Below are 213,328 nucleotides of genomic sequence, written 5' to 3' on the forward strand. Positions count from 1 at the left end.
GTCGGGTCAGCGGCGGCGGCCGTGAAGGTGATGGCGGCCGTCAGGGTGGTTTTCCCATGGTCCACGTGCCCAATCGTCCCCACGTTCACGTGCGGCTTCGTGCGTTCAAACGTTCCTTTTGCCATGTTCTTTACTCCCTCCAAGCGGTGGACCCACGCAAAACCGCCCTTTGATCGGGCTCCCCCCGCGCATGCCGCAGGGTTCTGGAGGCGCGTGACGCCCACATTGGGTTGAATCTCGCCAGGGTGGTGTCCCACCATGCTGGCACGCTGCGCCGCTTCCCGGAGCCTTCTTGACACTGGTGGGTTAAGCCAGACTCAACGAAGGCTGGGGCCTCACGGCGCACCGAAGATGTAGGGTACATGATCCGGCTCAGTTGGGCAAGGGGTAGAGCCGTCACGACCTGCGTGACGACTCCCCGGTCTGCTCCGGCTCAGCGGCGCGTGTAGGCCACCACGTCCCGGTCAAACGCGCCGATCAGCATGACCAGACCCAGCACCGTGCCCAGTGGAAACAGCAGGAGGCTGAACACCGCCACCACGATGCTGGACACCCGGCCCCAGCCCCGGCCCTCCAGCACCGCGCGGCGCGTGTAATACAGCCAGAGAATCTGCAATACAGTCAGCGCAAACGACAGCCACAGCACCGTGGGAATCAGTGATAGGGGCAGCACCTCGCCGGGCAGGCCCAGCTGCCCCTGCAGTTCAGGCAGCATGCTCTGCAGCTGAGGGCCCAGGAAGGGCAGGGCCAGCAGCGAGAACGCTGAATACAGCAGCAGGACCAGCAGCGGAATGGTCAGAAAGTTCAGGCGTTTGGGCGGGACGCCGGGAGCAGGAGCAGGCACCGTCATGCCTGCAGAGTAGCGCGGCGGGTCACCAGGGCTCTGCCTATGCGCGGGCTGGCCGCCCCACCGCCAGCCTCGTCGCTTCAGCATTCTTCTGCCGACCGCCAAAGCCAAAAAAAGGAGCGCCCTGAGCGGACGCTCCCCCATCCCGGATGGAATTTACTTCTTCATCAGCTGCTGGGCAATGTTGTTCGGCACCTGGCTGTAGTGATCGAAGAACATGGAGTAGCTGGCGCGGCCCTGGGTCATGGAGCGCATGTCGGTGGCGTAGCCGAACATCTCGCTCAGAGGCACGAAGGCCTTCACGATCTGTGCGTTGCCGCGGGCTTCCATGCCCTGAATCTGGCCACGGCGGCTGTTCAGGTCACCAATGATGTCGCCCATGTAGTCCTCGGGGACCGTCACTTCGACGCGCATGATGGGCTCCAGCAGGGCGGGGGCGCCCTTCTGCACGGCTTCTTTGAGCGCCATGGAACCGGCGATCTTGAACGCCATTTCCGAGGAGTCCACTTCGTGGTAGCTGCCGTCGTAAATGGTGACCTTCATGTCCACCACGGGGAAGCCCAGCATGGGGCCGCTCTGCATGGCTTCTTCAATGCCCTTCTGGGCGGGGCCCACGTATTCACGGGGCACGGTGCCGCCTACGATGGCGTTCTCAAAGACGAAGCCGGCGCCGGGCTCCAGGGGCTCGGCCTTGATCTTCACGTGGCCGAACTGACCACGGCCGCCCGACTGACGCACGAACTTGCCTTCCACGTCCACCGCGCGGGTGATCGTTTCACGGAAGGCCACCTGGGGCGCGCCCACGTTCGCTTCCACCTTGTACTCGCGCTTCAGGCGGTCCACCAGGATTTCCAGGTGCAGCTCGCCCATGCCGGCAATGGTGGTCTGGCCGGACTCCTGGTCGGTTTCCACCTTGAAGGTGGGGTCTTCTTCGGCCAGCTTCTGCAGCCCAATGCCCATCTTTTCCTGGTCGGCCTTGGTCTTGGGCTCGATGGCCAGCTTGATCACAGGCTCGGGCACGTCAATGCTTTCGAGCAGCACCTTGTCGTCACCGTCGCCAATCAGGGTGTTGCCGGTGCCCGCGTCCTTGAGGCCGATCACGGCGCCCAGTTCGCCGGCCTTCAGCTCGGTCACTTCCTCGCGGCTGTTGGCGTGCATCTTCAGCAGACGGCCCACACGCTCGCGCTTTTCCTTGCTGGCGTTGTACACGTAGCTGCCCGACTGCAGGGTGCCCGAGTAAATGCGCACGAAGGTCAGGCGGCCCACGTAGGGGTCAGCCATGATCTTGAACGCCAGTGCAGCCAGCTTGCCCTCGGGGTCAGCGGGGAACTCAATGGTGTCCTCGGTGTCCTCGATCTTGCCCTTGATGGCCGGCACTTCCAGCGGGCTGGGCAGGTAGTCCACCACGGCGTCGAGGAGCAGCTGCACGCCCTTGTTCTTCAGGGCGCTGCCGCACAGCACGGGGAAGATCTTCTTCTCGATGGTGCCCTTGCGCAGCGCGGCGACCAGCTGCTCCACGCTGGGTTCCTCGCCTTCGAGGTACATCATCATCAGGTCTTCGTCCACCTCGGCGGCGGCTTCAATCAGGGCCGCGCGCATCTCGGTCACCTTGTCGGCGTACTCGGCGGGCACGTCGTGCTCCTGAATCTCGGTGCCCAGGTCGTTGGTGTACGTGTAGGCACGCTGACGCACGATGTCGATGATGCCCTTGAACTCGCTTTCCTGGCCCATGGGGTACTGAATAGGAGCAGGAATGGCGCCCAGGCGCTCGCGGATGTCGCTCAGCACCAGCTCGAAGCTCGCGCCGGTCTTGTCCATCTTGTTGGAGAACGCGATGCGGGGCACGCCGTACCGGTCGGCCTGACGCCACACAGTTTCGCTCTGCGGCTCCACGCCCTGGCTGGAGTCAAACACGGCCACCGCGCCGTCCAGCACGCGCATGGAGCGCTCCACCTCAATGGTGAAGTCCACGTGACCGGGCGTGTCAATGATGTTGACGACGTATTCCTGCTCGGTGCCGCTGCGAGTCCACTTGGCGGTGGTGGCGGCGGCGGTGATGGTGATGCCGCGCTCGCGCTCCTGCTCCATCCAGTCCATGGTGGCGGCGCCGTCGTGCACTTCACCGATGTTGTGGGTGCGCCCGGTGTAGTACAGGATGCGCTCGGTGGTGGTGGTCTTGCCGGCGTCAATGTGGGCGGCAATTCCGATATTGCGGAAGTGGGTGAGGTAACTCTGGGCTTTGGTGGTCATAAGACTCCCTGATTCTGTGGGGCGACGTGTCTCGTCACCGTCAGTTCGGCACCCTGTGGGGGCTGGGGGCGGCTGGGTCTCGCTTCACGCGAGATGGACGGCAGGGGGCACCTACCGTCCGACAATTCCTTTCATCCGTGTGGGCTTTCCCGTGTCTCCCGCTGCACTCCGCATCAATCGGAACAGCGCCGCTTCCTGCTACGTTGCGCGAGAGACACTTCGGTTCCTGCTCGCTCCGCTCGGATTCTGGGGCCTGGCCCCAAAACCGGAATTACCAGCGGTAGTGCGCGTAGGCGCGGTTGGCTTCCGCCATGCGCTCCACGTCGTCTTTCTTCTTGATGGCGCCGCCACGGCCCTGCGCGGCGTCCATGATCTCGCCGGCCAGACGCTCAATGGCGGTGCGCTCGGGGCGGCCGTCCACGGCGCTGATCATCCAGCGCAGGGTCAGGCTCTGCTTGCGGCGCTCGGTGGGCTCCACGGGCACCTGGTAGGTCGAACCGCCCACACGGCGGCTGCGCACTTCCACGCGCGGTTTGACGTTGTCATACGCCTGCTTGAAGATTTTCAGGGACTCCTGACCGGTACGCTCCTGAACGAGCTTCATGGCGCCGTAGAAAATGCGGCTGGCGAGGTTCTTCTTTCCATCCCGCATGATGCGGTTGATCATTGCGCTTACCAGTACGTCCTGGTACACCAGGTCGGGCTGGACAACGCGCACTTCAGCTTGGCGGCGACGTGCCATGGTTGACTCCCTTGAGGCTCAACCCAGCCCCTGCTGGGCGAGCGGCGCGCACTTCAGGCGCGAATAACGTGCTTCATTGGCATCACCCCTTGGGGTGAAGGCAGACCCGGCGCGGCCCAGCGTGGGCACGCGCAAGTGGGTCTTACTTCTTCTTCGCGCCCGCAGCGGCAGCGCCGGCCTTGGGCTTCTTGGTGCCGTACTTGGAGCGGCTCTTGTTGCGGTCTTTGACGCCCTGGGTATCCAGGCTGCCGCGCACAATGTGGTAGCGCACGCCGGGCAGGTCCTTGACACGGCCACCGCGAATCAGCACCACGCTGTGCTCCTGCAGGTTGTGGCCTTCACCGGGAATGTAGGCGGTGACCTCGAAGGCGCTCGACAGCCGCACGCGGGCGATCTTGCGCAGCGCCGAGTTCGGCTTCTTGGGGGTGGTGGTCTTGACGACCGTGCACACGCCGCGGCGGAAGGGGCTGCCTTTAAGGGCAGGAACCTTGCTCTTCTTCTGGATCGTCTTGCGACCCTTACGAAGCAGTTGCTGGGTGGTAGGCAGGGGAAATCACTCCTAGACTGGGCTAAGCAGATGCTTGTGGAGAGGGCGGGTGGCCGCGCCACGCGGACGGGGCGGCACAGGGTTGACGGGTGAAAGGCTTGAGGTGATCGCGCACCGCGCCTGGGCAGCGGCCCGGATGTGGACCGCGCCGGCGGTGGCCGGCCGAAAAACCCCCCTGGTGCAACCCGGAACCGGGGCAGTTTTCAACCTTCGCAGCATACGCTGCCCCAGGCAAGCGGCGCAAGGGGCCCGCCGCCCCTTGCGCCGACGCGCCCCCTGTGCAGCCGCGCGGGGCTGTGCTACACTCCGCTCTGCCCGTTCTGTCTGTGCGGACTTCTTGTGCGGAGAGGTGCCAGAGTGGTTGAATGGGTCGGTCTCGAAAACCGAAGTAGTCGCAAGGCTACCGTGGGTTCGAATCCCACCCTCTTCGCCAAACCGCCCCCAGGTTCACGCCTGGGGGTTTTGTTGTGGGTCCGCTGGCACTCAGCCCAGGGTGGGCCACGCCGAGAGCACCGCTGCTTCGCGCGCGGCGTACACCACGGCGCCGTGCGCTGTTCGGAGCCGCTCGCCGGTCAGGGGCAGATACAGGGCGCCGTACAGAGCCTGCCCGGCCTGGGCCAACGCCATGAGTTCGCCCTGCCACGCCGCCGGGGTGGCGGGCACCCAGGTCCGGGGATCAGCCTCATCGCTCAGCAGGGCGCAGGGATCGGCCAGTTGTGCGGCCGTGAGTTCCAGATGCTGGCGCAGGGCCAGCACCCGGCGGGCCAGTGCCGGGTGGGTCTGCACTGCCGCAAAGTCCAGGCGATGCGCCGCCTGCAGCAGGCCCGGTTGGCCCGGCACGCTGAACAGCCCCGACAGGCCGTCCGGGCCATACAGGACTTCCCGCAGGGTGTCGCGCAGCAGTTCGGCAGCAGCCATCTCCCTGCACGGTACGCCACACAGCGGATGCGGGTTGCCTCGTCCCTCCCCTACCCTGAACGCACGATGATCCTGAAGATCAAGATTTTCCTGTAATTGCACACGTTCTGCATCGGCCCCAACGCTAAAATGGGGGCAATGCTGGACCCTGTGCCCACCCCGGCCCCGCGCGTTGCGGCGGCTCGGCGCGGGTCTCAGGTGTGGCCTCCCGGGCTCAGAGCACCCGCTCGCCCCTCCACCTCCCCGTCTGTTGCCGTGGCGCTCTGTGCTCCGGCGCAGCCGCCCCTGAAGGAAGTGAACCACCATCGATAAAGTGCATGGCAACCTGTCTGGCCTGCGTCCCGCACAACTCAAGGCCCTGGGCCACCTCTACCGCCGCCGCATTGAACCCGGGCGTGTGGGCTCGCCGGAACTGGCGCGCAACCTCGCGGAACTCTCGCACGACGTGCGCCGGGAAGTGGGCGTATTGATTGACCGCCGGGGCCGCGTGATCTCGGTGAGTGTGGCCGACGCCAAGGGGACCGAATTCCCGGACCTGCGCCTGGGCGAGCACCGGCTGGCGGGCTTTCACCTGCTGCACACCCACCCGCGCGGCGGCGCGCTGAGCAAGAGCGACCTCTCCACGCTGTTCCTGAAGCGCCTGGACGCCGTCAGCGCCATTGAGGTGCGGCCCGAGGGCCAGCCGGGGCTGGTCCACACGGCCCACCTGACGCCGCCCGGCACGGTGGGTGAGGAAGAGGACTGGCGCATTCTGCCCCCCGTTCCGTCCTTCCAGATTGACGAGTTTGACCTGGGCGCGCAGGTGGGCGCGCTGGAAGAGGAAATTGCCCGCGCCGCCCGCACCCGCGAGGCCAAAAAGGACCACGAACGCGCCATTCTGGTGCAGATTGACCAGGGCGAATTTGACGCCGAGGAACGGCTGGACGAGCTGGCTGAACTGGCCCGCACCGCCGGCGCCGAGGTGGTTCACAGGGAACTGGTGTTCCGCCGCCACCTGAAGGCGGGCACCCTGGTGGGCGCCGGGAAACTGGAAGAACTGACCAGCAAGGCGTACCACCTGGACGCCGACCTGCTGATCTTTGGGCAGGAACTGGGTCCGGCCCAGGCGCGCGAGATTGAGGCCGCCACCGGCCTGAAGATCATTGACCGCACGCAGCTGATTCTGGACATCTTCGCGCTGCACGCGCAGGGTGTGGAGTCGCGCCTGCAGGTGGAACTGGCGCAGCTGCGCTACATGAAGCCGCGCCTGCTGGGCGCCGGGGCCGCCCTGTCGCGCATCGGGGGCAGTGGGGGCAGCGCCGCCGGTGGGGCCATCGGCACGCGCGGGCCCGGGGAAACAAAGCTGGAGCTGGACCGCCGCCGGATTAATGACCGCCTGAGCTTCCTGGAAAAGCAACTGGAAGGTGTATCGCAGCGGCGCGAGGAACGGCGCAAGCAGCGCGCGCGCAACGACGTGCCTGTGATTTCGATTGTGGGCTACACAAACGCGGGCAAATCCACCCTGCTCAACGCCTTTACCCACGCGGCCGAGGAACCCCGGCGCGTGCTGGCCGAGAACAAACTGTTTGCCACGCTGCGCCCCACCAGCCGCCAGGGCTTTCTGGAAGGCATTGGGCCGGTGGTGCTGACCGACACCGTGGGCTTTATCCGCGACCTGCCCGCCGACCTGACCCGGGCGTTCCGCGCCACCCTGGAAGAGATTGGCGACGCCGACGTGCTGCTGCATGTGGTGGACGCCGCCAGCCCTGGGGCTGACACCCGCCTGGACGCCGTGAACCGCATTCTGGAGGACCTGGGCTTCCGGGAGATGCCCACGGTGATCGCCCTGAACAAGGCCGACGCTGCCGATCCCGAAGCGCTGAGTCGCGAGGTGGCCCGCACCGAAGGCATTCCGGTGAGTGCCCTGCGCAATCTGGGCCTGAGCGAGCTGAAAGAGACCCTGGCCGACGCCGTGGCGCAGGTGCAGCGCCAGCAACTGGCCGCCCGTGAGGAGGCCCGCGAACTGGCCGCGCAGTACCGCTAGGCCCAGCCCACCACAGCCAGACGGCGCGCGTGCAGGCGTGCCGCCCGCTTTCTTTTGTGTGACGCGGGCTCACCGGGGACCGTGCCAGAGTGCACAGGTGCGACTGGCGTGGCTGTATCTGGTGGGGGTGGCCCTGGTCTGGGCCCTGGGAGAAGTGCTGGGCGAGCGCACGGTGCCCACCCTGCTGCTGGCCTACGCGCCCCCGCTGCTGTGGCTGCTGCCCGCGCCCCTGGTGCTGGGCGTGGCCCTGTGGCGACGCCGGGGCCGGCGGGCCGCGCTGGTCGGCGCGCTGCTGGCGCTGTGGGGCGCGGGCCTGCTGCACTGGAGCCCGCAGCAAAGTGGTGACCTTCGGGTGGTGAGCTATAACGTGCTGCGAGGCGACCGGGCAGGTCCGGAAAAGCTGGGCCGGGCCCTGGCGGCCCTGAACGCCGACGTGATTCTGCTGCAGGAAAGCAATTTTCGCCGCCCTGGGCAGCGGGCCGCGCTGGCCGCCGCCCTGCCCGGCTACCGCGCCCTGCACGCCGCTGAGGTCACGACCCTGACGCGCCTGCCCGTGCAGGAGGTTCGCCGCGTGCCACTGCCGCGCCACCGCCGCGAGCTGCTGATTACTCGCCTGCGCTGGAGGGGACAGCCCCTGACTGTGGTGAACGCCCACCTGGGCACGGTGCAGGTGGTGGACGCCCTGGCCGGCGACTGGGCGTATCTGTACCGGACGCGGGCGGCGCGTGACGAACAGGTGCAGGTGCTGGCACGGGTGGCAGCCCAGACCCAGGGGCCGCTGCTGCTGGGCGGCGACCTGAACACCCCGCCGCGCGGGCTGCTGTGGCGCCGGCTGCGGGCCGCCTACGGTGCGGGCGCCCACGACCACGCTGGACAGGGCCCCGGCTGGACCTTTCCGGCGCTGCGCGTGCGGATTGACCATGTGCTGAGCCCCGATCTGCGCCCGGTGCGCAGCCGCGTGCTGCCCTGGACCTTCAGCGATCACCGCCCGCTGCTGACCGAGTGGCAGGCCCCGGGAACTGCGCCCTGAGCCACCGCCCGGCCTGGGCCGGCGACCGCAGGCGAATGAGCTGCAGGTGGGGATGGGCCGCCGCCAGCGCCACGGTTTCGCCGCGCCGCCGCCAGTGGGTCCGCATGGCCCAGCGCACTGGCCCCTCGGCGCTCAGGGCGCCGCGCAGCGTCTCGCGGTTACCGTTCCACAGTTCCTGGCGCGTGAGCACCCGCCAGACGGTGCGCCGCAGCACCCGGCCAAGAACCACGGGGGCCGGATAATCCAGCCACACAATGGTATCGGCCCGCGCCCAGCCGATGTCGCGGGCCCGGCTGTAATTGCCGTCCATGACCCAGCGGGGCTGCGCGGTAAACGCGGCCACCTGCGCGCGGAACTGTGGGAGCGGCGCTTCCTGCCAGCCGGCCAGGTGGTTCCAGGCGTCCTGCTCGCCGTGTGGGACCCCCAGCCGGGCCGCCAGGGCCCGCGCCAGGGTCGTTTTGCCGCTCCCGGAAGTGCCGATCACGATCACGCGCTGCATGAGCGCAGGAAAGCAAAAGGGGCATGGTGAGGGCATCGGCCAGGTGGCCGAGGGTGCCGGGGGGTCGGGGCGTCGGGCGGGCCTGGAGATCGGGACAACAGGTGCTCTGGGCCCGCCGAGAAAGAGGGCGCCCTCCCCTGTGCGAAGGCCAGAGACGCTTGACTGCGGCTGGCCAAGCGGTATCCAGACCGGCGTGTGCAGGGCCCTCGCCCTGGCCCCTGGTCTTCCAAGGACCCCCTGGCCCAACGCGACAGGTGCCCCCTTCCCTGGTTCAGCCGACTGGAGGTTCCAGATTCAGCTGCTCTGCACTCCTCGGTGCCCTGACCTCCTTCAGTTCCCCCGTACCAGCTTCAGAATTCGCCCGCTGCTGTATTCCGCCACGTACAGTTCGCCGCGTTCGTCCTCACCGAAGGTGCTGGGGCCGCCCACCTTGCCCAGCGTGCTCTTGGTCCAGTTACGGCCCGTCATGCGCGCGGCCCAGACTGTACCGGACGCGAAGTCGGCAAAGACGTACTGGCCCCTGAGCGTGGGAATGGCGCTTCCCCGGTACACGTATCCGCCGGTGACACTCTGGCCTTCCTGACGGCCGTACACCAGCACCGGCTCCACGTAATCGCCGGGCTTGCAGCCGTCTTCAAAGCACTGCCGGCCCTCTCGCACGCGCCAGCCGTAGTTCTCGCCGCCCCGGCTTGCGCGGGGCTGCCAGTCAATCTCCTCGAAGGCGTTCTGGCCCACATCGGCAATGATCAGGTCGCCGGTCTGGCGGTCAAAGGAAAAGCGCCATGGATTGCGCAGGCCATACGCCCAGATGTTGGGGTTGGCGCCGCTGCGGGTCAGGAACGGATTGCCGGGGGCAGGTTTGGCCGCCGCACCCCGCACATCAAAGCGCAGGATCTTGCCCAGGGGCGAGGCCAGATTCTGACCATTATTCTGTGGATCGCCCCCAGAGCCGCCGTCGCCCAGGCCCAGATACAGAAAGCCGTCCGGGCCAAACGCCAGCTGCCCGCCGTTGTGGTTGGGGTAGGGCTGCTGGGCAGTGAACAGGGTCTGGGCACTGCCCGGGTTCACCTGCTGCCCGCCGGCCGCCGCCACGTAACGTGCCAGCACCGTATCGCCGTTGCGGTCGGTGTAGTGCACGTACAGGCGCCGGTTGGTCTTGTAGGCCGGATCGAAGGCCAGGCCCAGCAGGCCACGTTCACCCCCGGCGCGGGTCAGGGCGCGCAGGTCGGCAAACAGCTGGGGCTGCACCCGCCCGCCCTGCACCACCCGCACGCGGCCGTCCTGCTGCGCAATGAACAGGCGCCCCGAACCGTCCCCGGCGTGGGTGATGGCCGTGACCTGGTTCAGGCCACTGACAAAGGGACTGAAACTGACGCGGGGGGCCTGGGCGGCTGCCGGACCGGGCAGCACAGCAGCGAGCAGCAGGGCACTCAGGGCGGGCAACAGGCGCGGCATGCCCCAGTGTGACGGTGCCCAGCCCCCGCGCACCGCAGCGCGGCGTGAAGAGACCTTCACGGCTTTTGCTCCTGTGTGCCCCCCCCACTGGCCCACACTGGGACCTGCATTGTTTTCACCAGGAGGTACGACATGACGGGTCCCTACGACCGCCCGGCGGCTCCGGCCACCGAACCCACGAACACCCCCGGCCCCCTGCCCGAACAGATGCCGGGCCAGTCCACCCCAGGCCCCATCAGTGAGCCGCCTGCTAACCCCGATACCCCGGGCCTGCCAGAGCCCACACCCCCCGCGAATCCCGATACGCCCGGCCTGCCCGAACCCATGCCGGCGATGTAAACGGGCACCCAGGCGGCCACACCTCTATTCAGAGGGTGTGGCCGTACGCCTTGAGCCACACCCGGTGCGCCGCCCAGTCAGGCATGACCCGGGCCACGTGGGCCCAATAGCGCGCCGAGTGGTTGAGTTCCAGCAGATGCGCCGCCTCATGGAGGGCCACGTAATGCAGGACCGGCAGCGGCGCGCGGCTGAGTTTCCAGTGCAGGCGGATGTCGCCCCTGGCCGCGCAGCTGCCCCAGCGGGTGCGGGCGCCACTGACGGTCACGCGGCCCAGGCGGTCAGCCGCGCCCAGGCGGGCTGCGTAATGCGCCACCAGGGTCCGGTAGGGCGCGGCACAGGCCCGGCGCGTCCAGATTTCCAGGGCGGCCTCGGGCCCAGCGGCTGGCAGGATCAGCTGCTGTCCGTCGCGCAGCGGCGCGCGCACCGCCGGGCTCAGGCGCAGCTGCAAGTCCTCGCCCAGAAACGGCAACCGCTGGCCCTCGTGGGGCGCCGGCCGCCCAGCGGGGCGCGCGGCAAACTCTGCCAGGTGCCGGGCCACCCAGTCGCGCCGGGTGTCCAGAATCGTCTGCAGCTGCGCGGCTGTCAGGCGGGCGGGGGCATACAGGGTAACCGCGCCGGGCGCCACCTGCAGGGCGACCGTGCGGCGGCGCCCGCTGCGCTGGACGGTCACCGGCACTCCCCCAATGTCCCACCCTGACACCCCTTTAGCAAAGCGCAAAAAGCGGGCCGGTGCAAGAGACCCGGCCCGCCCAGACGGCCTGCAGTTTACAGCTGGTTATAGGGGAGGCTGAAGGTATCGCAGTCGTTGGGATTGCCGCTGCGCAGGCCTGTCATGAACCACTTCACGCGCTGCTGGCTGGACCCGTGGGTAAAGGCGTCGGGCACCACGCGGCCCTGCGACTGCCGCTGCAGGTTGTCGTCGCCAATGGCCTCGGCGGTGCGGACGGCTTCCTGCACGTCGGCCTGGGTGATGTTCGTCTGCTCGCGGGTGCGGTTGCCCCACACCCCGGCAAAGCAGTCGGCCTGCAGTTCCAGGCGCACGCCGTAGCTGTTGGCCTCGGCCTCGGTGCGGGCGCTGCGCTGGCGGCGCGTGACCTGATCGGCAATGCCCAGCTCGTTTTGCACGTGGTGGCCCACCTCGTGGGAAATCACGTAGGCATAGGCGAAGTCACCGCCGCCGCCCAGCCGCTGCTGCATGGTGGCAAAGAAGCTGGTGTCCAGATAGATGCCGTTATCAGCCGGGCAGTAGAAAGGGCCCACCGCGCTGCTGGCCTGGCCGCAGCCGCTGGTGGTGCCCCGGGTGTACAGCACCAGGGGCGGCTTGGTGTAGGTGCGGCCCGCCTCCTGAAACACCTGGCTCCAGACCTGATGGGTGCTGCCCAGAATCCGGTCCACGAACTGGTATTCCTCGTCGTTGGCACTGGGCGCGGCCCCCGACTGGGTTTGAGGGGCCGTCTGCTGCCCGCCGCCCAGAATGGCGCCAGGGTCGACCCCGAAGAACATGGCGATCAGGGCGATGATCAGGCCACCCACCCCGCCCACGGCGATGCCGCCCCCAGGCAGGCCGCCGCCGCGCCGATCATCAATCCCGCCCCCACTCCCGGGCAAATTTTTCCAGTCCATATGGGTCTCCTTCAGGGTGGGCCGCCTGAATCGGCCAGCCCAGCCCGCCACAGAGCCATTGTAGAAATTTGCGCGCTGGGCGCGGTTGAAATGACCTTTAGGGTTTGCAGTGGAGTTCTGAAGGTTGGGGTCAGCGCCGCCAGAATCCGGCGATCAGCCCCAGCAGGGCCCCGACCAGCAGCCCGCCGGGAAGCCCCGCCGATATCTGCGCTTTGGTCTCGCCGGGTAGCAGGGCCGCCAGCAGCCGGTCCAGCTCCACACCCACCAGCAGCAGCCCAGCCACCAGGGCCATCCCTAGCCCCAGCGCCGTCAGCTCGCGGCCCGGCGAGGCCCCACCCGCGGCCAGCGCACGTGGCAGGGCCGCCACCCCAGTAGCCACCAGCCCAGCCATCAGGTACGCCAGCCCGAAGCTCCGGCTGAAGCGGTCCGCGGTCAGCAGCGGCAGCAGGGTCACGAGGGCGGCGCCGCCCCCAGCACCGGCGAGGACCAGCGCCAGCGGACCGCGCACTGCCATCATGCCCAGGGCCAGCCCAAATGCTGCGGCGCCCCCCAACAGCCAGCCCAGGATGTTCATGGCTCCAGTTGTATCCTGCCGGGGCTCACCGTGCGTCCCTCTTCAGTCGTAGGAGTAGCCCACAAAGTACAGGTGTGTGGGCTGCCCCGCCGCGTAGGCCACCACATACAGACTCTCGCCCCGGCCAATGGGGTCGGTCAGTTCATCGCAGGTCTCGATCTGTTCCAGCGTGGGCTGCGCGGTGCCGAAAAGCGCTTCCAACTGCTCGTTGCTCAGGGGGTGCATCCCCCAGTCTTCCGGGCTCTGGGCCAGGCCGGGCACATCCAGGATGGTGCGGGTGCCCTCCGCGTCTGCCGCCTCAATGGCCTCTTCTCTGGTGGCGTGCGCTGGCCCAGGCGCGGGGGAATCTGGCGTTACCGGAAAGTCGGGAAACATGATGACGGGCGAGTAGCGCCCCGCCTGGAACTCGCGCCGCTGCACGCGTTCCAGGACGGCGGCAATATCAGGTTCGTAAGGCTCGACGTACCACCACAAATGGCCACCCATAAGGCCAGCCTACGCCAGGGCAGGCTCAGACCAGGGCAGAGGTGAGCCGACCTCGACGCGTCTCTGACCTGCAGAGATCCAGAGGCAGGGAGAACCCAGCCACAGAAAGGCGCCGGAGCAACCCTCTGCCCCGGCGCCTTTCCTTCTGGCCTCAGCTGAACAGCGTGCTCACGCTCGCGCCGGTGTGGATGTTGACAATGGCGTTGGCAAACAGCGGCGCCACGTCCAGCACGGCCAGGCGGCCACCCGCGTTGTCAATCTTGCTCTGGGGCACCAGCACCGTGTTCGTGCTGGCCACCTGCGTGACATTCAGGGCGGCAATGCGCTGGATGGCCGGGCCGGTATACACGCCGTGGGTGACGGCCACGTACACGTCCTTGGCCCCCATGCTGCGCGCAATGTTGACCGTTTCCACGAGGCTGCCGGCCGTGCTGATCTCGTCGTCCACAATAAACACGGTCTTGCCGTCCACGTCCCCGATCAGGGCGCGCGGGCGCACCTCGGTGTCGGACAGGCGCTCCTTGTCAATCATGGCAAGGCCCGAATCCAGGCGCCGGGCAATCTGGGACGCGCGCTTGATGCTGCCGGCGTCGGGGGCCAGCACCACGCCGTTGTGGGCGTCCGGCACCGACTTCTTGAAATGCTGCGCCAGCACCACGTCCGCCGAGAGGTGATCCACCGGCACCTTGAAAAAGCCGTGCACCTGCGGAGCGTGCAGGGTCATGGTCAGAATGCGGTCGGCGCCGGCTTCCTGCAGCAGGTCGGCAATCAGACGCCCGGCGATGGAGATGCGGGGGTTGTCCTTCTTGTCACTGCGCGCGTAGGAGTAGTAGGGAATAACCGCCGTGACCCGCCCGGCACTGGCGCTCTTGGCCGCGTCAATCATCAGCATCAGTTCCATGATCGAGTCGCTGACCGGCGTGGAGAAGGTCTGCACGATAAACACGTCGCCTTCGCGCAGCGACTGCTCGTAGTGAACGATGATGTTGTCGTTGGAGAACTTCTCGGTGGTGCTTTCGCCCAGCGGCACCCCCAGGTGGTCGCAGATGGCGTGCGCCAGCGGACGGTTACTCTGCCCGGCGAAGACCAGCAGGGGTGAACGGCGACTTTGCAGCAGGGCGGACGGAGCGCGGTGGGGGGCGGACAAGAGAGAATCCTCCAGAGAAAGAAGCGCAGGGGCGCAGGGGCGGACACACAGGGGCGTTTTTCGGGGCAGCCCGTAAGCACCGGGCCACCAGCCGACCGCTGTGCAGCATACCTGCCCCGCCCCTGAGGTGTCATGGCGCCCGGGCGTGCCCGCGCCGGGAACAGGGCCCATGAATGTCTGCCCAACAGGGACAGGGCCCCGGACCCGGTAGGCTGGGGCCCATGACCCTGGACGCCGTGATCGTGGGGGCCGGGCCCAATGGGCTGTCAGCGGCCATAACGCTGGCGCGCGCTGGCCTGCGCGTGCAGGTGCTCGAAACGCACGGTCAGGTGGGCGGCGGTCTGCAAAGCCGCGCGCTGACCCTGCCGGGCTTCGTGCACGATTACGGTTCGGCCATTCACCCGCTGGCCGTGGCCAGCCCGGCCTTCCGGCAGTGGCCCCTGCACGCCTTTGGACTGCGCTGGGTGCACCCCGACGCCCCTGTGGCCCACCCGCTGCCCGGCGGCGCGGCGCTGCTGGAGCGCGACCTGCACGCCACCGCCGCCGGGCTGGGCCCGGACGGCCCGGCCTGGGTGCGGCTGTTCGCCCCCCTGGTGCGCGAGCATGAGGCGCTGCTGGAGGACATTCTGCGGCCTCTGCCCCGGGTGCCGCGCCACCCGCTGCTGCTGGCCCGCTTTGGGCTGCGCGGCCTGCCCAGCGCGGCGTGGATCAGCCAGACGCACTTCCGCACCCCGCAGGCCCGCGCGCTGTGGGCCGGGCTGGCGGCGCACACCACCCTGCCCCTGACCACGCCCGGCACGGCCGCCATGACGCTGGTGCTGGGGCTGCTGGCACACGCGGTGGGCTGGCCCTTTCCGGCCGGCGGCGCGCAGGCCCTGGCCGACGCCCTGCACGCTTACCTGCGCCACCTGGGCGGCGAGGTACATACGGGCGTGACTGTGCGCGGCCCCGGCAACCTGCCTCCGGCCCGGGTGACGCTGGTGGACAGCAGTCCCCGCGTGCTGCTGGCGCTGCTGGGCGACCGGGCCCCCGCCCGTTACCGCGCGGCCCTGGAAGGCTTCCGCTACGGTCCCGGTATTCAGAAATTTGATTACGCGCTCTCCGGGCCGGTGCCGTGGCAGGACCCCCGGGTGGCGCGGGCCGCCACGGTGCATGTGGGCGGCCCCGCCCCAGAGATCGCAGCGGCCGAGGCCGTGGCCGCCCAGCGCATACCGGCGCGGCCCTACGTGCTGACGGCGCAGCACACCCTGTTTGACCCCAGCCGCGCGCCCGCCGGGCAGCACACCTTCTGGGCCTACACCCACATTCCCAACGGCAGCGCCGGGGACGCCCAGGGGGCTGTGGAAGCGCAGCTCGAACGCTTTGCCCCGGGGTTTGGTGAGCGCGTGCTGGCCTGCACCCGCACGACGGCGGCGCAGTTGCAGGGCTTCAGCCCGGTGTTTCAGGGCGGCGACGTGAACGGCGGCCGGGGCGACTTGTGGGGCCTGCTGGCCCGCCCGGTCCCCAGCGCCACGCCCTACCGCACGCCCGTGAAAGGGGTCTACCTGTGCTCCAGCGCGACCCCACCCGGCGGCGGGATTCACGGCATGGCCGGCTACCACGCGGCCCTGGCCGCCCTGAAGGATGAATTCAGGCTGCAGGCCACGCCGTAGACCGGCGCGCCGGGGCAGCCTGGAGGCTGGGCTCAATGGTGAGAACGTTTGCGCGGCGCAGAGAGAGGCCAAGCGGCCTCGCTCCCTCTGTGTCGCCGCTGTCCGGGGCTCAGCCTCTCGCCGTGCGAGCTTTCCCCCTTCCCCGCACTGGAGGAGGGGTAAAAGTGCCGTGCTCGTCGTCTGAAGCGCTGACCAACTGGTACGGGCTCCGTCTGTTCCGCCGGCACATCGGCACAGAGCCGATGTGCCGGCGCCACGCCCGGAAGGGCGCCTCTCTCCGATCCGCTCGACGGCGCCGCTTAGGCAGTCCGCTCGGCGCTCAGCGTTGTTGCCCGCGGTTCAACCGGGCTCCGGCTTACTCGCCCCGGAACATCTTGCCGACCTTGCCCAGGAACCCCTCGGGGCGGTCGTTCACCTCGTCGCCCACGGCGCGGGCGTAGGCCAGCAGGGCCTCGCGCGCTTCGGGGCTCAGCTGGCTGGGCCGGGGCACCACCACGTCGTATTCCACGATCAGGTCGCCGGTGCCCGCTCCCTGCAGCCGGGGCATGCCCTGGCCACGCAGGCGGTGCAGTTCGCCGTGCTGGGTGCCGGCCTTGACCTCCACCGTCTGGGGACCGTCCAGGGTGGGCACCTGAATCTGCCCGCCCAGCGCCGCCTTGGCAAAGCCGATCTTGGCGGTGTGAATCAGGTGTTCCTGTTCGCGGCGCAGTTCGGGGTGGCGCTCCATTTCAATATGCACGTACAGGTCGCCGTTGCCGCCGGGCCCCTCGTTGCCCATGCCGCTCACGCGGATGCGGTAGCCCTCATCAATGCCGCGCGGCAGCTTCACGCTGACCGTTTCGCCCTTCAGGGTGCGGCCCCGGCCCCGGCAGACGGTGCAGGGGTCCTGAATGGTCTGGCCCTCGCCCCGGCAGGTGGGGCACGCCTGCTGGGTTTCTACCACGCCGAAGATGGTGCGGGCCTGGGCGCGCACGGCCCCGGCGCCGCCGCAGGTGGTGCAGGACACGGGGGGCTTGCCCCCGGGTTCGGTGCGGCTGCCGTGGCAATGCTCGCAGCCCGTCAGGCGGTCCACAGTTACCTGAATTTCCTCGCCGGCGCGGGCCTGGGCCAGCGTGACGTGGGCCTCGGTTTCCAGATCGTCGCCCCGGGCGGGGCCCCGGCGCCCCCGGCCACCCACCGCGCCGCCAAACAGCTGCTCGAAGATGTCCATGGGGTCAAACCCGGCGCCGCCCATGCCGCCAAACGGATCGCCGCCGGGCATTCCGGCGCCCGGCGCGCTGCCAAAGCGGTCGTAGTGCGCGCGCTTCTCGGCGTCGCTCAGGACCGCGTACGCCTCGTTGATCTGCGCGAATTTCTCGGCGGCCCCGGCCTCCTTGTTGCGGTCGGGGTGGTACTTGAGGGCCAGTTTCCGGTAGGCGGACTTGATCTCATCGGCGCTTGCGGTGCTCGCCACGCCCAGCAGTTCGTAGTAATCCATGGCTCGTTTCTCGCCGGGCACCGCTGCCTGTGGGGCAGGGGCCGGGCCTCCGGTGCTCAGGTTAACATGACCAGACTCAGGAAAAGTGGGCTACAGGCTATGAGCTTTGAGCCATGGGCCATGGAGTAAATCCCCAAAGCCCATGGCTCATAGCCCATAGCTGCCTAAGTACGTTGCACCTCACGTTACGACTTTGCAGGAGAGCACCGCAAAGTCTCCACTCCCGGTGCAACGTCCTTTTTTCGATACTCGCTCCGCTCGGTTGATCTAAAGATCAACAGCGAGCTACTTAGTTCTGCTGTGAAGCCCGCCAGCCCAGCACCGCGCCGGCCACGTCCGGCCCCGAGACCACGCAGGCCAGCTGGCCCGCGCCGTGGGGCAGCAGCAGCACCGAGGCGCCGCCGTAGTTCAGGCTCAGGTGACCCAGGTCGCCCTGGCTCACGTGGGCACCGCCCACATTCGCCGCTGTGAGCAGAAAGCGGGCGTACATGCCAAAGGCTTCGGGCAGGGCCGCGCCCGTCTGGGCGGTCACCGTGCCGTCCTCGCCGTACAGGGTTGCGCCATGCACGCCGGGCACCTGTGCCAGCCCCGCCAGAGGCCCTGTTTCGGCGGGCGCGCTGGGGGAAGGCGCGCTGCTTACAGGTGCCGCCCCGGACGCCGCCGGGACCCGGGCAGCCAGCGCCGCGCGCAGATGGGGCTCAATGGCGGGCAGCAGTTCACCGGGGGTAAAGGGCTTGCGCAGCACGCCGCAGGCACCGGCTGACTGGGCGTCGCGCTGGGTCACGTCATCCACGATGCCGCTCATCAGCATGATGGGAATGGTCACGCCCCGGTCGCCCAGGATGCGCGTGAGTTCCAGGCCGCTCATGCCGGGCATCAGGATGTCGGCCAGGATCATGTCGGGCATGGGGTCAAGGGTATTCAGGGCGCTCTCGGCGCTGTCGGCCATGCGCACGGCAAAGCCCTGCGGAGCCAGAATGCGCTCCAGGGCTTTGCGGACGCTGACGCTGTCGTCCACCACCAGCACGGTGGTGGGGTTCTGCGGGTCAGTGAGATCAGACGGATTCATGAGGCCTCCAGGGCGGACGCAAGCGGATCGGCGGCGTGGGCATGGTCGACATGCACGGCCGCCTCCATCAGAAGCCGGGCGGTGGGCAGGGTGATCTGCCGGGGGTAACCGTCCAGGGCGTCGGGAGAAAGAAGGTGAAAACGGAAGTCGCCTTCCGCGCGGACACTGAGCAGGAAGGGCACGGCCTGCGTGGGAGCGCGCGCGCCGCATTCGGCGTCAATAATTTCGCCCCGGCGCAGCACGAGGTGCGCGGGCTGCGCCCCCAGATGCACCAGCAGCAGCCCCGAGAGCTGCAGGTCCTGCGCGCACAGCAGCACGTCGGTCAGGCCCAGGTCGCTCAGCTGCCCTTCCAGGGCCGCCGCCTCCGGGTCGTCCCAGGTGGGCGCACTGAGCCCCGGCATGCGCGCCAGGGCGCGGGCCAGCCCCTCGGGAGCGGTCAGGCCAGCCGGCACCACCACGTCAAAGGGCCCGCCGTAGCGCCCTGGCAGCTGGGCGCCGGGAATCAGCACCACGGTCTCGGCACTGGCCGGGTCGTCGCGCAGAATCTCGTGCAGGTCGGCCGGGCTCAGGTCATCCAGCGCCGGGTCAATAACCACCAGCGGGGGACGCTCGCGCTCAATCTGGGTGAGGGCGTGCAGGCCGCCCGCCGCTGTGGCCGCGCTCATGCCCGCCACCTCAATCAGGGCGGCGTGCGACAGGGCGCGCGAGAGCTGAGGCGAGACCACCAGGCAGCCGGCCGACGGATCGGGGCTCACGCCTGCACCTCCGCGCGGCCGGGCAGCAGCGCGGTCAGGCGCCGCAGCAGCAGCCGCTCCTCGGCCGGTTTGGCAAGGTAATCGTTGGCGCCCAGTTCCATGGCCAGCTGCTGGTGTTTCTCGCCCGCGCGGGTGGTCATCATGACCACCGGCAGGGCGGCGTGTTCGGGGGCGGCGCGCAGGGCGCGCAGCAGTTCAAAGCCGTTCATACGGGGCATTTCCAGGTCGCTCAGCACGAGGTCGGCCTTCAGGCCGGCCAGCAGGCGCTCCAGGGCGTCCTGGCCGTCGTGCGCGGTGGTCACGGTGAAGCCCGCGCGTTCCAGGGTGCGCCCCACATGGCGGCGCACGCTCAGGCTGTCGTCAACCAGCAGCACATGCGCCTGGGCGGCCACGGGGGCCGCCGCGCGCACCCGCCGGGGCCGGGCCTGCAGGCGGCTCAGGCCAGCCGGGTCCAGCACCGCCACCGGGTACGCCTGCCCGCTGGCGTCCATCAGGGTGGTCATGCCCATGAGGTAGTCCAGGCCCCCCAGCAGGTTGCCCGCCGGGCGCAGCACGATTTCTTCCAGGCTCAGGAATTCATCCACGATCACGCCCAGGGTACCGCCCCCGGGCAGGGACAGACGGGCCAGGTAACGCTGGCGGGCCGGGGCCTCGCCCCACGCCGCGCCCAGGTCCAGGCTCCCCTCTGGGGCCTGACCGTCCAGGGCGCTCATGCCCTGCAGCTGGGTGGCCAGCACGGCCACGCGCACGGTGCCCACCTTCATCACCAGCACGTCGGTGATCTGCTGGGCCACCGGCACCTGCAGGCGCACGGTGGTGCCCCGGCCGGGGCGGCTTTGCAGGTTCACGCGGCCCCCCATGCGGGCAATGGCCTCGCGCACGGCGTCCATGCCCACGCCGCGCCCGGCTTCCTGCGTCACCTGCTGCGCGGTGCTCAGGCCCGGCAGGAACACCAGTTGCGCGGTCTGCTCATCGGTATAGCCTGCCAGTTCCCCGGCGCTGGCGTGGCCAGACTGCAGGGCGCGGGCGCGCAGGGCGTCAAAGTTCAGGCCCTTGCCGTCGTCGCGCACCGTCACATGCAGCTGGCCGTCAGTCACGCCCGCGCTCACCTGAATGTTCAGCAGGGCGGGCTTGCCAGCCGCCACGCGGGCAGCCTCGCCCTCGCCGCCGTGCACCGCCGCGTTCGTCAGCAGGTGCAGCAGCGCCTCGCCCAGGGGCCCGGCGTGCTGGGCGTCCAGCAGGCTGTCCTCGCCCTCGATGGTCAGGGTCAGGTCGCCCCGGCGCGAGGCCCAGCGGTGCAGCGGGGCCGTCACGCGCGACAGCGGCACCAGCCGGGCGCGGCTGAGTTCCACGCGCAGCTGGCGGGTCAGTTTTTCCAGCGCCGTCACCTCGTCGCCCAGCACGCTGATGGTCTGGGCGGTCTGGGCGCGCACCTCCACAAGGTCGGCGCTCAGCTCGGTCACGGCGCGCGCCAGGATGTTCAGGTCGTCGTAGGTGTCCAGCTCCAGGGCCCCGAAGTCGCTCAGGCGGTCTTGCAGCTGGCCGTCGCGGGCGGCCTGCGCCGAGGTGGTCTGCGCCCCCTCGCTGGCCGCGCCCATCTGCAGGTGCGGGTTCAGGTAGCGCTCTTCAAAGTCGCGCACCGTGCGCTGCACCCGCTCGTGGGCGGCGTCCAGGCTGGCGGCCACCTGCTGCTGGCGCAGAAAGAGGCCGTTGAGGCGCGCGCGCGTGGCCACCAGTCCGGCCACGTCGTCCAGCATGCCGTCCAGGCGGGCGCTGTCCACGCGCACACTCAGGCGCTCGGGGGCGGCGGCCGGGGCGGCATTCTCGGCGGCCTCCGGGGCCGTGAGGGTCACGTCCTGGCCGGCCAGCAGGGCCGCGACCATATTGCGGTACAGCGGCACGCGCTCGCCGGGATCCTCGGCGCGGCCCTCGGCGTGGGCCAGCACGGCGCCGGCCAGATTCAGGCCGTCATCCAGCAGCGGCAGGGCGCGCTCAATGGTCACCGCGTCCTCGCGGGCGGCGCCCAGCAGGTCTTCCATGGCGTGGCCCACATCGGCCAGGGGCGCCAGGCCCACCATGGCGCTGGACCCCTTGAGGGTGTGCGCGGCGCGGAACAGCGCGGCCAGGTCCGGGGACTCGGCGTGCAGGCCGGCGCGCAGCAGGGTCATCAGGTCCGAGGCTTCGGGCCCGAAGTCTTCCCAGATCTCGGCGTTGGTAACCGCAAAGGCTTCTTCGCGCTCACCCTGCTGGCTGGAGCGGGCCTCCAGGCGAAAGGGCTGCGTCTTCAGGAACTCGGTGACGTAAGCGGGCCCCGAGAGTTCGGCAAAGTGCAGCCCCACCTCGCCCTCGCCCCGGCCCGTTTCCACGCGGTCCAGGGCGGCGCTGAGGCACGTGACCATGCGCTCGATAATCTCGGTGAGGGGCTGCACTGCCGCTTCACCCAGGCTGGCGCGGCCTTCCATCAGGCGCTCCATCAGGGCGGCCAGGGCGGCGGTCTGGGGGTGGCTGTACAGGGCGGCGGTGCCGTGCAGGCGGTGGCTGAGCACCCACAGCCGCTCCATGGCGGCCGGGCGGGCGTCGGGCACCCAGAGGTCCACGGTGGCGTCCTCCAGGCCCGCCACGACGCTGCGGGCATCCTGCAGGTACGTGGCGGTCAGGTCCGCGTCCAGGGTGACCGGGGTGTGGGGCTGCGTCATGGCGGTAAACCTCGCTGGCTGGTGCTGGGGCGACAACTGGGGCGGTGAGCGGGGAGCGACTCAGAGGCTTCGGGCTGGCGTGCGCGCTCCTGCACGGAGCAGGGGGACGGCACGCCAGCGCCGAAAAGACTCAGTCCGTGGGAATCTTGAAGCGCGACAGGCCCTGCAGCAGGTTCTGCGCGAGGTGCTGCAGGCGCTGCGCGGCGTCACGGCCACGCTGCACGCTCTCGTGCGACTGCTCGGCCACCTGACCGATCTGCTCGACGGCCTCTTTCACCTGCTCCACGCTGCGCACCTGTTCGGTGGTGGCGGCGTTGATGCGCTCGGCGAACTGTGCGGACTCGGCGGCCAGTTTGCCCAGCTGCTCGATGCGCTCCCCGGCCGAGGCGGCCACGCGGTAGCCCTGTTCCACCTCGCGGGTGCCGTCTTCCACGCTGGCGACCACTTCCGTGATCTCCAGCTGCACCGTGCGAATCAGGCTGGCGATGCGGGCGGTGGCCTGCGCCGAGGAGTCGGCCAGCTTGCGCACTTCATCGGCCACGATGGCGAAGCGGCTGCCCGCTGCCCCTGCACCAGCGGCCTCAATCGAGGCGTTCAGCGCCAGCAGGTTGGTCTGGCTGGACAGGCGGGAGATGGTGTCCACGATTTCCTGAATTTCCAGGGAGCGGTCGCCCAGCGTTTTGATGCGCTTGGAGACGCCCTGCACCTCGCGGCGGATGTTCTGCATGCCGTCCAGGGTGCCCAGCACCGCCTCGCGGCCCTGCTGCGAGGCTTCCAGTGCCTGACGGGCAGATTCGGCGCTTTGCTGCGCGGCCTCGGCCATCTCGCGGAAGCCCTCGGTCACGGCGCGCACCTGCTCGGCCACGCGGCGGGTTTCCGTCGTGGTGGTGTCGGCGCCCTGCACAATCTGGTCGGTGGTGCCCAGCATGTCGCGGCTGGCACTCGACACCGACTGCGAGGCTTTCTGCACTTCACCCAGCACGGCCCCCAGCTCGTCCACCATCACGTTGATCGAGTCCACGACGTTGCCCAGCACGTCCTCGGACACCACGCCGCGCCGGGTCAGGTCGCCGCCGGCGATGTCCATGGTCACGTCCAGGAAGTTGCCAATGTTGGCCTGCAGCTTCTGCGCTTCCTCGCGCTCCATGCGGTTCTTGACTTCGTTCTCGCGCAGCTGCGCGGCGGCGCCGTTAAAGGTGTGGGCCATGAAGCCCAGCTCGTCGCGGGTCTGCACCGGCACCTGCACGTTCAGGTCGCCCTGCGACACCGCGCGGCTGGCGCGCGTCAGCTCCGAGAGCGGCTTGACAATGGAGCGCGACAGCCGGATCAGCAGGGTAAAGGCCAGCACCAGCGCGCCGATAATGGCCGCCAGGGTCAGCAGACGGGCCCGCTCGGTGCGGTCCACGCGGTCTTGCAGCAGCCCGGCCAGGGTCTTAACGCCCCCGTTGAACGAGGCCGACACCTGCAGCAGCGCGTCGCCCTGAATGGTGCTCACGTTCACCGGCTTCAGGCTGCCGGCCTCAATGGCCGCGCCCAGATCAGCCACGGCTGGCGTCACGGCGTCGCTGAGCTTCTGTGCGGCCTCGCCCACCGGCTTCAGGGCGGGGTTGTAACGCACCGCGCGCTCCACGCTGGTGTTGTAGGCCGAGACGCTTTCGAGCAGCTGCACGTTCAGGTCGCGCAGCACGTTCAGGTACGCCGCGTCGTCGCCGGGCTCGCGGTTGCCCGCTTCCACGGTCAGGTACGCGAGGTTCAGCAGCGTGGACATTCTGGGCAGGTTGCGCAGCGAGGCTTCCATCAGGAAGAACGAATCGGGCTCGGGGTCCAGCACCAGGCCCGACTGGGTCAGCAGGTCCTCGCTCAGGTCGCGCTGGTAGGTCGAGAGCAGCTGGCCGTAGGTCTGCAGCACGGCCAGATCCGGCTGGGTGCCAATGGAGTCGGGCAGGATCTTCCAGTCGCGGCGCAGGGCCTGCACGCGCTCGCGGTACTCGGGGGCCACCTGGGCTTCCAGCTGGTCAATGGCCTTATCCACGGCGGCAGCGGCCTGCTCGGCGCCGGCGGCGTCGGTACTCAGCGCGCGGTCCACGAAGGTGGCGAGGTTCGCGTTGATGTCCCGCAGCGGCGCAAACTGGGTAATCCCGTCCAGCTCGCGCTGCGCCACGGTGATGTCTTTTTGCTGCTCCACCAGCAGCGTGCCCACCAGCGCCGTGATCGGCAGACCGAAGGCCAGCGCGGCCAGCGAGAGCTTTTGCCCCACGCGCAGCTGCCCCAGCCAGCCGATACGCTGGGCATTTCTGTTGCGCATGGCGCGGGTGATTCGGGTGGTCCGGGACGGAAGGGTGGTTTGCATGGGGGGCCTCCGGGGCGGGGCAGGTGGGGGGCGGAAATCAGGAACCGAGAGAAGCGCGCAGTTCGCGGGCCAGCGTGGCGGTGTTCAGCAGCGGTCCGCCGGGCATGTCAATCAGCAGGGCGGTGCTGGGCGGCGGGCTGGGCAGGCTGGTCACGCCGTACACCTCATTGACCAGCAGGGCCACGCGGTCGCCCTCCACACTGGTCAGCACCATCAGGCGGCCCTCTTCGCCGGTCCCGGGGGTGCCCAGAAGCGGGGCCAGATCCAGCAGGGGCACCGCGCGGCCTTGCAGGGTGGTCAGGCCCCGCAGCAGCGGCTCGCCGTGCGGCAGGGGCGAGACCGGACCCAGTTCGGCAATCGCCTGCTCCCCCGACAGGGGCAGGGCAAACCGCTCCCCCTGCACCCGGACGAGCAGCGCGCCCATCATCAGCCGATCAGCCTTTGCACCACGCTGTGCAGCTGTTCGGGGGTGTAGGGCTTGACAAGGTAGTCGTCGGCGCCCTGGCGCAGGCCCCACTTGACGTCGGTTTCGTTGCCCTTGCTGGACACAAACACGACCTTCAGGTTCTCCATGCCGGGCTGCTTGCGCAGGCCGCGCACCACCTCGTAGCCGTTGCGGCCGGGCATCACCACGTCCACCATCAGCAGCTCGGGGCGCACCTGTTCGGCCACCGCTTCCACCTGGGCCGGGTCACCCAGGGCCGTGACGTGGTGCTGGCGAGTGCCCAGGGCGGTTTCCAGAAACTTGAGGTCGGCGGGAGAGTCATCAACAATCAGGATTCGTGCCATAGAAATTCAGTCCTTTCAGAAGTCAGCGTGGGGGGGGGCAGGGGGGCCGGGCTCAGTCGGCAGCGGCGCCGGTGCTGGCTGCGTCGAAGTCCAGTTCGTCCAGGTCACCGCCGCGTCCGGCGTCCATGAAGATGCTGGTCACGGCCAGCCCCAGCAGCAGGAACGACACCACGCTCACCACGAGGCCCAGCAGGGAGGTATCGGCGCCAGCGGCCGCCGCGCCCAGGGCCAGTTCGTCGGCCACACGGTATTTCAGGGCGGCCATGCCGGTGTAGTGCATGCCGATGATTGCCACGCCCATCACGGCGGAAGCGGCCATCTGCAGGCCCACGACCTTCAGGCGGCTCTGCTGGGTGCGCCACTGGCCCGAGAGCCGGTGAAACAGGAACAGCGCGGCCATGCTGGCGCCCACGGCGATCAGGAGCGAGCCGATCAGGGGCAGCCACGCCAGGTCCACAGTGGTGCCCGGCACGCGGAAGGCGTACATGCCCAGGTAGTGCATCACCACGATGCCCAGGCCCGCCACGCTGCCCGCGCCAGCCAAGCGGCGCAGGTTGAAGGTGCCGCTGTGCAGAATCAGCAGGGCCGGGTACATGAACAGGGCGGCGGCCAGCCCAGACACCCCGGTCAGCAGGGCATTGAACTGCACGGCGGCCTTGACTTCAAACGCCAGCATGCCCACAAAGTGCATGGCCCAGATGCCGTAGCCCAGCACCAGCGCCTGCGCCACCAGCCAGAAGCGGTTGGCCGCATTGCGCAGGTTTCGCCCCGCGCGCCCGGCCAGCTCCAGCGAGATGTACGAGGCCAGCGCGGCAATCAGAAACGAGAGCGCAATATACGAACTGTTCCACGTATGGTGGAGCATGCCACTGTGTTCCATCGAGGTTCCTCCTGTCGGACGGTTCAGGCAAACCGTTAACGTGGAGAAACGATAGTTGGAGGGTGCTCACATAAAACTTACTGACCCCAGGCTCCTTTTCATGAGGCTGGCGTCAGGGCAGCGGGGGCCCGTGCAGGGCGGGAAATTCCTCACTGCCCACTGACACTGCTTGCAGCGTCCATGAGAGGGGCAGAGAGCTGCCGCAGCTTTCTGAGGGCCTGGAGAGCGTTGAAGCGCTGCGCTCATTCCCGGTTCATCACAGGAACAGGGCTACAGCCAACTCGCTCGCCTCTGCCGCCTTCTTCCCTCCACCCTGAACCAGCCTCAGCGCAGGCTTTGCAGCGCCCCCAGGCCCAGCACCACACACAGGGGCGAGTACAGCCAGGCATTCCAGGTCTGAAATGGTTGGGCCCGGAAACCCGGCGAGAGCACCGGCATCAGAAAGCCGCCCAGGCCCCGGGCCAGCAGCGTGGCGCCCACCAGTCCCGCGCCCAGCCGCGCTATGGCCGGGCCCTGGGGGGCCCAGGCCACCAGCAAGGCGGCCACGAACAGCAGCGCGGCCACCACCAGACAGGGCCCCGCGCCGGGCAGGCCGCCCGCCATGTTCCCCACCACTGCGCGGGCCAGTGCCTCAGGGCTGCGGGCCGGCCAGGGGGAGCCCAGTCCCCAGATCACATGCAGCAGCCCGACCCCGCTGAGGCCCAGCACTGCGAGTCCCTGCCATCCCGTCTGAAGTTCCATACCCGACGGTATGGTTTGCCGGCTGGCCGCGCCAGAGACAGGTGACCCGGAATGCCGTGGGGCGTGGGGCTTACGCCTCGCCCAGTGCCGCCGCCACCACCTCGCGGGCCTCAGCCATCACCTGCGCCAGATGCTCGGGGCCCCGGAAGCTCTCGGCGTAAATCTTGTACACGTCCTCGGTGCCGCTGGGGCGGGCGGCGAACCACGCCTGGTCGGTGGTGACCTTCAGGCCCCCAATCGCTGCCCCGTTGCCCGGCGCCCGCGTGAGGCGCGCGGTAATCGGATCGCCGGCCAGCGTGGTGGCGCTTACCTGTTCGGGGCTGAGGCTGCCCAGCACCTTCTTCTGCTCGGGCGTGGCCGGGGCGTCCTGGCGGTCGTAGGCGGTTTCGCCGTAGCGGGCGCTCAGGGCGGCGAAGTGCTCGGCGGGGCTCCGGCCAGTCACGGCCGTCATCTCGGCCGCCAGGAGCCCCGGGATGATGCCGTCTTTATCGGTGCTCCAGGCCCGGCCGTCGCGGCGCAGGAAGCTGGCCCCGGCGGATTCCTCGCCGCCAAAGCCCAGCGAGCCGTCCAGCAGCCCCTGCACGAAATATTTGAAGCCCACCGGCACCTCCACCACGCGCCGGCCCAGGCCCGCGCCTACCCGGTCAATCAGGGCGCTGCTCACCAGGGTCTTGCCAATGGCGGCGTCCGGGCGCCAGCCGGGGCGGTGGGTGAACAGGTAGTCAATCATCACGGCGAGGTAGTGGTTGGGGTTCATCAGGCCAGCCGGGGTCACGATGCCGTGGCGGTCGGCGTCGGGGTCGTTGCCCACCGCCACATCAAAGTCACCTTTCAGCGCCAGCAGCCCGGCCATGGCGTAGGGGCTGGAGCAGTCCATGCGGATCTTGCCGTCGCGGTCCACGCTCATGAAGGCAAAGCGCGGGTCCATGTCATGGTTCACCACCGTCAGGTTCAGGCGGTACTCCTCGGCAATCCGCTCCCACACCGGCAGGCTGGCGCCGCCCAGCGGGTCCACGCCGATCCGCACGCCACTCTCGCGGATGGCGTCCAGGTCAATCACCTCGGGCAACTGGCGCACGTAGGGCGTGAGGAAGTCGAAATCTTCGAGCGCATTCAGGCCGTCTTCAAGGCTCAGGCGGCGCACGTCCCGCAGCTCACGTTCCAGGATGGCGTTGGCGCGGGCCTGCACGGCGCCCGTCACATCAGTGTCGGCGGGGCCGCCGCTGGGCGGGTTGTATTTGAACCCGCCGTCCTGCGGGGGGTTGTGGCTGGGCGTGATGACAATGCCGTCGGCCTGCCCGGCGCTGGATTCTGCAGAGTTGTCCCGGCGGTTGTGTTCCAGAATCGCGTGGCTGATCAGGGGCGTGGCGGTCAGGGCTCCGGCCTGGGCGCGCACCTGCACGCCGTTGGCCGCCAGCACCTGCAGCGCGCTCATCCAGGCGGGTTCAGACAGCGCGTGGCTGTCCAGGCCCATGTACAGCGGCCCCGTGATGCCAGCGGCGGCGCGGTATTCCGCCACCGCCTGGGCAATGGCCAGAATGTGCGCTTCGTTGAAGGTGCCGCCCAGGCTGCTGCCCCGGTGCCCACTGGTGCCAAAGGCCACCCGCTGCAGGGGGTCGGTGGGGTCCGGGCGGGTTTCGTAGTAGTGGGCCACGAGGCGGGGAATGTTCGTCAGCAGGCGTTGTGGGGCGCGTTTTCCGGCCAGGTCGCTGATCGTCATGGGGCCCAGTCTACGCAGGGCTGCCCACCCGGGCGGCGCTGGGGTAAGACAGCGTGAAGGCGCTTGCACTGCGCGCGGGCCGGTGCTGCTAGCCTGCGGGATGCCATGAAGGAATTTCTGAACGACTGGTGGCGCCTGTTCAAGTTGATCGCCGGGTCGCTGGCGATTCCGGTGATTCTGTGGGGGATTCTGGTTTGGGCGGGGGTGTTGCGGTAGGGGGGGTGCTGCTCCGGGTTTGCCCCACCCCCCAGCCCCCTCCCACAAAGGGGCAGGGGGGAGCGGCGCTGCGCTCGGCCGTTGACTGACGGTGTGGGGCGGCCTTCCTTCGTCCCGCTGTGTACGCCGTGGCCTTTCTCCGCCTATCGCCTCACGCCCGCGCGCTGCGCGCCCAAGAGCGAGTGAGCCTACGTCACCGAACCAAGATGAGCGAGGGGCCGCCCCCGAGCGGGTGGGGCCACGTTCGACGGCTCCGTCTGGACCCGGGCGGTACAGGGGCAAGACGTCTTGGCGCGGCCCAGAAGGTTCTCCTTTTTAAAAGACAGGGGCCAAGGAGGGGGGTGCCGACCCTCTTCCGTCAGGAGTGAGAGGTCAATTGCAGCCTAAGTCCCGTCCACCTCTCAGAGACGGGGGCCGAAAAACTGCGTCCTTTTCCCCGCCCTGGAATCGCTCCCAGAGGGGATTTTTTTTGCCCCGTGTTAGCTTCGGGGCATGACGGTCAAGCGGAAGGGCGGCCCCGAGGCGCGCGTGGATTCCAATCATTTTGAACATGCCCTGGTGCTGGAAACGGCGCGGGTGACCGAGGGCGCGGCGCTGGCAGCCAGCCGCTGGATGGGTATGGGCGACAAGAACGCGGTGGACGGCGCCGGCACCGAGGCCATGCGTGAGCTGCTGAATTCGCTGGACATTCGCGGCACCGTGGTCATCGGGGAAGGCGAGATGGACGAGGCCCCCATGCTGTACATCGGGGAGAAGGTGGGCGCCGGGCAGTACGAGGTGGACATCGCCGTGGACCCGGTGGAGGGCACCTCGGTGACGGCCAAGGGCCTGCCCAACGGACTGGCGGTCATCGCCCTGTCCGAGCGCGGCGGCCTGATGCACGCGCCGGACTGCTACATGGACAAGCTGGTGGTGCCGCCCCCCGCTGCGGGCAAGGTCAACCTGGACTGGCCGGTGGAAGCCAACCTGAACGTGCTGGCCCAGAGCCTAGAGCGCGACGTGGACGATCTGATGATCACCATTCTGGACCGCGAGCGGCACACGGACCTGATTCGCCGGGTGCGCGCAGCGGGCGCCCGCGTGAAGCTCATTGGCGACGGCGACGTGGTGGCCAGCCTGCAGGTGGGCGTGCGCGGCACCGGCGTTCACGCCCTGATGGGTTCGGGCGGGGCGCCCGAAGGGGTGCTGTCGGCGGCAGCCATGAAGTGCCTGGGCGCCGAGATCCAGGGCCGCTTTATCGCCGAGGACGACGCCATGCGCGAGCGCTTCGGGGCCATGGGCGTGGATGAAAAGCGCGTCTACAAGACCAACGACCTTGCCCCTGGCAAACAGATGGTCTTCAGCGCCACGGGCATCACCTATGGCGAGCTGCTCAGCGGCGTGCGGCGCTTTGGCGGCGGAGCCCGCACCCACACGCTGGTGATGGGCTACGCCACACGCGTGGTGCGCTTTATTGACACTGTGCACCTGGAAGACGACGGCGCCCGGGTCATCGTGCGGGTGTAGGCACTGGACAGCGATCTGAGGGGCCACCCGGCCCTTACCTTTTTCTTAATTCATTTAACATGAAGCCATTAGGCCGCTTACCCTTGGGCATGACCTCCCCTACCCCGGTGAAGCTGGCCATTGTCTACTACTCCACCTACGGCACCAACCACGCCATGGCCCAGGCGGCGGCCGAGGCGGCCCAGGCCGCAGGCGCCGAGGTGCGGCTGCTGAAGGTGGCCGAAACGGCGCCGCAGGCGGTCATTGACACCCAGGACGCCTGGAAAGCGCAGCAGGAGCGCATGGCCGGCGTGCCCACCGCCTCTGCGGCCGACCTGGAATGGGCCGACGCCTTTCTGTTCAGCAGCCCCACCCGGTTTGGCGGCGCCGCCAGCCAGATTCGCGCGTACATAGACACGCTGGGCGGCCTGTGGGGCAGTGGCAAACTGGCCAACAAGACCTTCAGTGCCATGACCAGCGCCCAGAACCCCAACGGCGGCCAGGAAACCACCCTGCAAACGCTGTATGTGATGGCCATGCACTGGGGCTGCATCCTGGTACCTCCCGGCTACACCGACCCCGTGATCTTCGCCTCGGGCGGCAATCCCTACGGCGCCAGCGTGACTGCTGGTGGCCAGCCGCTCTCCCCCGAGGACCGCGCCAGCATCGCCCACCAGGCCCGGCGGCTGGTAGAAGTGACCCAGAAGCTCAAAGGGTAAACCTCCAGGCGAAAAAGGGGACCCGCACTGTCAAAAGTGCGGGTCCCCTCCATCAACCATCACCCATCTCCCCTCAACGCCCCTCAGTTCAGGCGCAGCCAGTAATGGTCGTACTTGCCCAGAATCATGGGGTACTGCGCCTGGGTCACGGCGGGAAAGTGGCTGCCGCCCGCCAGCGTGACCGGGGCGCGGCCCAGGTACGCCCCCAGGTCCAGGTGCGCGGCCTGGGCACTGGCGGCGAAGTTGCTCACGATCAGCAGGGTTTCGTCCGGGGTGGTGCGGGTAAAGGCCAGGATGGCGGGGTTATCGGTGTCCACGAATTGCAGCTCGCCGTGGGCAAAGGCGGGATGGGCGCGGCGCAGTTCCAGTTGCCGGGCAGTCCATTTCAGCAGGCTGCTGGGGTCGCGCTCCTGGCTCTGCACGTTCACGCGGCCAAAGCCGTACACCGGATCGCTGATCGGCGGAAAAAAGCAGTCGGACGGCCACGCGGTGGAAAAGCCGCCGCTCATGCCCGCGTTCCACTGCATGGGGGTGCGCACGCCATTGCGGTCCGCGAGGCTCAGGTCGTCGCCCATGCCGATCTCGTCGCCGTAGTACAGGATGGGGCTGCCCGGCAGGGCCAGCAGCACGGTGGTCAGCAGTTCAATGCGGCGGCGGTCGTTGTCCAGCAGCGGCGCCAGCCGGCGGCGAATCCCCACGTTGATCTTCATGCGGGTGTCCGGCGCGTAGGCGGCGTACATGAAGGCGCGCTCCTCATCGGTCACCATTTCCAGCGTCAGCTCGTCGTGGTTGCGCAGGAAAGTGGCCCACTGGCCAAATCGGGGAATCTGCGGCAGGCGGCCCATGATCTCGCGGATGGACGTGGTGTCCTCCTTTTTCAGGCTCATGTACAGCCGGGGCATCACCGGGAAGTTGAAACACATGTGGAACTCGGGGTCCTCGTCCGTGCCGAAGTATTCCACCACCTCTTCGGGCCACTGGTTGGCCTCGGCCAGCAGCAGGCGCCCCGGGTACTCGTCGTCCACCATGCGGCGCATTTTTTTCAGGATGGCGTGCGTTTCAGGCAGGTTCTCGCAGTTGGTGCCCTCGCGCTCAATCAGGTAGGGCACGGCGTCCACCCGGAAACCGTCCACGCCCAGATCCAGCCAGAACCGCGCGGCAGACAGCAGCTCCTCCACCACCCGGGGGTTATCGAAGTTCAGGTCCGGCTGGCTGGCAAAGAAGCGGTGCCAGTAGTAGCGCCCGCTACTCTCATCGCGCGTCCAGTTGCTCGTCTCGGTGTCGGTAAAGATGATGCGCGCGCCCGCATACTCGTTGCCGGTGTCGCTCCACACGTAGTAATCGTGATACTCGTTGGGGCTGCCGTCAGGCAGGGTGGGCCCGCGCCGCGCCGCCTGAAACCATGGGTGGTCACTGGAGGTGTGGTTGGTCACGAGGTCGCCAATCACCCGCAGGCCCCGGGCATGCGCCTCACGCAGAAACACCTTGAAATCGTCCAGGGTGCCCAGGTCCGGGTGAATGCCCACGTAGTCAGCCACGTCATAGCCGTCGTCGCGCAGGGGACTGGGGTAGAAGGGCAGCAGCCACAGGCAGTCCACGCCCAGGTTTTTCAGGTAGTCCAGCTTGCCGGTCAGCCCCGGAAAGTCACCCTTGCCGTCGCCGTTGCCGTCCGCAAAGGTGCGAACCGACAGCTCGTAGAACACGGCGCTCTTGTACCACTCGTGCGCAGGAGTCATGGGCGAAGTGTAAGCGACCCGGGCCTGGAAGCGCTTCCCCCAAGATGAGAGCGACAGCAAGACGCCACACCACCCCAGACGAAAAAACCCCGCTTCTCAGCGGGATTCTTCTGGCTGGGGCACTAGGACTCGAACCTAGATTAACGGTGTCAGAGACCGTCGTCCTGCCATTAGACGATGCCCCAACGCAACTCTGACGTGCTGCTCACAAAGCAGCGTCAGGGAGTATAGAGGGCGCGCCGGGCAGCCGTCAAGCCTCTGGCCGGGGGACCCCAGGTGTCCTGGAGGGCCGACCCTGCCCCCTGCAGCAGCGCTGGACCGCGTTTAGACCGCAGTTGCCGCGCCTCCCTGAACTCTGATACACTGAGGTGTTGCCGCGCCCGTTGCATGTTGCTGACCAGCCGGTCAGGTGTAGCGAAGAGCAGGTATCAGGCTGGTGTGCAGGCCGCAGTGTCCGCGCACCCAGGAGGACAGGAGTTCATGGAAGACAACACCCAGACCCCCGCCCAGCAAGGCGGGACTCAGCCCACGACGGGCACCACCCAGCCCAGCGCCGCCCCCAGCATTGAGGAGCGCGAGTACCCCGCGATGACCATGGAGGACATCCTGGCCAGTGAGGCCCAGGAGCCCCAGAGCGTCACGCGTGGTGACATTGTGGACGGCACCATCGTGTTTATCGGCCAGGAAGGCATCGCCGTGGACATCGGTGCGAAGGTGGAGGGCATTATTCCCCTCAACCAGCTCGGCGACGAGCCCGTCACGCTGGAGCAGGCCCAGGAGATGTACAAGTCCGGCGAACAGATCGAGGCGTACGTGGTCCGCGTGGATCTGCCCAACAGCCAGATCGTGCTGAGCAAGAAGCGCGCCGATCAGGACAAGGGCTGGCGCGTCCTGGAGAAGATGCAGGAGCAGGGCGAGGCCTTCGAGGTCGAAGTGCTGGAGAAGGTGCGCGGCGGTCTGGTCGCGCAGGTCGAGGGCATCCGTGCGTTCCTGCCTGCCTCGCAGGTGGACACCCGCCGCGTGAACGACCTGGACCCCTACGTGGGCAAGCCGCTGATGGTCAAGCTCATTGAGCTCAACCGCAAGCGCAACCGCGTGATCATCAGCCACCGCGCCATCCTGGAAGCCCAGAAAGCCAAGGCCCGCGAGGAAACCGTGGGTCAGCTGGAAGCTGGCGCCCAGTTTGAAGGCGAAGTGGTGGAAATCACCGATTTCGGCGTGTTCGTGAACCTGGGCGGCATTGACGGCCTGGTGCACCGCAGCGAGCTGACCTACGGCCGCTTCAACCACCCCCGCGACGTGGTCAAGGTGGGCGACAAGGTGCAGGTGCAGGTCATGGACGTGGACGGCGGGCGCGAGCGCATCAACCTGTCCATGAAGGCCCTGACCCAGGACCCCTGGGAAGGTGCCACCGAGCGCTACCACATTGGCCAGCGCGTGAAGGGCAAGGTCACCAACCTCACCAACTTCGGCGCCTTTGTGGAGCTGGAGTCGGGCCTGGAAGGGCTGGTGCACGTCAGCGAGATGAGCTGGACCAAGCGCGTGCGTCACCCCAACGAGGTCATGAAGGAAGGCGACGAGGTGGAAGCCGTCATCCTGCGTATTGATCCCAAGGACCGCCGCATCTCCCTGGGGATTCGGCAGACCACGGATGATCCCTGGAGCGCGCTGCCTGACCGCTACCCGCCCGGCACCCCCGTGAAGGGCAAGATCACCGGCATGACCGATTTCGGCGTGTTCATGGAGATCGAAGAGGGCATCGAGGGTCTGATTCACATCAGCGAACTGGACACCCAGCGCGTGAACAACCCGGCTGACCTGTTCAAGAAGGGTGACGAGATTGAAGCCGTCATTCTGAACATCGACCCCGTGGAGCAGCGCGCCAGCCTGTCGCGTCGCCGCTTCCTGGGCGGCGGCAGCGTGCCCACCCAGCGCGACTACGTGTCGCAGGGCGGCGGCGCCCGCAGCGACCGCTACAGCAGCGGTGGCGGCCAGGGTGGCCAGCGCGGCGGTGGCCGTGGTCGCCGTGAAGGCGGCGCCGACTACAACTACAACGCCAAGGACGCCCAGCAGGGCGGCAAGATCAGCACCAAGCTGGGCGACGTCTACGCCGACCTGTTCGCACAGTTCGGCCTGGGCGGCGACAAGAAGACCGAAGGCGACGACAACCAGGGCTAACGCCTGAGCGACGTTGCTGGACACCCCGGACCGCACTGGTCCGGGGTGCTTTGCTGTGGAGTACGGGAGGCCGTGCAGGGGGAGAACGAAAGGTGGGCTGACGGCGAGGGGCCAGCGCTTCCTGGTCCGCGCCGGGTGCGGCTCAACTGGGCTCAGGGTGGCCGAGAACACCCTGACGGTTCATGGCTGCCTGGGCGCAGCACTCTGCCTCCCAGCCTCTGCGCCCAAGCAGCCTGCGCCTCAGGGCGGCGTTTTATTTGTCTGGCTGCGGAAAAAATAGATTGGATGGACGGAGAGAGGCAATGTCCCCTCTTCCCCACTGCTTCTCATCTCCCCTCCTGCTGTTCCCGCCTCCCGCGCACCGCGCCCCGCCTACCCCGGATGCCGCGCCGCCGCGAACGTTGCCTGCGCGCTGAAGTCGCCACTCAGCTTCTCGTATTCACCCTGGGCGTTCAGTTCCCAGGAGCCCCGGGTGTCGGCCCATTCGGTGTCCAGAATGCTCAGGAAGGTTTCGCGGTGGCCGTCGTCCAGCACCGGAGCAATCACTTCCACGCGGCGGTCGAGGTTGCGGCTCATCCAGTCGGCGCTGCCGAAATACACTTCCGGGCTGCCGCCGTTGCCAAAGGCGAACACCCGGGCGTGTTCCAGGTAACGGCCCAGCAGGCTGCGCACCCGAATGCTCTGCGACAGGCCGGCCACACCAGGGCGCAGGCAGCACACGCCGCGAATAATCATCTCCACACGCACGCCCGCCCCCGCCGCGCGGTACAGGGCCTCAACCATGCCCGGGTCAGTGAGCTGGTTGAGCTTCACGCGCACCCAGGCGTCCATGCCGTCACGGGCGTGGGCGGCCTCGCGCTCCAGCAGGGCTTCAAAGCCCGTGCGGGCGGTGTCGGGGGCCACCAGCAGGTGGGTGTATTCGGCCTCGGCGTAGCCGGTGAGGTGGTTAAACAGCTCGGCCACGTCGGCGCCCAGATCCGGGTCGGCGGACAGGAGGCTGAGGTCGGTGTACAGCCGGGCGGTCTTGGCGTTGTAGTTGCCGGTGCCGATATGCACGTAGCGCCGCAGCCCCCCCTCTTCCCGCCGCACGATCAGGGTGACCTTGGCGTGGGTTTTCAGGCCCGCCACGCCGTACACCACATGGGCGCCGGCACGCTCCAGCTTGCGGGCCCAGGAAATGTTGCGCTGCTCGTCGAAGCGGGCCTTGAGTTCAATCAGGGCCACCACCTGCTTGCCGTTTTCGGCGGCGGCGCGCAGGGCAGACAGCAGCCGGGGATCGTCCCCAGTGCGGTACAGCGTCTGCTTGATCGCCAGCACCTGGGGATCGCGGCTGGCTTCCTCCAGAAAATCCAGGATGTTGGCAAAACCGTCATACGGGTGGTGCAGCAGCACGTCGCGCGCCCGGATGGTGTCGAAGATGCCGTCTTCTTCCTCGCCGTCCAGATCAGGCACGGCGGGCACATACGGCTCGAAGGTCAGGTCCGGGCGCTTGACGGGCAGCCCCATCAGGTCGGCGCTGCCCAGCGGCCCTTCCAGGGTAAAGATGTCCTCGGGGGCCAGCCGCAGCCGCTCCTGCAGGAAGGTGATCAGGGCGGGCGGGGTGTCGCGCATGACCTCCAGCCGCACCGCCGAGCCGAAGCGGCGCCGGCGCAGGCCATCTTCAATGGTGGCCAGCAGGTCCTCGGCTTCCTCTTCCTCGAACTCGTAATCGGTGTTGCGGGTCACGCGAAAGGCGTGGGCGGCCAGCACCCGGCGACCCTTGAACAGGTCACTGATATGGGCCGCGATCACGTCTTCCAGCAGCAGCACGGTATCGGCAATGCACACGGCGCGCGGCAGCACCCCCACCGGCACCTTCACGCGGGCAAATTCGGGGTCCTCATCCTCGCCGGACTCCAGCAGCACGGCGAGGTTCAGGCTGAGGTTACTGAGATACGGAAAGGGGTGGCTGGGGTCCACCACCAGCGGGGTCAGCACCGGCTGAATTTCGGCCAGATAATGCTCGCGCAGCTGTGCCCGGGCCCGGCGCCCCAGTTCCGAGACGCGCGCCAGCTTGACGCCGTGGCGGCCCAGATCGCGCAGAATACGCCGGGTCACGGCCTCGATCTCACGCAGCATGGCCTGGGTGCGGTCGCGCACCAGGGTCAGGGTCTGCTGCGGGGACAGGCCGTCAGGGCCAGGGGTATGCACGCCCGCCGCAATCTGGCGGTGAATGCCCGCCACGCGCACCATAAAGAACTCGTCGAGGTTGCTGCCGCAGATGGCCGCGTATTTCAGGCGCTCCAGCAGGGGATTGCGCTCGTCGCGGGCCTCGGCCAGCACGCGCTCGTTAAAGGCCAGCCACGACAGTTCCCGGTTCAGGAAGGGGCTGTCCGGGTTGGCCACGGTGCTGCGGCTGGGCACAGGCCCGGCACCCGCCTGAGCGGTGCGCTGGCGGCGGGCGGTGGGGGCAGCGGGGGCAGACGCGGAACGCGGGGTGTTCTTGGGGGGCACAGTGACAGACTCCTTGGGCAGTAGACACGCGGACGATCAGGGCAATGTCACCGTATTACAGCACGGCCCCCCCAACCGTCAGCGCTGCGTCTGACCCCCAGACGGCCCCGTCCGTCTGCAGCGCTGGCCAGCCGAAACACAGCCAGCTGGCCAGCGCCACGCCTGAAACCCGCATTCCCCCTGGCGCAGCTGGGCTTGAACCGTTGACATAACGGTGCAACCGGAGTGCTGATCAGCAGCTGTCGGGGGCCGCTCAGCGGCGGCGCTGGGCGCGGCGGCGCAGGGCTGGGGCCTCGTCCGTGCCTGGCCCGTCTGTGCCCAGGTCCTTTGAGCTGGGTGGGGAATGCGCCGCCAGGGTGACCCGCCGGGGCGACCGGGGCGCAGGCACGGGCCCCGGCGCCCGCGAGTCGCGCAGATTGGGCACCAGTGGCTCGGGCGCGGGGGCCTGCTCCGGCGCTCCGTTCTGAAGTTTACGCTTGCGTTTCCTGGCCTGCGGACCTTCCAGCATGAATCCCCCTGCGGCCGGGCAGGCACGCTGAGAGCGGCGGGGCAACAAAGCGGACGCCCTTACTGTACGCCCCGACAGCGCCCCTTACAGCGGGCAGACATACAGCTGGCCCGCCTCCACCTCGGTGCGGTACACACGCACCGGCTTGACGGCGGGCAGCGCGCGGGGCTTGCCGGTGGCCAGTTCAAACCTGGCGCCGTGCTTCTCGCAGGTGATGCGCCCAGCACTCACCTCGCCGCCCAGCAGCGGGTAATCCTTGTGCGTGCAGTTGTTGCGCAGGGCGTAGAACTGCCCTTCAAATTGCACCACCACCACACTCACGCCTTCCACGCTCACCTGGGTCTGCCCGCCCTCGGGCAGCGCCTCGACCGGTCCCACCAGCACACGCTCGCTCATGGTGGCCGAGTGTAGAGCATGGGGCGCCCGGCGGCCCCGCCCCCCAGATCCCGGCGAAGCGAGCGCGCCGCTCTGGAGCGGCCAACAGCGGCCCCGCACCTGCCCTAGACGCCGCAGCCGCTTTCCAGCGGGGTCTGACGCACCCCGGCCGGGGTCCACTCCAGCACGCTCACGCCGGCGCCCTCGTAGTAGGCGCCGAACACGGCCAGTTCCATCCGGCCGTCGCCGTTCAGGTCGGCCACCCCGGCCAGGCGGTACAGGGTGGCCATGGGCATGGGGGCGTCGCTGCCCGGGTCCCAGGACTTCAGGGGCGCCACGTGTTCGCCCAGCACCGTGGTCACGGCCCGCCCGGCCACCACCTGCCGCAGCAGCAGCAGGCTGTAATCGCCGCTCTGACCTACAGGCGGGGGGAAATGGCCACTGCGCTCGCGGAAGCGGCTGGCTTCTATCAGCACCTCCTGGGTGCCGTTGCCGTCCAGATCCGCCCGGACCAGCCGGGTCAGGCGCACCACCGGCGCCTGGAGGCCCCGGCGCACCAGTTCAGCGCGCACCAGCGCCGCATAGGTGGCGTTGGTGGTGGGCAGCAGCGTGACCGGGCGCGGCTGGGGTCGTCCGCCACCCCCCACAAACAGGGCGCCGCCCGGCAGCGCGGGAGCAGGCGAAACGGGCACGGTCAGCGTCTGCTCGCAGGGTACGTCCAGGGGGCGCACCCCGGCGCCGCGCACCGCCTGTGGGCGGGCACCCAGGCTCAGGCGGGTGTAGCTGGCCCCCGCCGCCACCTGGGCCCGGGCCGGGGCCGGGCCCACCCAGTTGCGCCCGGTCCAGGCGCCCAGCAGGTAGGGCGCGGCCTCGCCGGGCAGGGTGGCCAGCACCGGCGTGACCGTCGGCACCGGGGCGGCGGCCGCAAGACCGCACAGCAGCAGAGGCAGCAGGGAGCGCATGGGTCCGAGCTTACGCCAGAACCCGGGCCTCATTCACGGTCAGGCGGTTGCCCCAGGGGTCCTCCAGGTTCAGGGAGCCGCCATCCGGGTGTGCGTTGACCAGGGCGTCAGGCAGGACGTCCAGGCGAGCCCGCAGCGAGGCGAGGTCTGGGGCCAGCACCGTCACCCCCGCCAGCCCAGCGGCCGGCGTCTGGGGGCGCCCCTGCCCCGCCGTGTGCCACTCGTTGAGCCCGAAGTGGTGGTGGTAGCCGCCCCAGGAGAGAAAGGCGGCGCCCGGCAGGCGCGCCACCACGTCCAGCCCCAGTGCCTGCGCGTACCAGCGCGCGGCTTCTGCGGCGCTGCCCACTTTCAGGTGCACGTGGCCAACCACAGCGCTGCCCGGCGCCGCTGTCACGGTGGCGCGGCCCAGGGTGCGCGCGTCCAGGCCAGCGGCACCCAGCACGGCCGCCGTGTCCACTGCGCGGGTGTCCATCTGCACCTGACCGCCGGACCATTGCCAGTCCTGGCGCGGTCGGTCGGCATACACCTCAATGCCGTTGCCCTCGGGGTCGTTCAGGTAAAACGCCTCGCTGACCAGATGATCCCCGCTGCCCAGGCGCACCCCCAGGCGCGCGGCGTGCGCCAGCCAGCGGCCCAGGGCAGCGCGGCTGGGCAGCAGAAAGGCTGTGTGGAACAGCCCCGGGCGGGTGTGCGGGGCCAGGGGCAGATCGGGCGCCGCCTCCAGCAGCAGCAGCGGCGTACCCTGGGCCGACAGCTGCGTCTGGGTGCCCGAGAGCGCGGTGGCCTGCAGCCCCAGCAGCCCGGCATAGAAGCGGGCCACACCGGGCAGATCGCGCACGCGCAGATGAACCGGGCCAAGCGAAGGATAGGCAGCAGGAGACATGGCCTCAGTTTGCTCTTTTTACTTTGAAAAATCAAGCAGTTTGCATTTCACACTTCTCCCAAAGCGGAATGTCCTCTAAGGCCATGAGGTGTTGACTCATCTGAACCCCTTACTCACAGGAGGTTCAAGCGGCTGGGTCAAGGCTGCTGGCGGCCCTGCACGAGGTGTTGCAGCTGCTCCTGCTCCTGGACGCGCTGCTGGAGGCTGGGCGGCTGGCCCCATTGCTGCTGGCCCTGTGCTGGCCGCAGGCCAGGGCACGGCGGCTGACATGAACTCAGGCGTGCCCCTTTGGTTCAGCTGGCCTGCAGCGCGCGGTCCCTACTTGCTGTTGCTCGGGCTGGATGGGCCGCGCCTACCGCCCGGCCAGGGGCCCGGTCAGGATGCGGCGGGCCAGCAGGTAGCGCGGGCCCCAGTAGCGGTCGGCGCGCAGGGTATCCACCGTCACGCGGCCCTGGTAGCTGTTGGCGCTCACGAACTGGTCCTCGCCCAGATAGATGCCCACATGGGTCACCCGGCCCCGGCCCTCGGTGTCAAAAAACACAAGGTCGCCGGGCTGCAGGTCGCCCTGGTCCACCGCTTGCCCGGCCCGCGCCTGATCGGCGCTGGTGCGCGGCAGGCTCAGACCCAGCGGCGTGAAGACCTGCAGCACGAGGCCGCTGCAATCGGTGCCGCGCGGCGTGGTGCCGCCGTACACATAAGGGGTGTCCAGCAGCGCCAGCGCAGCCTGGCGCCAGTCGGTGTCGGGCACGGCACTCCGCACAGGGATGGCTGAGGCAGGCGCCTGCCCCGTGGGCCGCCCCGGCTGCGGCATGGGGGCCCCGGGCTGCACCTGAGGCGCGCTGGGCGTGGGTCCTCCGGGCACAAAGGGCGAACCCTGAACGCCGGTTCCGGCTGGCGACGCGGCGGGTGCCGGCGACGCGACGGGCACCGCGCCGGCCACCGGTGAGGCCGGTGCCTGCGCACCCGCCGGCAGGGCCAGCACCTGCCCCGCGCGCAGCACCGCGCCCACCGGCAGACGGTTGGCGGCCAGCAGGGCGTCCACCGTGACGCCGTAGCGCCGGGCCAGGGCATACAGAGTCTCGCCTGCCTGCACCGTATGGAACAGGGCGGGCGCCGCCGCCGGGAGGCTCTGGGCCTGCACCACCGGGCCGGCCGAAGCCCCCGGCATTGTCCGGAGAGTCAGCACCTGGCCCACCTTCAGGGTTGGGGCGCCCAGGCCGTTCAGGGCCAGCAGGGCTTCCACGCTCAGGCCCGCGCGGCGGGCCAGGCTGTACGCGGTATCACCGGCCTGCACTGTCACGCTGACAGCCGCGCGCAGATCCGCCGGGGCGCTCTGGGCACTGGCCGCGCCAAGCAGCAGCGCACTGGCCAGCAGCACGGAGCGAGCAGAAGCACAGAAAAGGGCATGGGTCACGGGTTCACTCGGCAGGGGGCAAGACGGCAGAAACCGCCATGAGGACAGCGTGAAGAAATCACCAGAGGTTGACCCGCGCACCGTAACACGGGGGCCAGGGGCCTGCCAAGTCTTTGCCCCCAGCAGGGGCGCTGCGGCACGGCCAGCGCGGTGACGAGGGCCTGGGTGGGGGGCAGCGACCTGAGGAATCCTGACTGAGGGCAGGCTGAGGCCACGTGCAGGCGCAGATGGCCCCTGTCCCGCCGGGTGGAACCCAGCTCACAGCCGGGGCTGAGAGCGGGCGTATGGTGGGCGCGTGACGCGCACGGCACCCTCCCCCCAGGTCTCTCCCGCTGGCCCGCAGGCCGACCCCACCGCCCCGAGTTCCTCATGACTGCCGGCCTGAGCGCCTGGCGCCAGCGCACGTTCTCGGCCCTGCGCCACCCGGACTACCGGCGCTACTGGTTCTCTCAGCTGCTCTCGCTGGTGGGGTCGTGGATGCAGGCCACAGCCCAGCAGTACCTGGTGCTGGAACTGTCGGGGGGCTCCAGTGCGGCGCTGGGCTGGGTAACGGTGGCGCAGTTCACGCCCAGCCTGCTGCTATCGCTGTTCGCGGGGGCGGTGATTGACCGGGTGCCCCGGCGACAGGTGCTGCTGGCCACCCAGATCACCCTGCTGCTGACCGCGCTGGCCCTGGCCGTCACCACTCACCTGAACGTGGTGAGCCTGCCGCTGGTGATGGCCATCGCCTTTGTGGGGGGCGTGGCCAACGCCTTTGACATGCCCGCGCGTCAGAGCATGGTCGTGGACTTCGTGCCGCGCAGCGACGTGTCCAATGCGGTGGCCCTGAACAGCCTGTCATTTAACGTGAGCCGCACCGTGGGTCAGGCCCTCTTCGGGGTGGTGGCGGCCGTGGGGGTCACGCTGCTGGCCGGGGGCAACAGCGAGAACGTGGCCCGGCTGGCCCTGCCCTTCTATCTGAATGTGGCCTCCTTTTTCGTGGTGCTGTACGTACTGGCCACCCTCCCCTTTCCAGAGCGCGAACAGGCCCGGCCCGCCAGCATGCTGGCCGACATTGGCGAGGGCCTGCGCTACGTGCGTGCCACGCCCACCGTGCGCAACGTGATGCTGCTGGTGGGGGCACTCAGCCTGACCATCATCAATTTCAACGTGATCATTCCGTATTACGCCCGCGTGGTGTTTGGCGCCCGCGAAGCCACCTTCGGGGCGCTGTCGGCGGCCTTTGGGATTGGGGCCATGGCGGGAGCGCTGTGGCAGGCCAGCAAGCCCAACCCGCTGCGCAACCTGCGCGTAGGGGCCCTGTTGCTGCTGGGCAGCGCGGCCCTGCTGGCACTGACTCCGGGGCCCACACTGGCTTTTCCGGTGCTGGCCGCCTGCGGCTTTGGCATGCTGAGCCTGCTGGTCAGCGCCAACAGCACAGTGCAGCTGACCATCCCCGACGCCCTGCGCGGCCGGGTGATGAGCCTGTATTCCTTTGTACTGGTGGGCATGGGCCCGCCCGGCGCCCTGATTGCCAGCACCCTGATCAGCCGTGACTGGGTGCTGGGGCCGCGCTGGGGCCTGCTGGCGCTGGTGGCCCTGGGCGGCGCGGCCCTGCTGCTGCTGTGGACCCGCCTGCCGCGCACGCTGCCAACGGCCACGCCAAAACTCTGAACTCCGTGTAAGGAACGTGTCTGGGGGCGCCCTGGTATCCTGCGGCCATGGCTTCAGACCGCAATCCTGACCAATCGCACGCGCGCATGACCTGGGCGCTGATCGTGATTGCCCTGGGCGCGATCATCGGGATTGGCACCACCGCCGCGCTGCTGGCCCGCAAGGACCGCCCCCTGCCCGACGACCCTGACGCGCCGCTGTTTATTTAGCCGTCGCCGCGCTAACCGTCACCCCACTGCGCGCCGGGGTGACGGTTGGCTTATGGAGTGAGGGTCGGGGTAAGGCGCGCAGGCACGGCCAGCAGCGCCGCACCTGGGCCAATCAGACGGACCGCCGCCTGTTGCACCAATGAACCCGAACAGAACCCGCTGATCAACGCCACGCCGGGAGGTCATGGACCGGTTTCACGTCTGTTGAGCAAGCAAGGACCAGAATGTTGTCTGGAACGCTGAGTTCGCAGACCTCCTCCTGGCTCCTGCGGCGCAGCTCTGTGAGTCCCCCACAAGGAGGGAGGGGCAAACACACCGTTTTGATTGCCCCAGGTCGTCTGGGACTCCGAAACTGTCCGCACACCTGGAAGTGCGTTTTTCTCTTTCTCGCGCTGCTGCGCCGCAATGCCCGTCCACTCAGATAAACCGCTTTTGCCAGCGATTCCATCGGAGTCCGTCTCATCAATGGTCCGGACAGTTTTCAAGACTGTTGAGGCGGCGGGTGCGAAAAGGTTGTCCAGAACGCCAGGCCCGCCGACCCCCCTCCCAGCCTCTGCGGCGCAACTCTGCGAGTCCCCTGCAAGGGGAAAGGGGTAAAAGCATCGTGTTCATCGCCTCTCGCCGCTTTGGATGCTGAAACTGTCCGACCCATTGCTCATCCGAGTTCCGAACAATGCTGTACCCCATGACGGAATGTTTCCGACCAGAGGGAATCGCAGCGCTGCGGAGCAGAGCAGGAAGGGAGATGGATGTCCGGGCATTGGACCGCCCCCAGCCGAAGGTGGGACCATCCCCCTTCTTCCCGGATGTTCCGGGCATAGACGGAGTCCGTCTCAGAACGGCCAGACGCGGGGAATCACCAGCAGGGCCACCACGAACGTCACCGCCGTTAAGCCTGCGCCCACCCGTACAAAATCGGCAAAGGTGTAGCGCCCTGGGCCGTAGACCAGCATGCACGAGGGCTCCAGCGGCGTGATAAACGAGTTGCTGGCCGCCACGGTGATGCCAATGATGAAGGGGCGAGGGTCATAGCCCAGTGCCCCCGCCGTGCCAATGGCCAGCGGCAGCATCACCAGGGCCGCCGCCTGATTGCTCATGGGCTGGGTGAGGGCCACCGTGACCACAAACAGCGCCGCCAGCAGGCCGTAGGGCCCCAGCGGTTCCAGCACCCCGGACAGGGCGCCGGTAAGCACCCGCGCCGCGCCGCTGCTTTCAAAGGCGCTCCCAAAGGCCAGCATGCAGGCCACCAGCACGATCACCGGCCACTCCACCGCGCCGTACGCCTCTTCGGGGGTGAGCAGGCGAAGGGCCAGGCTGAGGGCCACAGCCACCACCACCGCCACGGCCAGCGGTACCACCCCCAGGCCACCCAGCACCACGGCGCCGCCAAACAGCAGCAGGGCCAGCGGGGCGCGGCGCAGATCGCGGGCGTGCTCGGTCACGTCGCCCAGGACCGCCAGATGATCGCCCAGGGCGCCCAGCCGCTCGGGGCTGCCCTGCACCAGCAGCACGTCGCCCACCTGTACCCGCAGGCCCGCCAGGCGTTCGGTGGTGCGTGCGCGGCGGTGCAGCGCCAGCACCGACACCCCGTAGCGCTCGCGGAAGCGTGACTCTTTGAGGGTGCGGCCCAGCAACCCCGAGCCCGGCATGACCACCGCCTCCAGCAGCCGCACGCCCCCGGGGTCGGCAGCCTGCAGCTTCTGCTCGCTCTTGCTGACCACACCCAGGGTGCTTTTGCCCGCCAGAATGCGCTCGGTGTGCCCCTCCACGGTCAGGGTGTCGCCCTCCTCTATGCGGAAGTCCGGGCCCGGCGCATACCGGGTGTCCTGGCCCCGGCGCGCGGCCACCACCGTGAGGCCGTGGTCGCGGCCCAGGCCAGATTCCCGCAGGGTCTGGCCGGCCAGCGCGCTGCCGGGCACCACCGTCAGGTCGGCCAGATAGGCGCGCAGGCGGTCTTCCAGAGCCAGGTCACGCACCGGCAGCAACCGGGGCGCCACGAAAAACAGGTACAGCAACCCCACCACAGCCACCGGCACGCCCACCCAGGCCAGTTCGAAAAACCCCAGTGGCTTCTGCCCGGTGGCTGGCAGCGCCCCCGACACCACGAGGTTGGTGCTCGTGCCAATCACCGTGATGGTGCCGCCCAGAATGCTGGCGTAAGCCAGCGGCATCAGGGCGCGACTGGCTGGAATGCCGGCCCGGCGGGCCACCCCGGACACCACCGGCAGAAACACGGCGGTGGTGGCGGTGTTGCTGGTGAAGGCGCTGACCCCGGCCACCGTGCCCAGCAGCGCGCGCAGGGTGCCAGCCGCGTTGCGCGAGCGCCGCACCAGCGCCGCCCCGATCCATTCGATCACGCCGGCGCGCAGCAGCACCCGCGTCAGGATGAACAGCGAGGCCAGGGTGAGCACCGTGTCGCTGCCAAAGCCGGCAAAGGCGGCCTTGGGCGTGACCAGCCCCAGCACCAGCAGCGCCGAGAGCAGCCCCAGGGCCGTGACATCCACCGGCAGCCACTCGGTGGCAAACAGCACCAGGGCCACCACGAACAGCCCCAGAATCAGCGTGACAGGTTCCAGCATCGCCCGGCACTATGCCCGCTGCGCACGGCCCGGCAAGTGAAGGCCAGATTTACCCGGCCTTGGGAGCAGCCCCCGCCGCGAGGTGCTCCAGCGCGGCTCTCAGCACGGCCACGGCGCGGTCGTACTCGGCCAGGTCCAGGTGCTCGTTCGGGGTGTGGTCCAGGGCGCTGTCACCCGGGCCATACGCCAGGGTGGGCACCGGCCAGTGCGGGGCCACCACGTTCATGTCGCTGGTGCCGGTCTTGACCTTGAACACGGGTGTGCCGCCCTGCGCGCGAATGCCCACCCGCAGGGCGCGGGTCAGGGCGTTGTCCCGGGGGTGGCGCACCGCGTGTTCATGGCCCACGAAGGTCAGGGACACGGTGTTCAGGTCAGCCAGTGCCGCCCGGATGGCCGCTTCCGCCGCCTCAGGCGACACCGCAGGCGGCAGCCGCAGCCCAAAGGTGCCCGAGGCGCGCTGGGTCAGGCCGTCAGTGCCCGCCTGCAGGTCCTGCACAGTGGCCTGCACACCGCCGAACACGGCTCCGGGCTCGCCCGCCTGCGCCGCCCAGGCCCGCACCCGGAACCACGCCTCGGTCAAATCGTCGCCGGCACTCTGGCCCTCGCCCGCCGTGTGAAAGTTGTGGCACTCGGCCTGGGCCCTGAGCACCAGCCGCCCCTTGTAACCCAGGGTCAGCCCTTCCCAGCCGCTGGGCTCGCCAATCAGCACGGCGTCCGGCTGCCACGTGCGCGCGGCGTGGTGGGCGCCCCGGCTGCTGGGGGCCTCCTCCTCGGTGGCGCCGATCACCACGAAACGCGCGGCGGCCAGCGCCGTGTCCGGCAGGGCCGCTACCGCCGCCATGAAGGCGCACAGGGGGCCCTTGGCGTCCACGGCGCCGCGCCCGTACAGCACGCCACCTTCCTCTCGCACTGGAATGTCGCCCGGCACCGTGTCCATGTGGCCCAGCAGCACCACGGTCAGGGGCCCGTGGCCGCGCACCCCCACGGCGTTGCCCGCCCCGTCAATCTGGGCCTGAAAGCCGCGCGCTGCCATCCAGCCCTGCAGGTACGCGGCCACCGCCGCCTCCTGGCCCGACACCGACGGAATGGCCACGGCCCCGCGCAGCAACTCGCGCGCCGCCTCTGGCCCTCCCCCCTCAGTCCACATCGAGAAGCCCGGCCCCCTCCACCGAGGCGCGGGCCAGGGCCACCAGCAGCCGGGCCAGATCGGCCAGCGCCATCACGGCAATGGTGCCCACGCCGCCGGCCAGCAGGGTCCACAGCCCCGCCAGGGCCTCGCCGCCCTGAAACTGAAAGAAGGCCAGGGCCAGGGCACCCACGAACAGCACGGCGCCCAGCAGCCGCAGGCGGCCACCCAGACCCGCCACCTGATCGGCCTGCCGGGCCAGGGTGGCCGCCGCCCCCGCTGATCCGCGCAGGGCCAGGCCCGCTGAAGGGGCCGGGGGGGCCGGCGTCTCGGGCCGCGCGTCTGGCCGCACCTCTGGGCGCGCCGGGCTGGGGCTGAACCCCGACGAAGAGATGACGACGGGCGTGGGGACTGGCCGCTCGGGCGAGGTGGGCACAGGCTGGGAGCTGGGCGCCGCCTCGGTGACGGCCGGCCGGGCGGCCGGGCTGGACGCGGCAGGCGGGGTGGGCCGCTCTGCCGCCGGGGTGGTCACCGGGCGAACCGTTGGGATGGGGGCCGGCGGCGCCGGGGCGGGGCGGGCCGGGGCCGCTGACACAGGCGCCCCCTGGGCTGACGCAGGCGCCGGGGCAAAGGTCTTGGCGGCGCCTGCCTGGGGCAGCGGCGAACCCGGCTGCTCCTTGGCGCGGGCGGTGGCGTCGCGCACCTGCCCGAAAAACTGCTGCACGCTGGCCGGATCGAAGCCCAGCAGGCTGGCGCTCAGGGCAGTGCCTGCCGGGGTTTCCACCCGCAGGGTGCCTTCCTGGTCGCTGTGAATGCGGGTCAGGTCGCGCAGGGTCACCCGGCGGGTGCCGCCGCTGTCCTGGTACAGCAGGGTCTGGGCCGTCAGGGCAAACAGGGCGTCGTCGCGCTCCAGCGCCGCCAGGGGGGTTTCATTCATACCGGTGGCCTGCAGGGCCTGCACGGCTCGCTCACTTGGGGCACGCTGGGTCATGGGTCCTCCTCTTTGACCCGCCCAGCATACCCGCCGCTGCGGGCCGCGCCCAGAGCGCCTGAACCTCCGGTGAACACTGCGGCGGCCCGGGGGCCTAAAGAAAAGGCGGCCGGCCCTCTCACCCCCGGGCGCGGCCCCGCGCCCCACACTGCCCTATGACAGGCGACAACCGGTATGGCGACGCCCCCCTGGGCAAGAGCGTGGAAGAGATTGAGGCCGACAGCGGCAACCAGGTCAACGACCCGCGCCCCGGCGAGCACCGCCGCGCCGATGACCTCGCCGGGGTGGTGCCTGCTGTGGTGAACGGCACCACCAGCGCCGTGCCGGCCGTGGTGCGCCCCGGCGCCCTGGTGGAAGGCGGCAGCGGCGCAGACGACGGCCGCACCCGCGAGAACCGCGACAGCAGCGAGGAGTAAGCGCCCGGGGCGCAAGTGCGGCAGCGCCGGGGCGGCCCCCCTGCTAGCCTGCCCGCTGTGACGTTCTTCGCCCTTCCGAGGCCCGCCTGATGCTGGCCCGCGCCCGCAGTGTGGCCCTGATCGGCGTGGACGCCGTGCCCGTGGAGGTCGAGGTGGATGTCTCGCCCGGATTGCCGGCATTCACTGTGGTGGGCCTGCCCGATCAGGCCGTCAGCGAGGCGCGTGAGCGCGTGCGCGCGGCGGTGCGCAACGCTGGCCTGCCGTTTCCGGCCGCGCGCATCACAGTGAACCTCGCCCCGGCCGACCTGCGCAAGGAAGGGCCCCTGTACGACCTGCCCATTGCCCTGGGGCTGCTGGCGGCCCAGGAGCTGCTGCCCCAGGCCGCGCTGGCGGGCACCCTGATTGCAGGCGAACTGGCGCTGGACGGCAGCGTGCGTTCCATTGCGGGGGCTGTGAATCTGGCGCTGCTGGCCGCCAACCTGGGGGCCGAGGTGCTGCTGCCTGAAGGCAGCGCCCCCGAGGCAGCCCTGATTGACGGCCTGCGGGTCTACGGCGCCCGCCACCTGGCCGACGCGGTGCGGCACTTCAGCGGGGAAGCGCCGCTGAACCTGACCCTGCCGCCGGCCCCCCAGCGCGCCGAGGATGACCTGCTGGATCTGGCAGACCTCAAGGGGCAGGCCGGGGCCCGCCGGGCGCTGGAAATCGCCGTGGCCGGGGGGCACAACCTGCTGCTGGTGGGTTCGCCGGGCAGCGGCAAGACCATGCTGGCCCGCCGCGCTCCGGGGCTGCTGCCACCCCTGACCCGCGCCGAGGCGCTGGAGGTCACCCGCATTCATTCGGCCGCCGGGCTGCTGGGCACGCGCGGGCAACTGAATCTGAATCCGCCCTACCGCGCGCCACACCACACGGTGTCCGATGCCGGACTGATCGGCGGGGGCAGCGTGCCGCGCCCCGGCGAGGTGAGCCTGGCGCACCGGGGCATTCTCTTTCTCGATGAATTTCCCGAGTTCTCGCGCAAGGCGCTGGAGACCCTGCGTCAACCCCTGGAAGACGGCCACGTGACCATCAGCCGGGCGCGGGCCAGCGTGCAGTACCCGGCGCGGTTTCAGCTGATTGGCGCCATGAACCCCTGCCCCTGCGGCCACCACGGCGACCCGGAGAAGGGCTGCGCCTGCACGCCTGCCGAGCGCACCCGCTACGCCGCGCGCCTGAGTGGCCCGCTGCTGGACCGCCTGGACCTGCTGGTGCGCGTGCCGCGCCTGACGGTGGACGAGCTGACCCGCGCGCCCGAACCCGAGCCCTCGGCCAGCGTGCGCGCCCGGGTGCAGGCCGCCCGCGAGCGCATGCAGGCCCGGCAGGGCGCGCGCAACGCGGACCTCGCCGGGCAGGCGCTGCGACAGGCTGCCCCGCTGGGCAGCGGCCCCGAAGCCTTTGCCCGCGCCGCTGCCCGCCAGCTGGGCCTGACCGGGCGCGGCTTTGACCGGGTGCTGCGCGTGGCGCGCACTGTCGCCGATCTGGCGGGCAGCGACGACATTCGCGAAGCCCATCTGGCCGAGGCCGTCACCTACCGCCCGCGCGATCTGGCCAGCGCCTAGCCTGGCGGCCCTGGGCGTTTCCCGCGGCGGCACCTTCCAGCGCGGCGCAGCAGACAAAGCCCCGCGCACTTGCGGGGCCCTTTCAGCCTGTGCAGCTCCTGCGCCGACAAGCCGGAACAGAGCCGGCCAGTCGGCGCCGCGCCCGGAGGAGCATGTGTCTCCCCCTCACTGTGCCCGTCCGCTCAACCCTGAACTGCTCTACCGGGCAAGGGCGGCGCCCCTCTAATACGGATTCCGTCCATTTCCGTAACATCCGGGAAAGAGCCGGATGTTCCTCCAATTCCCGGAAATCCGTATTTTTTCCTTCTTCCGCTGGTCGGAAAAATTCCGTAACGTGTTACGGAATTTTTCGGAACCCGTATAACAACAGCGGCTTTAGCGGCTCTCGGGGGGGCTGGGTGCCGCCGTGGTCGGCGCGGCCACGCTCTGGGCCGATACCGGCGCAGCCGGCTCTGGCGCTGCCGCCGCTGCCGGGGCGATGGTCTGGGCCGGGGCCGCCGGGGGCGTGTCGCGCAGGCTGCCTTCAAAATCCTCTTTCAGGCTCTGGGTGCTGCGGCGAAATTCGCGCAGGCCTGCGCCCAGGCTCTTGCCCAGTTCCGGCAACTTGCGCGGACCAAACACCACCAGGGCGACAATCAGAATCACGATCAGTTCAGCAGGACCAATGTTGGGCATGAGGCGTCTCCTTGAGGACCGGGCCGCAGGGCGGTTCGTGGCCTCAGTGTAGGCCCGCCCGGGAAACAGAATGTCAGCGCCGTGTGAAACGGGGGCGTGACGGCCGGGGAACAGTCTCCAGGAGAGCGCCTGGACCCCACTTCAACCCTGCCCCGCTTCAGCTGCCGGGCACGCGGTAGGCGCGCAGCACGCCGTTCATAAAGGCCACGTACAGGGTACTGTCGGCGGCCAGGGGAGTGGCCTGCACGCCCGCCGCCTCCCGGTGCGTCCAGTGCGGCTGGCCGGTGCGCAGGTCCAGCGCACACAGCTCACCTTCCTCGGAGGCCAGAAAGACCAGCCCCGCGCTGATCACTGGGCTGGCCGTGACCCGCCCGGTCAGGCGGTGAACCCACAGGTCCTCACCGTCAGACAGGCGCAGCGCCCGCACTTCCCCGCCCCAGCCAGCCAGCACCGCCACCCCACCGCTCAGCGCCGGGGCCGCCCAGACCTCGTCTTCCAGGTCGTAGGTCCACAGGGTGGGCTCGGGGGCCAGCGCGGCGCGGCCACTGGCGGCGCTCAGGGCCAGTGCGTGCACCTCGCCCTCCCAGGTGGCCACGACCAGGGTGGCCTCGGCGCCCTCCAGGGGCAGCAGCGCGGGGGTGCCGTGCACCGTGCCGATCTCGACCTTCCACAGGGCGTGGCCGCTGCGGGCGTCCAGGGCGTGCAGCCAGCCACTTTCATCGCAGATCAGGGCGGCGCCGGCCCACAGCACCGGGCTGGCGGCCACCGGCCCGGCGGTGCGGTAGGCCCAGCGCAGTTCGCCTGTGCGGGCATCCAGGGCGTACAGGTGGCCGTCGCGGCTGCTGGCCAGCACCTGCCCGCCCCACAGGGTGGGGGCCCCTGTGAATTCCGCGCGGGCCTGGTGTTGCCACAGCTGCGCGCCACTGAGCAGGTTCACGCGCCGCAGGGTGCCGTCCCAGGCGCCAAACAGCACGTGGCCATCCTGAAAGGTGGCGGGGGCCGTTACCTCGTCGCGCGCCGCGTAGGTGGCAAAGGGCCGCCCCGAGGCGTGGGTCAGGACCAGCTGGCCGCCGCGCGTGCCCACCGCCACCAGATCGCCCTCGCCCATCACGGCGGCGGGCCACGTGACCTCCCCGGGCAGCGACACACTCCAGGCTTCGCGCAGGCCCGAGACCTGCGCCGGGCCGTCGGGGTGCTCGCCGCTGCGGGCGCGCCCGCCCCGGTACTGCCCGCGTGCGTGCGCCCGCCAGACGTCGCGCCGGGCCAGCGCCCACAGGTGGGCCAGCGCCTCGCCGCTGTCCGGGCGCTCTTCGGCCTTCTTGGCCAGCAGCCGCAGCAGCACCCGGGCCACGGCGTCGGGCACCGCCGGGTTCAGGTCGCGGGGGTCCGGCGGGGCCTCGTAGACATGCTGGTACAGCACGCTCTGGTCGCTGTCGCCCATGAACGGCGGGCTGCCGCACGCCACCCGGTACAGCACCGCGCCCAGGGCGTACAGGTCGCTGTGAGGGCCCACGCCCACCCCGCGCGCCTGCTCGGGGGCCATGTAGGCCGGGGTTCCCAGGGTCACGCCGCTGCGCGTGAGGTGCCGGGTCTGTTCGCTGAGCGCCACCAGCCCAAAATCCATGATGCGCGGCAGCCCCGCCTCGTCCAGCAGAACATTGCCGGGCGTGAGGTCGCGGTGGGTGATGCCCTGCTCGTGGATAAAGTGCAGGGCGCGCGCACTGAAGGCCGCCGCCGTGAGAAAGCGGGCCAGGGGCGAGGGGGCGTCTTCCAGGGGGCCCAGGGCGGTCACCGGGCCGCCGGTCATCAGCGGCATGGTGAAAAAGGGCCGCCCGCCCTCCGGGTCGGTGCCCAGGTCCAGCACCGGCACCACCCCGGGGTGGGTCAGGCGGGCCAGGGTGCGCACCTCGCGCAGGAAGCGCTCGCGGTCTGAAGGCGGCACATGCGCGTGCTGCACCTTCAGGGCCACGTCCCGCGAGAGCAGGGTGTCGTGGGCCCGGAACACGCGGGCGCTGCCGCCCTCGCCCAGCAGGGTCAGCAGGTTGTAGCGCCCCGCAAGCTGTGAACCGGTGTCCAGCGGCATGTGGAAAAGAGTCTAGCCCCCCGCCACCGCGCCGGGCGCCCGCAGCGCACCCGGCGTCAGGGGTTGGCGAAGCAGCCGCCCGTAGGCCTCTGGCCCACCCGCGTCCAGCACGGCGCGCACCAGTTCCCCGCCCACCGAGTACGTGAAGATGTACGCCCGGAAGGTGGGCTGCGAGAGAAAGCGCAGGCTCTGGCGGGCGCGGGCCTCGCTGGCCGGGGTAAAGGCCTGCAGAAAGTCCAGCACCTCGGCCTCGCTCTGGCCGTCAGCGTGCAGGCGCATGGCCGCTTCACCGCTCACGCCACGCAGGCCCTCGCGCGCGTGCGACGCGGCCAGAAAGGCGCGCACGTCATCGGGGTCCAGCCCGGCCAGCGCCGCCAGCTCGCCGGTCAGCCACGCTTCCACCTCCTCGCGGGACATGACCGCGCGCAGGGCGTTCACCGCAATGCCCTCTGACACCACGCATTCGGGCGCGTTGATCAGCTGGATATGGTGTTCGTGCCAGCCTTTTTCCCGTGCCAGCAGCGCTTCCTTGGTGGCGTGCTCGGTGTGGTGGCCGGGGTAGCCCTCGTGCGCCAGCAGGTCCGGTAGAGCGGGCAGCAGCACCGGCAGGTCGGTGTTGATGTCAATGCGGCTTCTCAGGTTGCCCAGCGGCCAGTTGTAGCCGCTCCAAGGCCTGTCCTGCACGAGGCCAATGCTGAAATCCTCGCCCTGGGGCAGGCCGTAGCGCGCCGCCACCCGCGCGCGCAGCTCGGCCAGAATGGGTGCCGAGACCCGCAGAATGTCGCCTCTCGGCACCGCCACGCGGGCGCGCAGGGCTTCCTCGCGGTCCAGCAGGGGCCCCGACCCCGGCAGGGCCTGGTCCAGTTGCGACAGCGCCGCGCGCAGATCGGCTTCCTCAGCCCGGCGCGGCTCAATGTCGTACAGGCCGCGCACCTCGTCGGCGTAACTGATGGCCTCGCCGCTCAGCAGCCGGGCCAGGGTGTGCAGAGCGCGCACCTGGGCCTGCAGCCACGTGCGCCGCACCTCGTCGGGCTCGGCGGCCACGGCCTGCAGCAGCTCGGCGGCCTCATCGCGCAGGGCTGCGGGCTCGCGCCGCTCCCGCACCGCCCATTCGGCGGGCCCGCCATAGCCGTCAATGAAGCCCTCGGCATGCACGTCCAGGGCGTGGGCCAACCGAATGTAACGCTCTGCAATATCCATGCCCGGCAGGATAGTGCGGCAGAAACCAGGAAGGGAGCTGGCAGAGGGGTGGTTGGAGCTGGCCATCACCCGTTGGGCATCTCTGCGACCAGGAACCGCGTTCCCACGATTTCTGCGCCATGCAGAAGGGGTTCCCGTCCGGGTCACGCAGCACCACGAAATCGGCCTCCTGGCTGGAGTGCCACTCTGCCCGCTGCGCGCCCAGGGCCAGCCGCCGCTCCACTTCGGTGGTCTGATCGGTGGCGTACAGGTCCGGATAGTGGCGCCTCGGCTGGTCAGACGTGACCACCCTCAGGGCCAGGTGTGCGCCGTGACCTTCCCCGGGCACCAACCAGCACGGCACAGTCCCCGTCCTGTGCGTCCTGCGGCCGGTAGTCCAGCGCCGCCGTTCAGAACGTGATGGCCCTTGGCAGGGTCCGTCACCCCCCATACCAGAGAACCGATGCTCAGCATGGCCCAGGAGGGCGCACCGACCACAGAGGCCAGATCAGGGCCAGGTGTCGCGGTGGGCAGCTCCGGTCAGGCCGCAACCCCGGCAGGAGCATGGTCCCGTGCTCAGCAGCGGCAAGCCGGGCCCGGCCACCCCCTGCGGGTCCCCTGCAGGGGGGCACACGGGCCCTGTCTCTGCCGCTTTCCAGGTCTACCCACAGCCAGCATGGGGGGCTCCCTCAGCCTTCCTGCTCCTGCGCGCAGCGGTAGAGCTTGACGCTGCGCGCAGCCAGATTCGTCTCGCTGCCGGCCGCTTCCCGCGCCTGGGCATGGTCGTCACTGGTGTCCAGCAGCAGCTCCCAGCGCTCGCAGGCCCCCAGGTCCGGCAGGCGGAAGGGCAGGTCCACATGGGAGGCGTTGAGCAGCAGCAGCAGGTGGTCGTCTACCAGGGGCCGGCCGCGCTCGTCGGTGTCGTCCAGGCCGCCGCCGTCCAGGAACATGCCCATGCTCTGGGTGTGGGCGTTGCTCCAATCCTCATCGGTCATTTCCTGGCCGTCAAAGCGCAGCCACACGATGTCGCGGATGTCCTCGCCGCGAATGTTGCGCCCCGAAAAGAACTTGCGGCGGTGCAGCGACGGGTGCGCCTTGCGCAGCGCGATCACCTTCCTGGTAAAAGCCAGCAGCTCCTCATCCAGTTGCCCCCAGTTGTACCAGCTGATCTCGTTGTCCTGGCAGTAGGCATTGTTGTTGCCGCCCTGGGTACGCCCGAACTCGTCGCCGCCCAGCAGCATGGGCGTACCCTGCCCCAGCAGCAGCGTGGCCAGGAAGTTGCGCTGCTGGCGCGCGCGCAGGGCGTTCACCTCGGGGTCGTCGGTTTCGCCTTCCACACCACAGTTCCAGGTGAGGTTGTGGTTGTGGCCGTCATTGTTGCCCTCGCCGTTGGCCTCGTTGTGCTTGTGCTCGTAGGTGACGGTGTCTCGCAGGGTAAAGCCGTCGTGGGCCGTGACAAAGTTGATAGAGGCGTAGGGCTTGCGCCCGTCGTTCTGGTACAGGTCGCTGCTGCCGGTCAGGCGGTAGCCGATTTCGCTGGCCAGCCCGCCGTCCCCCTTCCAGAAAGCGCGCATGTCGTCGCGGTAGATGCCGTTCCACTCGGCCCAGTTCACCGGGAAATTGCCCACCTGATAGCCGCCCTCGCCCACGTCCCAGGGCTCGGCAATCAGCTTCACCTGCGAAATGACCGGGTCCTGGTGAATGATGGTAAAGAACCCCGAGAGCTGGTCCACCTCGTGCAGGCCGCGCGCCAGCGTGGAGGCCAGATCGAAGCGGAAGCCGTCCACGTGCATATCGCTCACCCAGTAGCGCAGGCTGTCCATGATCAGCTGCAGCGTCTGCGGATGGCGCACATTCAGGCTGTTGCCGGTGCCGGTGTAATCGAAGTAAAAGCGGGGATCATCGGCCACCAGCCGGTAGTAGGTGGGGTTGTCAATGCCCTTGAACGACAGCGTGGGCCCCAGGTGGTTGCCCTCGGCGGTGTGGTTGTACACCACGTCCAGAATGACTTCAATGCCCGCCGCGTGCAGGGCGCGCACCATCGCCTTGAACTCGTCCACGGCGCCGGCCGGGTTGCCCTTCTTCGCCTCGGCGGAATAGCGCACGTCGGGGGCAAAAAAGGCCAGGGTGGAATAGCCCCAGTAGTTGGTCAGGCCCTTGTCCAGCAAGAAGGGGTCGTCCACGTGCTGGTGCAGCGGCATGAACTCAATCGCCGTGATGCCCAGTTCTTTCAGGTAGGTCAGGATGGGCCCGGTGGCCACGCCCGCGTAGGTGCCGCGCAGTTCCTCGGGCACGCCGGGGTGGGTCATGGTGAGGCCCTTGACGTGCGCCTCGTAAATCACCGACTGGTGAAAGGGCACATTGGGGCGCTCGTCGCCCTGCCAGTCAAAGGATTTGGGGTTGGTCACGATGGCCAGGGGGGCGCCGCGCTGCTCCTGCTCCTGCATCACCGAATCGTCCTCGCCCAGCACGTAGCCAAACACGCCGCGGTCAAACTGCTCGGTGCCGTCCAGTGCGCGGGCGTAGGGGTCCAGCAGCACCACGTTGGGGTTAAAGCGCAGGCCCCTTTCCGGGGCGTAGTCGCCGTGGACCCGGTAGCCGTAGCGCTGCCCCGGGCCCACGCCGGGCAGGTAGGCGTGCCACACAAAGGCCGTCTGTTCGCGGATGGGCACGCGGGTTTCCTGGCCCCGCTCATCGAACAGGCACAGCTCGATGCCGCTGGCGTTCTCGGAATACAGCGCGAAGTTGGTGCCCTTGCCGTCCCAGGTGGCCCCCAGGGGAAAGGGACGACCGGGGCGCATGGGCACAGGGGTGGGGGGAGCAGTGAGGGTGGTCATGGGACAGGAACTCCTTGAAAGGCGCCAGAGGCCCGGGGCCAGTGGCACAGAAAGATGAGTGGCGCTGCGCCTGGGCGGCCTTCCGCCACGCGCACTGCTGGAAACGCTACCAGATGGGCTGCGGCTGACTCCACCCGGCCGCACAAAGCCAAGCGAAGGTCAAGGAAGTTCTCACGGACCTCATGGGACGCCGGCGGCCTGCCCGGTCAGCCGCCGCGCAGGCAGGCGGCGCGCTCGGGCTGGGGGCGGGCGCCGCAGGCCCGCGCAGCTGTGATGAAGGTGCCCAGGTCGCCGCCCACCCGGGCCAGCAACGCCTGGAACTCGGGGACCAGGGCAGCGTAGGCCGCCACCGCCCCCAGCGCGGCGTTGTTGAGACCCTGGGCAAAGAAGGTGTCGTAGCCCGCGTAGCCGCCCCACGACGCCCTGAGGGCCGCATACCGGTTCTGCGCCGCCTGCAGCACCTCGGCCTTGCGCGCCCGGCGCTCGTCGTCGCTCAGGCCGCCCTGGGCATACAGGGCTTCAAGGGCCTGCCGGCTGTCCAGCAGCAGGGCCTGAAACGCCGCCTGCCGCTCCTGGGCCAGCCCGTCGGCGGCGCGCAGGTCCGGGGTGCCGTGGGCCGCCAGATAGCGCCGCATGCCCTCCTCTTCTACCGCCGTGGCATACGACTCGTTGAACACGGTGTCGCCGGGCACGTACACGCTGGGGTGCGACAGTTCGTGGATGATCGTGCGAATCAGGGTGGCGTCCGGGTAGAGCAGCATGGTGGAGAGCAGCGGGTCTTTCAGGTAACCCAGGGTGGAATAGGCGCTCACGCCCCCCACAATCACGTCGCGTCCGGCCGCGCGGCGCCCCTCGGCGTCGGCCTGGGCCTGCGCCTCGTTGAAGTAGCCCCGGTAGGCCACGCAGCCGGCCACCGGGAAACAGGCGGTGTCCAGCGCCACGCTGAACTCGGGCGCCGAAAAGACGTTCCAGACCACGTAGGGGCGCCCCACATCCACGTAGTCGCGGAAGCTGCCGTGATCCGGCAGGCCCAGGCCCCCCTGGGCGGGCGGCGCCACGGCAAAGGCGCGCACCTGCGCGGCCAGATTCAGCTTGCGCCGGGTTTCCGGGCTCAGGGCCGGGTCCTGCCGGGCCTGGTCCAGCGGGCGGGCGCGGCGCAGCAGATCCAGCTGCCCCCCGGCTGCCTGCACCAGATAGCCCAGGTCGGCGCAGCCGCTCAGGCCCAGGCTGCCCAGCAGGGCCAGGGTCACCACACGCACGGTCCTGATCATTGCCCCGCAGTGTAAATCGCCGCACACCGGACAGCTTGATCTGCCCCCCGCCCGCCCGGCACACTGACCCATGCTGACCCGGCTTCAGACGTGGTGGCGCCGCCTGCTGGGGCGCCCGGCCCTGCCCAGCCCCGCTTCGCCCAGAGATGGGGATGACCCAGGCAGCGCCGGGGTACTGGTGCCCGCCGGCCCCCGCCCACGCCGGGACGGCGCGCAGGCCCAGCCCCCGGCCGAATCGCGGCGCTGAAGATTTCCTTATACTCCCCGCATTCACCCCCAGCGGGCTGCGCCCTGGTCGCCGTGACCAGGGGCCTTCAGGCGGCCCGCGTGTCCAAGGAGACCCTATGCAAGGCACCATGATGGACGTTCAGCTGACCGTGCCCACCATTCTGGAGCGCATTCGCACCCAGTACGCGGGCCGCGAGGTCGTGAGCCTGCTGGTGGCGGGCCGCGACGAGGCCGGCAACCCGCTGCCCCACACCCACCGCACCACCTACGGGCAGGTGGCCGAGCGCGCCCGGCGACTGGCCGGCGGCCTGCTGGGCCTGGGCCTGCAGAAGGGCGACCGCGTGGCGACGCTGGCCGTGAACTCGTTCCGGCACCTGGAAGCCTATCTGGGCGTGCCCAGCGCCGGGCTGGTGCTGCACACGGTGAACATCCGCCTGCACCCCGAGCAGATCGCCTGGATCATCAACCACGCCGAAGACCGCGTGCTGCTGATTGAAAATGTGTTTGCCGCCATGATTCCCGCCATCAAGGCGGCGTGCCCCACCCTGGAACACATCTTCGTGCTGGGGCCCACGCCGCAGCCCATTCCCCTGCCCGGCGTGCAGGACTACGACACCTTCGTGATGGGCAGCGGGGCTCTGGCGCAGTACCCGGAGCTGGATGAGCGCGACCCGGCCGCCATGTGCTACACCAGCGGCACCACCGGCAACCCCAAGGGCGTGGTGTACACCCACCGCTCCACCCTGCTGCATTCCATCGTCAGCGCGCCCAAGGACGCCCTGAACGTGGGCGAGCAGGACACGGTGCTGCCCATTGTGCCCATGTTCCACGTGAACGCCTGGGGCCTGCCCTACACCTGCGCCATGTACGGCGCCAAGCAGGTGTACGCCGGGGTGTTCAGCGACGGGCGCACGGTGGCCCGGCTGCTGCAGGACGAAGCGGTGACCATCACGGCGGGCGTGCCCACCATCTGGATGGGCCTGCTGGGCGAACTGGACCGCGCGGCGGGGGCGGGCGAGCCCTACGCCCTGAGCGGCCTGGAGCGGCTGGTGGTGGGCGGCAGCGCGGCCCCCGAGGCCATGATCCGCGCCTTTGAGCGCCACGGCCTGACCATGCTGCAGGCCTGGGGCATGACCGAAACCCATCCGCTGGGCACCGCCAGCGGTGTGCCCGTGGGCGTGGCGGCCCAGAGCGACGAGGGCTTTGGCCTGCGCGCCAAGCAGGGCCGCGCCGTGCCCCTGATCGAGCTGGGCCTGATTGACGACGACGGCCAGAAGCTGCCGCACGACGGCAAGACCATGGGCCGCCTGATCATCCGGGGGCCCTGGGTGGCCAGCAGCTACTTCAAGGGCGAGGGCCAGGACAACTTCTTCCCGCTGGACGGCCAGGGGTGGTTCGACACGGGCGACATTGCCACCCTGGACGAGCGCGGCTATATGCACATTCAGGACCGTGCCAAGGACCTGATCAAGAGCGGCGGCGAGTGGATCAGCTCTGTGGACCTGGAAAACGCGATCATGGCGCACCCGGCGGTGGCGCAGTGCGCGGTGATCGCCATGGACGACCCCAAGTGGGACGAGCGCCCGCTGGCCGTGGTGGTGCCCCGCGAGGGCCAGAGCGTTTCGCACGAGGACATCCGCGACTTCCTGGCCCCGAAGTTTGCCCGCTGGTGGCTGCCCGACGCCACGGTGACGGCCACGAACATTCCCATTGGCGCCACCGGCAAATTCCTGAAACGCGAACTGCGCGAGCAGTACCGGGGCTACGGCCAGGCGCAGGGCGTCAGCACCCCCGAAGCGCGGGAATAAGCAGAGCAGGACTGGGGGCGCTTCCTGCTGGGGGGCGCCCCCCAGTCTGACGCCGCCTATAGACCATTTGACAGAGGTGTGCGGAGACGCCCCGCGCCACACTGGGGGCATGTCCTACCCCTCTGTGCTTGACATGGTGCTGGCTGAATTGAAGAGGGAATCCGGCGTGCTGGCGGTGTTTCTGACCGGCAGTTACGCCCGTGGCGAGGCCGACGCATGGAGCGACCTGGACATCTCGGTGCTGGTGGAAGCCGATGTTTTTGTGCGCAACACCGTGGCCTACCGTGCGGGCCTGCTGGTCAGCGTGGAGCGGTCAACGCCGAGCCACCGTGAGCGGGCCTTCACCGACCCCGAAACCGCGCTGTGGAATCTGGGCTCCCTGCGCTCAGGCCAGGCCCTGCATGACCCGGCGGGCGTGTTTGCCGCGCTGCAGGAACGGGCCCGCGCTTTTGTCTGGGTGGAGGTGGAACCGCAGGCCCACGCGCGGGCCGCTGCCCTGCTGGCCGGCAGCACCGAGGAACTGCACAAGGTGATGGGGGGCCTCCAGGCCGGGGATGTGGACAAGCTGGCCTTCGCTCTGGTGGGCCTCACCTTTGCCCTGGGGAACGCCGCCCTGCTGGGCACAGGCACCCTGATCCCCACCGAGAACCGCTACCTGAGCGCGGCGCGCGGGGCCTGGACAGACCCGGTGTGGCGCGAGTGCTACGCGTGCCTGACGGGCGTAAGCGGGGAGGGAATAGTGCAGCGGGGACGCGCCGCCCTGCGCGCCTACGAACGGGCCGTGGCCCTGACCCGCTGGCCCGACGGCCCAGACCGCGTGCAGGCCCAGGAAGCGGCGCGCCGGGCGGACGCCTTTCTGCGCGGGTAACGGCCGCACGCCTAGAATCCCCCTCATGGCGGTTTCGGTGCAGGGACAGAACGTGACGTTTACACCACCGGCAGGCGCGGCCGGGCTGATTGGCGATATGACGGACTGGCGCAAGCGCGCGCCGCTGCCGGTGGTGGGCGGCCAGCCCATCACGCTGCGGCTGCCGCGCGGGGCCTGGGTGGAATACGCCTGGGTGGACGCGGCGGGCGAGCCCTTTGCCGACCCCGACAACCCGCAGAAATCCCTCAATCCCTGGTGGCCCTACCCCCGCGCCGCCGTGGTGGGCGCCTACGCCCGGCATCCGCTGTGGCTGGCGCCCGAGGCGCACCTGCGCGGCACCGCCCACCGCCTCACCTGGGAAGGGGGGGTGTTCCCCGGCACAAGGCGCGCGGTGGTCTACACCCCGCATGGGCACCAGCCGGGCACCGCGCTGCCGCTGTACTACGTGCAGGACGGCGTGGCCTTTTACCGCACCGGCAAGCTGGGCGACCTGATGGACCGCGCGGTGGAAGGGGGCCTGATGCCGCCTGCCGCTTTCGTGTTCGCAGAGCCCGGCGACCGCAACGCCGAGTATTACCTCAACCCCCGGTACCTGGACTTTCTGACCACCGAGGTGATGCCCCGGGTGGAAGGCGAACTGGTCACTCCATCGGTGCGCGGGCTGTGGGGCGCCAGCCTGGGCGGCCTGACCAGCCTTTTTCTGGGCGCAGGGCACCCGGAACTGTTCTCGCGGGTGGCCAGCCACAGCGGCGCCTTTATTGCCCGGCCCGGCGCCACGCGCGACGGCATCATTGACACGGTGGGCGCCGGGGAATGGCTGCTGGAGCGGCTGCGCGAGACCCCGCCCACCCACCTCACCGTCAGCCTGGACACGGGCATTCTGGAATGGCTGACTGGGCCCAACCGGCGCATGGCGGGCCTGCTGGCCGATCTGGGGCTGCCCCATCAGTACCGCGAGTACCCCAGCGGCCACAACTGGGTTACGTGGCGCGAGGCGCTGCCCGAGGCGCTGCTGTTTCTGCAGGGGGCAGGCTGAGGGGCGCGCGGGCTTCCCTTCTCCACCCTCACCGGGCCCTCCTCATCCCCCGGCGCCTGCGACACGGCATCATGCGCGCACCACATGCATGCATTCCGCGTTCTGTTGCTGGCAGCGGGCCTCGCGTCCGGTTCCTCGGAGGCCCTGACCATGACCTACCCTGCGTCCACCACCCTGATTCATGAGCGCGCCGCTGACTGGGCCGGGGGTGAGGGCCGGGGCGTGGTGGCGGGCCCGGCCGGCCTGAGCCTGGTGCCTGGGGCCAGCAGCGGCACCTGGACCTCGGCGGTCATTGCGGCTCCCGCCTTTGACGAACTGGTGCCGTCGTGGAACGCCCTGACCCCGGGGCGCGGCAGCGTGAGCGTGGAGCTGCGCGCGCAGCAGGCCGGACGCTGGACGCGGTATTTCAGCTTCGGCACCTGGAGCCGCGCCGAGGGCCGCGCCAGCCTGGACGGCCAGAAGGACGCCAGCGGGCAGGTGCTGACCGACACCCTGCGCCTGACGGCCAAGGCCAGCGCCTACCAGTACCGCGTGACCCTGCGCGGCGCGGGCACGGGCGTCACCCTGCTGGCCTTTGCCACCTCCGACCGGGCGCGGCAGGCGGCGGGTCTGGGCACCCCGGGCCAGCGCTCGGCCTGGGGCCGGGTGCTGAATGTGCCCGCGCGCTCGCAGATGCTGTACCCGAACGGCGGCGAGGTCTGGTGCAGCCCCACCAGCGTGAGCATGATCCTGGCCCACTACGGCGTGAATGTGAGTGTGCCCGACGCCGCCCGGGCCACTTTTGACCGCACCTATGACGGCACCGGCAACTGGCCCTTCAATACCGCCTACGCCGCCACCCACGGCCTGCGCGCCTTTGTGACCCGTCTGCCCAGTCTGGCCCAGGCCGAGCGCTTTATCACTGCTGGGGTGCCGCTGGCCGTCAGCCTGGGCTGGAAGGCCGGTGAACTGCCTGGGGCCGCCCTGCCCACCAGCAGCGGCCACCTGATGGTCCTGGTGGGCTTTGACGCCCAGGGCAACCCGGTCCTGAACGACCCCGCCGCCCCCTCCGACGCGGCCGTGCGCCGCACCTACCCCCGCGCCGCCTTCGAGAAGCTGTGGCTGACCCACAGCGGCGGGCTGGCGTATGTGGTGGCGCCCAGGGGCACAGCGCTGCCGTAAGGTGCCTGCAGCGCCTGTCAAAGGGTCGAAGGGTCTGGGCAGGGTGTCTCCTCTTGGGGAGCTCATAACGCTCTGCCCAACCTCCCTTCGACCCTGGACGCTTAGACTTCCCCCCATGGACTTCCCCACCCCCTGCCCGGCCTGCGGCTTTGAAAACCGCGTGGCCTTTACCGACAGTGGGGTGCATGACGTGACCTGCGCCCAGTGCCGCGCGCGGTCCTGCGTGTTTTTGCGCAAGCAACGCTTTGAGGTGCTGTTTGACCTGGGCACCCGCGCCCTGATGGACGGCTACGCCCGGGAGGCGGTGGCCAGCTTTGCGGCGGCCCTGGAACGCTTTTTCGAGTTCTACGTGCGCGCTTTTGCCCTGGAGCGGGCGGCCGGGACCGAGCAGGACTTCAGCGCCGCCCTGGGCGCCCTGGACGGCACGTGGCGGCATGTGGCCAGCCAGTCCGAGCGGCAGCTGGGCATGTTTGCCCTGGCCTACCTGCTGCGCCAGGGCCGCGAGCCAGACTTTCTGACCCCGGCCGGCCTGGGCACCGATTTCCGGAACCGGGTGATTCACCGGGGCGCGCTGCCCACCCGCGCCGAGGTAGACGCCTACGCGGCGGCTGTGTTCACCCTGATTGACCGTCTGCTGACCGAACTGGGCGCGGCGGCCACTCATGTGGAACTGGCCCAGGAGGGCGTGTTCGCAGCCCACCTGGCCCGCCTGCCGGATGGCGTCACGGCTGTCTTTGAAGAGCATCCGGGCATGTTCCGCGCCCGGCGCTTCGGGGGCCTGAGCCCGGTCACCAAGCCCGAGCGGCCCCACCAGACCGATGCCCGCGGCCTGAACGACGCCCGCGCCTTTCAGCAGGCGCTGTTTCAGCGGGCGCTGGCCGAACGCGGCGAGCTGTTGCGGGCCTTCAAGGGGTCGGGGGGGTAAGCCCGCCCAGCCACCAGCGCAGAAAACCGGGCAGCCGGGCCCGCCACGCCGCCTCATCGTGCCAGTGGCCCTTCCCTACCGTGAAGTGAACCTCCTGCACGTGTGGGCGCAGGTGTGCGGCCATGTTGCGGGCCAGTTCGGTCACCTCCTGGGCCCCGGTCAGACTGCCGCCCTCATGGTCGCCCATGTCCACCCACACGCGCGCCAGGGGGTCGCGGCGCCCCTGCCACCAGCGCAGGAACTCGAAGTCGGCGGGCCATACCGCCGGGCTGAACACCCCCAGCGTGCCGTAGGTGCCCGGGTCGCGCAGCCCGCAGTACGCGGTGATCAGGCCACCAAACGAGGAACCCGCCAGCGCCACCTGGGCCGGGGGCACGGCTCCAAACCGGCGGCCCAGAGAGGGCAGCAGCGTGCCGCGCAGCCAGTCCGCGTAGGCATCCGCCCCTGACTCAAAGCCGTTCAACTCGAACCCAAAGGGCACGTAACGGCGGCTGCGCTCGTGGTTCACGGGCAGGGCGGCGATCCGGCAGGGCCGCCCGGCGTCGGCCAGCGCCTGGGCCGCTCCGGCCGCGTCCCAGCTCTGGCCGGCAAACGTGGGGCCCTCGTCGAACACGTTCTGGCCGTCGTGCAGGATCAGCAGCGGCAACGGACCGTCGTGCCCGGCCGGCCACCACAGGCGCACGCTCTGGGGCCCCCAGGGCGCAATCAGCGTGACCTCTTCGCGCGGGGGCGCGCTGCGGGGGGGCCGCCCCTGCCCCGCGCGCTCATCCTGCCAGCCAGCCACCGTCAGTTCCACCACGCTGGTGCCGCGCACCACCAGCGGATGGGCCGGCGCGCGTCCGCCCCAGGCGTCGCCCTCCTCGGTCAGGGTGCCGGCCGGGCCCAGGGCGCGCACCTTCACGCCGCTCAGGGTGCCTTCGGGCAGCTCGGCCCGCAGTTCGCCCCCGGCAAAGACGAAGTCGCCCGGCTCGGCGCTCCAGCCCCGGAAGTCGCCGGTCAGGAACAGCGTGCCGGCCGGGGGCGGACCGGGTGGCAGCGTCAGGCGAAAACGCACTTCAGGCATGGCGGCAGTGTGGCACAGCAGCGGCCGTGGGCCGGGCCCGTCGTCACACACCCCCTTTCCGGACAGACTACGTTTCGGTGAAGGCGGCGTCAGCTTCCCGTGAGGGTTATGTCAGGTGCCCCGCGCTAGGCTTTTGACGTGGAGGACGGGGTTTCACCGGGCCCAGTGCCGGTGCGCCAGGGGTTGTCCCCATCCGGGAAACTTGATATATTCGCACTCAAGTTTCCTGTTTCGGTCTTTTCAGGAACCCACCCTCAAGACGACCCACGCGGGCGAAAGGAGTTCCGACCATGCCCATCCTTCCCCAGAATGTTCCCGTCTGCCCCGTTCGCGGCAGCGTGATTTACCCCACCATGGTGCAGCACATTGACGCCAGTCGGGCGCTGTCCATTGGTGCCATCGAGGCCGCCATGCAGGGTGAGAAGGTCATTCTCATCGTGTCGCAGCGCGACAAGGATGTGGACGATCCCAAGGGCAGCGACCTGTACGACGTGGGCACCGCCTGCAACGTGCTGCGCGTGCGCAAGAACCCTGACGGCACCGTGCAGATGCTGGTCTCGGCCGTGGCCCGGGTGCGCGCCAGCAACTACCGGCGCGGCGAGTACCTGACGGCCGACATTGCGCCCCTGCAGGCCGAGGCCGACAGCCCCGTGGAACTGCAGGCCCTGAGCCGTGAACTGCGCGAGCGCTTTGACACCATCGCCCAGGGCGGCAAGATCAGCGCCGAGAACGTGCAGACCATCCACGCCAAGGACGACATTGGCGAGATGGCCGACCACATTGCCTTTAACCTGGATTTCAAGCTGGAAGACAAGCAGGCGCTGCTGGAACAGGCCAGCCTGACCGCCCGCATTCGCAAGCTGCTGACCCTGCTGGACACCGAGCAGGAAGTGCAGGCCGTGCAGGCCAAGATTCGCGCGCAGGTGAAAGAAGAGATTGACAAGAACCAGCGCGAATACTACCTGCGCGAGCAGATGAAGGTGATTCAGAAAGAGTTGCAGGGCGGCGACGACGGTGAGGAAGGCGACGAAGCCGAAGCCTTCCGCGCCAAGCTGGACGCCCTGGAGCTGAGGCCCGAGGTGCGCAAGGACCTGGACCGTGAAGTGAACCGTCTGGCCCGCATGCACCCCGACGCCGCCGAGGCCAGCGTCATCCGCACCTACCTGACCTGGGTGACCGAGCTGCCGTGGAACACCCGCAGCGAGGATCAGCTGGACGTGGCCCAGGCGTCGCAGATTCTGGACGATGACCACTACGGCCTGGAAAAGGTCAAGGACCGCGTGCTGGAATTCCTGGCCGTCCGCCGGCTGCGCAAGGAGCGCGCCGAGCGCGGCGAACTGAGTGCCGAGGACGTGAACAAGGGCTCCATCCTGGTGTTCACCGGCCCTCCTGGGGTGGGCAAGACCAGCATTGCGCAGAGCATCGCCAAGGCCCTGGGCCGCAAGTACGTGCGCATTGCCCTGGGCGGCGCGCGCGATGAAAGCGACATTCGTGGCCACCGCCGCACCTACATTGGCGCCATGCCCGGCCGCCTGATTCAGGGCATCCGCAGCGCGGGCACCAAGAACCCGGTGATCCTGCTGGACGAGGTGGACAAGCTGGGCAGCTCCTACCAGGGTGACCCCAGTGCCGCGCTGCTGGAAGTGCTGGACCCCGCACAGAACCAGCACTTCACCGACCACTATCTGGGCGTGCCGTTCGATCTGAGCGAGGCCATGTTCATCGCCACGGCCAACTACCCCGAGCAGATTCCCCCGGCCCTGATGGACCGCATGGAAGTCATTGATTTCTCCAGCTATATCGAACAGGAGAAGCTGGAAATTGCCAAGCGTTACCTGCTGCCCCGCCAGCTGATCGCCAACGGGCTGAAGGCCAACCAGATTGCGTTCACAGACGCGGCGCTGGAAAAGCTGATCTCGCACTACACCCGTGAAGCGGGCGTGCGCAACCTGGAGCGCGAGATTGGTACGGTGGCCCGCAAGGTGGCCCGCCGCATTGCCACGGGCGAGGTCAAGCGCGTCAAGGTCACCGACAAGGAGCTGGACCGTTACCTGGGGCAGGCCCGGCACATCCCCGAAACCGAGGGCAAGGAAGACATGGTGGGTGTCAGCACCGGCATGTTCTACACCCCGGTGGGCGGCGACATTCTGTTCGTGGAAACCAGCACCAGCCCCGGCAAGGGTCTGGTCCTGACCGGCCAGCTGGGCGACGTGATGAAGGAGTCGGCCCGCGCCGCTCTGACCTACATCAAGGCCAACGCCGAACGCTTCCACATTGACAAGGCGCGTATTGACGACTCCGAGATTCACGTGCATGTGCCCGCCGGGGCCATTCCCAAGGAAGGCCCCAGCGCAGGCGGCGCCATGGTCACCAGCCTGATCAGCGCCCTGGCGGGCATTCCCGCCCGCCACGACGTGGCCATGACCGGCGAGATGACCCTCACGGGCCGTTACCTGCCTATTGGCGGCCTGAAGGAGAAGGTGCTGGGTGCGCGCCGCGCCGGCATCAAGCACATCGTCCTGCCCAAGGCCAACGAGGGCGACCTGCGGGACATCCCGCTGCACCTGCGCAGTTCTATGCGCTTCCACCCCTGCGAGACGGTGGATCAGGTGCTGGACGTGGCCCTGGTGGGCGGTCTGAAGGCCCTGGAAACCCCGCGCGACGGGCAGGCGATGCCGGCCCCCGAAGCGGCCCCCAAACGCAAGGGCCGGCGCACCGACGCCCGCGCGTAACCGAAGTGATCTCTCCCCCGCCCGTGGTGGCGGGGGTTTTTCGTGCCGTGGGGGGCCGGACTTCTCTATGCTGTGCGTGTGATGAAGCGCGCGTTGATGGTGGGGCTGCTGGGCTTGGTGTCGGGGGCGCAGGCGGCGTACTGCTTTGATGCCCCGGCTGAGGCCGATGACTTCTTCCGCTTTATGAAAGGGGCGCCCAGGCAGATGGAGCAGGTCATAGAGCAGAGTGGCGCTCCAGAGAAACTCATCTTGCAAGTCAGCTTTCAACAGCAGCGCTTAGCAGAGATTCTTCAGCTCAGCCGCTCACCCGAGCGCACCCGCCTGGATCAACTCATCGCCTTCAAGCAGCTGGGGAACAGGAGTGAAGGGCAGCTGGCCCTTCCAGACGACGAATCCTTTGGCTTACCCCTCAATGAGCGAATCAGGCTGACCCGCCTCAAGGCACAGCGCGGCGGGGGTATCCCTCTCAAGTTTTCGTCCACCTTCGATGCCCAGGGGCGGCTGATTCGTTACTCTGGCATGTTGTTACGCCAAGGACTAATGGTGCCCAGGCCTCTCAACGTGAGCTGCGTCTATGGCCGAGGCGTCGTCATCGAGACCGTGAATATTGAACACGAATACCGCGCCGTCCTGACTGCGAAATTTGATGCACAAGGCAGGCTGCTCCTCATAGACGCGGCAACGCAGTGGTACAACGGCCCCCTGGACATGACCACATTTCGTCCGGCCTTCAATCCTGAGGTCTACACCTCCCGCACGGTTTTCGAGTACAGCGCAAATGGCGAACTCAAAGCGGCAAAATTTCATATCCCAGTGGAGCGCGACGCTTCAGGACAACTCGTGGAACGGGGTCAGCCGGAGATTGAGGCACAGTTTACCGTGGACCAAGCCGGCAACATCCTGCGCGAAGACGCCCTGGCGGGTGGGCAGCGGAGCACAGTAGAGTTCACTTATGACCCAAAAGGGAATTGGGTCAAGCGCGTGTTCCGCGCCCCCGGGCAAACGGTCACCATCACCCGCACCTTCACTTACTGAGCCTGGGGCCACCGCTTCCATTGCAGCCGGGCCCTGCCCGCTATCCTGTAAGCCCATGAGCAGCCTCATCACCTTTCTTGTGGCCAGCCCCCACCTGCGCGGTGGGGTGTTCGAGGGCACCGTTATCCTGCTGCTGGAACATGATCAGAAGGGCGCCATGGGACTGATCGTGAATGCCCCCATGCCTCATACAGTGTCCGACCTCCTGCCCGACGCCCCCGGGCAGGCGGCGCCCGCGTGGCTGGGCGGCCCGGTGGACCCCACGCTGGGCTGGTGCCTGTACCCGCAGGCTGTGGGACTGGAAGGCGAGATCCGGTTGCTGCCCAACCTGAACGTGTCCAGCAGCCTCGACGTGCTGCGCGCTGTGATGGACCAGAGGCAGCGCTACATGCTGGTGCTGGGCTACGCCGGCTGGTCGGCGGGGCAGCTGACCGAGGAGGCGCGCGAAGGCAGCTGGGTGTGGGTGGAACAGGATTCCCCGGAATTGCTGTGGGAGGTGCCCGCCCGTGAACGCTGGCAGGCAGCGCTGGACCGGCTGGGTGTGGTGCCCGGCGCCATCATGCCGGGGGGCGCGCAGGCGTAGGCGAGCGCGCTGCGGGGCTTGCACGCCCGCAGGGTGCGTGCTACTATCCCTCTCGCGCCAGAAATGGCCCGGTATTCGGCAGTAGCTCAGTGGCAGAGCATCCGACTGTTAATCGGACGGTCGTTGGTTCGACCCCAACCTGCCGAGCCAGAGACACCCCCCTTTCCAGGGGGGTTTTTGTTATGTTTCGCCATCCTGGGGGGCACAGTACCCCCCATCTGCCTCTTGCCAGCTCTGAAATGCTCAGCCTCTGTTCACGCAAGGCGCAGGTGGGATCACCGGGCGGGCAGGGCCTTTTGCCTCGCTTCATGCACGTGAAAGCGAACAGTCCAGCGCCAAAGTTCTGTGCTATGCCTGGGGTGGCATATGGCGTCTTCACTCCCTTCACCGGCACAACTTCAGTCGGCGCCCCCGCTGATCGTTCAGGTGGCCGGCGCCCCCACGTGCGAGGCCATCGCTGAGCAGGTGCTGCGCGGCGTGCCTGGGCTGCGGGGCGTCGCGGTCTGGGGCGAGGGGGGCACCCTGGTGCTGGCTTCCGCCGGCGAGCGCCCTGCCGAGCCGCACGAAGCCCCGGTGCCCCTGACCGAGGACGCGGAGTACTGGCTGAGCACCGCGCCGCCCACGCCCCTTCCCCCAGAGCTGCTGGCCGTGATTGACCTGCGGCTGCGGTATCTGGAAGCGCGCCGGAGCATCGAGCGTCTGAGTGGCCGCCTGTCCTCCATGGCCACCGCCGCGACCACCGATCCTCTGACCCGCCTGCCCAACCGCATGGCCCTGGACGCCGACCTACAGCAACTGGACGCGGAAGGGGCGCCGTTCGCCGTGGTTTTTATTGACCTGGACGGCTTCAAAGCCATCAACGACCAGCACGGCCACGCCATGGGGGACTCGCTGCTGAAGGGATACGGCCTGTGGCTTTCACGGGTGACGGGGCCCTGGGGGCGGGTCTACCGCATGGGCGGCGACGAGTACCTGCTGCTGGTCACGCATTTTCCCGGTTCCAATGAGGCGTTTGAGGCCTGGGCGCACGAGCGGCTGCCTACCCTGTTTGTGGATGGCGTCACCGCCAGCATCGGGATTGCGTGGCGACATGAGCGCCCCGCCATCTGCGAGGTACTGAAACTGGCCGATCAGCGGATGTACCAGGCCAAGACGGCCCAGGCCCGGGCCGCTGGCAGATAGGTGGGGCGAGCCGGGCGCTGACTCCGCTCTCCCCACCTCCGTGTGCTCAATCGCTGGCCAGGGCCAGTTCCCGCTGCCGGGCCTGGCGGGTCAGGTGCCAGCGGTACAGCTCGGCGGCGGCGTCCCGCACGATGGCGCCCGCGTGGGGCAGCGCGGCGCGGCGGCTCTGCAGGTTGCGCGCCACGATGCCGGTCAGGTCGTCAAGGTTATGCAGGTGGGCGCCAGGGACCTCGGCAATATCCGGGTCCAGGATGCGCGGCACGCTGATGTCAATCAGGAACATGGCGCGGCCCGGGCGCTGGCGCAGGGCGGCGCGCACGCCGTCACCATGCAGCACGTAATGCGGCGCGGCGCTGGACGCGATCAGCACGTCGGCTTCGGGCAGTACCTCGTGCAGGTACTCGGCGGCGCAGGCGCGGCCCCCCAGCTTCTCGGCCAGCAGGCGGGCGCGCTCGGCGGTGCGGTTCACCACGATCACGTCGTCCACGCCAGCGGCGCGCAGGTGGGTCAGGGTCAGCTCGGCAGTTTCACCCGCGCCCAGAATCAGGGCCGTGCGGCCCGATAGGCCCCCCAGCGCCGCCTGGGCCAGCTCCACAGCGGCGCTGGACACGCTGACCACCTTGTCGCTCATGCCGGTTTCAAAGCGCACGCGCTTGCCCGCCGCCAGGGCGCCCTGGGCCACCTTGTTCAGGACCGTGCCTGCCAGGCCCCGCGCGCGGGCATCCTGCCACGCACGTTTCACCTGGCCCTGAATCTGCGTTTCGCCAATCACGAGGCTGTCCAGGCCCGCTGCCACCCGGTACAGGTGGGTCACGGCCGCCTCGCCCTGGTGAACGTACAGGTGGCGCCCCAGCGCGTGTCCCCAGGCCCCTTCAAAGGCCGCCAGCGGATCGCCGCTCAGCCCCGCCAGATACACCTCGGTGCGGTTGCAGGTGGCCAGCAGCATCACTTCCTGGGCGTGCTGCGCAAGGTGCGCCAGCAGCGGGCCCTCTTCACCGGCGCGCACGGCGGCGCGCTCGCGCACCTCCACGGGGGCGGTGTGGTGATTGAGGCCCACCACCACCAGGTCCAGCGCTTCAGGCTGAGGCAGGCCGGTCAGCAGAGACCGCGCCGTGGGACAGGCCAGCGTCATGCGGCCCCCAGCGCGCGGCGGATGTCCTCGCGCAGGGTGTTCAGGGCCGTGTGTTTTTCAGGCTCGGGCAGGATCAGCGCCGCCTCGCGCTGCGCGGTCCAGCCGCACAGCTGCGCCTCGGTGGGCAGCAACGCCGCGCAGCGCTGGGCCAGAGCCTGGGCCAGCATGGGCAGTTCGCGGCCACTGCTCACGGCCACCTGCACGCCGGCTTCCTCGGCCACGGCGGCAAAACGCAGGGTACCGCGCGCGGCGTCGGCCGCGTCGTTGACCAGGCTGCCCTGGGCGCGGGCCTCCTGCACCACCTGGGCATTCACCCCGGCGTCGGGTGTGGCGGCCACCACCAGCGCCGCGCCGCGCAGATCCCCCGGAGCATAGGCGCGCGCCACCACAGCCACCGGCAGCGCCGACAGTTCCGCCTGCACCTGCGGCGCCACCACGGTGACCGACAGTCCGGCACGCAGCAGCGTCTGCGCCCGGCGCAGGGCCACGCGGCCCCCACCCACAATCACGGCGCGCGCGCCACGCAGGTCCAGGAAGGCCGGAAGCAGACTCACGGGGCGCAGCATAGCGCGCCGGACACGGGGCAGCCGTCCCCGACCGAACGGTCGGGAAAGCGGCCAGGAGGGCGTGGCGAGGACAGGGTGGCAGTGAAACTGCCTAAGGACGTTGCACCTCACGTTACGACTTTGCAGGAGAGCACCGCAAAGTCTCCACTCCCGGTGCAACGTCCTTTTTTCGATACTCGCTCCGCTCGGTTGATCTAAAGATCAACAGCGAGCTACTTAACGTGGCCCAGGGGCCTGGCAAGCCCCGCCCCCCTCCCGCGCACCGCCCCCCGCTGCCCTCCTTCCCTATTCCCCCCGCACCACTCTTTCCGCCGCCTCCGCCAGTGCCTCCAGGCTGGCTTCGCGGGCCACGGTTACGTGGGTAAAGCCTGCCGCGCGGGCGGCGTCGGCGGTCTGGGGGCCCATGGCGACCACGCGGAAGTCAGTACCGGCCAGCGTGGCGAGGTGGCGGGCGGCGCTGCCCGACGCCAGGGTCACCACATCGGCCTGGCGCAGGCGCGCCAGGGTACCGGGGTCCAGGGGGGCGGGTTCGGTGCGGTACAGCTCGGCGCGCGCGTAGGGAATGCCGCGCGCCATAAGGCCGCGTTCCAGCTCATCCTCGGCCAGCTGGCTGGTCAGGTGCAGCGTGCGCTCGCCGCTCAGGGCCGGCAGTTCGGCGGCCAGATGCCGTGCGCCCGGCGTGGAGGGCACGAAGTCGGCCTTCAGGCCCCGTTCGGCCAGGGAGCGGGCGGTGCTGGGCCCCACCGCTGCCAGCTTCAGGCCGGCCAGGGCGCGGGCGTCCAGGCCACGGTCTTCCAGGAACGCAAACAGGGCGCGCACCGCCTGATTGCTGCTCAGCAGCAGCCAGCCGCCAAAATCGTGCAGCGCGGCGGCCACGGGCGACAGATCGGGCGCAGACGCAAAGCGGATCAGGGGCACTTCCAGCACCTGGGCGCCGCGTGCACGCAGCACGCCCGACAGGGCGCTGGCGCCTTCGCGGGTGCGGGTGACGGCCACTGTCTTCCCGGTCAGGGGGTCCGCCACAGCGGACGCCGGCTCGAACCAGCGCAGGGTGCTCTGCAGGCGCACCACCTCGCCCACCACAGTGACGGCGGGGGCTTCCAGGCCCGCTTCCCGCACCACCCCGGCAATGGTGGCCAGGGTGCCAGTGACCACGCGCTGCTGCGGCGTGGTGCCCCACTGCACGGTGGCGGCCGGGGTCTGGGGATCGCGGCCAGCTGCCACCAGATCGGCGGCAATCTGATCGAGATTGCGCACGCCCATCAGCAGCACCAGGGTATCCACGCCGGACAGGCGCTCGTAGTGGGCGCCGCCTTCTTTGGTGTTGCCGGTCAGGACCGCAAACGAGCGCGCCACCTCGCGGTGGGTCACCGGAATACCGGCGTAGGCGGGGGCGGCAATGGCGCTGGTCACGCCGGGCACCACCTCAAAGGGCACGCCGGCCCCCACGCAGGCTTCGGCTTCCTCGCTGCCGCGCCCGAACACAAAGACGTCGCCGCCCTTGAGGCGGGCCACGCGCTTGCCGCCGCCCTCCTGGGCCTTGGCCACCACCAGCGCGTTGATCTGCGCCTGGCTGATGTACTCGGAAAAGCCCTTCTTGCCCACATAGATGGTCTCGGCCTGCGGGCAGTGGCGCAGGAGTTCCGGGTTGGCCAGATAATCGAACAGCACCACATCTGCCGCCTGCAGCGCCTGCTGACCGCGCAGGGTCAGCAGGCCCGGGTCACCCGGTCCAGCTCCGATCAGGGACACAAAGGCGCGGGACGGGGCCGGGGCGGAAGACGGGCTCATGGCTCACAGGCTAGCGGCCCGGCGGCGGGACATATGCGGCCTCGCGCGTTTCATGGCCGCGTGCGCGCAGAGCCCCGGCACTCACGGCCACGGCGCGCGACAGCACCGTTTCCCAGTTCACGCGCTGCAGCGCGTGGGCCGCCAGCAGGTAGCTGAGGCGGTCAGGCCAGCTGGCAGCGCGAATCAGGACTTCAATCTCCAGCCGCAGGACACCGCCGCCGGGCTCCGAGACCTGAAAGCGCACGGTGCCGGCATCGGCATGCAGGCGCAGCGTGCGAATGCGAAAGGCGCGGGGCGAGACGGCCTCGACGACCACGCGGGCGCGGCGCACCAGCCCCATCAGGATTTTCAGGCGGGTGCCCGGCCCGGTGGGCGGCCCCCCCTGGGCGGGCAGAGGGGCGTCCAGCCCCCGGAACCACGCAGCCAGACGCGGCGCGAATTCGGGCAGATGCTGCAGGACTTCGGCGGTGATGACCTCGGGCGAACGCTGGGCCCCGGTCACCTCGGCCCAGAAGCGGCGGCGAACGACCGGGCCCACGCCGTCGGCCAGCCCCGTGGGCCGCAGGGCACCTTGCCCCTGTTGAAAGACGTTTCCCGACAGCAAAAAGGCGCCCAGAGCCAGGGCCACCCCACGAACGACTGAAAACTGAGCCATAGACACCTCGGCAGAGAGAACGAACCTGCCAGAAAGTATCCGGGCCCACACTGCCCGCTTCGGCGCGGCGCAGGTCAAGAAGGCTTTAGAGAAGGGCGGCGGGGGGCAGGCCAGTCGGCCGCCCCCCCCGCTCCTCTGCTCGCCTCTGACCCCAGTCAGTCGGCGGCGCTGGCGTGCTCCATGGGCAGGTCGAGGTGGTGGGCACTCGTGTCGTGCAGGCCCGCAAACCGCAGGTGGCGCTGGCAGATAAACCACATCTCGTCGCGGTCGTTGGGCAGAATGAAATAGGCGTCCGAGGACTCGGACGGGTTGTACACCCCCAGCACGCGGTAGGCACGCGCGGCGCAAAAGCCGCTGGACAGGGGCCGGGGCATGGGGGCGCGCGGGCCGTCCAGTTCGACAATCCGCACGAACAGGTGGGGGTGAAAAGCGATCATGGAGCCATGGTGGCGGCTGCCCCCACCCCCAGACCGGGAGAAGCCACACAAGCTCAGCGGTGGCCTAAGACCGCCTGAAGCTTGGCCAAGTGGCAGATGAGTTTCCGGGTTCCGGGCGCCTATGCTCGCGCCATGCCCCTGCCCCCCGACTCCCTGCTTCGCCTGAGCCGCGCCGAGGCCCAGGCCCACACCCGTTACGGCCGGGCGGCCACCTTTGGCCCGCTACACGCTGCCTACGCCGGGCCGGGGCTGCCCCTGAACACCGCGTGGCACGACGGCACCCGGGCACCAGACGCGGCGGAGCTGGCGGCCTTCGAACACTTCTGCGCCGGGTTTGGAGTCGCGCCCACCCTGCAGCTGCTCTCGGGGGCGGCGGCCGGGGCGCTGGAGGGTCTGGAGGCGCGGGGCTACCACCTGAGCGGCCTGCTGCACACCTACCTGCACGACCTGACGGGGCTGCCAGCACCTGCCGAAGAGGTGGAGGAAACCGCTGACCCAGCCGCCTGGGCCGAACTGTCGGCGCAGGGCTTCGGGGAGGGCAGCGGCCCCACCATGAGGGTGGTGGCGGCGGCCCCAGGCACGCGGCTGTTTGTGGCCCGGCGCCGGGGCCAGCCGGCCGGCAGCGCAGCCCTGAGCCTCAGCGGCGGTGTGGCGGCGCTGTTTGGCATGTCCACCCGCCCCGAGTGGCGCGGGCAGGGCGTGCAGACCGCCCTGCTGCGCGCGCGGCTGCACGCGGCGGCCCAGGCAGGCGCCGACTTTGCCAGCGTGTTCGTGACCCCGGACGCCCCCAGCGAGCGCAACATCCGCCGCGCGGGGTTTGGGCTGGCCGGGGCCCGCCTGACCTTTACCCGCCCCGCGCCGCCCTGACCGCGTCGCGCACCGCCGCGCACACGGCTTCCTGCACCAGCGCTCCCAGCAGCAGCGGATCGGCGGGCGGGCGCGCGCCGCTGCTCAGCACGAAGGCGCTGTCCCCGTCCCAGAAGGTGTGGCTGGGGTGAATCACCCGCGCCAGGGCGGCCTGCGCCGCGTCGGCCAGGCGGCGGCATTCGGGCTTGGTCAGGGCGTGTTCGGTGACGAGCGCCACCAGGGTGGTGTTCTCGGCGTCGCCGGGGGTAAAGGCGGCGGCGCCCGGGCCCACCCCCGGGCCGGCCAGCACTCCGCCCTGTTCATCCAGCACGTCGCCAATGGGATTGACCACCGCCAGGGCGCCCACGCGCACCCCATGCCGCTCCACGAGGACGCTGCCCAGGCCGCCGGGCACGGCCCCGGTGCCCAGGTACTTGCCGGCCGTGGCGCCCGTACCGGCCCCCACCAGCCCCCGGATCACTGGCCCGGCACTGGCGGCGCGGGCGGCCTGTTCGCCCTCGCGCTCGCCGGGGCGCACCTGCGCGTCCCCCACCCCCAGGTCATAAATGACGGCGGCAGGCACGATGGGCACGCGCGCCCAGGGCGTGTCATGCCCAATGCCGCGTTCTTCCAGCACCCGCACCACCCCGGTCGCCGCCGCCAGCCCAAATGCGCTGCCCCCGGTCAGCAGCAGGGCGTGAATGCGCTCCACCTTCTTTTCAGGCGAGAGCAGCACCCCTTCCCGCGTCCCCGGACTGGGCCCCAGAAAGGACGCCGAGGCCACCGCCCCGCCCGGCGGGCACAGGATGACGGTGCAGCCCGTTCTGGCCTGCGCGTGGGTCCAGTGGCCCACCTGAAACCCAGGAATGCCGGTCAGGGTGCGGTTGGGGATCATGCCCGGCAGAAGAGCACAGAGCAGAAGAGCACAGAAGAACAGGGAGGGGCCCCGTACCCTTGCCGGGCGGGGACCCCTCCCCCCTGGCCTCGCAAGGCCCTCTCCCACGAAGGGAGAGGGCCAGAAGACAGGCAACTGTGGCTGTGGGCCGGTACAGGCCGCCTTTAATCTGCCGCCTGCACCTCGCCCTTGCCGCCACCGCCGCGTGTGCGCCACAGGCTCACCAGCACGCCGCCCGCCAGGATGCCCACCGTCACGGTCAGGCTGATGGCCGGGTCCACCTTGCCGAAAAACTGGCCGTAGAAGATCTTGCCGCCAATAAACACCAGCACCAGGGCCAGGGCAGGCTTGAGGGCGCTGAAGCGGTGAATCAGGGCGTCCAGGGCGAAGTACAGGGCGCGCAGGCCCAGAATGGCGAAGATGTTGCTGGTGTACACGATAAACGGGTCCTGCGTGATGGCGAAGATGGCCGGAATCGAATCCACGGCGAACACGAGGTCGGCAAATTCCACCAGCAGCAGGGCCAGCAGCAGCGGGGTGGCGTGGGTGCGCACCCGGCCCAGGGCATCGGGCAGCTTGGTCAGGAATTTCTGGCCGTCCAGCTTGGGGCTGATGGGCATCACGCGGCGCAGCGCGCGCACCACCGGATGCCGCTCCAGGTCCGGGGCCTCATCGTGACCTCCCTTGGTTAGCAGCAGCTTCACGCCGGTCAGCAGCAGAAAGGCGCCGAACACCCACATGATCCAGTCGAACTGCGTGACCAGCGCCGCGCCCAGCCCGATCATGATGCCGCGCAGCACAATCACGCCCAGAATGCCCCAGAACAGCACGCGGTGCTGCAGGTGCCGGGGAATGGCCAGCGCGGCGAAAATCACGCTGATTACAAACACGTTGTCCAGCGCCAGGGCCTTTTCCACGGCAAAGCCGGTCAGGTAGGCCATGCCGCTCTGGGCGCCCAGCGTTACCCAGACCCAGGCGCCGAACGCCAGCGCGATGGCAATGTAGAACGCACTCAGCTTCAGGCTGCTGCTCACGCCGATCACCTGAGCTTCCTCGCCCTGGGTACTGGCCCTGGCCGCGCGCCGGCGGCTGAGCACCCCCAGGTCAAAGGCCAGCAGGGCGGTGACCAGGGTCATGAACAGCAGCCACATCCAGGCCGGCTTGCCCATCCAGAGCACCGACAGCGCCGACGACAGACCAGTAAACATCGCTTCCACAGGGAGCCTCCAGTGGACGCGGCCAGCCGGGCCACCGCCAACGAAAAACGCCGGCAGGGGCGCGGACTGCGCCGCGTTCCTGCCGGGTCTGGCCTTTTGTGCGCGCAACCGGGTGACCTTTGGTCACCGGATTGACGATCACGCGCTCCCTGAAGCTCAGGGCGGCGTACTCCCCCGGAATGACCCCCAGTCTGCCGACTTGGGGCCCGCGCGATTGTAAGAAGAACACGAAAAAGGCTGGGGGAGATCCCCCCCCAGCCTTCATGTAGCGCGGCCCCAGCGGCCCCTCACTCAGGGCGTTTTCAGGGCGTAGCCGATCCCGCGCACGGTGCGGATGATGCCGTAGCCGTCCAGATCGCGCAGCTTGGCGCGCATGTTGGCCATATGCACGTCCACCACATTCGAGTTGCTGGGCAGTTCGCCGTTCCAGACCTCGCGCTCGATTTCCTGGCGGGAATACACGCGCCCCGGCTGCCGGGCCAGGAAGGTCAGCAGATCAAATTCCTTGGGCGAGAGGCGCACCTCGTGGCCGTTGTAGTGGCACAGGCGCTTTTGCGGGTGAATCTCCAGCGGTCCAATGGAAATCACCTCGCCGTGCTGCTGGTGGCGCAACTGCACCTTGACGCGCGCCACAAGTTCCTCGGGGTGAAAGGGCTTGGTCATGTAGTCGTCGGCGCCGGCTTCCAGCAGGTTGACCTTGCGGTCCACCGCGTCCATGGCGGTCAGGATGATGATGGGCACGCTGCTGGTCTTGCGCAGCCGCCGGGCAATCTCGGCGCCGTCAAAGTCGGGCAGACCCAGATCCAGAATCACGAGGTCAGGGCTGCTTTCGCGGGCGCTGGTCAGCCCGGTCACGCCGTCGGGTGCGGCCAGCACCTTGTACCCCGCCTGTTCCAGTTCGTACTGCACGACGCGGGTGATATCCGGATTGTCTTCGATCAGAAGGATGCGTTGCTCCATAGCTGCTGTTGGGTCTCCTCGGGAACGCGGGAGCCGGACCGCTGCGTGGCCGGCGGCGGACAATGGCGGACGTCCGCTCAGGGCGGCGGATGCGCAGTGCACCTGTTTCCGGGACATGGTAGGGGCCGCGTGCCCCGATTGGGGCGCGGGCACGGTTTATGGTCCCTTAACAGCTGAAAAGTCTATGCCGAAGGTGGTGGGGTCTCGCCCGGCACCCACACGCGGTCTACCTGCACCCCGTGGCGCAGCAGCAGCGTTTTCAGGCGCTGGGTGGCGGCCACGGCCAGGGTGCGGTCCGGCGGGGCGAAGGCCAGCGTCAGGCGGCCTGGGGCCCCGGCGCGCGGTTCCTGAACCTGCACCTGCAGGGGGCGGCGAAAGGCAGGATCCCGCAGCACGTCGCGCAGCACCTGCATGAACCCCAGTTCGTCCAGGCCCTCCAGCACAAAGCTGATGCCCAGCGGCACCTGTGGGCCGGTCATGGCACGCGCCTCATGGCCCCCAGCCTAGCGCGCGCCCCCGGCACGCCCACCAGAGCGCGGCCTACAATGGCGCCCATGAGCGGCCCCGGCGACCTTTCCAGCGAAGACTCCTTGCGCGGCGACCAGCCCAGTAACCTGCCCGGCGAGCGGCCCGGCCAGGAGGGCCCTGGCGGCGCATGGCCGCTGCTCTCCCCCGAGGACGGAGCGCACGGCCGCGTGTTTCTGGAGCGCCTGAACGGGGCCGAGCTGCACTTTGAGGTAACTGGCGACCCGGCGGGCGAGGCGCCCACACTGGTGTTTCTGCACGGCGGCCCCGGTTACAACAGCTACGCCTTTCAGGCCCTGTTCGGAGACCGGCTGCGAGAGCCGGCGGTGTTTCTGGACCAGCGCGGCTGTGGCCGCTCCGGGCCCCTGGCCGACACTGACCAGGGCGACGCCACCCTGGACCTGGACACGCTGGTGGGCGACCTGGAGGCCCTGCGCGTGTTTCTGGGGGCCCGGCAGCTGGTGCCGCTGGGCCACGGCTTCGGGGCGCTCGTGGCCCTGGAGTACGCGCGGCGATACCCGCTGCAGACCGCGCGGGTGGTGGTGGTCAACCCCTGGGTGCATTTTCCCGAACTGGCCCTGACCCTGCTGCGCGAGGCCAGCGAGCGCCGGGGCACACCCCTGCAGGACCCCGCCGCCGACCTGCGCGCCCAGACACCCGAGGGTCAGTACCCGGCGGTGGGCGGCGCGCGGGTGGAAGCGGCCTTTGCGCTGCTCAACGCCCGCGACCTGCTCAACGCCCTGCAGTTCCGGGACCACGCCAGCCGCATGCACCTGGAATTCACCGACGCCGAGAGCCAGCTGCTGGGCGGCGGCGAGGTGGGCGACGCGCTGGTGGCGCAGGGCCTGTGGGAATTTGAATACCCGCCCTTCTTGCAGGAGATTCGCCGCCCGGTGTTTGTGATCGCCGGGGCCCACGACCGCACCAGCTACCCCGAGCAGGTGGCGTGGGTGGCGGACCTGACCGGCGGCGACGTAACGGTGCTGGACACCGGCCATTACCCCTGGCTGGACGACGAGGACGCCTTTGCCGAGGCCCTGGAGGACGCCCTGCAGCGGTAGGGGGCCCAGACCATGTCCCGGAAACAGGGGTGAGGTGGGCAACTTCGCAATCGTTCTCAGCGCCTGCCCCGTATACTCCCCTGTGATTGCATGAAAGGGCTTATTCTCGCCGCTGGGCGCGGCAGTCGTCTTCTTCCCATCAGCGCCACGCGCGCCAAACATGCGGTGCCGGTGGCGGGGGTGCCCATCATTGCCCGGGCCGTGCAGAGCCTGCGGGACGCCGGAGTGCAGGACATTGGCATCGTCACCAGTCCGTCCTCGGAAACAGACCTGCGCGACGCCACCCAGGACAGCGGACACCTGACCTTTATTCGCCAGAACGAGGCCCTGGGCACCGGCCACGCGGTGCTGGCCGCCCACGCCTTTCTGGAAAACGAGCCCACACTGCTGTATCTGGGTGACAACCTGTTTGAAGACAGCCTAAGCCCGCTGCTGCTGGCGCTGCGCGACGCCGAGGCCGCCATAGGGGTCAAGGCCGTGCCCAATCCCCAGGCCTACGGGGTGGCGGTGGTGCAGCACGGGCGCTTGCAGCGGCTGGTGGAAAAGCCGCGCAAGCCCGAGAGCAACCTGGCCGCGTGCGGGGTGTTTGCCTTCCGGCCGTCGCTGCTGGCCCATGTGGCGGACCTGGCCCCCAGTGACCGGGGCGAGATCGAGTTTCCGCAGGCCCTGACGCGCCTGATGGCGGCCGGCGGCACCGTGCGGGCCGTGGAATTCAGCGGCTTCTGGTCCGATGCGGGCACCCCCGACGACCTGCTGAGCGCCAACACCCACTTTCTGGCGCAGCAGCGCCCGCGCGTGGACGGCCGCGCCGAACGCAGCGTCCTGAGCGGCAACGTGGTGATTGAGGCGGGCGCGCTGGTGGAAGACAGCGTGATCACCGGGCCCGTGTGGATTGGCCCGCACGCCCTGGTGCGCGGCGCCACCCTGGGCCCCTTTGTCAGCATCGGCGCGCACGCCCGGGTGGACGCGGCCCGGCTGCACGGCGCCCTGGTGGACGAATTCGCGCGCATTCTGCACCCCAGTCGCCCCCTGAGCCGCGTGCTGATCGGCCGCCACGCCCTGGTGACGGCCCCCAGCGAATCGGGGCTGCAACTGGTGATGGGTGACCGCAGCGTGGTCCGGATCTAAGGGCCTCGCCGCTGGCCCAGCCCGCTCGGTTGATCGGGGGCCTGGCAGCGGGCGACTGAGCGGGGTGCGGATCTAAAGGCCAGGCTCAGGCCGCTCTGACCCGGCAACGCCCGCAGCGCCCGTAGACTGCGGGGTATGACACCATCACCAGAAGGGGCCGCGCGGGGCGACGAGACACGTGACGCCGGCCGCAGCGAGGTGCTGATCAGCGGCGTGGACACCGGGCCCCCCGAACAGGAGCGCGCCAACCTCTCCCCCACCGAGGACCAGGCCCGCTTTCAGCCGGCCCACCCTGCACAGGAGCCCACCGACGAGGACGGCTGAGCGCCGCCGGCGCCCTTCGCCCCCAGGCCGCTCTGCGCTAGACTGCCTCCTGCACGCGCCCCCGAAGAACCTGTTCGTGTGGGCGCAGTTTTCGCGTAAGGAGTGTCTCTAGCATGGCCGGTCACAGCAAGTGGTCTCAGATCAAGCGCAAGAAGGGTGCCAACGACAGCAAACGCAGCGCGATGTACTCCAAGCACATCCGCGCCATTCAGGCCGCCGTCCGCTCGGGCGGCACCGGTGACCCGGCCGGGAACCTCAGCCTGAAAAATGCCATTGCGGCGGCCAAAAGCGCCACGGTGCCGGTGGACAACATTGAAAACGCCATCAAGCGCGCCGTGGGCGCGGGCGACGGCGCGGCCGACTACAAGGACGTGACCTACGAGGGCTATGGCCCCGGCGGCACCGCCATTTTCATTGAAACCCTGACCGACAACGTGAACCGCACCGTGGCCGATATCCGCGCGGTGTTCAACAAGCGCGGCGGCTCGCTGGGCACCAACGGCAGCGTGGCGTGGCAGTTCGAGAAAAAGGGCGTGCTGCTGCTGAAAGACACCAGCGAGCAGGCCCAGGAAACCGCCATTGAACACGGCGCCGAGGACATCCAGGAATCCGAGGACGGGCTGGAAATCAGCACCGGCCCGAACGACCTGTACGCGGTGCAAGACGCCCTGGTGGCCGCCGGTTTCCCGGTGGAAAGCGCCCAGGTGGCCATGCTGCCCAGCAACACGGTGGCCGTGAGCGGCGACGACGCCAGGAAGCTGCTGATGCTGATTGACGCCCTGGAAGACCTGGACGACGTGCAGAACGTGTATTCCAACGCGGAGTTTCCAGAAGAAGACTGACGGGCGCCCGGGGGGCGGGGTTTACCTTCTGTCTGTGCAGCGGCCCGACAGAGTTCGGCAAGGAACCGGGCCGTACCCTGGACCTGTTCCTGCCCCGCCTCTTTCCAGGAGTTGCCATGCACCGAACTGCGCCTGTCCTGGGGCTTGTGGCCCTGCTGGTTGCCCTCTCTGCCCCGGAACGGGGGGCGGCCGTATCTGCGCCCGCTGTCCTGGCCCAGAGCGCCGGGGCGGCGCGCGCCGCGACCCCACCCGCATTTCCCGGCGCCGAAGGCTTTGGCGCCGCTGCCAGCGGGGGCCGGGGTGGGCGCGTCATTTACGTGACCACCCTGAACGCTTCCGGGACCGGTTCACTCCAGGCTGCGCTGGACCAGACCGGGCCCCGCACGGTGCTGTTCAAGGTCAGCGGCGTGATCGCCGGGGTGCCCCGGCTCTCGCAGCCCGACGTGACGGTGGCGGGCCAGAGCTCGCCGGGCGGCGTGGTGCTGCGTGGCCTGAACATCGAGGGCGACGAGGTCTGCGAGGCTGACGGCTGTCCGCTGCCCCGGGTGACACCGCGCAACTTCATCGTGCGGCACCTGCGGCTGCGGCCAGCGGGCGTGGGCGACGATGGCCTGCGGCTGCACCGCGCGCGGCTGGGCATCATTGACCATGTATCGGTGGGCAACGCCCAGGACGAGGCGGTGCAGATTTCCTTTTCCAGCGACATCACGGTGCAGCGCTCCCTGCTGGCCGAAACAGTGGGGGATCACGCCGAGTTCGGCGGCATGCTGCTCAATTACAGTGACCCCAGGCGCGGCTTTCCCCTGACCCGGCTGTCTCTTCACCACAACCTCTGGAACCGGATCGTGGGCCGCCTGCCAGAGATCAGCCGCGAAAACCCCAGCGCGGCGGGGACCACCGCCGATATCGAGTTTTCGAACAACGTGGCCTACGATCCCAGCCGGCCCGTGGCCATCAGCAACACCTCGCTGGTCAATTCGCCGGCCCGGGGGTACGACACCCAGCCGGTGTATCTGCGCCTGAACGCGGTGGGCAACCTGTTCTACGCGCAGCCCAGCCGCTTCAGCCACGGCATGTTCACGCTGGAAGGCGCGGGCCTGCCGGACGAGGGCTACCTGCCGCCGGGCACCCCCACCCGCCTGTTTCTGTCGGACAACCGCATCAACCTGTACCCGGGCGTGCAGGACCACGCCCTGATCTACTGCTGCAACGATTTCCCCGAAGCGGCGGTGGGCGGCGGCCTGCCCTTTGCCAGCGCTCGGCCCGGCTTTGCCGCCCCAGCCCGGCACCCCTTTCCGGCGATCACCTACCACCCCAGCGCGGGGCTGTTGAAGGAACTGAGCCGCGACGTGGGCGCGTTTCCCCGTGATTCCATGGACCGCCGCCTGATGGGCCACGTGGCCAGAGGCACCTTCGATCCGGCCCCGCAGGACGTGAACCCAGTGGGAGACGCGCTGCAGCTGGATTTCACGGTACCGCCCGCCCCACCCACAGACACCGACGGCGACGGCCTGCCGGACGCCTGGGAAAGCGCCCATGGCCTGAAACCCACCTCGGCGGCCGACGGACCGGCCACGACGCTGTCGGCGCGGCTGCTGGGCGTGCCCGGCTACACGAACCTGGAAGTCTACCTGCATGGGCTGTCCGAGCAGCGCATTGCCGGGCGGTAGGTGGGGGCAGGGGGTTACAGCACCAGGGCCTGCGCGGTGCCGCCCAGCCGGTCCCACAGGGTGAAGGCGGCGCGCGCGCCGGGGCGGATGACCCCCTCATCGCGCCAGCCGGCGGCCAGGGCGGGGCCCAGGGTATGGGCGCGCAGCACGTCCAGTTCCGTGAGGGCCTGCACGGGGGCCAGGCGTTCGCCCGCGTCGTCCACCCGGGTCTGGGCGGCGGCGAAGTTGGCGCGGTACTCGGGCGGGGCCACGGGGGCGTCGCTGCCAAAGGCCAGCACCGCGCCCGCCTGCTGCAACGACTTGAAGGCGTAGCTTTGCGCTTCCAGGTGCGGCAGCAGGGTGCGGATCATGGGCCCGTCGGCCTGCAGGTGAATAGGCTGCACGCTGGCGCTCAGGCCCTGAAAGCGGGGAATGTCCTCGGGGCGAAGGTGCTGGGCGTGCTCAATGCGCAGACGCACCCCCTTCTGCCGGGCGAGGTCGCGCAGATTGTCGTAGGCGTTCAGGACCTCGGTGTTCGCGCGGTCGCCAATGGCGTGCGTCACCGGGGTCAGGCCCAGGTGCAGCGCCTCGCGGCCCCGTTCGCGGATCAGCTCGGGGGGGTCCAGCGGCATGCCTGTGCCGGAGCCATCGGCAAACCCCGGCGCGTGCAGCCACGCCGTGCGGCTGCCCAGCGCGCCGTCGGCAAAGAACTTCACGCCGCCCCACTGAAACAGCCCCCCCGGCGTGCGGCGCAGGCCCAGCGCCCGGGCCGCCTCCAGGCGCTCGTGCGGCAGGCAGGCCCACACGCGCAGCGGCAGTTCGCCGGCTTCTGCCAGGGCCTGCAGGGCACGCGGCGCTTCGGGGGCCTCAAAAGCCATGGTGTGGGCACTCACGTACCCCCGCGCGGCGAGGTCCTGGGCCCCGGCGCGCGCGGCGGCCAGATACTGCGCCTCGCTGGGCCCTGGAATGACTGCTTCCACCAGACCCGAGGCGTGTTCCAGCAAGCAGCCCAGGGGCCGCACGATCCGGCCGCCCTCGGGGTCCGGGGTTCCGTCATGGAGGCCCGCCGCCCGCAGCGCCGCCGAGTTGGCCCAGGCCATGTGCAGGTCGCGCGAGTACAGCAGCACCGGATGGTGCGGGCTCACCTCGTCCAGCAGGGCCGCGGACGGATAGTCGCCTAGCCCCAGCTCTGAGAGCAGAAAGCCACCGCCGCGAATCCAGCTGCCTTGGGGCGTGTTCAGCACGCGCTGGGCCACCTTGGCCTGCACCTCGGCCACGCTGCGTGCGCCGTGCAGATTCAGCTGCGAAAGCGAGAATCCGTACGACACCAGATGAATATGGGCCTCTGCGAGCCCCGGGGTCAGCAGCAGGTCGCGGTGGTCCTGCACCCCGGCGCGGGGGGCCTGGGCGCGCAGGTCGTCGAGGGTGCCCACGGCCAGCACGCGCCCGCCGCCCACCAGCACGGCCCCGGCCTGGGGCTGGGCGTCCCAGAGGGTCAGGGTGCGGGCCTGCACGATGGTCAGCGGCGCGGCAGCAACAGGGCCAGGGGCGGGCGCAGTCATGCCCGGCAGCGTAACGCAAGACGGAGGGCCCCGGTTTCCAAGGCATCTTGGGAAGAGCGCAAAGATGCTCTTTCATCGCCGGCATCCTGCCTTTTACTGGTGTTCGCTTTGCTCGTCTCCCGCCTTCATTCCGTCTAAGGCCCCGCACAAGGCACACCGGCGCCCGGCGCTCCCGCATTTCGTAATACACTCACGCCATGCCCCGCATCCTCGTGGTGGATGACGACGCCGCCATCCTCAAGCTTGTCAGCGTGATTCTGTCCCGCGCCGGGCACGAGGTGCGCACCAGCACCCACCCCGTCGAGGCCCTGGACCTCCTGAAGGTCTTTACCCCCGATCTGGTCATCAGCGACGTGGTGATGCCCTACATGACAGGCCTGGAATTTCTGGAGAAGGTGCGCGGCCACGAGCAGCTCTCGGCCATTCCCTTTATGCTGCTTTCCAGCCACGCCGAACGCGGCGACGTGCGCAGAGGCATGAACCTGGGCGCCGACGACTACCTGCCCAAGCCCTTTACCCCGCAGGACCTGACCACCGCCATTGACGCCCGCCTGAGGCGCGCGGGCCTGACCCTGCAGGGCGAGAGCGGCATGCAGGCCAAGGGCCTGGGTACCGCGCAGGTGGTCTGGAAGGGCAGCGCGGTGTCGTGGGTGAGCCGCAAGGCGCTGGAGCTGTTCTTCTACCTGCTGGAACACAAGGAAGTGACGAGCTGGGAAGCCGCCGAGGCCCTGTGGCCCGAGAAGGACGAGGCGCGGGCCAGCAGCCTGTTTCACACCACCCTGCACCGCTTGCGCCGCAGCCTGAGCAACGAGGCGGTGGTGAGCGCCAACCGCCGCTACGCCCTGAACGCCGACCTGAACCCGGAATACGACGTGCAGCGCTTTGAACTGCTGGCCGCGCAGGCCGAACAGGGCAGCCTGGGCCTGGAAGAACTGCGCGAACTGGTGACCCAGTACGGCCAGTTTCTGCCCGGCACCGACAGCCCCTGGGCCGACGATGTGCGCGCCCGCCTGGAGCAGAAGCAGCTGAGCCTGCTGGGCATTGCCGCCCGCGCCGCCACCCTGGCCGGACGCGACCGCGACGCCGCGCAGTTTCACCAGCGGGCCCTGGCCATTGACCCCATGAGCGAGAGTGACTGGCAAGGCCTGGCCCGCGCGCTGGACACCATTGGCGATCCCCGGGCGCGGCTGGCCGCCCAGCGGGAAGCGTGGTGGGCGGTGGATCTGGATTAAGGAACAAGAGGGGCCGCAGACACACAGGTGCAGCGGCCCCTGCCTCATTTGCGCCGCGCGGGTCCTGACCTCTCCGTTACCCTGAAGGCACAACTGATCAGGAGGTCACCATGTTTGCCCCAGAACAACGACTTACCAACGAGGGGGGCCGCGCCGCCCCCAAACCCCAGCAGCCCGCCGCCCCCTTGGGCCTGAAGAAAGCCCCCAAACAGTGGGAGCGCACCTTCGTGGGCAAGGCCAAGGACGTAAAGTTTCAGCTGCGCATCATCCGCGACGAGAGCGGACGGCTGATTGGCCGTTACATGGCGACACCAGGGAGCAACGCCGGGTGGCACGTTGAAGGTGTGATCCGCGAGGACAACTCCTTCATATTGAAGGGCACCGACAATAACGCCGAATTTGAGGGCAAGTTCAGCCCCGACGGCAAGAAGATCAGCACCAGCTTTAGCAACAAAACATCAAGCGGCGAGTTCAAGGTTGAGAGCATGCACATGGGGTTTGCGTTTGTGCCGGTAAGGATGGCAGTGCCGAAGCCGGCTGAGCAGCAAAGTGCGAGTCCCAGTAACTCAAGTCCAGAGCAGAACGCCGAAAATGAGGTGACGCCTGGAGAACTGCAGGCGGCCATTAGAGCCGCACAGGAGACAGCCAAAACTCTGGGCAAGTCGTTCACCTCCAGCTCAAAAGTGCATGTCGAAGCCATTCTGCGCCACTGCAAGAAAGCTGGAATCACCGATCTGAATCAGGTTGCCTACATTCTTGCCACTGGGATTTGGGAGTCTAATGGATTTACTGCACTCAGGGAAAAATACGACTCCGGCTGGGACCCGGAGGACTACTTCGAACAGAAGTATGGCTGTAATCCCACTAAAACTCTGAAGTCTGACAACAGACGTCTGGCCGATGGCATATCTGCTCAAACCATTTTGGCAAAGCGCAGAGAGAGAAATATCATGGAACTGGGCAACACCAAGCCAGGAGATGGGTATAAATATAGAGGTCGGGGCTACGTTCACCTCACTGGGAAGGCCGGCTACACGCGAGCACAGAAAGAGATTGTCGAGCCGAGTGGATATAAGATAGATGGTAAAATTCCCAATATTGTAGAGAATCCAGACCTCGCTGCAAGTGATCGCGATTTGGCGGGCATGATCATCGCGAAGGGCATGATGATGGGATTGTTCACCAAGAAGCGTCTTAGCTCTTATGTTACTGGCGCAAACGTCGACTTCACAGGAGCAAGACGAGTAGTTAATGGGACCGATTCTGCATCTTTAATTGCAAGCGGCGCCGCTCGCGCTTCTCAGTTATTAGAGAGCAACAGCGATGGCCAAGGCGAAGGAATCGAAGAACTAACCACTGAAGAACGGGACGCCGTCCGAAATATCCCGAAGGGTGGCTACACTCAGGAGGAGTTGCAGGGAATTATAAAAGGCGTCGAGATAGGGAGCTTCAAGGGCATAAGTGCTTACTACAATGGACCTATAGAGAAACAAACTTGGGCTAATAGTTTTGGAGCAGGTGGATTGTACTACGGATGGAAATGGCAATGCGTAGAGTTTGTGCGAAGATTTACACATCTAAATTCGGGAGTTTATTTGTATGAGAAGGGACATGCGGGAACCTGGTTCAAAAACCACGTACAAGACGGTCAAAAAGGTCATAGTGGACATCCACAATATAGGAATTATGACGCAAAAACCAATCTTAGAACTGGGAGCCGGACCAAACCGGAAGTGGGGGATGTCATAGTTATAGGTACATCAACTTACGGACATGTTGCGATTGTAGCCGAGGTCAATGATGAAAATATTGTAATTGTGCAACAAAATGTTGAAACTAAGTTCACTGAATCAATCCCAATGTCAAATAAGAATGGAAAATGGATCCTAGGGAGTCAGGTTCTATGCTGGATAAGACCAAAATAAAATACTATGCCTGCCTATCCATCCTAGTTTCATGCGTCGCTCAATCGTCGGCATTATTAGGACAGCAGAATCTCAAAATGATCATGACTTCTTCCTTCTGTAAGAAGTATAAATGTCAGTTTTCAGATAGCAATGAACTGATTAATCCTCTACAATATGAAATTCTTTTGAAGGACGCCCTTGGAGTTCAATTGGACACATTCTTTGATGTTTACTATGAAAATAACTCAATTAAACGATTAGAATTGCAGATTGGCATAGATTACCCGAAGAACAAACTGAGCCCCAACTATTCTGTCGTAGTTGACGATTTCTACAGATTAGCAACCGGACGCCAAATACTTCCTCAACAACAAAGATTTTACGGCGGCAAAGTTACGGAATGCTATGACGAACTCTATTCATTACAAATGAATTCAAAATCAAATACAAGATATTTGCTTGCAGAAGGTAAAACTACCGACGGTCGCGCGTATACCGCGTACTGTTCACAGATATTCCTGGGAGGCAGTAAGAGATCAAATAGATCTATTATTATAACCGTTAAATAATTGTATTAAAAATTACGCCTGATTACATCAATCAGCATCTTTTCAGTACGCCGGTAAACCACCTATCCTCGCTTATACTTTCCCCCATGTCCACCCCGCTCTCCACGGCCCAGATTCGCGAGAAGTACCTGCAATTCTTCGAAAGCAAGGGGCACCTGCGCCTGCCCAGCCACTCCACAGTGGCCCCCGACCCCACCACCCTCTTCACTGTGGCAGGGATGCAGCCCTTCAAAGAGCAATTCATGGGCGCGCCCGCCGTGTTCGACGGCGTGGCCAGCAAGCGGGTGACCACCGCTCAGAAGTGCCTGCGCATTGGCGACATCGAGAACGTGGGCCGCACCCTGCGCCACTGCTCCCTGCTGGAAATGCTGGGGAACTTCAGCTTTGGCGACTACTTCAAACGCGAAGCGCTGACCTGGGCCTGGGAATTTCTGACCAGCCCGGAGTGGATGGGCCTGGACGCCAGCAAGCTGCACGCCACCATCTACCAGGATGACGAGGAAGCCTTTGCCATCTGGACCCAGGAGATTGGATTGCCGCCCGAGCGCATCCTGCGTTTTGGAGCCGACGAGAACTTCTGGCCGGCCGATGCGCCCAAAGAAGGGCCCAACGGTCCCTGCGGCCCGTGCAGCGAGATTTTCTATGACCGTGGGCCCCAGTACGGCCACGACACCTGGGCCGCGTACGCCGAGACCCGCGAGAGTGCCCGCTTTCTGGAAATCTGGAATTGCGTATTTCCGCAGTACGACCGCCAGGAGCCGCTGGCAGACGGCACGCCTGTCCTGAAGGACCTGCCGTTCAAGAACATTGACACGGGCATGGGGCTGGAGCGCATTGCCACGGTGGTGCAGGATGTGTACGACTTCTACAGCAATGACGTGTTCGCGCCCATCATTGCCCGGGTCGCAGAGCTGAGCGGCCAGCCCTACGAGGGCCCGCAGAACGTGTCTCACCGTGTGGTGGCCGAGCATACCCGTTCAGTGAGCATGGTCATTGCCGACGGCTCGGTGCCCAGCAACACCGGGCGCGGCTATGTGGTGCGCAAGATTCTGCGCCGCGCCTCCCGCCACGCCTACCTGCTGGGGCTGCGCGAGCCCAGCCTGTACAAACTCGTGCCGCTGGTGGTCGAGCGCATGGGCGACGCCTACCCCGAGCTGCGCGAGCACCAGGCCAAGATTGAAGCGACCATCCGCAGTGAGGAAGAACGTTTTCTGAAGACGCTGGAAGGCGGCATTCAGCGGCTGGGCGGCCTGCTGTCGGGCCTGCAGAAGGGCGATGTGCTGTCCGGGGATCACGCCTTCGTGCTGTACGACACCTACGGCTTTCCGGTGGACCTGACCAAGGAGATTGCCGAGGAATACGGCGTCACCGTGGACGAGGCCGGGTACGCCGAGAGCCTGGAGAATGCTCAGAACATCGCCCGCGCGGGCAGCAAATACGGCAAGTCTGAACTGTTCGGGGGCAGCCAGGAGGCGCTCGACGGCCTCTCCCCCACCGAGTTCGTGGGCTACGACGATCTACAGGCCGAGGGGCAGGTGCTGGCGCTGGTGGGCGCCGGCGAGCGCCTGGACCATCTGCCGGCCGGCAGCGAGGCCACGGTGATCCTGTCCCGCACCCCCTTCTATGCCGAGGGTGGCGGCGAGGTGGGCGACACCGGTCGCCTGGAATGGGAAGGTGGCGCGGGCGTGGTGCGCGACACCCGCAAGACCCCGCAGGGCGTGTTCCTGCACGACGTGCTGGTGGAGGAGGGTGAACTGCGCGAGGGCACGACTGTGCGCGGCGTGGTGGCCGGGGAGCGCCAGGCCATCCAGCGCCACCACACTGCCACCCACCTGCTGCACGCGGCGCTGCGGGCCGTGCTGGGCAGCGGCGTGGCCCAGAAGGGCTCGCTGGTGGCCGCCGACCGCCTGCGCTTTGACTTCTCGCATGGCGCGGCGCTGAGTGCCGACGAACTGGCCGCTGTGGAAACCCTGGTAAGCCGCTGGATCAGCGCCAACTTCGCGGTGTCGTGGCAGGAAATGCCCATTGCTCAGGCCAGGGCCGCCGGGGCCACGGCGCTGTTCGGCGAGAAGTACGGCGAGACGGTGCGCGTGGTCAGCGTGGAAGGCGACGTGGCGTATGCCGGGCAGCCCGTCAGCAGCAAGGAGCTGTGCGGCGGGGCCCATGTGCGCCGCACCGGCGACATTGGCGCCTTTGTGCTGCTGAGCGACGAGAACGTGGCTGCTGGCGTGCGCCGCGTGGAGGCCCTGGCGGGCGAGGCCGCCACCGCCTGGGTGCGTGAACGCCTGAATGCCGCGGCGAAGGTGGCCGGGCTGCTGAACACCAGCCCCGAGGGCCTGGAAGGGCGCGTGACGGGCCTGCAGACCCAGCTGAAGGCCGCCGAGAAGGAAGTGGCGGCCGTGCGGCGCCAGCTGGCCGAGGCACAGATGGGCGGCGGGGGCGCCGCGGCCCAGACCCGTGAACGGGGCGGGTTCCAGGTGGCAGCCCTGAAGCTGGCGGGCATTGAGGGCAACGAGCTGCGCGCCGCCGCCGACAAGCTGCTGGACCAGAGCGGCGCCGATCTGGTGGTCGTGGCCGGCGAGAAGGGTCTGGTGGTCAAGGCCACCAAGGCGGCCGTGGGGCGCGGCGCCCATGCCGGGCAGCTGATTGGCAAGCTGGCGGCGGCGGGCGGGGGCAAGGGCGGGGGCCGCCCGGATATGGCCCAGGCCGGGATCACGGACGCCGACGCGGCGCTGGCAGCGCTGGACGGGGCGTTCTAGGCAGGGGCAACCCCTCATCCGAGCTCCGCAAACTTCCGTCACACATAACGGAATGTTTCCGACCGGAGGGACTCGCAGAGCTGCGCAGCAGAGCAGGAAAAGAGTACGGCTGTCCGGGAAGTGGAAAAACATCCAGTTCTTTTCTGGATGTTCCGGAAATGGACGGCAGTCCGGATCACCCCTCGCTGCGGGAGGCCTTCTCCCCCGGGAAGGAAAGCGGACGGAAGGTGGGCCATGAGGGAACATCCCCCATGGCCCACCGCTCATGGCCCATGGTCCCTACCGCAACTGCTCCAGAATCGTGGGGTCCTGAATCTTGCGGTCCTCGGCCAGCAGCAGCACCTTGCTGACCACCTCGGCCGTCTTGGGGTCCGGGTCGGCAAAGGGCAGGAACAGCCGGCCCTGGTGCCCGTTGTGCACCGGCACGATGCACAGGAAGCCCCCCGGCTGGCGGTGGACCGTGCCGCTGCCCAGGTGCACGGTGTAGCGGGCATGGTGGCCCTCAATCAGCGCGTGGTCGCTCTCCAGGCGCACGTTGCCCAGCTTCAGCAGGCGCAGCGTCTCGCGCAGCAGCGCGGCGCGCATCTCGGTGGTGCTCTGGCTGGCCTCGGGGTCCACGCCGCCCACGTGAGCCACGCTCACCACGAGGTCCAGGTCGCGCATGGTCTCGCTGAAGACGCGCGGCGGCACCTCGGCCAGGAGCAGCGGCTCACTTGAGCCCGGCCGCAGGAAATAGGCGGCGTGCAGCGGGGCTCCCTCCACCTCGTTCGGGGTGCCGTAGCCCACGCTGGTGTCCACCCACACGCTCAGGCCCTCCGCGTGCCAGGTTTTGCGCACCCCTTCTTCGGGAATGGCCACCCAGCCGCGCGCCTTGAAGAGGGCCGCCGCCTTACCGGGCTGCACGTGGTGCCCGTCGTAGCGGGCGGTGCGGCGGGCGCCCTGTTCGGCGCTGGTCAGGGGGTAATACTCGCGGAACGCCTGCTTGAAGGGCTGCGCCACGCCGCGCGTCATGATGTCCTGCTGAAAGTTCGGCCACTGCCCGCCCACAAAGAGGTCGTGCGGGTGGGCCAGCCGCAGCGCGTGGTCGCTGAGCGGCGCTGCGCCGGCGGGCGTCTGGAGCGCTTCTTCGCTCCACCAGCCCACCACGTCCTCGTTCAGCACCCACAGCAGCGAGCGCAGCATGGGCGCGATCACCGGATGCCGGGCCAGGTCACGCAGTTCCTGCGGCGTGAAGAGGTCCCCGCGCACCATCGCCTCTTCCAGTGCCCCGCGCATGCGGCTCTGGGCCGCGCCCAGTTCCTTCACGGCCTCTCGGATGGCCACCACGCCCGGGTGCTTTTTCAGCGCAGCCGGCAGGGCCTTGAGGAGCTTGTCGCCGCGCGCCACCGTCAGGCGGGCGTTCCCCGCCTCGCTCAGGGCAATGCCCACGCTCACGCCAGCCTCGGTGACGGTCTGGGCCCAGTCGGGGGCCATGCGGGCTTCCATGGCCCACATCAGGCGCTGGGGGTCGGCGTAACCGGCGGTGCGGGCCAGGTTCTGCAGGCCGATATCGGCGGCGAGGCGCTCGCTGGCCTGCTTCTGGGCCCCCCACTGCCGGGCCTCGCGGCGAAAGTCGCTCAGCAGGCGGTAGCGCGTTTCCAGTTCACGGGCCCCCTTGGCTGCGCCCCGGCTCAGCGGCAGCAGGCCCAGGGCCCGCACCGCGTCCTGATGGCGCTTGTCGCGGATGCGGGCGGTCAGCTCGGCTTCCGTCACCTCGCCGCGCAGGGCCTGGGCGTACAGTTCGGCGCGTTTGTGGCCGCCGCTGCTGGAGGCGTACTTGGCCGCGCCCAGCAGGGCCTGAAAGCGCGCCTTGCCCAGCAGGCGGTGCAGGCGGTGAAACCACGCCACGTCCACCGCGCCCGCCATCAGGTCCCCGGGCGACAGGGCGGTGCGCTCGCTGATCTGCACCTCCCAGTCCTCGCGAATCTCCTGGGGCACCGTCCAGTTCGTGTCGCGGGTGTGGGCGTGCAGCCAGTACACCCCGTCCTGCAGGCCGCGCCAGCCCAGCGCGCCGGCCACCAGCGGGGCCCACTGCGGAGCAAACATCGCCAGGTCCAGCAGCCGGGCCTCGCCCACGCCGGCCTCCTGGGCCAAGCGGGCAAAGGCGGCGGGCGTGTCGCCGGGCGCAGGAAAGGCCACGCGAATGAGGTGGCTGAAGGTCACGTCGCGGCTCTCGTTACGGCCCTGGTACCCGCGCTTGAGGGGGTTTTTGCCCAGTGCGGCCAGCAGGCGCAGGGTCAGGGCCGCGCCCGTGACCGACTGCAGCGAGAGGGCCGCCGACGTGGCCGGTGTTTCCAGATCGCCGCGCACCGATTCGATCTCCAGCACGCGGGCCCGCACGGTCTCCACGGCCTGCATCCAGTCCGGGTGGGTGGGTGTGTCCTCGCGCAGGCGGCGCTGGGTGAAGGTGCGCAGGTCGTCGAAGTCGTTGCCGTAGTAGTAGCCGCTGCGCTCCGGGCGCGGCCCGATCAGCTGGTCCAGCAGGTCGGCCTGCGCCGCCCAGCCCTGTTCATAGGCGCGCAGCAGCAGCGCCGTGTCCGGGCGGCGCCGGGGCAGGTGGGGAAAGGCCGCGCCTTCATGCAGGGTCAGCTGCCAGAAGCGCCGCGCCTGCGCTGGAGTCATGGCCAGGCGACCCTGGGGCCGCAGCGGCCACAGCAGGTCGCGCGGGTCTTCCGTGCGCCACACGTACTGCGGGTCCACGATGGTCCGGGCGTCCTGGGGCAGCCGGCTCAGGGCGGTGGCCCAGGCGTCCAGGGCCAGATCCAGGTCGGTGGGGGTGCTGAAGGTGGCCTGCAGGTGCCCGGCCACCGCCTGCACCCGCTCCATGTGCGCCAGCCGCAGGGGCACCAGCGGTCCCAGCGTCCAGTGCAGGGTGGCGCGGCGCAGGGCCTGCTTGGTTTCGGCGGCGCTGCGGGCCTGGGCGCGTTCCGTTTCGGCCTCAGCCACTTCCTCCCCGGTCAAGTCCGTCAGCGCTTCGAAGTCGGCGTCTGTTTCTCCCTCGTCACCCTCGCCCAGCAGCTCGGCCAGTTCGGCTTCCAGGTCGCCCAGGCTGCTGTCCTGGCGGGCCACGAAGTGCGACAGGGCCCAGGCCATGCGCGTCAGGTCGCCGTCCTGCGCGCCGGGGCGGGCGGCCCACCAGCCCGCCCACAGGTCGGCCAGGGGCATGGCCTGCTCGCCCCGGGCGCGCAGCCTATGCCCCGAGACGTTGCCCAGCAGCGCGGTCTGCTCGCCGTCCCAGCCCACCCCGGTCAGCGGGGTTTCGCGGTGCGCCTCAATCAGGGCGTCCAGGGCGCGCAGCAGGTCGGCGCCGCGCGCCACGTCCGGGGCAAAGTCGCGCTGGACAGGCACCGGCGGCTCGGCGCGGGTCAGGGCGGCCGGATCGAACAGCCCCAGGCCGTCGCGCAGGCTGAGCTGGCTTTCCGGCTCGGTCAGCACGGCCAGCAGCGTCTGTTCGGTCACGTTCTTCGGTTTGAAGTCGGCGGGCGGCGGCGCACCCACCTCGCGCAGCAGCTGTAACCCGGCCTGGCGCTGCTCGGTGCTGCTCTGGGCCAGCAGGCGCAGCGCACTCTGGGCACCCGGCGCCCGGTCGGTGGCCAGCAAGCGAATCAGGCCCCGGCGCAGGTCGGCGCCCCGGCGCCGGAGCAGTCCTTCGAGAATCGGCACCTCCTCGGGCGCCGGGCTCAGGTGGGCCATGACCTCCACGGCCGCCTGCGCCACCCCGCCCACGCGGTCTTGCAACAGGGTCAGCAGCAGCGCGCGGGTGGGGGCGTCCAGCGGCTGGGGCGGCGTGGCCGGGGCGTCAGACTGGGGCGTGTGGCGGCGGCGCAGGTGCCACAGGGCCGCGCTCCTGCCGCTGCTGCTCATGGCGCTCAGGTACGGCGCCAGGATGGCCAGGGGGGCGACGCCCACCAGTCCGGGCAGGCTGTCCATGGCCTCGCTGCGGGCCGGCACGTGGCCCAGCCAGGGAAACAGCAGCGGCTCGTGGCGGGCCTGGGCAGGCAGGCGCCCGGCGTAGGCCACAAAGGGCTCGAAGGCAGGGGTTCCCTCGGGCAGGTCCTGGGCGTAGGCGTGGGGGCGCCCGCCCGCCAGGGCCGATAAGCGCAGATCGGGGTCGGCCAGCAGGAGCCGCAGATCCGCCGCCCCCATCTCGCCCGCCGCTTCCAGCAGCTGCGCCGCGGCCATGCGGCGCTCCGGGTCCGGGTCACTCAGCAGGGGGCGGGCCAGGGCGGCGGCCCCCTGGGCATCGGCCATCGCCAGGGTGTACAGGGCAAGGTACGCCGCCACGCCGCTCCCCCCGGTCACGGCCGCGCGGGCCAGGGCGGGGTCATCCAGAAAGTCCAGGGCCGCGCTCAGGTGCCCCCGCACCGCCTTCAGGTCCGTCACGTCGTAGTTCAGGCCAAACCAGACGCAGGCGGCGCGCAGGGTGGCGGCAAAGCGCAGCAGGTCTTCGTTGAGAATCAGGCGCAGCATCCGCGTAAAGGCGCCCAGGCTGGCTTCATCCACCGTTTCCAGAATCACCTGCCGCAGCCCTTCCTGGCGCTGGGCGCCCAGCAGTAGCCCCTCGGTCAGGGTCCAGGCGTCCTCGCGGGTGCTGGACAGCAGGGCCAGCGGCACATGGCGCCCCATGCGGGCCACAGGGTGCTGCGCGCCCGCCGTCTGGCGCAGCAGCTCGAACACCGCCTCATCCCCGTCACTGACCGCCTGACCCAGCAGCAGGCCCAGGGTCTGCGACTGCCAGGGATTGAGCAGCCCCGCATGGACAGTCAGCCACTCCAGGTCCTGCCCGTACTCGCGCGTGAGGTGCCACGTCTGCCACAGCCAGCTCTGGGCGTGCTCGGCCGTGCGGCGGTCGCCCGGGGCCCGGAAGGCGCGCCGGGCATAGCCCTGCGGGTAGGGGTGCCGGGTCAGCAGCGCGCCCAGCGTGCGGGCAGCCACCTCGGGAAAGCGGGGAAAGAACACGGCGCACAGGGCCAGCCGCTCGGCCGGGCCACTGGTGTGCAGGTACTCGGTCAGGGCCGCTTCGCGCTGCTGGCGCTCCTCGCGGCTGCCCTGCCCCGCCACGTCGGCCCGCAGGCCGTCGGCCAGTGTCCCGGGCAGGGCAGACAGCCGGGCCAGAAAGTCAGCCTTCCAGGGCTGCTGAAAGCCGCGCAGATACTCCTGAACGTCCACCTCAGCCCCCGGCCAGCGCAGTCAGGCGCACCAGCAGCAGCGTGCTGTCGGGCCTCAAGGTCAGCGGTGCGTCCAGGGCCTCAATCTGCTCATCGTCGACAAAGACGTAGTACAGGCCGTCGCGGAAGGCGGTCAGGGCCGTGCGGACCGCGTCCTCGGGGGCCACGGTCCCGCCGGGGGCCTGGGGTCCCACGGCCACGCGCCCGGTCAGGGTGGCCTCGGACAGCTCGCGCTCGGTCAGCACGCGCAGCATGTTCACCCCGGCCTGGCGCTCGTGGTAGGCCGCCACTTCCCCGCGCACGAGATGCGCCAGCAGGCTTTCCAGGGTCTGGGGCCCGGCGGGGACGTCCAGCGGGCGGCGTTCAAAGGGGGTGCGGCGGCCAACTACCTTGGTTTCAACAATCATGGGAACCTCGCTGGAATGGTGCTGCTGTTCACGTTCCAGCTTAGCGACTCAAACTGAATATGTAAATAGCGTAACCATGTTGTCGGTTCTGTGGTGGGAAAAGTCAGGGTCTCCGTCCTTACTGGGGTCTGCGCGCGTCCAGTAACAGGCTGGTGAATCCCAGGGGCCCCTGGCCCCGGCGCCACGCCTCGTTGCGGTGGTCCAGCCGGGCGGTGCGGTACACCGGACCGCCGGCGGGCGCCCAGGGCTGCTGGTGAAAGGTGCCGGCCGCGTCCCACCACTCCAGGGGCTGCACCTCGAACCCGGCCTGCGTGAAGAGGGGCGCAAAAGTGTCCAGGGTGTACAGCACCCGGTGGTCGTGGGCGGGGCCTGGGCCCCCCACTGCCACCAGCGCGCGGTAGGCCGGGTCTGGATGGTGGCCGTCGGGTACTGCCACGCGCAGGACACCACCGGGCTTCAGGTGGGCAAACACAAGGCGCGCGGCCTGGGCCCCCTGATCGGGCCACAGGTGCTCCCAGACGTGTTCACACAGAAAAGCGTCAGCCGGGCCAGCATGGAAAAAACGCTCAAAGCTGGCCGGGTTCAGCAGGTTCAGCGTTTCACGTTCGGTGGGCACCCAGCCGGGCCAGCGCTGCTCACCCGCGCCCAGGATCACCCTCACAGGCCCAGCTCGGCCCGGGCAGTGCGGGTCAGGCCCGCCACGACCAGGGCGTGGCTGCCGCTCAGCAGCTCCAGCACCAGTTCACCCGGCACGCGGCTGTCCAGGGTCACGGTGATCCAGTGCCGTTTGTTCAGGTGGTATCCAGGCACAATGGCCGGCCACTCGGCGCGCAGGGCCTCGCCGTGGTCGGGCCGCACCTTCAGCGAGAGGGACAGGGGCTCGGCCTGAAGATCGGTCAGGGCGTACATCTTGCCGCCCACCTTGAACACCAGCGTTGTGGCGTCAAAGGGAAAGGTTTCCTGGGAACCCGTCAGGGCGGCGCACGCGGCGCGCAGCTCGGCCATGGACTTCATGGGCTCAGCTTAGGCGGACCAGACCCTGTGTTCGCTCCCCGCCCCCGCTCGGTTGACCGGGGGCTTGGCAGCGAACGACTTATACGAATTCCGAAAAATTCCGTAACGTGTTACGGAATTTTTCCGACCAGAGGGACTCGAAGAGCTGCGCAGCAGAGAAGGAAAAATACGGAGTTCCGGGAATGGACGGCAGTCCGTATTAAAAGGCGACCCGAAGCCGAGGCATTGCCTGGGTGCCCGGATGGCCGGGCAGGGCCCCCACATTGACGGCCCGCCCCGTTCATCCGGGCGGGCCGCTGCCTGCGGCGAAGACGGTTGAGGGCCGGCGTTAAGCCTTGTGGTCCCCGGGCGCGGCGCTGTCATCCCCGAAGCTCCAGATGTCCAGCTCGTCCAGGGCGCTGCCCAGGCCCTGCAACTGCTGCAGGTCCTCGGCCTTCACCGGCTGGGTGCGCACGTCGTCCACCTGCCCAATGGCGCGGGCCATCACGTCTTCGGGCACGGCGGCCATCAGGCGCCTGAGTTCCTCGGGGGTCACGTCCAGCAGGGCGTCTGACAGGATTTCATCGGGCACGTCAGCCTGCACGGCAGCGCGGGCGGTGGCCACCGCCTCGGCGCTGACCTCGGGGCGCACGGCGTCCGGGTCATCCAGGGCGGCGGTGCCGGGCGGGGCCAGAAAGGCGGGTGCCGCCGCCAGAGGCGCGGCCACGGCCGGGCGGACCGGCGCAGCGGGCGGCGCAACCGGCACAGGCCTCACGGGCGAAGGCGCAGCAGGAAGGGGCGCAGACCCAGTCTGAACTGGGGCGGGCGGCACCGGGACTGCCTGCACCGGCGCAGCGGGCCTCTCGGTCTGGGGGCCCAGGGCATGGGAGGTGGGGGCCGAGGTGGGCACCACCCGCACGCCCGAGGGCCGGCCCTCGGGGGTTGCCGGGGGGGCGGCGGGGGGGCGGGGGCGGCGCCGGGCCACGGCCCAGACCAGGGCGAGGGCAGCCAGCACGGCCAGGGCGACAAGAACTCCCATCATGGGGCCCAGCGTAGACCGGGCCCTATGACACTTTTCTGAACCGCCTTTCAGAACGTGTGGCTGCCCGCCAGCGCGTCCTGTGCCCAGGGCAGACGGCCCGGTGAGCCACGCTGTTCCCACTGACCCCAGCGCCTCAACCCCACGGCGGGTCACCGCGATTCCAGGCGGCCAAAGCGAGCAGGAGAACGACAGCACTTCACGCGGGGCGTCACCCGGTAACGTTCCAGCCGCTGGGCGTGATTGGTGGACTCTGTGGAGAACTCCCGCAGCGCGGCCCATAGAGTGTGGGCATGAGCACCATTGTTGTCTTTACGCTCTCGGCGCTGGGCCACGTGCATCCCACGTTACCTATCGTCACCGAACTTGTTCAGCGTGGCCATCAGGTGGTGTATTACTGCGGCGAGGAGGTGCGGCAGAAGATTGAAGCTACTGGCGCCACCTTCCGGCCCATCGCCTGGGATTTCCGGTCCGTGGAGCGGGCGCAGCAGCCCCGCCTGAGCGCCTATGCCCTGGCCCAGGCCCACTGCGCCGCCGCCCTGGTGCCCGGACTGCTGCGCGAGGTAGAAGCCCTGGCGCCCGCCTGCGTGCTGGTGGATTTCATGTGCCTCTGGGGGCGCATGGTGGCCCGCACGCTGAAGGTGCCCCTGGTGAATATCAGCAGCGGGTTTGCCCTGGGGCCGGGGGTCCTGCCGCCCCGCCCGGTGCTGATGGCCCTGGACGTGGGCCCAGCGCCGCTGACCGGCGGCCGGGAGGTCCTGGAACTGCGCCGCCTCACGTCAGCGTTGGCCCGTACATACGCCGCGCCACCCCTGCACACCCAGTTTGATCTGCTGTCCATGGACGGTGACGACGTTCTGGTCTGCACCGCGCAGGCGTTTCAACCTCGCGCGGAGCGTTTTCCCGAACGCTTTCACTTTATTGGGCCGTCTGTGGCGCCCCGCAAGGAGCAACAGGCGCCGCTGGTGGCCCTGGACGACCGACCGCTGGTCTACGTGTCGCTGGGCACCGTGTTCAACCGCCAGCCCGACTTCTTTCGCCAGTGTGCAGCGGCCTTTGCAGACGGAACCTATCAGGTCATCCTGTCGGTGGGCGAGAGCACCGACCCGGCGGCGCTGGGCCCGCTGCCCGCGCACATTCAGGCCCGGGCCTACGTGCCGCAGCTGGAGGTGCTGGCACGCGCAAGCGTTTTTGTCAGCCACGCGGGCATGAACAGTGTGTCTGAAGCCATCTCCCAGGAGGTGCCGCTGGTGGCGGTGCCGCAGGCGGCCGACCAGTTCACCATTGCCCAGCGGGTGGCGCAGCTGGGCATAGGCCGCAACCTGCTGCCATTTCAGCGCAGCGCGCGGCAGCTGCGGGCCGCTGTGGACGCCCTCGCCGGGGACGCGGCGGTGCGGGGCCGCTGCCGTGACCTGCGCGGGGCCTTTGAGCGGACTGGGGGCCCAGTCCGCGCGGCGCAGATCATTGAGGCCCGCATAGCCTGAAGGGGGCAGGGCGAGGCGCACGGCTGGCGGCCAGAGGCCCCGCCCTTACCTGTCTTCCCTGGTCCAGCGCCCCGGGTCGCGCCCAGCCAACAGGTCCAGCTCCCAGGCCAGGGCGTCGTACAGATCGCCGGGCGGGCCGGGCCACAGGGCCGCGCCGTCAAAGGCGTCCTCTACCGTCCCGAACCGTTCCTCTCGCCCACCGAAAGAAAGGCGCACCTGCCCGCCTGTCAGCACGTCCAGCCGCAGTTCACTGCCCACTGCGGGGATTCGCACCAATGATCGCCACACCAGAGGAGCCAGCGTACACGGCAGAAGCGGCCAGCCCGGACAGGACTGACCGCCTTCAAACAGCGACCCCTACGCTTCGCTGTAGGTCTTCTCGATGGGCATGCCCACGGCGTTGCCCCATTCGGTCCAGCTGCCGTCGTAGTTGCGCACCCTGGGGTAGCCCAGCAGCTCGCGCAGCACAAACCAGCTGTGGCTGCTGCGCTCGGCAATGCGGCAGTAGGCGATGACGTCCTTGTCGGGGGTCACGCCTTCACCCGCGTACAGGGCCTTCAGTTCCTCGGCGCTCTTGAAGGTGCCGTCCTCGTTGGTGGCGCGGGCCCAGGGAATGGAGCGGGCACCGGGAATGTGGCCGCCGCGCAGCACGCCCTCCTGGGGGTAGGCGGGCATGTGGGTCACCTTGCCGCTGAACTCGTCGGGGCTGCGCACGTCCACCAGGGCGCCGCTGCCGCTCCTGACGCTCTCCAGGTGGGCCTTGACCTCGTCGCGGAAGGCGCGCAGCGACTCGTCGCGGGTGAGCTGCGGGTACTGGGTGGCCTGCACCTGCGGCGCGTCGGTGGTGGTTTCGCGGCCCTCGGCAATCCACTTCTGGCGCCCGCCATTCATCAGCTTCAGGTTCTTCACGCCGCTGTAGGACAGGAACCAGTAGGCGTAGGCGGCCCACCAGTTGCTCTTGTCGCCGTACAGGATGATCTGATCGTCGGGCCCGATGCCCAGGCGCGAGAGCAGCGCGCTGACCTCCTCAGGGGTAATAAAGTCGCGCTCCACGGGGTGCCACAGGTCCGTCTGCCAGTCCAGCTTCACGGCGCCGGGGATGTGGCCGGTGTCGTACAGCAGAATGTCCTCGTCGACTTCAATGAGGCGGATGCCGGGGGTGTTCAGGTTCTGGGCGACCCAGTCGGTGCTGACCAGTACGTCTTTTGCGTAGTCCATGTGTGTGCCTCCTGTGGGTGACGCTCGGGGAAATGCCCGCTGTGCCCCCGGATTGTAACCCTGAGCGGCAGTTATTGACAAAAGTGGTCAACTGGACAGCCCACCCCATTCCCCCGCCAGGGCGGGCGCTACAGTGGCGGACATGAGCGAAAGCGCGCCCCTGCCCGAGAAGCTGCAGAGCATTGTGAGTCTGTTTCGCAGCGCCCCCAAACCGCTGCGCCTGCAGGCGCTGCTGGAATACAGCAAGAAGCTGCCCGGCCTGCCGGAGAAATACCTGGAACACCCCGAATTCCTGAAGCCGGTGCCCGAATGCACCAGCCCCTTTTTCCTGGTGACCGAGCAGGACGAGGCCGGCGGCATGCACCTGTACTTCAAGGTGCCGGAAGAAGCCCCCACCGTGCGCGGCTACGCGGGCATTCTGCATGAGGCCCTGGACGGCGCGCGGCCCGAGGAGATCCTGACGATCCCGGACCAGTTCTACATGGATATGGGCCTGACCGAGCTGATCACGCCCATGCGGCTGCGGGGAATGGGAGCAATCCTGATGCGGCTGAAAAATGAGGTGCGGGAGCACGCCCAGAGCTAGAGATCCCGTTGCACACAGCAGAGGCCACCGCCAGACTGGGGTGGCCTCTGCGGCCTTTTAGACCGCCGGGCTTTATTCCTCGCCGCTGGGGGGCACCGGGCGGGCCGGGGGGCCACCGCGGTAGGCCTGGGCCAGGGCGGCCAGGGCCTGCCCCCGGTGACTGACCGCGCGCTTTTCGGCCACTGTCATCTCGGCCAGGGTGCGTGTATGGCCGTCGGGGACAAACAGGGGGTCATAGCCGAAGCCGTTCTCGCCGCGCGGGCCTTCCAGCAGCGTGCCCTGCAGCTCGCCCCGGTAGGTTTCCACATGCCCGTCCGGGTGGGCCAGAATCACCACCGACACGAACCTGGCGCGGCGGTTGGTCTGCCCGCGCAGCTTGTCCAGCAGATACACATTGCGCTCCACATCGCTGTTCCAGTTGCCATAGCGCGCCGAATACACGCCGGGCTCGCCGCCCAGGGCCTCCACTTCCAGGCCACTGTCGTCGGCCAGGGCGGGCATGGCGGTCATGTGGGCCACGAAACAGGCTTTCAGGGCCGCGTTGTCCTCGTAGGTGCGCCCGGTTTCCTCGGGCAGCGGCAGGCCACTGCTGGTGGTCAGGGTCCAGTTCAGGCCGGACAGCGCTTCCTGAATTTCGCGCACCTTGCCGGCATTGCCGGTGGCCAGCATGACCTTCATTCCTGCGTCGTTCATCACGCCCCCGAGTCTAGGCGATGCCTGGAACGCGGTGTGAAGAACTCCACGTGCGCGGCCGGGGGGTCCTGGTGGGGGCACCGCTGTCCGGCTGGCGTTCAGGAGGCGGTCAGTGGGCCGCCGCCAGTTCACGCACCAGGTCGTCCTGCAGGGCGCGCAGGGTCAGGATGGGCGTACTGTCGGGGCCGTTCATCAGGATGGCAAAGGCCAGCGGATGCCCGCTGCGGCCCGTGACATACCCGGCCAGGGCACTCACGCCGGGCAGGGTGCCGGTCTTGGCGCGCACGTCCAGCTCCGCGCCCACCAGCCGCCGCGCCAGCGTGCCGCCGCGTCCGTCGTGCTCAGGCACGTTTTCGCCGGTGCCAGCCTGGGGCAGCGCCTCAATAAAGGCGTTGCCGCGCGTGCGGTACAGGGAAGCGGGCAGGCCCGCGCGCCCCGGCAGGGGATGGGGCAGATCGTACTGGGCGCGCAGCACCGCCACCAGGGCCCGCGCCGAGAGGCGGTTGTCGCGGCTCAGGCCGCTGCCGTCGGCCAGGCGCAGCCCCCGCAGGTCCACGCCCAGGCGGCGCAGCCACGCCCGCTCGCGGGCCAGGGCGCCCCCCAGGGCGCCGTTGCCCCCGGGGCGGTGGGCCAGGGTGGACAGCAGTTCCTCGGCGCGCAGGTTGTCGCTGGGGCGCAGCATGGCGGCCAGCACCCGGGCGGGCGAGGCGCTGCGCACACTGGCCACGCCCTGCTCGGGGCGGCGAGTGACGGGAATGAACGGATCGGGCGGCAGCGGGCGGCCCTGTTCGTCGGTGCGGGCGGGGGGCACGTAGGGCCGGTAGGGCGCCGCGCGGCCAATCTCTGCTGAGGCCACCGTGATCCCCGCGCGGCGCAGTTCCTCTACCAGGGCGGCGCCCAGCCGGGCCCGCGCCTCGCTGACACTGGCTGGGGGTCGGCGGCGCCACTCCCAGAGGCGCAGCGCGGTCATGGGCACCCCCAGCGGCAACCCGGCCCAGCTCTGGGGGTCCAGGGGGCGCTCGTCCAGCTGCACCCGGCCCACCCGCCGCACCCCATGCACCCGCGCCTGCCGGGCCAGCGCCCGCAGGCTGTAGCGGCCACTCACTGCCAGCGTGGGGTCCCCACTGCCGCGCAGGGTCAGGTGCGACACCTGCGCCCGGCCCACCTGCCCTGCCGGCACCGTCAGCTCGGTGGTCCAGGCGCCCAGAGCCCCGCCCCGGTCGTCCAGTACGCTGCCCGCCGTGATCAGCTTGACCGTGCTCGCGGGAATGAACGGGGTATCGGGGGCCTGGGCTTCCAGGACCGCCCGCGTGCGCAGGTCCACCACCAGCACCCCCGCCCGCACGCCCGGCGGCAGCCCCAGGAGCACCCCGCGCACGGGCGCACTCAGCCCCGGTTCGCGCGTCAGCCGCACGGCGTCGCCCGCTTCCGGCGCCTGGGCCCCCGCGCTCAGCAGACACAGAACCAGCAGGGCGAGGCGGCGCATGGGGGACAGGATAGTGGAGCGGGAGGCAGGAGGCGGTCAGGAGAGAGAGCGGGCCGCTGACCCTGTCAAGCCCGGCCTTTCCCGCGCACTGCCCCCTGCCGACCGCCTCCTCCCTCCTCTACATCACCGTGTCACTTTCCCGCAGCAGCAGGGGCGCGGCAAAGGCCGCCGGGCGCCAGTGGGACTGGGCGTGAATGGCCTGGGGGGGGCACGAATGCAGGCAGGCCATGCAGCCGGTGCAGGCGCCCAGGTTCAGCAGCAGCTGCACGCCTCCGTCGGGCTGCAGGTCGCGGGTGATGGCGCCTGTGGGGCACACGTTGGCGCACACGGGGCAGTCAATGCAGGTGTCGTCTACCAGCGGGGCCGGCCAAGTAATAGCGGCGTCTGGTGGGGGAGCAGGCTTGAGGCTGCGCGCGCGCCACACCCACTCCTGCGGCGTGCGGTCCTCGGGGACGCTCCAGTCCACGAAGGGCAGCGGCTGCTCGGGAAGGCTCTGGGCCACATGCTGCTTGCCGGCACGGAACAGGGCCCCAAAGGCTCCCCGGCGCGAAACGGTCAGGGCCCGGGCCGTGTCTTCAGGGGCCGCGCGGCGAATGGTCACCCGGGCGGGCTGCCCGGTGGGCGCACGCAGGCGCTGGGCTTCTTCCAGCACGCGTTCCAGGCGGGCCGGCACATCGGGGGCGCCCACCGGGCACGCCGCGCAGTCGCCGTGCAGCAGGGTCAGCGGCGCGCCCCAGGCCCCAGCCACCGAAAGCAGCGCCGGGGTCACGCGCCCCAGGCAGGGCAGCGAGGGCCCGCCCGCTCCACTCTGGGCGCAGGTGAGGCTGGCGTCCGGTCCAGAGCGGCTCTCCGGGGCCTGCTGGTCTTTGACGCTGTGCAGGGCGGGTTCCAGGTTGTACTCCAGGGCGCCGCTGGGACACACCTGTACGCACAGGCCGCAGCCGGTGCACCTGGCCGGGTCAATCTGCACGCTCTGGCCCAGCGGCCCCAGGGTGATGGCGCCGTGCGGGCAGGTGGCGTGACAGGCGTCGCAGCCCCCCACCGCCTGCCGGTCCAGCAGGCAGCGCGGCGCGGTGAACCGGGGCAGGGGGTTGGTGGCCTCGTCAAGGCGGGCCAGGACTCCGTCAAGCATGCGGCCCAGTCTATGCGAGCCCCCGGAGGACCAACCGTGGCCGCGTGCGGGGCGGCCTGCCTTAACGCCGGGTGGGCACCCGCAGGGTGATGTACAGCACGCCCAGGCCCCCCAGCAGCACCCAGACCACCTGCCCGGCCAGCACCGGAATCCGCTCCACGCTGAAGGCCACCGCCAGCGCAATACAGGCGCAGGCGATCCATTTGGCCCGCAGCGGCATGCCCCGGCCCGCGCGGTAGTCCTGCACCAGGGGCCCCACCAACGGGCGCGAGAGCAGCCACGCCTCCCAGCGCGGGTCCCCGCGCGAGAAACACGCGGCGGCCAGCACAAACCACACGGTGCCCGGTAGCCCCGGCAGCAGCAGCCCCAGCACGCCCAGGCCCGTTAGAACAAAGCCCAGCGCCACCCACAGGGGCCGGCGGCGAGGCGGCGCAGGGGGCAGGGCGGCCATATGGGCCCCAGCCTAGCCCAGCGGGCGCCCGCTTCAGGCAGGCAGCACCACAATGCCGTCTTCATCGGCGTGCAGGTGATCACCGGGGCGGATGGTCACGCCGGCGAAGGTCACGGGCACGCCATGCTCGCCCTGCACCGCCTTGCCACTGCGCCGGGGGTGGGCGGCCAGGGCGCGCACGCCCAGCGGCAGGCAGCGCAGTTCGGCGGTGTCGCGCACGCAGCCATGCACGATCACCCCGGCCCAGCCGTTCTTCACGGCCAGGGCGCCCAGCAACCCACCCAGCAGCGCGCAGTTCAGGCTGCCGCCACCGTCCACCACCAGCACGCGGCCCTCGCCGGGCGTATCCAGGGCCGCGCGCACCAGCGGGTTGTGCTCGTGGACCCGCAGCGTCACCGCCACGCCGGTAAAGCGGGCGCGGCCCCCGAAGTCCGCCAGCAGCGGCAGCAGCACCTGCGCCTGCGGGTACAGGTCGCTCAGGTCGGTGGTGGGCAAATCCTGCGTGGGCAGGTCCTGGGTGGGCAGCTCTGGGCCGGGGTGCAGGTCGGTCATGCGCCAGTGAAGCAGGCCGGGGCCACCGGGCGGCGTACTCCGCCGGGAACAACAGGGTTGAGCCCGTGCGGCGCTCCCCGACATGACGGCGGTGGCTTGACACAGCCCGTTTCCGGAGTACGATGGTTTTGTAACCGCTTACATTCTGTCTGGGCCGCTGGGTCCATCTTTCCATTGGCCTGCCCACACGGCTGTCCCCCGTCTGCTTTCGCGCTCCTGTTGTAACCGGTTACAATCTGCCCTCCTTCCTGACCTCTCGTCCGGTCGCGGCCGGTGCCCGCCAGAATCGGAGCCATGATCCACACGACCCGCGCCACCATTGACGACATTGCCCGCGCCGCCGGCGTCAGCAAGGGCACGGTCAGCCGCGTACTCAACGGCCACAGCACGGTGGCGGCGCGCACCCGGCAACGGGTGCAGGAGGTCATGACCCAGCTGAGTTACGCGCCGGACCCGGCGGCCCGGCACCTGAGCTGGCGCACCGGGCAGACCCTGGGCCTGTCGCTGGACCGCGACGACCCCCTGCTGCACCCCTACCACGTGCTGTTCCGCCGGGCCCTGGAAAGCCAGACCGCGCCGCAGGGCGTGCAACTGGTGGACCTGCGCGCCGATCTCAAGGGCATGACCCGGCTGCCCAGCGCCGTGCTGGTCATGCACGCGGTGGACGGCGATCCCCGCCTGAGCTATCTGGCCGCCCAGGGCGTGCCCGCCGTGCTGATCGGGCACCAGCCCGGCGCCTTCTGGGTGGCGCCCGACGACGTGGGGGGCGCCCGGCTGGCCACGCGCCAGCTGACCGGGGCGGGGCACCGCCAGCTGGCGTACCTGGGCGCCGGCCCCAGTCAGGTGGCCCAGGACCGCGAGTACGGCTGCCGTGACGCGGCGCGCGCCGCCGGGGCCAGCCTGCACACCATTCCCAGCGATTTCACCGTGCTGGGCGGCTACCGGGCCGTGCGCCGCGCCTGGGAGGGGGGGCTGCGCTTCACCGGCCTGTTTGCCCAGAGCGACGAGAGCGCCGCTGGCGCTGTGGCCGCGCTGGACGATCTGGGCGTGGGCGTGCCCCATGAAGTCAGCGTGGTGGGCTTTGACGGCCTGCCCGAACTGCCCATTCCCCTCAAGCTCACCACCGTGGCGCAGGACATTCCCCGTATTGCCGCCACCGCCCTGACCCTGGTGCAGGAAGCCATCAGCGGCCTGCCCGCGCGGGGCGAATTCATTCCCGTGCAACTGACGCCCGGCGCCACTGTTGCGCCACCCCCCGGAGGGACGCCATGAAAAAGACCCTGATTCTCAGCCTCGCCGTGCTTGTCGCTGCTGCCGCGCAGACCGCGCAGGCGCAGACCACCATCAAGATCAACGGGTACGGCGGCACCGACCCGGCCGTGGTGGGTGACCTGATCAACCGCTTTGTGAAGCCCGCGCTGGCCAAGGACCGGATCACCGTGACCTACGAGCCGCTGCAGGGTGACTACAACAAGTCCCTGACCACGCTGCTGGCCGCTGGCAACGCGGGCGACGTGTTTTACCTGCCTGCCGAGACGCTGGACGGCTTCGTCGCCACCGGCAAGGTGCTGCCGCTGAACGGTCTGGTGAACACCAGCCCCTTTATCAAGAGCCTGAACACCGCCTTTACCCGCAATGGGCGCCTGTACGGCGTGGCCAAGGACTTCAACACCCTGACCCTGGTGTACAACCGCGACCTGTTCGACGAGGCGGGCGTGGCCTACCCCAACAACAACGACACCTGGGCCACGCTGCAGACCAAGCTGACCACCCTGAAGCAGAAACTGGGCCCCGACTACGCGGGCATCTGCCTGCAGCCCAACTGGGACCGCTTCGGCGCCTTTGCGTTTGCCACCGGCTGGAACCAGTTTGATTCCAGGGGCAAGACCAACCTGGCCGACCCCCGCTTTGCCGAGGCGTTCAACTTCTACACCGGCCTGGCCCGCAACAAGGTGGGCGTGCAGCCCAGCGAGGTCAGCGAGGGCTGGACCGGCGGCTGCCTGAAGACCGGCAAGGTGGCGGTGGGCATTGAGGGCAGCTGGGTCGTGAACTTCCTGCGCGACAACGCCCCCAACCTGAAATTCGGCACCGCGCTGATGCCCAAGAACACCAAGACGGGCAAACGCGGCAACTTCCTGTACACCGTGGGCTGGGCCATCAACGCCGGCACCAAGAACCGCGCCGCCGCGCTGAAGGTGCTGAATATCCTCACCAGCCCGCAGGTGCAGCAGTACGTGCTGGAACAGGGCCTGGCCATTCCCAGCCGCACCGCCCTGACCAACAACGCCTACTTCAAGAAGACCGACCCCGGCGCCGTGAACAGCCGCCTGGTCTTCGACGGCGCCGACGACGGCAACGTGCGCGCCTTTACCTTCGGGCCCCAGGGCGCCGACTGGAGCAAGCCGATCAACGAGGCGCTGGCCGCCGTGCTGAGCGGCCAGAAGAGCGCCGCCGACGCGCTGAGAAAGGCACAGGCCGACATGAACGCCTTCCAGAACCGCTAAGCGGCTGGGCGCCTGTCCGGGGTGGGGGCGGTCCACGGGGGCTGTCCCCACCCCACCTTCTCTGTGTTCCCGGCCCTGTGTTCCTGGCCCTGTGCTCTCTTGCCTGTGTTCTGCCCGGAGGCGTCTATGCCCAGCCAGCAGCCTCATACGGAGTCCGTTCATCTCCGGAACATCCGGGAAGAAGGGGAATGGTCCCCGCCTTCGGCGCTGTTCCAGTGCCCTTCCCGGACAGCCGCCGCTGTTCCCTTGGCCGGCGGCCGGACGCTGCCCCACCTGCGCCGCCTGTGCGCCGCGCGGGGGTCCACATGAGCCAGCAGCGCTCGCAGACCTCCACGGCCTACCTGTTTCTGGCGCCGTTTCTGATCACCACGGCCGTCTTTTTCTTCTATGCCTTCGGGCGCGCGCTGTACTACTCGTTTACCGACTTCAACCTGTTCAACACGCCGCAACTGATTGGCGTGAAGCCCTACGCCGACGTGCTGAATGACCCGTCGTTTCGCCGGGCGCTGGGCAACAGTCTGGTGTTCGCCCTGGTCACGACCACGCTGCAGACCATCGGCGCGCTGCTGATGGCCGTGGCGCTGAACAACAAGATCCGGGGCATGGGCTTTTTCCGCTCGGCGTGGTACATGCCCAGCATCACGTCCTCGGTGGTCATCACCCTGATTTTTCTGTGGCTGTTTCAGCGCCGGGGCATTGCCAACTACCTGATCACCCAGTGGCAAATCTACCAACCGCTGGTGCTGACCTTCCTGGGCGTGCTGCTGGCCCTGCAACTCGGCCAGGTGCTGTGGGAACGCGCGCGGCGCCTGCCCGCCGGGTGGCTGGACCCCGCGCTGGCCGCCGTGAGCGCCCTGGGCGCGCTGGCCGTGACCGCGCTGCTGGCCTGGACCGGCGTGGTGGGCGCGCGCGAGGTGCCGCCCTTTGACTACCAGTACTTTGCCGACAAGTGGATTGAGGTGGGCGGCGTGCGGGTGCTGAGCGTGCCGCTGCTGGTGATCATCATTCAGAACACCTTCACCACCATCCCCACCCTCATGCTGTTTTTCCTGGCGGGGCTGCAGAACATTCCCGGCGCGCTGTACGAGGCCGCCGACATTGACGGCGCCACCCCCTGGCAGAAGCTGACGCGCGTGACAGTGCCCATGCTGCGCCCGGTGACCTTTTTCGTGGTGACCGTGGGACTGATTGGCACCATGCAGATGTTCGACCAGGTGGCGGTGATTGGCAGCGCAGCGCCGCCGGACACGCTGGTGACGCTGGCCTATTACGTGTACAGCAACACCTTCAAGGCCGGGGCCGCGCCCGTGAACATGGCGTCAGCGGCGGCCATCATCCTGGCGCTGATTATTCTGGCGATGGTCTTTGTGCAGCGCCGCTTCTTTCCCTCGGAGGCGACATGACGGCGGCGCTGGAGCAGGTTCCCGCCCACCAGACCCCCCAGGCCCGCGACCGCTGGCTGGCCCGGCGGCGCTGGGCCCGCGCGGGCTGGCTGTACGCCTTCATGCTGGTCATGAGTTTCTTTTTCCTGGGGCCGTTCGTGACCGGGCTGCTCAGTTCCCTGAAGGACAACCCCAACGAGTACCCGCCCACCCTGAACATTCCGCAGCTGACCCCGCAGTTCATTGGCCGGGCGTGGTCGCTGGGCGTGCAGGGCAGCGGCGACGGCTGGCAGGGCGGCCTGACGCCGGGGCGCCAGGTGAGCTTCGAGGTGAGCGTGAAGTCACCGCCCGGCGCGCCGCAGACCCCCCCCACCGTGGCCCTGTTTCCCTACCAGCCGGTCAGCCTGGTCGCCATTGCCCGGCAGGCCCAGGCCAGAGACTACGCCGCCCTGAAGACCGAGGAGGTGGCCCGCAGCGGCGACACCCGCACCTACCGCGTGACGGTGCAGAGCCCGGTGCTCACCCGCCAGAGCGGCCAGACGGTGCGCGCGGTGCTGAGCGCCCCCGACGCCAATCTGCGCGCCCAGCTGCCCGGCGGCGAGGTGGTGCCCGTGACCCTGGACACGCCAGAAGCCCAGGCCAAGCAGTACGAACTGAACGAGGGGCAGGCTGTTGAACTTGTGCGCGGCGCGGCCGGCTACACGCTGCGCGGCCCGCTGTTCGAGCGCACGCCGCTGCAGGTGGACGTGCAACGCGGCCAGAGCATCGTGGGCAGCACCCTGCCGCCCAGCGACCGCCAGAACTTCGGGCGCTCGTTTGCCTACCGCAATGTCACGCCCGGCGTGCTGGGCTACAGCTTCAACAACTACCGCCGCGCCTTCAACGAAACCCGCGACAGCAAGTCGGGCCGCAGCCTGTTTTTCAGCTGGGTCATGAATTCCTTTCTGTACGCCTTCCTGCGCGTGGCGGCGGCCGTGGTGTTCTGCTCACTGGCGGGCTACGCGCTGGCCCGCATGACTTTTCCCGGCAAGAACCTGATTTTCCTGGGCGCGGTGCTGTTCGTGCAAATGGTGCCCAGTCAGGTCAATCTGGTCAGCAATTACGTGCTGCTCAAGGACCTGAACCTGCTGAACATCTGGGGCCTGTGGCTAAGCGGGCTGGTGGCGGCCGGCGGCGTGTTTCTGATGAAGCAATTCTTTGAAGGCATGCCGCGCGAACTGGAAGAGTCGGCCGCCATAGACGGCGCAAGCACCCTGACCACCTTCTTCCGGGTGATGCTGCCGCAGGCGGGCCCGGCGCTGATCGCCCTGGCCATCACCCAGTTTCAGGGCGCCTGGAACGACTTTTTCTGGCCCCTGGTGATTCTGCGCGAGAACAGCAGCTTCACCCTGACCGTGGGGCTGTCCAACTTCCGGGAACTGTACGGCGGTCAGGGCGACTACGGCCTGATTCTGGCGGGCGCCGTGCTCAGCGCCATTCCGGTGATCATCCTGTTTGTGGTGTTTCAGCGCTACTTCGTGGACACCGGAGCCGACAGCGCAGTAAAGGGCTGAGGCCCCCCGCCCCTTTTCCCCGTTCCTCATCCTTTCTCTTCCGGCCCCACGCTTTGCCGGCAAGGACATTCATGCTCAACACGCGCACAGTTCTCAAAGACAACGACCTCTATCTGGTGGGCGACGCCCAGTACGCCGTGGCCCAGGGCGAAAGCGGCCTGTACCGCCGCGACACGCGGGTGCTCTCGCGCTACGAGTGGCACCTGGACGGCCAGCCGCCGCAGCCGCTGATGCAGCAGGAACGCGCGCCCTGCTGGCTGCACGAACAGAGCGCCAACGCCAACGTGGGCTACACCATGAAAGCGGGCCTGCGCCGCGACCTGACCCTGACCGGCACCGAACTGCGCGATACCCTGCACGTCACGCGCTACCGGGCCGGAGGTGCCCAGGAACTGAAGCTGTACCTGGCGGCCGACTACCTGGACATGTTCGAGGTGCGCGGCTGGCCTGGCGGCCTGGGCGAGCGCGCCGTGCAGGCCCAGGCCACCCCACAGGGTGTGACCTTTGCCTACACGGCGGGCGACGGTCTGCGCTGCCGCACCGTGGTGCACAGCAGCCCCCCCGCCACCTGGGACGGCGAGGCCCTGGTCTGGACGCTGGCCAACGAGGAAACGGCCGTGCAGGTGAGTGTCTTTGCGCTGCAGGGCGACGAGACCCCCACCCCCGGCGACCCGGCGGCGCGTCTGGCCGAGTACGCGGCGCTGGCCGGCCAGTGGCGCGCGCGGGTGCAGTTGCCTGATCCCGCCGACCAGCAGGTGCTGGAGCGCAGCGTGGCCGATCTGCGCTCGCTGAGCTTTCCCACCGAATTTGGCCCCTTTCCGGCGGCGGGCCTGCCCTGGTTCGTGGCGCCGTTCGGGCGCGACTCCATGCTGATGGCCCTGATGGTCCATCCCCACCTGCCCGAGCTGGCCCACACCGTGGTGCGCTTTCTGGCTGCCCACCAGGGCCAGCGCCACGACCCGGTGACCCTGGAACAGCCCGGCAAGATCCTGCACGAACTGCGCGTGGGCGAGCTGACCCGCCTGGGCCGCACGCCGCACCGCCCCTACTACGCCACCGCCGACGCCACGCCGCTGTTCGTGTGGCTGGTGGGCGAACTGGCCCAGGCCACCCCGGCCCTGGCCAGCGAACTGCGCCCCCACTGGGAGGCCGCCCTGCAGTGGTGCCTGACCGACGGCGACCCCGACGGCGACGGCTTTCTGGAGTACACCCCGGACCCCAACGGCATTGCCAACGCGGTGTGGAAAGACAGCGGCGACTCGACCTTCACCGAGCAGGGCGTGGACGTGAGCGGCCATGTGGCGGTGGTAGAGGTGCAGGGCTACGCCTACGCGGCCTACCGCGCGGCCGCCGCCATGTACCGCCAGCTGGGCGAGGCCGGGCGCGCCGCCGGGTGGGAAGAGCGGGCCTCGGCGCTGCAAGCGGCGTTTCAGCGCGCTTTCTGGTGGCCAGAGCGCGGCACCTACGTGCATGGCCTGAACGGCGACAAACAGCCGCTGCGGGTGCTGGTGAGTAACGCGGCCCATACGCTGTGCACCGGCATCGTGGCGGCGCCCTACGCCGCGCAGGTGGCGCGCTCGGCCCTGGGCCAGGAACTGTGGAGCGGCTGGGGCATTCGCACCCTGGGCACCGGGGAGCGGCGCTACAACCCGGTGTCGTACCACAACGGCAGTGTGTGGCCGCACGACACCGCACTGGCGGCCCTGGGCATGGCCCGCTGCGGCCTGCACGCCCAGGCCCAGCAGGTGGCCCGCGCCCTGTTCGACGCCGCGCGCGCCGCCCCCGACGCCCGCCTGAGTGAACTGTTCGCCGGCTTTCCCCGGGAAGAGGGCACGCCCCCCGTCCCCTACCCCGCCGCCTGCCACCCCCAGGGCTGGGACGCCGCCATTCCCCTGGCCCTGTGGCCCCTCCTGAACGGCACTGCCGAAGCCGCCCCCCTTCCCCCAGAGCCGGTGGTCAGCGGCTAAGCCACGCGGCAGAATGGCTCATGGCTCATGGGCCCCCTGCTGCCCCCGTTAAGGTTTCCTGCAGCCGACCGGGCCCAACCTCACGCGGCCGGGGCGCACACTGACAGGCATGCTGGACAACATTCTGAACACGGTCAAACGGGGCGCCGAGCGGGTGCAGCGCCGGGGTGAGGAGGTGGCGCACGCCGCGCGGCTGCGCATGGAAATCTTTCAGCTGGGCCGCGAACTGGACGCCCTGTACGCCCGCCTGGGCCGCGCCTACCACGCCGGCACCCCGGCCGAGGTGCTGTCCGGCATTCAGGACGAGGTGCGGCGCCTGGAAGACGAGATTCGCGCCCGCGAGCACCTGATGGCCGAACTGAACAGCGAGCCCGAACCTGCTGCCACCGAGGGCGGCCTGAGCACCGCGCCCGCCACCCCTCCAGGCGCCCCCACCGAACCCACCGTGCCCGACGCCATGCCCCGACCCCACCACCAGGAGGCCACCATGAATGACCGCGACCCCTACCAGCCCCCGGCCGACCGCACCCCCGACGAACGCCCCGCTGGCGTGCCCACCACGCCGGACCCCACCATGCAGCACAGCGACAAACGCCTGGAACCCGGCGACGAGCGTGCAGGCGTGGCCCTGGAAGCCGAACGCGACAAGCAGTTCCGCCACGACCACACCATTCAGGAAGGCAAGATGGCCAGCCGCAACCCGGACCCACTGGACAAGTAACGGCTTGCCAGAGCCCAGGCGCCCCGTGGGGCGCCTGGGTTTTTTGCGCTTGAGGAGGGCTGGAGCGTCGAGGAATTGAGGAGTTCATACGGATTCCGTCTGTAACGCCCACAATCCGGAACAGAACCGGATTGCCAACTCCACGCCCGGAACCCGTTGTTCTCCTCCTCGCTCCGCTCGGATTTCATCCAGCAGAATGCTGGATTCAATCGGAATCCGTATCAGAGGTCGAGCAGCACCAGTTGCCGCTTCGTCTCTTTGGGCAGACCGAGAGGGCGGGGCCGCCCCTGGCTTCATAGCGCCGTCTGTCAGCCAGGGAGGGTCAGGCGCAGCTCTGGCAAAAGCCCGAAAGCGAGGTGGCCCCCTCTTTCCCCTTTCCTGTTTTTCCCTTTACCCCTCTTCCCGAACAAACTGCGCCGGCCGCTTGGCCTTGAACGCACCCACGCCTTCCTCGTGCTCCCAGTGGTCACCCGCCACCTGCTGCAAAATCGCCTCCTGGTCCAGGGCCTCGTCCAGGGTGCTGGTCAGGGCAGCCACCAGCGCCTGCTTGGTCAGTTTCAGGGCGTGGGCGGGGCGGGCGGCCAGGCGCTCGGCGTAGGCCTGCACGTCGTCCCGGAAGGTGTCGTCGGGGAACACGTGTTCGCACAGACCCATCTTCAGGGCGTCCTCGGCGCGCACCCGTTCGGCCAGGGCCATCAGTTCAAAGGCGCGGTGGTAGCCCACCAGCCGGGGCAGGGTCCAGGTGCTGCCGGAATCGGGAATCAGGGCAATGTTGGAAAACACCTCAATCAGGCTGGCGCCCTGCGCCCACAGGCGGATGTCGCCGGCCAGGGCGAGGCTGGCCCCCGCGCCCGCCGCCACCCCGTTCACAGCTGTCAGGACCGGCTTGCCCAGCCCCCGGATGGTCCGAATCAGGGGGTTATAGGTGTGGTGCAGGTGCTCGGTGAAGGTCATGTCGCGCCCGGACACGTCGCCCAGGTCCTGCCCGGCACAGAAGCCCCGCCCGGCCCCGGTGATCACCACCACGCGCACCGCCGCCTGCGCGTCCGCCTGCTGCAGTTCGCGGGTCAGGGTCAGCAGCAGCTCGTCATTGGCCGCGTTCAGCTTGTCGGGGCGGTTCAGGGTCAGGGTCAGGACGTGCGCCTTCAGCTCGGTGCGGATCACGGGCTCATGGGTCACAGGCTCACTGGTCATGGGGCCCAGGGTAGCGTGCGGCCATGCCTCTGCGGCGCCTGGGGCCCCTGCTACACTCCGGGCCGTGAACGACGCGCCCCCACCGGCCCCCGCCCAGCCCACCGTTCTGGCGCTGGATGTCAGCAAGTCGCGCATCGGCTTCGCGGTGAGCGCCGGGCGCTTGGCCTTCGGGCGCGGCAGCGTGGACCGCAAGCGCCTGCCCCTGGACCTCAAGGCCGTGCGCCTGAAGGTGGAGGAAACGGGCGCCGGGCTGCTGCTGCTGGGCCTGCCCCTGCGCACCGACGGCGCCCACAGCCCCGCCGCCGACCGGGTGCGGGCCTTTGGCCGCTTTCTGGAAGAACGTGGCCACCGCGTCATGTACCAGGACGAGCGCTTTACCACCCGCCGCGCCCGCGCTCTGGGCGCCGCCGATGAGGACGAGGCGGCGGCGGTGCAGATTCTGGAGCTGTACCTACTGGGCCGGGAAGGGGCGGCAGGGAGTGGGGATGGCGGGGCTATTCAGGAAGAGGATTAACAGCCAAGCGGAAGAGGCCATGGGCTGTGAGCCATGGGCAAACCGCCCTCACGAGCAAGAAAGGCAGACGGCACCTTTGCCCTCTGCCATTCGCCTCTCTCCATCACCCATCACCTGTCAACCATCAACCCTCTCTCACCGCACGTCCCAGTACCGCCTTGCCGCCCAGGTAGGGACGCAGGGCTTCCGGCACGCGGATGGTGCCGTCGGGCTGCTGGTGGTTTTCCAGCAGCGGCACCAGGATGCGCGGCGCGGCAATCCCGGTGTTGTTCAGGGTGTGGGCATACAGCAGCTTGCCGTGTTCGTCGCGGTAGCGCAGGCCAGTGCGCCGCGCCTGCCAGTCACCCAGATACGAGCACGAATGCGTTTCGCGGTACAGGCCCTCGCTGGGCACCCAGGTTTCAATGTCGTACATGAGCACCTTGCCAGCCCCCATGTCGCCCGTGCAGTTCTGCACCACGCGGTAGGGCAGTTCCAGCGCCTGCAAAAGGACCTCGGCGTTGCCCAGGAGGGTCTGGAACCAGCGCAGGCCCTCGGCCTCGTCGGCGCGGCACAGCACGTACTGCTCTACCTTGCGGAACTCGTGCACGCGAATCAGGCCGCGCACATCGCGCCCTGCACTGCCCGCCTCGCTGCGAAAGGCCGCGCTGATGGCCGCGTAGGTCATGGGCAGCGCCTCGGCCGCCAGCTGCTCACCGGCGTACAGGCTGTTCACCGGCACCTCGGCGGTGCCCGCCAGCATCAGCTCGTCGCCCTCGATCTTGTACACCTGATCCTCGCCGCCTGGAAAGTGCCCACTGCCCACAAAGGCCTCGGGGCGGGCCAGCGCGGTGGTGGACAGGGGCGTAAACCCGCGCCCGGCCAGGAAATCCAGGGCGAAGGTCAGCACGGCCATTTCCAGCATCACAGCCTCGCCTTTCAGGAGGTAGCTGCGGCTGCCCGACACCCGCGCCACCCGCTCGGGGTCGCTCCAGCCCTGCTGTTCCAGGAGCGCCACATGGTCCAGCGGCGTGAAGGCAAAGGCCGGCGGCGTGCCCTCGCGGCGCAGCTCCACGTTCTCGCTGTCGTCCCGCCCAACCGGCACGCTGGGGTGGGGAATGTTGGGCACGCGCAGCAGCAACTGCTTCAGGTTGTCTTCGTGCGCGCGCAGGGCCGGTTCCAGGGCGCGCAGCTCCTCGGCCAGATCCTTGCCGCGCTGAATCAGGGCCGGGCGCGCCTCGGGGGCCGCCTTGGGGACCAGCTTGGCGTTGGCATTGCGCTCGGCCTGCGTGGCTTCCGCGCGCTGCTTCAGTTCCACCAGTTCGCGGTCCAGGCGCAGCAGCTCGTCAATGTCGAGCCTGACGCCCTTGACCTGCACGGCGTGTTTGACGGTGTCCGCATGTTCGCGGATAAATTTCAGATCCAGCATGAACGTCTCCAGGGGTGGGCCTTGGCCCGGGGAAAAGGAAGGGGGGGGCCAGAGTCAGTCGGTGTCCACCGTGCGCGGCACCCGGATATGGCCGTCGGGCAGATGATCGGGGGCCAACGCCGCCACGACGCCGGGGGCAAACACCTCGCCGGGCACGTCCTCGCGCAGCACATTCACCAGGGCCACGGGGCGCTGCATCTCGGCCACGCCGCTTGTATCCAGTTCGTTGAGTTGCTCGAAGTAGCCCAGCACCCGGGTCAGGTCCTCGCCCATTGCCGCGCGTTCCTCCGGGCTCAGATGCAGCCGCGCCAGCTGGGCAAGATGAGAAATCTGGGCCGCGTCAATCATGCCGCGAAGTATAAAGCCGGCGGCGCGGGGGCGGGGGCCAGCAAGCAGGGTCTGGGGCGGCCGGCAAGAGGACCACGCCTCTGCCGGCCGGAACCCGGGCGCCGCCAGCCGCGTAGCCCTTGCCATGCGTCCTCTTGCCGTCGTCCCGGTTGCCCTAAGTCTCTCGCTGCTGGCCCAGGCCCAGCCCCTCACGGCGGCCCAGGCGGTGACCCGCGTGCTCAGCGGCCAGGCCCAGGAGGCCGACTTTGCCCCCAGCTTCCTGGCCCAGGTGCCGCTGGCCACGCTGACGGCGGGGCTGGACAACATCCGCCGCGATCTGGGGGGCTTTCAGCGCCTGCAGGACCAGGGCGGCACCCTGCGCGCCGTGTTCGAGCGCGGCGAGCTGATCGTGTCGGCCCTGTCGCTGGATGCCCAGGGCCGGATCGTGGCGCTGCGCTTCTCCTCGCCCGCCCCGCAGAGTGTCGCTGCCCAGCGCGAGGCGGTGCTGCGCGCCCTGTTCGCCGCGCCCCTGGACCCCGCCCTGTTCACGCCCGAATTTCTGCAGGCCGTGCCCCCCGCCCAGCTGAGCGCCCTGCTGGACAGCCTGCGCGCCCAGTTCGGCACCCTGCAGACCGTGACCCTGGCCGGCGAGGGCGCCACGCTGACCTTCTCGAACGGCGCGGTGCAGGTGCGGGCCCTGGCGCTGGATGCCCAGGGCCGCATTGAAGGGCTGCTGATCGCCCCGCCGCGCCCCGAGGTGAAGCTGACCACGCTGGACGAGGCCCGCGCCGCCTTTGCCGCCCTGCCCGGCCAGGTGAGCGTGCTGGTGCAGGAGGTAGGCGGCCCGGCCCGCCTGAGCCTGAACGCCGCGCGGCCACTGGCGGTGGCCTCGGCGTTCAAGCTGGCGGTGCTGGGTGAAGTGCAGGCCCAGGTGCAGGCTGGGCGCCTGAAGTGGACCGACGAGGTGACCCTGCAAGACGCCGACCGGGTGTTCTCCAGCGCCGCGCTGGAGGGGGCGCCGGCGGGCCAGCGCTTCACCCTGCGCGCCCTGGCCGCGCAGATGATCTCGGTGAGTGACAACACCGCCACCGACCTGCTGCTGCGGGCCGTGGGCCGCGGGGGCGTGGAGCGGCGCCTGGGCGCACGCGTAATGGTGAGCACCCGCGAGGCGTTCATCCTGAAACACCCCGCCAACGCCGCGCTGCTGCGCGAGTACCGCGCCGCTGGCCTGAACGAGCCGGCCCGGCGCGCGGTGCTGGCCCGGACGGCCGCGCTGCCCCTGCCAGCCCCTGAAACCTGGCCCGACGGTCCCCAGGCCCTGGACGTGGAATGGTTTGTCAGCGCCCAGCACCTGTGCCGCCTGATGGCCGAGGTGGCCGCCCTGCCCGAAACCCAGCGGAATCCTGGCGTGGCGCGGCCCGGGGCCTTTAACACCGTCAGTTACAAGGGCGGCAGCGAGCCCGGCGTGCTGAACCTGACCACTCAGGTCACCACGGCGGCGGGCCGCACCTACTGCGTGGCCGCTACCTGGAACCACACCCAGGCCCTGGACGACGACCACTTCATCGCCCTCTACGGCGGCGTGCTGGACCTGCTGCGCTGAGCGACTGCAGCGCGGAAGGCCCCCGAACCCTCACGCTTTCTTCAGCGGGGCTCACGCAGCGTCAGGCCCACAGGCTCAGAGTGGGCCCATGACCCCACGTCTGCTCCTCACGGCCGCCCTGCTGGGCGCGTCCCTGGCGCACGCCCAGGTGAGCATCTTCAACATTCCGGCGCTGCCGCCTGGGAAGTCCGCTCCAGCGGCGCCCGCCCCTGCCACGCCCACAGCCCCCGCTGCCGGAGCCACCACCCTGCCCACGGCAGGCGCGGCCCTGACCATTCCGCACCAGGCCACCCTGACTGGCCCCGCCACCCTGAAGGTGGGCGAAGCCGTGACCTGGACCTTCAATCTGAGCAACCAGGGCGAACAGCCCATTCGCCTGGAACACGGCGCCTGCGACGTGCGCTTCGAGGTACGCAACGCCGCCGGGCAGGTGGTGCGGGGCAACCCCACCAACACGCTGTGCACGCTGCAGATCGTGACCACCGAGGTGGGCCCGGGTGAAACCATGGACGTGCAGGCCATCCGCTGGGACGGCCGCGACAGCCAGGGCCGCGCGCTGCCCGCCGGCGAGTACACCATTCGCGCGGTGTTCAGCGGCGCCGGGGTGCGGATTGCCGCCGAGGACTTTTCAGTCACCCTGGAAAACTGAAGCGGCCGGGCGGGGCAGGTGGAGACGCGTTGGTCTCCCCTGCCCCGCCCGGCTGCTGGGTCGCCCGGGGTCAATCTGCGGTGACCTGCACGCCCTTCCAGAAGGCCACGCGGCCCTGAATCTGGCGGGCGGCGTCCCTGGGCGTGGGATAAAACCACGCGGCGTCCGGGTTCTCCTGCCCGTCCACCGAGAGGCTGTGGTAGCTGGCCTCGCCCTTCCAGGGGCAGGTGCTGCGCGTCTGGCTGGGGCGCAGGTACTCGGCCCGCACGCTGTCGGCCGGGAAATAATGGTTGCCCTCCACCACCACCGTGTCGTCTGACTGGGCGATGACGGCGCCGTTCCAGATGGCTTTCATGCCCCCAGCGTAGGCAGGCGCGGGGGCGCGCACCGTCAGACCGGGTGCAATCGGCCACCTGGGCCTGGGCAGGTTCAGAACGGCCTGCTGTCCGTGCCACCGCCTCGCACGGGCTGACTTCACGCCCAGAGGGGGCCAGCAGCGGCGCCTGTGGGCTTGGTGTGCCCCCGGTGGAGCGGGCCTCCGTCTAGCCCCCTCCCATTGACTTTCGGAAGCGCTTCCTCATTCAATATTGAGACACATGAACCGCTTCCAGATGCTCGGGCGCGCTGGCGCCCTGACGGCCCTGACCCTGTCCCTGGCGGCCTGCGTGCCGCCGCGCACGCCGGACGCCGCCGAGCGCGCGTGGCCGGACGAGGTGATCTATTTCGCCATGACCGACCGCTTTGCCAACGGCAATCCGGCGAATGACAACGGCCCGAACCGCAATGCCGGGGACCGCACGGACCGCACGAACCCGCTGGCGTGGCACGGCGGCGACTTCGCGGGCCTGAAGGCCAAGATTGAGGAAGGCTATTTCAAGCGCATGGGCTTTACCGCCATCTGGGTGAGCCCGGTGGTGCTGCAGGTACCGGCCATCAACACCGGCAGCGGGCCCAACCAGGGCAAGCCCTTTGCTGGCTACCACGGCTACTGGGCCGAGGAGTTCAAGAAGGTGGACCCCCACTTCGGCACGCTGGAGGAATACAAGGCCCTGATTGACACGGCGCACCGCAACGGCCTGAAAATCATTCAGGACATCGTGGTCAACCACGCCGGCTACGACGCGGCGCTGACGAAAACCAATCCCGAGTGGTTCAACACGGCGGCCGACTGCGCTGCGTCGAGCAACAAGACCACCGACTGCGATCTGGCGGGACTGCCGGACTTCAAGCAGGCCCTGCCCGCCGTGACCGCCTACCTGAACGACTTTGTGCGCTACTGGCGCGACACCACCGGCATTGACGGCCTGCGCATAGACACCATGAAGCACGTGCCGGACGCCTACTGGAAGCAGTTCTTCGCGGCGGGCGGCGCGGGCGATCCGGCCAAGGTGTGGTCGGTGGGCGAGGTGTTTGACGGCAATCCGGCGTACCTCGCCCGGTTCATGGACGAACTGGGCTCGCCCAGCGTGTTCGATTTCGCGCTGTATTTCGCCATGAAAGACCACCTGACGGGCGCTGGCGGCAACCTGGACCGGGTGGCCGACGTGTTCGCTCAGGACGGCGCCTACCGCGATCCCACGCGCCTGACCACCTTCGTGGACAACCACGACGTGCGCCGCTTCGTCTCGGAGGTCACCGAGCGCGGCGGCAGCGCGGCGCAGGCGGCCGAGCGGCTGGACCTCGCGCTGTCCACCATGTATTTCTCGCGCGGTACCCCTAGCGTGTGGCAGGGCACAGAATACGCCCAGGCCGGCAAGGGCGACCCCTACGATTACCCGCTGGGGCAGGGCAACCGCGAGGACATGGACTTTGCCAAGCTGGCTGGCAGCACGCTGGACGAGCGCCTGGGTGCCCTGGCCAGCGCCCGCGCCACCTACCGCGCCCTCACGCGCGGCGCCCAGCAGGAACTGTGGCGCCCGAACGGCGGCGCGCCCGTGCTGGCCTACCGCCGGGTCCTGAGCGGCGTGACGGGACAGTCGGGGCAACCCGTGGTGTTCGTGGTGAACGGCGGCGACACGCCCGTGGACCTGAGCAGCCTCAGCGGCGGCGGCATTCCGCTGCTGGGCACCTTTGCCGGCACGGCCCTGACGGAAGTGACAGGCCGCACCCACAGCCTCAGCGTGAGCGGCGGCAAGCTGGTGGGCAGCGTGCCCGCGCGCAGCGTGCTGGCCGTGACCGCGCCGGCCGGGGCGGGTGGCAGCGGCACCGTGAACCCCAGCCTGCCCGAAGTGGTCGCCCTGAGCGTGAACGCCGGCGACAGCGCCGCGCAGCTGTCCTGGACCCCCAGCACCGACCCCAAGGTCAGCGGTTACCGCCTCTACGTGAAGCAGGGCGCGGGCGCTGAGCGGCTGGTGAACTTCGCGCCCATTGCCCGCGACCAGGGCACGTTCCTGGTGCGCGGCCTGACCAACGACGCGGGCACCACCTTCCGGCTGGTCACGGTGGACGCCAGCGGCGCCGAGAGCCGGGGGAGCAGCGTCACTGCCACGCCCAGCAGCAAAAACACCGTGAAGGTGACCTTCACCGTGGACGCCCGCAGCCAGGGCAACGGCCCCATTGAACTGCGCCGCTTCGACACGGGCCAGCAGCTCGAAGTGCCCATGACACAGACGGGCCGGGGGCTGTGGAAAACCGAGGTGGAACTGCCCCTGTTCCGCGAGATCAAGTTCAAGTTTGGCAACGACGGCCCCGGCGCCAGGAACAGCGGCTACGAGGGCCCCGGCCAGGGCGACCGCGTGTATGTGGCCGGCACGAACGGCAACGCCTACAGCGGCACCTACGACTTCACCGAGAAGCCGGTGCCCGCCGCCACCATTGAAGGCAGGGTGACGGGCGCCGGGCAGCCCCTGGGCGGCGCCCTGGTGGAAGCCACCACTGCCGACCCCAGCCTGAACTACGCCCTGAGCTTCAATGACGGCACCTACTCCCTGTTTGCCCCCGCCGGCGCCCACACCCTGAAGGCCAGCGCGGGCGGATACCAGGACGCCACCCGCACCGCCACCGCCCCGCAGACCGGCGCCGACCTGAACCTCAGCCGCGACACCCGCACGAAATACACCATTGACGGCAACCTGAGCGACTGGACGGCCCCCAAGGTGACCGTGCAGAGCCCGGGCGTGGGCGTGTTCGGCGCCGACAACAACTGGCTGAGCCTGCGCGCCGACAGCGACGCCCAGTACCTGTACCTCGCCTACACCTACCGCGTCTCGGGCAACAGCGCTGTTCTGTACCTGGACACGGGCGCGGGCGGCGCGGCGCAGGCCGACAGCTTCGAGGCGTGGCGCCGGGCGGCCACCTTCAGCGGCGGCGTGAACGGCGTGGACGCTTTCGTGGCCCGTTACGAGAACCAGCGCGCCGAGCTGCGGCGCGTGGCCAGCGCCACCAGCACCCCCGAGGTGAACGCGGCCGACTACTTCCAGGCGGCCAGCGGCACCCTGCCCGAACAGACGGTGGAACTGGCGATTCCCTGGACGGCCCTGGGCCTGAGCGGCGCGCCTGCGGGCGGCGTGAAGGTCATGGGCGGCATCTTTGGCGGCGACGGCTACGGCGCGGGCGACATCATTCCCGATGCGGGCAGCACCCCGCCCGGCGCGAACACGATTGGCACCGACGGCGAGCAGCGCCGCGCGACCTTCACGGCCCCGGTCACGGTGCCCTGAGGCGGGAGCGGCCCGGAAGAAGGGGAGGAACGCACCGGGCGTTCCTCCCCTTTCTTCTTTCTTCTTGCGCCTGCTTACGAGGCCGTGCCCGTGCGCAGATAATCCAGAATGCCTTCCACATCGGCGGGGGCCAGATTCTCGGTCAGCCACCCTGCGTCCACGTGTCGGCCCTGGGCGCGGGCGTTCAGGACCTCGGCCAGGGCGTCCAGCACAGCATTCATCAGGTCCGCTTCGGTCTCGCCCTCGCCCGAGGTGGCCAGGCGCCGCTCCTCGGCCAACGACAGCGGCAGCCCCGAGAATGTCAGGTCGTTGATCTCGAAGGGCGGTTTCTCGTGAAGGTGGCGGCCAAACTTAACTTGGGTCATAGAAGTCTCCTGAAGAACCTGGAAGGGTCGTTTAAGCCTGGGGCCGGGGCTGCTGACGCAGGTAGGCCGCCCTGGCTTCACGCAGCCACGCGGTTTCCGGGGCTTCCTGCACAGTCGTGAGGTAATCCAGCAGGGCGTCGTGAATGGCCTGCAGTTGCGCCGTGAAGAGGTTCAGGGCGTCGGTTTCCGGTGAGACGTAGAACTTGTTGCAGATCAGCAGGCGCTCGCGGTCAATCAGGAAGCAGATTTGCCGGTGGCGCAGCGCGACCGAATTGATGAGGTCCAGAATCTGCTCGCGGTGCTGATCGTAGAGCCCCTCGTAATCGCGCAGGTCGTAGGAGATGATGACGGATTCGGCGTCCAGAGTTTTCTGTATACCGAGGGGTAAACCACCTGTGTCGAAGGAGACGTAATTTTGGCTCTCCGATGTTATCCGGTCACCTTTGATCTGCTGCATAAAATATCTGAATGCTTGCCATGAATAGAGTTTAGTCTTGCCATTAATATACGATCGAAATTTACCCTCGGCTTCTAAAGGAGACTGATGCAAAACATGTAGATTTATTTGGGAAAATAGAGCATCCAAAATTTCTTTTGGAGTGCCTTGATGCCATAAAGAAACACCTCTCTGTAAATAAATAGCTTTATCTATTTTAATAAGAGAGAAGTAGATGTCCCAATCAGGCATTCCATCTATAGATATGTCATTCACATCCAATTGCAAAATGGTAAAGTCAATTATTCCCTTCTCTCCAGATTCGCAATTGATCTCTACATCATTGTATTTAAATATGCAGCAACAGTTATTGATATTACCTTCAATGCCTCTGGCAGATAAATAATCCTGCAACAAGGACATCGAGTCCCCAACAAAGGGCTCTGGCAGATCCTTCGGCTGTCCGAACAAGCCTCTGAACATCTTATTTAGCACCCCTTACCTCCTTGTCGGGTTCAGTGGTTTCATGCAGATCGCCGCCTATAGCGTTACCCATTGAACTTCCAAGATATTTCAGCGTCGTGTCGAACCCCATCGCAGTGGGCAGCATTCCCGGCTTGCCCAGGAGCTCTGGCGGAATACCAACGAGACTCTGCAATGCGGCATCGACGTATGTCGTACCTTTCGTAAACTCGTTGGCGGTTTTTCCCAGGGCGCGCGGAATGGCTTCACGGCGGGCCTGCTTATCCTTACTGCCCGAGTGAGCCTTGACGTTCAGACTGAATTTCAAACCCGCAAATTTGGTGAGTTCCTCAGCGACAGCACCCACGTTCTGACCGATACCGCCAGCCAGACCATGTTCCACGAAGGCCCCCTTCGCCGCCTGCATTTTCTGCGCCATGTTGGCAGCCAGGAGACGTGGGCCCGTGATTGCCATCATGGCCGCCTTGCCGCCAAAGGTGGTTGCATTGCCCACAAAACCCTGACTCACCTGCTGCCACATGCTGCCCCGGGCTGCTGAATAAGCGGCCCGGCGCAGCTGTGGATTGGCTTTCCAGGCCGCCGCTATCAAGTCGTCCTGCGGATTGGCCTTGAGTTCGTTGAAGAGCGCCTGCCGAATTTTCTTGGCACTGGCGCCCGGCATATTCAGGCGCTGGCGAGCCAGAATCAGTCCCATTGGGCTGTTCAGCTCTGCCTTGACCCGGGCCCGCGCGACACGGTTCACGGTTTGCCGCAGCACATCTGTTCCAGCCAGCAATGTTCCTACATCACGCCGCCCAATGCCGCGCCAGCCGGCGTTGCCCAGCATGTCGTGGCGAACACCAGCGCGCACAGTGGCCGCAATGTTCTGGTTGTATTGCTGCACGCCCTGACGGGTGACCTGCCAGATCTGGGCGATCTCCTGACGAACAGCGGACGCTTGATTGCCCACACGCGCGGCACGGTTGCCCACCAACCGGGCTGCAGTGCTTCTCACTCCTTGCCACCCCGCGCCAGCCACCTTCCCCACAACCTGCCCCCCACCGCCCACATACTTCAGTGCGCTGCCCACTCCTCTGGCCACGCCACCGCCCACCACGCGCGCCGCTGGCCCCAGGAATGCCCCCAACAGGCCGTCCACCGCCATGGTCGAAGCACTGATGCCCGTATTCCATTTGCGGTCTTTGTAGGTCTTTGGATCAGCGCTCTTCAGAACCGCTGTTTCGGCCAGCGAGCCCGCCACGCCGCTGGCCACACCAGCGGCGGCCAGCACCAGGGGCAGAGCGGCGCCACCCGTGCCAATCACCGCCACCACGCCCACGCCAACGGCGATGGACGCCCCGAACTTGGCCAGGATGGCTGCCCCCTCGGGCGAACGCATCCACTTCCAGGCGCCGGCCACCGCTTTGCCTGCGGCACTCTTCTTGACCTGCTCCCACTTCGCGCTCGCCCAGGCCATGGCCTGCTTGGACTTCTGCACCACGGCCACCATGGCGTCCTTGCCTAACTTGCCAATACTGCTGCCTATCTGCTGGAGGGGCAAGGTAATGCGTTTGCCAGCCTGGGCGACCTTGGCCAGCTGCTCACCCCGGTACGCCTTGTCGGTGGCGAAGCGGTGGATGTTGCCGCCCACCTGCGCGATCTGCTTGACCATCGGGGTCTGCGCCAATCGCTGGAGCGCCTTGCCCCGGTAAGCCGGATCGGTGGCGAATTTGGCAGCACTCAGGCCCAGCTTCGTCAACTTCTGCGCAGCGCTGGCCGCATTCTTGGCCAGTCCCCTCAGGGCCTTCTGTGCAGGGGCGGGCATCGCTTTGGCCGCTGCCCGCAGCGTGCGGTGAAGGCCCGCTTTGGCCTGTTTCACCAGTTGCGCGCGCCCTTTGGCCGTGCCCAGCTGCCGGGCGGTGCGGCCCACCCGGGTGGCTGCCTGTGACACCGCGGCCCGGGCCTTCCTGGACAGCTGCCCCACACTGCTCAGCAACTGGGCCGCGCGCGGCAGGCGTTGACCCAGAGTTTCTCCAGCGCGCTTAACGGCGCCGCGTGCAGCAGCCACGCCTTTACCCAGGCCCGCCCGCACCCCACCCAGCTTCTTGGCCGCCTTCTTGATGGTCGCCTGAAGAGGAGCAGGGAGCTTGCGTTTCAGCGTGTTCAAGGCTGCCCTGCGGGCCGCCGGGTTGGTGACGGTTCTCACCACCTGCTTGACCGCTGCTTTTGCCTTCTTCTTCAATTCCTTGAGTTTGTCCAGTGGATTGAACCAACGCTGAAGGGTGGGAGCGGCGGCCAGCCGCTGCAGGGGCTGGGGAGAACGCACCTGGGTCAGCGCCCCTGGCCGGTGCCGCGCATGTTGGGTGCCAAAGCGGGGCCCCTGTTGAGCCAACTTGGCGCCCATCGTGCGGGCTTCAGCCTCCAATCCAGCATCGGGGTCCACGCCTGGCCCCACGCGCCCCTGGCTCTGCTGCACCGTATGCGTCACTTCATGCGCCAGCAGTTCCAGCCCAGATTGACTGTTTGGGTTAAACCGCCCGGATTGAAAGAAAATATCCGTGCCCGTCGTGAAGGCAAGGGCATTGACGCCCTTGGCCAGCGTGTCCGCTTCAGGGTCGTCGTGAATCCGCACTCTGGACAGATCATGATTCAGGCCCTGTTCCAGATGCCGCTGAATGCTTTCTGGCAACGGATTCCCACTGCCCCGTTTCGCTTGAATCCGCTGGAGAACGGGTTGCGTCGCTTCCGCGTCCAGTTCCGCCAACTGCCGCTGCAGACTCTGACGCTGCGCTGCTGTGGCCAGTTGTCCTGCCTCAGCTTCATATCGCCCCACCGCTGCATCCACCGCCCGTTGCAAGGCCAATCGTTCTCCACCCGGCACCATGCCCAGCACCACGCGAGACACCGGGGCGCTGATCGCATGGCGCTGTAACGTCGCCAGATGTTCGCCATAGGTGTCATAGCGGCTCTGTGCTGGGCCTCGGTCGGCACGGAAGCCCTGCACCAGGGTGTTCGCCACCTGTCGCTGCAGGGCGGTGAACTGCGCGTACTGCCGCGTGTCCAGCGCCTGGCCTTCAACCTGTTCGGCCTGATGCCGCATCACCGTGACCCAGTCAGCAGGACTCTGAGGCCTGGCCGGGACGGGCGGGGCCGGTCGCTGAACAGGGCCGGCCACGTCCGGCAACGCGGCTAGCTGCTCACGCACCGCCTGCCGCTGAATGGCAAGCCGTGCCACCTCCTGCTGTTCCAGCCCTGATGCCCGCAGTACAGGGGTGGCCACCTGCCGCTGCACGGCGGTCAAGGTCGGCTTCAGCCGCCGCAGCTCCTGCGCCAGACGCTGCATCTTCAGTGCAGCGGGGTCCAGCGTCGGGGCTGGGGCATGGACTTCGGGAAGGCGGCGGCGTGCCGCTGTGGGCCCGGCCGGGTGCCGGCGGTGCAGACGTTCAGCCATATCCCCACATCTTAGAGAACACGCCGGACAGATGAAGCTCAGGTCAGCAGGAGGGCGCCTGGGAAGCCTGCTGGCCCATTGGCCTTACACTGTGACCAACGCGGGAGGCCACCCCAGATGCCTCCCGCTCTCTCTTGGCCGCCCGGGCTGACATTTCCATGACACCTGGGCACAAGATTCGGGAGGATTGTCATGGTTCTGTCTAAATTCATGCCCAGCAACCCCAGGTTCAGTGAGAAGTTCGCGGCGGCGGCGCGCAATGCCCACGCCACGGCCCAGGCCCTGGTGGACCTGCTGGAAAACTACACCGATGTCGAGGCCAAGGTTCAGCGCGTGCGCGACCTGGAGCATGAAGGCGACCGCCTGACCGGCGAGGTCACGAACCTGCTGGCCGAGTCGTTCATCGTGCCCTTTGACCGCGAGGACATCATCAGCCTGAACAGTGAGCTGGATGACCTGGTGGACGATATGGAAGACGCCGCGCGCAAACTGAGCCTGTACGGCGTCCAGCGCCCCCTGCCCCAGATGGCGCAGCTGGCACGCGTGGTGGAGCAGCAGTGCGCCCTGCTGGCCCAGGTCATGCCCCTGCTGGAGCAGTCAAGCAAACTGGGCGAACTGACCCGGATCACCCGCGAGATTCGCGCGCTGGAAGACCAGGCCGACACCATCAGCGACGAGGTGCAGCGCCACCTGTACGACGGCGTGCAGGATGTGCCCGGCATGATCCGTGCCATGCGGGGCGGCGAGATTGTGGCCCTGATTGAAGACGCCAGCGATCAGGCGCAGCGCGTGGCCAAGACCATCGAGAGCATTCTGCTCAAGAACGCGTAAGGCCAGGGCAATCCATGGAAACGGCTCTGATTGGCCTGATCATTATTCTGGCACTGGCACTGGCGTTCGACTTTATCAACGGGTTTCACGACACCGCCAACGCCATCGCCACCAGCGTGGCCACCAAGGTGCTGACCCCCGCCCAGGCCATTGCCATGGCCGCCATTCTGAATGTGGTGGGCGCGCTGGCCGGCACGGCGGTGGCCAAGACCATTGCCACCGACATCGTGCCGCAGGCGTACGCCACGCTGGAACTGACCGGCGCCGCGCTGCTGAGCGCCATCATCTGGAACCTCTTCACGTGGTGGAAGGGCCTGCCCAGTTCGTCCAGCCACGCCCTGATCTTCAGCCTCGTGGGCGCCGGGATAGCGGCGGGCGGTACGGGCATCATCATTCCCAAGGGCGTGCGCAAAACCCTGACGGGTCTGGTCAGCAGCCCCCTGCTGGGCTTTCTGGTGCCCATCTTGCTGATGGCGCTGCTGTCGTGGCTGGTGCTGCGCTGGATGCGGCCCCGCACGGTCACCCGCACCTTCCGCTGGCTACAGATTGGCTCGGCGGCGTTCATGGCCTTTTCGCACGGGGGCAACGACGCCCAGAAAGCCATGGGCATCATGACCTTTGCCCTGAGCGCCTACCTGGGCACGCAGGTTCAGGACGTGCCGCTCTGGATCATTCTGTCGGCGGCGGCGGCCATGGGCCTGGGCACGGCGATGGGCGGCTGGCGCATCATCAAGACCATGGGCTTCAAGGTGGTGGACCTGAAACCTGTGGACGGCTTCGTGGCCGAGGCCAGCGCCGCCGCCATCATTGTGGGCGCCACCCAGCTGGGCATTCCCGTGAGCACCACCCACACCATTTCCACCAGCATCATGGGCGTGGGCACCACCAAGGGCTTTAAAAAGGTGAAGTGGCAGGTGGCCGGGCGCATTGTGCAGGCGTGGATTTTCACCATTCCGGTGTGTATCGCGCTGGGCTGGCTGCTCCACAAGCTGATTCTGCTGGTGGTCTGAGACGGACGGCCGTCCATATCCGGAACATCCGGGAAGAAGGGGGATGTTCCCCGCCTTCGGCTGGGGGCGGTCCACTTCCCGGACATCCGTCTCTGTTGCTGCTCCGCAGCGCTGCGCGTCCCTCCGGTTGGAAACATTCCGTCATGGGGTACGGCCTTGTTTGGAACTCGTCTGATACGGGCCTATAGCGCTGAAGGCAGAGGCTGAAACCAGAAAGGGTGCCTGCGGGCACCCTTTTTTGTGGCGCCACCAGGGCCGCGCTTGCCCGCCTGGCAACCCTCGCCTACACGCGCACACTGGCGCCTGGGGCCGCGTGGCCGCGCAGCAGATCAGCCAGCACCGCCGCGCCGCGCACCACGCCCAGGGCGGGGCGGCTGAACAGGGCGCCCGCGTCCGTGGCCCACAACTGGCCGGCCTGCACGGCCCGCAGCCCCCGGGCGGGCGAACCGGGAGCCCGCAGCGCCCGGGCAAACGCCAGATTCTCGCCCAGGTCGTAGCCGCAGCACATCACCACGATCACGTCCGGGTCCAGAGCGGCCACCTGCGTCCAGCTGGTCCGGCCCGAATCGGTGCCGGCCGCGCCCAGCACATTCACCCCGCCGGCCCGCTCCACCTGTTCGGGAACCCAGTGGCCGCCGTAAAACGGGGGGTCGGTCCATTCCAGGGTCAGCACCCGTGGGGCGTGCGGCACTGGCACGATGCCCTGCCAGTCGGCCCCGGCCTGCCGGGCCAGGGCGGCGCCGCGCCCGGGCACGCCAGCGGCGCCCGCCAGGGCCGTCAGATCAGCCAGAATGCCCGCCACACTCCGGCCTTCCAGGCTCAGCACCCGGGCGGCGGGCAGGCAGCCCGGCAGATACCGCACCGCCGCGTCAATGGTGCCCGGCGTGACCGCGCACACCTCGCAGACGCCCTGGGTCACCACCAGATCGGGGTTCAATTCATCCAGCAGGGCGCCGTCCACCTGATACAGCGCGCGCCCTTCGCGCACGGCCTCGCTCACCGCCCGGTCAATCTCGGCCTGGGGGGCCTGGGGGTCCACCACCGAGCGGGTCAGCACCGGGCGCCCGGCGGCTCCCGGATGGTCGCAGGAATGGCTCACCCCCACCACGTGCTCGCCCAGCTCCAGGTCGAACAGCAGGTCGGTGGCACTGGGCAGCAGGCTCACGATGCGGGGGGCAGGCCGGGTCATGCCCCCAGGGTAGGGCACCCGCAGGGCCGCGCGGCCACGCCTCTTCAGAAACTGCCATGCTGCGCGGTATGACAGGACAGATGCGAGCGGCAACGCACCGGGGAGCGCCCAGCGCAGCGCTGGTGGGCCTGCTGCTGATGGGCAGTGCCCTGGCCGGGGCCCACGGCGGCGCGGCCGGGGCCCACAGCGGCCCCCCGGCCTTCCTGGGGCAAGTGACCGCCCTGCTGGGGGTTTCGGCGCTGGCGGCGTATGTCTCTTTCCGGTTGCGGCTGCTGCCGATCATCGGGTTTCTGGTGGCGGGCGTGCTGGTGGGTCCCGGCGCTCTGGGCCTGATTCACGAACCCGAACTGATTGCCGCCGCCTCGGAAATCGGGGTGATGCTGCTGCTGTTTACCATTGGCATCGAATTCAGCCTGGAGCGGCTGGGGCGCATCGCCCGCCTGATTTTTCTGGGCGGGGGCCTGCAGGTGGGCCTGACCCTGCTCGTTACGCTGGGGGCGGGGCTCGCGCTGGGGATGGGGGTCAGCAACGCGGTGTTCACCGGCTGCCTGATTGCGCTGTCCAGCACCGCCATCGTGATGAAGCTGCTGGGCGAGCGCGGCGAGACAGGCGCCCGCACCGGGCAGGTGGCCCTGGGCATCCTCATCTTTCAGGACCTCGCTGTGGTGGTGATGGTGCTGCTCATTCCCATGCTGGCCGGAGAGGGGGGTGGGCTCTGGGGCATGGGGCTGGCCCTGCTCAAGGCCGCCGGCATCATTGCCCTGGTGCTGCTGGCCGCGCGGCGACTGGTGCCGCCCGTTATGGAGGTGGTGGCGCGCACCTGCTCGCCGGAAATTTTCCTGCTCACGGTGGTGGCGCTGTGCTTTGGCACCGCCAGCCTCACGGCGGTCGCCGGGGTCAGTCTGGCGCTGGGGGCCTTTCTGGCCGGGCTGCTGGTCAGCGAGAGCCGGTACGGCGCGCAGGCCCTGGGCGAGATTCTGCCGCTGCAGATTCTGTTCAGCGCCGCCTTTTTCCTGTCGGTGGGCCTGCAGCTCGACCTGGGCTTTCTGGCCGGGCATCTGGGTCTGGTGCTGGGCGCCGCCGCCCTGATCGTGGTGGTCAAGACGGTCATCACAGCCCTGAGCGTGCGCCTGCTGGGCGAGGACTGGCAGGTGGCGGTGCCGGTGGCGCTGCTGGGCGCGCAGGTGGGGGAATTCTCGTTTGTGCTGGCCGCCGCCGGCACCGCCCTGGGCCTGAGTTTCGCCGGGCTGGGCGCGCAGGGGAGCGGGGTGTTCATTGCCGCCACGGTGCTGCTGATGACCCTCACGCCGGCGCTGGCCGGTCTGGCCCCCGCTGTGCTGGCCCGCCTGCAGCCGGCGGGTCCTGGCCCGGGGGCTGAACCCGGCCAGAGTGAAGCGGGCCCCTCCTCCCACGGCCTGGACGTGGCCGGGCAAACGGTGTTTCTGGGGTACGGCGTGCACGCCCGGCTGGCAGCCCGGGCCCTGAGCCGCGCCGGGCAACCCTACGCGGTGGTCACGCGCAGCCCGGACGGCGCCAGCGAACTGCAGCGGCGGGGCGCCAGTGTGCTGATCGCGGATTACACCCGCGCCGCCACACTGCGCGACCTGAATATTGCGGCGGCCCACGCGGTGGTCATTGCCGACGACGACCACGACACCACCGAGCGCGCCCTTCAGGTGCTGCGCACTGTGGCCCCGGCGGTCCGGGTGATCACGCACGCCACCACCCCCGCCGCCTTCCAGAGTCTGCAGGGCCTGGGCGCCCAGCATATTCTGCTGCCGGGGCGCGAGGTGGCTGCCGGCCTGCTGGATCTGCTCACCCCGGCCGGCGTCTCGCGCCAGGAACTGGCCCGGCAGCTGGCCGAGCACCCGCCCGTGGTCCTGACCCCCGAACAGCAGGCCCAGTGCAGCCACGCGCAGACCAGCCCAGGCCCCGTGACGCCGGAAGCGGACGTGTGCGTGGCCTGCGTGGCCCAGGGCGACACCTGGGTGCATCTGCGGGTGTGCATGACCTGCGGCCACGTGGGCTGCTGCGATTCCTCCAAGAACAGGCACGCCACCCGCCACGCGCAGGACACGGGCCACGCGGTCATTCGCAGCGCCGAACCCGGCGAAGCCTGGGCCTACTGCTACGAGCACCGCTGGACGAAGTAGGGGCGCGGGCCCCAGCAGGGCCCGGGAGCCCGCGCCGCAGCCTGAGCAGGCCCGGGGTGTCGCCGGGCTCGGGGGTTACTCCACCCTCGGGGCCCGGCGCACGGCGCCCAGGGCCAGCAGGGCGGCCGTGACATCCAGGGCCGCGTGCAGGCCGTACACCAGCAGGTCGGCCAGCGGCCGGGCCTCCGTCAGCCCGGCCACCGGCACCACATTCACCACGCCAATGGCCAGGCTCAGGGCGGCCGAGGCGTTGAGCCACGACAGCAGCGCGGCCCGGCCCGCCAGGTCCAGTGGGGCCGGGGCAACGCGCGCCAGCGTGCCGTACACCGCGTTCTTGGCCAGAATGAAGCCCAGTTCGGCCATGAGCAGGGCGGTCAGGGCCACCAGGTGAACCTCGGGCACCGCGCCCGCCGCGAACAGAAACACCGTCATCAGCCACAGGGCCAGCCGCAGGGCGGTCAGCCAGGGAAACAGGCCGCGCAGGGAGCGCAGCACCCCGTCATCGTCTTCGGTTTTCAGGGCCTGGGCGTAGCGGGCGAAGACCTGGGTCCACCACACCAGCACCACCGCCGAGAGCAGCGTGCGCAGCGCGCCCAGCCACCCCAGTTCCGAGGGCGGCCAGCCGGACCACAGGCTGTAGGCACACAGCGCCAGGGTGGCCGCCACCAGCGCCCACAGGGCCGCCAGCGCGGCGGTGCGCCACTGGGGGGCGGTCATGGGGCCCCTGCGGGGCGTCCCAGGGTCAAAGGGACTAAGGGTCTAAGAGGCTTGGTGCCCTGTCTCCTTAGACCCTTAGACCCTCGACCCTCAGACTTCTCCAACCCCTTCACAGGCCCAGCTTCGCCTGCAGGCGTTCGCGCACCACTTCGGGTTTGGCCTTGCCGCCGGTGGCCTTCATGACCGGGCCGAACAGGGCGTTCATGGCCTTGGCGTTGCCCGCGCGGACCTTCTCCACGGTGGCGGGGTCGGCCTGGAGGGCGGCGTCAATGGCCGCGTCGATGGCGGCCGTGTCGGTCACCACGCTCAGGCCGCGTGTGCGCACCAGGGCGCGCGGGTCCTGGCCGGTCAGCACGTCGGGCAGCAGGTCCTTGGCCACCCGCCCGCTGATGGTGCCCTCGTCAATCAGGGTCACCAGCGCCGCCAGATGGGCGGGCTGCAGGGCGCTGCCATCCAGGGTCTGCCCCTGCGCGGCCAGCAGGCCCGAGACGTCGCCCAGCAACCAGTTCGCCAGCTTCTGGGCATCTGGTTTCTGGGCACCTGGTTTCTGGCCATCCGGGCCTTCATGCATGGCCTCGTCGTACACGCGCGAGAGGGCCACGCTGTGGCTCAGGGTGTGGGCGTCGCCGGCCCGCACCCCCGCCGCCAGGTAGCGCTCACGCTTCTGGGCGGGCAGTTCAGGCATGCGCGCGCGCACCTGCGCCAGCCAGTCCAGGGTGATGTCCAGCGGGGGCAGGTCGGGCTCGGGGAAATAGCGGTAATCGGCCTCGCCCTCCTTGGTGCGCATGACAAAGGTTTTCTGCCCGCCCTCGTCCCAGCCCATGGTGTCCTGCGTGATGCGCCCGCCGCCCGAGAGCACCCGCGCCTGCCGGGCGGTCTCGTACTCGATGGCGCGCGCCACCGAGCGGAAGGAGTTCAGGTTCTTCACCTCCACCTTGGTGCCCCAGGGTTCGCCGGGGCGGTGCAGGCTGAGGTTCACGTCGCAGCGCATCTTGCCTTCTTCCGGCGTGGCGTCGCTGACCCCCAGCGCCTGCGCAATGGCCTGCACGCTTTCCAGAAAGGCGCGGGCTTCTTCGGGACCGGTCAGGTCCGCCTCGGTGACCATTTCCAGCAGGCTGGAGCCGGCACGGTTCAGGTCCAGCATGGAATAAGGCGCGTAGGTGGGGTGGGTCAGCTTGCCAGCGTCATCTTCGAGGTGCGCGCGCTTGATGCGGATGCGCCGCACCTCGCCGCTCTCCAGGGTCACGTCCAGAAAGCCGTCCCGGGCAATGGGCCGGTCGTACTGCGAGAGCTGAAAGTTCTTGGGAGCGTCGGGGTAGAAGTAGTTCTTGCGGTGAAACTGGGTGGGCCCCGAGACGTCGCAGTTCAGGCCCAGGCCGAACATCATGGCGAGTTCCACCGCCTCGCGGTTCAGGGCAGGCAGGGTGCCGGGCAGCCCCAGGGTGTAGGGGTCCGTGAAGGTATTGGGCGGCGCGCCGTGATAGTCCTGCGGGCAGGCGCTGAAGATCTTGCTTCTCGTCTTCAGCTGCAGATGCACTTCCAGCCCAATCACCGCCTGATACGCCATGCGGCCGAGCATAGAGCATTTGCCTGAGCGCGCCCCACGCCCTCCCAAGACAGGCGCGCGGCACCCCAGGGGGCGGGGGCCATGCACTACCCTGCCCTGTATGTGGGCCTCTCAACGAGCAGGGGCGGTGCCGGGCAGCGTCTTTGCGCTGATGGACGCCGCCAAGGAACGCGCGCGGGCCGCCGGGCGCGCGGTGGTTGACCTGAGCATTGGCAGCAGCGACCTCTCACCGCCCGAAGCCGTGCTCTCGGCGCTGCGCGGGGCCACCCGTGACCCGGGCACCTACCGTTATCCCCTGTTCAGCGACACGGCCCCGCTGCGCGAGGCGGCGGCGCGCTACCTGGGCCGCCGCTTTGGGGTGACTGTGGACCCCCAGACCGAGGTTCTGCCGCTGATCGGGGCGCAGGAAGGGCTGGCCCACCTGCTGCTGGCCGTGACCGACCCCGGCGACACCCTGCTGCTGCCCGACCCCGGTTACCCGCCCTACCTGGGCGCGGCGGCGGTGGCGGGCGTGAGGGTGGCGCCGCTGCCGCTGCGCGAAGACACCGGCTTTCTACCGGACCTGGACGCATTGCCGCAGGAGCTGCGCCCGCGCGCCCTGCTGCTGAATTACCCCAACAACCCCACTTCCGCGGTGGTGGACGACGCGTTCTTTCCGCGTGTGGCCGCGTGGTGCCGCGAGCGGGGCACCCTGCTCATCCACGACCACCCTTACGCCGAGCTGACCTATGACGACTACCGCGCCCCCAGCGCCCTGCAGGCGGGTCTGGACGGCGTGGTGGAACTGCACTCGCTGAGCAAGACCCACCACATGGGCGGCTTCCGGGTCGGCTTTGCCGCCGGGGACGCCGGGGCCATTGCCGCGCTGGCGCGGGTAAAGGGCAGCGTGGATTTTCACCCGTATCTGGGCATTCAGCGCGCGGCGGCGCTGGCGCTGGACCTGCCGGAAGCCCTGGGCCGCCAGGGAGCAGCCGTGTTTCAGGCCCGGCGTGACGCCCTGGTGCCCGCCCTGCGCGACCAGGGCTGGGCGGTGGCGTGGCCCCAGGCCAGCATGTACGCCTGGGCCCGGGTGCCGGGGCTGCGTGACAGCGTGGCCTTTGCGGTGCGCGCCGCCGAACAGACGGGCGTGGCGCTCAGCCCCGGCGCCGCCTTTGGCACCCAGGGTGAGGGCTACGTGCGCCTGGCCCTGGTGCAGCCGCCCGAGGTGCTGCTGGAGGCCGCGCGGCGACTGGGAGGGGTGGGGGTGTAGGTGGTGGGCTGTGGGCTGTAGGAAAAGCCGTTCCTACAACCCACAGCCCACAGCCCTACTTGTCGAACTTGTCGTACCCGGCCGCGCTGCGGCGCTGGGCGCCCCGGGCGTAGTCCATCTGCATCTCCACCGTCTCGTGCTTGCCCTCGGTGAAGGTGCTGTCGTGAATCCAGTAATTCAGGCGGTCGTCGCCCAGCTGCACCCAGAATTTGTGGGCGTCCTCGGGGTCGCGCCAGAACACCACGTGTTCAAAGGCGTTGCTCTGGGCCCACATCTGAATGTCGCTCAGCACCCGGGCGGCCTTGGGGTGGGTCATCTCGAATTCCTGACCATCGCTCTCGTTGCGAAACTTGATCTCGACCATGGTGAAAGCAGCGTAACAGACCCCGCCCGCCCTCAGGCTGCACCTTGTCTGAAGGAAAATTCAGGGTGCGGTGAAGGCCGCCGGGGCCTGTCCCTTATGCTGCGGGCGCCCATGAATGAACCGGCGCCCCTGAAGGTCACCACCCTGAATCTCAACGGCCTGCGCAGCGCCCTGCGCAAGGGCCTGCGCGAGTGGTTAAGCACCGAGGCGCCGGACGTGTTGCTGCTGCAAGAGGTGCGCGCCGACCCCATGCCAGGCGCCCTGGCCGATCTGGGCTACGCCGGGGCGTGGTTTCCCGCCCAGAAGGCGGGCTACAGCGGTGTGGCCATTCTAGCCAGAGAGGCGCTGAGCGACATTCGCGTGGGCCTGCCCCACGACGAACTGGACGCCGAGGGCCGCGTGCTGAGCGCCGTGGTGGGCGGCGTGCGCTTTGCCAGCGTGTATCTGCCCAGCGGCAGCTCTGGTCCCCAGCGTCAGGGCTTCAAGGAGCGCATTCTGGAGGACTACCACGCCTGGGCCGAGGCCCTGCTGGCCGAAGGCACTCCGCTGGTGATTGGCGGCGACTACAACATTGCCCACCAGGCGGTGGACCTGAAAAACTGGCGGGCCAACCAGAAAAACAGCGGTTTTCTGCCCCAGGAGCGCGAGTGGATGACCCGGCACCTCGCCTGTGGCCTGACCGACACCCACCGCGCCTGCCTGGGCGAAACGGCCGCTTACACATGGTGGAGCAACCGGGGGAACGCCTACACCAACGATGTGGGCTGGCGCCTGGATTATCTGCTGAGCGCCGGGGTGAGCGTGCAGGGCGTGCAGGCGCACCGCGCCGCCCGTCTGAGCGATCACGCGCCCCTGAGTGGACAGGTGGTGCGCCCGGGCTGAAGCGGGGCCAGGGCTGCGTAAAGGTGGCGTCAGGCGGGGCGTGTTATGCTGAAGCCGCTGCCGGGTTCAGGACAGCGCCCCCACCACGATCACGGTTTTTCCGGTCGTGCTGGACTGCCGGGCGCCACCCGAGGAAGCGACCAACACCAGTTCCCGTGGGCGGATTGCGCGCGCCGGCGCCACGCAGCAGAAGGCCATAGAGGCCGCGCATGAGTTCACCCCCACGGGCGCGTCCTGATTCACCAGGAACGTACATGCCGAAGAAAAAAACGGAAACGGTGCCCGGCACCGACAGTGCCGGCACAGCCACACCCACCTCCACACGTTCGCGGCGCCCTTCGGCCGCGCCAGCGGCCGAAGCCGCCCCCAAACCCCGCACCAGCCGCGCGAAAAAAGCCCAGAGCAGCGGGCCCGACGCGCTGAACGCCCCCGTGGCCCAGCCCTCCCCCGATCACAGTAGTTCACCTGTTCCGGCCCCCATAGCGGAGCTGGACAGCGCAACCACCCCGGTCCGTGCACCACGCCGGGGGAAAAAGGCAACCCAGCCCGGGCCGGTCCTGGCGCCAACGCCCCAGCCCGAAGCCACCATCCCTGAAGCCAGTGGCACGGAAATCCCTGTCATTGAAACCGCTGTACCCGAAACGCCGGTGCCCACCGCGGGTGTGGGCAAGAAGCGGACAGGCCGGCAGCCCCGCCAGGTCCAGCCCAGCGAAACCCCGTTGGGCAGCGCCCAGAGCACCGATGAGCCGCCGAATGCCCTCCAGGCGACCGACGCCGACCCCCACGAACCGGGAGGCACCACGGTTCAGGCCGCTGAAAGCGCAGCCGCACCTGACACGGCCGCCCTGAATACCCCCGCGCCCGGGACGGCCACGCCGGCCAGACGGGGCCGGAAGATCCGGCTGGCGGCCCCGGCCGACTCCGAGGCGGCCACGCCACCCGAAGTGTCCGCGCCGGCTCAGGTCAGCAGCGCCGAAGCCCAGCCCCCGGTCCCGGCCCGCCGGGGTCGGCGCGGGGCGGTGAAGGCCGCGCCCCCTGCCCTGGACGTGGCCCCGGTTGCGGCCCCAACCGACCCCACGCCCGCCGACCTGGGTCCAACCAACCCGGTCCCAGCCCCCCTGCAGGCCCCCGAACCGGATCCCGTGATTCTGGAGGTGCCCCGCAAACGCGCCGGTCGGCCGCGCAAGGCGGCCCTCTCGGCCGCGCCGCTGCCCGAGGTGCTGTCCGGCGTGGAAGCGGTGGCCCAGACGCCCGCAGCGGCCACCAGCCCTGAGCCCGTTGAGTCTGGGCTGGTCGAATCTGATCTGGCCGGGGCGGCGCCCGTGGCTCCCGCCCGCAAGCGGCGTGGCCGCAAAGCGCGGCCGGACGCGGAAACAGAGCTGAGCCCCGCCGCGCCGGTGGCCGAACAGGCCCCCGCCCAGGCCCAGGACCCCCAGCCCAGCCCGCAGGAGCAGGAAGACGCGGCCCACCCCGGGCGCGACATCGTGGTGGCGCAGCTGCGCAAGCTGGGGCGCCCGGTGCACGTGCGCGATCTGGAACGCACCTTTACCCGCCAGACCATGAACCGCCTGGGCGACTGGCGCGACCTGACCGAGCTGCTGGAAACCCTGGTGGACAGCGGCGAGGTGGTGCGCACCCGCAAGAAGACCTACGGCCTGCCCGAGGCCATGAGCCTTGTGCGCGGACGCTTCCAGGCGTCGGCGGCGGGCTTTGGCTTCGTGATTCCCGACAGCGGCGGCGAGGACTTCTATATTCCCGCCGAGCAGACCCTGGAAGCCTGGAACGGCGACATCGTGCTGGTGCGCATGGAAGGCCGGGGCGACAGCCGTGAGGACCGGGGCGGACGCAGCCCCCGCCGGGGCCAGCGCGGCGACGGCAACCCCCGGGCCAGCGTGGTGCGTATTGTGCAGCGCGCCTACCGGCAGCTGGTGGGCACGCTGGAATTCCACCACGGCCACCCCATCCTGAAGCCCGACGACCACCGCGCCCGCCACCGCATTCTGCTGCTGCCCGAGGGCCTGGACGATCTGCAGGCCGGCGCCCGCGTGGTCACCGAGCTGTTCTGGCCGGAAAACACCGGCGAGGACGAGGTGTTCGGCCAGATTACCCGCGTGCTGGGTGAGCAGGACGACCCGGTGACCGAGACCGAAGCCGTGATCGTGAAGTTCGGCCTGCGCGGCGACTTCCCGGACGAGGTGCAGGAACAGGCGAGCGCCATTCCCACCCAGATTCCCGAGGAGGCCCTGAGTGGCCGCCTGGACCTGCGCGGCTTCAACATCTTTACCGTGGACGGCCGCGACGCCAAGGACTTTGACGACGCGATTCATATCCAGCCCACGCCGGAGGGCACCTTTGTGGTGGGCATTCACATTGCCGACGTGAGCCACTACGTGCAGGAGGGCAGTCCGCTGGACCTGGAGGCCTACGCGCGGGCCACCAGCGTGTACCTGCCGGGGCGCGTGCTGCCCATGCTGCCCGAGCACGTCAGCAACGGCGTGTGTTCCCTGGTGCCCTACGAGGACCGCCTCACCATGACCGCCCTGGTGGAGCTGTCGGCCGAGGGCGAGATTCTGAAGGTGCAGCTGGCGCCCAGCGTCATCAACTCCAAGGCGCGCCTGACCTACGACGAGGTGCAGGCGTACAGCGAGGCCACCGCCACGCTGCCCGAACACGCCCGGCACCTCGAAGGCGACCTGCACCTGCTGTTGAAAATCACCACCAAGCTGCGCCAGAAGCGCCTGCGTGAAGGTGCGCTGGACTTCAAGCTGCGCGAGGTGAAGGTGGACGTGGGCCCGGACGGCCGCATGGAACTCATTCCCATCCGCGAGGAAACCGCGCGCGGCATGATTGAGGACCTGATGCTGCTGGCCAACAAGGTGGTGGCCCACGAGCTGCTGCAGCGCGAGCTGCCGGCGCTGTTCCGCATTCACGAGGAACCCACCCTGCAGCGCTTTCAGGAGGTCAGCGGCGCCATTGGGCGGCTGGGGCTGGCCTTTCCACCCCGCAGGCGTACCAGGCGGTCCTCAAGCAGGTGCGCGGCACCCCGCGCGAGGGCATCGTGAACACGCTGCTGCTGCGGTCGATGCAGCAGGCGAAGTACGCCGGGGAAAACCTGGGGCACTTCGGGCTGGCGTTCGACGAGTACCTGCATTTCACCTCGCCCATCCGCCGCTACCCGGACCTGCTGGTGCACCGCGTGCTCAAGGGCATGCTGAGCGGCGACCTGAAGGCTGGCAACCGCGCGGTGGCGCAGTTGCAGGCCCGGTTGCCCGGCATGGGCGACCACACCTCCGAGCGCGAGCGCGCCGCCGCCGAGGCAGAACGCGACCTGACCAAGTACTACCAGGCCAAGTGGGCGCAGGAGCATATCGGCGAGTCCTTTCACGGCAACGTGTCTGGCGTGGTGGCCAGCGGCCTGTTTGTGGCGCTGGACAACGGCGTGGAAGGCAAACTGCACATCACGCACCTGGACGATGATTACTACGTCTTTGTGGAAGATGCGCAGATGCTCAAGGGCCGCAGCCGGGGCCGCAGCTACCGCCTGGGCGACCCTGTGCACGTCACCATTCACGCCGTCAACCCCATGGCCCGCCAGACCGATTTCACCCTGGCGGACCCCGAGAGCCCGGACTTCCGCCCCGGCGACATTCATCAGGAGACCGATATGGATTCACCCGTCAAACCCCGCGCCCGCCGCCGCGAAGACCGCGAGCAGGAAAAGCGCGAGAAACTGCAGCAGCTGCCGGTGAGCGAGCCCAAGAAATTCACGTTGGACGACCCCTCGGCGGGCCCCACCCTCTCGCCCTCGGCGGGCGCGGGCCGGCCCCCCGGTCGCGGGCGCCTGCAGGGGGGCGGGGCCCGGCCCCAGGGCCGCACCTTCGGCGGCGCCCCCATGGGCGGCCGGGGCGCGCGGCGCGTGATTACCCTGGAGCGCCCCCGCAACGAGCACCTGCGCCCGGTGAACATCACCGTGCAGCGCATGTACTTCGGGGACTGGACCCTGGAGAACATGCCCCCCGAGGACGGTCAGGGTGGGCCGCCCCAGGGCCGCAGCGGCCGCCCCATGAACGGCCGCCCCGAGCGTGGCGGGGGCGGCGCCCGGGGCTTTACCCGGGGGGGCAATGACCGGGGGGCCGCCGGGCGCCTGAATGGTCGGCCCGCCGGCGGCCCCCGCCCGGGGCGCGAGCAACAGGCCCGCGAAAGCACCGCGCCGGCCCCCGCCGAGGCCAGCACGCCCCCCAGCGCCGAGGACGCCAAGCGCCGCCGCCGCCGCCGGGGCCGGCGCGGGGGCACCCCCGGCCAGAGCTAACCTTTCAGCTCCATTCTCAGCGCGCCCCTGGTTCCCAGTAGCCAGGGGCGCGCTGTGGTTCCCATTCGCGGTGAGGCCAGGATGCCTCTGCTTCAAGGCGCCTTCATGCCACGCTCGGGGCGCCGTCAGACAATCCCACGGTTTCTTGAAGGCGTTCTCACAGGCCAGAGCGGGCCGGCGTCTACTCTTCATGATTGTCCCGCACCCGCTGCGGACAGGGCCAGGGGCCTGAGGGCCCGCCTGCCACCACACGCCAGATTCCCCCCAGAACCCCAACACCCTTCAAGGGAGGAAGGCTCATGACGACCTTGTTAAGGCCAGATACAGACGAGGGGCGCCGTCGCCTGGGCGCCCACCTGCTTCCCGGAGGACAGGCCACGCGTTTTAGCGTGTGGAGCACCCGCGCCCGTGAGGTGCAGGTCCGGGTGAACGGTCAGACCCTGCCGCTGCAGCCGCAGGGGGACGGCTATTTTGAAGCCACGGTGCCGGTGGGCGCCGGCGCGCGCTACGCCTTTGTGCTCGACGGCCTGACCCTGCCAGACCCCTACGCCCGCTTTCTGCCCGGCGGCGTGCACGGCGAGGCCGAGGTGATCGACCCCGGCGCCTACGTGTGGCAGTACCCCGACTGGCCAGGGCGGCGCCTGGACGAGTGCGTGTTCTACGAACTCCACGTGGGCACCTTTACCCCCGAGGGCACCCTGAAGGCCGCCGCCGAGCGCCTGCCCGAACTGCGTGACCTGGGCGTGACTGCGGTGGAACTCATGCCGCTGGCGGCCTTTCCGGGCCAGCGCGGCTGGGGCTACGACGGGGTGGCGCTGTACGCCCCCTTTGCGCCCTACGGCCGCCCCGAAGACCTGATGGCCTTTGTGGACCGCGCGCACGGCCTGGGGCTGGGGGTGTTTCTGGACGTGGTGTACAACCATTTTGGCCCGGACGGCAATTACCTCTCGGCCTACAGTCCCTCGTACTTTACCGACCGCTTTCATACCGCCTGGGGCCAGGGCCTGGACTACGCCGAGCCGCACATGCGCCGCCTGATCACCGACAACGCCCAGATGTGGCTGCGCGACTACCGCTTCGATGGCCTGCGGCTGGACGCCACCGCCTCCATGCAGGACGACAGCCCCGAGCACATCCTCTGTGAGCTGGCGCGTGAGGTCCACGCCCTGGGTGGCCACCACCTGCTGCTGGCCGAGGACCACCGCAACCACCCTGAACTGGTGACTGACTACGGCCTGGACGGCATCTGGGTGGACGATTTTCACCACGAAACGCGGGTGGTCATCACCGGCGAGCAGGAGGGCTACTACGGCGGTTACCGGGGCCACGCCGAGAGTCTGGCGCGCATTCTTACCCGGGGCTGGCTGTACGAGGGGCAGTTCTGGCACGTGACGGGCGAGGAACACCACCGCGGCAAACCGGCCGACGGGCTGGAAGCGCCCAGCTTCGTGTACTGCATTCAGAACCACGACCAGATTGGCAACCGCGCGCTGGGTGACCGCCTGCAGGCCTTTGAGGGCGTGACCGCCGCCGAATTCCGGGGAGCCAGCACCCTGCTGCTCTCGCTGCCCATGACCCCGCTGCTGTTTCAGGGCCAGGAGTGGATGGCGAGCACGCCCTTTCCCTTTTTCAGTGACCACCACGGCGAACTGGGCCAGATGGTGACCGAGGGGCGGCGGCGCGAATTCGCGTACTTCTCGGGCTTCAGCACCCTGGACGTGCCGGACCCGCAGGCCGAGGCCACCTTTGAGAGCGCCAAGCTGAACTGGGCCGAGCGCGAGCAGGGCGAACACGCCCGTACCCTGGCGCTGTACCGCGCGCTGCTGCGCCTGCGCCGGGACGACCCGGTGCTCGCGGTGCGCACGCGCCGGGCCCTGTCGGCCGGCACCTTCGGCGCCCACACCGAGACCGAAGGCCTGTGGGTGCGCTGGCAGACGGACCAGGGCGAGCGGGCGCTCGTGTGGAACCTCACCGGCCAGCCGCTACGCGCCGCACATCTGAGCCTGCCCTTTGCCCTGCCGCCCCGGGTGCTGCTGCACTCCGAGGGGGACCCGGCCCAGCCGCTGGCCCTGGACACGCTCAGTCTGGCCCCCGGCGAAGCGGCCCTGCTGGCCCCGGCCCGACAGGACCAGGCATGACGGAAGCCAGCACCATGAACGCCGGTATGACCGCACCTGCCTTCACGCCCCACCTGCCCGGCAGCACCTACCGCCTGCAACTGCACGCCGGCTTTGATTTCGCGGCGGCCCGGCGCGTGCTGCCGTACCTGAAACGGCTGGGCATCACGGACCTGTACCTCTCGCCCATCTGGACCAGTACGCCGGGGTCCACCCACGGCTATGACGTGACCGACCACGCGCAGGTGAACCCCGAACTGGGCGGACTGGCGGGGCTGCGCCGCCTGTCGGCCCGCGCCCGGGAACTGGGCCTGGGCCTGATTGCCGACTTTGTGCCCAACCACATGGGGATTCAGGGCGGGCACAACCCCTACTGGGAAGACGTGCTGCGCCACGGCCAGGCCAGCCGCTACGCCCATTTCTTCGATATTTCCTGGCATCCGCTCAAGCGCGCCCTGGAGGGCAAGGTGCTGCTGCCGGTACTGGGCGACCAGTATGGCCGGGTGCTGGAACGCGGCGAACTGACCCTGACCCACGAAGGCGGTGAGTTCTGGCTGCGCTACTGGGAGCGGCGCCTGCCGCTGTCGCCGCGCTCGGTGGCGCTGCTGCTGGCCGATCTGCAAGCCGCTCTGCGCGGCGCCGATACCGAGACGCTGGGCGAACTGGCCAGCATTCGCCGCTCGGTGGACCACCTGCCGCGCAGCACCGAACCCGGCCTGTCCGACGAGGACCGCGTGATCCGCGCCCAGGAAGCCCAGGTGGTGACCCGGCGCCTGGGGGCTCTGCTGGCCGGCAACGCGGCCGTGCGCCGGGCGCTGGACGAGACGGTGGCGGCCATCAACGCCGACCACGCGCGCCTGGACCGGCTGATTGGCGAGCAGAATTACCGCCTGGCTTTCTGGAAGGTGGCAGCCGAGGAGATCAATTACCGGCGCTTTTTCGACATCAACGACCTTGCCGCGCTGCGCATGGAAGACCCGCGCGTGTTCGCCTGGGCCCACGCCACGCTGTTCGAGCTGCTGCGCGAGGGGGTTCTGCAGGGCGTGCGGCTGGACCACACCGACGGCCTGTACGACCCGGCCGGCTACTTCCGCGCGCTGCAGGCCGGGGCGGCGCACGCCCTGGGACAGGACCCACTGATCACCACACGCGGCGAAAAGGCGCTGTATGTGGTGGCCGAGAAGATTCTGGAACCCGGCGAGGCGCTGCCGCGCAACTGGGCGGTTCACGGCACCACCGGCTACGACTTTCTGGCGCAGCTGAGCGGCGCCTTTGTGGACCCGGCGGCCGAGGAGGACCTGAGTGCCATTTACCGCCGCTTCACCGGCGAACGCGCCAGCTACGGCGAGCAGCTGTACCGGGGCAAGCAGCTGATTCAGCGCCTGAGCCTGCCCGGCGAGGTGAATGTGCTGGCCGAGCACCTTGAGCGCCTGTCAGAAGCGGACCTGCGCGCCCGGGACTTTACCCTCAGCACGCTGCGCCAGGCCATCCGCGAGGTGATTGCCACCTTTCCGGTCTACCGCACCTACCTGCGCGAAACCGGCGAGCGCGAGGCCGGCGATGACGCCAAGATTGACCACGCTGTGCGCGACGCGGCTGCCCACAACCGGCGCGAGGTGGGCGCGCTGGACCCCAGCGTGTTCGAATACCTGCGCGCGGTGCTGACCCTGGATACCGACGACGAGGCCACGCGCGCCGCCTATGCCGAATTCACCCTGAAGTTCCAGCAGCTGACGGGCCCGGTGACGGCCAAGGGGGCCGAGGACACGGCCTTTTACCGCTACGGCCGCCTGGTGTCGCTGAACGAGGTGGGAGGCGATCCCGCGCTGTTCGGCACGCCGCTGGCCACCTTTCACGCCGAGGCCGGGGCGCGTGCCCGCCACTGGCCGCACGCCATGCTGGGCGGCAGCACCCACGACACCAAGCGCGGCGAGGACACCCGCGCGCGCATCCATGTGCTGTCCGAACTGCCCCAGACCTGGGCCGCGTACCTGAGCCGCTGGTCACCACTGATTCGCGGCCTGGAAACCGAACTGGAGCTGGGCCCGGCCCCCACCCGGCTGGACACCTACGTGTTTCTGCAAAACGCCCTGGGCGCCTACCCGCTGGGCGGCAACCTGGAGGGTTTTGCTGAGCGCCTGAGTGCCTACATGCTCAAGGCCGCCCGTGAAGCCAAGCTGCGCACGAGCTGGGCCGCCCCCGACGCCGATTACGAGGCGGCGCTGGACCGGCTGGTGCGTGGCCTGCTGGGCAGCGACGATTTTCTGGCCTCGCTGCGCGAGCTGCATGAACGCATCAGCCCCTACGGCGCGCAGAACGGCCTGTCGGCCACGCTGGTGCGCCTGACTGCCCCCGGGGTGCCAGATACCTACCAGGGCAGCGAGGGCTGGAACCAGAGTCTCGTGGACCCGGACAACCGCCGCCCCGTGGACTACGCCGCGCTGGCCCGCACCCTGGGCCGCTTGGAACGCGGCGGCGTGGGCGCCGACCCGGCCCGGCTGCTGGCCCGCTACGACACCGGCGACGTGAAGGTGCTCGTCACCCGCGCCGCCCTGCGCGCCCGCGCCGAGCACCCGGCGATGTTCCGGCAGGGCAGCTACGCCGCGCTGGGCGGGGGGCGCCACGTGCTGGGCTTCGTGCGCGAACATGGCCGCGCGCGGGCCATCACAGTGGCCCCCCGCCTGACCCTGAGCCTGACCCGCGAGCGCACGCCCTGGGCCCAGGGCACCGTGTGGGGCAACCGCCAGCTGACCCTGCCGGCCGGCACCTACCGCAACGCCCTGACCGGCGAGCGCCTGCGGGTGCGCGGCGACAAGACCCCGCTGGCCAAGATTCTGGAGGACTTTCCGCTGGCCCTGCTGCTGAGTGAGGGGTGACGGCGGCGGGCAGAGAGTGGGAAGGGGTGAGGGGGAAAAGCATTCTGGTGGGTGTGCCTGGGACAGCGGCAGGAAGAGCACCCCACCCTGCCGGGCCTTCAGAATCTTGAGCGAATCCGGGAAACTTTTTCGCCCTGCAGCCCGTATCCTGGGGTGTATGCAGACCTATCCCACCACGTCGGCCCGGACCACGGACCTTGTCCGCACGTTCATGGCCCGCACCTATTCCTGGATGGCGGCGGGGCTGGCCCTCACCGCCGGTGTGGCGTACCTGACCGCCCAGAATGAGGTGCTGGCCCTGCAGGTGTACAACCTGCGCTGGCCCCTGATGTTCGCCCAGCTGGCCCTGGTGTTTGTGCTGAGCCTCGCCGCGCAGCGCCTGAACAGCGCCGTGGCCGGCGCCCTGTTCATCGCCTATGCCGCCCTGACCGGCCTGACCTTCTCCGGCCTGCTGATGACTTACGACGCCAGCGCTGTGACTGCCGCCTTTGCCACCACCGCCGGCACCTTCGGCCTGATGAGCGTGGCCGGCTTCCTGATCAAGAAGGACCTCAGTGCCATGGGCCGGTTTTTCATGTTCGCCGTGCTGGGCCTGTTCGTGGCCATGATCGTGAACCTGTTCGTGGCCAGTGGCCCGCTGACCCTGATGATCTCCATCGTGGGCGTGCTGCTGTTCGCGGGTCTGACCGCCTACGACACCCAGATGCTGCGCAACCTCGCCCTGAGCGGCGTGCAGGGCGAGATGGCCGAGCGCGCGGCGATCAACGGCGCCCTGGCCCTGTACCTGGATTTCATCAACATGTTCCTGTTCATCCTGCGACTGTTTGGCGCCAGCCGCGACTGAGCGCTGACAAGCAGAAAACACCCCGCGAGTGTGACGCTCGCGGGGTGTTTTCTGGCTCTGGGCTCTGGGCCATGAGCCATGAGGAGGCCGCTGTTGGGGGCTTGATACGAATTCGGGTTGAACAGTTTTGGTCACTGTTCAACCTGAGCAGAGCGAGGAGGGAAAAACGGTTGCCGGGAAAGGAGAGATTGAATCGGCGGTGTCCCGAGTTCGATCACGGATTGAACGAAAACCTCTGCTCCTCTAGGGAACTTGGCCAGCAACCTGAAAGGCCTACAGAGAAGCCCCAAGCCCTCTCTCCCCGAACCTCATGGCCCAGAGCCCATGGCTCATGGCCTGTCCCCTACCGCCCGTACACACTGTTGAAATACTTCGACGCTGAATTCGCCTCGGCGCGCAGGGTGGCGAAGGGAATGACGCCAGTTTCAGCGCAGGCGGCCACCACATGCGGCAGGCCCGACGGCGTGAGGTTCAGGCCTGCTGGGCTCAGGTGGGCGGTGAAGCTGGGGGCCTCTTCGCGCAGCACATTCAGGCACTCGCGGTCCATGCCGCTCTGCACGGCCTTCAGGTACAGCTCTTTTTGCCGCGCCGGGGTGAGGCGAGGCCACAGGGCCTGCAGCGCCACCGCCTTCCCCGTCGTGCGGTCCAGAATGGCGCCCTCGGTAAAACTGTCCGGATGGGCGCCGCCGCAGTCGTAATACACGTCGTCGCGCAGGCTCAGCAGCTGTCCCTTCTGAAAGGTGAGCTGGGTGCGGACCTCATAGCCCGCCTGGGGGTCGTTCTGCAGGTCCTGCGGCAACATGGCGCGGCAGTCCAGGGTGCTCACGGCGTGGTCCAGCTGCCGGTCCTGCAGAGCCGCGTTCAGGGCCGCGCTGCCCCCGGGCACCCGGGGGTACACCACACCCGAGGCGGGTTCGCGCACGCTGCGGCCGTCTGCCGCCTTGACCCACGGGCGGTTCACCTTCAGGAACGCCATGGGGTCGCCCGTGCGCAGCGACAGCAGCCCCGGTGAGACGCCCAGCGCCAGGGGCAGCTTTTCCGGGTCCACGCGGTTCAGGGTCACGGCCAGGGGGGCCTTGCCTGGAGCCTGCCAGGTGCCCTTCAGGCCAGCAGCAGTGGGGCTCAGGCGGAAACAGCCGGTCACGACGGGTTCCGAGGCGCGTGTCTTGCGCACCGTCTCTTCCAGAATCAGGGTCTGACCGCTGCGGCGCGCTGTCAGGTCCAGGTCAATGCCCCGGCGCTCGTAGAAATAACGGGTGTCGTCCTGTGGGGCCAGCCGCAGCGCCACTGGCAGGCCGCCAATCATGCCGCGAAACAGCGCCGCGCCCTGGGTGGCCCTGGGCAACCACTCGGGCCACTCGTTCGTGCCGCCGCAGCTGCCAGGAGCCTGCGCCCCGGCCCAGCCTACTGTCAGAAGTGCCGCCGCCGTCAGATGCCGCTTTCGCATGGCCGCAGCGTACCCCGGCATGCGGGCGCCCGGCGCACTGGGCCGCGTCCGCTTCGCTCAGCCCTCGTCGCTGCGCCCCTCCATGGTGCCGGTGCGCAGGAGCCTCGCCTCGCCCGGGCCAAACGGGGTGTGGGCGCACGACCACGCCACCGCCGCTTCTATGTCGTAGGCCACCGCATGGAAGGTGACGCTCCACTGGCCCCCTACCCGGTTCAGCTCCGTCCAGCGGGCGCGGGGATCGCCGTCCACCTGATCGCTGACCGACCCCGCGTTGACCACCAGCGTGTCGCCCACCCGCGTGGCCCCGGCGCGGTGGGTGTGGCCGCACAGCACCACCCCGGCGCCCAGCGGCTCAACCAGCGCACGCAACTCCCCCGGTTCGCGGGCGCGGTAGAAGCCCGCCGGGTCCCACGCCCATAGCAGGCTCTCCCAGGCGCTCTGGGGGGTGCCGTGGCAGGCGTACAGGTCGCCGCTGCGGGCCTCCAGAGGCAGAGCCGCAATCCGGGCCAGCGCCCCTGGCGGCATATGGGCCTCCAGCCACGCGCCGTACGCGCGGGTGAGCGCACCACGCCGGCCCCCCGGCCACAGCTTTTCCTCGTTGTTGCCGCGCACCTCCAGGGCGCCACCTGCGGCCAGTTCGGCCTGCAGGGCCAGCGCGCGGGCCGGGTCGGCGCTGCCCTCAGCCTGATCGCCCAGATTCACGATCAGGTCGGGCGCTGCCGGCCGGACCCTGCGCAGCACGGCGTCCAGGGCAAAGGCATTGCCGTGTGTATCACTGATCACCGCCACCCGCATCTGGACCTCAGGGTAGCGCGTGAGGGCCGGCACCCGGCCTCTCTAGACTGCAGTCCATGCGCCCCTCCCCACGCTCTTGCTGCGGCCACCCCCCATGCTGACCATCCGCCCCCGCACCCCGGCGGACCTGCCGGTGCTGGTCGCCGCCCTGCGCGCCGTCCATGAGGCGCAGGGCTACCCCTCGCTGTGGCCCGAGGACCCCGAGGCGTTTGTAACCGGGCGCGGCGACGCCTGGGTGACCCTGTGGCGCGGGCAGCCAGCAGGACAGGTGCTGCTCTCGCCCCTGACCCCGCCGCTGCCCGCCTGGGCAAGCGTGCTGCCAGGCCCCGGGCCCCATCTGGAAGTCAAACGGCTGTTCGTGGCCCCGGCGGCCCAGGGTCAGGGGGCCGCGCGCGCCCTGCTGGCCCACGCGGCGGCCCAGGCGCGGCAGGCGGGCGCCCGCGCGGCGCTGCAGGTGAACGAACGCAGCGCGCCGGCCACCACCCTGTACGAGCGCGAGGGCTGGCGGCGCCTGGGCCGCACCCAGGGCACCTGGCGGGAGGCCGACGGCGGGGTGCCCACCGTGCTGGTGTACGCCGCCCCGGCTTGAGGCTCGCTTCATCTGTGAACGGCCGTTTACGTGGGTTCAGGGTGTTCTTGGCTTTTCCCTGGCACCCTGAAGCCATGCCAGACAAGGACGACAAGAACAAGGGCCACACCAGCCTGCCGCCGCAGTACGAGCGCAACGAGCAGGAGGTTCACGAGATTGAGGACGGCCACGAGCCCTCGCTGAAAAGCGTGAACGACCGCGAGGCCCTGGCGCCGCGCAACAACGACAACGGCCTGAGCCACAAGGAGCTGCGCGACCGCGAGGAAGCCCGCAGCGTGCCTGCCACCAAGCAGGGCTGATCAGGAGAGGGAAGGGGGCCAGGGCATGCAAACCCCTGGCCCCCTCCCCTGGTGGGGCACCCTGAACCCATGACGCGCCCCACCCCCGGCATCCTCGCCCTGGCTGGCCTGTTCGTGGTGGCTGGGGTGCTGCATTTTGTCGCGCCAAAGCCCTTTGACCGCATCGTGCCGCCCTGGGTGCCCATCAGCCCACGCCGCGCCACGCTGCTGAGCGGCGCGGCCGAATTGCTGGGCGGCCTGGGCCTGCTGCACCCCGCCACGCGCCCGGCCGCCCGCTGGGGCCTGCTGGCGCTGCTCCTGGCGGTCTTTCCGGCCAACGTGTTTATGGCCCAGGCCCCGGACCGCTTCGGGGTCAGCCCGGCGGTGGCCTGGGGCCGTCTGCCGCTGCAACCGCTGCTGATGTGGGCCGTGTGGCGCGCCGGGCGGCGCCAAGGACATCTCTCCTCACGGTTCGACTGCTGGGGAACGCGCCGAACAGCCGCCACGCCCGGGACAACGTCCTTTCTTCGAGACTCGCTTCGCTCGGTTCACCTGCAGGATGAACGTCATTGGGCTTAATCTGGCTCGGGCGGGCCGTCCTCCCAGGCCAGCAGGTCGCCGGGCTGGCAGTCCAGGGCGCGGCACAGGGCGTCCAGCGTGGAAAAGCGCACCGCCCGCGCCTTGCCCGTTTTCAGAATGCTGAGGTTGGCCAGCGTAATCCCCACGCGGCCCGAGAGTTCCGACAGGGTCATGCCGCGCGCCTCCAGCACGCGGTCAAGCTGCACACGAACCGGCATTAAACGGTCAGGGCCTGCTCGGCGCGCAGCTGCCGCTCGGCCTCGCGCAGGTCGTGGGCGCGGCGAAACACAACCGAGAGCACGGCCAGGGCCGCCGCCACCAGCAGCCAGGTGAAGGACAGTGAGGGCCAGACGCCGCCACCAATCACGAGGCGGGCGCCAGTGCCCAGCAGTTCGGCCCCCGGGATGCCCGTCAGGGCGTTGTCCAGCGCCCTGAACTGCCCGGTGCCCATAAACTGCCCCCAGCCCAGCACCGACCACGCCCACAGCGCCAGTTGCCACAGCAGCGCCACGCGGCTGGCCAGGGCCAGATCCTGGCTGTTGGCCAGGGCGAAGGGATCGAACAGCAGGCGGCGCAGCAGCGCAAAGCCCCGGCGGTAGATCAGCCAGGCCGAGGCCAGGGCCAGGGCTGCCATGCCCGCCACCACCAGCACCTCCTGCCCGTGCGGGAGGGGCACACTGGCGCCGGTCGTCCGGTAAACCACGTCCCCAATCTTGATCTTCAGGCTCAGCGGGGCCTCGAACCGGGCGCCGGCCTGCGGGGCCACCAGGAGCCAGAGCATGCCCGCCACGCTGAGCACCCCAGTAAGGGCCAGCCCCAGGCCCAGCAGCCCCAGTGACAGGTCCAGCACTGTGCGGGCCGTTTTCAGCGGCAGCGCGGGCAGACGGAGCCGGCGGCTCATATAGTGAGTGCCTCGTCCCGGCGCAGCGAGGCAATGTGCCGCACCGCCACCGACAGGGACAGCAGACCCAGACCAGGAAGGCTGGCCAGCAGCGTCATCAGAGCGCCGACGCCCAGAGTGCCCAGCCACCACAGCGGCCTGAACGGCTGTTCCAGCAGACTGGTCAAGCTCTGCACTGCCAGCTCCAGCGCGCAGCCGGCCAGTTGTACCCCCCCGGCCCGCCACAGCCACAGGGCCAGCTCATCCAGCCTGCCCTGCCCACTGGCCTGGGCGGCGCGCCAGATGAACGCCAGCACCACGGCCGACAGACTGGCCCAGCCCAGGTGCTCGGTTCGCGTGGGCAGCGCCATGCCAGGGGTCAGCCACCACCACACCGCGGTACCCACGCCCAGCAGGGGCACCGCAGCGAGACACAGCAGATGCAGCCGGCGGGTGGCCCGCCGCGCGGCCAGCGGCGCCACATCGGCGGCCAGCGTCATCACACCACCCCCTGTGACTGGTCCACGAGGACGCGGCCTTCGTCCAGCCACCCGGCCAGCACGAGCAGCAGCAGCGGCAGGGCCAGCGCTGTCAGGCCCATCAGCAGCTGATCGGGCGCCAGCATGGCTGCCCAGTGACCGCGGGCCTGCGCGGTGCTTCCTGGCCTCAGGGTTCCCGGCATAAGAACCAGGGCCAACCCCCAGATCGGAGCGGCATACAAGAACCGTTGCCCAGCCGCCCGCAGGCGCTCGCTGACTTCTCCGTGCAGGTGGCCGCTGCCGCGCGCGGTGGCCAGCGCCACACGCAGATGCCCGGAGGCCGACAGATTCACCACCAGCCCCAGCAGGGTCAGACCCAGCGCCGGCCCGGGCAGCCGGCCACCCGCTGTCACCAGCACCAGAGTGAGCCCGACCACCCCCAGCCACAGCAGCCCCAGCGACAGACTGCTCCCCAGATGCAGCACCCACAGCAGCCGATCAAATGAACGTGGTACAGCCGTCATAGCCCTCCCCTGCGGCGCAGGCCCAGCCACGCCGCTTATCGAGAAACGATATTATCGTTTTTCAATATGACTGGCCCCCCTGCCCCCGTCAAGCAGGGGTGCCTCTGTCCGTTCCCCGCCGGGTACACCGCGCCCTGGCCTAACGCCCGTTAGACTCCGGCCATGAGCAAACTGGTGATTGTGGCGGCGCGGCGCACGCCGATTGGCAGCTTCATGGGCAGCCTGAAGGACGTGTCGGCGGCGGAGCTGGGTATTGCGGCGGCCAGGGCGGTGCTGGACGGCGTGAACGGCCATGACGTGGCCGACGTGATCGTGGGCAACGTGCTGCAGGCGGGCGGGGGCATGAACGTGGCGCGCCAGATTGGCCTGGGCGCCGGGCTGCCCCACGACGTGCCGGGCCTGACGGTCAACCGGGTGTGCGGCAGCGGCCTGCAGGCCGTCATCAGCGCGGCGCAGGGCATCCGGGCCGGCGACGGCGAGCTGTATCTGGCCGGCGGCACCGAGAGCATGAGCCGCGCGCCCTACCTGCTGCCCCGCGCCCGCGAAGGCTACCGGCTGGGCCACGCGCAGGCGCTGGATTCCATCCTCAGTGACGGCCTGACCGATGTGTTCGGCGGCTATCACATGGGCGTGACCGCCGAGAACATCGCCGCGCAGTGGAACCTGACCCGCGAGGCACAGGACGCCTTTGCCCTGGACAGCCAGACCCGCGCCGCCGCTGCGCTGGACGGCCACCACTTTGCCGATGAACTGGTGAGCGTGGAGGTGCCGGGTAAGAAGGGCCCCACCCTGTTCGAGCGCGACGAGTACCCGCGCGCCACCACCGCCGAGGCGCTGGCGCGGCTGAAGCCCGCCTTCAAAAAGGACGGCACCGTGACGGCCGGCAACGCCAGCGGCATTAACGACGGCGCCGCCATGCTGCTGATCGCCAGCGAAGCCTACGCCCAGGCGAACGGCCTGCCCGTGCTGGCCGAGATTGCCAGCTCCGCGGCCATCGGCGTGGACCCGGCGATCATGGGGATTGGCCCGGCCAGGGCGGTGCCGGTGGCCCTGAAGCGCGCCGGGCTGACAGTGAACGACGTGGACCTCTTCGAGTTGAACGAGGCGTTTGCGGCCCAGTCTCTGGCCGTGGTGCGCGACCTGAACGCCGATCCGGCAAAGGTGAACGTGACCGGCGGCGCGGTGGCGCTGGGCCACCCGATTGGCGCCAGCGGCGCCCGGGTGCTGGTCACGCTGGTGCACCAGTTGCGGCGCCTGGGGCAGGAAACCGGCGTGGCCAGCCTGTGCATTGGCGGCGGCATGGGCATTGCCGTGGTGGTGCGCGCCCGCTGACAGCGGAACCCAGATCCACCGAGGGGTGAACCCCTCGGTGGATCTGGGGCGAACGAAGTGAGTCTCCGCCACAGACAGCGGCAGAAGTGGAATGGAAGGGCTGGGGTTTGGCCCTTCCATGGAACTGGCAGCCGCTGTGTGACCACAGGACCCGCTGGCCGCCCCCACTTGGTCTTGAGGCGCGGGGGCGGCTAGCCTTGGCCCATGACCGCCCCCACCGACCAGGAAGCCGCCCTCTTTCTCGCCATCAAGACCCAGGACGCCGAGTTGCTGCGCCGCTTGCTGCGCGCCGATCCAGCGCTGCTGACGGTGCCCAGCCCCATGGGCGTCTCGCCCGTGCTGTTCGCCACCTACTACGGCCGGCACGATATGGCGCGCGTGCTGATCGAGGAGGGTGCGCCGCTGAACCTGTTTGAGGCGGCGGCGGTGGGCGAGGAAGAGGTGGTGCGCGCCGCCCTGGACGCCGATCCCTCTCAGGTGCAGGCCGTGAGCCCGGACGGGTTTTCCCCGCTGGGGCTGGCAGCGTTCTTTGGCCGCGCGGGGGTGGCCGAGGAGCTGCTCTCACGCGGCGCCGATGTGAACGCGCCCAGCCAGAACGCCATGCGGGTGCGCCCGCTGCATTCGGCGGTGGCGGGGCGGCACGCGGCGCTGGCCCGCGCGCTGGTGATGGCCGGGGCCGACGTGAACGCGGCGCAGCAAGGCGACTTCACGCCCCTGATGGCCGCCGCGCAGAACGGCGACGCCGAGCTGGTGGCCTTTCTGCGCGGCTGCGGCGCGGACCCGGGCGCGGTCACCGCCGCTGGTCAGCGCGCCGCCGACTTTGCCCGGGAGGAGGGCCACACCAAACTGGCCGAGGCCCTGGCCGCTTCCTGAACGTTCCTGGCACCCTGCCTGAAGAAAGCCGGAATGCGCCCTGGGGCCACCGGGGCGCACACTGACCCCATGAGCAACGACAGGCGCGACCCCCCCAGCGAGCTGGCTGTCACGAATGTGCAGACCGGCTTTGACACCCCGGACCCCAAGGACCACGCCCAGGTGACCTACAGCACCACCCCGGGCGAGGACCGCGTGAGCACCGCCAACGAGGGCAAATACGAGCCGGTGGAGGTGCCCAGTGCCAAGGAAGTGACCGGGCAGTTTGACCATCTGGCCACGCGCGACCCGGCGGCCATGGAGCACACGCCCCAGGCCCCCGAATTTGCCGGCGCCCAGACGGTGGCCGGGCTGGGCGGCGAGAACCTGGACGCTATTGTGCCCACGGCGGGCATTGGCGTGAACGCGGGGGTGGCCATGGCCTACCAGACCCGCCTGGGCAGCGCCGACCCCAACCCCGGCTACACCCCACCCAGCGAACAGGGCCCGCCCCACCTCAGCGAGCGCCCCGGCGACCTGCCGCAGGGCGAAACGAGCGAGCTGGAACACCAGATCAAGGGCGACCGCGAACGCGGGTTCTAAGTAGCTCGCTGTTGATCTTTAGATCAACCGAGCGGAGCGAGTCTCGAAAAAAGGACGTTGCACCGGGAGTGGAGACTTTGCGGTGCTCTCCTGCAAAGTCATAACGTGAGGTGCAACGTCCTTAAAAGGGCCATAGGCTGTGGGCCATGAGCCATGGGGCAACCCCCCAAAGCTCATGGCCCACAGCCTACGGCTCTAGACCCTTTTAAAGAGCAGGGCCGCGTTCTGGCCGCCAAAGGCGAAGGAGTTGCTCAGGGCGTAGTCCACCTGGGCCTCGCGGGCGTGCAGAGGCACGTAGTCCAGATCCAGTTCGGGGTCGGGGTCGGTGAGGTTGATGGTGGGGGGCAGAATGCCGTCTTTCAGGGCCTGGGCCACCGCGATGGCCTCGGCGGCACCCGCCGCGCCCAGCAGGTGTCCCGTCATGCTCTTGGTGGAGCTGACCGCCAGCTGGTAGGCGTGGTCCCCGAACACCGACTTGATGCCCTGGGTTTCGTGCAGGTCGTTGAAATAGGTGCTGGTGCCGTGGGCGTTGATATACCCCACCTGCTCGGGGTTGACCCCGGCGGTTCTGAGCGCCATGCGCATGGCCACCTGGGCGCCCCGACCTTCGGGGGCAGGCATGGTGATGTGGTGGGCGTCGGCGCTGGTGCCGTAGCCCACCACCTCGGCATAGATGGTGGCGCCGCGTTTCACGGCCTTCTCGTACTCTTCCAGAATCACCACCGCTGCGCCCTCGCCCAGCACGAAGCCGTCGCGGGTGGCGGAAAAGGGGCGACTGGCCAGTTCGGGCTCGTCATTGCGGGTAGACAGGGCCTTCATGTTGGAAAAGCCGCCGATAGCAATGGGCGTGATGGCCGCCTCGCTGCCCCCGGCGATCATGGTGTCGGCCAGCCCCAGCTGGATGTAGCGCGCCGCGTCGCCAATGGCGCCCGTGCCGGTGGCGCAGGCCGTGACCACGGTGCTGCTGGGCCCGGTGGCGCCGTACTGCATGGCCACGTGCCCGGACGCCATGTTGGCAATCTGCATGGGAATGAACATGGGGCTGATGCGCCCCGCGCCGCGCGAATGCAGCACCCCGGCCTGGTCTTCAAAGGTCTTGACACCGCCAATTCCGCTGCCGATCAGGGTGCCGGTGCCTTCACCGCGCAGCGCCTCGGGGCTCAGGCCGCTGTCCTGCACCGCCAGTGCAGCCGCAGCCATCGCCAGTTGCACGTAACGGTCCAGCTTGCGGGCCTCGCGCGGGTCCACATACGCCGACAGGTCCTCGTTCACCTCGCCGGCAATCTTGCTGGCCACATCGGCCGGGTCAAAGCGGGTAATGCGCCCGATACCGCTTTTGCCGGCCCGCTGCGCCTGGGCAAAGGCCTGCGCGCCCACCCCGATGGGCGTGACCGGCCCCAGACCTGTGATCACCACCCGCTTGAGTCCTGAAACGCCCACCATCTGTGCCTCCTCTGTCGGCCGCCCCTCAGGCGGACGGTGAAAAGAGAGCGGGAAGCGGCTGTGCCTGCCGCGTCCCGCCCCAAGGTCCTCGTCAGTTTCCCCAGGGGGAAACAGGCGGGTTTACTGCTTGCTCTCGATGTACTCGACGGCCGCCTGCACGGTGCGGATGCTCTCGGCGTCCTCATCGCTGATGGTGATGCCGAACTTGTCTTCCAGGCCCATGATCAGTTCCACGGTCTCCAGGCTGTCGGCGCCGAGGTCTTCCACGAAGCGGGCTTCCGGGGTCACCTTGTCGGCGTCTACACCCAGCTTGTCCACGATCACGTCTTTCACATCATCAAATGTCGCCATGAATTCGTACCTCCTGCGGTTGAAGTCTGCGCCAGTCTACACGCGGGGCGCGACAGGGGCGGAGGCTTTGAACAGAGTTCAGAGATGTTGATGGAGGATGGTTGAAGGTTGATGGACTCAGTCGCCAGCACTTTTGCGCTTGCCGGGCCCTTCCGTGCCTCCCAGCGCTTCCCAGCCACTCAGGCCCCCTCCATCACCCATCACCTTTCAACCCTCAACGCCCTTCAATGCGGGTTCAGCCCCCCGTCCACGCCAATCGTCTGCCCGGTGATGTACCCGGCGGCGTCGCCCGCCAGGAAGGCGACGAGGGCAGCCACCTCGTCCGGCTGGCCCAGGCGGCCCAGGGGAATGCTGCTCAGGTAGCTCTGGCGCACCTGTTCGGGCAGTTCGGATGTCATGTCGCTCTCGATAAAACCGGGGGCAATGGCGTTCACCGTGATGCCCCGGCCACCGTACTCCTTGGCCAGCGCCTTGGTCAGGCCGATCAGCCCGGCCTTGCTGGCCACGTAATTGGCCTGCCCCGGGTTGCCGCTCAGCCCCACCACCGAGGCAATGTTGATGATGCGGCCGCTGCGCGCGCGCATCATGTGCTTGATGGCGGCGCGGCAGGCCATAAAGGCACTGGACAGGTTGGTCTGCAGCACCGCGTCCCAGTCCTCGTCTTTCATACGAATGGCCAGGGTGTCGCGCGTGATGCCGGCGTTGTTCACCAGCACGTCCAGGCGGCCCATCTCACTGATCACCTGCTCCACCAACGTGCCTGCATTGGCGGGCGTGGTGAGGTCGGCGCCGAAGACTCGGGCCTGCACGCCGCTTTCACGGACGCCTTCAGCCACCTGCTCGGCCTCGGCGGCGCCCCGGCCGTAGTGCACGGCCACGTCAAAGCCCGCGCGGGCAAGGTGCAGGGCCATGGCGCGGCCCAGGCCCCGGCTGCTGCCGGTCACCAGGGCGACTTTGCGGGGAACGGGTTCAGAGGTCTGGGTCATCTTGTCCTGGGTCATGGTGTCTCCGGTGCAGCCAGTGCGCCGCGCAGATGGTGGTGGTCGTGGTAAACGGTGAAGAACAGCAGTTCACGGGCACTCAGGCGCCCCAGCAGGTCGTGGGGCAGGGCGTGACGGTCAAGCGCGGCCTCGGGCCAGCCGGCCAGGGCAGAGCGCACCCGGGTGGCGGCCGTCACGTAAGCCGCCACCTGGGCGTCACGCGTGGCCGCGTCGTGGGCCGTGACCGGGCGCGGCACATAACGCGCTGGAGCCCGGCCCCCGGCCGCCAGCCGCGCCTGATAGGCCCCGCGAACGCCTTCGTAGGTGCGGGCGGTGGCCGGCGCCCCAAACAGCAGGCGCAGGGCCGGGCGCGGCACGCCCAGCCCCTGCGCCACGCGCCCATGCGTCAGGGCGAGGTGCGCCAGATGCTCGGCCGGCGACCAGCGGCCGGGGGCCGGGGCCCGGAAATAGTCGGGCAGCGGCAGGGCCGCCACAGTGTCCACCCACGCGGCCTGCGCGCCGTCCAGGGCAGCCAGAAGTTCGTCCCGGGTGTGGGGGCTGAGCGGCGCCTTCACAGGGCGAAGGCCCGCACCTGCTCGGCGGTGCCCACGTTAACAGTGCGGGCGTCCGGCAGAATGCGCTTGACCAGCCCGGTCAGGACCGTGCCGGGCCCGAATTCGACAAAGACCTCGGCGCCCGCCGCCCCCAGGGCCTGAATGGTGTCCACCCAGCGCACCGCGCCCGTAATCTGAGCGGTCAACAGCGCGGGCAGCGTGCCGGCCTCGGTGTTCGGCTGCGCCGTCACGTTGGCATACACCGCAAAGGCGGGCGGGGCAAAGCGGGTGGTCTGCAGGTGCGGCGCGAGGCCCTGGGCGGCGCTGTCCATCAGGGCGCAGTGAAAGGGCGCACTCACCTTCAGGGGAATGGCTTTCAGGCCCCGGGCCTTCAGCTCGGCGCCGGCTGCCTCCACCGCTGCTTTCGTGCCGGAAATCACGGTCTGGGTGGGCGCATTGAAGTTGGCCGGCTGCACACCGTCCAGTGCTGCACAGACCTCCTGCACGGTGGCCGGGTCGCCCATCACGGCGCTCATGGCGCCCTCGCCCACCGGCACGGCGGCCTGCATCAGCTCGCCCCGGCGGCGGGTCAGGCGCAGGGCGTCGCCCAGGGACAGGGCGTCGGCGGCCACCAGCGCGGAATATTCGCCCAGCGAGTGCCCGGCGCCGAAGGCTGGGGTCAGGCCGGTGTGGGCCCGCCACGCGCGGTAGGCGGCGGTGGACGCGGCCACCAGCGCGGGCTGCTGGTTGGCGGTCAGGGTCAGCTCGTCCAGTGGCCCGGTTTCAATCAGGGTGCGCAGACCGGGCAGCACAGTATCAATCTGGCTGTACACCTCGCCCGCTTCGGGAAAGGCAGCGGCCAGATCGGCGCCCATGCCCACCGCGTGCGAGCCCTGGCCGGGAAACAGCGCGGCGATTTTCATGCCCAGGCTCCTACTTCGGCCGCCGGGCGCGGCTGCAGGCTGGGCGCGCCGCCCCACCACTTCATGGTGCCTGCCACCCAGCTCAGGCCGCCGCCAAAGGCGATCAGCAGCAGCTGCTGGCCGTCCTGAATCCGCCCGTCGTCCACAGCCTCGCGCAGCACCAGGGGCACGGTGGCCGAACTGGTGTTGCCGTAGCGGTCCACGTTCACGGTGGCTTTGCTCATGGGCAGGCCAAAGCGCTCCATGGCCGCCTCGATAATCCGCACGTTGGCCTGGTGGGGCACCACCCAGTCCACATCGGCGCCTGTCAGGCCGCTCTTGGCCAGCACCTGGGTGCCGCTGTCGCCCAGCACCCGCACCGCGAACTTGAAGACCTCACGGCCGTTCATGCCCACGGCCTGGGTCATCTCCACGCCGCCCGGCAGGCGCGGCGCCACGCAGCGCAGGTACAGGCTGCCGCCCCCGTTGCCGTCGGCACCCAGCACAAAGTCCTGAAAGCCGTAGCCGGCGGGCACCGGGCCCACCACCGCTGCGCCCGCGCCGTCCCCGAACAGAATGGCCGTGTTGCGGTCCTCGGGGTCCACCACCTTGCTCAGGGCCTCGGCACCCACCACCAGCACGCGCCGGGCACTGCCCGAGAGAATCAGGCCCTGGGCCACGCTCAGGCCATAGACAAAGCCGCTGCACGCGGTGCTGAGGTCAAAGGCGGCGGCCCCCACCAGCCCCACCTGCAGGGCAATGAGGGCCGCCGTGGAGGGCATCAGGGCGTCGGGGCTGACCGTCGCGCAGATCACGGCGTCCACGTCCTTCAGGGCGTCTGGATCCCGCGAGAGCAGGTCGCGCACCGCCCGCACGCCCAGGTCGCTGGTGTACTCGTCGGGGCCGGCATAGCGGCGCTCGCGAATTCCGGTGCGCGACTCGATCCAGTCGGCGGTGGTGTCCATGCGGGCTTCAAATTCGCTGTTGGGCACCACGCGCTCGGGCACGTAGGTCCCCAGCGCCACGATGCCCAGCGGGGGCCGGGTGGGGGCAGAAGGGTCGCTCATGGCCTCCACGCTAACATTCTTTGAACGCACGTTCAATGAATTTGGTACAGAGTTCAGCCCGGCGGATGCTGAGGCGCGCAGAGGCAGAGGGCACCGGGCCTGCTTGCCGCGCCAGCGCGCCCCACCCCATGGCCCTGGGGTCAGCACTTGTGACAAATCACATTCGTTCGCTCCGTCACTTTATCTTTCGTGGCCCCCCACCCCTGGTCGGCAGCGGGGCTGTTTTCCAGGCGCCAGCACGTGTTTCAGCGGCAGAGGCGGCGCGGCCACCTGTCCTGCTCCCTCATGGCCCAGTGCCCATGGCTTACGGCCCACGGTCCCCCGCCTGCCCAGACTGGACGAATGAATTCCGACAGACTCCGCATGTCACAGTCGGGGGGTGGATTCCGAAGTTGTTCTGACCCAGCCCCAGATCCAGGCCGAGGTGGCCCGCGCCAGCGCGTCCCTGCGGCGCCATGCACAGGGCCGCGTGGCCGCCGCCCTGGAAGAGTGGTACCTCAATGCCTGCAGCTCACCCGAGGAGTTGAAGTACATCGGCGTGTGGGCCCGTTTTCTGAACCAGCAGGTGTCGCGCAAGGACGTTGCGGCCTGACCCGCACGGCACCGGAAAGAGGTTGAGGCGCAGGGACCTCAACCTCTTTTTTCTGTTGTTCCTGTCGGCGCTGTGCGGCCCTGGTCACCCGGCCTCGTCGGCCGCCTGCAGCGTGAAATGAAACGCCGAACCTTCCCCCGGCGCCGAATCCACCCACAGCTGCCCGCCGTGCTGAGAGACAATCTTCTCGCAGATGGCCAGGCCCAGCCCGGTGCCCTCATAGCGGTCGCGGCCATGCAGGCGCTGGAACATCTCGAAGACCTTGCTCTGGTACGCCGGCTCGATGCCGATGCCGTTGTCGCGCACGGTCAGGCGCCACAGGGGGCCGTCGCGCTGCGCGCTGACCCGCACCAGCGGCGCGGCCTCGGCGCGGAACTTGACCGCGTTGCCAATCAGGTTCTGGAACAGCTGCGCCAGCCGGGGCACCGAGCCCAGCACCCGGGGCAGCGGCGCCGCCTGAACCCGCGCGCCGGATTCGCGCAGCGCCGCGTCCAGGCGGCCCAGGGCCTCGCGCAGCGCGTCGCCGGCCTCCACCGGCTCCAGCGGCAGGCGCTCGGCATTCAGGCGGGAAAACACCAGCAGGTCGTTCACCAGCAGCTTCATGCGCTCGGCACCCTGCTCCACGGTGCGCAGGTACAGCTGCGCGCGTTCGTCCAGGCGGTCGCCGTAGCGGTGGGCCAGCAGCCCCGCGTACGACCCCACCGTGCGAATGGGTTCCTGCAGGTCGTGGCTGGCCACGTAGGCAAAGCGTTCCAGTTCCGCGTTGCTGCGCGACAGTTCGGCGTTGGCCCGGGCCATCTCGCGCTGCAGCGCCATCTGCTCGGAGATATCTGAGCCCACCGCCACCGCCCCCACAATCGCCTCGCCCTGCCGGATGGGCGCGGCCGCCAGCCGCATCACGCGGTCTTCCCCGCTGGTCAGGTGGCGCACCAGCACGTCGCGGCGCACCTCGCGCCCCCCCATGGCCTGCACGAACGGTTCCTCGTGCAGGGGCAGGCGCTCGCCCGTCTGGGGATCGCGGCTGCGCAGTTCCTCGCCCAGTTCGCCCACCGCGCGGTCCAGCTGCGCCGGGTCCGTGAAGCCCAGCAGGGTCAGCGCCGGGCCGTTGGCCCGCTTGATGCCGCTCAGGTCGCCCACGTACACGGCGTCGGGCAGGCTGGCGAGAATGGTGTTCAGCTCGGCCGCCTGCCGCTCGCTGTGCGCCAGGGCACCCTGCAGTTCGGCGGTGCGCTCGGCCACCCGCATTTCCAGCTCGGCCGAGTGCGCCTGCTCGCGCGCCAGGGCCTCACGGCGCAGCGCGGCCATGGCCAGTTGCGCGTTCACCTTCGCCAGCAGTTCGCGGGCGCTGAACGGCTTGACCAGATAGTCGTCGGCGCCCGCTTCCAGGCCCTGTACCCGCGCTTCCTCGCCCGCGCGGGCCGAGAGCATGATCACCGGCAGGTCGTGCAGCGCCGGGTCCGTGCGAATGGCCGCAAGCAGGCCCAGGCCGGAGAGCCGGGGCATCATCACGTCGGTCAGCAGCAGGTCCGGGGCCTGGGCACGCGCGGCGTCCAGGGCCGCTTGCCCGTCGGCCACCACCTGCAGGTCGTGGTGGGGCGAGAGCAGCCGGGTCAGGTACTCGCGCAGATCGGCGTTGTCGTCGGCCACCAGCACCCGGCGCCGCACCGCCGTGGCCGGAGCGACCGGCGCCGTGTCCTGCGCCTGCGGCACCTCGTGGGGCAGCCAGCGCAGGGCCTCTTCTACAAACGGCAGGGCCCCGCGTGCGCCCGCTGGCGCCGGGGGGGCGTCGGTCACGCGGTCCGGGGGCAGGTGGGCGGCGCCCAGCGGCAGGCGCACGGTGAAGGCCGTGCCCTGGCCCGGCACGCTCTGGGCCTCAATGTCGCCGCCGTGCAGGTGCACGATCTCGCGCACCAGCGCCAGCCCGATGCCGCTGCCTTCAAAGGAGCGCCCACGCTGGCCCTCGACCCGGTGAAAGCGCTCGAACAGGCGCCCCAGTTCGGCTTCGGGCACGCCCACCCCGGTGTCCTGCACGCTCAGCACGGCGTGGCGGTCCTCCGCGCGCACCGTCAAGGCCACCTCGCCTTCCAGGGTGAACTTGAAGGCGTTGGACAGCAGGTTCAGCACCACCTTCTCCCACAGGTCGCGGTCCACGTACACGGCCCCCGGCAGCGGCGAGAGTTCCACCCGGAAACCCAGGCCCGCGCGCTCCATGGCGGCGCGGAAACTGCTGGCCAGATCGGCGTTCAGGGCCAGGAAGTCCACCGGGGCAAAGCGGGCCTGCACCCGGCCCGATTCCAGGCGAGAGAAATCCAGCAGGCTGTTGACCAGCCGCAGCAAGCGCAGGCTGTTGCGGTGGGCCAGTTGCAGCGTCTGCAGCTGCGCGGGCGCCAGCGGGCCCAGTTCGCCGGTCAGCAGGTCTTCCAGCGGCCCCAGCATCAGGGTCAGGGGCGTGCGCAGTTCGTGGCTGGCATTGGCAAAAAAGGCAGTCTTGGCCCGGTCCAGTTCGGCCAGGGCCTCGGCCCGCTGGCGCGCCTGCTCGTAGGCGGCCGCACTCGCCAGCCCCGAGACGATCTGCGCGGCACACAGTTCCAGAAAACTGCGGTACGCGTCGTCCAGCGGCCGGTAGGGGTTGAGGCCCGCAATCAGCACCCCGGCGGGCCCACCGGCGCCGGGCTGGTTCAGGGGCAGGCTCAGCGCGCGCCCCGGCGGCCGGTCCCAGGGGCCGCCGGGCAGGTCCGGCGCGGCGCCCAGGTCGTGCAGGGCACTGGCGGCCTCGCCGGAGAGCACGGCCGCTCCTGCCCAGGGCGTGCCGGCCTCGGGCGCCAGCTGAGCGGGCGCCAGCGGGTGCCCCTCAGGCAGACCAAAGCGCAGGGCGCAGCGCAGAGTGCCATCCCGGGCTGGCAGGTAGATCAGCACGAAGGGCAGGTCGTGCGCTTCCTCGGCCAGCGCCGCCTGCGCCGCGTTCATCACCCCGGTCGCCGTGCGCGCCTCGTTCAGCCGAGCCGACAGCCGCCCCAGCACCCGCAGCCGCCGCTCGCCCACCACCCGCTCGCTGTCCTCGGTGACCACACACAGCATGCCGGTGACCGCGCCAGCGTCGTCGGCCAGGGGGCTGTAGGAGAAGGTGTGATAGGTCTCCTCGGGGTAGCCGCTGCGCTCTAAAAACAGCTGCAGGCCCTCGTCCCAGGTGGCCTCTCCGGCCTGGAGCACCTGGGCAATGCGCGGCCCGATGTCCTTCCAGATCTCGGCCCACACCACGTCTGAGCGCGCCCCCAGGGCCCAGTCGCCCTTGACGCCCAGGGTGGGCAGGTAGGCGTCATTGCAGAAAAACAGCAGCTCGGGACCCCAGGCCATCCACATGGCAAAGCGCGAGGTGAGCATGATGCGCACGGCGGTTTTCAGACTCTGCGGCCACCCGGCCGGCTCGCCCAGCGAGGTGCGGGTCCAGTCGAAGGCCAGCATGCGCCGGGCCATCTCGCCGCCCCCGGCAAACAGGCCCAGCGACAGATCAAAGTCGGAAGAGGTGGTCATGGACAGTCAGGAGCATACGGCACCGCCGCGCCCCGGCCCTGCAAGCCCCCTCACCAACAGGAGCGGGGCAGGAACCGTGGTGCTCACGTTTCCTGCCCCGCCGGCCAGAATTACTCGGCGCTGGTTTCGGTGGCCTCGCTGGCCTGCTCGGGGCTGGCTTGGTCGGGGCTGGCTTGGTCGGGGCTGGCCTGCTGCGCGCCGCTCTCTTCCGTGCTGGCCTGTTCACTGGCCTGCGCGCTCTTCTGGGCGCCCAGCTGGGCCATGGCCTGCTGCAGGCCCTTTTCGCGCACCAGGCTGGTGTAGTAGGCGTTGATGCCGTTCGGGCCCAGCTGCTTGCTCAGCTCGGCGGGGCTCAGGCCGTTGGCCTGGGCCAGGGCGGTCATGGTCTGGTTGAATTCGGCGTCGCTGACCTGCACGTTCAGGTCCTCGGCCAGCTTCTCCAGGGCCAAGTCGCGCTTCACGCGGCTCTCGGCGTTCTTGCCCAGGTCCGCCATGAAGTCGTCCAGCTTGCCCTGCTCGGTCATGAAGCTCTCGTACTCGCTCCACTTCACGCCCTGGCGGCCCAGGTCGTCCTTGATCTCCTCGAGCATGCTTTCCTGGCGCCGGGCCAGCAGGGCCTGAGGAATATCAGCTTCCATGCCGTCCACCAGCGCCGTGATGAACTCCTCGCGGCGGCCGGCCTCGCCTTCCTGCTGCGCGCGGCGCTCCAGTTCGGCCTTCAGGTCGCCGCGCAGGCGCTCCAGGGACTCGAAGTTCAGGCTGCTCGCAAACTCGTCGTTCAGCTCCTGCAGCTGCTTGGTCTTCACGTCCACGATCTTCACAGTGACCGTGTGCTCGGGGTGCTCGTGGTCGCCGTGGGTGTGGGCGGGTACGGTGATCTCCACGGTGTCGCCCTTCTGCTTGCCCAGCAGCGCCTCGCGCACGTGGGGCTCGGCCACGTCCAGGTACACGGGGTAGCTGCCGCCGTCCTCGCCCTCTTCCTCGATGGTCACCTGATCGCTGGCTTCAATGGGCCGCTCGGCGCTCTCGAAAGTGGCGTTGCGCTCGCGCAGGTCATTCAGGGTGCGCTCCAGCACCTCACCGGTGATCTCGGGGGCCTCGGCGCTGAGCTGCAGCCCGCTCCAGTCGGCCAAGCGGACCTCGGGGTAGGTTTCGCCCTTCACGGTGAACTCGAACGCGTGACCGCTTTGCAGGGTCTTGGGGTCAATGGTGGCGTCCACGAGGCTCAGCTTCAGCTCGCGGGCGGCCTGGGGGTAGTGGGCCTGCAGCAGGCGGTCACGCACCTCCTGCTCCACGTAGCCCTTGCCCACGCGGCCTTCAATCACCTTGCGCGGGGCCTTGCCGGGGCGGAAACCGGGCACGCGCACGTCGCGCGCCAGGCCAGCCCACACCTGGTCGTAAGCGCGGTTCACTTCGGCGGCGGGCACCGACACCTTGAATTCCACCTTGTTGCCTTCTCTGCTGATCAGCTCTGCCATTGGGTCTCCCGTCTGCGCCTGGGTCCGGCCGGTTCGCGGCGCGCCCCGCTGGAGGGGGCCGTGCTGGGCAAACCGCCGAACGCGCAGGCGCCCGATCTTGATTCTGCCGTGTCGCCGCGCGTCCGCAGATGCGGCGGGTGCAGGCGACATGCCGCCGAGCATCATAGTGCATTTGCGCGGGGGCGGGGCGCGTGCCTCAAGACGCGCGTGCAGGCGGCGGCGCCGTGAACACGCCCCTGGGGCCGCGTTCTGCCCGGCAGCGCGGCCCCCACAGCGCGGCCCCACCGCCTGCGCCTGTCCAGGGTGCCGTCCTGAAGTCGCCGTGCCTCATGGAGACGCCGTGCCGGGCAGCCACCAGCCGCCGTGCCCTTCGCCGGCATGGGGGCTGAAGCGGCAGACGGGCGCGTCTTCCCCATCTGCCGCTTCAGCCCCCGGCGTCCCGGAGCCGGTCCACTGCCCGGAACCCCGCTTCTGGGCCTGCGTTCTGGCGCCGCTGTGCGGCGGTCCGTCGGCCAGGCCAACCGTACCCCTGACGCTCTGTCCCGGAACCCGGCTCAGCGCTCCTGAATCACGCTGCAGGTGCCGGCCTCCTCGATGTCGGCGTCCTGGTTCTTGCCGTACAGGGCGTCGCCGCTCATCTTGTCCGGGGCGACCGTGCCCAGCTGGTCAATCCGGCAGCCAAACACCCGGCCATCATCGGCAAAGATGGCGGCCACCGCGCTGGCTGGGTTGATTTTGAGAAGCATGTCGCCGGGAATGGCCCCCAGGCCGCGACCACGCCACAGGTCGCCCTCGCGCTTCAGAGTGCCCTTCCAGCTGCCCAGAGGCGTGGTGACGGTCCAGGTGTCGCCGTCGCGCGGCGCGATGGGCCACGCGGGTCTGACGGCCACCTTGCTGCTGGCCAGGGCTGACGCCGGGCCCAGCGCGGCGCTGCACTGCCCCAGCGACGTCTGAACGTTCATATCGTAGGCGGTGCCCGTCAGCACGGCTCCTGCAGCCCCCGAGCGCTCAATGACGCACAGCTGCTCGGATTTCTGCGACATGACCATGAAGGTCAGGGCCTCGCCAGTGGCCGAGGCGCCCATGATGGTCGGCGGGGTGCGCGAGATAACGCCGCTGAAGTTTCCTGGCTGGCCTTCAAGGGTCGCGGTGACGGTGCCGGCAGGCAGCTTGACGCTCCAGGTCTGACCGGCGGCCAGCGTGTAGGGCCAGCTCACGGCGCCCCTGCTGGCCTGGCCCTGCAACTGTCCGGTGCAGGTACCGCGCGCCTCGCTGGGGCCGTCGTTCCGGGCGAACAGTGACAGCTTGCCGCTGTACACGGGCCCCGGCCCCTTCTCCAGGCGGCACGCCCAGTAGCCGCCGCCGGGCTGAAGCGTCAGCAGGGACCAGAGCGTCCTGTCGTTTGACAGCACCAGCCAGCCTTTCTGGGTGCCCCGTGGGGTCTTCACCTGCAGCTCGCGGTCACCGTCGCTGTCAAGCTGGCCGGCGGTGGCGGTCCAGGTTTCCCCGGCCGCCGAGAAGATCCAGGTCTGGCCCTCGGCGGTGGCGGGCGGCCAGCTGGCGCCGCTCTGCGCCGAGGCCCCCGTGTCCAGGACCGTGCCCAGCAGCGCGCCCGCGAGCAGGCTGCCGAGCACAGTGGCGCGGCGCCGAGAGAAATGGCCGTGGGTGTGGTGGATGCCTGTGGTCTTCATGCCCTCACCCTACGGACGGGGCGGGACAGTTGGCAGGACAGTTTGGCGGCCCCAGCAGCCGGCGGCGCCCGCACGGGGCCACAAGCGAAAAGCACCGGCATGGCCGGTGCTTTTCACTGCTGCTTGGTGCGAGGAAAGGGACTTGAACCCTCACTCCCTCCGGGAACTAGATCCTAAGTCTAGTGCGTCTACCAATTCCGCCATCCCCGCACGTTCAAAAAAGCCGGCCCCGGGCATGCGCCTGGGGCCGGGTGCTTGGGGTGGATTAGGGGATTTGAACCCCCGACCTCCGCTTCCACAGAGCGGCGCTCTAACCGACTGAGCTAAACCCACCACGCGCCCACGTCTTGCAGGCCCACACAGCTTAAGGGGGGCGGGGCAAGGTGTCAATCCCGGGCGCATGGTCGGCTCAACCTACTTCAGCGTCTGCACGTACGCCTGAATGGCGGCCACCTGGGCGTCGGTGGCGGGGGCGCCGTCCAGGCCCGTCTGGCGGAAGCGGGGCATCACTGTGCCCAGTTCACGCCCCTGGGGCGACTGGCCGTCCAGCACGGCCCGGGTGAACTCGGCGCTCCCCCAGGCGGCGGTGTGGGCCAGGCCCGGGCCCAGCCCGCCTTCGGCCTTGGCCCCGTGGCAGCCCGCGCAGTTGCCTGCGTACAGCGCCTGACCGTCGGGGGCACTGGGCGCCGCCGCGCTGACCTGGGCGCCACTTCCGGCGCCCGACAGCCGCCCCCCGGCCTGGTAGGCCCCCACCCCCAGCACCGCGCCCACCACCAGAAACGTCACCAGGCCCGCCACCTGCCGGCCGCTGTAAAACTCGCCGCTCACGCTTACCACAACCTCTGGCCGGGCACGAACTGATAGTTCGCCAGCATGGGGCCAATCACGGGGGCGTACACCAGCACCACCAGCAGCAGCGCAGCGGCGGTGAGGGCCAGCAGCGGCTCGGTGCGGCGCACCAGAAGGCTGGCGCCGGCCAGATTCTCGCCGGCCGCGCTGATGGCCTCGCTGTAGGGAATGGGCGTGCTTTCGGGGTCCTCCACACGCGGCGAGAGCAGGGTCCTGAACAGCACCCCGAAAAAGAGGATCGCCGCCACGAACAGCACCATGCCGCTCACGGCCGTCATGAGTTTGGGCAGGGCGATGTTCATGCCGTCGTACACCGCCTGCTGGGCCGCCGCGCTGACCTGCGCGCGCCGGGGCACGCCTGCAAGGCCCTGCCAGTGCATGCCCACGGCAAAGAGCATCATGCCTGCAAACCACAGCCACACCGAGACCAGGGCGGCGCGTGGCCCGGCCAGCCGCTTGCCGGTCAGGTGCGGCAACAGCCAGAAGGCCAGCCCCATGAAGGTGAGGGTGGTGGCGGTGCCCACGGTGATGTGAAAGTGCCCGGGAATCCAGGCGGTGTTGTGCACCACCGGCGAAAAGGCCATCGAGGCGTTCACGATGCCGCCCGCGCCGCCGAAGATGAACGAGACCATGGCCAGCACCTGCGCGGTCATGGACGCGTTGCCCCAGGGCAGGCGCGTGACCCAGCCAAAGAGCCCCCGTCCGCCGCGCGCCCGCGCCGAGTCTTCCAGCGCCGCGCCCACCGAAAAGGCCGTGAGCAGGCTGGGCACCGCCACCAGGAAGGTCAGGAACATGTGAATCACCTTCCAGCTGTGTTGCACGTTGGGGTCGGCGTACTGGTGGTGTAGTCCCACCGGCACGCTGAAAATCAGGAACAGGGTAAAGGCCAGCCGCGCCAGTCCCTCGCTGGCGATGCGGCCCCCCGCCTGCCGGGGCAGAAAGGCGTACCACGAGATGTAGGCCGGCAGCAGCCAGAAATATACGATGGGGTGCCCGGTCCACCAGAACAGCGTTCGGGCCAGCAGCGGGTCCACGCCGCGCGTCAGGCCCAGCGACCAGGGAATCAGCATGACCACCACCTCAATCACCAGCCCCAGCGAGGCCACGCCCCACATCAGCCACGTCGCCACGCTCATATACGCCACCAGCGGGGTTACGCGGCCCGGGTGAGCGCGTTTCCAGCCCAGCCACAGCCCCACCACCTGCGCCGCCACCAGCAGGCTGGCCGCCACCATCACGGCCGCGCCGATGTAAAAGACCGGGCTGCCTTCCAGCGGCGGGTAGAAGGTGTAGAGCACGGTGGCGTCGTTCGTGAGCAGCGGCACGGCGGCCGTCAGCAGGCCGGCGGTCATGGTGAGATAGGTAAACCACGCAAAACGCATGTTGGGGCGCACGTTCAGGTCACGCGCGGGCAGGTACAGCATCCAGCCGCTGATAAAGAACTGGGTAAAGACCAGGGCGTTGAGCACCCCGTGCAGGGTCAGGCCCTGGTAATAGGACTTGATCAGGTTTTTCAGCAGCGGAAAGTCGTAGACATTCACGCCGCCGTAGTTCAGCGCCTGCAAGGGGCCCAGCAGCACGCCGATCAGCAGGGCCAGAAAGGCCGTGACGATGTAATACTGCGTGAGCTTTTTCAGGCTGGTCAGGGTGGCCGCGTCCAGGGCGGCGGGCGAACGGCCCACCCCCGGTTGCGCAGGAACGGTGGTCACAGTTACTCCTTGGCCGCCGGGGCAGGCGGCTCCACCAGAAAGCGGGTGATCATGTTGTGGTGGCCCAGGCCGCAGTATTCGTTGCAGATGACGTGCTGCTCGCCGCTCCTGCGGAAGGTGACGGTCAGGGTGGCCACGTGGCCGGGCAGCAGTTCCACGTTGACGTTCGTGCCGGTGATCTGAAAGCCGTGGGCGACATCGGTGGCGGTCACGTGCAGGGTGACGGGGCGCCCGGCCGGCAGGCGCAGCACCGCCGGCTGAAAGGTGAAGTTCCCCGCCACGATGTAGGCGTCCAGCGTGCCCTGGGCATTCACCACCGGCTGCCCGGCCGCGTCCACCACCAGCCCCGGCCGGGCAAAGGGCGTGGCGGCCAGGTTGGCGGGGTCCACGCGGCCCTTGGTTACGGCCATGCTGTGGCCGCCCCCCTGGCCGCTCAGGCGAGGGTAGGTGCCGCTGATCAGGCTGCTCAGCACACCCACGAACAGCAACACGGTCATGACCACGGCCACCCCCAGCCAGATGCGCTCGTAGCGCTCCAGGGCGTGGTGGTCCAGGCGCGGGGCTTGCGGCGCGCGGCGCATCTCAGGCCCGTCCCTGGAAGATGCCCAGGACCAGCAGCCACAGGGTGGAGATGCTCAGCACCAGCACGGCAATCACCATCAGCGTGCCCCGGGGGGGCGTGGTGCGCTGCGGGCCCGCGTGGGGGTCGTGGGGGCGGGGCGCCTGGGGCGGGCGGCTCATGGCCCGCCCTCCTGGCCTGGGGTGCCCGGCTGGCCCAGCTGCGTGGCCGGCGTCCGTTCAAGTCTGCGCCGTTCAGGATTCCGCATGAAAGACCTCCATGCGGCGAGCCTCGCCCCGGGGCGTTACGAGGCCATTACGACAGGCCAATCCCGAAGGGGCCAATTCGGAAGGTCATGACGGACAGCCGCGCGGCGCCGGGGAAAGGTGCCCTACAGCAGGCGGCCCGGGTCCACCGCGCGCGCCGCCGGGTCCGGGGTGGCCACCGGCACGCCGTGGGCATTCAGGGCCTCGCGCAGCATGGGAATGTTTTTCAGGGCGTGGCCCTTGGTGGTGTTCTCGAAAAAGATATACAGCTCAGACAGGTCCCCCTGCACCAGGGCGATTTTCTGGGCCCACTCGTCCATCTCGGCGCGGTTGTAGCGGTAATCGTGGCGCTCGGCGGCACTCTGGCCTTCCCACCAGCTACCCGCGTTGCGCCCGTGCAGCCGCAGATACCCCACGTCGCCCGTGGCGTGCAGCTGCGGCTCGGGCAGACCGCCGGCGGGTGGGTAGTCGGGGCTCACCCAGATCAGGCCGCGCTCGGCCATGCCGCTTCGCACCTCGGGGAGGTCCCAGTCGGCGCCGCGCAGTTCCACGGCCAGTTCGTGGCCGGCAAAGCGTTCCGCCAGCCCCTGCAGGTACTTGCGGTTCTCGGCGGTGCGGTGAAACGAGTAGGGAAACTGCGCCAGGTAGGGCCCCATCACGCCTGCTTCGCGCAGCGGCTCCGGGCTTTGCAGCATGCGGTCAAAATCGGCGTCGGTGGGCGCGCGCTCGTGGGTAAAGACCTTGTTCAGCTTCACGGCAAAGCGGGTCTGGGCGCCGCTGCGGCGCACCATGCCCTCAAAGGCTTTCAGGCCCGGAATGCCGTAAAAGGAACTGTTCAGCTCCACAGCGTCAAAGTGCGCGGCGTAGGTGGACAGGTAGTCGTCCTTGCGCACCCCCTCGTACAGCAGGCCCGGCGCGGCCCAGTCCTCGTTGCTAAAGCCGCCACAGCCGATATACACGCGCATACGGTCAGGGTAAGCGCCCCCGGGGGCCAGGGGCGCGAAGTCTGAAGATTTTCTGGCCAAGTCGCTCGCTGTTGATCGGGGGCCTGGCAGCGAGAGACTTACGAGGTGCGTGGCGCGCGGTTGAGTAGGGTCCAGAACGCCTGAATGGTGCGCAGCGCTTCACGGAACTGGGTGAAGTCCAGCGGCTTGACCACATAGCCGCTGGCGCCGTGGGCGTAGCAGGCCCGGATGTCACGGCCCTCGCCGCTGGTGGTCAGCATCACCACCGGCAGGCCCTGCAGCCCGGGCTCAGCGCGGATGGCGTCCAGCACGGCCAGCCCGTCCATCTGGGGCATCTTGAGGTCCAGCAGCACCACGTCGGGCAGGGTGCCGGCCTCGCGGGCCTCGCGCAGCACGCTCAGCGCGGCGGCGCCGCTGGAGGCCACCAGCACTTCGGGGCGCCCAGGGGCCTCATCCAGGGCCGTCAGGGCCAGTTCAAGGTCGTTGTGGTTGTCGTCAACAAGCAGGATGCGGCGGGTGTTCACAGTGCCCCCAGGTGCAGGTGAGACCGAATCCAGAACGCACAGAAACTGTCGGGGCCGGACCCCACCGCAGAGGAGAAAGACAGAGACAGGAAGACGCTGGGTGCAGAGGGAAGTGGGCAGCAGGGGCCCGGTGAAGACGAAACGGCCGGTGGTCAACCACCAGTGACCCCCAGTTTAACAAAACCGCATGAGCGGACCTTAAAGATTTGCTTATCTGCCTGAGGGGGCCCCCGGCGCGGCCCTTCTTGACAGGGGCCACGCCGGGGCGCGCGCACCCGCGTAAACTGGCGCGCATGTTGACCAAGCGCATTATCCCCTGTCTGGACGTGCAAAACGGGCGGGTGGTGAAGAATGTTCGCTTTTTTGAAAATCACCGCGACGCCGGCGACCCCCTGGCCCTGGCCCAGGCCTACGAGGCGCAGCAGGCCGATGAACTGGTGTTCTACGACATCACGGCCACCCATGAGGGCCGCAGCCTGATGCTGGACGTGGCCGCCCGCGTGGCCGAGCAGGTGATGATGCCGCTGACCGTGGGCGGCGGCGTGAACGCCCTGGCCGACTTCCGGCAACTGCTGCTGGCCGGCGCCGACAAGATCAGCGTGAACAGCGGCGCCCTGAGCCGCCCTGAGCTGATCCGTGAAGCCAGCGACCACCACGGCGCGCAGTGCGTGATGCTGAGCATAGACGCCAAGCGGCGCCAGGGCGGCGGCTGGAACGTGTTCCGCGCGGGCGGGCGCGTGGACACAGGGCTGGACCTGATTGAATGGGCGGTGCGCGGGCAGGCCCTGGGCGCGGGCGAGATCTGCCTGAACGTGATGGACGCCGACGGCACCCGCGCCGGCTTTGACCTGGAAGCCACGCGCGCCGTGGCCCAGGCGGTGGACCTGCCGGTGATCGCCTCCGGGGGGGCGGGCCAACTGGAAGATTTCCGCGAGGTGCTGCGGGGTGGCCCCGCTGGCGGCCACGCCGACGCCGCCCTGGCCGCCAGCGTCTTTCACTTTGGTGAACTGACGGTGCCGCAGGTCAAGGCATACCTGAAGGGCGAGGGGCTGGCTGTGCGGCCGGACTGGGAAACGGGGAGTGGGCCGTGGTAAGTGGGCCTGCCTGTTGCTCCACTGACCACGCCCCACTTTCCACGCGCTGCCCGGAGGGCCCCCATGACGACTGACCTGCCCGGCACCCTGAAATTTGACCCCCACACCGGTCTGCTGCCGGTGGTCACCCAGGACGCCCGCACCGGCGCTGTGCTGATGCAGGCGTGGGCCGACCGCGCGGCGGTGGTGCGCACCCTGGCCACCCGCGAGGCCACCTATTACTCGCGCAGCCGCCGGGCGCAGTGGATCAAGGGGCAGAGCAGCGGCCACACCCAGCGCGTGCTGAGCGTGCAGACCGACTGCGACGGCGACAGCCTGCTGTACCGGGTGGCGCAGACTGGCCCCGCCTGTCACACCGGGGCGTACAGCTGCTACCACCAGCCGCTGCTGGAGGGCCCCGACCCCGGCACCGGCCTGGACGGCACACTGGAGCGCGTGTACGCCACCATTGCCGATCGGCTGGCCACCCTGCCCGAACACAGTTACGTGGCCCGGCTGCACGCGGGCGGCCTGGACCGGGTGCTGAAAAAAATCAGTGAGGAAGCGGGCGAGGTGCTGCTGGCGGCCAAGAACGGGGATCAGGCCGAACTGGCCACCGAGGCGGCCGATCTGCTGTTTCACCTGCTGTTCGCCCTGGCCGAGGTGGGTGTGGGAACGGCCGAGGTGGCGGCGGTGCTGCAGGCCCGCGAGGGCAAAACCGGCCTGAAAGGGCCCAAAGAGGTGGGCTGAGAAATAACCCGGACGGCACAAGCCTAAAGAAGGCATGAACGGCGGGCCTGATCCACCGCGCCCAGTGCCGCTTACCCCTGATCAGGAGTGCCCCGGCCACCTGATACGGCTTCCGTCTGTTGCGCCGACACATCGGGAAAGAGCCGACGTGCCAGCTTCACGCCCGGAAGCCGTTTTTCTCCTCCTCGCTCGGATTGAACCGTTTGGTCAACGCTTCAATCGGAGCGAGGAGGAGCAAGGGTCTGGGCCCTTCCCCACCTCAGGAGGGACCCCTATGAAACAGACTGCGCTGCTTGCCCTGATGTCTTCGCTTCTTCTGGCCGCCTGCAATCCGGTCACCCCACCCGCCGCCCCTGCCGGCCAGCTGGCGTACGGCCTGACCACCGGGGGCCAGCTGGTGTCATTCGGCCTGGACAACGCGAACGCCAGCCTGAGCACCATGAATGTGACGGGTCTGGGCAGCGGCGAGACGCTGGTGGACCTGGACGTGCGCAACACCGACAACATGCTCTACGCCCTGTCCAGCGCCGGGAACATCTACCGCCTGAGCATGGCTGGCGCTGCCACCCGCGACGGCGCGGCCCTGGGCGAGGCCGCCGTGGCCATGGACTTCAACCCGGTGGCCAACCGCCTGCGCGTGGTGGGCACAGCGGACCGCAACTTCCGCGTGACCCTGAACAGTGCGCCGGTCCCGGGCACCTCGCCGGCGGGCACCGTGACCAACGACGGCACCTATGCCTACGCGCTGAGCACCCCCAACCCCAATCTGGTGGCGGCTGCCTACACCAATTCTTTTAACAACAGTGCCAGCGGCGCGGTGAACCCAAACACCACCACGGAGCTGTTCACCATTGACGCCGATACCGACGCGCTGGTGCTGCACAGCAACAACCCCACTGGCCCGGCCGGCAACTTCAGCCTGCTGACCTCGCGCGGCGCCCTGGGCGTGGACGCCATGCCCGGCATGACCGGCTTTGACATTACCGGAACCAGCAGCGCCTACCTGAGCACCAGCACAGGCGGCACCACCTCGTTTTACACCGTCAACCTGGGCACCGGCGCCGCCACCCTGAAAACCACCCTCAGTGGCGTGAGCCTGAAGAGCTTTGCCCTGGCCCTGACGCCGCAGTAAGTCCGGGGGGGGTCGCCCCTCAAGCCCTGCTTCCCTGTCTGGGAGGGCGGGGCTTCGCGTTGTTCACGCCGCGCCGCATCCAGGGGTGCAACCTGGCCCCGGCGCAGCAGGCCGATATGACACAATAAAGCCCTTCATTCTCCGGTGAGCGCGTCCGGCCCGCTGCCCGCGCGCCTGCTCCGTCCTCACCCCATGAGGTTGCGCCCATGTTCATCGCCCAGCTCAGTGATCCGCATGTAGACACCGCCCAGCCGCACAAGGCCGGGGCGCTGCGCCGCGCCGTGGCCTTTCTCCTCTCTCTGCCCCGCACCCCCGACGCCGTGCTGATCACGGGTGACTGCACCGAACACGGCCACCCGCAGGAATACGAAGAATTCCAGGCTGCCCTGGCGCCGCTGACCATGCCGGTGTACGTGGTGCCGGGCAACCATGACCGCCGCGACGAGCTGCTGGCGCGCTTTGCCCCGCCCGGCCAGAGCCTGGACGGCTTTCTGCAGTACGTGGTGGAGGACTGGCCGCTGCGCCTGATTGGCCTGGACACCCACTGGCCGGGGCAGGGGGCCGGGCAGCTGTGCCCGGCGCGGCTGGCGTGGCTGGACCGGGTGCTGGCCCAGGCTCCCAGTCGCCCCACGCTGCTGTTCATGCACCACCCGCCCACAGCAACAGGCCTGCGTGTGCTGGACGAGATTGGGCTGCAGGGGCGCGCCGAGCTGTGCGAGGTGGTGCAGCGCCACCCCCAGGTGGTGCGGGTGCTGGCCGGCCACGTGCACATGCCGCTGACCGCCAGTTTCGCCCACACCACGGTCATGACCTGCCCCGGCACCGACGCCACCTTTCAGCCCGACTGGGCGCAGACCGAGCAGCTGGTGATCCAGTACCAGCCGCCGCTGGCGCTGCTGCACCGCTGGGACGAGCGCAGCGGTCTGCTGAGCTTCACGGCCGCGCTGGACGCCGCGCCCTGGGTCACCCTGCACGACGGCCAGCGGTGGGCGGGCTGACCCCAGCCCCCCACGCCCCCAAGGCCGAGTGGCGGGCCTGGGCACGCGAGGTCCGCGCCGGGCTGCCGGACGGGTCGGCCGCCGTCACGGCGCACCTGCAGGCCTTTTTGCAGGCCCGCGGCGCCCGGCGGGTGCTGGCCTACCGCGCCCTGGCCGGCGAAGCGGACGTGTCCGGGCTGGCCGCGAACTTCGAGCTGCTGACCACCCGCGCCCGCTTCCGGCCGGCGCCGCACCTGACGCTGCACCCCTGGCACACCGCCACCGAGCCCAGCCGGTTTGGCGCCCTGCAACCGCCGGCCGGCGCGCCGCAGGTGCCGCTGGCCACGGTGGACGCCGTGCTGCTGCCGGCCCTGGCCTACGACGTGCGGGGCGTGCGCCTGGGGTACGGCGGCGGCTTCTATGACCGCCTGCTGCCGGGCTTCGCGGGCCTGACGGTGGGTGTCACTGCGGGCGCGCTGCTGGTGCCCGCGCTGCCCACCGACCCCCATGACTGCCCGGTGGCGTGGCTGGCCACAGAAACCGGCGTGCAGGCCGCCCAGAGGCCCGGCATATGATCCGCTGGCCCTTTCGCCTGGCGGCAGCTGCCACGGTGGTGGCGGGCATGGCTGACCACACCCGCGCCCACCAGGCGGCCGAAAGTGCCCTGATCCTGACCCTGATGGCCGGGGTGCTGGCCCGCGCCCCCGAACGCTCTGGGCGTGACACGGCGCTGCTGGTGGGGGCGCTGGCGGCGTCGGGGCTGGGGGGCCTGCACATTGCCACCGCCACGCACCTGAGCGACCCCCAGGGCCACCCTGCGGGGTTCCGGCGGGGCGCGGCGTGGTACGCGCTGGCCCAGGCGGCGTACACCGGACTGCTGTGGCGGCGCGGGGCCCGGCCGCACGGGGGCGCGTGGCCGCTGCGCGCAGCGGCAGCGAGCGTGGGTCTGGCGCTGCTGCTGCGCGGCGACCGCGCCAGCCTGCCTGCGCTCAGCGGCTACGGCACGCTGCTCTCCGGCATGGCCCTGCTGGCCGCCGACCCCCGGCTGGCCCCAGCAGCGGGCCGGCACCTGCGCCGGGGTGGATGGCTGTTCGTGGCGTCCGACCTGCTGATTCTGGTGCGGCGCTTCCTGCTGCGGGGCCGCCTGGACCGCGCCCTGACCGAGGGGCTGATGCTGGCCCTGTACGCCGCCGCCCAGCGGCATCTGGTGGACGGCCTGCTGCAATTGACACGCCAGGAACAAGAGGGGTAGGCGCTCAGCCCTCCACCCGCAGCTCGGCCTGGGCCGGCCCCCCGCAGTTCGCCACGATGGCCTGCGCCACCACCCCGGCGGCCAGGGCGCCCCGGGGCACCCGGCCCACCTGGGTCCACAGCCCCGTGTCCACCGCTGGCGGCAGCACCAGGGTCAGCTCCAGGCCCCGGTGTTCCAGCCGGGCGATCTCGGCGGCGCGGGCCAGGGCGGCCTTGCTGGCGGCGTACTGGGTAAAACCCCGTGCCGTCACCAGTTCTGGGCGGGCGCCCAGCAGGTACACGCGCCCGCCCGCATTCAGGCGCCCCAGCCCATGCTTGAGCACCCACAGCGCCCCGAAATAGTTGGCGTTCCACACGGCGCGCACCTGGGCCGGGTCGGCCCCGGCCAGCGGTTCGGGGTGGGCCGCGCCCGCCGCATACACCAGCGTGTCCAGTGGCGCCGGCAGCTCCTCAAACAGCGCCCGCACATGGCTTTCGTAGCCCAGGTCGGCGGGCCGGGCCTGGGCACCCAGCTCACCCGCCAGGGCCTGAAGGCGCGCCTCGTCCCGCCCGGACAGCGTGAGCGTGGCCCCTGCCTGTGCAAACGCGCGGGCGGTGGCCGCCCCAATCCCGCCCGTCGCTCCGAAGATCAGCACGTTCATCCCGTCAGTCAAGCCGTTTCCCGCACGGCAGACGGTACGCCCGCGTTCAGTCCACGTCGGTCCCCAGGGCCGGGTTCAGCGCCAGTTCGGCCGCGCGCTGAATCTGCGCCGGCAGGTTGCGGCCCAGGCTCAGGGGCGGTAGGGCGTCCAGCGGGAAAAAGCGGCTGTCGGTGGTTTCGAGGTTGGCCGCGTGCGCGCTGTCCTCCGGGCCCACCAGCTCGCAGTGCACAAAGAGCTTGTACACCGCCCACAGATCCGGCGGGTGGGGGTGCTTGGCCTTGTCCACCACCGACAGCAGACGCCGGGCGCGGACCTCACGGCCCGTTTCCTCACGGACCTCGCGCACCGCGATTTCACGGGGGCTCTCGCCGGGGTCGGCCCAGCCGCCGGGCAGGCTCCAGCGGCCATCCGAGGCTTCACGGGTCAGCAGCACCTCGCCCCGGGCATTCAGGACCACGGCGCGCACGTCCACCTTGGGCGTCAGGTAGCCCTCTTCCACCCGCAGCAGGCCCGCCACCGCCGCCGGCGCCTGCCCGGTCTGTTCGGCTAGCAACTCGGCGGACAGGTCGCGCAGGCGCTCAAAGCGCTGGCGGTCGTAGGGGTCGCGGGTGTAGGTCAGACCGGCCTGGGCAATGGACTGCAACTCGCGGAGCTGGGCCAGGGTGGGCATGGAACGACTCTACCCGGCGCCCAGCGGCCACGCCTCCACCGGAAGATAGACGGCCCCCGGCCCCGCCTTGCGCAGCCAGACCAGTTCGGTGGCGGTGAAGGTCAGCGGGTGGGCTTCCAGGTCGGCAAAGGTGGCCTGGGCGGCTTCCAGCACCGGGTCCAGCTTCAGGCCGCGCCGGCCCAGCGCCACCGAGAGGTGCGGCGTCATCCCTGGGCCCTCAGAGCCAAAGCGTTCGGCGGGGTTCAGGGCCGTGAGCAGCGCGAGGTGAAGCCCCACGGCGCCGGAGCTGTGGACCTGCAGGTACAGCGCGCGGCCCCCAGGAAACAGACGTGGCCCGCCAAGGGTCAGTGGGACAGGCTGCAGCGCCGCCGCCACCGCCTGCGCGGGCACCTGCCAGGCCAGGTCAGGCCCCAGGCCGCTGCGCGCTTTCACGGTGATGTGCGGCACCGCAGCGGCGTCCCGAATCCCGTGCGCGGCGCGAAAGGCGACCACCCGCCTGGCCAGTGTGGCCGGGGGCAACAGGGCCAGGAGGTGCGAGGCGGTCATGCCTTCCCCGTCAGGCGACGGAGAGCAGCCCAAAAGAAAGGAAATCCTTCCCACTGGACAGGTTTTTCAGCGCGCTGCATCCCCCTCTTCCCCCTTGTTCTCGTCCGCACCGCCCGGACGGCCGAGCCCCCGTTCCGCTACGATTTTCCCATGACCGACACCCCCACAGAGCCGCTCAAGCGGACGCCGCTGCACGCTGCGCACCTGCGCGCCGGGGCCCGCATGGTGCCTTTTGGCGGCTGGGACATGCCGGTGCAGTACAGCGGCCTGAAAGCCGAGCATGACGCCGTCCGCACGGGCGCAGGCGTGTTCGACGTGTCGCACATGGGCGAATTCCGCGTGACCGGTGCGGGCGCCCTGGCCTTCTTGCAGAGCGTGACCACCAACGACGTAAGCAAGCTCAGGCCCGGCCGCGCCCAGTACAACTGGCTGCCCGGCGTGCAGGGCGGGCTGGTGGACGATATCTACATCTACATGGTGGCCGAGGGCGAGTACCTGATGGTGGTCAACGCGGGCAACATTGCCAAGGACTGGGCGCACCTGAACGCCCATACGGCGGGCTTTGACGTGCAACTGACCGACGAGTCGGACCGGTGGGGGTTGATGGCCGTACAGGGACCAAAAGCCGCCGAACTGCTGCAACCCCACGTCAACGTGGACCTGAGCACCAAGAAGAAGAACGCCTACTTTGCGGCCAAGCTGTTTGGGTTCGGCGTCATGCTGGCCCGCACCGGCTACACCGGCGAGGACGGCTTTGAGGTGTTCGTGGAGGCCAGCGAGGCCGAACCTGTCTGGGACAAACTGCTGGCCATTGGCCTGACGCCTGCTGGCCTGGGCGCGCGCGACACCCTGCGTCTGGAAGCGGGCTTTCCGCTGTACGGCCACGAATTCAGCGACACCATCCACCCCCTGTCCAGCACCTACGCCTGGGTCGTGAAGGACAAGGCGCACGTGGGCCGCGAGCACATCAGCCTGGCGCCCGCCCACAAGCTCATCGGCCTGCGGCTGGAACGGGTGCCCGTGCGCGAGGGCTACCCCGTCAAGGTGAGCGGGCACGTCGTCGGGCACGTCACGAGCGGCACCAGCAGCCCCACCCTGGGCCACCCCATTGCCATGGCGCTGGTGGAAGCCGCCCACGCTGCGGCCGATACCTTTGACGTTGAAGTGCGCGGCAAGGACCATCCGGCCACCCGCATGGACCTGCCGTTTTACAAAGGGTAAGTGGGGTACAGGCGGCAGCGTACAGTCAACACCTCCCGCCTCCTGCAGACCGCGCACCCTTTCCTACACACTTTTCCCCCCAAACCCCGGAGAATACACACCATGACGAACACCCCCTCTGACCTGAAATACGCCGCCTCGCACGAATGGCTCTCTGACGACGGCACCGTGGGCATCACCGACTTTGCGCAGGAGCAGCTGGGCGACGTGGTGTATGTCGAGCTGCCCGAGGTGGGCCGTGTGGTGGAGGCGGGCGAGACGATAGCGGTGGTGGAAAGCGTGAAAACGGCCAGCGACATCTACGCCCCGGCCAGCGGTACGGTCACGGCCGTCAACGACGCCCTGACCGCCAGCCCCGAACTGGTCAACAGCGCGCCCTACGAGGGTGGCTGGCTGTTCAGGCTGGACGTGACCGGCGAGGGCGACCTGATGGACGCGGGCGCCTACACCAGCGCGAACGGCTGACAGAGGCCGTGAGCCATGAGCTTTGAGCCCTGGGGCCGCGCGCCCACAGGCTCCTTTGTTCTGCCGTCTTTTCCCCCTGGCTCATGGCCCACAGCCCAGAGCCCTTCCCAGGAGTCCCCATGACCCCCAACCACCAGCGAACCACCCTGACCGAGCTGCTGCAGACCGCTGACTTCACCGACCGCCACATTGGCCCCACCGACGCCGAACAGGCCCAGATGCTTGCCGTGCTGGGCGTGGGTAGCCTGGATGAACTGAGCGACTCCACCCTGCCCGAAAGCATCCGTTTTGACGGCGCGCTGAACGTGGGCGGCCCCGTCACTGAAGCGCAGGCTTTGAGCGACCTGAAAGCCGTGGCGCAGAAGAACAAGGTGTTCCGCAGCTACATCGGCATGGGCTACCACGGCACGCATACGCCGGGCGTCGTGCTGCGCAACCTGCTGGAAAACCCCGGCTGGTACACCGCCTACACCCCCTACCAGGCCGAGATTTCGCAGGGCCGCCTGGAAATGCTGCTGAACTTCCAGCAGACCGTGATGGACCTGACCGCCATGCCGGTGTGCAACGCCAGCCTGCTGGACGAGGCCACCGCCGCCGCCGAAGCCATGACCCTGGCTAAGCGGGCGGGCAAGAGCAAGGGCAACACCCTGTACGTGGCGCAGGATGTGCACCCCCAGACGGTGGACGTGATCAAAACCCGCGCCGAATACTTCGGCTACGACATCGTGACCGGCCCGGCGGACGCCGAACTGCCCGAGGGCACCTTCGCCGCGCTGGTGCAGACCCCCGGCACGTCCGGCGACCTGCACGACCTCTCCCCCATTGCCGAGCGCGTGCACGCGGCGGGCGGCCTGCTGATTGCGGCCACCGACCTGCTGGCGAGCGCCGTGGTCAAGCCCGTGGGCGAGATGGGCGCTGACATTGTGATTGGCAGCGCCCAGCGCTTTGGCGTGCCCATGGGCTTTGGTGGCCCGCACGCGGCGTTCCTGGCCTGCCAGAAGAGCTTCGAGCGTTCTATGCCCGGCCGCGTGATCGGCGTGAGCAAGGACGCGCGCGGGCACACGGCTTACCGCATGGCGATGCAGACCCGCGAGCAGCACATCCGCCGCGAAAAAGCCACCAGCAACATCTGCACCGCGCAGGCACTGCTGGCGAATATGGCCGCTGCTTACGCCGTGTACCACGGCCCCAAGGGCATCCGAACGATTGCCGAGCGGGTGAACCGTATGACCGGCATTCTGGCCCGGGCCCTGACAGACGCCGGAGTGACGGTGACCCCCACTTTCTTCGACACCGTGAGCTTTGAGGGTGACATGAGCGCCATCCGCGAGCGGGCTGAGGCCAAGGGCATCAACCTGCGCTACGAAGGCAGCCGCATTTCGGTCAGCCTGGACGAGACCGTGACGGTAGCCGACCTGGGCGACGTTATCGAAGCCATCACCGGGCAGCCGGCCGACGTACTGGCGCTGGACGCGGGGGCGGTGGACGGCATCCCCGGGGGCCTGAAACGCACCACGGACTACCTCACCCACCTCGTGTTTAACACGCACCACAGCGAGCACGGCATGCTGCGCTACCTGAAGACCCTGGAAAACAAGGACTACAGCCTGACGCACGGCATGATTCCGCTGGGCTCCTGCACCATGAAGCTGAACGCCACCACGGAAATGATTCCGGTGACGTGGCCCGAGTTCGGGCAGCTGCACCCCTTTGCCCCCGCCGACCAGACCGAAGGCTACGCCGAGATGCTGACCGAGCTGGAAGCGTGGCTGGCCGACATTACCGGTTACGACGCCGTGTCCCTGCAACCCAACAGCGGCGCCCAGGGCGAATACGCGGGTCTGCTGGTCATTCGCAAATACCACGAAGCGCGCGGCGAGGCGCACCGCACCGTCTGCCTGATTCCCGCCAGCGCCCACGGCACCAACCCCGCCAGCGCCGCCATGATGGGCATGCAGGTGGTCGTGGTAAAAACGGACGCCGACGGCAACATCGACATGGACGACCTGAAGGCGCAGGCGGAAAAGCACAGCGCCAACCTGGGCGCGCTGATGATCACCTACCCCAGCACGCACGGCGTGTATGAGGAGCGCGTGACCGAAGCCTGCGAGCTGATTCACCAGCACGGTGGGCAGGTGTATCTGGACGGCGCAAACATGAACGCCCAGGTGGGGCTGACCAAGCCTGGCCTGATTGGCAGTGACGTGAGCCACCTGAACCTGCACAAGACCTTCGCCATTCCGCACGGCGGCGGCGGCCCCGGCATGGGCCCCATTGGCGTCAAAGCCCATCTGGCGCCCTACCTGCCCAACCACGCGGTGCGCGCGGTGAACGACAGCCAGACCGGCGCCGTGAGTGCCGCCCCCTACGGCAGCGCGAGCATCCTGCCCATCTCCTATCTGTACATTCGCCTGCTGGGCGCGCAGGGCCTGAAGAAGGCCACACAGGTGGCCCTGCTGAACGCCAACTACATTGCCCAGGGCCTGAAGGGCGCTTACCCCGTGCTGTACACCGGGCGCAATGAGCGCGTGGCGCACGAGTGCATCATTGACCTGCGCCCGCTCAAGCAGGCCACGGGCATCACCGAGGAAGACGTGGCCAAGCGCCTGATGGACTACGGCTTCCACGCCCCCACCATGAGCTTCCCCGTGCCCGGCACCCTGATGATCGAGCCCACCGAAAGCGAGCCCAAAGCCGAGCTGGACCGCTTTATTCAGGCCATGCTGGGCATTCGCCGCGAGATTCAGGACGTGCAGGACGAACTGATCGCCGCTGGGGACAGCCCGCTGAAGAACGCGCCCCACACCCAGGCCGATCTGATGGACGAGGCGTGGAACCGCGCCTACAGCCGCGAAACCGCCGCCTACCCCACGGGCACCCAGAAGGCGTGGAAGTACTGGCCGGCTGTGAACCGCGTGGACAACGTGTACGGCGACAGGAATTTCGTGTGCTCCTGCCCGCCGGTGGAGGAGTACGCCGAGGCGTAAGTCTGCCCTGCACGTCATTCAATTCGTGCCCCGGCCCCTTTTTGCATAGGCCGGGGTTGCGTTTGGCCTGAGCGGCTGGCACCGCAGCCTCCTTACCCATCGCTGCGCCCGGGTGTGGGAGAAGGACCCGCATGCCCATCTGTTTCTCCCCTCTTCTTCACCTGGGCCGCCGATCATTCCCTTATGACGACGTCACAGCCGAACACTGCCCTGAACCGCGTCACCAATTTCCTGGGGTACTTCAGCCTGGGCCTGGGCGGGCTGGAAGCTGCGGCGCCAGGGGCCCTGGCCCGCACGCTAGGCCTGGAGGGCCGCCAAGGGCTGCTGCGCCTGTACGGGGTGCGGGAGATTGGCGCTGGCGCCGCACTGCTGACCCAGACAGGCACCGGCAAGTGGCTGTGGTCGCGTGTGGCTGGCGACGTGCTGGACATTGCCACGCTGCTCCCTGCCCTCAGCACCCGGAACCCCAAACGCACAAATGCGGGGTCGCGCTGGCCTCGGTGGTAGCGGTGACTGGGGTGGACCTCTGGGCAGCGCTGCAATGGGCTGAGCACGAGGCGAGGGCCAGGAAGCCGCTGGCTACCTGAGCCCGTTCTAAACTAACGTTATGACGCACTTTTCCGACGATTTCCGCGACTTTCTGGAAGCGCTGAACGGACGGCAAGTGCGCTATCTGGTGGCAGGTGCATTCGCCCTGGCTGCTCACGGCCACCCCCGATACACCAAGGACCTGGACATTTGGTTGGATGTCAGCCCAGACAATGCGCAGCGGCTTGTGGCTGCCCTGCGTGACTTTGGCTTCGGCAGTCTGGGCCTGACCGAGCAGGATTTCTTGACAGAAAACATTGTGGTTCAGTTAGGCTACGAACCGAACCGCATTGATCTCCTCACCACTTTGGATGGCGTGACCTTCAGTGAGGCTTATCCACGCCGCGTCATGCTCTCGCTGGCAGGTTATCCAGCCCCTGTGCTGGACGTACAGAGTTTGAAGACGAACAAACGCGCCACGGGCCGTTTGCGGGACCTGGCAGATATAGAAGAATTGGGGGATTCGTGACCCGTAAAGCCACCGTCAAGATTTATCAGAAAGGCACCGAGCCCCCAGCTTCAGCCGAATGGCGTGACCGTACGCCTGAGGAACGGATCATGGAAGTGTTTCGCCTGCGCGCCATGTGGGGCGCCGACCGCGAACCCATGCAGCGCGTTGTGGCGATTCGACCTTTGAAGAAGCTGGGAGGCTAACTAGCGACCAAAACAAAAAACCCGCCCTCTTCGGCGGTGATAAAACCAAGATAGCCCGGTATGCACCCGGCGTCAAGCCCTACGCAGCTACCCGATTCACGCCGTCCAGCGCAGCACTTTCAAACCCTCACAAGTCCAGATATGCACGAAAAAGGCGGGCCGCCCTCTCCCGGCACCCGCCTCTCCCTGTTTACCGCTTGTTGCCGTGGTCCCCTTCCTGAAACTCCTCAATCATCTTCTCAATGAACGCGGGCAGATCGTCCGGTTTGCGGCTGGTCACAATGCCCCGGTCCACCACGACTTCCTTATCCATCCACTCGGCGCCCGCCAGTCCTAATTCATGCTTCAGACTGGGCCAACCTGTCATCTTCAGCCCTTTTGCAATCCCCGTTTCGCTGAGGCTCCAGGGGCCGTGGCAGATGGCGGCAATGGGCTGGCCGTGGTCATAAAAGGCACGCACGAACTGCATGGCGTAGGCGTCCAGCCGCAGCTTGTCGGGGTTCACGGTGCCGCCGGGCAGCAGCAGGCCGTCGTAGTCGCTGGGGTTGGCCTGCGTGACCGTGTGGTCCACGTCGTACTTGTCCCTGGGCACGAGGTCGCCTTCCATGCTCTGAATCTGGCCCGGCTTCAGGCTGATCAGGTGCGTGGTGGCCCCGGCGGCTTCCAGGGCCTGCCGGGGCCTCACCAGCTCCACCTGCTCCACCCCATCGGCGGCGAGAATGGCGATCACTTTGCCGGCCAGCGGCTTGCCTGTCGGGTCGCTCATGCGCCCCAGCGTGGCGGCAAAGCCGGGCGATGAGGTGACGGCGCGCTGAAGGGGGGTTCATGAGGGCCCACACAAGCAAAAGGCCGCGCCGGAAGGGGGCTCCGGGCGCGGCCTGGGGCAGCGAAAGCCGGTTACTTGCCCGTGGGCGGCGTGGTGACCTCCACGGCCGTCAGCGTCTCCAGAATGCGGTAGCGGTGCGGCGCATTCATGGGTACGCAGTAAGAGTCGCCGGGTTCCAGCGTGACCGTCTGGCCGTCCACCGTCAGCTCGGCGCGGCCCGAGATCACGTAGCCCAGGGTCTCGTACTCGGCGCGGGTCTCGGGCTTCTCGCCTGCGGGCTCCTCGCGGTGCCACAGGCGCATGCTGGCGTGCTGGCCGCGAATCAGGTGGTGCTCGCCGTCTGGGCCGTGGGTGGTGTCGCGCTGGCTGACTTTGTAGGTGGTCATGCCTCAGCCTGTCCCGCCTGCGCCTGGGGGGGATGAGGGGGGCCTTCAGGCAGGGTTACGTGGCTGGCGCTGCAGGGAATGCCGCCCTGCACGGCCTTGCCACGCCGCCCCCATTTTTTGTTGTCCCAGAGGTCATTTTTGCCCCCTAGCCGGAACTGTCGGGTGGGGAGTACACTGGCCGTCTAACGGGCCTGCGTGCCCAGGGGGGTGAGGACACATCGGCACCAAGGAGGACGTTCGTTCGCGGCTGAGCATCGCGGACGTGGTGGGCGAATACGTGCGCCTCGCCCCGGCGGGCAAGGGCCGCCTGAAGGGCCTGTGCCCCTTTCACAAGGAAAAGAGCCCCAGCTTTCAGGTGGACACCGAGCAGGGTTATTTCTACTGCTTCGGCTGCAAGGCGGGCGGAGACGTGTTTGCCTTCGTGCAGCGAACCGAGAACCTGAGCTTCGGAGACGCCCTGCGCAAGCTGGCGGAAAAGGCGGGCGTGCAGGTGGAGGCCAAGTACGGCGAGAGAAGCAGCCGCGACCTGTACGACGTGAACGCCTTCGCTCTGGCCTATTTCCGCGACAGCCTGGCCGGGCCCCTGGGCACCGCCGCGCGCGAGTACCTGACCCGGCGCGGACTGACCCCGGCCACCGTGGACGCCTTTGAACTGGGCTTTGCCCCGGACGGCTGGGACGGCCTGCTCAAACACGCCCGCGTGAAGGGCGTCAGCGAAAGGCAGCTGCTGGACGCCGGCCTGCTGACCGAGAACCCGGAATCGGGCCGCGTGTACGACCGCTTCCGCGCCCGGGTGATGTTTCCTATCCGCGATCACCTGGGCCGGCTGGTGGGCTTTGGGGGCCGGGTACTGGACGACAGCAAGCCCAAGTACCTCAACACCCCGGAAACCGAGGCCTTTCGCAAGGGCGAACTGCTGTACGGCCTGGACAAGGCCCGCACTGGCCTGGGCAGCGGCACCGAACTGGTGGTAGTGGAAGGGTACATGGACGTGATCACCATGCACCAGCACGGCTTTACCGGCGCCGTGGCCTCCCTGGGTACTGCCCTGACCGCCGAGCACGCCACGCTGCTCGAACGCCTGGGCGCGCAGAGCATCGTGCTGCTGTTTGACCGCGATGAGGCGGGCCTGAAGGCCACCCTTTCCGGGCTGGACCAGGTGCTGGGGGCCAAGTTCCGGGTGCGCGCCACCAGCGTGCCCAGCGGGAAGGACCCGGCCGACACCCTGCTGGCGGGCGACGTTGACAGCCTGCGCCGGGCGCTGGCCAGTGGACTGGACGAGGTTCGTTACCGCGTGCAGGCCGCCATTGAAAAACACGGCACCGCCACCAGCGAGGGCAAGCGCCGCATTCTGCTGGAGCTGCTGCCGCGCATGCAGAACCTCGACCCCCTGGACGAGATTGCCGAGGGCGTGCGCGCCGCCGCCTGCGAGACGCTGGGCATCAAACCCGAGGCCCTGATGGAATGGATTGCCAGCAAGGCCAAGCGCCGCACGCTGACCGACACCCACCTTGCCGGCATGAGCACCGCGCGCCACGAGGAGGACCGCGAACTGGCGCTCCTGAAGCAGCTGCTGGTGGACCCCAGCCTGCTGGCCAAGCTGGACGGCTCCATGCCCTGGCGCAACGAGGCCGTGCGCAAGGTCATGCTGGCCGCGCGCGGCGCCCAGAGCCCCGACGACATTCTGGACATCTTCCGGGGGCAGCCCGAAGAACAGCTGCTCATCCGCCTGATGTTCGAGGGGCGGGATTCGGGGACGATTGGCCGGGAAAACAGCCACCAGTACGAGCAGAAGGTGGGCGCCTACGCAGCGGCGGCCGTGGACGACATTCAGGTGGGCCTGAGCATTGACGCCCTGCGCGCCGAGGTGGACCTGCTCAAGACCCAGGTGGCGGGGGCCGCACCAGCAGAGCAGTTGGGGCTGCTGCGCCAGATTCAGGAGTTGCAGCGGGCGATTGAGGCCGAGAAGCGGGCGCGGCGCGGCGGCGCCTAGCCGGAGGCCGGGACAGGCACCACACGGCGGCCTTGCCTGGGCGCTCCGGCCCGCTTCCCTACACCCGAAGGGCGGCGCTCTCCGACGGCCGGCATTGCCCACCCCGGAGTGGCGGAGGGCAGAGGCCCGACACAGGACCTGTCTCTGAACAGCAGACGTGAGACGGAACTCAGGTGAGCCGCAGGCGAGGGGTGCGCAGACTCGCAGTGCTGGCCTGCAGACCGAGCACGAGAAAAGACGGGACTCCGGCGATGGAACAGCACCCCTGCGCGCTTCTCAAGAGGCTTTGGCATCAGAGGCGTCCCGGATGTTATACGGGTTCCGAAAAATTCCGTAACTCGTTACGGAATTTTTTCGACCGAAGGGAGCAGGAAAAGATGCGGATTTCCGGGAATTGGGCTGGAACAGCGCCGAAGGCGGGGAACATCCCCCTTCTTCCCGGATGTTACGGAAATGAACGGAATCCGTATTACGGCTGCCGAAACATGCGGTCTCTCAGGACAGCATTCCTCCAACCGGAGGGACTCGCAGAGCTGCACAGAAGTGGCCCAGTACACCACAGGGCACAACAGCGAAAACCCCACCTTGCGGCGGGGTTTCTGTCTGGCGTGCCCGAAGAGATTCGAACTCCTGGCCTTCTGATCCGTAGTCAGACGCTCTATCCAGCTGAGCTACGGGCACATCCTGGGTGACACGTGGCGGAGAGAGCGAGATTCGAACTCGCGGTAGAGAATAACCCCTACGAGCGTTTAGCAAACGCTTGGTTTAAGCCACTCACCCATCTCTCCATACTGCGTCTGGATTGTCATGTTTGGCGAGGGGTGAGGGATTCGAACCCCCGGTAGGTTGCCCTACTACGGTTTTCAAGACCGTTGCCTTCAACCACTCGGCCAACCCCCCCGGCGTGGTGGGGCGCGCTGTCGGGTGTCCTAAGCGCGAGGGGAAGTATATGAGCACGCGCCGACCTTGTCAACGCCTGCGGCGCCAGCCCCACAGGGCCACCGCCGCCAGTGCCAGGGGCAGCCAGGCCCCCGCGTGCCGGGAGGGCCGCGCCTCACCGCGCAGCAGGGCGCGCAGAGCTTCTTCGTGGGGGGTGGCGGGGGGCTGGGGCCGGGTCTGTGGGGGCAGCGTCAGGTCGGCGCTCAGCACAGCCGTGTGATAGGCGTTTTCCTCCGGGTGGCCGCTCCCCGCTGCGCGCTGCGCGCCCAGTTCTCGCAGGGTCTTATGGGCCCCCTCGCCCACCCAGGGGGCCAGGGCCAGAAAGCCGGGGCGGGGGGCCGTCATCACGTAACTCCGGGGCTGCGGCGCCTCGTCGGCGGGGCCAGTGATGGCGCTCTGGCCATCGAAGGTCAGGTCCAGCAGGTTGCCCACCACCATGGGATTGACCGCGTAGCGAATCTGGGGGCTGGTGGCGGTCACCTGCCAGCTGCTCTCCAGCCACGCCACCGGCTGGTCGCGCACGTTTTCGGGGTCCGGCGGCAGGCCCTCGCGGGCGGTCCAGGGCGAGCCATTGGCGTCGGGCTGCAGCAGCACCGTGCAGCCCTGCGCCTCCAGGCGGCCAATCACATCGGCCCGGAAGGCGTCCAGGCTGATGGCCACGCCCAGGTCCCCGGCCGGCGTGGGAAACACGCGCAGCTCCTCCAGCTGCCCGGGGCTCAGGTCCACTCCACCTGCCTCTTCATCCGGAGTCAGGTGCACCTTGTCGGCGGTGCCGATCAGGTCGCCCTGGGGGCCAAACAGCACGGTCTGATTGGTCAGCACCCCGGGCACGCGGCGCAGCTGGGCGCCCACGCGCTCGTAGCGCGGCATGGGGGCCGACCCGCAGCACAGGTACACACCGAACTCGCGCGCCAGCTCGCGGCAGGTGTGCAGGTACAGCGCCGCGTTCTCGTCTATGGTCGCCAGTTGCAGCGCCCGCACCGGCGAAACCCGTTCGCGCAGCAGCAGCGGCAGGGTGCGCGGCAGCCGGGCCACAAACAGCGCCAGCGCCACCCGCTGGAAGGTGCCCAGCCGCAGCGCCCAGCCCCCACCACGCAGCACCAGCGGCAGGCCGTTGAGTTCGGTCAGCACGACCAGATTGGGCCGGTCCGGCGCAAGGTGCGGCCGGGCCGCATTCAGCTGCGCGCGCAGCCAGCGGCGAAAGCGCGGGGCCGAGATGAAATCGGTGGCGTGCCACTGGGGCTGCACAGCCACGGCGCGAACGGTGCGGGGAAGCATGGGCACAGCCTAGCGAGTGCCGGGCGCCACCGTTCCGGCCGGGGCCCGGCTATGCTGCGGCCATGTCCGGCGCCGCGCCCACCTTCACGCCGCTGGGCGACGCCGCACTGGTGGTTTACACCCCGCAGGCGCGCGCCCTGGTCAGCCGGCTGACCCAGCAGCCGCCCCCCGGTCTGCTGGACGCGGTCCCGGCACTGGGGCAGGTCACGCTGCTGTTTGACCCCCTGCGCACCGACGCCGGGCCCCTGGCGCAGGCAGTGCGCCGCCTGCTGGCCACCGGCTCGGCCGAGCCAGCCCACCCCGGGCGCCGGCTGACCATCGCCGTGACCTTCGGCGGCCCCGATCTGCCCTGGTGCGCGGCCCACGCCGGGCTCAGCGAGGCGGCCTTCATCCAGGCCCTGTGCGCGGCGCCACTGGAGGTGGCCTTTGTGGGCTTTACCCCGGGTTTCGCCTTTCTGACCGGGCTGCCCCCTGGACTGCAGATGCCGCGCCTGGCCGCCCCGCGCGAACAGGTGCCGGCCGGCAGCGTGGCGCTGGGTGGGCCCTGGGCCGGGGTCTATCCGCGCGCCACGCCGGGGGGGTGGCGCCTTGTGGGGCACACGGCGTTTCAGCCCTTCGATCTTGCCCGCGCCGAACCCGTGCCGTGGCGGGCGGGGGACCGGGTGCGTTTTCAGGACCTGGGGGCCCAGGGTGGCTGACCTGGAATCACCCGAACGGCAGGGCGGCGAGCTGGAGGTGCTGCGTCCCGGGCTGCACACCACCGTGCAGGACGCCGGGCGCCGGGCCCGCGCGCTGGGCGTGCCGGGCGGCGGCGCGGCCGATGGCACAGCGCGGCGGCTGGCCAACGCCCTGGTGGGCAACCCGGGCGCGGCCCCGGGGCTGGAACTCACCCTGCTGGGCCCGGCGCTGCGCTTTGACGCCCCGGCCCTGATCAGCCTGTGCGGCGCGCCATTTGCGGCCACCCTGGACGGCGCACCGCTGCCCCTGTGGCGCGCGGTGGCCGTGGCAGCCGGGCAGACGCTGGACGTGCGCGGCGCCCCGGCCGGGGTGCGGGCCTTTCTGGCGGTGCGGGGCGGGCTGCTGGGGCAGGAGGTGTTTGGTAGCTGCGCCACTGACCTTCGCAGCGGCTTCGGTGGGCTGGCGGGCCGCGCCCTGCGCGCCGGGGACCGGCTGATCTGGGGGCCTGCCCTGCCCGCCCCGGCCCCACGGGCTGTGCCCGCGCCCGGGCTGCACACCCCGGTGGGCCCCCACCACCGCCTGCGGGTGCGGCCCACCCCAGACCTGACCCCGGCGCTGGCGGCCAGCCTCTGCGGGCCGCCCTTCACCGTGAGTGCGCAGGCCGACCGCATGGGTGCCCGCCTGAGCGAGGCGGTGCCTGCCCCCCACGAGCCGGCGCGGCCCAGCGTGCCCAACGTGCCGGGGCTGCTGCAACTGCCCCCCGATGGCCGGCCCATTGTGCTGCTGCCCGATGCCGGCACCCACGGCGGCTATCCCACGCCGCTGGTGGTGATTCAGGCTGATCACCCCCGGCTGGCGCAGCTGCGGCCCGGCGACCGGGTGCAGTTTGAAGAGGTGAGCCTGGCCGCCGCCCGACACGCGCTGCTGGCCCAGGAACGGGCGCTGCGGCAGGCCGAGACAGCGCTGCGGCACTGGTACGCCCGCCCATAAGTCCAGCGGCTGGCTATGCTGCCCCCATGCAGATAGACCTGAACGCCGATCTGGGCGAGGGCAGCCCGCACGAGGAGGCCGTGATGGCGGCCGTCACCTCGGCCAACATCGCCTGTGGGGGCCACGCCGGCGACGCGGCCACCATGCGCGACAGCCTGCGCCTCGCGGCGCGCTTTGGGGTGGCGGCGGGCGCCCATCCTGGTTTTCCCGACCGCGAGGGCTTTGGGCGCCGGGCCATGACCTTTGCCCCGCAGGACGTCACGGCCTTTGTGCGCGAGCAGATCGAGGCCCTCAAGGCGGTCGCCGCGCGCGAGGGGGTGACGCTGGCCCACGTCAAGCCCCACGGCATGCTGTACACCATGGCCGCCGCCGACCCCACGCTGGCCCGCGCCATTGCCCAGGCCGCCGCCGCCGCCGGTCTGCCGCTGTATTTCGGTCTGGCGGGCCAGGACAGCGTGATGCTGCGTGAAGCCCGCGCCCTGGGGCTGCGCGCCCTGGGTGAGGGCTTTGCCGACCGGGGATATGCCCCGGACGGGCAGCTGTGGCCCCGCAGCCAGCCGGGCGCCCTGCTGCCCCGCGCCCTGGCCGTGGCCCAGGGGGTGCGCCTGGCCATCCAGGGCCGCGTGGCAGCGATCAGTGGCGAGGAGGTGGCGGTGCCCGCCCAGACCCTGTGCCTGCATGGCGACGGCGCGGAGGCCGCCGAGCTGGCCGGCGAACTGCGCGCGGCCCTGGCGGCGGCGGGGGTGCGGGTGGCCGCCCCCCTCCCCCAAGCATGAAGGTTGGCTCAGGGCCCGCCCGGGGGCGCTGGGCGGCACTTGTCAGGCGGCGGTGAGAGGCCGCGTGGTGAACTGCCCCTACCATGCGCCGCTTTCCCCGCCACCTTCTGCCTGACCTCGCGGCCCGGCGAGCGGCCTGTCCCATTCTGGGGGGACGACCACTGGACCGGCGCCTGCTGAGCAGCCACGTGCTGGCCGTGGTGCTGCTGGCCATGCTGCTCAAGCTGCTGGCCATGCCGCTGGACGCCTTCGAGCACACCACCCTGGCGGTCACGAGCGCCCTGGTGGCGGGCCTGCTGGCCCTGACCGCCCTGACCCGGCTACCGCTGCAGGTGATGCATGGCCTGCTGCTGGCCGTGGCCTGGAGCTACCTGCTGAGCCAGCTGTGGCATGTGCTGTTTCAGGTGCCGCCAGCGGGCCAGTTGCCGGCCATGGGCACCCTGGGCCCCTGGGCCGCTGTGGTGCTGGCCTCACACCTGTGGCTGCTGGGGCGGCGTGACAGCCTGCCCCTGAGCCTGCTGGCGCTGGGCAGCACGGCGGCCCTGCTGGCGGCCTACGTGCTGCGCGTGCCCGGCGCAGCCGCCCAGCCGGTGGTGGGCGCCGGTCTGCAACTGCTGCTGGCCGGCGCCGTGATGCTGGTGGGCCAGCACAGCACCGCGCGCCGGGTCACCGATGACCTGCGCCGCGATCTGCTGGGCGACGGTCACGACGGGCGCGACGCCCTGACCGGCCTGCCGGGGGGCGCCGCCATGAAACGCTGGCTTCAGGACGCCGTGACCCATCGTCCCGAGGGCCTGGGTGTGGTCGTGATTGGCCTGGACGCCCCCGGCCCCGACTCCAGCTCCCCCGCCGAGGCCCGCCGCCTGGCCCATGTGGCCCGCGTGCTGCAGGGCGCCCTGCGCGAGGACGACCGGCTGGGATCCCTGGGCACCGACCAGCTGGTGCTGGCCCTGCGCGCAACTGATGCCCGCGCCGCCCGGGCGATCTGCGAGCGCCTGCGCCTGCGCGTGGCCTCGCGCCCGGTGGACGGCCACAACGTCACGGTGACCCTGGCCCTGGCCTTTTACAGCGGCCACCGCGACGGCCTGAGCCTCCTGCGCGAGGCCGAGGACACCCTGCACGGCGCGCAGCCCGGGGGCCCCAACCGGGTGGTGCTGGGCCCCCTGCCCAGGCCAGAGCCGGACCCCACCCCTGACCAGCTGGCCCAGCTCAGCCCCGCGTAAAGACCCCAGCAAAGACGACCAGCCGATTCCGCGCTGGTCGTCTTTGCTGTTCCCTGCTGGCTGTCCCCCGAACCTGGGCTCTGGGAGCCAGAGGTGCAGGGAGTCGCCTCCTGTATGGCTCTTGCTCGGCCAACACCTCTTCCCCACTCGCTCAGGAACCCCACCAGGGGCCAACCACACAGCCCAGCCACAAAAACCCCCAGGCAAGGTTGCCTGGGGGCCGGGGCAGCGGGGGCTCAGCCCTCGTTCTGCTCGGTGCCTTCGCTCTCGCCTTCGGCGGTGTCGGCTGCGGCTTCGGCCTTGACCTCTTCCACCGTGGCCTCGCCTTCCAGAATGGCGGCGGCGGCTTCCTCGCTGATCTCGCCAGCGGCGACCAGACCGGCCACCTGGGCAGCCTGCTGCTCGGCAGCGGCCTCGCCCTCGGACAGGCGGGGCGGCAGCACGCTGATCACCACAAGGTCCTCTTCGACCGCCAGCTTCACGCCTTCGGGCAGCTGAATCTGGCCGGCGCTGACGTGGTCACCGATGGCCAGCTTGGTCACGTCCACCACGATTTCCTGGGGAATGCGGCGGGGGCCGGGGGCCACGACCGACAGGTTGTGCACCACCACGTCCACGAGGCCGCCCATGATTTCGCCCTGGCTCTTGCCCTTGGTGTGCACCGGCACCGACACGGTCACCGGCTCACCGTAGGTGACCATGTAGAAGTCCACGTGAATGGGCGCGCGCTTGCGCTTGTCCATCTGCACAGTCTTGACCAGCGCGGGGAAGGTTTCGCCGCCTTCCAGGGTGATGTCGAAGAGCCCGGTGGTGCTCTGCTGGCGGAAGGCGCGGTCAAAGGCCTTGCGGTCAATGGCAAAGGACACGTTCTTGTCCTTGTTGTAAGCCACGGCGGGGATCAGGCCTTCGGCCAGTCTGTCCTGGCTGCTGCGGGGTTTGGCGTTCAGTTCCATGTGCGGTCTCCTTACGGGCGTTCTTCGCCGCCGCTCCCGTCGCGCGCCGTAAGCCTCTGTGGGCTGTGGGGGCGGGGGCGGGCGTGCAACCGCAACAGCATAGCAAACCCCCACTGCCTGCGGGAAGGGTCCGGCGTCCAGCCGCCCAGGGCCCGGGCGCCCCCACGCAACACAGGGCAAATGCTTTAAACTCTGGAGCGTTGCCGCGCGGCCCCGCGCCCCTGCTCTGCCCCCTCACGGCAGGTAGCGGGCGCAGGCGGGCCCCCGGCCAGAACCCAGCAGCAGCAAAAGGAGAGCACACCATGATCAGCGTGACAGAACTGCGCAACGGCACGAAAGTGGAAATGGACGGCGGCCTGTGGGAATGCCTGGAATACTCGCACCTGAAGATGGGCCGGGGCGGCGCCAAAGTGGTGACCAAGTTCCGCAACATGGAAACGGGTTCTATCGTGGACCGCACCTTCAACAGCGGTGAAAAGCTGCAGGACATCTACGTAGAAGGCAAGAAGATGCAGTACCTGTACAAGGACGGCGCCGACTTCATGTTCATGGACATGGAGACCTTCGAGCAGGTGACCCTGCCCCCGGCCCTGGTGGGCGACGCCGCCAAGTTCATGAAGGAGAACACCGAGGTGGAAGTGGCGATGTACGGCGACAAGGCCCTGAACATCACCCTGCCCAACCAGGTCATTCTGAAGATCGTGGAGACGGACCCCGGCGTGCGCGGCGACACTGTCTCCGGCGGCACCAAGCCCGCCAAGCTGGAAACCGGCGCGACCGTGCAGGTGCCGCTGTTCGTGGAACAGGACACCAACGTCAAGGTAGACACCCGCACCGGCCAGTACCTCAGCCGCGCCTGATTGTTATGCCGCTGCGCGCCGCCCACCGGAATCCCCGGGGGCGGCGCTTCGCTTTGCCATTAGACTCGGTGCAGCCAAACGAGCGTTAGGCTGCGGGTAACACCCCGCCGCTGATCCCAGCCGTCATGATGGGAAGCAGACCGAACGACGAAGCTTGACACCGCAAGGAGGGGCCATGAACCCAGATGACCTGAAGCAGATTCTTTCCGCCCTGACCAGCGCCGATGTGCGCGAATTCGCCCTGCGCACCGGCAGCTTTGACCTGAGCCTCAAGCGCGGCCCGCAGGCCGCCGGCCCGGCCCCGCTGGCCCCGCCCCAGGCCCCGCAGCCCCTGAGCGCCCCGGCGCCCGCCGCGCCCACCCCGGCCGCGCCGGCCCCACTGGCCGAGACCCCGGCCCCGGCCGCCGCAGCGGGCGCCCCCACCCCGGCCCCCGAGGCGCCCGCTGCGGCCCCGGCCCCCACCGCCAGCAAGGGCACGCCGGTCAAGGCGCCCATCGTGGGCACCTTCTATTCGGCCAGCAGCCCCGACGCCCCCGCCTACGTAAAGGTGGGCGACACCGTGCAGGCCGGACAGGTGCTGTGCATCATCGAGGCCATGAAGCTGATGAACGAGATTGAAGCCGAACTGGGCGGCACCGTGCGCGAGATTCTGGTGAAGAACGCCGAGCCGGTCGAGTACGGTCAGACGCTGTTCATCATTGAATAAGGTCGAGGGTCCAAGGGTCTGAGTGTCTAAGGTTTGAACCCGCTTAGACCCTTTGACCCTTAGACCCTTCGACTTTCTGCCGGAGGCAAGCACATGTTCAAGAAAATCCTGATCGCCAACCGCGGCGAGATTGCCCTGCGCGTGATTCGCACTGCGCGGGAAATGGGCGTCAAGACGGTCGTGGTGTATTCCACTGCCGATGAAAAAAGCCTGCCGGTGCTGCTGGCCGATGAATCGGTGTGTGTGGGGCCGCCCGCTTCCAACCAGTCGTACCTGAACATTCCCAACATCCTCTCGGCCGCGCTGATGACCGGCGCCGAGGCCATTCACCCCGGTTACGGCTTCATGGCCGAGAACCCCGACTTCGCTGAAATGTGCCGCGAGCACGGGATTGTATTTATCGGGCCCACCCCCGAGAGCATGCGCGCCCTGGGCTCCAAGGCCGGCGGGCGCGAGATTGCCGCCATGAGCAACGTGCCGGTGGTGCCGGGCACCGGTGTGCTGGCAGACACCGACGCCGCGCTGCTGGCGGCCAAGCAGATTGGCTACCCGGTGCTGCTCAAGGCCAGTGCGGGCGGCGGCGGGCGCGGCCAGAAGGTCATTCGCACCCAGGACGAACTGGCCAAGGGCTTTGCCCAGGCGCAGGAAGAAGCGCGGCTGTACTTCGGGGACCCCGCGATCATCATGGAGAAGTTCCTGGAAGAATTCCGCCACGTGGAAGTGCAGGTCATGGGCGACGGCCAGGGCCACGTGATTCACATCGGCGAGCGCGACTGCTCCATTCAGCGCCGCAACCAGAAGCTGATTGAAGAAGCGCCCTCCACCCTGCCCGACAGCCTGCGCCAGGAGATCCTGGCCGCCGGGGTGCGCCTGGCCCAGCATGTGAACTATGCCGGAGCCGGCACGCTGGAATTCATCGTGGACCGCGACGGCAATTACTACTTCATGGAGATGAACACCCGCATTCAGGTGGAACACTGCGTCTCCGAGGAGATCAGCGGCCTGGACTTCGTGAAGCTGCAGCTGGAAATCGCCGCCGGCTACGGCCTGAAGCTGCAGCAGGAGGACATCGTGCTCAGCGGGCACGCCATCGAGTGCCGCCTGAACGCCGAGGACCCTGACAAGGACTTCCGCCCGGCGGCCGGCAAGATGGACGACGTGCACTTTGCCGGCGGCCCCGGCGTGCGCGTGGACAGCCACGCCTACAGCGGCTACGTGATTCCGCCGCACTACGACAGCCTGATTGGCAAGCTGATCGTGCACCACGACACGCGCGAGCAGGCCATTGCCCGGATGAAGCGCGCCCTGGAAGAAACGGTGATTCAGGGGCCCAAAACCACCATTCCCCTGTACATCAAGATCATGGACAACCCGTTTTACAAACGCGGCGCGGTGATGACGAACTTCCTGAAAACCCGCATGGAGATGTAAGGGAAGGGCAGATGGCACAAGGCAGATGGCGCATGGCTGTCTGCCTTTGCATTTGGGGTGAGCCGTGAAGAACGTGGATATCTGGACGGATGGAATGACGCGGCTTGCGGCGCGTGACGCCCTGCTCTCTCGCCTGTGCGGGCGGGCATGGCCGGAAGGGGCGCTGCTGGACGTGATACGCCCAGGGCCCTTCCATGTGCTGGATGTGGGGGCGGGCGACGGTCGCCTGCGGCGGGAAGCCTGGGCGCGGGGGCACGCGGGGCTGTTCGTGGGCGTGGACCCGCACCCGGGCCCGGGCATTCTGGCCGGCCGCGCCGAGGCCCTGCCCTTCCACGACGCGACGTTCGATCTGGCCCTGTTCGTGCGGGTGCTGGCGCATCTGCCTCGCCCCGAGCAGGCCCTGGCCGAGGCGCGGCGGGTGCTTCGGCGTGGCGCCTGGATCACGGTGGCCGAACACGGTCCGGCGCACCTGCGCGCCACCTGGGCAGCCCTGGGACGGCCCGCCACTCCCCCTCGCCCGGCGCCAGAACCTACGTTCACCATCACGGTTCCCGTCACCGTCACGGCGGAGGACGCCCGGTTCCTGCGGCGCACATACAGAGAACCGGCGGAAGTACCCTCGCACTTCTTTCCCGTGCTGGACGAGGTGCAACTGCTGGTATGGTGGCGGTGACGCCCTACACTGGCGCTGTGGCTGCCAGCCGGTCCAGCACGCCCGGGTCTTCCAGCGTACTCGTGTCGCCTTCAATGGCCCGGCCTGCGGCAAGCTGGCGCAGGAACCGGCGCATGATCTTGCCGCTTCTCGTCTTGGGCAGGGCGTCGGCAATGTAAATGGCGTCCGGGCGGGCCAGGGCGCCAATTTCCCTGGTCACGTGGGCCCGCAGCGCCTTCGGGTCCACGGTCAAGCCGCTCTGGGGCAGCACAAAGGCCACCACGCACTCGCCTTTCACGTCGTCGGCCCGGCCCACCACGGCGGCCTCGGCCACGCTGGGGTGCGACACCAGGGCCGATTCGATTTCCATGGTGCCCAGGCGGTGCCCACTGACATTCAGCACGTCATCCACCCGGCCCATGACCGTGTAGTAGCCGTCGCGGTCACGCCGGGCACCGTCGCCGGCAAAATACACGCCCTCGATCTCGCCCCAGTAGGTCTTGCGGTAGCGCTCGTCGTCGCCGTAGACGGTGCGCAGCATGGAAGGCCAGGGCCGCTTGATCACCAGCAGGCCGCCGTCGTCCGGGCCCAGTTCCTCGCCCTGGTGGGTCATGATGGCAGGCTCCACGCCGAACATGGGCAGCCCTGCGCTGCCGGGCTTGCCAGGAAAGGCGCCGGGCAGGGTGGTCAGCATGATGGAGCCGGTCTCGGTCTGCCACCACGTGTCCACCACCGGGCAGCGCTCCCCGCCAATCACGCGCCAGTACCACATCCAGGCTTCGGGGTTAATGGGCTCGCCCACCGAGCCCAGCAGGCGCAGGCTGCTCAGGTCGTGCCGGGCCGGCAGGTCGTCGCCCTGGCGCATGAAGGAGCGGATGGCCGTGGGCGCGGTGTACAGGATGGTCACCCGGTGCTTTTCCACCAGCTGCCAGAAGCGGCCCCAGTCGGGGTGGTTGGGCGCGCCCTCGTACATCAGGACGCTGGCGCCGCACAGCAGCGGCCCATACACGCTGTAGGAATGGCCGGTGATCCAGCCCACATCGGCGGTGCACCAGTACAGGTCGTCGTCTTGCAGGTCAAACACCGTCTGGGTGGTCAGGGAGGTGCCTACCATGTAGCCGCCCGTGGTGTGCAGCACACCCTTGGGCTTGCCGGTGCTGCCCGAGGTGTACAGCACGAAGAGGGGGTGCTCGCTGTCCAGCGGCTCGGCCTCGTGCTCGTCACTGGCGGCGGCCAGGGCGTCGTGCCAGAACACGTCGCGGCCTTCTTGCATGGGCGCGTCGCAGTTGGCGCGGCACACCACCAGCATCCTTTCCAGGCCCGGGGTCAGCCGGGCAGCCTCGTCAGCGCCCTGCTTCAAGTTCACGAGTGCGCCCCGGCGCTGCCCGGCGTCGGCGGTGATGAGCAGCTTGCTCTGGGCGTCGTTGAGGCGGTCAGCCAGGGCCGAGACCGAAAATCCCCCGAACACCACGCTGTGCACCGCGCCGATGCGGGCGCAGGCCAGCATGGCGATTGCCGCTTCGGGCACCAGCGGCAGGTACAGGGTCACGCGGTCACCCTTCTGCACCCCCAGGGCCTTGAGGGCATTCGCAGCCCGTTTCACTTCGCGCAGCAGCTCGGCATAGGTGTAGCGGCGCACCTCGCCGTCCTCGCCCTCCCAGAGAATGGCCAGCTTGTCGCCCAGGCCCCGCGCCACCTGGCGGTCCAGGGCGTTGTAGGCCACGTTGGTCTGGCCGCCCACGAACCAGCGGGCGTGAGGGGGCTGCCAGTCCAGCACCCTGGTCCAGGGGGTAAACCAGTGCAGTTCCCCCGCCACCTCGCTCCAGAAGGTGTCCGGGTCGTCCAGGCTCTGGCGGTAGCGGCGCTCGTATTCGGCGCGGCCTATGCGGGCGCGGGCCTGAAATTCGGCGCTGGGGGCAAGAACGCGCGTTTCGTGCAGCACCGCGTCAATATGGTCGGTGGCCGTGGGGGTCTGGGTCATGCATTCCTCCGGAACGAGGCAAACAGGTGCGGCGAGGGGACGTGCCCCCACTGTAGCGGCCGCGCGCCCGGCCCCCACGCCACGCTGGGCCCAGCGGTCCAGACCAGTACCGGGGCGGTACTGCACCGGGTGCAAAACGGGGGCCGGGCGCAGGCAGGCCCAGCCCCCAAAAGCAGACTGGCTTGCCCACCACGCGGGCCGGCGCGCGTATGCTGCGGCCCTATGCTGCACGACGTGTTGGGCCGCCCCCTGCGTGACCTGCGCCTGAGCGTGACCGACCGCTGCAACCTGCGCTGCACCTACTGCATGCCCGCCGACGTGTTTGGCCCCGGGTACGCCTTCTTGCCGCGCGCCGAACTGCTGACCTTCGAGGAACTGGAGCGCCTGAGCCGCCTCTTCGTGGGCCTGGGCGTGCAGAAGCTGCGCCTGACTGGCGGCGAGCCCACCCTGCGCCGCGACCTGCCCGAGTTGGTGGGTCGCCTGAGCCGGATTGGCGGGGTGCAGGACCTCGCCATGACCACCAACGGCCTGCTGCTGCCGGCCCTGGCGCCGGCCCTGAAGGCGGCGGGCCTGCGGCGGGTCACGGTCAGCCTGGACAGCCTGGACCCCGAGGTCTTTGGGCGCATGAACGGCCTGGGCACCCACCCGGCGCGGGTGCTCGACGGCATTCACGCCGCGCTGCACGCGGGCCTGGGCGTGAAGATCAACACGGTGGTGCAGCGCGGCGTGAACGACGCGGGCCTGCACGCCCTGTGGCAGGCCCTGCGCGACCTGGCCCCGGTGCGCTTTATCGAATTCATGGATGTGGGCAACCACAACGGCTGGAATCTGGAGGGGGTGGTGCCCTCCGGCGAGGTGCTGGCCCGCCTGAGCGCCGGCGGCGAGCCCCTGCAGCCGGTGGGCGCGGCCTACCGGGGCGAGGTGGCCGCCCGCCACCGCGACGCCCAGGGCCGCGAGGTGGGCCTGATCAGCTCGGTCACGGCGCCGTTTTGCGGCGACTGCACGCGGGCGCGGCTGTCGGCGGCGGGGGTGCTGTACACCTGCCTGTTTGCGGGGAGCGGCACCGACCTGCGCGCGCCCCTGCGCTCGGGCGCCAGCGACGCCGATCTGCGTGGCCTGATCGCGGGGGTCTGGGCCGGGCGGCGCGACCGCTACAGCGAGGAGCGCGGCGAGCAGGAACGCGCCGCCCAGCGCCAGAAAGTGGAGATGTCGCACATTGGCGGCTAGGGGCGGGGGGCGCTGTTCCAGACCCGGTCACATCCCAGGCAACCTTGTGTACTTCTGACACTAAACTTAAGATGAAGACGGCGCCGCCCGCCAGCGGCACGCCCGGAGGGATGCATGGCGAAGTACCCGCTCATCAAGACCACCCTGAAAGACCGCCTGCTGGGCGGCCACTACGCCGAAGGCCTGCCGCTGCCCAGCGAACCGCAACTGGCCCGCGAATTCGATGTCTCGCGCATGACCGCCCGGCGCGCCATCGACGAACTGGAGCGCGAGGGCTACGTGTACCGCGTGCAGGGCGCCGGTACCTTTCCCACCGGCAAGCGCTTCCGGCAGGGCATGTTCCGGGTGCGGCCCTTCAAGGAGTGGGCCCGCCACCCAGACCACCGCACCACGGTGCTGCGCGCCATGCAGATTGAAGCCACCCCGGAAATTGCCATCGTGCTGCAGATTCAGCCCGGCGATCCGGTGATTTTCGTGCACCGCCTGCGCACGGCGGGCGACGAGGCGCTGGTCATTGAAAAGCGCTACATCAACGGCACCCTGGTGCCGGGCCTGCTGGACCACAACCTGTCCACCGAAAGCATCCACGAAACCATGATCAGCTTAGGGGTGCCGCTGCAGCGGGTAGAGCAGAACCTGGAAGCGGTGAATCTGCGCCAGGAAGAAGCCGAGCTGCTGCGTGTGCCGCTGGGCACCGCCGCGTTCCTGCTGCGCCGCACCACCTACAGCGGCCAGAAGCGCGCGTCCTACGTCAACTACTGGGTGCGCGGCGACCGCTACGCCTTTCAGGACACCTTCGAGCCGTAGGGCGCCATGGGCCATGAGCTTTGGGGGTTGACCCTATGGCCCATGGCTCATAGCAGCGGGGCGGCCCCAGCTGGGGCCGCCCCGCATTCTTTCCCTTACTTGCCGTTCTTCGCGGCGTCCACGAGGGCCTTGAAGGCCTCGGGCTCGCGGGCGGCGATGTCGGCCAGCACCTTGCGGTTCAGGTCCACACCGGCGCGCTTCAGGCCACCGATGAAGGTGGAGTAGTTCATGCCGTGCAGGCGGGCGCCCGCGTTGATGCGCTGAATCCACAGGCGGCGGAAGTCACGCTTCTTGTTGCGGCGGTCGCGGTACTCGTAGGTGGCGGCGTTCAGCAGCGTCTGGAAGGCGTTGCGGTACTGCTTGGAGCGGCTGCCCCAGAAGCCCTTGGCGCGCTTGAGCACCTTCTTGTGGCGGCGGCGGCGGATAATCCCGGTCTTGGCGCGAGGCATTAACTCACTTCCCCTTCGGCAGCATCAGCTTCATGCGTGCCCATTCGCTCTTGGCCAGAACAAAGCCCTTGCCCTTGCCCCGGATCTCGTTACCGCTCTTGCCGGTGTTCTGGTGGCGCTTGCCACTCTTGAACGCCATGACCTTGCCGGTGGCGGTGATCTTCACCCGGCGGCTGGCCGCTTTCAGTGTCTTCATCTTAGGCATGGTGAGTGCCTCCTTTGCAGTCCGGTTGCTCTCCCCTGTCGGGGCGCGTCCGTCTGGGGTTCGGGCCGCTGCGCCGGCATCGCTGCCCAGGCACAACTGTTGGTCGCCCTGCCCCACTTGACCAAGAGAGGATTGTAGCGGCTGGCCGGGCACAGGGTCAAGGTAGGGTGAAGATCAGCTGCTGCTGAGTCAGGACGGCCCCGTGCCGCTCGAAGAGGCGGCGCATGGCGTGGTTGCCCGCGTCCGTGCCGCCCACGTGGTCCCCGAAGGCCTGGGCCGCCAGCGCCAGCAGGTGCGCGTGCAGCCGCTGGCCCAGCCCCTGCCCACGTGCCCCGGGCTGCACGCCGATGAGGTCAATGCCTGCCGTGTCAGGGCGGCCACCGGGCCCCGTGGCCCCCAGCGCGGCGAGGCGCCCCGAGGCGTCCGGCAGACCCACCAGGGTCCAGCCGTCCGGAAGGGTCAAGGCCGCGCGGTCCAGGGTGGACAGCAGGCCCTGAAGTTCGGGCGCTGTCACGTCGTCGGCCGTCAGCTGCCGGGCCTGGGGGTCCAGGGGCCAGCGCCCGGCGTTCAGGGCCGTGGCATAGATCACGGCCTCCTCTTTCAAGTGCCAGCCGGCGGCCTGGGCGGCCCTCAGGCACAGGGGCGCCTGCGTGCTGTCCAGAATCAGGCAGCGATCTGTTGCCTGGGCGCGCAGGTGCGCCAGAAAGGCCCGCGCCGCCGCCTCGGGCACGTCGGCGCGCAGGCGGGGCAGCAGGGGAACGGGCGGGGCGGCCGGAATCAGGCACACCCCTTCGAGTCCACGCGGCGAGCGCAGCAGCTGAGACGAATTCCGTCCATTTCCGTCACATCCGGGAAAGAGCCGGATGTTCCTCCAATTCCCGGAAATCCGTCTCTTTTCCTACTCCCTCCGGTCGGAACAATTCCGGAACATACGACGGAATTCTTCGGAACTGGTATGAAACTGTTCGGGGTTCAGGCGCCCGGCGGCCACGTTGCCCTGAATGATGCCCAGGCGCCGCGCCGCGTCGGCAGGGTCGGGCAGCAGGGCGACTGTTTCGTGCAGGGTTTCGGGGCGGGCACTTTCAATGGTCCAGTGGCTCAAAAGGCTCCTTGGGGGTGGGGGCACGCCGTCCTCTAGAATGCCGGGCATGCGAAGCGCGTACCTGACGGCCGCCCGCGCCCTGCAACTGGGCCGGGAGGGGGCCGTGGAAGGCGACCAGGCCCGCGCCCTGCGGTTGTACGGCGAGGCGCTGGATATCCTGACCCTGCTGCCTCCCGAGCGCACGCGCGACGTGCTGCTGGCCCACACCCACCTCGCGTTCTACCAGACCCTGGAGCTGCTGGGGGGCAAAGATGGGCAGCGGCACCTGCAACTGGGCGTCAGCTACGCCCGCAGCACCCGCGACCCCCTGGCCCGCGCCATCGCCGAGGAATGCCTCAGCGGTCTGGACATGGCGCTGTAGAACCGTCAGGAAAGGCAACGGCGACCGCCCCGCGACAGCACAAGGGCGGCACCTGGGAAAGTCCCCTGGGTGCCGCCTGCGCCCGAACAGGTTACTGACCGGGCAGGGCCAGTTGGGCGGTGGTCTTGCCACTCTTCTTGTCGTGGCTGCACTGCATGGGCAGCTGGCCCAGGGTGTTCACACGCTCGCCGCTGTGAATGGTGATGTTCACCGGCAGCGTCATGGCCCAGCCGCCGCCCTCGGCCAGTTGCGCGGCGCGCACGATCTCGGTGGGCTCGGCCTCCAGTTCGGCGTGCAGTTCGTCACCGGGCTTCAGGGGGCTGCCCTGTTCCACCAGGGTTTTCAGGGGCAGGGTCTGACCGCCGGCGCCCACGGTCAGGTCCTGTGTGTCCTCCAGCACTTCCTTGCAGGCTTCAATAAACTTGAACTTGCTGATGCCGCCTGCCTCGCGGTCACTGTAAATGGGGTTGCGCTGCGAAACGAAGATGGTCACAAAACCCAGCAGCGCCACGGTCAGCGCAATGGCGACCCACAGCAGCGCGCGGCCGAGGCCGCCGTGACGGTTGGTGGAGGTATGCTCGCTCATGTCACCCGTCAGCATAGCGTTCCCGCCCTGCGGCTGCCCCGGGGTGTCCAGCGCCGCCCGCCGGATGGGCCAGGGGGCCTCCTCCCCTGTGCGCTCGCGCTGAACTGAAGGAGCAGCGCCCACCACGGCGGAGTGGCCCTCTGCCTCAGGGCACCTGCAGGAGGCCCGCCACCTCAACCCCGGCCAGGGGCACCCGGCGCAGCGCCTGGGCCACGGTTTCACCGGTAACCGGCTGGCGCAGGTCCGGGTTGAGGTCCTGCAGCGGGGCCAGCACGAATGCCCGTTCCCAGGCCCGGGGATGCGGCAGCAACAGCTCCGGGCCCTGACTCTGCTCCTGGCCGTAGAGAATCAGATCCAGGTCCAGCACCCGGGCCTCCCAGCGTTCGCGCCGCTGCCGCCCGGCCTGCGCTTCCAGGGCGTGCAGGGCGGCCAGCAGCGCCGGTGCTGTCAATCCGGTGCGCAGATGCACGGCCGCGTTCAGGTAATCGGGCTGCCCGGCGGGGCCCCCCACCGGCGCCGTGCGGTACAGCCGTGAGACCCCCGCCACCTCGCCCAGTGCCCCCAACTGTCCGGCGGCCCAGCGCAGGGTGGCGCCGGGGTCACCCAGGTTGGCCCCCAGGGCAATAAAGGCGTCGGTGGGGGGGTCATCGGCAGGGTCAACGTTCACCCTTCAGTCCGGCCCAGGGTCAACTCGGCAAACACATCGCGGAACACACCGGGCAGGGGCGCAAACGGCTTGTGCACCCGCACGGTCACGCGGCTCAGGCGCGGGTGTTCGCGCAGCACCCGCCGGGCAATCTGGTCGGCCAGCACCTCAATCAGCAGGCGGCGGGTGCCCGTCACCTCGGCGGCAATGGCGGCGTAGACCTCGGCGTAGTTCACGGCCTCGTCCAGTTCATCGGCCAGCCCGGCGAAGGGGTAATACAGTTCGGCGTCCACCACAAAGCGGGCACCCAGCGCGGCCTCGGTGTCGTACACGCCGTGGCGTGCGTGAAATTCCAGGCCCTGCAACACCACGCGGCTGGTCTGGGGCAGAGGGTCAGCGGTCATCACGGCCGAGTGTAGAGCAGCGCGCCGCGCCGCAGGGCCCCCAGCCGACCTGTCGCAGGTGTTCAGGTGCTCACCGGCCCACCCGCCAGCGCGGCCTGCACCCGCAGGGCCTGCACATGCTCGGCGGCGGCGTGGGCGCGCACCACTGCGGCACCTGCGCGCGCCGCATGCAGGTGCAGCGCCAGGGTGCCCGGATCACGCGCAGTGGCCAGCGGCACCCCAGCCAGCGTGTCGATCAGCCGCTTTCGGCTGGCCCCCACCAGTACCGGGTACCCCAGGGCCACCAGCGCCGGCAGGGCGCGCAGCAGCGCGAGGTTGTGCTCCAGAGTCTTGCCAAAGCCCAGCCCCGGGTCCAGCAACACGTCCGGTACGCCATCGGCGTGGGCCTGGGCCGCCTGCGCCGCCAGAAAACCGTGCACCTCGGCCACCACATCGCTGTACTGGGGCGCGCGCTGCATGGTGCGCGGCTCGCCCTGCATATGCATCAGGCACGCCGGGGCCCCCGCCTGGGCACAGACGGCCCGCATCTCGGGGTCGCGCAGACCGCCCACGTCATTCACCAGATGCGCGCCGGCGTCCAGCGCCGCCTGGGCCACCTCAGGCTTCATGGTGTCCACGCTGAGCAGCATGTCAGCGCCGCGCAGGGCGCGCAGCACCGGCCGCACCCGGTCAATCTCCTCGGCGGCCGGCACGGGGGCGGCGCCGGGTCGGGTGCTCTCGCCGCCCACATCCACCAGCAGCGCGCCAGCCTCTCGCATGGCCCGCGCCGCACCGAGGGCCGCGTCCAGGGCGAGGTGCCGGCCGCCATCACTGAAGCTGTCCGGGGTGATGTTCAGAATGCCCATCACGGCCGTGCCGGACCAGCGCACCTGCCACCCACGCGCCGTGCGCTGCGCCCCGGGCACCGGCCGCCCGAAGGTCAGGGTAAAGTCGCCCGCGTTCAGGAGGCGCTGCCCTCGCCCCGGGTGGGCAGCAGAAAACTCACCATGACCCGGTGCCGGTCGGGAAAGGCGTCCACCTGTGCGGGCATGCGGCGACCCGAGCGAAACGGCACGTAACTGTCCTGCGCGATGGGCAGCCGGGTATCCAGCGCCACTGCCACCGGATGCTGCGCCGGAATGGGCGTGCCCGGGCGCAGGCTGTATTTCACGCCGGGCGCCGCGCTGCTCACGCGGACCGTCAGGGCCTTGCCCGGTGCCTCGGGCGCCTCCGGATCCTCGGCGTCCAGGCGGGCCACCGCGCACACGGCGTAGATCACCGGCGCCGCCGTGTGCTCGGCCAGGGTGTACAGGGCCGTGCTGGCGCTGATGTCGGCCCGGCGCGACAGCTCGGCCAGGGCGCGGCCAGTGGGGCCAAAGCGCGTCAGCACCTCGTCCAGCAGGGTCTGGGGAATCAGCAGGGCCGCGGCCCCCACGTTACACAGGGTCTCGATCACCTGCTCCAGCCGCTCGCCCTCAAAGGCGTCGTGCAAATCACTCAGCAGGTCATCGTCGCCCAGCAGCAGGGCGTGGCTGATCTCGTGGGCCAGGGTAAAGCGCTGCCGCTCCGGGCGCACGCGGCTGTTGATCAGAATGACGCGGTGCTCGGGGTCGTACGCGCCGTCGCGCTCGCCCATGGGCAGAAAGCTCAGCTGCACGTCACTCAGGCCGTGCATCAGGCTGTGGGTGTCCCGACCCGGCAGCGCCGCCGCGTACTCGGCGGCCAGGGTCTTCATGCGCGCCCGGGCCGAGGCCATCAGGTCGGACGCTGCCAGGGGCTGTGGGTGCGTTTCACTCACGCTGCGCAGCTTACCGTGTTCCCTGCGGGGCCGCGCGCTTGGCGCTGGTTCGGGAGGATGGGGGCGCACGCCGACCAAGCGCAGGCGGGCCTCACCCTGTTCCGGTGCAGCCCGCCTGCGGCCTGAAGCCCCTAAGTCCCTCCCCCAGGCCAACGGTTCAGAAGGGCGCAGAAACGTGTCCATTCCCAGTGCGAGGCACTTTGCTTCACCACTCGCTCTGCGGCGCCGCTGTTCCAGCCCGCTCGGTTGATCGGGGGCTTGGCAGCGAGCGACTTAAGTCGCTCGCTGTTGATCTTTAGATCAACCGAGCGGAGCGAGTATCGAAAAAAGGACGTTGCACCGGGAGTGGAGACTTTGCGGTGCTCTCCTGCAAAGTAACGTGAGGTGCAACGTCCTTAGCTGTGCGCTTTCAGCGTGGCCACCAGGGCCACGTATTCCCGCTGTGCGTCGTCCTGACCCAGGCCTTTCAGCGCGGCCCAGGCGTCATACTTGGCACCGCCCACAAAGTCAAAGCCCCCCGGGCGCGCGCCCGTCACGTCTCCCTGGCTGCCCTGCTTGTACAGGGCATACAGCTTCAGAAGTACGTCGTTACCGGGTTTGCGGCTGAGGGTCTGCACGTCCTGCTGGGCCTGTTCAAAGGCCGTTTTGTCTGGTGCGGTCATGTGTGGCAGTGTACCCGGTTCAAGCTTCGGGCTCTGGCGATACCCAGGGTAAAAAGAGAAGCGCCCCCAGTTTCCTGGGGGCGCTGAAGATGCAGAGACAGAAGAAGAGGTACCGATAGAAAGGAGGTGATCCAACCGCACCTTCCGGTACAGTTACCTTGTTACGACTTCACCCCAGTCATGCGCCACAGCCTAGACGCCTGCCGTCAGGCTCCCGGCGGTTTCAGCTGCAACG

Annotated in this window: 194 protein-coding genes, 8 tRNA genes, 1 rRNA gene and 1 pseudogene; 85 read left to right on the forward strand and 119 right to left on the reverse strand. The window is 69.1% G+C overall.

The window, feature by feature from the left end; genetic code table 11:
• The 5 genes from C8263_RS07435 to rpsL form a co-directional block, all read right to left on the reverse strand.
• The coding region (locus C8263_RS07435) for a GTP-binding protein (RefSeq protein WP_233218726.1) at window positions 1–125 on the reverse strand (125 nt) is incomplete at its 3' end.
• Between the two features lie 308 nt (window positions 126–433).
• Window positions 434–850, reverse strand: coding sequence for a hypothetical protein (locus C8263_RS07440; protein WP_107137501.1), 417 nt, complete (start codon window positions 848–850; stop codon window positions 434–436).
• A 153-nt stretch (window positions 851–1,003) separates the two neighbouring features.
• The gene (fusA, locus tag C8263_RS07445; protein ID WP_107137502.1) at window positions 1,004–3,097 is read right to left on the reverse strand and encodes an elongation factor G; all 2,094 of its coding nucleotides are present in this window, start codon (window positions 3,095–3,097) and stop codon (window positions 1,004–1,006) included.
• Window positions 3,098–3,368: 271 nt separating this feature from the next.
• Window positions 3,369–3,839, reverse strand: coding sequence for a 30S ribosomal protein S7 (gene rpsG, locus C8263_RS07450; protein ID WP_107137503.1), 471 nt, complete (start codon window positions 3,837–3,839; stop codon window positions 3,369–3,371).
• Window positions 3,840–3,981: 142 nt separating this feature from the next.
• Complete coding sequence (gene rpsL, locus C8263_RS07455; RefSeq protein WP_055363465.1) at window positions 3,982–4,386, reverse strand: 30S ribosomal protein S12; 405 nt, start codon at window positions 4,384–4,386, stop codon at window positions 3,982–3,984.
• Between the two features lie 343 nt (window positions 4,387–4,729).
• Here rpsL and C8263_RS07460 point away from each other — a divergent pair.
• Window positions 4,730–4,819 (forward strand) — tRNA-Ser (locus C8263_RS07460).
• A gap of 50 nt (window positions 4,820–4,869) precedes the next feature.
• On the opposite strand, the gene C8263_RS07465 is transcribed toward C8263_RS07460, so the two are convergent.
• Entirely contained in the window at window positions 4,870–5,304 is a 435-nt protein-coding gene (locus C8263_RS07465; RefSeq protein WP_107137504.1) for a hypothetical protein, read from the reverse strand.
• A gap of 313 nt (window positions 5,305–5,617) precedes the next feature.
• On the opposite strand from C8263_RS07465, the gene hflX reads away from it, so the two are divergent.
• Both hflX and C8263_RS07475 read left to right on the forward strand, forming a co-directional pair.
• Complete coding sequence (gene hflX / locus C8263_RS07470) at window positions 5,618–7,327, forward strand: GTPase HflX (RefSeq protein WP_199188344.1); 1,710 nt, start codon at window positions 5,618–5,620, stop codon at window positions 7,325–7,327.
• A gap of 97 nt (window positions 7,328–7,424) precedes the next feature.
• The gene (locus C8263_RS07475) at window positions 7,425–8,357 is read left to right on the forward strand and encodes an endonuclease/exonuclease/phosphatase family protein (RefSeq protein ID WP_233218707.1); all 933 of its coding nucleotides are present in this window, start codon (window positions 7,425–7,427) and stop codon (window positions 8,355–8,357) included.
• Here the strand turns inward: C8263_RS07475 and C8263_RS07480 are convergent.
• Complete coding sequence (locus tag C8263_RS07480; RefSeq protein ID WP_107137506.1) at window positions 8,302–8,856, reverse strand: P-loop NTPase family protein; 555 nt, start codon at window positions 8,854–8,856, stop codon at window positions 8,302–8,304. The genes C8263_RS07475 and C8263_RS07480 overlap by 56 nt on opposite strands.
• Before the next feature lie 330 nt (window positions 8,857–9,186).
• Window positions 9,187–10,311, reverse strand: a complete 1,125-nt coding sequence (locus C8263_RS07485) for a PQQ-dependent sugar dehydrogenase (RefSeq protein WP_107137507.1) — start codon at window positions 10,309–10,311, stop codon at window positions 9,187–9,189.
• 132 nt (window positions 10,312–10,443) lie between these two features.
• Between C8263_RS07485 and C8263_RS07490 the strand changes: the two genes are divergently transcribed.
• Window positions 10,444–10,650: a hypothetical protein gene (locus C8263_RS07490; RefSeq protein ID WP_107137508.1), complete on the forward strand. Its 207-nt coding sequence runs from the start codon at window positions 10,444–10,446 to the stop codon at window positions 10,648–10,650.
• Between the two features lie 28 nt (window positions 10,651–10,678).
• Here the strand turns inward: C8263_RS07490 and C8263_RS07495 are convergent, their stop codons facing one another.
• The 5 genes from C8263_RS07495 to C8263_RS07515 all read right to left on the reverse strand — a co-directional run bounded on the left by C8263_RS07495 (window position 10,679) and on the right by C8263_RS07515 (window position 14,480).
• The gene (locus C8263_RS07495) at window positions 10,679–11,320 is read right to left on the reverse strand and encodes a M48 family metallopeptidase (RefSeq protein WP_233218708.1); all 642 of its coding nucleotides are present in this window, start codon (window positions 11,318–11,320) and stop codon (window positions 10,679–10,681) included.
• Between the two features lie 95 nt (window positions 11,321–11,415).
• Window positions 11,416–12,273, reverse strand: coding sequence for a KPN_02809 family neutral zinc metallopeptidase (gene ypfJ, locus C8263_RS07500; RefSeq protein WP_107137510.1), 858 nt, complete (start codon window positions 12,271–12,273; stop codon window positions 11,416–11,418).
• A 130-nt stretch (window positions 12,274–12,403) separates the two neighbouring features.
• Entirely contained in the window at window positions 12,404–12,847 is a 444-nt protein-coding gene (locus tag C8263_RS07505; protein WP_107137511.1) for a hypothetical protein, read from the reverse strand.
• A gap of 42 nt (window positions 12,848–12,889) precedes the next feature.
• Window positions 12,890–13,333 carry a hypothetical protein gene (locus tag C8263_RS07510; protein ID WP_107137512.1) on the reverse strand — a complete coding sequence of 148 codons (444 nt, stop codon included), beginning with the start codon at window positions 13,331–13,333 and terminating at the stop codon, window positions 12,890–12,892.
• 151 nt (window positions 13,334–13,484) lie between these two features.
• Complete coding sequence (locus C8263_RS07515) at window positions 13,485–14,480, reverse strand: ribose-phosphate diphosphokinase (RefSeq protein WP_107137513.1); 996 nt, start codon at window positions 14,478–14,480, stop codon at window positions 13,485–13,487.
• A 221-nt stretch (window positions 14,481–14,701) separates the two neighbouring features.
• Between C8263_RS07515 and C8263_RS07520 the strand changes: the two genes are divergently transcribed.
• Window positions 14,702–16,132, forward strand: coding sequence for a phytoene desaturase family protein (locus C8263_RS07520; protein WP_107137514.1), 1,431 nt, complete (start codon window positions 14,702–14,704; stop codon window positions 16,130–16,132).
• Window positions 16,133–16,487: 355 nt separating this feature from the next.
• Here the strand turns inward: C8263_RS07520 and dnaJ are convergent, their stop codons facing one another.
• From dnaJ to pgm, 10 genes are all read right to left on the reverse strand, one after another.
• Window positions 16,488–17,609 (reverse strand): molecular chaperone DnaJ, encoded by a 1,122-nt coding sequence (gene dnaJ / locus C8263_RS07525; RefSeq protein WP_107137515.1) that lies wholly within the window; start codon window positions 17,607–17,609, stop codon window positions 16,488–16,490.
• A 289-nt stretch (window positions 17,610–17,898) separates the two neighbouring features.
• A complete protein-coding gene (locus C8263_RS07530) occupies window positions 17,899–18,678 on the reverse strand; it encodes a response regulator transcription factor (protein ID WP_107137516.1) in 780 nt (259 codons plus the stop codon).
• The gene (locus tag C8263_RS07535) at window positions 18,675–19,433 is read right to left on the reverse strand and encodes a DUF4388 domain-containing protein (protein ID WP_107137517.1); all 759 of its coding nucleotides are present in this window, start codon (window positions 19,431–19,433) and stop codon (window positions 18,675–18,677) included. The genes C8263_RS07530 and C8263_RS07535 overlap by 4 nt, the downstream gene beginning before the upstream one ends.
• The gene (locus C8263_RS07540) at window positions 19,430–22,129 is read right to left on the reverse strand and encodes a hybrid sensor histidine kinase/response regulator (protein ID WP_107137518.1); all 2,700 of its coding nucleotides are present in this window, start codon (window positions 22,127–22,129) and stop codon (window positions 19,430–19,432) included. Before C8263_RS07540 ends, C8263_RS07535 begins: the two co-directional genes overlap by 4 nt.
• A 130-nt stretch (window positions 22,130–22,259) precedes the next feature.
• Entirely contained in the window at window positions 22,260–24,479 is a 2,220-nt protein-coding gene (locus tag C8263_RS07545; RefSeq protein ID WP_233218709.1) for a methyl-accepting chemotaxis protein, read from the reverse strand.
• Window positions 24,480–24,516: 37 nt separating this feature from the next.
• Window positions 24,517–24,906: a chemotaxis protein CheW gene (locus tag C8263_RS07550; protein ID WP_107137519.1), complete on the reverse strand. Its 390-nt coding sequence runs from the start codon at window positions 24,904–24,906 to the stop codon at window positions 24,517–24,519.
• Window positions 24,906–25,268 (reverse strand): response regulator, encoded by a 363-nt coding sequence (locus tag C8263_RS07555; RefSeq protein ID WP_107137520.1) that lies wholly within the window; start codon window positions 25,266–25,268, stop codon window positions 24,906–24,908. The genes C8263_RS07550 and C8263_RS07555 overlap by 1 nt, the downstream gene beginning before the upstream one ends.
• Window positions 25,269–25,320: 52 nt before the next feature.
• Window positions 25,321–26,133 (reverse strand): MHYT domain-containing protein, encoded by an 813-nt coding sequence (locus C8263_RS07560; protein ID WP_158263767.1) that lies wholly within the window; start codon window positions 26,131–26,133, stop codon window positions 25,321–25,323.
• Window positions 26,134–26,472: 339 nt separating this feature from the next.
• Entirely contained in the window at window positions 26,473–26,889 is a 417-nt protein-coding gene (locus tag C8263_RS07565; RefSeq protein WP_107137522.1) for a DUF3995 domain-containing protein, read from the reverse strand.
• A gap of 70 nt (window positions 26,890–26,959) precedes the next feature.
• The gene (gene pgm, locus C8263_RS07570; protein ID WP_107137523.1) at window positions 26,960–28,609 is read right to left on the reverse strand and encodes a phosphoglucomutase (alpha-D-glucose-1,6-bisphosphate-dependent); all 1,650 of its coding nucleotides are present in this window, start codon (window positions 28,607–28,609) and stop codon (window positions 26,960–26,962) included.
• 708 nt (window positions 28,610–29,317) lie between these two features.
• On the opposite strand from pgm, the gene glpX reads away from it, so the two are divergent.
• Both glpX and wrbA read left to right on the forward strand, forming a co-directional pair.
• Window positions 29,318–30,331, forward strand: a complete 1,014-nt coding sequence (gene glpX, locus C8263_RS07575; protein WP_107137524.1) for a class II fructose-bisphosphatase — start codon at window positions 29,318–29,320, stop codon at window positions 30,329–30,331.
• An 89-nt stretch (window positions 30,332–30,420) separates the two neighbouring features.
• A complete protein-coding gene (wrbA, locus tag C8263_RS07580; RefSeq protein ID WP_107137525.1) occupies window positions 30,421–31,029 on the forward strand; it encodes an NAD(P)H:quinone oxidoreductase in 609 nt (202 codons plus the stop codon).
• Between the two features lie 83 nt (window positions 31,030–31,112).
• On the opposite strand, the gene treS is transcribed toward wrbA, so the two are convergent.
• Together treS and C8263_RS07590 are read right to left on the reverse strand one after the other, a co-directional pair.
• Entirely contained in the window at window positions 31,113–32,765 is a 1,653-nt protein-coding gene (gene treS, locus C8263_RS07585; protein ID WP_107137526.1) for a maltose alpha-D-glucosyltransferase, read from the reverse strand.
• A gap of 111 nt (window positions 32,766–32,876) precedes the next feature.
• Window positions 32,877–32,950, reverse strand: a tRNA-Gln gene (locus tag C8263_RS07590).
• Between the two features lie 295 nt (window positions 32,951–33,245).
• Between C8263_RS07590 and C8263_RS07595 the strand changes: the two genes are divergently transcribed.
• Window positions 33,246–34,943, forward strand: coding sequence for a 30S ribosomal protein S1 (locus C8263_RS07595; RefSeq protein WP_199188345.1), 1,698 nt, complete (start codon window positions 33,246–33,248; stop codon window positions 34,941–34,943).
• 372 nt (window positions 34,944–35,315) lie between these two features.
• Here C8263_RS07595 and ppk1 read toward each other — a convergent pair whose 3' ends face one another.
• The 6 genes from ppk1 to C8263_RS07625 form a co-directional block, all read right to left on the reverse strand.
• Window positions 35,316–37,436 (reverse strand): polyphosphate kinase 1, encoded by a 2,121-nt coding sequence (ppk1, locus tag C8263_RS07600; RefSeq protein ID WP_107137528.1) that lies wholly within the window; start codon window positions 37,434–37,436, stop codon window positions 35,316–35,318.
• Between the two features lie 253 nt (window positions 37,437–37,689).
• Window positions 37,690–37,944 carry a hypothetical protein gene (locus C8263_RS07605; protein WP_107137529.1) on the reverse strand — a complete coding sequence of 85 codons (255 nt, stop codon included), beginning with the start codon at window positions 37,942–37,944 and terminating at the stop codon, window positions 37,690–37,692.
• Between the two features lie 84 nt (window positions 37,945–38,028).
• Window positions 38,029–38,340, reverse strand: coding sequence for a Rieske 2Fe-2S domain-containing protein (locus C8263_RS07610; RefSeq protein WP_107137530.1), 312 nt, complete (start codon window positions 38,338–38,340; stop codon window positions 38,029–38,031).
• 104 nt (window positions 38,341–38,444) lie between these two features.
• Window positions 38,445–39,281, reverse strand: coding sequence for a hypothetical protein (locus C8263_RS07615; RefSeq protein ID WP_107137531.1), 837 nt, complete (start codon window positions 39,279–39,281; stop codon window positions 38,445–38,447).
• Between the two features lie 10 nt (window positions 39,282–39,291).
• Window positions 39,292–40,164, reverse strand: a complete 873-nt coding sequence (locus tag C8263_RS07620) for a VOC family protein (protein WP_107137532.1) — start codon at window positions 40,162–40,164, stop codon at window positions 39,292–39,294.
• Between the two features lie 352 nt (window positions 40,165–40,516).
• Complete coding sequence (locus C8263_RS07625) at window positions 40,517–41,542, reverse strand: peptidoglycan endopeptidase (RefSeq protein ID WP_233218710.1); 1,026 nt, start codon at window positions 41,540–41,542, stop codon at window positions 40,517–40,519.
• 405 nt (window positions 41,543–41,947) lie between these two features.
• On the opposite strand from C8263_RS07625, the gene C8263_RS07630 reads away from it, so the two are divergent.
• Both C8263_RS07630 and C8263_RS19470 read left to right on the forward strand, forming a co-directional pair.
• Entirely contained in the window at window positions 41,948–43,231 is a 1,284-nt protein-coding gene (locus C8263_RS07630) for an MFS transporter (RefSeq protein WP_107137533.1), read from the forward strand.
• A 47-nt stretch (window positions 43,232–43,278) separates the two neighbouring features.
• A complete protein-coding gene (locus tag C8263_RS19470) occupies window positions 43,279–43,440 on the forward strand; it encodes a hypothetical protein (RefSeq protein WP_199188346.1) in 162 nt (53 codons plus the stop codon).
• A gap of 833 nt (window positions 43,441–44,273) precedes the next feature.
• Here C8263_RS19470 and C8263_RS07635 read toward each other — a convergent pair.
• The 3 genes from C8263_RS07635 to C8263_RS07645 are packed head-to-tail and all read right to left on the reverse strand — an operon-like array spanning window position 44,274 to window position 48,136.
• The gene (locus C8263_RS07635) at window positions 44,274–46,016 is read right to left on the reverse strand and encodes an SLC13 family permease (protein ID WP_107137670.1); all 1,743 of its coding nucleotides are present in this window, start codon (window positions 46,014–46,016) and stop codon (window positions 44,274–44,276) included.
• A gap of 52 nt (window positions 46,017–46,068) precedes the next feature.
• Complete coding sequence (locus C8263_RS07640; RefSeq protein WP_107137534.1) at window positions 46,069–47,166, reverse strand: [LysW]-lysine hydrolase; 1,098 nt, start codon at window positions 47,164–47,166, stop codon at window positions 46,069–46,071.
• Window positions 47,156–48,136, reverse strand: coding sequence for a hypothetical protein (locus tag C8263_RS07645; protein WP_107137535.1), 981 nt, complete (start codon window positions 48,134–48,136; stop codon window positions 47,156–47,158). Before C8263_RS07645 ends, C8263_RS07640 begins: the two co-directional genes overlap by 11 nt.
• Window positions 48,137–48,291: 155 nt before the next feature.
• Here C8263_RS07645 and C8263_RS07650 point away from each other — a divergent pair, with 155 nt between their 5' ends.
• Both C8263_RS07650 and C8263_RS07655 read left to right on the forward strand, forming a co-directional pair.
• Window positions 48,292–48,552 carry a hypothetical protein gene (locus C8263_RS07650; RefSeq protein WP_107137536.1) on the forward strand — a complete coding sequence of 87 codons (261 nt, stop codon included), beginning with the start codon at window positions 48,292–48,294 and terminating at the stop codon, window positions 48,550–48,552.
• Window positions 48,553–48,641: 89 nt separating this feature from the next.
• On the forward strand, window positions 48,642–50,147 hold the full coding sequence (locus tag C8263_RS07655; RefSeq protein WP_107137537.1) for a YifB family Mg chelatase-like AAA ATPase: 1,506 nt from the start codon (window positions 48,642–48,644) through the stop codon (window positions 50,145–50,147).
• Between the two features lie 375 nt (window positions 50,148–50,522).
• Here C8263_RS07655 and C8263_RS07660 read toward each other — a convergent pair whose 3' ends face one another.
• The 6 genes from C8263_RS07660 to C8263_RS07685 form a co-directional block, all read right to left on the reverse strand.
• Window positions 50,523–50,822: a Sec-independent protein translocase subunit TatA/TatB gene (locus C8263_RS07660; protein WP_107137538.1), complete on the reverse strand. Its 300-nt coding sequence runs from the start codon at window positions 50,820–50,822 to the stop codon at window positions 50,523–50,525.
• Window positions 50,823–50,979: 157 nt separating this feature from the next.
• Window positions 50,980–52,905, reverse strand: a complete 1,926-nt coding sequence (locus C8263_RS07665; protein ID WP_107137539.1) for a serine/threonine-protein kinase — start codon at window positions 52,903–52,905, stop codon at window positions 50,980–50,982.
• A gap of 12 nt (window positions 52,906–52,917) precedes the next feature.
• Window positions 52,918–54,105: a hypothetical protein gene (locus C8263_RS07670; protein WP_107137540.1), complete on the reverse strand. Its 1,188-nt coding sequence runs from the start codon at window positions 54,103–54,105 to the stop codon at window positions 52,918–52,920.
• On the reverse strand, window positions 54,038–54,535 hold the full coding sequence (locus C8263_RS19275) for a VOC family protein (protein WP_233218711.1): 498 nt from the start codon (window positions 54,533–54,535) through the stop codon (window positions 54,038–54,040). The genes C8263_RS07670 and C8263_RS19275 overlap by 68 nt, the downstream gene beginning before the upstream one ends.
• 238 nt (window positions 54,536–54,773) lie before the next feature.
• A complete protein-coding gene (gene glgX / locus C8263_RS07680) occupies window positions 54,774–56,921 on the reverse strand; it encodes a glycogen debranching protein GlgX (protein WP_107137541.1) in 2,148 nt (715 codons plus the stop codon).
• A gap of 206 nt (window positions 56,922–57,127) precedes the next feature.
• The gene (locus C8263_RS07685; RefSeq protein ID WP_158263768.1) at window positions 57,128–58,192 is read right to left on the reverse strand and encodes an aminopeptidase; all 1,065 of its coding nucleotides are present in this window, start codon (window positions 58,190–58,192) and stop codon (window positions 57,128–57,130) included.
• Window positions 58,193–58,262: 70 nt separating this feature from the next.
• On the opposite strand from C8263_RS07685, the gene C8263_RS19280 reads away from it, so the two are divergent.
• The 6 genes from C8263_RS19280 (at window position 58,263) to C8263_RS07710 (ending at window position 64,218) form a co-directional block, all read left to right on the forward strand.
• A complete protein-coding gene (locus C8263_RS19280) occupies window positions 58,263–58,439 on the forward strand; it encodes a hypothetical protein (RefSeq protein ID WP_158263769.1) in 177 nt (58 codons plus the stop codon).
• A 97-nt stretch (window positions 58,440–58,536) separates the two neighbouring features.
• The gene (locus C8263_RS07690) at window positions 58,537–60,228 is read left to right on the forward strand and encodes a long-chain fatty acid--CoA ligase (RefSeq protein ID WP_107137543.1); all 1,692 of its coding nucleotides are present in this window, start codon (window positions 58,537–58,539) and stop codon (window positions 60,226–60,228) included.
• Window positions 60,229–60,337: 109 nt separating this feature from the next.
• A complete protein-coding gene (locus C8263_RS07695; RefSeq protein ID WP_107137544.1) occupies window positions 60,338–61,096 on the forward strand; it encodes a nucleotidyltransferase domain-containing protein in 759 nt (252 codons plus the stop codon).
• A gap of 25 nt (window positions 61,097–61,121) precedes the next feature.
• Window positions 61,122–62,132, forward strand: coding sequence for an alpha/beta hydrolase (locus C8263_RS07700; RefSeq protein ID WP_107137545.1), 1,011 nt, complete (start codon window positions 61,122–61,124; stop codon window positions 62,130–62,132).
• Window positions 62,133–62,282: 150 nt separating this feature from the next.
• Entirely contained in the window at window positions 62,283–63,293 is a 1,011-nt protein-coding gene (locus C8263_RS07705) for a C39 family peptidase (protein ID WP_233218712.1), read from the forward strand.
• A 115-nt stretch (window positions 63,294–63,408) separates the two neighbouring features.
• Complete coding sequence (locus C8263_RS07710; protein ID WP_107137547.1) at window positions 63,409–64,218, forward strand: hypothetical protein; 810 nt, start codon at window positions 63,409–63,411, stop codon at window positions 64,216–64,218.
• Here the strand turns inward: C8263_RS07710 and C8263_RS07715 are convergent.
• Complete coding sequence (locus C8263_RS07715) at window positions 64,199–65,281, reverse strand: alpha/beta hydrolase (protein WP_107137548.1); 1,083 nt, start codon at window positions 65,279–65,281, stop codon at window positions 64,199–64,201. The genes C8263_RS07710 and C8263_RS07715 overlap by 20 nt on opposite strands.
• A gap of 290 nt (window positions 65,282–65,571) precedes the next feature.
• Between C8263_RS07715 and lon the strand changes: the two genes are divergently transcribed.
• From lon to C8263_RS07740, 5 genes are all read left to right on the forward strand, one after another.
• Entirely contained in the window at window positions 65,572–68,013 is a 2,442-nt protein-coding gene (gene lon / locus C8263_RS07720; RefSeq protein WP_107137549.1) for an endopeptidase La, read from the forward strand.
• Between the two features lie 81 nt (window positions 68,014–68,094).
• Entirely contained in the window at window positions 68,095–69,048 is a 954-nt protein-coding gene (locus C8263_RS07725) for a hypothetical protein (protein ID WP_107137550.1), read from the forward strand.
• A 55-nt stretch (window positions 69,049–69,103) separates the two neighbouring features.
• Window positions 69,104–69,631, forward strand: a complete 528-nt coding sequence (locus tag C8263_RS07730; protein WP_107137551.1) for a YqgE/AlgH family protein — start codon at window positions 69,104–69,106, stop codon at window positions 69,629–69,631.
• A gap of 75 nt (window positions 69,632–69,706) precedes the next feature.
• Window positions 69,707–69,781: transfer RNA gene (locus tag C8263_RS07735), tRNA-Asn, on the forward strand.
• 216 nt (window positions 69,782–69,997) lie between these two features.
• The gene (locus C8263_RS07740; protein WP_107137552.1) at window positions 69,998–70,813 is read left to right on the forward strand and encodes a GGDEF domain-containing protein; all 816 of its coding nucleotides are present in this window, start codon (window positions 69,998–70,000) and stop codon (window positions 70,811–70,813) included.
• 46 nt (window positions 70,814–70,859) lie between these two features.
• Here C8263_RS07740 and hemA read toward each other — a convergent pair whose 3' ends face one another.
• The 5 genes from hemA to C8263_RS07765 form a co-directional block, all read right to left on the reverse strand.
• A complete protein-coding gene (gene hemA / locus C8263_RS07745; protein ID WP_199188347.1) occupies window positions 70,860–71,945 on the reverse strand; it encodes a glutamyl-tRNA reductase in 1,086 nt (361 codons plus the stop codon).
• On the reverse strand, window positions 71,942–72,499 hold the full coding sequence (locus tag C8263_RS07750) for a precorrin-2 dehydrogenase/sirohydrochlorin ferrochelatase family protein (RefSeq protein ID WP_233218713.1): 558 nt from the start codon (window positions 72,497–72,499) through the stop codon (window positions 71,942–71,944). The genes hemA and C8263_RS07750 overlap by 4 nt, the downstream gene beginning before the upstream one ends.
• Before the next feature lie 297 nt (window positions 72,500–72,796).
• On the reverse strand, window positions 72,797–74,302 hold the full coding sequence (gene cobA / locus C8263_RS07755; RefSeq protein ID WP_107137554.1) for a uroporphyrinogen-III C-methyltransferase: 1,506 nt from the start codon (window positions 74,300–74,302) through the stop codon (window positions 72,797–72,799).
• 10 nt (window positions 74,303–74,312) lie between these two features.
• The gene (locus C8263_RS07760; protein WP_107137555.1) at window positions 74,313–74,957 is read right to left on the reverse strand and encodes a DUF1990 family protein; all 645 of its coding nucleotides are present in this window, start codon (window positions 74,955–74,957) and stop codon (window positions 74,313–74,315) included.
• Window positions 74,958–75,112: 155 nt separating this feature from the next.
• Window positions 75,113–75,394: a hypothetical protein gene (locus C8263_RS07765; protein ID WP_107137556.1), complete on the reverse strand. Its 282-nt coding sequence runs from the start codon at window positions 75,392–75,394 to the stop codon at window positions 75,113–75,115.
• 132 nt (window positions 75,395–75,526) lie between these two features.
• On the opposite strand from C8263_RS07765, the gene C8263_RS07770 reads away from it, so the two are divergent.
• Entirely contained in the window at window positions 75,527–76,261 is a 735-nt protein-coding gene (locus C8263_RS07770; protein WP_107137672.1) for a GNAT family N-acetyltransferase, read from the forward strand.
• On the opposite strand, the gene C8263_RS07775 is transcribed toward C8263_RS07770, so the two are convergent.
• The 4 genes from C8263_RS07775 to C8263_RS07790 form a co-directional block, all read right to left on the reverse strand.
• The gene (locus C8263_RS07775) at window positions 76,239–77,135 is read right to left on the reverse strand and encodes a P1 family peptidase (protein ID WP_107137557.1); all 897 of its coding nucleotides are present in this window, start codon (window positions 77,133–77,135) and stop codon (window positions 76,239–76,241) included. The two genes, C8263_RS07770 and C8263_RS07775, sit on opposite strands and share 23 nt — an antisense overlap.
• 164 nt (window positions 77,136–77,299) lie before the next feature.
• Window positions 77,300–78,343: a TerC/Alx family metal homeostasis membrane protein gene (locus C8263_RS07780; protein WP_107137558.1), complete on the reverse strand. Its 1,044-nt coding sequence runs from the start codon at window positions 78,341–78,343 to the stop codon at window positions 77,300–77,302.
• Window positions 78,344–78,643: 300 nt separating this feature from the next.
• Window positions 78,644–79,312, reverse strand: a complete 669-nt coding sequence (locus C8263_RS07785) for a response regulator transcription factor (RefSeq protein WP_107137559.1) — start codon at window positions 79,310–79,312, stop codon at window positions 78,644–78,646.
• A 182-nt stretch (window positions 79,313–79,494) separates the two neighbouring features.
• Window positions 79,495–79,791: a hypothetical protein gene (locus tag C8263_RS07790; RefSeq protein ID WP_107137560.1), complete on the reverse strand. Its 297-nt coding sequence runs from the start codon at window positions 79,789–79,791 to the stop codon at window positions 79,495–79,497.
• A gap of 75 nt (window positions 79,792–79,866) precedes the next feature.
• Between C8263_RS07790 and C8263_RS07795 the strand changes: the two genes are divergently transcribed.
• The 5 genes from C8263_RS07795 to C8263_RS07815 all read left to right on the forward strand — a co-directional run bounded on the left by C8263_RS07795 (window position 79,867) and on the right by C8263_RS07815 (window position 84,862).
• Entirely contained in the window at window positions 79,867–80,898 is a 1,032-nt protein-coding gene (locus C8263_RS07795) for an alpha/beta fold hydrolase (protein WP_107137561.1), read from the forward strand.
• A gap of 90 nt (window positions 80,899–80,988) precedes the next feature.
• A complete protein-coding gene (locus tag C8263_RS07800; protein ID WP_107137562.1) occupies window positions 80,989–82,026 on the forward strand; it encodes a sugar phosphate nucleotidyltransferase in 1,038 nt (345 codons plus the stop codon).
• Between the two features lie 135 nt (window positions 82,027–82,161).
• The gene (locus C8263_RS07805; protein ID WP_107137563.1) at window positions 82,162–82,350 is read left to right on the forward strand and encodes a hypothetical protein; all 189 of its coding nucleotides are present in this window, start codon (window positions 82,162–82,164) and stop codon (window positions 82,348–82,350) included.
• Window positions 82,351–82,463: 113 nt separating this feature from the next.
• Complete coding sequence (locus C8263_RS07810; protein WP_107137564.1) at window positions 82,464–83,192, forward strand: YebC/PmpR family DNA-binding transcriptional regulator; 729 nt, start codon at window positions 82,464–82,466, stop codon at window positions 83,190–83,192.
• A gap of 116 nt (window positions 83,193–83,308) precedes the next feature.
• Window positions 83,309–84,862, forward strand: a complete 1,554-nt coding sequence (locus tag C8263_RS07815) for a hypothetical protein (RefSeq protein WP_146160630.1) — start codon at window positions 83,309–83,311, stop codon at window positions 84,860–84,862.
• Window positions 84,863–84,876: 14 nt separating this feature from the next.
• On the opposite strand, the gene C8263_RS07820 is transcribed toward C8263_RS07815, so the two are convergent.
• Window positions 84,877–86,403 carry an amidohydrolase gene (locus C8263_RS07820; protein WP_107137566.1) on the reverse strand — a complete coding sequence of 509 codons (1,527 nt, stop codon included), beginning with the start codon at window positions 86,401–86,403 and terminating at the stop codon, window positions 84,877–84,879.
• A gap of 197 nt (window positions 86,404–86,600) precedes the next feature.
• Between C8263_RS07820 and C8263_RS07825 the strand changes: the two genes are divergently transcribed.
• From C8263_RS07825 to alaS, 4 genes are all read left to right on the forward strand, one after another.
• Window positions 86,601–87,635, forward strand: a complete 1,035-nt coding sequence (locus C8263_RS07825) for an AfsR/SARP family transcriptional regulator (protein ID WP_107137567.1) — start codon at window positions 86,601–86,603, stop codon at window positions 87,633–87,635.
• Window positions 87,636–87,745: 110 nt separating this feature from the next.
• A complete protein-coding gene (locus C8263_RS07830; RefSeq protein WP_107137568.1) occupies window positions 87,746–89,560 on the forward strand; it encodes a CHAP domain-containing protein in 1,815 nt (604 codons plus the stop codon).
• The gene (locus tag C8263_RS18905) at window positions 89,539–90,111 is read left to right on the forward strand and encodes a hypothetical protein (RefSeq protein WP_146160631.1); all 573 of its coding nucleotides are present in this window, start codon (window positions 89,539–89,541) and stop codon (window positions 90,109–90,111) included. Before C8263_RS07830 ends, C8263_RS18905 begins: the two co-directional genes overlap by 22 nt.
• A gap of 86 nt (window positions 90,112–90,197) precedes the next feature.
• Window positions 90,198–92,870 (forward strand): alanine--tRNA ligase, encoded by a 2,673-nt coding sequence (gene alaS / locus C8263_RS07835; protein ID WP_107137569.1) that lies wholly within the window; start codon window positions 90,198–90,200, stop codon window positions 92,868–92,870.
• A gap of 279 nt (window positions 92,871–93,149) precedes the next feature.
• Here the strand turns inward: alaS and C8263_RS07840 are convergent, their stop codons facing one another.
• The 5 genes from C8263_RS07840 to C8263_RS19650 form a co-directional block, all read right to left on the reverse strand.
• Window positions 93,150–98,078 carry a DUF4132 domain-containing protein gene (locus C8263_RS07840; protein ID WP_107137570.1) on the reverse strand — a complete coding sequence of 1,643 codons (4,929 nt, stop codon included), beginning with the start codon at window positions 98,076–98,078 and terminating at the stop codon, window positions 93,150–93,152.
• A 1-nt stretch (window position 98,079) separates the two neighbouring features.
• A complete protein-coding gene (locus tag C8263_RS19645; protein ID WP_233218715.1) occupies window positions 98,080–98,484 on the reverse strand; it encodes a hypothetical protein in 405 nt (134 codons plus the stop codon).
• 118 nt (window positions 98,485–98,602) lie between these two features.
• Entirely contained in the window at window positions 98,603–99,145 is a 543-nt protein-coding gene (locus tag C8263_RS07850; RefSeq protein WP_107137571.1) for a class I SAM-dependent methyltransferase, read from the reverse strand.
• Window positions 99,142–99,498 (reverse strand): MmcQ/YjbR family DNA-binding protein, encoded by a 357-nt coding sequence (locus tag C8263_RS07855; protein ID WP_107137572.1) that lies wholly within the window; start codon window positions 99,496–99,498, stop codon window positions 99,142–99,144. Before C8263_RS07855 ends, C8263_RS07850 begins: the two co-directional genes overlap by 4 nt.
• Before the next feature lie 328 nt (window positions 99,499–99,826).
• Window positions 99,827–100,519 (reverse strand): hypothetical protein, encoded by a 693-nt coding sequence (locus C8263_RS19650; RefSeq protein ID WP_233218717.1) that lies wholly within the window; start codon window positions 100,517–100,519, stop codon window positions 99,827–99,829.
• A gap of 290 nt (window positions 100,520–100,809) precedes the next feature.
• Between C8263_RS19650 and C8263_RS07870 the strand changes: the two genes are divergently transcribed.
• Entirely contained in the window at window positions 100,810–102,000 is a 1,191-nt protein-coding gene (locus tag C8263_RS07870; protein WP_107137573.1) for a macrolide family glycosyltransferase, read from the forward strand.
• Between the two features lie 45 nt (window positions 102,001–102,045).
• On the opposite strand, the gene C8263_RS07875 is transcribed toward C8263_RS07870, so the two are convergent.
• The gene (locus C8263_RS07875; RefSeq protein ID WP_146160632.1) at window positions 102,046–102,273 is read right to left on the reverse strand and encodes a hypothetical protein; all 228 of its coding nucleotides are present in this window, start codon (window positions 102,271–102,273) and stop codon (window positions 102,046–102,048) included.
• A gap of 84 nt (window positions 102,274–102,357) precedes the next feature.
• Window positions 102,358–103,218, reverse strand: a complete 861-nt coding sequence (locus tag C8263_RS07880; RefSeq protein ID WP_107137575.1) for a sulfurtransferase — start codon at window positions 103,216–103,218, stop codon at window positions 102,358–102,360.
• A 142-nt stretch (window positions 103,219–103,360) separates the two neighbouring features.
• On the opposite strand from C8263_RS07880, the gene C8263_RS07885 reads away from it, so the two are divergent.
• Window positions 103,361–103,804, forward strand: a complete 444-nt coding sequence (locus tag C8263_RS07885; RefSeq protein ID WP_107137576.1) for a SufE family protein — start codon at window positions 103,361–103,363, stop codon at window positions 103,802–103,804.
• A 72-nt stretch (window positions 103,805–103,876) separates the two neighbouring features.
• Here the strand turns inward: C8263_RS07885 and rdgB are convergent, their stop codons facing one another.
• The 5 genes from rdgB to rraA all read right to left on the reverse strand — a co-directional run bounded on the left by rdgB (window position 103,877) and on the right by rraA (window position 108,118).
• Window positions 103,877–104,482: an RdgB/HAM1 family non-canonical purine NTP pyrophosphatase gene (gene rdgB / locus C8263_RS07890; RefSeq protein ID WP_107137577.1), complete on the reverse strand. Its 606-nt coding sequence runs from the start codon at window positions 104,480–104,482 to the stop codon at window positions 103,877–103,879.
• 124 nt (window positions 104,483–104,606) lie between these two features.
• Window positions 104,607–105,983, reverse strand: coding sequence for a D-alanyl-D-alanine carboxypeptidase/D-alanyl-D-alanine-endopeptidase (locus C8263_RS07895; protein WP_107137578.1), 1,377 nt, complete (start codon window positions 105,981–105,983; stop codon window positions 104,607–104,609).
• A 118-nt stretch (window positions 105,984–106,101) separates the two neighbouring features.
• Window positions 106,102–107,115: an ATP-binding protein gene (locus C8263_RS07900; RefSeq protein WP_107137579.1), complete on the reverse strand. Its 1,014-nt coding sequence runs from the start codon at window positions 107,113–107,115 to the stop codon at window positions 106,102–106,104.
• A 61-nt stretch (window positions 107,116–107,176) separates the two neighbouring features.
• Window positions 107,177–107,566 (reverse strand): YbaN family protein, encoded by a 390-nt coding sequence (locus C8263_RS07905; RefSeq protein WP_107137580.1) that lies wholly within the window; start codon window positions 107,564–107,566, stop codon window positions 107,177–107,179.
• Between the two features lie 33 nt (window positions 107,567–107,599).
• Window positions 107,600–108,118, reverse strand: a complete 519-nt coding sequence (gene rraA / locus C8263_RS07910) for a ribonuclease E activity regulator RraA (protein ID WP_107137581.1) — start codon at window positions 108,116–108,118, stop codon at window positions 107,600–107,602.
• A 294-nt stretch (window positions 108,119–108,412) separates the two neighbouring features.
• Here rraA and C8263_RS07915 point away from each other — a divergent pair, with 294 nt between their 5' ends.
• The 6 genes from C8263_RS07915 (at window position 108,413) to C8263_RS07940 (ending at window position 116,245) form a co-directional block, all read left to right on the forward strand.
• Window positions 108,413–109,390: a LacI family DNA-binding transcriptional regulator gene (locus tag C8263_RS07915; RefSeq protein WP_107137582.1), complete on the forward strand. Its 978-nt coding sequence runs from the start codon at window positions 108,413–108,415 to the stop codon at window positions 109,388–109,390.
• Window positions 109,387–110,622, forward strand: a complete 1,236-nt coding sequence (locus C8263_RS07920; protein ID WP_107137583.1) for an ABC transporter substrate-binding protein — start codon at window positions 109,387–109,389, stop codon at window positions 110,620–110,622. The genes C8263_RS07915 and C8263_RS07920 overlap by 4 nt, the downstream gene beginning before the upstream one ends.
• 305 nt (window positions 110,623–110,927) lie before the next feature.
• Entirely contained in the window at window positions 110,928–112,025 is a 1,098-nt protein-coding gene (locus tag C8263_RS07925; protein ID WP_107137584.1) for a carbohydrate ABC transporter permease, read from the forward strand.
• Window positions 112,022–113,557, forward strand: coding sequence for a carbohydrate ABC transporter permease (locus tag C8263_RS07930; protein WP_107137585.1), 1,536 nt, complete (start codon window positions 112,022–112,024; stop codon window positions 113,555–113,557). The genes C8263_RS07925 and C8263_RS07930 overlap by 4 nt, the downstream gene beginning before the upstream one ends.
• A gap of 71 nt (window positions 113,558–113,628) precedes the next feature.
• On the forward strand, window positions 113,629–115,524 hold the full coding sequence (locus C8263_RS07935) for an amylo-alpha-1,6-glucosidase (protein WP_107137586.1): 1,896 nt from the start codon (window positions 113,629–113,631) through the stop codon (window positions 115,522–115,524).
• Between the two features lie 109 nt (window positions 115,525–115,633).
• Complete coding sequence (locus tag C8263_RS07940; protein WP_107137587.1) at window positions 115,634–116,245, forward strand: hypothetical protein; 612 nt, start codon at window positions 115,634–115,636, stop codon at window positions 116,243–116,245.
• Between the two features lie 390 nt (window positions 116,246–116,635).
• On the opposite strand, the gene C8263_RS07945 is transcribed toward C8263_RS07940, so the two are convergent.
• Window positions 116,636–117,439: an enoyl-CoA hydratase-related protein gene (locus C8263_RS07945; protein WP_107137588.1), complete on the reverse strand. Its 804-nt coding sequence runs from the start codon at window positions 117,437–117,439 to the stop codon at window positions 116,636–116,638.
• A gap of 64 nt (window positions 117,440–117,503) precedes the next feature.
• On the opposite strand from C8263_RS07945, the gene ruvX reads away from it, so the two are divergent.
• Window positions 117,504–117,953, forward strand: a complete 450-nt coding sequence (ruvX, locus tag C8263_RS07950) for a Holliday junction resolvase RuvX (RefSeq protein WP_107137589.1) — start codon at window positions 117,504–117,506, stop codon at window positions 117,951–117,953.
• 124 nt (window positions 117,954–118,077) lie between these two features.
• Here ruvX and serS read toward each other — a convergent pair whose 3' ends face one another.
• Both serS and gatC read right to left on the reverse strand, forming a co-directional pair.
• Entirely contained in the window at window positions 118,078–119,361 is a 1,284-nt protein-coding gene (serS, locus tag C8263_RS07955) for a serine--tRNA ligase (protein WP_107137590.1), read from the reverse strand.
• A 54-nt stretch (window positions 119,362–119,415) separates the two neighbouring features.
• Window positions 119,416–119,709: an Asp-tRNA(Asn)/Glu-tRNA(Gln) amidotransferase subunit GatC gene (gene gatC / locus C8263_RS07960; protein WP_107137591.1), complete on the reverse strand. Its 294-nt coding sequence runs from the start codon at window positions 119,707–119,709 to the stop codon at window positions 119,416–119,418.
• A 124-nt stretch (window positions 119,710–119,833) separates the two neighbouring features.
• On the opposite strand from gatC, the gene C8263_RS07965 reads away from it, so the two are divergent.
• Together C8263_RS07965 and C8263_RS07970 are read left to right on the forward strand one after the other, a co-directional pair.
• Window positions 119,834–121,291 (forward strand): serine hydrolase, encoded by a 1,458-nt coding sequence (locus C8263_RS07965; RefSeq protein WP_107137592.1) that lies wholly within the window; start codon window positions 119,834–119,836, stop codon window positions 121,289–121,291.
• 88 nt (window positions 121,292–121,379) lie between these two features.
• Window positions 121,380–121,940, forward strand: a complete 561-nt coding sequence (locus C8263_RS07970; RefSeq protein ID WP_107137593.1) for a BsuPI-related putative proteinase inhibitor — start codon at window positions 121,380–121,382, stop codon at window positions 121,938–121,940.
• A 70-nt stretch (window positions 121,941–122,010) separates the two neighbouring features.
• Here C8263_RS07970 and C8263_RS07975 read toward each other — a convergent pair whose 3' ends face one another.
• Complete coding sequence (locus C8263_RS07975; RefSeq protein ID WP_107137594.1) at window positions 122,011–122,295, reverse strand: DUF427 domain-containing protein; 285 nt, start codon at window positions 122,293–122,295, stop codon at window positions 122,011–122,013.
• 241 nt (window positions 122,296–122,536) lie between these two features.
• Between C8263_RS07975 and C8263_RS07980 the strand changes: the two genes are divergently transcribed.
• Window positions 122,537–125,599, forward strand: a complete 3,063-nt coding sequence (locus C8263_RS07980; RefSeq protein WP_107137595.1) for an alpha-amylase family glycosyl hydrolase — start codon at window positions 122,537–122,539, stop codon at window positions 125,597–125,599.
• 74 nt (window positions 125,600–125,673) lie between these two features.
• On the opposite strand, the gene C8263_RS07985 is transcribed toward C8263_RS07980, so the two are convergent.
• From C8263_RS07985 to C8263_RS19475, 3 genes are all read right to left on the reverse strand, one after another.
• On the reverse strand, window positions 125,674–125,964 hold the full coding sequence (locus C8263_RS07985) for a hypothetical protein (protein WP_107137596.1): 291 nt from the start codon (window positions 125,962–125,964) through the stop codon (window positions 125,674–125,676).
• 31 nt (window positions 125,965–125,995) lie between these two features.
• The gene (locus tag C8263_RS07990) at window positions 125,996–126,421 is read right to left on the reverse strand and encodes a hypothetical protein (protein WP_107137597.1); all 426 of its coding nucleotides are present in this window, start codon (window positions 126,419–126,421) and stop codon (window positions 125,996–125,998) included.
• 463 nt (window positions 126,422–126,884) lie between these two features.
• Window positions 126,885–130,205 carry an eCIS core domain-containing protein gene (locus C8263_RS19475; protein ID WP_199188348.1) on the reverse strand — a complete coding sequence of 1,107 codons (3,321 nt, stop codon included), beginning with the start codon at window positions 130,203–130,205 and terminating at the stop codon, window positions 126,885–126,887.
• A 300-nt stretch (window positions 130,206–130,505) separates the two neighbouring features.
• Here C8263_RS19475 and C8263_RS08000 point away from each other — a divergent pair, with 300 nt between their 5' ends.
• Complete coding sequence (locus C8263_RS08000) at window positions 130,506–131,144, forward strand: DUF47 domain-containing protein (protein WP_107137598.1); 639 nt, start codon at window positions 130,506–130,508, stop codon at window positions 131,142–131,144.
• 14 nt (window positions 131,145–131,158) lie between these two features.
• A complete protein-coding gene (locus C8263_RS08005) occupies window positions 131,159–132,154 on the forward strand; it encodes an inorganic phosphate transporter (RefSeq protein WP_107137599.1) in 996 nt (331 codons plus the stop codon).
• Window positions 132,155–132,437: 283 nt separating this feature from the next.
• Here C8263_RS08005 and C8263_RS08010 read toward each other — a convergent pair whose 3' ends face one another.
• Window positions 132,438–133,343 (reverse strand): TroA family protein, encoded by a 906-nt coding sequence (locus C8263_RS08010; protein WP_107137600.1) that lies wholly within the window; start codon window positions 133,341–133,343, stop codon window positions 132,438–132,440.
• A 68-nt stretch (window positions 133,344–133,411) separates the two neighbouring features.
• On the opposite strand from C8263_RS08010, the gene C8263_RS08015 reads away from it, so the two are divergent.
• Window positions 133,412–135,496, forward strand: coding sequence for a cation:proton antiporter domain-containing protein (locus C8263_RS08015; RefSeq protein ID WP_233218719.1), 2,085 nt, complete (start codon window positions 133,412–133,414; stop codon window positions 135,494–135,496).
• Between the two features lie 75 nt (window positions 135,497–135,571).
• On the opposite strand, the gene C8263_RS08020 is transcribed toward C8263_RS08015, so the two are convergent.
• A complete protein-coding gene (locus tag C8263_RS08020; RefSeq protein WP_107137601.1) occupies window positions 135,572–136,213 on the reverse strand; it encodes a hypothetical protein in 642 nt (213 codons plus the stop codon).
• Between the two features lie 109 nt (window positions 136,214–136,322).
• Entirely contained in the window at window positions 136,323–137,780 is a 1,458-nt protein-coding gene (gatB, locus tag C8263_RS08025) for an Asp-tRNA(Asn)/Glu-tRNA(Gln) amidotransferase subunit GatB (protein ID WP_107137676.1), read from the reverse strand.
• A 100-nt stretch (window positions 137,781–137,880) separates the two neighbouring features.
• Between gatB and C8263_RS08030 the strand changes: the two genes are divergently transcribed.
• Window positions 137,881–139,029, forward strand: a complete 1,149-nt coding sequence (locus tag C8263_RS08030) for an aminotransferase class I/II-fold pyridoxal phosphate-dependent enzyme (RefSeq protein ID WP_107137602.1) — start codon at window positions 137,881–137,883, stop codon at window positions 139,027–139,029.
• Between the two features lie 55 nt (window positions 139,030–139,084).
• Here C8263_RS08030 and C8263_RS08035 read toward each other — a convergent pair whose 3' ends face one another.
• On the reverse strand, window positions 139,085–139,393 hold the full coding sequence (locus C8263_RS08035; protein ID WP_107137603.1) for a hypothetical protein: 309 nt from the start codon (window positions 139,391–139,393) through the stop codon (window positions 139,085–139,087).
• Window positions 139,394–139,504: 111 nt separating this feature from the next.
• On the opposite strand from C8263_RS08035, the gene C8263_RS08040 reads away from it, so the two are divergent.
• From C8263_RS08040 to C8263_RS08060, 5 genes and pseudogenes are all read left to right on the forward strand, one after another.
• A complete protein-coding gene (locus C8263_RS08040) occupies window positions 139,505–140,275 on the forward strand; it encodes an exodeoxyribonuclease III (RefSeq protein WP_107137677.1) in 771 nt (256 codons plus the stop codon).
• Between the two features lie 209 nt (window positions 140,276–140,484).
• A pseudogene (gene rnr, locus C8263_RS08045) lies at window positions 140,485–144,584 on the forward strand (ribonuclease R).
• Between the two features lie 299 nt (window positions 144,585–144,883).
• Window positions 144,884–146,722, forward strand: coding sequence for a malto-oligosyltrehalose trehalohydrolase (treZ, locus tag C8263_RS08050; RefSeq protein WP_107137604.1), 1,839 nt, complete (start codon window positions 144,884–144,886; stop codon window positions 146,720–146,722).
• Window positions 146,723–146,748: 26 nt separating this feature from the next.
• Window positions 146,749–149,577 (forward strand): malto-oligosyltrehalose synthase, encoded by a 2,829-nt coding sequence (gene treY, locus C8263_RS08055; RefSeq protein WP_107137678.1) that lies wholly within the window; start codon window positions 146,749–146,751, stop codon window positions 149,575–149,577.
• A gap of 157 nt (window positions 149,578–149,734) precedes the next feature.
• Complete coding sequence (locus C8263_RS08060; protein ID WP_107137605.1) at window positions 149,735–150,421, forward strand: Bax inhibitor-1/YccA family protein; 687 nt, start codon at window positions 149,735–149,737, stop codon at window positions 150,419–150,421.
• A gap of 343 nt (window positions 150,422–150,764) precedes the next feature.
• Here C8263_RS08060 and C8263_RS08065 read toward each other — a convergent pair whose 3' ends face one another.
• Both C8263_RS08065 and C8263_RS08070 read right to left on the reverse strand, forming a co-directional pair.
• Window positions 150,765–151,868, reverse strand: coding sequence for a hypothetical protein (locus C8263_RS08065; protein WP_233218720.1), 1,104 nt, complete (start codon window positions 151,866–151,868; stop codon window positions 150,765–150,767).
• A 57-nt stretch (window positions 151,869–151,925) separates the two neighbouring features.
• On the reverse strand, window positions 151,926–152,663 hold the full coding sequence (locus tag C8263_RS08070) for a metallophosphoesterase family protein (RefSeq protein ID WP_107137680.1): 738 nt from the start codon (window positions 152,661–152,663) through the stop codon (window positions 151,926–151,928).
• Between the two features lie 94 nt (window positions 152,664–152,757).
• Between C8263_RS08070 and C8263_RS08075 the strand changes: the two genes are divergently transcribed.
• The 3 genes from C8263_RS08075 (at window position 152,758) to C8263_RS08085 (ending at window position 154,109) form a co-directional block, all read left to right on the forward strand.
• Window positions 152,758–153,252 (forward strand): GNAT family N-acetyltransferase, encoded by a 495-nt coding sequence (locus C8263_RS08075; RefSeq protein WP_107137606.1) that lies wholly within the window; start codon window positions 152,758–152,760, stop codon window positions 153,250–153,252.
• Window positions 153,253–153,326: 74 nt separating this feature from the next.
• On the forward strand, window positions 153,327–153,551 hold the full coding sequence (locus C8263_RS08080) for a hypothetical protein (protein WP_107137607.1): 225 nt from the start codon (window positions 153,327–153,329) through the stop codon (window positions 153,549–153,551).
• Window positions 153,552–153,620: 69 nt separating this feature from the next.
• Window positions 153,621–154,109 carry a DoxX family protein gene (locus tag C8263_RS08085; protein WP_332888933.1) on the forward strand — a complete coding sequence of 163 codons (489 nt, stop codon included), beginning with the start codon at window positions 153,621–153,623 and terminating at the stop codon, window positions 154,107–154,109.
• On the opposite strand, the gene C8263_RS08090 is transcribed toward C8263_RS08085, so the two are convergent.
• Genes C8263_RS08090 through C8263_RS08105 form a run of 4 tightly spaced genes read right to left on the reverse strand, consistent with a single transcriptional unit; the run spans window position 154,106 to window position 155,992 of the window.
• Complete coding sequence (locus C8263_RS08090; protein WP_332888934.1) at window positions 154,106–154,315, reverse strand: helix-turn-helix domain-containing protein; 210 nt, start codon at window positions 154,313–154,315, stop codon at window positions 154,106–154,108. The genes C8263_RS08085 and C8263_RS08090 overlap by 4 nt on opposite strands.
• Before the next feature lie 11 nt (window positions 154,316–154,326).
• Entirely contained in the window at window positions 154,327–155,010 is a 684-nt protein-coding gene (locus tag C8263_RS08095) for a hypothetical protein (protein WP_107137609.1), read from the reverse strand.
• On the reverse strand, window positions 155,007–155,489 hold the full coding sequence (locus tag C8263_RS08100) for a hypothetical protein (RefSeq protein ID WP_107137610.1): 483 nt from the start codon (window positions 155,487–155,489) through the stop codon (window positions 155,007–155,009). Before C8263_RS08100 ends, C8263_RS08095 begins: the two co-directional genes overlap by 4 nt.
• Window positions 155,489–155,992 carry a hypothetical protein gene (locus C8263_RS08105; RefSeq protein WP_107137611.1) on the reverse strand — a complete coding sequence of 168 codons (504 nt, stop codon included), beginning with the start codon at window positions 155,990–155,992 and terminating at the stop codon, window positions 155,489–155,491. The genes C8263_RS08100 and C8263_RS08105 overlap by 1 nt, the downstream gene beginning before the upstream one ends.
• A 162-nt stretch (window positions 155,993–156,154) precedes the next feature.
• Between C8263_RS08105 and C8263_RS08110 the strand changes: the two genes are divergently transcribed.
• The 3 genes from C8263_RS08110 to C8263_RS08120 all read left to right on the forward strand — a co-directional run bounded on the left by C8263_RS08110 (window position 156,155) and on the right by C8263_RS08120 (window position 158,779).
• Entirely contained in the window at window positions 156,155–157,324 is a 1,170-nt protein-coding gene (locus tag C8263_RS08110; protein ID WP_107137612.1) for an acetyl-CoA C-acetyltransferase, read from the forward strand.
• Between the two features lie 204 nt (window positions 157,325–157,528).
• Complete coding sequence (locus C8263_RS08115; RefSeq protein ID WP_107137613.1) at window positions 157,529–158,197, forward strand: ankyrin repeat domain-containing protein; 669 nt, start codon at window positions 157,529–157,531, stop codon at window positions 158,195–158,197.
• A 69-nt stretch (window positions 158,198–158,266) separates the two neighbouring features.
• Entirely contained in the window at window positions 158,267–158,779 is a 513-nt protein-coding gene (locus C8263_RS08120) for a hypothetical protein (protein WP_146160633.1), read from the forward strand.
• 195 nt (window positions 158,780–158,974) lie between these two features.
• Here C8263_RS08120 and fabF read toward each other — a convergent pair whose 3' ends face one another.
• The 6 genes from fabF to C8263_RS08150 form a co-directional block, all read right to left on the reverse strand.
• Window positions 158,975–160,222, reverse strand: a complete 1,248-nt coding sequence (gene fabF / locus C8263_RS08125; protein ID WP_107137615.1) for a beta-ketoacyl-ACP synthase II — start codon at window positions 160,220–160,222, stop codon at window positions 158,975–158,977.
• A gap of 120 nt (window positions 160,223–160,342) precedes the next feature.
• Window positions 160,343–160,573, reverse strand: coding sequence for an acyl carrier protein (gene acpP, locus C8263_RS08130; protein WP_107137616.1), 231 nt, complete (start codon window positions 160,571–160,573; stop codon window positions 160,343–160,345).
• A gap of 224 nt (window positions 160,574–160,797) precedes the next feature.
• On the reverse strand, window positions 160,798–161,574 hold the full coding sequence (fabG, locus tag C8263_RS08135) for a 3-oxoacyl-[acyl-carrier-protein] reductase (protein ID WP_107137617.1): 777 nt from the start codon (window positions 161,572–161,574) through the stop codon (window positions 160,798–160,800).
• Window positions 161,571–162,128, reverse strand: coding sequence for a DinB family protein (locus tag C8263_RS08140; RefSeq protein ID WP_107137618.1), 558 nt, complete (start codon window positions 162,126–162,128; stop codon window positions 161,571–161,573). The genes fabG and C8263_RS08140 overlap by 4 nt, the downstream gene beginning before the upstream one ends.
• The gene (fabD, locus tag C8263_RS08145) at window positions 162,125–163,030 is read right to left on the reverse strand and encodes an ACP S-malonyltransferase (protein WP_107137619.1); all 906 of its coding nucleotides are present in this window, start codon (window positions 163,028–163,030) and stop codon (window positions 162,125–162,127) included. Before fabD ends, C8263_RS08140 begins: the two co-directional genes overlap by 4 nt.
• Complete coding sequence (locus C8263_RS08150; protein WP_107137620.1) at window positions 163,027–164,076, reverse strand: beta-ketoacyl-ACP synthase III; 1,050 nt, start codon at window positions 164,074–164,076, stop codon at window positions 163,027–163,029. Before C8263_RS08150 ends, fabD begins: the two co-directional genes overlap by 4 nt.
• A 379-nt stretch (window positions 164,077–164,455) precedes the next feature.
• On the opposite strand from C8263_RS08150, the gene C8263_RS08155 reads away from it, so the two are divergent.
• A complete protein-coding gene (locus tag C8263_RS08155; RefSeq protein ID WP_107137621.1) occupies window positions 164,456–164,668 on the forward strand; it encodes a hypothetical protein in 213 nt (70 codons plus the stop codon).
• Between the two features lie 84 nt (window positions 164,669–164,752).
• Here the strand turns inward: C8263_RS08155 and C8263_RS08160 are convergent, their stop codons facing one another.
• The 11 genes from C8263_RS08160 to C8263_RS08210 all read right to left on the reverse strand — a co-directional run bounded on the left by C8263_RS08160 (window position 164,753) and on the right by C8263_RS08210 (window position 176,240).
• Complete coding sequence (locus C8263_RS08160; protein WP_107137622.1) at window positions 164,753–168,199, reverse strand: ATP-binding protein; 3,447 nt, start codon at window positions 168,197–168,199, stop codon at window positions 164,753–164,755.
• Window positions 168,200–168,309: 110 nt separating this feature from the next.
• The gene (gene tig, locus C8263_RS08165; protein ID WP_107137623.1) at window positions 168,310–169,677 is read right to left on the reverse strand and encodes a trigger factor; all 1,368 of its coding nucleotides are present in this window, start codon (window positions 169,675–169,677) and stop codon (window positions 168,310–168,312) included.
• Between the two features lie 554 nt (window positions 169,678–170,231).
• Window positions 170,232–171,368 carry a hypothetical protein gene (locus tag C8263_RS08170; protein ID WP_107137624.1) on the reverse strand — a complete coding sequence of 379 codons (1,137 nt, stop codon included), beginning with the start codon at window positions 171,366–171,368 and terminating at the stop codon, window positions 170,232–170,234.
• Between the two features lie 124 nt (window positions 171,369–171,492).
• Window positions 171,493–171,578, reverse strand: a tRNA-Leu gene (locus C8263_RS08175).
• 46 nt (window positions 171,579–171,624) lie between these two features.
• Window positions 171,625–171,701 (reverse strand) — tRNA-His (locus tag C8263_RS08180).
• Between the two features lie 81 nt (window positions 171,702–171,782).
• Window positions 171,783–172,196, reverse strand: a complete 414-nt coding sequence (locus C8263_RS08185) for a c-type cytochrome (protein ID WP_107137625.1) — start codon at window positions 172,194–172,196, stop codon at window positions 171,783–171,785.
• A gap of 2 nt (window positions 172,197–172,198) precedes the next feature.
• Entirely contained in the window at window positions 172,199–173,926 is a 1,728-nt protein-coding gene (locus C8263_RS08190) for a b(o/a)3-type cytochrome-c oxidase subunit 1 (protein WP_199188349.1), read from the reverse strand.
• A 2-nt stretch (window positions 173,927–173,928) separates the two neighbouring features.
• Window positions 173,929–174,507: a cupredoxin domain-containing protein gene (locus C8263_RS08195; protein WP_107137626.1), complete on the reverse strand. Its 579-nt coding sequence runs from the start codon at window positions 174,505–174,507 to the stop codon at window positions 173,929–173,931.
• A 1-nt stretch (window position 174,508) separates the two neighbouring features.
• Window positions 174,509–174,667: a cytochrome c oxidase subunit 2A gene (locus C8263_RS08200; protein ID WP_107137627.1), complete on the reverse strand. Its 159-nt coding sequence runs from the start codon at window positions 174,665–174,667 to the stop codon at window positions 174,509–174,511.
• 209 nt (window positions 174,668–174,876) lie between these two features.
• The gene (locus C8263_RS08205) at window positions 174,877–175,716 is read right to left on the reverse strand and encodes a DUF72 domain-containing protein (protein WP_107137628.1); all 840 of its coding nucleotides are present in this window, start codon (window positions 175,714–175,716) and stop codon (window positions 174,877–174,879) included.
• Between the two features lie 98 nt (window positions 175,717–175,814).
• Window positions 175,815–176,240: a response regulator gene (locus C8263_RS08210; protein WP_107137629.1), complete on the reverse strand. Its 426-nt coding sequence runs from the start codon at window positions 176,238–176,240 to the stop codon at window positions 175,815–175,817.
• Between the two features lie 293 nt (window positions 176,241–176,533).
• Here C8263_RS08210 and hisF point away from each other — a divergent pair, with 293 nt between their 5' ends.
• From hisF to C8263_RS08240, 6 genes are all read left to right on the forward strand, one after another.
• Entirely contained in the window at window positions 176,534–177,334 is an 801-nt protein-coding gene (gene hisF / locus C8263_RS08215) for an imidazole glycerol phosphate synthase subunit HisF (RefSeq protein ID WP_107137630.1), read from the forward strand.
• 63 nt (window positions 177,335–177,397) lie between these two features.
• On the forward strand, window positions 177,398–178,063 hold the full coding sequence (hisIE, locus tag C8263_RS08220; protein WP_107137631.1) for a bifunctional phosphoribosyl-AMP cyclohydrolase/phosphoribosyl-ATP diphosphatase HisIE: 666 nt from the start codon (window positions 177,398–177,400) through the stop codon (window positions 178,061–178,063).
• A gap of 274 nt (window positions 178,064–178,337) precedes the next feature.
• On the forward strand, window positions 178,338–179,195 hold the full coding sequence (locus C8263_RS08225) for a DUF4394 domain-containing protein (protein ID WP_107137632.1): 858 nt from the start codon (window positions 178,338–178,340) through the stop codon (window positions 179,193–179,195).
• A 206-nt stretch (window positions 179,196–179,401) separates the two neighbouring features.
• Window positions 179,402–180,193 (forward strand): phosphodiesterase, encoded by a 792-nt coding sequence (locus C8263_RS08230; protein ID WP_107137633.1) that lies wholly within the window; start codon window positions 179,402–179,404, stop codon window positions 180,191–180,193.
• Complete coding sequence (locus C8263_RS08235) at window positions 180,190–180,747, forward strand: 5-formyltetrahydrofolate cyclo-ligase (protein ID WP_107137682.1); 558 nt, start codon at window positions 180,190–180,192, stop codon at window positions 180,745–180,747. The genes C8263_RS08230 and C8263_RS08235 overlap by 4 nt, the downstream gene beginning before the upstream one ends.
• Window positions 180,744–181,424 carry a lysoplasmalogenase family protein gene (locus tag C8263_RS08240; RefSeq protein WP_107137634.1) on the forward strand — a complete coding sequence of 227 codons (681 nt, stop codon included), beginning with the start codon at window positions 180,744–180,746 and terminating at the stop codon, window positions 181,422–181,424. The genes C8263_RS08235 and C8263_RS08240 overlap by 4 nt, the downstream gene beginning before the upstream one ends.
• Window positions 181,425–181,428: 4 nt before the next feature.
• On the opposite strand, the gene C8263_RS08245 is transcribed toward C8263_RS08240, so the two are convergent.
• From C8263_RS08245 to C8263_RS08255, 3 genes are read right to left on the reverse strand one after another with little or no spacing between them, the layout of a single operon-like run.
• The gene (locus C8263_RS08245; RefSeq protein WP_107137635.1) at window positions 181,429–182,064 is read right to left on the reverse strand and encodes an SDR family NAD(P)-dependent oxidoreductase; all 636 of its coding nucleotides are present in this window, start codon (window positions 182,062–182,064) and stop codon (window positions 181,429–181,431) included.
• Between the two features lie 46 nt (window positions 182,065–182,110).
• Window positions 182,111–182,734: an NUDIX hydrolase gene (locus tag C8263_RS08250; protein ID WP_107137636.1), complete on the reverse strand. Its 624-nt coding sequence runs from the start codon at window positions 182,732–182,734 to the stop codon at window positions 182,111–182,113.
• A 9-nt stretch (window positions 182,735–182,743) separates the two neighbouring features.
• Window positions 182,744–183,280, reverse strand: coding sequence for a 2'-5' RNA ligase family protein (locus C8263_RS08255; protein ID WP_107137637.1), 537 nt, complete (start codon window positions 183,278–183,280; stop codon window positions 182,744–182,746).
• A gap of 150 nt (window positions 183,281–183,430) precedes the next feature.
• Here C8263_RS08255 and gcvT point away from each other — a divergent pair, with 150 nt between their 5' ends.
• The 6 genes from gcvT to C8263_RS08285 all read left to right on the forward strand — a co-directional run bounded on the left by gcvT (window position 183,431) and on the right by C8263_RS08285 (window position 189,195).
• Entirely contained in the window at window positions 183,431–184,501 is a 1,071-nt protein-coding gene (gene gcvT / locus C8263_RS08260; RefSeq protein WP_107137638.1) for a glycine cleavage system aminomethyltransferase GcvT, read from the forward strand.
• A 102-nt stretch (window positions 184,502–184,603) separates the two neighbouring features.
• Window positions 184,604–184,966 (forward strand): glycine cleavage system protein GcvH, encoded by a 363-nt coding sequence (gene gcvH, locus C8263_RS08265; protein ID WP_107137639.1) that lies wholly within the window; start codon window positions 184,604–184,606, stop codon window positions 184,964–184,966.
• A gap of 119 nt (window positions 184,967–185,085) precedes the next feature.
• On the forward strand, window positions 185,086–187,953 hold the full coding sequence (gene gcvP, locus C8263_RS08270; protein WP_107137640.1) for an aminomethyl-transferring glycine dehydrogenase: 2,868 nt from the start codon (window positions 185,086–185,088) through the stop codon (window positions 187,951–187,953).
• A gap of 183 nt (window positions 187,954–188,136) precedes the next feature.
• Window positions 188,137–188,460 carry a hypothetical protein gene (locus tag C8263_RS08275; protein ID WP_107137641.1) on the forward strand — a complete coding sequence of 108 codons (324 nt, stop codon included), beginning with the start codon at window positions 188,137–188,139 and terminating at the stop codon, window positions 188,458–188,460.
• Between the two features lie 100 nt (window positions 188,461–188,560).
• Entirely contained in the window at window positions 188,561–189,010 is a 450-nt protein-coding gene (locus C8263_RS08280; protein ID WP_107137642.1) for a hypothetical protein, read from the forward strand.
• The gene (locus C8263_RS08285; protein WP_107137643.1) at window positions 189,007–189,195 is read left to right on the forward strand and encodes a hypothetical protein; all 189 of its coding nucleotides are present in this window, start codon (window positions 189,007–189,009) and stop codon (window positions 189,193–189,195) included. The genes C8263_RS08280 and C8263_RS08285 overlap by 4 nt, the downstream gene beginning before the upstream one ends.
• Before the next feature lie 190 nt (window positions 189,196–189,385).
• Here the strand turns inward: C8263_RS08285 and C8263_RS08290 are convergent, their stop codons facing one another.
• Together C8263_RS08290 and C8263_RS08295 are read right to left on the reverse strand one after the other, a co-directional pair.
• Complete coding sequence (locus C8263_RS08290; protein ID WP_107137644.1) at window positions 189,386–189,961, reverse strand: type 1 glutamine amidotransferase domain-containing protein; 576 nt, start codon at window positions 189,959–189,961, stop codon at window positions 189,386–189,388.
• A gap of 131 nt (window positions 189,962–190,092) precedes the next feature.
• A complete protein-coding gene (locus C8263_RS08295) occupies window positions 190,093–190,407 on the reverse strand; it encodes a cupin domain-containing protein (RefSeq protein WP_107137645.1) in 315 nt (104 codons plus the stop codon).
• A gap of 217 nt (window positions 190,408–190,624) precedes the next feature.
• On the opposite strand from C8263_RS08295, the gene dnaG reads away from it, so the two are divergent.
• Window positions 190,625–192,400 carry a DNA primase gene (dnaG, locus tag C8263_RS08300; protein ID WP_107137646.1) on the forward strand — a complete coding sequence of 592 codons (1,776 nt, stop codon included), beginning with the start codon at window positions 190,625–190,627 and terminating at the stop codon, window positions 192,398–192,400.
• Between the two features lie 604 nt (window positions 192,401–193,004).
• On the opposite strand, the gene C8263_RS08305 is transcribed toward dnaG, so the two are convergent.
• The 4 genes from C8263_RS08305 to C8263_RS08320 form a co-directional block, all read right to left on the reverse strand.
• Window positions 193,005–193,081: transfer RNA gene (locus tag C8263_RS08305), tRNA-Arg, on the reverse strand.
• 15 nt (window positions 193,082–193,096) lie between these two features.
• A tRNA-Ser gene (locus C8263_RS08310) sits at window positions 193,097–193,188 on the reverse strand.
• A 24-nt stretch (window positions 193,189–193,212) separates the two neighbouring features.
• Window positions 193,213–193,300, reverse strand: a tRNA-Ser gene (locus tag C8263_RS08315).
• A gap of 69 nt (window positions 193,301–193,369) precedes the next feature.
• Entirely contained in the window at window positions 193,370–194,617 is a 1,248-nt protein-coding gene (locus tag C8263_RS08320; RefSeq protein WP_107137647.1) for a nitrilase-related carbon-nitrogen hydrolase, read from the reverse strand.
• Window positions 194,618–194,679: 62 nt separating this feature from the next.
• Between C8263_RS08320 and C8263_RS08325 the strand changes: the two genes are divergently transcribed.
• The 4 genes from C8263_RS08325 (at window position 194,680) to C8263_RS08340 (ending at window position 198,284) form a co-directional block, all read left to right on the forward strand.
• Window positions 194,680–195,315 (forward strand): 5-oxoprolinase subunit B family protein, encoded by a 636-nt coding sequence (locus tag C8263_RS08325; protein ID WP_107137648.1) that lies wholly within the window; start codon window positions 194,680–194,682, stop codon window positions 195,313–195,315.
• Window positions 195,308–196,285, forward strand: a complete 978-nt coding sequence (locus C8263_RS08330) for a 5-oxoprolinase subunit C family protein (RefSeq protein ID WP_233218722.1) — start codon at window positions 195,308–195,310, stop codon at window positions 196,283–196,285. Before C8263_RS08325 ends, C8263_RS08330 begins: the two co-directional genes overlap by 8 nt.
• A gap of 26 nt (window positions 196,286–196,311) precedes the next feature.
• Entirely contained in the window at window positions 196,312–197,061 is a 750-nt protein-coding gene (gene pxpA, locus C8263_RS08335; RefSeq protein ID WP_107137649.1) for a 5-oxoprolinase subunit PxpA, read from the forward strand.
• Window positions 197,062–197,144: 83 nt separating this feature from the next.
• Window positions 197,145–198,284, forward strand: a complete 1,140-nt coding sequence (locus C8263_RS08340; RefSeq protein ID WP_107137650.1) for a GGDEF domain-containing protein — start codon at window positions 197,145–197,147, stop codon at window positions 198,282–198,284.
• A 236-nt stretch (window positions 198,285–198,520) separates the two neighbouring features.
• Here C8263_RS08340 and C8263_RS08345 read toward each other — a convergent pair whose 3' ends face one another.
• The gene (locus C8263_RS08345) at window positions 198,521–199,237 is read right to left on the reverse strand and encodes a 50S ribosomal protein L25/general stress protein Ctc (protein WP_107137651.1); all 717 of its coding nucleotides are present in this window, start codon (window positions 199,235–199,237) and stop codon (window positions 198,521–198,523) included.
• 302 nt (window positions 199,238–199,539) lie between these two features.
• Here C8263_RS08345 and efp point away from each other — a divergent pair, with 302 nt between their 5' ends.
• From efp to C8263_RS08365, 4 genes are all read left to right on the forward strand, one after another.
• Window positions 199,540–200,097, forward strand: a complete 558-nt coding sequence (efp, locus tag C8263_RS08350) for an elongation factor P (RefSeq protein ID WP_107137652.1) — start codon at window positions 199,540–199,542, stop codon at window positions 200,095–200,097.
• A gap of 175 nt (window positions 200,098–200,272) precedes the next feature.
• Entirely contained in the window at window positions 200,273–200,803 is a 531-nt protein-coding gene (gene accB, locus C8263_RS08355) for an acetyl-CoA carboxylase biotin carboxyl carrier protein (protein WP_107137653.1), read from the forward strand.
• A gap of 93 nt (window positions 200,804–200,896) precedes the next feature.
• Entirely contained in the window at window positions 200,897–202,234 is a 1,338-nt protein-coding gene (accC, locus tag C8263_RS08360) for an acetyl-CoA carboxylase biotin carboxylase subunit (RefSeq protein ID WP_107137654.1), read from the forward strand.
• A 94-nt stretch (window positions 202,235–202,328) separates the two neighbouring features.
• Window positions 202,329–202,907: a class I SAM-dependent methyltransferase gene (locus C8263_RS08365; protein ID WP_233218723.1), complete on the forward strand. Its 579-nt coding sequence runs from the start codon at window positions 202,329–202,331 to the stop codon at window positions 202,905–202,907.
• A 4-nt stretch (window positions 202,908–202,911) separates the two neighbouring features.
• Here C8263_RS08365 and acs read toward each other — a convergent pair whose 3' ends face one another.
• Entirely contained in the window at window positions 202,912–204,867 is a 1,956-nt protein-coding gene (acs, locus tag C8263_RS08370; protein ID WP_107137656.1) for an acetate--CoA ligase, read from the reverse strand.
• Window positions 204,868–205,089: 222 nt separating this feature from the next.
• Here acs and moaA point away from each other — a divergent pair, with 222 nt between their 5' ends.
• Together moaA and C8263_RS08380 are read left to right on the forward strand one after the other, a co-directional pair.
• Window positions 205,090–206,094 (forward strand): GTP 3',8-cyclase MoaA, encoded by a 1,005-nt coding sequence (gene moaA / locus C8263_RS08375; protein WP_107137657.1) that lies wholly within the window; start codon window positions 205,090–205,092, stop codon window positions 206,092–206,094.
• Window positions 206,095–206,208: 114 nt separating this feature from the next.
• Window positions 206,209–206,901 (forward strand): GntR family transcriptional regulator, encoded by a 693-nt coding sequence (locus C8263_RS08380; RefSeq protein ID WP_107137658.1) that lies wholly within the window; start codon window positions 206,209–206,211, stop codon window positions 206,899–206,901.
• Window positions 206,902–206,996: 95 nt separating this feature from the next.
• Here C8263_RS08380 and rplT read toward each other — a convergent pair whose 3' ends face one another.
• From rplT to C8263_RS08400, 4 genes are all read right to left on the reverse strand, one after another.
• A complete protein-coding gene (rplT, locus tag C8263_RS08385) occupies window positions 206,997–207,350 on the reverse strand; it encodes a 50S ribosomal protein L20 (protein WP_107137659.1) in 354 nt (117 codons plus the stop codon).
• A 4-nt stretch (window positions 207,351–207,354) separates the two neighbouring features.
• A complete protein-coding gene (gene rpmI, locus C8263_RS08390) occupies window positions 207,355–207,555 on the reverse strand; it encodes a 50S ribosomal protein L35 (RefSeq protein WP_107137660.1) in 201 nt (66 codons plus the stop codon).
• Window positions 207,556–207,712: 157 nt separating this feature from the next.
• The gene (locus tag C8263_RS08395; protein WP_158263770.1) at window positions 207,713–208,342 is read right to left on the reverse strand and encodes a GNAT family N-acetyltransferase; all 630 of its coding nucleotides are present in this window, start codon (window positions 208,340–208,342) and stop codon (window positions 207,713–207,715) included.
• Window positions 208,343–208,453: 111 nt separating this feature from the next.
• Window positions 208,454–208,657 carry a hypothetical protein gene (locus C8263_RS08400; RefSeq protein ID WP_107137662.1) on the reverse strand — a complete coding sequence of 68 codons (204 nt, stop codon included), beginning with the start codon at window positions 208,655–208,657 and terminating at the stop codon, window positions 208,454–208,456.
• Window positions 208,658–208,703: 46 nt separating this feature from the next.
• Here C8263_RS08400 and C8263_RS08405 point away from each other — a divergent pair, with 46 nt between their 5' ends.
• Window positions 208,704–209,018: a hypothetical protein gene (locus C8263_RS08405; protein WP_107137663.1), complete on the forward strand. Its 315-nt coding sequence runs from the start codon at window positions 208,704–208,706 to the stop codon at window positions 209,016–209,018.
• A gap of 91 nt (window positions 209,019–209,109) precedes the next feature.
• Here the strand turns inward: C8263_RS08405 and C8263_RS08410 are convergent, their stop codons facing one another.
• From C8263_RS08410 to C8263_RS08440, 7 genes are all read right to left on the reverse strand, one after another.
• Window positions 209,110–209,604: a hypothetical protein gene (locus tag C8263_RS08410; RefSeq protein WP_107137684.1), complete on the reverse strand. Its 495-nt coding sequence runs from the start codon at window positions 209,602–209,604 to the stop codon at window positions 209,110–209,112.
• Between the two features lie 145 nt (window positions 209,605–209,749).
• Entirely contained in the window at window positions 209,750–210,271 is a 522-nt protein-coding gene (folK, locus tag C8263_RS08415) for a 2-amino-4-hydroxy-6-hydroxymethyldihydropteridine diphosphokinase (protein WP_107137664.1), read from the reverse strand.
• A complete protein-coding gene (gene folB, locus C8263_RS08420) occupies window positions 210,268–210,654 on the reverse strand; it encodes a dihydroneopterin aldolase (RefSeq protein ID WP_107137665.1) in 387 nt (128 codons plus the stop codon). The genes folK and folB overlap by 4 nt, the downstream gene beginning before the upstream one ends.
• 62 nt (window positions 210,655–210,716) lie before the next feature.
• Window positions 210,717–211,559 carry a dihydropteroate synthase gene (gene folP / locus C8263_RS08425; RefSeq protein WP_233218724.1) on the reverse strand — a complete coding sequence of 281 codons (843 nt, stop codon included), beginning with the start codon at window positions 211,557–211,559 and terminating at the stop codon, window positions 210,717–210,719.
• A 35-nt stretch (window positions 211,560–211,594) separates the two neighbouring features.
• Window positions 211,595–212,368 carry an ImmA/IrrE family metallo-endopeptidase gene (locus C8263_RS08430; RefSeq protein ID WP_107137686.1) on the reverse strand — a complete coding sequence of 258 codons (774 nt, stop codon included), beginning with the start codon at window positions 212,366–212,368 and terminating at the stop codon, window positions 211,595–211,597.
• 458 nt (window positions 212,369–212,826) lie between these two features.
• Window positions 212,827–213,093, reverse strand: coding sequence for an acyl-CoA-binding protein (locus C8263_RS08435; protein WP_107137666.1), 267 nt, complete (start codon window positions 213,091–213,093; stop codon window positions 212,827–212,829).
• Window positions 213,094–213,212: 119 nt separating this feature from the next.
• Window positions 213,213–213,328, reverse strand: a 16S ribosomal RNA gene (locus C8263_RS08440); the annotation flags it as partial.

The sequence above is a fragment of the Deinococcus arcticus genome, assembly GCF_003028415.1.
Taxonomy (GTDB): Bacteria; Deinococcota; Deinococci; order Deinococcales; family Deinococcaceae; genus Deinococcus; species Deinococcus arcticus.

Bases quoted from the DNA above. Each gene is read 5' to 3' on its own strand.
- C8263_RS07740 (WP_107137552.1), top strand. From the start codon at position 69,998: ATGGCGTCTTCACTCCCTTCACCGGCACAACTTCAGTCGGCGCCCCCG.
- pxpA (WP_107137649.1), top strand. From the start codon at position 196,312: ATGCAGATAGACCTGAACGCCGATCTGGGCGAGGGCAGCCCGCACGAG.
- C8263_RS08405 (WP_107137663.1), top strand. From the start codon at position 208,704: ATGCGAAGCGCGTACCTGACGGCCGCCCGCGCCCTGCAACTGGGCCGG.
- C8263_RS07935 (WP_107137586.1), top strand. From the start codon at position 113,629: ATGCTCAACACGCGCACAGTTCTCAAAGACAACGACCTCTATCTGGTG.
- C8263_RS07615 (WP_107137531.1), bottom strand. From the start codon at position 39,281: ATGCGCTCCCTGCTGCCTCTGCTGCTGTGCGGTCTTGCGGCCGCCGCC.
- C8263_RS07690 (WP_107137543.1), top strand. From the start codon at position 58,537: ATGCAAGGCACCATGATGGACGTTCAGCTGACCGTGCCCACCATTCTG.
- treS (WP_107137526.1), bottom strand. From the start codon at position 32,765: ATGACTCCTGCGCACGAGTGGTACAAGAGCGCCGTGTTCTACGAGCTG.
- C8263_RS07785 (WP_107137559.1), bottom strand. From the start codon at position 79,312: ATGGAGCAACGCATCCTTCTGATCGAAGACAATCCGGATATCACCCGC.
- C8263_RS07655 (WP_107137537.1), top strand. From the start codon at position 48,642: ATGCTGGCCCGCGCCCGCAGTGTGGCCCTGATCGGCGTGGACGCCGTG.
- C8263_RS07510 (WP_107137512.1), bottom strand. From the start codon at position 13,333: ATGGGTGGCCATTTGTGGTGGTACGTCGAGCCTTACGAACCTGATATT.
- C8263_RS08020 (WP_107137601.1), bottom strand. From the start codon at position 136,213: ATGACCGCCCCCCAGTGGCGCACCGCCGCGCTGGCGGCCCTGTGGGCG.
- C8263_RS08325 (WP_107137648.1), top strand. From the start codon at position 194,680: ATGTCCGGCGCCGCGCCCACCTTCACGCCGCTGGGCGACGCCGCACTG.
- C8263_RS07770 (WP_107137672.1), top strand. From the start codon at position 75,527: ATGCCCCTGCCCCCCGACTCCCTGCTTCGCCTGAGCCGCGCCGAGGCC.
- C8263_RS07975 (WP_107137594.1), bottom strand. From the start codon at position 122,295: ATGAAAGCCATCTGGAACGGCGCCGTCATCGCCCAGTCAGACGACACG.
- C8263_RS08195 (WP_107137626.1), bottom strand. From the start codon at position 174,507: ATGCGCCGCGCGCCGCAAGCCCCGCGCCTGGACCACCACGCCCTGGAG.
- hemA (WP_199188347.1), bottom strand. From the start codon at position 71,945: ATGACGCTGGCCTGTCCCACGGCGCGGTCTCTGCTGACCGGCCTGCCT.
- C8263_RS08430 (WP_107137686.1), bottom strand. From the start codon at position 212,368: ATGAAGACCCTGGCCGCCGAGTACGCGGCGGCGCTGCCGGGTCGGGAC.
- C8263_RS07820 (WP_107137566.1), bottom strand. From the start codon at position 86,403: ATGACTGCGCCCGCCCCTGGCCCTGTTGCTGCCGCGCCGCTGACCATC.
- C8263_RS08380 (WP_107137658.1), top strand. From the start codon at position 206,209: ATGGCGAAGTACCCGCTCATCAAGACCACCCTGAAAGACCGCCTGCTG.
- C8263_RS08070 (WP_107137680.1), bottom strand. From the start codon at position 152,663: ATGCGGGTGGCGGTGATCAGTGATACACACGGCAATGCCTTTGCCCTG.
- hisIE (WP_107137631.1), top strand. From the start codon at position 177,398: ATGACGACTGACCTGCCCGGCACCCTGAAATTTGACCCCCACACCGGT.
- C8263_RS19280 (WP_158263769.1), top strand. From the start codon at position 58,263: ATGCTGACCCGGCTTCAGACGTGGTGGCGCCGCCTGCTGGGGCGCCCG.
- folB (WP_107137665.1), bottom strand. From the start codon at position 210,654: ATGACCGCTGACCCTCTGCCCCAGACCAGCCGCGTGGTGTTGCAGGGC.
- C8263_RS08005 (WP_107137599.1), top strand. From the start codon at position 131,159: ATGGAAACGGCTCTGATTGGCCTGATCATTATTCTGGCACTGGCACTG.
- C8263_RS08075 (WP_107137606.1), top strand. From the start codon at position 152,758: ATGCTGACCATCCGCCCCCGCACCCCGGCGGACCTGCCGGTGCTGGTC.
- treY (WP_107137678.1), top strand. From the start codon at position 146,749: ATGACCGCACCTGCCTTCACGCCCCACCTGCCCGGCAGCACCTACCGC.
- C8263_RS07620 (WP_107137532.1), bottom strand. From the start codon at position 40,164: ATGTCTCCTGCTGCCTATCCTTCGCTTGGCCCGGTTCATCTGCGCGTG.
- C8263_RS07965 (WP_107137592.1), top strand. From the start codon at position 119,834: ATGCGTCCTCTTGCCGTCGTCCCGGTTGCCCTAAGTCTCTCGCTGCTG.
- C8263_RS08080 (WP_107137607.1), top strand. From the start codon at position 153,327: ATGCCAGACAAGGACGACAAGAACAAGGGCCACACCAGCCTGCCGCCG.
- C8263_RS08435 (WP_107137666.1), bottom strand. From the start codon at position 213,093: ATGACCGCACCAGACAAAACGGCCTTTGAACAGGCCCAGCAGGACGTG.
- C8263_RS08085 (WP_332888933.1), top strand. From the start codon at position 153,621: ATGACGCGCCCCACCCCCGGCATCCTCGCCCTGGCTGGCCTGTTCGTG.
- gcvH (WP_107137639.1), top strand. From the start codon at position 184,604: ATGACGAACACCCCCTCTGACCTGAAATACGCCGCCTCGCACGAATGG.
- C8263_RS07505 (WP_107137511.1), bottom strand. From the start codon at position 12,847: ATGAACATCCTGGGCTGGCTGTTGGGGGGCGCCGCAGCATTTGGGCTG.
- cobA (WP_107137554.1), bottom strand. From the start codon at position 74,302: ATGAGCCCGTCTTCCGCCCCGGCCCCGTCCCGCGCCTTTGTGTCCCTG.
- rpsG (WP_107137503.1), bottom strand. From the start codon at position 3,839: ATGGCACGTCGCCGCCAAGCTGAAGTGCGCGTTGTCCAGCCCGACCTG.
- C8263_RS08150 (WP_107137620.1), bottom strand. From the start codon at position 164,076: ATGAGCGACCCTTCTGCCCCCACCCGGCCCCCGCTGGGCATCGTGGCG.
- fabF (WP_107137615.1), bottom strand. From the start codon at position 160,222: ATGGTGGGCGTTTCAGGACTCAAGCGGGTGGTGATCACAGGTCTGGGG.
- C8263_RS07605 (WP_107137529.1), bottom strand. From the start codon at position 37,944: ATGCTGGAAGGTCCGCAGGCCAGGAAACGCAAGCGTAAACTTCAGAAC.
- C8263_RS08040 (WP_107137677.1), top strand. From the start codon at position 139,505: ATGAATGAACCGGCGCCCCTGAAGGTCACCACCCTGAATCTCAACGGC.
- C8263_RS08280 (WP_107137642.1), top strand. From the start codon at position 188,561: ATGACGCACTTTTCCGACGATTTCCGCGACTTTCTGGAAGCGCTGAAC.
- C8263_RS07565 (WP_107137522.1), bottom strand. From the start codon at position 26,889: ATGGAACTTCAGACGGGATGGCAGGGACTCGCAGTGCTGGGCCTCAGC.
- C8263_RS18905 (WP_146160631.1), top strand. From the start codon at position 89,539: ATGCTGGATAAGACCAAAATAAAATACTATGCCTGCCTATCCATCCTA.
- C8263_RS08240 (WP_107137634.1), top strand. From the start codon at position 180,744: ATGATCCGCTGGCCCTTTCGCCTGGCGGCAGCTGCCACGGTGGTGGCG.
- C8263_RS07640 (WP_107137534.1), bottom strand. From the start codon at position 47,166: ATGTGGACTGAGGGGGGAGGGCCAGAGGCGGCGCGCGAGTTGCTGCGC.
- C8263_RS08015 (WP_233218719.1), top strand. From the start codon at position 133,412: ATGACAGGACAGATGCGAGCGGCAACGCACCGGGGAGCGCCCAGCGCA.
- C8263_RS08065 (WP_233218720.1), bottom strand. From the start codon at position 151,868: ATGCGAAAGCGGCATCTGACGGCGGCGGCACTTCTGACAGTAGGCTGG.
- C8263_RS07730 (WP_107137551.1), top strand. From the start codon at position 69,104: ATGAGCAGCCTCATCACCTTTCTTGTGGCCAGCCCCCACCTGCGCGGT.
- moaA (WP_107137657.1), top strand. From the start codon at position 205,090: ATGCTGCACGACGTGTTGGGCCGCCCCCTGCGTGACCTGCGCCTGAGC.
- fabG (WP_107137617.1), bottom strand. From the start codon at position 161,574: ATGACCCAGGACAAGATGACCCAGACCTCTGAACCCGTTCCCCGCAAA.
- C8263_RS08250 (WP_107137636.1), bottom strand. From the start codon at position 182,734: ATGCCCACCCTGGCCCAGCTCCGCGAGTTGCAGTCCATTGCCCAGGCC.
- C8263_RS07715 (WP_107137548.1), bottom strand. From the start codon at position 65,281: ATGCCTGAAGTGCGTTTTCGCCTGACGCTGCCACCCGGTCCGCCCCCG.
- C8263_RS07440 (WP_107137501.1), bottom strand. From the start codon at position 850: ATGACGGTGCCTGCTCCTGCTCCCGGCGTCCCGCCCAAACGCCTGAAC.
- C8263_RS08105 (WP_107137611.1), bottom strand. From the start codon at position 155,992: ATGACGGCTGTACCACGTTCATTTGATCGGCTGCTGTGGGTGCTGCAT.
- glpX (WP_107137524.1), top strand. From the start codon at position 29,318: ATGACGGTCAAGCGGAAGGGCGGCCCCGAGGCGCGCGTGGATTCCAAT.
- C8263_RS07930 (WP_107137585.1), top strand. From the start codon at position 112,022: ATGACGGCGGCGCTGGAGCAGGTTCCCGCCCACCAGACCCCCCAGGCC.
- C8263_RS08320 (WP_107137647.1), bottom strand. From the start codon at position 194,617: ATGCTTCCCCGCACCGTTCGCGCCGTGGCTGTGCAGCCCCAGTGGCAC.
- C8263_RS07695 (WP_107137544.1), top strand. From the start codon at position 60,338: ATGTCCTACCCCTCTGTGCTTGACATGGTGCTGGCTGAATTGAAGAGG.
- C8263_RS08010 (WP_107137600.1), bottom strand. From the start codon at position 133,343: ATGACCCGGCCTGCCCCCCGCATCGTGAGCCTGCTGCCCAGTGCCACC.
- C8263_RS07925 (WP_107137584.1), top strand. From the start codon at position 110,928: ATGAGCCAGCAGCGCTCGCAGACCTCCACGGCCTACCTGTTTCTGGCG.
- rdgB (WP_107137577.1), bottom strand. From the start codon at position 104,482: ATGAAGGTCATGCTGGCCACCGGCAATGCCGGCAAGGTGCGCGAAATT.
- rpmI (WP_107137660.1), bottom strand. From the start codon at position 207,555: ATGCCTAAGATGAAGACACTGAAAGCGGCCAGCCGCCGGGTGAAGATC.
- C8263_RS08295 (WP_107137645.1), bottom strand. From the start codon at position 190,407: ATGACCACCTACAAAGTCAGCCAGCGCGACACCACCCACGGCCCAGAC.
- C8263_RS07810 (WP_107137564.1), top strand. From the start codon at position 82,464: ATGGCCGGTCACAGCAAGTGGTCTCAGATCAAGCGCAAGAAGGGTGCC.
- C8263_RS08035 (WP_107137603.1), bottom strand. From the start codon at position 139,393: ATGGTCGAGATCAAGTTTCGCAACGAGAGCGATGGTCAGGAATTCGAG.
- C8263_RS07830 (WP_107137568.1), top strand. From the start codon at position 87,746: ATGTTTGCCCCAGAACAACGACTTACCAACGAGGGGGGCCGCGCCGCC.
- C8263_RS07660 (WP_107137538.1), bottom strand. From the start codon at position 50,822: ATGCCCAACATTGGTCCTGCTGAACTGATCGTGATTCTGATTGTCGCC.
- C8263_RS08110 (WP_107137612.1), top strand. From the start codon at position 156,155: ATGAGCAAACTGGTGATTGTGGCGGCGCGGCGCACGCCGATTGGCAGC.
- acpP (WP_107137616.1), bottom strand. From the start codon at position 160,573: ATGGCGACATTTGATGATGTGAAAGACGTGATCGTGGACAAGCTGGGT.
- C8263_RS07555 (WP_107137520.1), bottom strand. From the start codon at position 25,268: ATGGCACGAATCCTGATTGTTGATGACTCTCCCGCCGACCTCAAGTTT.
- C8263_RS07765 (WP_107137556.1), bottom strand. From the start codon at position 75,394: ATGATCGCTTTTCACCCCCACCTGTTCGTGCGGATTGTCGAACTGGAC.
- C8263_RS08160 (WP_107137622.1), bottom strand. From the start codon at position 168,199: ATGACCACCTCTTCCGACTTTGATCTGTCGCTGGGCCTGTTTGCCGGG.
- C8263_RS07815 (WP_146160630.1), top strand. From the start codon at position 83,309: ATGCACCGAACTGCGCCTGTCCTGGGGCTTGTGGCCCTGCTGGTTGCC.
- C8263_RS08410 (WP_107137684.1), bottom strand. From the start codon at position 209,604: ATGAGCGAGCATACCTCCACCAACCGTCACGGCGGCCTCGGCCGCGCG.
- C8263_RS08000 (WP_107137598.1), top strand. From the start codon at position 130,506: ATGGTTCTGTCTAAATTCATGCCCAGCAACCCCAGGTTCAGTGAGAAG.
- ypfJ (WP_107137510.1), bottom strand. From the start codon at position 12,273: ATGGACTGGAAAAATTTGCCCGGGAGTGGGGGCGGGATTGATGATCGG.
- C8263_RS07650 (WP_107137536.1), top strand. From the start codon at position 48,292: ATGACAGGCGACAACCGGTATGGCGACGCCCCCCTGGGCAAGAGCGTG.
- C8263_RS07855 (WP_107137572.1), bottom strand. From the start codon at position 99,498: ATGAAGTCCATGGCCGAGCTGCGCGCCGCGTGCGCCGCCCTGACGGGT.
- hisF (WP_107137630.1), top strand. From the start codon at position 176,534: ATGTTGACCAAGCGCATTATCCCCTGTCTGGACGTGCAAAACGGGCGG.
- acs (WP_107137656.1), bottom strand. From the start codon at position 204,867: ATGACCCAGACCCCCACGGCCACCGACCATATTGACGCGGTGCTGCAC.
- C8263_RS07870 (WP_107137573.1), top strand. From the start codon at position 100,810: ATGAGCACCATTGTTGTCTTTACGCTCTCGGCGCTGGGCCACGTGCAT.
- C8263_RS07790 (WP_107137560.1), bottom strand. From the start codon at position 79,791: ATGACCGGCCCACAGGTGCCGCTGGGCATCAGCTTTGTGCTGGAGGGC.
- C8263_RS08030 (WP_107137602.1), top strand. From the start codon at position 137,881: ATGTGGGCCTCTCAACGAGCAGGGGCGGTGCCGGGCAGCGTCTTTGCG.
- glgX (WP_107137541.1), bottom strand. From the start codon at position 56,921: ATGACCACCCTCACTGCTCCCCCCACCCCTGTGCCCATGCGCCCCGGT.
- treZ (WP_107137604.1), top strand. From the start codon at position 144,884: ATGACGACCTTGTTAAGGCCAGATACAGACGAGGGGCGCCGTCGCCTG.
- C8263_RS07725 (WP_107137550.1), top strand. From the start codon at position 68,095: ATGAAGCGCGCGTTGATGGTGGGGCTGCTGGGCTTGGTGTCGGGGGCG.
- dnaJ (WP_107137515.1), bottom strand. From the start codon at position 17,609: ATGGATTACTACGAACTGCTGGGCGTGGCGAGCACCGCAAGCGCCGAT.
- C8263_RS07880 (WP_107137575.1), bottom strand. From the start codon at position 103,218: ATGGACTACGCAAAAGACGTACTGGTCAGCACCGACTGGGTCGCCCAG.
- C8263_RS07990 (WP_107137597.1), bottom strand. From the start codon at position 126,421: ATGCAGCAGATCAAAGGTGACCGGATAACATCGGAGAGCCAAAATTAC.
- efp (WP_107137652.1), top strand. From the start codon at position 199,540: ATGATCAGCGTGACAGAACTGCGCAACGGCACGAAAGTGGAAATGGAC.
- C8263_RS07530 (WP_107137516.1), bottom strand. From the start codon at position 18,678: ATGAATCCGTCTGATCTCACTGACCCGCAGAACCCCACCACCGTGCTG.
- C8263_RS07970 (WP_107137593.1), top strand. From the start codon at position 121,380: ATGACCCCACGTCTGCTCCTCACGGCCGCCCTGCTGGGCGCGTCCCTG.
- C8263_RS08340 (WP_107137650.1), top strand. From the start codon at position 197,145: ATGCGCCGCTTTCCCCGCCACCTTCTGCCTGACCTCGCGGCCCGGCGA.
- C8263_RS08245 (WP_107137635.1), bottom strand. From the start codon at position 182,064: ATGAACGTGCTGATCTTCGGAGCGACGGGCGGGATTGGGGCGGCCACC.
- wrbA (WP_107137525.1), top strand. From the start codon at position 30,421: ATGACCTCCCCTACCCCGGTGAAGCTGGCCATTGTCTACTACTCCACC.
- C8263_RS07980 (WP_107137595.1), top strand. From the start codon at position 122,537: ATGAACCGCTTCCAGATGCTCGGGCGCGCTGGCGCCCTGACGGCCCTG.
- C8263_RS07775 (WP_107137557.1), bottom strand. From the start codon at position 77,135: ATGATCCCCAACCGCACCCTGACCGGCATTCCTGGGTTTCAGGTGGGC.
- C8263_RS07885 (WP_107137576.1), top strand. From the start codon at position 103,361: ATGAGCGAAAGCGCGCCCCTGCCCGAGAAGCTGCAGAGCATTGTGAGT.
- C8263_RS08225 (WP_107137632.1), top strand. From the start codon at position 178,338: ATGAAACAGACTGCGCTGCTTGCCCTGATGTCTTCGCTTCTTCTGGCC.
- C8263_RS07560 (WP_158263767.1), bottom strand. From the start codon at position 26,133: ATGCTCCACCATACGTGGAACAGTTCGTATATTGCGCTCTCGTTTCTG.
- C8263_RS07485 (WP_107137507.1), bottom strand. From the start codon at position 10,311: ATGCCGCGCCTGTTGCCCGCCCTGAGTGCCCTGCTGCTCGCTGCTGTG.
- C8263_RS08345 (WP_107137651.1), bottom strand. From the start codon at position 199,237: ATGGAACTGAACGCCAAACCCCGCAGCAGCCAGGACAGACTGGCCGAA.
- C8263_RS08060 (WP_107137605.1), top strand. From the start codon at position 149,735: ATGCAGACCTATCCCACCACGTCGGCCCGGACCACGGACCTTGTCCGC.
- C8263_RS07710 (WP_107137547.1), top strand. From the start codon at position 63,409: ATGGACTTCCCCACCCCCTGCCCGGCCTGCGGCTTTGAAAACCGCGTG.
- C8263_RS08115 (WP_107137613.1), top strand. From the start codon at position 157,529: ATGACCGCCCCCACCGACCAGGAAGCCGCCCTCTTTCTCGCCATCAAG.
- C8263_RS08170 (WP_107137624.1), bottom strand. From the start codon at position 171,368: ATGAAGACCACAGGCATCCACCACACCCACGGCCATTTCTCTCGGCGC.
- C8263_RS07805 (WP_107137563.1), top strand. From the start codon at position 82,162: ATGACACCATCACCAGAAGGGGCCGCGCGGGGCGACGAGACACGTGAC.
- C8263_RS07780 (WP_107137558.1), bottom strand. From the start codon at position 78,343: ATGTTTACTGGTCTGTCGTCGGCGCTGTCGGTGCTCTGGATGGGCAAG.
- C8263_RS07670 (WP_107137540.1), bottom strand. From the start codon at position 54,105: ATGGATATTGCAGAGCGTTACATTCGGTTGGCCCACGCCCTGGACGTG.
- C8263_RS08120 (WP_146160633.1), top strand. From the start codon at position 158,267: ATGAGCAACGACAGGCGCGACCCCCCCAGCGAGCTGGCTGTCACGAAT.
- pgm (WP_107137523.1), bottom strand. From the start codon at position 28,609: ATGACGATCAGCGACCTGGCCGGAAAACGCGCCCCACAACGCCTGCTG.
- C8263_RS07945 (WP_107137588.1), bottom strand. From the start codon at position 117,439: ATGACCAGTGAGCCTGTGACCCATGAGCCCGTGATCCGCACCGAGCTG.
- C8263_RS19645 (WP_233218715.1), bottom strand. From the start codon at position 98,484: ATGATTGTTGAAACCAAGGTAGTTGGCCGCCGCACCCCCTTTGAACGC.
- C8263_RS07610 (WP_107137530.1), bottom strand. From the start codon at position 38,340: ATGAGCGAGCGTGTGCTGGTGGGACCGGTCGAGGCGCTGCCCGAGGGC.
- rraA (WP_107137581.1), bottom strand. From the start codon at position 108,118: ATGACCGACCTGCACCCCGGCCCAGAGCTGCCCACCCAGGACCTGCCC.
- C8263_RS08205 (WP_107137628.1), bottom strand. From the start codon at position 175,716: ATGCGCGTGTATATCGGCTGTGGCGGCTTTAGCAACGAGGACTGGGCC.
- C8263_RS08230 (WP_107137633.1), top strand. From the start codon at position 179,402: ATGTTCATCGCCCAGCTCAGTGATCCGCATGTAGACACCGCCCAGCCG.
- C8263_RS07645 (WP_107137535.1), bottom strand. From the start codon at position 48,136: ATGACCCAGCGTGCCCCAAGTGAGCGAGCCGTGCAGGCCCTGCAGGCC.
- fabD (WP_107137619.1), bottom strand. From the start codon at position 163,030: ATGAAAATCGCCGCGCTGTTTCCCGGCCAGGGCTCGCACGCGGTGGGC.
- serS (WP_107137590.1), bottom strand. From the start codon at position 119,361: ATGCTGGATCTGAAATTTATCCGCGAACATGCGGACACCGTCAAACAC.
- C8263_RS07940 (WP_107137587.1), top strand. From the start codon at position 115,634: ATGCTGGACAACATTCTGAACACGGTCAAACGGGGCGCCGAGCGGGTG.
- C8263_RS07700 (WP_107137545.1), top strand. From the start codon at position 61,122: ATGGCGGTTTCGGTGCAGGGACAGAACGTGACGTTTACACCACCGGCA.
- C8263_RS07540 (WP_107137518.1), bottom strand. From the start codon at position 22,129: ATGACGCAGCCCCACACCCCGGTCACCCTGGACGCGGACCTGACCGCC.
- C8263_RS07550 (WP_107137519.1), bottom strand. From the start codon at position 24,906: ATGATGGGCGCGCTGCTCGTCCGGGTGCAGGGGGAGCGGTTTGCCCTG.
- C8263_RS07920 (WP_107137583.1), top strand. From the start codon at position 109,387: ATGAAAAAGACCCTGATTCTCAGCCTCGCCGTGCTTGTCGCTGCTGCC.
- C8263_RS08275 (WP_107137641.1), top strand. From the start codon at position 188,137: ATGACGACGTCACAGCCGAACACTGCCCTGAACCGCGTCACCAATTTC.
- C8263_RS07905 (WP_107137580.1), bottom strand. From the start codon at position 107,566: ATGGCCGCCCTGCCCCCTGCGCCGCCTCGCCGCCGGCCCCTGTGGGTG.
- C8263_RS07895 (WP_107137578.1), bottom strand. From the start codon at position 105,983: ATGCGCCGCCTCGCCCTGCTGGTTCTGTGTCTGCTGAGCGCGGGGGCC.
- C8263_RS08200 (WP_107137627.1), bottom strand. From the start codon at position 174,667: ATGAGCCGCCCGCCCCAGGCGCCCCGCCCCCACGACCCCCACGCGGGC.
- tig (WP_107137623.1), bottom strand. From the start codon at position 169,677: ATGGCAGAGCTGATCAGCAGAGAAGGCAACAAGGTGGAATTCAAGGTG.
- C8263_RS07685 (WP_158263768.1), bottom strand. From the start codon at position 58,192: ATGATCAGGACCGTGCGTGTGGTGACCCTGGCCCTGCTGGGCAGCCTG.
- rplT (WP_107137659.1), bottom strand. From the start codon at position 207,350: ATGCCTCGCGCCAAGACCGGGATTATCCGCCGCCGCCGCCACAAGAAG.
- C8263_RS07665 (WP_107137539.1), bottom strand. From the start codon at position 52,905: ATGCCGCTGGACACCGGTTCACAGCTTGCGGGGCGCTACAACCTGCTG.
- gatC (WP_107137591.1), bottom strand. From the start codon at position 119,709: ATGATTGACGCGGCCCAGATTTCTCATCTTGCCCAGCTGGCGCGGCTG.
- C8263_RS07630 (WP_107137533.1), top strand. From the start codon at position 41,948: ATGACTGCCGGCCTGAGCGCCTGGCGCCAGCGCACGTTCTCGGCCCTG.
- C8263_RS07520 (WP_107137514.1), top strand. From the start codon at position 14,702: ATGACCCTGGACGCCGTGATCGTGGGGGCCGGGCCCAATGGGCTGTCA.
- C8263_RS19470 (WP_199188346.1), top strand. From the start codon at position 43,279: ATGGCTTCAGACCGCAATCCTGACCAATCGCACGCGCGCATGACCTGG.
- C8263_RS19475 (WP_199188348.1), bottom strand. From the start codon at position 130,205: ATGCAGCGTCTGGCGCAGGAGCTGCGGCGGCTGAAGCCGACCTTGACC.
- fusA (WP_107137502.1), bottom strand. From the start codon at position 3,097: ATGACCACCAAAGCCCAGAGTTACCTCACCCACTTCCGCAATATCGGA.
- C8263_RS07480 (WP_107137506.1), bottom strand. From the start codon at position 8,856: ATGCAGCGCGTGATCGTGATCGGCACTTCCGGGAGCGGCAAAACGACC.
- C8263_RS07825 (WP_107137567.1), top strand. From the start codon at position 86,601: ATGCCCCGCATCCTCGTGGTGGATGACGACGCCGCCATCCTCAAGCTT.
- C8263_RS08365 (WP_233218723.1), top strand. From the start codon at position 202,329: ATGACGCGGCTTGCGGCGCGTGACGCCCTGCTCTCTCGCCTGTGCGGG.
- gcvT (WP_107137638.1), top strand. From the start codon at position 183,431: ATGACCGACACCCCCACAGAGCCGCTCAAGCGGACGCCGCTGCACGCT.
- C8263_RS08095 (WP_107137609.1), bottom strand. From the start codon at position 155,010: ATGAGCCGCCGGCTCCGTCTGCCCGCGCTGCCGCTGAAAACGGCCCGC.
- accB (WP_107137653.1), top strand. From the start codon at position 200,273: ATGAACCCAGATGACCTGAAGCAGATTCTTTCCGCCCTGACCAGCGCC.
- lon (WP_107137549.1), top strand. From the start codon at position 65,572: ATGCCCATCCTTCCCCAGAATGTTCCCGTCTGCCCCGTTCGCGGCAGC.
- C8263_RS07795 (WP_107137561.1), top strand. From the start codon at position 79,867: ATGAGCGGCCCCGGCGACCTTTCCAGCGAAGACTCCTTGCGCGGCGAC.
- C8263_RS19650 (WP_233218717.1), bottom strand. From the start codon at position 100,519: ATGATGGGAGTTCTTGTCGCCCTGGCCGTGCTGGCTGCCCTCGCCCTG.
- C8263_RS07595 (WP_199188345.1), top strand. From the start codon at position 33,246: ATGGAAGACAACACCCAGACCCCCGCCCAGCAAGGCGGGACTCAGCCC.
- C8263_RS07900 (WP_107137579.1), bottom strand. From the start codon at position 107,115: ATGCTTGACGGAGTCCTGGCCCGCCTTGACGAGGCCACCAACCCCCTG.
- C8263_RS07985 (WP_107137596.1), bottom strand. From the start codon at position 125,964: ATGACCCAAGTTAAGTTTGGCCGCCACCTTCACGAGAAACCGCCCTTC.
- C8263_RS07705 (WP_233218712.1), top strand. From the start codon at position 62,283: ATGACCTACCCTGCGTCCACCACCCTGATTCATGAGCGCGCCGCTGAC.
- alaS (WP_107137569.1), top strand. From the start codon at position 90,198: ATGTCCACCCCGCTCTCCACGGCCCAGATTCGCGAGAAGTACCTGCAA.
- gcvP (WP_107137640.1), top strand. From the start codon at position 185,086: ATGACCCCCAACCACCAGCGAACCACCCTGACCGAGCTGCTGCAGACC.
- C8263_RS07490 (WP_107137508.1), top strand. From the start codon at position 10,444: ATGACGGGTCCCTACGACCGCCCGGCGGCTCCGGCCACCGAACCCACG.
- gatB (WP_107137676.1), bottom strand. From the start codon at position 137,780: ATGGCGTATCAGGCGGTGATTGGGCTGGAAGTGCATCTGCAGCTGAAG.
- C8263_RS07760 (WP_107137555.1), bottom strand. From the start codon at position 74,957: ATGGCTCAGTTTTCAGTCGTTCGTGGGGTGGCCCTGGCTCTGGGCGCC.
- C8263_RS07545 (WP_233218709.1), bottom strand. From the start codon at position 24,479: ATGCAAACCACCCTTCCGTCCCGGACCACCCGAATCACCCGCGCCATG.
- C8263_RS07465 (WP_107137504.1), bottom strand. From the start codon at position 5,304: ATGGCTGCTGCCGAACTGCTGCGCGACACCCTGCGGGAAGTCCTGTAT.
- C8263_RS08255 (WP_107137637.1), bottom strand. From the start codon at position 183,280: ATGACCGCCTCGCACCTCCTGGCCCTGTTGCCCCCGGCCACACTGGCC.
- C8263_RS07800 (WP_107137562.1), top strand. From the start codon at position 80,989: ATGAAAGGGCTTATTCTCGCCGCTGGGCGCGGCAGTCGTCTTCTTCCC.
- C8263_RS08100 (WP_107137610.1), bottom strand. From the start codon at position 155,489: ATGACGCTGGCCGCCGATGTGGCGCCGCTGGCCGCGCGGCGGGCCACC.
- C8263_RS08290 (WP_107137644.1), bottom strand. From the start codon at position 189,961: ATGAGCGACCCGACAGGCAAGCCGCTGGCCGGCAAAGTGATCGCCATT.
- C8263_RS07915 (WP_107137582.1), top strand. From the start codon at position 108,413: ATGATCCACACGACCCGCGCCACCATTGACGACATTGCCCGCGCCGCC.
- C8263_RS19275 (WP_233218711.1), bottom strand. From the start codon at position 54,535: ATGGGGGGTGACGGACCCTGCCAAGGGCCATCACGTTCTGAACGGCGG.
- accC (WP_107137654.1), top strand. From the start codon at position 200,897: ATGTTCAAGAAAATCCTGATCGCCAACCGCGGCGAGATTGCCCTGCGC.